This window comes from Fictibacillus sp. 7GRE50 (assembly GCF_015903875.1).
GTDB classification, from domain to species: Bacteria; Bacillota; Bacilli; order Bacillales; family Fictibacillaceae; genus Fictibacillus; species Fictibacillus phosphorivorans.
In genome coordinates this window covers 168,746-399,431 of the sequence record NZ_JACZDW010000004.1, presented here as the reverse complement: position 1 = coordinate 399,431, position 230,686 = coordinate 168,746, and the positions used below count along the sequence as shown (strand labels likewise).

The window sequence follows — 230,686 nt, the reverse complement described above, 5'->3', positions numbered from 1 at the left end:
CCCATATACGAATGGCAAAATAATCTGTTGCTAGAGACTGAACGACTGGATCAGATGTCAACAGCGGTAGAAACTGTTCTTTTATCGGATATTGGAGTGCAACTAAAATTGCGCTTATGCTCAGTGCCAGGAGCAAAGGTCTACTGAGTGAACGTAAAATATCTTCCTCATTTTTTGTTCCATGTGCTTGTGCAGCAAATCCAGATGTACTCACTCTCAAAAATCCAAACAGCCAATACATCGTATTAAAGATAATCGTGCCGACTGCCACTCCAGCTATGTAAGAGGAATCATCCAGCTGTCCAACAACAGCCGTATCAACTGCACCAAGGAGAGGAGTAGTGATGGTTGTAAGAATCAGCGGTAGTGCCAATCCTAAGTATTTCGAATGATTCAATAAAGTTCATCCTCCTAAAATAAATAAAACCAGCACTTTATTTAAACAAGTGTTGGTACTCTTCCATTACTGGTCTTGTTCCATACTCATCTCTACTAGCATTTTTGTATAAGGGTGACGAGCTGTGGAAAAAAGTTCTCTCGTTAAAAATGCATCAACTAAGATACCATCCTTTAATACCACGATTCGTTCGCACATGAATTGGACAGCAGCGATATCATGCGAGATGAATAGAAAAGAGAGGTTCAAGTCTCGCTGTAACTTCTTTAACAGGTTGAGGACTTGTGCTTGTACAGAAACATCCAGACTTGAAGTAGGTTCATCGCACACCAGCAGATCTGGTTCTAAGCTAATTCCCCTCGCTACGGCTATCCTTTGTTTTTGTCCACCACTTAGTTGGTGTGGATATCTCTCCAGAAGTTCAGGTGACAGGCCCACTTTTTGAAACAAGACTTCGGCCATCTTCTTACGATCATGTCTTACTTCTTTTAAAAATGAAGGGATAACGTCTGGATAATTTTCTAACGGTTCAACCACAGACTTCCACACAGGAAGTTTAGGGTTTAATGACCCGGCAGGATCTTGAAACACGATTTGAAGGTGACGCCTGAATGCTTTTAACGCTTGTGCTTTTAGTGTGTGGAGGTTACTCCCTCTAAAATGTACATCTCCTTGATCAGGTTTCTCTAGCCCTAAAATGATCTTACCAAGAGTACTCTTACCACTGCCACTCTCTCCAATGATCCCCATGCTTTCACCAGGTTGAACGGCAAGTGAAATATCACGTAAAGCTGGTTTTGAGTGATACGTCTTCGAGATTGAATTAACGTGTAACATATCGTTCTTCCCTTTCTGCATTCACCAGATGACAGGCAGCCGAATGGTCTGTTCCTAAGCTACTCATTGGCACTATGTTGCTGCAGGATTCCATAACACTCGGACATCTTTTCGAAAAAGGACACCCCTCTTCAGCTATTAATCCAGGTTCACCAAGCATAGTCGTCAATTCATGTTGAATATACTTATTCAATCTGAGCCTCGACTGAAGTAATAGATTTGTATAAGGATGGATGGGATCCGCCACTACAGCTCTGGTTTTTCCTATTTCTACAATTTGTCCACCGTACATAACGCCAACTGTTTGCGTCCGGTTAATAATATGTTTCAAATCGTGTGAGATTAGGAGAATTGAGCAATTCAACTCTTCTTTAAGTTCAGACAGGAGATCTAGAATTCTTTCTCCGGTTAACACGTCTAGAGCAGTTGTTGGTTCATCTGCAATGATCAGTTTCGGCTGAAACATTATGGCTGATGCGATAGAAGCTCTCTGCAATTGTCCGCCACTAAGTTCATCAGGAAAGCTGTTAAATACACGTTCTGCAGGTAAGTGGACTTTGTTCAGCCAATGAATAGCCACTTTCTTTGCTTCTTTTCTACTCATGTCAGTGTGACATCTTATAATCTCAATAAATTGCTTTCCAACTTTTATGAATGGAGTGAAAAAGCTTTGATAGTTTTGTGAGAGGTAAGCAATATCACGACCGCGAATATTTCTTAGCTCTTTTTCACTTAACGACGTGATCTCTGATTGACCAAATATAACAGATCCGCTTGTAACTTCCAGAGACTTAGAAAGCATTCCCAAAATCACGGTTGCCGTCAAACTTTTTCCACTGCCGCTTTCTCCGACTAACCCAAATATTTCACCTTGAGGAATAGAAAAATTTAGATTGCGGATTAACTTTTCCCTGCTGTTGCGCACAGTCACTGAAAGGTTTTCCACAACGAGCAGATTATTCTCACTTGAAGTTGTCGGTGTGTTCTCAAACATTGCAAACCTCCTCTCTATCGACTTTTAACATCCCATTTGTCTCGCAATCCTTCACCCATCAAGTTAAATGCTAATACTACAAAAAAGATGGCTAAACCTGGGTAGATCATTAATTCTGGCGCACTCTGAAAATAAGGTCTTCCATCATTTAACATCGCTCCCCATTCTGGAGCTGGTGGCTGTGCACCTAATCCAAGGTAAGATAAGGAAGAGATTGTAAGGATTACTTTTCCGATATCAAGGGTAGCAAGGACAAGTACAGGAGAAACAATTTGCGGAAACATATGTCTTCGGATAATCTTCCAGCTAGAGCTTCCCCCAACTTTTGCAGCTAGAACATAATCTTTGTTTCGTTCAGTGATTACGATACTTTTTACGACCCTTGTATAAGCAATCCACTTAACAAAAACAATCGAAATCATAAGATTCGTCAAACTTGGTCCTAAGAATCCAGCGATCGCTATCGCTAAAATAAATTCTGGAAGAGCAAGTATACCATCTGCTAAACGCATAAACACTGTATCCAATCGACCACCGATATAACCGATTACGAGACCGATTGGAATTCCGATTAGTGCAACAGTCACTACAACAAGAGCCGTTATACCAAGTGTTGACTGGGCACCGACTATGAGTCTTGAAAATATACATCTTCCCATATGGTCAGTTCCTAAAGGGTAAACGCTACTCGGTGGGGAAAGTCGTTCAGACATATTCGCTGTGAAGGGATCATTTGGAACGATAAACGGTCCAATTAATGTGATTAAAATGATGATAATAAAAAATATGATTCCACACTGAATCAGTAAATTTTGTTTCTTGAAGAAAAATGGAATTTGATTTATTCTAGGCATCTGAATATTCATATCATAATGCCTCCTCTTTTCGTTTCATTCTTGGATCAATCACATAATAAGATAGGTCAACGATTAAGTTTGTGAGAACTACAAATACTCCAGTTAATAGTACGTACCCTTGAATGACCGGATAATCCCGATTAAGTATGGCGTCAATAGCTAGACTACCTAATCCTGGCCACGAAAAAAGAATCTCAACCACAACTGATCCACCTAAAAAGCTTCCTAAACTCAAACCAAATATCGTGAGAACAGGAAGGATAGCCGGTCTAAACGCGTGCAACCACAAAATTCTCCACTCTTTTACACCTCTTGCTCTTGCTGCGTAAACATAGTCTTCAGACAAACTTTGCAGAAGACCCGCTCGTAGCAATCTCGCATAAATAACAGCATAAGTAAAACCTAACGTGAAAGCAGGTAAGATGATTTGAGGATACGAACCGATACCTGAGGAAGGTAGAACACCAAGCTTAAATGCGAAAAAATAGATTAAAATGAGGCCTAGCCAAAAACTAGGAATAGATGCCCCAACTAATGCTAGGATTCGACTGAACTGGTCTGGCCATCTGTTCACATATTTCGCTGACCACACGCCAAGTGGAACTGTGATGCAAAGCATGAGGGTCATAGCGAAAAAAGTAAGTTCAGCTGTAATGGGTAGTCGCGTTAACAATTCTTCGACAACCGGTTTTCCCGTCATATATGATTTTCCTAGATCAAACTGCATTAGGTTGAGCATCCATCTGCCATATTGTATATACAGAGGCTGATCAAAGCCGAGCTTAATTCTAAGCTCAGCTTGATCTTCTTCTGTTACGACCATTTCATCGGCATTTAGGATGGTAAGAACAGGATCTCCTGGTGCCATCTTCATCAATGTAAACGTAAATAGGGATAGAATGAATAAAACAACAATCAGCTGTATAACCCTATTCTTTATAATCGTAAACACATTATTTCACATCCATATTGTGTGTTAGAATATAATACTCCTCTGCCGTAGGCTCCCAGTTCACAATGCGTTTGTTCATCCCAATAATGATATTTGGATAAACTGCATAGCTGTGGGCAACTTCTTTGTTGATTACCTTTGCTGCTTCTTGAGTTAGCTTTGTACGTTCATCTAAATCTGTTGTTCGGTTTAACTCTTGTATTAGAGTGTTGAGTTCAGGAATGTTAATCTTTCCAACATTTAATGCTCCGGTTTCTGTAAATGCTGTGTTAAAGAAGTAGCTTCCGTCTCCTCTTGGAGAGGTGTTGTTACTGTACGTCGCTATATCCCAGTCTTTGTTTTCAGCTAGATGCGTATCTGCATTCTCAACCGTCTTAATGTTAATTTTAATTCCTGCTTTACTTGCGTCAGACTGTAAAAGCTGCGCGATTAAAGGAAGTTCTGGACGAGCTTTATACGTAACGAGTTCAAGAGTTAACGGTTTCCCGCCTTTCTCCATTAAACCTTCTGCATTCTCTTTATAACCCGCTTGTGTTAAAAGGCTTTTAGCTTTTTCCACATTCAATTCTGAAACTTCTTCATCTAGTCCAAACGGTAATGTACTGTTAAATGGACCGTTTGCCTCAAGACCATGTCCTAGCATGATGTCTTTTGCCACACTCTCACGGTCAAGCAACAAATCAAGCGCTTGTCTTACCTTCAAGTCCTTAACGTTTTCGCTTTGACTGTTATAAAGAACAAAATGTGCACGTAGTCCAGGAATAGATTTTACATTAAGTTTATTATCTTTTTTTATCGCATCTAAACTCTCTGCAGGGAGATTGTAAACAACATCAGCTTCTTTAGACTGAAGTGCCAGTGCTCTAACGTTAGCATCTTCATTAAATTTAATCATAGCTGAATCTAGTTTCGGCTCACCTGCCCAATAATTTTCATTCTTCTCTACTTCAACAAATTGATTGGCTTTAAATTCTTTGACTTTAAAAGCACCTGTACCAACAGGATTATTTTTAAATGCTTCTTCTCCATCCTTATTCGCTGCTTCCATATTTACAATTGATGTATAAGGATTTACTAGTTCAGAAGGAAGCGCAGGATAGGGCTCAGTAGTATTGATCGTAAGTGTTTGTCCATCCGCTTCCATCGATTTAATCTTGAGTGAACCTTCTAAAGATTCATTCGCTTTTAAACTTCTCTCTAATGATTGTTTCACAGATTCAGCATCAAGTTTTTTACCATCTTGGAATTTTACATCATCACGAATGTCAAATAACCACTTTTGATTATCTGATGTTTCCCATTTTTCAGCTAACCAGCCTTCAATATTTGATTTCTCATCTAGTTTTAATAGGGTTTCTGTTATTCCAGCACGAATCGGAATAAATCCAGTGTGAGGGTCTAAGTCTGCTGCTTTAAAGCTGAAGATCATGTTAACATTCTTTTCTTTATCTTCTTGTTTCTCTGTGCTTTTTTGCGTGGTTGAACAACCAGCGATGAATACAAGAACCAAACATAATATACCTACTAAAATATTTTTATAGTTTCTCATTCATTTACCTTCCTTGCCTGTTAGTTTATAATCGTAATCATTACGGTTTGTAAATCAAAAAAAATAATGGTTAAAGTTTATTGAAAGATGCAATACCTATGTATTAAGTAATCTGGAACACTAAAAAACGAAGTAATCATAAAATCTACTACACCCTTATACGAGGTGTTCTTTATGCTCGCCCTTCTGTTCCTTGTTAATTGCTACCCCCTCACTCCTACTTTAATCGTCATCATTACGATTTACATATCGAATTCTATCATTTATTAAATTTGTCGTCAATCTCTGAACGAATAAAACTATAAAAAACCCATCAGTGATGGGTTTAAGAGATTTGTATAAGTATGAGCATATAGAGTGGATATGACAATTTAAGAGCCAGATGACTTACTTCCCGAACCAAAGCCTGAACCTGATTGAGAACCGGTTGACGAAGGAGATGTTGTCACGTTCGTACTCGGCTTTGTTGCTGGTTTAACGGTTGAAGGAGCAGTTGTAGCAGGTTTCGTAAAGGTAACTTTTCCTGCAGGTTTCACTTTGGACGTATTCGCTAACAAGAATATCCACCACGGAAAAGAGCTTTCATTAGCATAATAGTTGGATTCCAGAGTAGATTCTCCGTTTTCATAGACATCATCTAAGAAAATGATAAGCTCATCCTCTTGATATTCCAGTCCGTTTTCTTCTATATAATTCTCCATTGCTTCTAAGTCCATATCTGGATATTGAGATTGCAAATGATCTAGTTCAATCTCCTCTTCAACAGAATCATCATAGGTTGGCTCTTCCGAATAAGAGGTTGAGTAGGTTTCATCTTCAGTGTAAGTTGATTCATCTTGAACAGCTATATCTTCTCTAGAACTGCAGGCACTTAACGCAACAGCTGCAGACAATATGCCTCCAATAAGCTTTTTTGTCTTTGTCATTGTGGTTATCCCCTTTTTCAGAATTCCTAAATTCCCATACATTCCCCATCGATGAATATCCTAGAAAGTAAATATATAGCACTTTTTAAGTATTCAATATCATAATATCATCTTTTTCAATTATTTTACAATTCCCTTAAATAAGCATGAAATGAAGATCACAACCTTCCATATTATGTTATAATTCAGACCGTTAAAGGGATTTTTAGAAATGGGGAGGCACTATATGGATTTTATTTTTATTCTGCTTATACTTTGTGGATTTTTAACCGGAATTTTTGCGTGGTATCGAGACCGAAGTAAGGAAGATAAACGTTATTCTTGGTTGAGTTATTTATCTTTAGTGTTTACTCTTTTATTAATTCTAGTGATGTATAGTACTCGAGGTAGCTTTCTGATCTATACAATAGCAATTGGTTCTCCCCTATCATTAATACTATGTGGCTACACGCTATTTAAAAGAAGGGAGAAAAAACTTCTTGCTGGTATAGGTCTAATCCTATCTTTGATATTGAATGGAATTGTATTTATTATTGGTACTTTCGTTATTACAAACACTTAATCCTGATTTCTAAGGGTTACTCTTGGAAGGAAAACTTTTTTCAGGAGTTAAAACGTATCAGAGGAATATGTGAATTGATGAAGGCAGTGATAGAAAGAACATGTGACCATAGTGCATTTTAATAAAAACACCCAATTATTTGTGTTTGCATACCATACTTACAAAATTGGCAAACGCCTAAGAAGAGGTGAAGCACCTTATGGTTTCATATATGGATTATACATCTCCCTCTACTCAATTTACGTTTGATGTAAATACGAGTCCACTGTTCAAAAAAGACAGCCGAAATTATATCAATGTATTAGGTATTAACCAGTTGAATACTTTAGAAGACGTATCATTATTAGACATCTTTATGAGTACGAGCAATGTTGTTGAGCCTCATTATCATCAGAATGCAGCAGAACTTGTCTATTGTATCTCAGGCTCTGTTCTTGTATCGATCCTGAATCCATTTACCAAACAGTTATTGAACTTCAAGATCACACCTGGCCAAGTGGCAAACGTTCCTCAAGGCTGGTGGCATTATGAAATCGCTTTAGAAGATAACACTCATATTCTAGCGATTTTTAATGCACCGACTCCACAAGTTATTCTCGGTTCAGATATACTGAGATTCACCCCTGCTAATGTTATGGCGCATACGTATTGTCTTGACGAGAATCAATGGAGAGAAACCGTTGCCCCTGTTCAACCTTCTACTTATATAGGACCTTACACGAACTGTCAGCGAAACGGTGAATATACCTACCATGCAAACCATGAACAAACCTATCAGCAGATGCAATATGTTCAACAGCATCCTGAAACTCCGTACGTTCAGCCTTATCGGAATGTTTGGTGGAGGGGATAAAAGGACAGCAAACCGACCCGTAAGGAACTGGTCGGTTTGCTGTGTTTTCATAGGTATTCGTTAAAATCTATTTTGTTGATCGACTGCTTTCTGGAGGTTCTTGCATACATAAATGTTTAATATCGCTATGCTTAACTCTAGATTTCAAACCCTTCTTTTTATTATGTTTATCAACCAAAACAGCTAAAACAATGATAATAGTCAACGGGATTAAAAAGTATAACCAAAACATGAGTCGACTTCCTTTCTCTATTTGCTTCTCAGATTATAAGACTGTTGAAATGATGTAAGATTAGTCATCTTTTGCACGTATAACAATATTGCCATACCTCACAAATCGCTTTAAAGAATTATCTTTGGAAGGTTTTTCTTGGTCTAAATAAAATTCACGTCGTCCATTTATAACGAACAATATGAATAATAGTGTGATACCTGCAAGCCCCAAGAAGAACCAAAACATAACACTCCACCTTTCTTATATAAAAAAAAGTCATTATCAGAGGATGTTATTATAATTATATTAAATATACTTAATTTTACAAATATTAATGGTAAAATAAGGTTGTTTTTATTAAAAAATTATTGGGGGTTATGTTCAAGGTATGGAAATAATGTACTTAGGTCTCTTTTTAACTTTATTTTTATATTTCGGAGTCCCTATTCTTGTCTTAATATCTCTCATTAAAGTTGTGGATTGGCAAGTAGAGCAGATTCGTCAACGTAAGTTAAGATATGAGTACTATGAAAAGAAAAGTCAAAAAAAAAAGGGAATCTTGATTGATTTCCTTTTTTCTAGCCTTCTACATTGCAGCAAACGCAGTGGTATACATCGTATCCATGAGTGCGCTACAGTCTTCTATCGTAACCTTATAGTATGTATAAAAAATTTTAAAATATGGTGATATCCCGCAAGCACAAATACTAATCATGGATAAAGTCATCCAACTATTGCTGTTCTTGCGCAATAAATTTGCAACTGGCAAAATCCAAGCAATCATTCCAAACGCCTCCATAAATTTCTCATTACTGTTACATGTTTTCTCTAAATTCTAATGAAAACCCTCTATGTATATTTGTTTAAAGGGTATTAAAATAAAAAGCAGCAAAAATGTTCCAAGCTCCGTGCAATAAAATAGGAATAGAAAGAGAACGAGTAAATTGATAGATAACAGCCAATAAGATGCCAAACACAAAAATTTCTATTGTGTAAGATAAGGACATAGACAAGTGAGCGAAAGTAAATGTTAGAGAAGATACAAAGAGTCCTATAACCATTCCCCTTGTTTCGTACAATTTCCGATAGATAATTCCTCTAAAAAGGGCTTCTTCAAAAACAGGTGCTATTACTCCAGTTCCCAAAAGAAATAAGACTATTTGCCATTTTTCGGCTAATGGGTATTGAGAAATAGGACTTGATAGTATGTCCCACGTACTTTCAAGTGGGATTTGAAATAACCAACTGCATAAGAAAATCATTAACACAAATCCTCCAATGAGCCAAGCGTAATTGTTCCACTTAATTAACGCTCTGATGCTCCAAGAGCTCATTAAATAAGCACGGGTTGGACTGTATGTTATAAGACCAATTATAAAACACAATTCTATGATTGCAGAACCATTATACCAAGTGAAAAACCTGATATTTGATTGCTTATAAAGAACCACTCCCAAAGCCATACAACCAATCATCACAAATAAAATACCCACTACTTGCTTCCAAGTGAGGATTTGTTTATGAACTTGCATTTTTTCTAAACTTGGCTCCAATGTTCTTGCCCCCTTTTCTTTATTTGCAATAAAATAATCACAATTAATAATAATCTTATCAATAAGATACCATAAAATGTAAATTATATCGTATCACATAAAAAACAATATTCTTTGTGAAAAAAGCATAAAAAAACACTGTAACCAACCGATGGTTACAGTGCTAAAATGATTATTTCTTCATTAGTGAAACACGAAAAGGATACAGGTTTGCTGTCATGATCTTCCCCTTGACTGCTGGATCATTTTCCATGAATTCTTGTGCTTCTTCTTCGTTTGTATTTTGAAGAATAACAACACCAAACGATGCATCTAGACATGGTCCAGCCAATACCAATTTTCCCTTCTCTAACAAATCTTGAAGGTACAGAAAATGAGATTGAAGCTTTTCTTGTTCCTCTTGTGTTTGATTTTCCATTAAATCTGCTCTTATTGGTTTAATTTGATATAGAAATTCAGTGATTTCCAAATGTATCTCTCCCCTTTAGAGAAAGAATTCTATCGGTTTATGAAAAATCCTTTAATTGCAACTATCTTCTTTTTTTAGATCCTTCAGACTTTCTCTGCATGTTTTTCTCGTTTTTTGGAGCAGTTCGTTTAGTTGATGATCCTTTATTAACACCTTCTTCTACGATGACTTGTCCTTTTTCAAGCAGCTGCTTTTGAAGAGGTACGTTCATCTTCGCAGTCCATTTTTTCACAGAAGTTAGTTCTGCTTTCGTTACTAAGGAAACGACTGTACCTTCTTTGCCCATACGCCCTGTTCTTCCAGATCGGTGGACGTATTGCTTTACGTCTTCTGGCATTTCAAAATGAACAACGTGTGTAACGTCAGGAATATCTAATCCACGTGTCGCAACATCTGTTGTTAGAAGAACAGGAATCTTTCCATTCTTAAAGTCGTTGATTACTTTTTGACGATCTTGTTTAGTTGAATTACCCGCCAATACACCTAGCTTGATCTTCTTGTACTCAAGTTTTGTTGCGAACTCATCCATCTTCATCGAACTATTGATGAAGACCATCGCTTTAATTCCAGGAGTATGACGAATAAGTTTGCGCAAGTTTTCGACTTTATCACGGTAATCAGACACCATAAACGTATGCGAGACTTCGCTCTTTACTAAGTCTTTTTCTACTTTAACGATAACTGGTGCTACTGCTAATTTTCTTGACCAGTCTTCTGTTTTGTTATTGATCGTAGCGGATACGAATACAAGCTGACGGTCTTTTAAAGTAGCTGCGATTACTTGTTCAACGTCTCCGTTAAATCCAGCTTCAATAATGTGATCCGCTTCATCGATCACAATGGTTTTTACTTCATGCACTTTAAGTTTTTTATTTTGGATCAATTCTTTTACTCGCCCAGGAGTACCTACGATAAATTGTGGTTTCTTTTTCAATTTATCCAACTGACGCTGCATGTTTGCTCCACCAATGAGAGATGCCCCGCTTAGTCCGCTGTTTTCGCTGAACTTCTGACATACCTCGTATATTTGCATCGCAAGTTCTCGTGTTGGCGCTAAAAAGAGCACTTGAGCATTCTTAATTTCTGGGTTTAACTTTGATAGTGCAGGCAAAGCATAAGCAAGAGTCTTGCCTGTCCCAGTTGGAGATTCGATGATTAAATCTTTGTTTTCTAACTGCTCAGGTATTGCTCGTTCTTGAATATCTGTAAATGCTGAAAATCCGCTTTTGTTCCAAGCGTTTTGGATAAATTCCGGAAAGTTTTGTAGCGATTGTGTCATTTTTTATACCCCTTAAAATATTCATTCATTTCTTTCATTGACGCAATTAATTGTTCAAGTACGGATGAAATTCGTTCAGGTTCTTCTTCAGCAACCGGTTTCTGCAATTGTATAGAAATCGTGTTGGTAAATACATGTCTTGGTTGTCCATATATATAAGTAAGTTTTTGCTGAATGTCACCTTTTAAATCTCCGCTTCCCCATTTTTTCAGTATGGATTGAAGTTGTTTGCAATCTGTTTCAATTTCATAAACGGGAGTCTCAATCACACAGGATATCTTACTGCCTGCTCCTTCTGGGTTATCGTTTAACTTCTCCATAGCCAGGTCTTCTAGATTTGAAGTTAAGGAAATCGTCCCTCTCATAGATTCCCCGATTGCAGAAACTACAAAATCAATACAATAATTTCTTTCGATGATTGCTTGATCCATTAAATCTTTACGATTAATGATCTCAATTTCTCTTGAAAAATCAAGGTCGTACACAGCTCCTTCGAGCACAACCTTTAGATTATCATAAACAGATGGATGATACATCTTGTTCTCTCCCTAATTTTTAAAAACAATATTTTAGTACGGTACGTGAAATTATTGATTCTCGTTTTCCGCCATTTGATTTTTCATCTGGTTCAATACATAGAGAACAGATTTCACCATCTCTGTGATCCGTTTGTCTTTCATTTTCTTTTGAAAGACATAAACGCCTAAATAGCCGATATTTTCAGCAGCGGTCTTGATCTGAATCGGGTATAGATACTTGGGTTTGTTAGCGATCACCCAGTCTCTCGCGAGTGGCTCCCAGTCTTTCACGCGAAAATGGATGCGATCGGCAAAAGGTTTCACCTCTGTAAAAAAGTCCGCTTCCGTTTCTCTCGTTTTGGTTTCTGTCTTATAAATATGAAATGCTTCATCTATATCAGCGATTAGTTTTGTCGTTAATGTATATAAATGGTCCATTAAAAAAGTCCCCCCATTCTTTATATCCTACCAAAGAATGAAGAGACTTACACTTTTTGATTTGTTTTTCGGTCTTTTTTGTAGCAGAGAGCTAGCTTTGTATGTTGTTTGCTACTTTGAAAGTTGATAGGAGTGAAAGGTGCGAGACTCCTGTGGGACGAGTGGTCAGGTGAGACACTTAGAAGCGCAAAGCGGCAAGTGGCTCACCGGTCGCCCCACGGAAAGCGAGCATCCTGTAACGGAAATCAACTTCCCTCATATACATTCTATAGCGTAAACAAACTGACAAACCAGTTCTTCTTTGCTTTTTCTTTTACATATAGTCGCTCTTCAGGATAATCCTGCTTTAGAAGTGCCACTTCTAGATCTTGCAGACGCGCTTCCATGTTCTCCATCTTTTTGATCAATTCTTCAAGCTCTGTTGCATGCTGCAGCATTTGATATGACACCACACCATCTGCTTTTTCTTCCACTTTCTTTTCCAGTGCCTCTATCGCTTTATTCAAACGATTAAATTTATCTTCAAATTGGGTTGGTAGTTCCATTGATTGCTCTGTTGAATGCATCGACTGAACTTGTATGTCACTCATCAAAAGTCCGTTATCGAGTTGAGCTTTAATCTCTTTTAACTGCTCGATGTCGTCTTGCTTAAATAGATAATGACCATGCTCATTCTTGTCACATTGTATGTTAAAATGTCTGACCCAACGCTGAACTGTTGTTGGATTCACCCCAAGTTCTTCAGAGACCGTTTTGGTTTTCATCAACACCATTTCCATCATGAATCCCTCCCCGTTTTCTTGTGAGTACTATTTTCTAGCATCCTCACTTCATCCCCTTCACACCTGACAAAACTAGTTTTCATTCGGCAAAGAAAGTGGAATACAACGGAATCATTACAATTTCGACACTCAATTTGTTGATTGTTTGTATATTCAGTCGCAACAACTCCAAAACTAAGAGCAGTTCAGGTGATTTAAAAAGGAGGTGCCAACATGAACCAAGACAGCAAACAGCAAAAACAGCAGGATCAGTACACGAACCAAGAAGAAACGGGTACTCAAAAAAGAGAGCAAAAGAACAGCACAGGCTATGGTGACAAAAAGCTGAACGGCCCTGATATCCCTAGCACATAAATCAGTAAAGACGGCTCAAAAAAGCCGTCTTCTTTTATGCATGCAAGATCCACTCTTTTAAGAGGATTCCTATTTTAAGCTGCCTTTGTTTTTGTTTGTACCAATCGGTTAACAAAATGGAATGCAATGGTTTTACGGGTTCATAAAATTTTTCAGTGTTCATGTTCTTTCGGTACCAATCTCCTGTGTCCGACCGGTTATGCTCGATGATCGGAAACGCAAGTCTTAAGAAAGGAGTCTCTCTTTTTTTGTCGGGATAGATGTAGGTTTCAAAATCATGTCTAGATCCGGTGTGAGTGACTTTATCAGCAAAAGAAAGAATCTCTTCACTCCACTTTGATTCAAACAAAATGGTGTATAGTTTTTTTCCTGTTTCAATCCTATTTTTCGTCTTTTTAAATCCATGGACGGATATTCCAATCACTTCCCCACTCTCAACAGGAAAAAGCACGGTACTAAAATGCATATAATCTTGAAAGAGAAACGGTACCTTTGAAAAGATCCTCTTCTTATAGAACCCATCCTCTATAACTGGCTTTTCGATCACGTGTTGTTCATTAATGATTAAAGACGTACAAATTCGCTTCAAATCTTTCTCTTTCCAGAATTTTTCCCACTCATGAACCATAAATGTAGAAACACCAAAGTATTTGAGCAGATGAAAATATGGCTGACCCTGTTTCTTTGAGTACTCATAGATCAATAGCTGTGGATACGCATCCTGAAAGATCAGCCAGTTAGCCCGTTCATATGTTAGAAATAGATGCTTTCTAGTATCCCTAGACAACATTCTAGGCAACCAGTCCCCTTTTAAGTCACACATGCTGTAACCTGCATTTCTCGAAACAAGACTTGCGAGCATCGCCCACCTTACTTCAGGGTTATGTTTATAAAATGTGGCATAGCTTACGGTACGTGAAATATTGTCACGATTTTGTGAATTCGTACGTTTCAAAATGTGTTGAATGATATCGTCATTATGCTGTACCACGCTCTTCCTCCATGCTTTTTGTCCTATTTTCTATCGTTCGCTTTCGTGTTATAAAATATTTGTGTCATATAAGAAAAAAGAGTAAACTAATGGTTATGAAAGATGTATTTGGAAAAAGGAGGCATAGACCTTTGGCGAAGACAGTAATACTTTATACACAAGAAACGTGCCCTCCATGCTTTGCAGAAAAAGAGTGGCTAAAAGCAAACGAGATTCCTTTTGAAGAACGAGATATTCGTAAAAATGATGCCTATATGAAAGAAGTGATTGACCTCGGCGCTTCTGCAACTCCTGTTACCGTTATTGAAACGGAGGACGCAAAAGAAGTCGTCATGGGCTTTGTAGAAGAAGAACTTTCTCGACTACTAAAAAAGTAAACATCCAACGGCTATGTGTATCGTTTTTTTCATGCGCATAGCCATCTTTCGTTGTAAAGGAGATGAATCATGGGTACCTTTCATTATCCAAACGGTAAGAAAGTGACTTCTATCGTGAAAAAACAATCTTCATCTTCTATCAAAAAGGATATTTCGTACAGCAACAGAGGAATGTCGTTAGAAGATGATATCAATCAGAGCAACGAATATTATCTTTTAACCAATCAAGCGATCATCCATAAGAAACCTACTCCGGTTCAGATCGTAAATGTAGAATATCCAAAACGATCTGCCGCTGTCATTCGTGAAGCATACTTTAAACTCGCTTCCACGACAGATTACAATGGGGTGTATAAAGGAAGATACATTGACTTTGAGGCAAAAGAAACAAAGAATAAGACGAGCTTCCCACTAAAGAACTTTCATGAACATCAGTTACTTCATATGCAGCACATCTTAGATCATGGTGGGATCTCGTTCGTCATCCTTCGTTTCTCTGCAACAGATGAGAGCTATCTATTCGACAGTTCTCACTTGATCACGTTTTGGAACGAACAGAGAGAAGGCAGAAAATCCATTCCGAAGGGTGAAATCGAGGAAAAGGGACATTCTATAAATATCGGGTATCAACCTCGGCTCCATTATTTGCAAGTGGTAGATTCTGTCTATTTCTAGTCGTTCATAAATTGTCAAATGTCGTCGAATAATTGAACGTGTTCATTTTTTATGAAGTTGAAAGGTTGGTAAAACAATGTCAAAAGATTACCGAAGCCGTATGGAACGCAGACAATCTAGTGATGGTTCCAAACCGGCAACTAAAACAAAAACTAAAAAACCTAGACGAGGACGTAACTGGAAGAAGACTCTGTTGATCCTTGCTCTTATATTAGGCGTTTTAGGACTGTTAACGATCGGCGTTATTGCCGCGACCTCTCCTAAATTAGATCCTAAGAAACTAGAAACACCAGTATCCTCTAAGATTATGGATATGAACGACAAGGAAGTTTCTCTTGTTGCAGGTGAAGAAAAACGAATTCGTGTGAAGATTAATGAAATTCCAGAACCTGTACAAAATGCTTTTATTGCAACAGAAGACGTACGTTTCCGTGAGCATAGCGGTATAGATGTACGTCGTATCGCTGGTGCCGCTTTCGCTAACGTTAGGGAAGGCTTTGGAGCAGAAGGTGCGAGTACGATTTCTCAGCAGGTTATTAAGAACACCGTTTTAACAAATGAGAAATCTCTTACTCGTAAGATTCGCGAAGCTTATCTTTCTGTTCAATTGGAACAGAAATATTCAAAAGATCAAATTCTTGAAATGTATTTAAATAAAATCTACTTTGGAAACAATGCTTATGGAATTGCAACAGCCGCAAAAGTATATTTCAACAAGGATGTTGATCAACTTGAAGTGCAAGAAGCAGCTCTATTAGCTGGTCTGCCAAAAGCACCAAGTTATTATGATCCTACTAGAAATCCAAAAGAAGCAGAACATCGACGTAACGTTGTATTGAACTTAATGGCTCAGCATAAGTTCATCTCAAAAGAAGAAGCAGAAAAAGCTAAAAGCATTTCTGTTAAAGACATGATCAAAGAAGGCGAAGTTAAGACTGAAACTCGACCTTATGATGCTTACATTAAACAGGTTATTGATGATCTCAAAGATATTGAAGGTCTTGAAGAAGCAGATATCTATTCATCTGGGCTTAAAATTTATACAAATTTAGATACGAAAGCTCAGCAAACAACTGAAGATGTGTTAAAAGCGAAATTAAATGAAGAGCATGAATACCTACAGTCTGGAGTTGCTTTAGTTGATACGAAGACAGGATCAATTCGTGCTGTTGGAAGTGGACGTGGCGGTCAATTAAGTAATTATTTCTCTTCAAAAATTACGCGTCAGCCCGGTTCTACTATTAAACCTATCCTTGATTATGGTCCTGCGATTGAAAACAAACAATGGAACACAGGTTATATCTTGAAAGATGAACCAGTAGAACTAAAAGACATTACGATTAACAACTTTAACGACCGAAACGTTGGAGACATCTCAATGCGTCAAGCACTCGTTGAATCGAAGAACACGACTGCTGTTCAAGCATTCCAAGAGGTTGGCGCTGAAGAAGCAACAGATTTTGCAAATAAGTTAGGTTTTAATTTAGATCCAGATACAACTTATCCATCCTACGCAATCGGTGGATTCAACGGTGGTATCTCCCCTCTTACATTAGCTGGTGCTTATACATCGTTTGGTAACGGAGGGATCTACTCAAAACCAACTACGGTACGTAAAGTTGAATTCCCTGATGGACGTGTCGTTGAAGTTGATTCAGAACCAAAAGCAGCAATGAAAGATTATACAGCTTATATGATCACAGATATGCTAAAAGATGTTATGGATAGAGGTACTGGTCGTGAAGCGAACGTTAGTGGACTTAACTTAGCGGGTAAGACAGGTACAACAAACTATTCTAAAGAGGATCGCGATAAGTACGGTCTTCCTGATGGGGCAACGAAAGATGCTTGGATGGCGGGCTATACGCCTACTTATACAGCAGCTGTTTGGACCGGTTATGCCGAGAACAAAGACAAAGAAGGTAACGGTCTCTATCTAAACGACAATGAAGCCGATTATTCTAAGCAGATCTTCCGTGATATCATGAGCGAGTTAGATCATAAGAACACCGACTTCAAGAAGCCGAAATCCGTAACGGAAGTCGCGATGGAAAAAGGAACAGGTAAACGCGCAAGTGAATTCACACCTGATTCTGAGAAGATCATCGAGCTTTTCGTTAAAGGATCTGACCTTCCTGGGATCAGTGATAGCTATGAAAAACCTTCTTCGATCGAAGGATTAGAAGCGAAATACAAAGAAGATAAAAACGAGATCGAAGTTAAATGGAAATATGGTAAGAAAAAAGGGGTAACGTTTAGAGTTCTCGCAAGCTATAACGATGGACCGATGCAGGAACGTGCAACGATCAACGATACGAAGTTCGTTGTTCCAGCACCTGCTCCTGGTAAATATTCGTTCCAAGTCATAGCGATCGACAGTGAGAACAACACAGAAAGTGATCCTGCAGGAACTTCGATTACGATAGAAGGCCCTGAAGGTGAAGAGCCACCACCTGGTGAGGGTGAAGGCGAAGAGCCTGGTACTCCTCCTGGAGAAGAGCCTGGAACTGAGCCGCCAACAGAAGGTGAACCTGGTACTCCTCCAGATCAAGGAGGCGGTGAAGGTGAACAACCGGGCACACCTCCAGGACAAGAGCCTGGGACAGAGCCACCTACAGAAGGTGAACCTGGTACAACCCCTACACCTCCTGGACAAGAGGGAAACAGACAACAAAACGGTGGAGGGCTCATCCCTCCTCTCAATCAATAAAGATTAAAAAAATCCGTCAGCTGATTTTAGCTGGCGGATTTTTTTCTATTTGATGTTATATCGATCGATCAAATAGTTCCAAAATACAGGATAACCAAACGAAAGGTTCCAAAAGCTTACTCCTGCAAAGCCGTATTGGTCGACCACATCAAACTTTGCTCTCATGCTTCGAAGATCTTCAAACCATACCACATGCTCTTTTTTCTGTTTATCCCAATAACGGAAATATGGAGCTTCATCTTTTCTGGAGTATTTAATCGCAGCCTGCCGCTTTCCAGCTAGCTGTGTCGCTTGAACCGGATTTAGTGCTTTCGCAAACTCACCACCCTGTTTATACGGTAACGTCCAGTCATAGCCGTACAGATTGATGCCCATCAAGATTTTCTTTGGATCGATCACACTCACTGCATAGTCGAGCACCTTTTTTACAGATGGAAGCGGACTGACGGCCATCGGCGGTCCCCCGCTATATCCCCACTCGTACGTCATCAAAATCACATAATCGACGATCTCACCGTGTGCTTTGTAATCATGCGATTCGTACCATTCTCCTTCTTGTGTGCCTGAGATCTTTGGTGCTACCGCGGTCATGACGATGAAATTTTCTTGATGCATCTTCTCTGTGAGCGTTCTTAGGAACTGATTGTATGCTTCTTTGTTTTGTTTTCCTAAGAACTCAAAGTCCACCGAGATCCCTTCATACCCTTTTTGCTTCATGATTCGTAAGGATTCGTTTATCACTTTATCAGTAATCTCTTTTTTCGTTAGAATCGCTGTTCCGACTTCTTCACTAAACTCTCCGGCTTTTATGTTCGTGATCGCCATGATCGGGCGCACGTTTTTATTTTTAGCATCTTTTAAGAACTCGGAATCATTCAGTGGTTTGAATATGCCTTTCTCGTTCACTTCATAGCTAAAAAGCGTAATGTACGTCAGCGCTCTTGCGGCCGCATCAAAATTGGCTTGTGCTTTCGGATTAGGTTCTGCAAACGCGTTCGTGACGATCGTTTTCTTCGTACGCTGTGGAACGTTCAGTTGCGTTCCTGGCCGGAGGTTGCTATCTGTCACACCGGGATTTGCCTGCTGTAGCTGTGCGACAGATACACCGATCCTGTTTCCGATCTCCTCTAATGAATCACCAGGCTGAACGGTATACGTAAACGGTGTTGGAATAAAAAGTGTCTGTCCTACTGTTAGCACGTCTTTTTCTGACAATCTGTTAACCGTAGCTAGCTCCTGCCACGGCAATTTATAGTACTGCGAAAGTCTCCAAAGAGAATCGCCCCGTTTCACCACATGAATCTGCATGATACCCCTCCTAAAAAACGTCTCATGTCATCATCATATGTCCAAGTGTCTTGTCCTTATGTACTGCGCTTTTTTAATATGACACTTTTCTTTTCCCACTCAGAAAATAACTCACTGAGTTGTATGTACGATTGATAGTGATCCAGCTGATCTTCAATGAACGTAAGCCGCTCGATCGCATTCACAGGTATGTGCTTGAATTCCTTTAAATCGTTTTTGTAATTCATCAAATCATCAGGCTGCACGCCATTTCCCATATAGATCGTTTTCAAAAGCTGTTGTAAGAAGTATTTCATTGGTTCTTTTGCTTGTTGTTTGTTACGATTCTTAAAGTGTAACGCAATTTCTTTTGACTTCTCTTTCCACTCTATAAAAATGTTTTCTATTTTCTCATTCATTTAGAACGCCTCCGCTTTTTATCCAAAAAAAAGAGCTTATCAAAAGATAATCTCTTATCTAAAGTTATTGTACCTCTTTAAAAGAGTGTATTCCAAGTGGCTTGTCCGACGATTCCATCTACAGCTAAACCTTTTCTTTTTTGATAAGCTTTTACTGCAGATTCCGTTTGTGAGCCAAAGATGCCATCCGCCGTAATATTTAATGCACGTTGTATTCGGCTTACATTGCTTGAGTCAGTTGAACCTCTTTTGATGACATAGCCCGGATACGGTACAACAGCGCTTCCGTTAGAACTTCCAGGCTTTGGTTTTGTCGGCTGTGATGGTTTTGCTGGCTGCTTTAACACAGCATCTAACTTATTTAACGTGTTCGGTCCAGCGATTCCATCAACTGCTAGTTTGTATTTTCTTTGGAAAGCTCTCACGGCGTTTTCTGTATTTGGACCATATATCCCATCTGCTACAAGCGAGTAACCCGCTCGTTTTAGTTTGTTCTGCAGATCTCTAACTCTTTGACCAGTGTCCCCACTTCTTAAAATACTAGTGTTAGCTCCTGGTATTGGTTTTGGAGTAGGTTTTGGTGCTGGTGTTGGGATTGCTTGATTGGATATAGAATTCTCTACATCTTTTAGGAACTGGTCATATGTGATTCCATAACGATTTAAAGCATTATCTGGATCTGTTCTTCGCCCTGGATCTAATTGTTTGTGGCTTGCGATCTTTTCTTGTGGTCTCCAGTTATATCTTTTGCAAAGGTAACCCCAGAACCAGACGTAACGTTTATACGCTTCTTGAAAATTGATCCCGCCTCCCCAGCAGAGTTCCACACCGATCGCTGCATCATTCGATTCTCGACCAAAACGCAGGTTGTCCAATCGTGTTCCATATTGAACATGATACGCTTTTTCATCGAGCGGTATGATCACAAGGATCTCTTTATCATCTATAAAAACATGTGCGCTCGCACTCGGTTGTTGGTTGTTAAAATAGTTTCGGTTGTTTCGGGCGGAAGTCCCTGGGTTTCCCGTATCGTGAGCGACTCCGAAGAATGGCCCGTCAAGCTTCGTACCAGGTCTTGCATTACCTAACTTAATATAGTCATATGTGATTGAATATGACACAAAAACATCACTCCTTTCTATATGGTATGTAGAAAGAAAGTGATTGCTTGTACATAGGGGGTTTTTGTGCAGATTTTCAGACGATTTGTTAGTATTTGAGGGTTTGTTCGGCTGTTTAGACCTTGTGAAATGAATTTGATGTTGTTTCTGAAGCTTTCTTTAGCATACCCGCAATGGTATATGTAAGAAAAATTCAGGAAATTTCTTCAATAATCCATGAAATTTCATACATAATTCGGCGAGTTGGGACAATAATTCGGCTAGTTTTCACCATATATCAGCGGGTCGACAAATCATGACAACCTCACCTCACTAAAGTACCCCCTATGAGTGCCGTCCATCACTACCTACCAGATTCAAATACAAAGAAAAACCGTAACTCCACTGGCGGTTACGGTTTTAAGCTATCTTTTTTGTGACAGCTTCTTTTTCTCTTTTTGGTTCATCCGCTTCTTACCTTCTCGGCAGATGGAGAGGAGTGGACACTCTGGGCAGTTTGGATTTTGTGCTTTGCAGTGATATCTTCCAAAAAAGATCAAACGGTGATGAGTTGCCCCCCAAAGCGATTTTGGAATCTTCTTCATCAATGTTTCTTCTACCTGCAGAACAGAGTCTTTCCATTTACAGATGCCTAGCCTCTTAGAAACCCGTTCAACGTGCGTATCAACGGCGATAGCAGGAACACCATATGCTACAGACACTACCACGTTTGCTGTTTTTCGCCCTACCCCGGGCAGCTTCGTCAGTTCATCTCGATCTTTCGGAATCTCTCCTCCGTATTCGTTCAAAACGAGTTCACTCAACTTTTGAATGTTCTTCGCCTTGTTTCGGTATAGACCGATCGATCGGATATCATCCTGCAGCTCTTCTATCGTTACGTCCAAATAATCTTGCGGCGTTTTATATTTTTCAAAAAGCTTCGGTGTGACTTTATTAACGAGCGCATCTGTACATTGAGCAGACAGCAGCACCGCGATCGTAAGCTCGAATGGGTTCGAGTGATGAAGTTCGCAATGAGCGTCCGGAAACATATCCTCGATCTGCTCTAAGCAAAATTGAATCTGTGCTTTGTTTAACACGTGTATGTTACCTCCTGTTATAAAAAAGAAAGACCTTAGAATAATAAGGCCTTTTCAAGTATTACGATTCCAGCCAGTTGTATTGTGGTCGTTTGATACCTGTATCGTTTCTCGGTTGTTCTTGTTTACCTGTTCTTTGCAGCTGTCTCACTCTGAATTTTTCACCGTACGTTTTTGCAGCTTCAGGACTGTTAATGCCGTTCTTCTTCCATTCGAATAAAATACGATCAATATATCGGAAATTCAACTTTCCAGATAAAACGGACTCTTTTAATGCAGAGAGAATTAATTCTGGAGACTGTTGATCCTCATCCATCCAAATTTTAAGCGTTTCAAGCTCCATTGGAGATAAAGGACGACCGAACTCTTTTTCAAAACGAACAAATACGTTCTGTTCCTGATGCTCCTTATGTACCTCTTTTTGGACCTGCTCTTCTTCTTTTAAACTTTGAAGAAGTCTGTTCCAAAGCGGCTGAAGCGTATAAGCCTCAAAATAGACGCCTTTTTCTTTATCTTCGAACTGATCCATACCGAGCACGCCTCTGCCGATCAACGACCGCAGCATAGCAGACACTTCATCACTTGAAGCTGACATCCGTTCAGATAGCTCAACAGGAGTCGGAAAGTAGTTTCCTGATTCTATAAAAACATGAAGCTGTATAAACAACATGCATTCGTTATCGGATAGGCCGATCTTTTTGTACGTTTTGATTAACATATTAGGGATGCTGACCGATCCTTCAGCCATCCATCGTTCAAATAAATTACCGTTCATAACTAAAACACCTCTTGCTACATTATAGCATATAAAACTAGCTTTTTTATTTTCGCTGTACTGGTGAATGTTGAGAAAAAAATAGTTTTGGACGTGATGAGCTAAGGCTAGGAGCTTGTCGAAATTTGCAGAACCGCCTTTATTTTCTTTTTTTGACTTAATTGGTTCCGATTTTGACTTAATTTTTTCATTTTAGACTTAATCGCGTCGGAAAACGACTTAATTCTTCCTCAAAACGACTTAATTGCACGTTTCCCACACTTACTACACTACCTAAAACAATAAAAAAATCTCCCCGCATAACAGGGAGATTTTAAAATTTATTAAGGATATAGACGGTTCAATAGACGTGGGAATGGAATCGTTTCACGAACGTGCTCCGCTCCAGAGATCCAAGCTACTGTACGCTCTAATCCAAGACCGAATCCTGAATGAGGAACGCTTCCGTATTTTCTAAGTTCTAGGTACCATTTGTAAGCATCATCTGTTAATCCGTGCTCTTCATAACGCTGTTCCATAAGGGCAAGGTCGTCGATACGTTGACTTCCACCGATGATCTCTCCGTATCCTTCTGGAGCGATTAAGTCTGCACAAAGTACAACATCATCACGGTTAGGATCTGGCTTCATGTAGAACGCTTTGATGTCTTTCGGATAGTTTGTGATGAAAACTGGTTTATCGAAACTTTCCGCGATCGCTGTTTCGTGCGGCGCACCGAAGTCATCTCCCCAGTCGATATCGTCAAACCCTTTTTCTTTTAGCATCTTGATCGCATCGTCATAAGAAACACGAGGGAAAGGCGCTTTAACGTTCTCTAGTTTAGAGATGTCACGTCCAAGTGTCTTCAGCTCGTTCTCACAGCGTGAGATCACAGATTGAACGATGTGTGAGATGAACTGCTCTTGGATCTCAAGAGATTCTTCGTGTTCCACAAATGCCATCTCAGGCTCGATCATCCAGAACTCGATCAAGTGACGACGAGTCTTCGATTTTTCTGCACGGAACGTAGGACCGAACGAGTATACTTTTCCAAGTGCCATCGCTGCTGCTTCCATGTAGAGTTGTCCACTTTGTGAAAGGTACGCATCTTCTTCAAAGTACTTCGTATGGAACAATGAAGTCGTTCCTTCTGCAGAGCTTCCTGTAAGGATCGGAGGATCTACTTTTGCAAAGTCGTTGTTGTAGAAGAACTCGTTCACCGCATGAATGATCTCGTTACGGATCTTTAAGATCGCGTGCTGACGCTTAGAACGGATCCAAAGGTGACGGTGGTCCATCAAGAATTCTGTTCCGTGTTCTTTCGGTGTGATCGGATAGTCTACCGCTTGATGAAGCACTTCAACATCTGTTACTTCAAGTTCTACTCCTAGAGCTGAACGCTCGTCCTCTTTAACTGTACCCGTTACGTAAAGACTGGATTCTTGCGTAAGTCCTTTTGCTTTTGCAAAAATCTCATCACCAACTTCACTCTTTACGACAACCCCTTGCACGAATCCAGATCCATCGCGAAGCTGTAAGAAAGCGATCTTACCTGAAGAACGCTTATTAGAGAGCCAAGCACCGATCTTTACGGTCTCGCCTACGTGTTCACTAAGCTTTTTAATCGTTGTTTTCACTACATGTACCTCCACTGTACGTTATCAAATATCTACCAAAAAAAATTATGAAGGAGAACTTTCTAAAAATCAATCATTACTTGCGTTTTGAGTTGATAAAACGTTCGATGCGATCCAACGCTTCCATTATCGTATCAAGACTTGTTGCATAAGAAAGTCTCACGTTGTCTGGCGCTCCAAATCCTGAACCTGGAACTAACGCCACTTTTTCTTCTTCTAAAAGAGCTTCTACCCACTCATCAACAGATTTAAATCCTGTCATACTTACCGCTTCCGTTGCATTCGGGAACAGATAGAACGCACCGCTCGGTTTTACACATGTGATGCCAGGAATCGTGATCAGACGGTCGTACACTTTGTTCATACGCTCTTCAAACGCTTGACGCATCTCTTCAACCGGTTCTTGTGTACCGTTATAAGCTGCAAGTGCGCCGTGCTGAGATGTTGTTGTCGGATTTGATGTACTATGACTGTCTAAGTTCGTCATCGCTTTGATGATCTTAGCGTCACCTGCTGCAAATCCAATTCTCCAGCCTGTCATCGCATGAGATTTAGAGAGACCATTGATGATGATCGTCTGTTTCTTCAGTTCAGGTGAAAGCTCAGCGATCGACGTGTGCTTCACTCCGCCATAAACTAACTTTTCATAGATTTCATCAGAAACGATCAACACATCATGCTCTAGACAAACTTCTCCGATCGCACGCAGTTCGTCAGCCGAATAAAGAGATCCAGTCGGATTGCTTGGTGAGTTTAGAATCAGCACCTTCGTTTGTTTCGTGATGACATTTGTTAAGTCTTCTGCTGTGATCTTGAAGCCATTCTCTTCTTTTCCTTCTAAGTAAACAGGTGTACCGTCTGCTAGTTTCACTTGCTCAGGATAGCTCACCCAATACGGAATCGGGATGATCACTTCATCTCCTTCATCAAGGATTGCTTGGAACAGAGAGTACAACGAATGTTTTGCTCCTGTACTAACGATGATCTCAGACGTTTCATACGTTAAGCCTTGATCTTGCATCAGCTTGTTCGCGATTGCTTTTTTCAGAGATAAAAGTCCGCCAGAAGCCGTATATTTAGTGTGACCTTCTTTCATAGACTCGTAAGCCGCTTCTATAATATGTATCGGTGTATTAAAGTCAGGTTCACCTGCACCTAGTGCGATTACATCGTGCCCTTCTGCCTTTAATTGGTTTGCTTTTGCTGTGATTGCTAGAGTTGTTGAAGGAGTTAATGCCTCCACACGTTTTGCAAGCTTCATACTACTAAATCCCTCCACTTTTTTATTCATCTGATTTCTATTGATCTGATTCTTTCAGACGATAGATCTCGTATCGCTCACCACTTTCAAAATACCCATAAAAGTAGGTGTAACGGTCATTCGTGTCATAATAGACCACTTCCCACAATGGAATGCCATCTTCCATGCCTAAACGGCTGTCGACGATTGTCTTCGCATCGTGGTTCTGTTTCACATAATTCAGGATCTGTTTCTCTGAAAGCCCTTCTTTCGCGTTCAAAGAGGTAATCTTTTTGTCTTTATCGACCCAAACGATCTTGTTTGTGCCTTTTTTGTTCTTGCCTTCTACTACATAATACGTCTCGTTCTTATAAAAGTGATCCACATTCGTAATAGAAACGAGGTCCTCTTCTTTCTTAGCGATCTCAACCGCTTCTGCTTCTTTTTTAGCGGGCTTTGCTTGAACGCCATTAAACAGATAATAAGCTTGCCAGCTTGCTAAGATTAGAATGCCAATAACAACAAGTATCCACTTTTTTCCCATATTTAAGCCTTCCTATGTGCGATAGATCGTAAAAATCATCTTATTTTTATTTTCGTCATCTAACGCGAGCCCAAACATTAAATCTTGATGCTTTAATGTTTTGTTCAGTTCAGATACTACTTTATACAAGTCACTCGACTTGTCCACCTTTAGCGTCGAAAGAACTTCAATTTTGCTTTCCACGGTTCTTCCTCCTCTTACATCGATCTTTTCCTTGTTTACTATAGCAGAAAATCGGTGAAAAAGGTACTTTAGAATCCTTTAATGAAAAGGAAAAGCTTAAAAAATAGAGCTCTTTTTCGTATGGTCGATTTCCGTTGCAGGTTAGTCGCTTTCCGTGGGGCAGGCGGTGAGCCACATTCGTACGTTTTACGTATAAGTGTCTCACTTGCCCACCTGTCCCACAGGAGTCTCCCACCTTTCACTCCCAATCAACCTACTAAGAAGAAGGGATTTTATAGTAAATGTCCTTAGGAAAAGGGTAAAGAAAAAAGAAGAAGCAAAAAATCCGCTTCTCCTTACATATTATTCCATCCAATCATCCAGTTCTGACACGAGTTCATCGATCGGTTTGATCGATACCGGTAGTTTTGGCAGCGATTGAATGAAGGATTTTCCGTATCTCGTCTCAATCATTCTTCGGTCGAAGACGAAGACGGCTCCTTTATCTCGGCTGCTTCTCACCAATCGGCCGAACCCTTGCTTAAAGCGTATGATCGCTTGCGGAAGGGAAAGATCATAGAACGGATTTCCGCCTTCTGCTTTCAACTTCTCGCTTTTAGCGGCCATCACAGGCTGATCTGGCGGTGTGAACGGCAGACGGATGATCACGAGACAAGAAAGATCGTCACCAGGGATATCGATTCCCTCCCAAAAACTGTTCGTACCAAACAGGATGCTGTTATCAAAACGCTGAAAGTTCTTTGTAAGACGCGCCCGGCTTCCAGAATCAACGCCTTGTGCGATCAATACGAACTCTTCGGCATCCATCAAGCTTTTGAACGCTCCGTGTGTCTCTCGCAACATCTCGTAAGAAGTGAACAGAACGAGCATGCGCCCTTTCGTTACTTTTGCGATCTCGTACAGAGAAGACGAGATTTTTTTAACGAACGTTTTCTGATCCACTTCATTAATGAGCGGAATGTCTGTTGGCACCATCAGCTTCGCTTGTTGTTCATATTGAAACGGAGACGGCAGCTGTGCGCTGATCGGACCAAAGTCTAATAGTCCAAGCCTCTCACTCAAGTAACGGAAACTGTTCTTTACACTCATCGTCGCAGAAGTGAGCACAACCGAGCTTTTTTTGCCAAAGAATTTATCTGCTAGAATCTGATCGATCTCAACAGGCTTCGCAAAAAGTGTAACCGCGTGTCTTGGACCTTTTGACTCTGCTTCCATCCAATACACTTCTTCAGATAACGGGCAAGTCAATAAGTGATGAAGATCTGTCATCTCGTCCTGCAGATCGTTTAAGATGCCTTCTAGGTCGACTAAGAAACCTTTTTGCTGAACCGTTAGATGTTCTTCGTATTGATCAAAGCTCTTCAAAACACGTTTTACAGGCTTCACAAGATCACCCATAAACTGACGTGCCCGTGCTTCCATCTCTAGAACTGGTTCCCAAGCGGCAGCCTCGATATCTTCTTTCGTATAACGAAGCGTTAATTTCGTCAACTCAGTTGAGCGAGACGATTTGGCTTTGCGTAGACAGATCGTCTTGATTTGCTTGAAGATCTCATCAAGTTCATTCTTTACATCAGAAAATAATGTATCCCAGTTAGCAAGATGATGTTCGTATTTTGGAACCTCAAGAAGATCACAGATCTCCCTAAATGTATTCATCATTCCATCTCCATCCGTCTGCGATAGACGATCTAAGAGCTTAACGAATGAAAAATAATCTGTTTCTTTTCCGAAATGATCGCTTACGACTTCTTCCACATGGTGAGCCTCATCCAAGACCACTTCTTTATAAGCGGGCAACAGTTGATTATCAGACTTCAAGTCGGTAAACAACAACGCATGATTCGTAATCACAAGATCTGATTCATGCGCGGCTCTCCGCTGCTTGTGATAATAACATCTGGAGAACCAAGGACATCTATGGTTCAAGCAAGAGTTGGCATCACTTTTTACCGTGTTCCAAAACAGCTTTCCGCCTGATGCCATCGACAGTTCTTCTACGTCGCCTGTCTCCGTTTCTGTAAGCCATACGATGAGTTGCGCTTTTGTGAAGTTCATATCGTAATTATCATCGTGATGATCCATTAGCGTATGTTCAAATTTTCTTAAACATAGGTAATGATTTCTTCCTTTAAGAAGAGTCGCTGTAAAATCAAAGGGCATGATCCTTTTTAGCAGCGGAACATCGCGTTCTAACAGCTGTTGCTGAAGCTGTACGGTATGTGTAGAAACGACAAGCGGACGGTCTTTCTCCTTCGCATGTCGTATACCGGGTATGAGATAACCGAGTGATTTCCCTACACCCGTTCCCGCTTCAATCACAAGGTGCTGATTCGTGTGAAGAGCTTCGTCCACGAGTTCGACCATTCTCTGCTGACTTTTCCGCACTTCGTAATGCTGCATATGCTGCTGAAGCTGATCATGAACCTCTTCGTCTTTAAACTCTGTAAAATCATCATCTGAAGATTGTACAAAATCCGGTCTCTTTTTTAGAGCGAGTTTTCGGTAAAAATCAAACGTCTCATCATCTGCTAAAAAAGCTGACTTCTCCGCGATCATATCCCCTACGATGCTTTCTAAAGAACTCTGCAGTTTCTTTAGAAAAGGTGTGAGCCTCTCGAGTGTTGCGAGTGGGAGATTTTCTAGCTTTTCTAATAGATGAATCAAGAGTCTTGCAGTTACTTCTGCATCACTGTCAGCTTGATGCGGGTTAAGGTGTTCTAATCCTAAATAATCTGCAAGCATCCCTAGCTGGTAGCCGTCTGCTCCTAAAAGAAGCAGTCTTGACATCTCAACTGTATCAATCAACGGCATGGATAGCCGCGAATAGCCTGCATGGTCGAGTTCACCTTGCAGAAACGAATAATCAAACATCACATTATGGGCAACAAAATAAGCTCCTTCTAACATCTGAAGGAGCTTTGGTGCCACTTCTTCAAACAACGGGGCATCTTTCACCATTTCGTCGTTGATGCCCGTCAATTGCTCAATAAATGGGGGGATGGGAACGCCTGGCTGGATGAACGTAGAGAATCTGTCCGTTATCTTTCCTGCCTCAACGGCGACCGCACCGATCTGGATAATTCGGTCTCCTTTTGCTGCTGAATTTCCTGTTGTTTCAAAATCGATAACGACAAATCGCCGTGTCATAGCCTTCACCTCATTCCCCTGTGGCTTGTTTTATATCGAATCAATAAATAGTAGCCTCAGGTTCAACTCCGAGCATCTCTTGTACACGATTGTTCTTGTCCATAATCGCAACTTTCGGTACATGATGTCTTGCTTCGGTCTCATCATACATTCCGTAGGAAATAACAATAACAACATCCCCTTCTTGTACGAGACGTGCTGCAGCGCCATTTAAGCACATCACACCAGAACCTCGTTTTCCAGGAATAATATACGTTTCAAAACGTGCGCCATTATTATTATTTACAATTTGAACTTTTTCGTTCGGAATCATGTCAACAGCATCCAAAATATCTTCATCGATCGTGATGCTGCCAACATAGTTTAAATTAGATTCAGTCACCGTAGCACGGTGGATCTTGCCTTTCATTAACGTACGGAACATGTTTCTTCCTCGCTTTCTAGTCTACTTAAAATGTTGTCTAAGATGACATTATCAATCAAACGCGCTTTGCTGAACTTTACAGCTACAGCAATGATCAACTTTTTTGATTCTGGTGTAGGAGGAAGAAGTTCAGGATACGAAAGAATCTTGCAATAATCTACAATACCGCTCGTATGTTCCTCCAAGTATTTTATCATCTTTTGTTCGGTCTCACCACTATCACCCTCTAAAAGCCATTTTTTCGCTTTTACAAGAGATTCACTCAGATGAACCGCTTCTTTTCTTTCCGTGTCATTGAGATACACGTTTCTAGAACTCATCGCAAGACCGTCAGCCTCACGCTTTGTCTCACACCCGATCACTTTGATTGGGAAGTTAAAGTCTTCAACAAGACCTTCAATGACAGCTACTTGCTGCGCATCTTTCAATCCAAAATAAGCGAAATCTGGAGATACGATATGAAACAGCTTTGTGAGTACTGTTGCCACACCATCGAAGTGTCCTACTCGACTTTCCCCACAAAGCGCATCCACTCGTTTGTTTACAGAAACTGTTACGACGGATTCGTGAGGGTACATCTCTTTCGTATCTGGAAAAAATAATACATCTGCTCCAGCTTTTAATGCCAATTTCTGATCACGATCAAGGTCACGAGGATATCTGTCAAAATCTTCGTTAGGTCCAAATTGCAGCGGATTAACAAAGATACTGACAACAATCACATCAGATTCTTTCTTCGCGCGTTCGATCAGTGATAGATGGCCGTCATGAAGATAGCCCATCGTTGGTACGAATCCTATCACTTTTCCCGCTCTTTTTTCTTCAGAGATCCATTTTTGCATGTCTTTAATAGAATTGATCTGTTTCACGATTGAACTCCTCCGTACAGAGAATGAAGCGTTTCAGCCTTCATATTAAAACTGTGGCTTTCTTCCGGAAATTGCTGTTTTTTTACGTCTTCTTTATATTGTAAAAGTCCTTCTACCATAACATCCTTCACGTTTCCATACGTTTTCACAAACTTTGGTACATGGTGAAAACCGTAGCCGATCATATCGTGGTAGACAAGGACTTGACCGTCTGTATGTTTTCCTGCACCTATTCCGATAACAGGAATTCTTAGTTTTTTTGTTACGATCTCAGCCAACTGCTGCGGAACACATTCCAAAACGATCGCGAACGCACCAGCTTTTTCAAGCAACAGACTCTCTTCGATGAGTCGCTCCGCATCTCTTTCTTCTTTTCCTTGAACACCATAACCGCCCATCACACCAACCATCTGGGGTGTTAGACCAAGGTGTCCCATGACAGGAACTCCAGCGTCAGTCAACCGTTCAACCGTTTGAACAATCTGTTTTCCGCCTTCTACTTTGACTGCAGAAGCACCGCTTTCTTGAAGAATTCTACGCGCGTTGTTCAGCGTTTCATCGATCGAACCGTGATACGTCATAAACGGCATATCCGTCACGATAAACGTGTTCGGCGCGCCGCGCTTTACCGCTTTTGTATGATGAATCATATCTTCCATCGTAACAGGTATCGTTGAATCATAGCCAAGCACGACCATGCCAAGAGAATCTCCGACTAACAAAAGATCCATCTCCGCTTTTTCACAGATAACCGCAGCCGGATAATCATAAGCCGTTACCATCGTGATCTTTTCGCCATCTCTCTTCATCTTAAGAAAACTTTTCGTCGTTTTCATCATAAAGCCTCCCTGTTTTTAATTGGGCTCTTTCCATAAGCAGTTGTTTTTAAATTTTTTGTTATTGTTAAGTTCTTTCTAAAGATTATTGCTATTTGAAACTTAATCCTCATTGCAAGTTGATTGTAGCGGAAGGTTGCCGACTCCTGCGGGACGAGCGGACAGGTGAGACCCTTAATGGCGCGAAGCGGCAAGGGGCTCACCGGTCGCCCCGCGGAAAGCGAGCAACCTGAAGCGGAAATCAACATCTCTCAAAAACAACAGTGCATTACAGAAATTGCCTTTAACTAACAGGGCCAGAAGTGCAAAAAACCTTCTTTCCAATAGAGGAAGAAGGCATAGGAAAAAATCCTAGACTTTTATTGTTTGCTCCCTCTGTCCCGGTCCTAAATTTGGATCTAGGCAGATATAAGGTTTGTGGTCAAAACTAGACAAGATTAGTGCAGTTCCACATGGATACCGCCTACAACTTTATTTTATCACGGACTTTCCTCAAGTAGAAGGAAATTCGATATCTGCTGAATAGATGGAGTGTACGACACCATGATCGTCTTCTAAAAGCAAAACACCTTCTTCAGTGATTCCTTTGGCATAACCCGTGATCGCCCCTGTTATGGATCTTGCTGTAATTCGTTTACCTAAACTGAACGCACGGGATTCCCATAATAGCTTGATAACGCCAAATCCGTTTTCAAGATATTGATGGTATTGGGCTTCGATCTCTTGAAGAAGCACCCCAACCACTTCAGCCCGCTTGAATGATTGCCCGCTTTCAATCGCTAGACTTGTAGCGATCTCGCTGATCTCATCCGAAAAGTGCTGTCGTTCTTGATTCACATTGATCCCGATCCCAACGATTACCGAGTGAATAGAATCTGCTTCTGCTTGTAGTTCTGTTAAGATGCCAGCTGACTTTTTACCGCTGATTAAAATGTCGTTCGGCCATTTGATCGCTGCTTCAATGCCTGATACTTTTTCGATCGCTTTTGAGACAGCTACCGCGATTAGCAATGTAAGCTGAGGCGCTTTTTGAAGTGGAATGTTAGGCTTTAAGATCAAGCTCATCCAAACTCCTGTCCCCTTAGGAGATTGCCACGCTCTCCCTAGCCGTCCTCTCCCACCGGTCTGTTCGTCAGCGAGTACGATGCTTCCTTCGACCGCGCCATCTCTAGCAAGAGCATGTGCGATCTCTTGTGTACTTTTTACAGATTCTCTGTACGTAATCTTCTTTCCGAATGTGCCGTCACCCGTAAATAATGACACTTCTTCAGCAGTTACAGCATCAGGAGACGTGACTAAACGGTATCCTCTCTTCTGAACGGCTTCGATCGTATAGCCGTTCTTACGAAGTTCTGAAATGTGTTTCCAGATCGCGGTTCTCGAACAATCCAGTCTGTTGCTGATCTCTTGACCTGAAACAAACTTTCCTTCTTGTTCTGTAAGCATATGCAACAGTGCTTCTTTCATCATGGCTCCCACCTTTTTACCCAATCCTTTAGTACGGATGAGCAGAGGGCTAGTTCTCCCTCAACGATTTTTTTCTCCATCTCTTCTAAAAGCTTCCCCAACCAAATTCCAGGTTTTCGTTGTGTGATCTCTGATATTTCCTTACCATCTAGCGGAATATCTTTTCTAGATGTGATCGGAATCTCGCTATATCGCTGTTTAAGTTGAGCGATTTCTTCAGCATAATCCTTCTTTTCGATCGCACTTTTTAACGTGATGCTTGATAATGCAGTCTCCAAGCCAAAACGGTACAAATCCATCTTGCTCCAGGAAGTAATACGATAGGCGGACATAAGCTCACCTACTTTTTTGATCATGTGATTTGGAAGTTTCCAGACTTTCAAAAATCCTCTAACATCACTCACATCAGATAACAGCAGGATAGCTGTCCATCTTTGTTCGTCAGATTCTAATTCGTTCCAATCAAAGTCCATAAACTGAGCATTCTGTTTTTCTTGCATCTTAGTAGGCATGTGATCTAAAACAGAGGATTCTTTCATAAACTTCAGTGCAATTCCCGCTTGTACACCTTGAAGCAGTTTAATGAACTCGATCGCAATTCGTTCTGTTGAAATACGACGAAGCAAGTATGCTTGATCTTTGATAGCACGCTTCGTTTCTGCTTCAATCGTCATGTGATACACACTCATGAACCGGCAAGCTCTCATGATACGAAGAGGATCTTCTGAAAAGCGCAGATTCGGATCTCCAACAGTCCGAATCTGCTCTCTCTTAAGATCTTCACGTCCGCCAAAGTGATCGATCAACTGAAAAGATGTATCCAGAGCCATCGCATTGAACGTAAAATCTCTTCTTGAGAGGTCTTCTTTTAGATCATCAACAAACCATACTTTTGATGGCCTTCTATAATCCCTATATTCATCTTCTTTTCTAAACGTTGTAACTTCATAAGATACAGATTCGTGTCTTACGATAACAGTTCCATGTTCGATACCGACCGGAATGGTCTTTGGAAAGATTCGTTGTATGTCTTCTGGTCTTGCCGAGCTCGCGATATCGATATCTTTGATCGGACGGTCAAGCAAGTGATCTCGTACACAGCCTCCAACAAAATAAGCACGGTACCCTTTTTCTTCCAACCGCTTTAATACCGGTAAGGCATTTTGGAACATTTCGTTCATACCGTACGATCCCCTACTAAGGAATAATAAATATCTTCATAAATCGAGACGATTTTGTCAGATAAGAAGTTTTCTTTTACATGTCTTACCGAATTTTCTCTGAACGTCATTAGCTTTTCTTCATCCTGTAACAGCGCGAGCGCTTTTTGTGCTACCGATTCTGGATCACCTAGCTCCACCATATAACCTGTCTCGCCATCGACGATCACTTCCGGTATTCCACCAATATTAGTTCCAATAACAGGTACACCACATGCCATCGCTTCTAGCAGTACGAGTCCAAAGCTTTCTTTTTCAGATAAAAGTAACTTTAGATCACAGATCGAGAACAATTCACCTACATTCTCCTGTTTTCCTAAGAACAACACATCATCTTCAATATCCAGCTCACGTACGAGTTCGCATGCCGTTGTTAGTTCTGGACCATTTCCGATCAATAACAGTTTTGAAGATAGTTCTTTTCGAATGAGAGCAAATGATTTGATCACATCTTCTAATCTTTTTACTTTTCTAAAGTTAGAGATATGAACGATGACTTTTTCATTCTCTTCAATGCCGTATGTTTGTCTCAATTCAGCATTATTGCTTCTTCTGTAATACACTCTTTCATCTACAAAGTTATGTACAGGAATGATGTCTTTGTTGATATTTAAAAGCTCTAGCGTATCTGCTTTCAGCTGATGAGAAACAGATGTAACCACATCTGATTTCTCAATACCGAACTTGATCATCTCACTTAGTGAAGGATCGTATCCGAGTACCGTAATATCAGTTCCGTGTAGGGTTGTAACGATCTTCATCTCATCATTTAGCATCTGTTTTGCTAACACCGCACAAACGGCATGCGGCACGGCGTAATGAACATGAAGAAGGTCAAGCTTTTCTCTTTTCGCTACTTCTGCCATCTTGCTAGCTAAAGCAAGATCATAAGGCGGATATTTGAACACGGAATAATGGTTCACTTCAACTTCATGAAAGAAGATATTCGGATAAAATTTTCCTAAACGAAAAGGAACACTTGATGTAATAAAATGAATCTCATGTCCTTTTTCTGCTAATAGTTTTCCTAGTTCTGTTGCAACCACTCCTGATCCGCCTACGGTCGGATAACAAGTGATGCCGATTTTTAACGTCATAGACTTTCTCCTTATAAATGGTTAGTTATATAAGTTTGTTCTGTAATGAACCCTTCTGCATAACTCACACCAGCTTCAAGACCAAACAGCTTGTCACGGGATTCTACACGTTCGATGTACCCGTTCGTTAGGGGTGTATCGATACTTTCTATCGTTTTTACAAACTGAGATGGATAAGCTTTCAATGCTTCGATCTTTGCATTGTATGACTCTGTTACGTTAACAAAGAGTTGTGGTCTCTCCACACTGTTGATCATGTAATAAAATATATTTTTTACTTTGTGTGCAGGAAGATGTTTTGGATCTTGAATATTTTTTATTCCGGCAGAAAAGACGGCTTCTTTTACGAGACGTGCACAGTTTGCGTGATCTGGATGACGATCGATCCAATAGGGAGCAAACACATATTGAGGTTTATGCTCTCGAATAACTGAAACCAGTTTTAAAATATATTCTTCCTGCATATATAGGCCGCGGTCAGGTAACTGTAGGTTACTTCTTGTTCTTACTCCTAAAAGTTCTGCTGCTCTTTCAGCCTCTTTTTTCCGGATGTCGACGGTGCCGTTCGATGACAGTTCTGCTTCTGTTAAGTCACAGATGATCACGTCACGACCTCTCTCAGTTTCTGCTTTAATCGTAGCTCCCATGCCGATTTCTACATCATCTGCATGAGCGCCAAAGGCAAGCCAGCTTTCAACGGTCATTTTTTCTCTGACTCTCTTTCATCTATTATTTTTCTCCAATCCAGATCTCCTCGTTCGAGTGATCGAATAAAAAGTTCTGCTGAAGCCAAGTTTGTTGCGAGCGGAATCTGATATACATCACATAAACGCATCAGTGCAGATACATCAGGCTCATGAGGCTGTGCAGTCAACGGATCTCTGAAAAATAGTACAAGATCAAGATCATTTTCTGCGATCAATGCTCCGATCTGCTGATCGCCGCCTAAAGGACCAGATTGGAATCGTTTGATTTCAAGCCCCGTCGCTTCATTTATTTTAAAACCTGTCGTTCCTGTCGCAAACAGGGTATGTTTTTTTAGGATCGGTGCATATGCGACGGTAAAATTGATCATATCGTTCTTTTTCTTATCGTGCGCAATAAGAGCTATCTTCATAGTATCCCCTCTTATTCCATAATATTTTCAAGGCCGTATACAAGACCTTCAATGTTCATAACACTTTCTACCGCAAGTCGTACACCAGGCATGAAAGACGCTCTGTTCATAGAATCATGACGGATCGTTAAGACTTGACCCTCACCACCGAAGATGACTTCTTGATGCGCGACCAGTCCAGGTAATCTTACACTATGAATACGGATTCCTTCTAGTTCTGCGCCTCGTGCTCCTTTAAGGTCCTCTTTTTCATCAGGATGACCTTGTTTCTTTTCATCTCGCACTTCTGTTATTAGTTGCGCTGTTTTTAATGCTGTTCCTGACGGCGCATCCAACTTTTGATCGTGATGCTTTTCAATGATCTCTATATCCGGAAGGTATTTCGCTGCCATCTGAGAGAACTTCATCATTAAAATGGCACCGATCGCAAAGTTTGGTGCGATGATGGCACCTGTTTGTTTTTCTTCAGCCAACGCTGTTAGACGTTCGAGATCTTCATTGGAAAAGCCTGTCGTTCCAATTACCGTGCGAAGACCGTGGTTAAGCGCCAACTCAAGGTGCTTTTTGCCGATATCCGGACGCGTGAGATCTACAACGACATCTGCTTTTACAGCAGCAAGGCAGTTTTCCATATCATCGTAAACAGGTGCTTCCATAGAATGTGGTGCACCTGATAGATCCTTAACTTGAAGTCCGTCATTTTTTGAATCTACTGCAGCCACTAGGTCAAAATGTGGAGTTTCCTCAATCATCTTCAACGCTTCTTGGCCCATCTTTCCTCGAGGTCCAGCAAGTATGATACGAATATTATTCATGAGTAGTCTCTCCTTCTTTTTTAGTCCATCTGTCTTTGTCTCGTGTTTCAAACTTATTCATTACTGTTTTTAACGCATCGTCAAGATCTATATCGAGGGAATTTGCCAGACAGATCAACACAAAGAACATATCTCCAAGTTCTTCTTCGACCGTCTTTTTATCCTCTGTTGATTTCTTCGGTTTCTCTCCATAATGATGGTTCACTTCACGGGCTAGTTCCCCTAATTCTTCTGTTAAACGTGCAAGCATAGCTAAAGGACTGAAATAGCCTTCTTTAAACTGTGATATGTATTGATCTACAACGTCCTGACTCTCTTTTAATGTACGATTGGCCATGATGTTGACACTCCTCATTCAATATTAGTCTTCTTTATGTTATCGGTATTTTTTCTGTTTGACAAATTTCATGAAATTTCGCTTATAATAGGAAGGCATGACTAAAAACAACCTTAGTATCTTTGTAGAAAGTAGGCCTCATATGACTTATCCAATCAAACTAAAAAATATTTTATTTATCTTACTTGGTGCTGCCATCTTTTCGTTCGGAATCGTCCACTTTAATATGACGAACAATTTGGCCGAAGGTGGTTTTACAGGGATCACGCTTATTCTCTATTTTCTTTTCTCGATCGATCCTTCTTATTCTAACCTGGCACTTAACATTCCATTGTTCTTTGTCGGCTGGAAGCTGCTTGGAAGAAATGCCTTCATCTATACGATAATTGGAACTGTTGCCGTATCGGTATTTTTGTTTATCTTTCAACGTTTTTCATTTGTTACGATCAACCTTAAAGAAGATATGACACTTGCTGCTTTGTTTGCAGGGGTATTTATCGGAGTTGGGCTAGGAATCATCTTCCGCTTTGGTGGAACGACAGGCGGAGTGGATATCATCGCAAGACTCGGTCATAAGTTTCTAGGCTGGAGCATGGGTAAAACGATGTTCATCTTTGATTTCGTTGTTATCGTTGTCTCGTTAGTCTATTTAAACTATAAAGAAGCGATGTACACACTACTTGCTGTTTTCATCGGGGCGCGTGTAATCGACTTTATGCAAGAAGGTGCTTATGCTGGTAAAGCGGTCATGATCTTCTCGGATAAAAATACCGAGATCGCAGCAGACATCATCAAAGAATTAGACCGTGGCGCAACCATCTTAAACGGTAAAGGTTCTTTTACAGGGAACATCCGTGAAGTGCTGTACTGCGTCATCGCTAAGAACGAGATCGTCCGCATAAAGCAAGTGATCGAGCGTATCGATCCGCATGCATTTGTTACCGTAAATGACGTTCATGAGGTAATCGGTGAAGGTTTTACTTTAGATGCTGATAAGAATCCAATAGGCAGATAGAAAAAAGCTCCCGATAAAGTATCGGGAGCTTTACTGTTAGATTAATATTAATCGTCTTGGTTCATCCCTAAGAACATGAAGATGAAACGTGCTAGTTCGAGTAATGCTACAAGAGCACCAGCTACATACGTTAAGGCAGCAGCATTAAGTACTTTACGAGCACCTCGCTCTTCGTTGTTACGAATCAGACCTGTTGAAACGATCTGGTCCATCGCACGAGAGCTTGCATTAAACTCAACCGGCAGTGTAACGAACTGGAACAATACAGCTACTGACATGAAGATGATCCCTAAAAGGAACATGTTCATCGAGCTTAAAAGCATACCACCAAGAATCAATAGAAACGAAAAGTTAGATCCGATGTTAGCTACAGGAACTAGAGCATGTCTGAAGCGTAAGAACGCATAACCTTCTGCATCTTGAATCGCATGCCCTACTTCATGGGCTGCAACGGCTGCGCCTGCAATCGAACTTCCGTAATAGTTATCTTCAGATAAACGAACTACTTTACTGCGAGGGTCGTAATGATCAGATAACATCCCTCTGACTGGCTCTACTTGAACACTGTAGAGTCCGTTTTGGTCTAAAATCTCTCTTGCTACTTCTGCACCAGTCTTTCCTGTGCTGTTACTCACCTTCGAATACTTTTTGTACGTGCTTTTCACTCGCATCTGAGCCCAGATTGGAACGATAAGCAAAATTGCGAAGTAGATTAAAAATCCACCCATCGTTGGCATTCCTCCATATAAAAAGCTTTTGATACTCACATTTTACGTTTTCAGCTCACAGTTTGTCAAAGAAAACGCATGACTCATGACCTACTAACGTTTATCCGGCACTCTCAATCCATCTTGCTGATCACCTTTGTATTTTCTCCATCCTACGTAAGCTAGTGTTGATGATATGATTCCACCGATTGAAAATATTAGCCAAAAGAGCGATGGCTCTGAGTTATCTTTTTTTGCGAAAAACAGTGCTTCAAAATCAGCAGCCGCTGTCTCAAGCTGTTTTTGATGAGCAGGATCTGTAAGAATCTGACTGCGGTTCGTATCAACGTAAGAAACATGTTCATCGAGCTTTTCTAAATCTTCGTCTTTCAGGTCAACCATTAAAGCTGGTCTGACCGTTTCGTAACGTTCAAGTAAAAGATTGGCTGCTTGATGAAACGCCACCGAATCATCTTCACTGATTCCTTTTTCCATCGTGATAAAAGGCTCGAGCATCATCAGCCCTGTTTTTTTCCATAACGGTTCATAATCGGTCTGAAGGGCATCCACTAATAAACGAACTTCGGTAAGCTTGTTTAGCTTTTTTTCCTTCGACCACTCGGGATTCTGAAGAGAAGATACAGCATCTCTGAACGTGTATTCTACGAGACGCTTCTGTTCAGGTCTTAAGGACAAGACGTCTTCTATATGAGTGATATTAGCTGATGTAAACTGCAGCACGCCAGCTGCTTCTTCATATCGTTCTATCTTACCAAGCTCCCAGATCTCACTCGTAAGCTCATTTATCTCAGACCATTCCTTCGTCTCTGTATGATTTGATGCAAATACTGGCATAGCAAGTCCAAAAACCATACAAAGAACCATCAATGCCCATCCAAACCTTCTCATCCGTTGTCCCTCCTGTACCCTTATACTTAAAACGTATGAGAGCTGGGACAAGGATAGACCTATTAATAAGGAATTAGAACGTGTTCTTACGCTTTTCTCATCTTCCAAACAATGAAGATGGATAACGCAGATAACCAAAAGGTCAAGTATCCGATCATGTCTTGATACGGATCAAGAATGTCATATCGCGGCATCATGTCAAACACGTAGTCGATGATTTCGTTATGAAATAGAACGAGTGCAGCAAGCGTTACATGCCAACCCTTGATCTTATAAAATGGAGCGTATAACAGACCTTGAACCGCCATACCGAGGTGTGAAAAGATAAGCATGTAGTTTATAAGATCCAAAGGCGTCCCAACAAAAGCACCACCAAGATTCATCCCTACGGCCCATATGCCATACTTAAAAAGCGTCGCAACGGCCAATGCCTCGATCACTCCATGCTGCTTATCCCTCAAAAACCCGATGATGACAAAGACAAAAAACAGAGATGCTGTTGGACTATCGGGTACGAACGGCAAAAAGTACCACGGTGTTTCTTGAAGCTGATAGAGGTACCAATAGTAACCGTAGATCGTGCCTAGTATGTTGATTAAAAGAAGTGCTAGTAAGAACATTCGATCCATGATGATCGCTCGAATCCAGGCCATAACCACATACTCCTTTATCATTACTGTGTTTCGTTTTCATTCAGAAAAAAGCCGGCCCATACCGAGCCGGCTTCAAACATTTACTTCTGTTCTAGTTTTGAGATAAATTCTGCTAATTGTTTTAGCTCATCATCAGAACCTTTAAACGCATTCGGCGGCATGCCTGGTGGCTTACCTTCTTTTGCGATTTTCATGATTTCTTCAGGCTTCAAACCTGTTCCGATCAATGATGGTCCTGATGCTCCACCTGATAACGTGTTACCGTGACAGCCTACGCAGCTCTGCTTTTGGTAGATCTTGTAGCCAGGGTCGTTTTCATCAAAACTTACATCAACGATCTTACCTTGAGTCTTCGCTTTTTCCCAATCGTGTGTCACAACAGATTCCCATGTTAGATATGTAACAGAGATCAAACCTAATAACATTAATCCAGTTGCGATCGGACGTTTAGAAGGACGTCGCTCCAACCCTTTGTCCAGGAATGGCGCAAGCATTAACGCACCAAATGCTAGACCCGGTATAATAACAGTACCGATAAGAACATAATCCCCTGCCGCATACTTGTACTTCAGAAGCTGGTATAAAAATAGGAAGTACCAGTCTGGTAGAGGAATATATCCAGCATCGGTAGGATCTGCTTTTTTCTCCAAAGGAGATTCATGGACGATTGTTAGGATAAGGTATCCGATCAAGAATACAGCTCCTACCATCCATTCTTTTAAAAGAAAGTTTGGCCAGAACGCTTCCGTTTTTCCTGGAAACTCCGAATAATCTTTTGGAATATTCGGCTTGCGCTCAGCAGGGACACGAGAGTCACCGACAAACTTCATTCCTTTACCGCGATGCATATATTTCCCTCCTTTGCTCTTATGAAACTTTAAATCTTATGTTTGTTCTTACAACGGTCCGGAAATACCTTGTTTACGGATCATTAAGAAATGGGCACCCATCAAGCCTAATAATGCTGCAGGAAGGAAGAATACGTGAATCGCAAAGAATCGCGTAAGCGTCTGTGCTCCGATAATCTCTCCACCGGCAAGGAATGTCTTTGCGATCGGACCAACAACAGGAATCGTCATAGCGATCTCAATTCCTACCTTAGTCGCAAATAGCGCTTTCATATCCCAAGGCAATAGATAACCTGTAAAACCTAAACCTAACATAACAAAGAAAATAAGTACTCCAACAACCCAGTTTAATTCTCTTGGCTTCTTATAAGCTCCCTGGAAAAATACGCGCAATGTATGTAGAAACATCATTACGATAACAAGGCTCGCGCCCCAGTGGTGCATTCCGCGTACGATCACTCCAAATGCCACTTCATTTTGCAGGTAATATACGGATTCCCAAGCATTCACGATATCAGGCACATAGTACATCGTTAAGAACATACCTGAAAGAATTTGGATAACCGTGATGAAGAAAGTTAATCCACCGAAACAGTAAACAAACGCAGAAAAATGATGTGCGGGGTTTACGTGTTCAGGTACTTCATGGTCTGCAACATCTCTCCAAAGCGGCGTAATATCCAGGCGCTCATCTACCCAGTCATAAATCTTTTGTAGCATTCATTACGCCCCCTTTCTTGGTTTTGCCTTTCCTAAATAAAGCTTTCCATCTTTCACCTGGCTGTCATATACATCAAGTGGTGCAAGAGGTGCAGTTCCCTTAACATTCGTTCCATCCTTCGTATAACGGCCTAAGTGGCAAGGACAGAAGAACTGGTTAGGGTGCGATGGATCTGTATTCCAGTCTACCGTACAACCTAGATGTTTACAGATTGGAGAAAGTGCGATAAAATCACCATTCTTCGCTTTATAAACCCAGGCAGATTGAGTGACATCAGACTCGTACCAGCCATCTTTTTGTTTGATTTTAAAATCGAAACGCTTTGGTTCGTTCGCGATCTCTTCCACGCTCGTAACCGCTACCAATTCTTGATCTGTTCCCTCTTTCAAAATCGGATCAAGGGCGAAACGGACCATTGGCATAAGCATGCCGGCAGCCATAAATCCACCTACGCCAGTTAATGTGTAGTTTAAGAACTGACGTCTTGAAATATCTTCCTTTGACATTGTTTTCCCCCCCTTATGCTGTAAATGACGGTCCATCCGGACTTTTACACACATATTACTAGGACATAAACATGATAGCTTATGTTGTCTTTTAATGTCAATATGACATGTGGTAAATATTACGAATTTATACTCCTCTGCCAATCGTTGAAAATAAGCTGAAACAACGGTTTTACCTGCTCTTTTATCACTTCTAATTTATACTTCTCGTCCATTGTTTCTAGCGGCAGAGCGGGTACCCAAAACAATTGCCCTGAAAGCTGCTGTTCGAATTCCTTCCAATACACATCGCTAGTCATCAGAAAGATATGTTTGAAATGGCCGGAATTTTTTACGTGCTCTAAGAAACTAGTTAATCGTTCAAGAGCCTGATCATTTTTTACGTATGTAAAATTAGGTGACAAAAACAACCTGCCATGCAGCTGACGCTCGATCTCTGACGTTAGCAATTCTGTATACTCGGACATCGTCACGCTCGATTTGAAGTCGTGAGAGAAGCTGACTGGTGTTAACGGAATCAGTATCGAATCTACATACTCACCAGATTTTAAGAATACATCTGCGTCTTTTGTTTTCCATTTCATAAAAAAATCTCCTTACTTGGTATGTACTGCTTCTTATCGTACCATATTTTTCTCTAGCATAATGTGGTTGGCTAAGAAAATAGGTAGATTTGTAGATGCCGAAATAAGTCTAAGTATGTCGACTTGCAGATAAAGTGATCAAACTTTTGGATTGCAGGCTAAAACTTCTGGATTCAAAGCCTGATTTCGTGGATTGGGTGCAATATTCCATGTTCAAGGTATAAAAATATTGCGCGCAAACGTTAGCACACAAGCCACATAGCCCACAAAAAAGACGACCCTTTTTCTTAAGAGTCGCCTTCACACAACTAGGATGGCTGTTTTTCTAAACTTTTTAGTTCATTGGTCCATTTTGTAAAACTATCATAATCCTTTTGGTCTAGTGCTGCATCGATCTTCGCCATAATATCATTCTTGCGGTAGGTTTCAATCGACTTCTCTAAGACCATTTCCGCCCAGATGCCATATTTTTTGTCCATAGACATGTTCTGTGGCAAGTGTGGGTTCTCTTCTAATACAGAAGCGTACTCGGGCGTCAGACGTGATGCGTTAAAATTAAGCTCAAGATAGATCTCTTCTTCTTGGTTCAAGCGGATGTCGTGAAATGATTTTTCGGCATCAGTCGTTAGAACATTTTGCTTGTAAAAACGGAACGGAACTCCGTCTGTGCATTGAGTTGACATGATTATGGCCTTTGGACAATATTCAGCTTTCTCTACAAAATGTACCTTCTCCATCAGTTGGTCATCACTAACTAAATAGTTTAATAACCAAACACATTCGCGCTTCTTTAACTGATAATGATTAAGGAACCATTTGATAAAATCCTTTTTTTCAAGGACCGAAACGGTGCTGCTCATTGCAATCCCCCCATCATTCAAAAACACGTCATCTTGATAATAAATATATTCTCTCACTGCTCGTAAAATCCTTCTTCACTTCAGAAAGTTTTAAAAATCTTCCAATCGATTTAAAACGTCTTCAATATCGTCTCGTTCAGGGCTTTTGTTCAACAGATTCTGCAGAATAGATTTCGCTTTCTTCTGGTCGCCTTCCTCGATGAGGAAATAAGCATATTCTTCTAAGAACACCGGGTCCTCAGTAAATAACAGAGATGCTTTTTCGTACCATTTTGCGGCTTCACTATAATCTTCAGTTTCTTTGTTTGCTGTAGCGAGATGCCAGTACATGAGCGGTATCTCCTCTTTTGTTTCAGCTAGTGATTTGTAGAGACTGAGCAGATCATCAAATCGTTCTTCAGAAATGTACTGATCTCCTAACCGCAATAACGGTTCTATACGTGTAGGATTGAGTTCAAGTGCTTGTTTCACCCACTGTTCTCCTTGTTCGGGATTGTGGAGTTTATAAGCTAACCTTGCAGCTTGCAGATAGATATTCTCGTTATGTTCATCTCTCTTTAACCCTTCAGAGATAACGTCATATGCTTCTGTTAGTGCCCCTTCTTCTTCATACGCTTCAGATAGTACACTATAAAGGGTTGTATAATCAGGATCCATGTCTTTTAGTTCCTCAAGACTTGCGATCGCTTCTTTAAACTCACCTGCTTTAAAAGCAGTTACTCCATGACCAAACAAACTGTAAAGGTCTTTATGGTGATCCAGACCTTTTCTGTAGAATGGAAGTGATTCCTCAAACTTACCTGCTCTGCTTAGTGCTTCGGCATATCTTAATGTAACATCTTCAATTTCAGCTTTTTCGTCAATCGCTACTTTTAATAGTGGCAAACTTGAATCAAATTTACCTTGCCTTAAATAAAAATCACCTAAAGCATAAGCGAGCACAGGATGTTTCTGGTCCTTTTGATGCGCTTCTGTCAACTTACGTTCTGCTACTTCTGTCAGTCCAAGACTTTCATAAAGATCCGCTTGAAGGATGAGTGCTCTTAAATATTCGTCATCTTCTTCGGTTACTTGGTCCAAATACTCGATCGCTTTCTCATCCATGCCTTCATCCAAGCAGCATTCTGCAATGGATACGAGCAGCTCTCCATCTCCAGGGTATTTTTCTAGCAACTCATTAAAAAGGTTCATCGCTTCTGTTGTATGACCCCAGTTCAAGTAAACTTCTGCGATTTCAAATTTTTCTGGGTCGCCTGCTTTTTGTTTTAGTTTATCTAATAAGCTCATCCCTTTTTCGACGTCACCATGTTCGACAAGCCTTATTGCATCTTGGATTTCGTTCACTAATAAAACTCCCTTATCCCTTGTATTCTTGTGACTATTATACACGAGATATAAGAGATTCTCCAAAACGACGTGGCTTTACTACAATAATTTCTTTTCCATATCCCTGGTGCTTCTCTGGAACATTCTCTGAAAAGACGATTGTGCCTCTTACGATTACAGCCTGTAACGTTTCATTCAAACCATCCGTACGGTAAATACAATAGTCTGCATCACTGCCAGCGAACAGACCGCCTTTTACAGGGTATAGACCAAGCATCTTTAAACTAGGCAACGAGATCGGTTCTGCTTCACTCAAATCATGAAAAAGTGTTGGAATTTGATGTTTAATAGATAGCTCGTTCCATTTTCTTTGCCACGTTTTTTTCAACTTCTGATCCATGTCTGATGGAAAGGTTGGGAAGATCACTGTTCCATAACTAAAATTTGCTTCACTGATCCTCTCCCAGATCACATGTGTTAACTGAGTAAAATCTTTACAGATCAACTCGATGAACGGAATTCTCTGCTTTCGGCAAAAACTTATCATTTGTGGAGTGATTTTTTCTGGAGACATGCTAAGACCCATACAATAGTCTATCGAACTGGATATTAATAAGTGCCTCGTTCGTTTCAACTCTGTTTCAGCTTCATGTAAGTAGCTGACTTCAGCAGATGTTAGAAGAGTGGTCGTACCCATTCTAACTCGTTCACCCAGATTCTGCCTTACCTTTTCAATAGGCAATCTATTTAATGACATAAGAGGACTGATATGCCCAGGAATCATCTTTAAACCATGCATAGACATCTTCATCACATTCATTCTAAGAGGGCCCTGTGAGACGTAGGAGATTTTTTGAGAGTCTACTAGATAGGAAAGAACAGTATCTGTACCGAGCGATTGCAGCGGGCGCTCAATAATATATCGCATAGCTCGCCTCCTTTTTTTCTCTATAGGACAAGTTATGATAGAAACGAGATTTTTATGATAGAAAATATAATGGAAATAAAAAATGAGGACAAAAAAAGTCCTGACATGTAAGCGCTGTCAGGAAAGTATAATATGGATAGGAGTGGAGAGAAACCATATTACATTCATTATAAATAGAGCTTATTTAAAATGCAACACTTTTTTGAAAATTATGAAAATAGCCCGATGTTAGCAAAAATGATCGGGCTATTTTCATAGAACTTATTTGTTTACTTTCTCTACAACAGAGTCAATATACGTTCCTAAATGTTCGATGATCTCTTTGTTTTGTACTTCTTCACCGACTGTGATTCGTATCATAGTAGGAAACCCTAATGCACTTCCTGATCGAACAATATATCCTTTACGCAAAAGATAATCAAACGCTTTATCTGCATCAGATTTTACGTCGATCAGGATAAAGTTTGCTTCAGAAGGATAGTACAACAGTCCTTTATCATCACAAAATGCATAAAACAGTTCAAGACTTTTCCTGTTTTTCTCTTTACATTCTCTAATGAACGTATCATCTTCCAATGCTCCGATCGCAGCAGCTTGAGCGATTCTAGATGTGTTGAAAGGTTCTCTAGCTGGCTCGATATACTGGATGATGGAAGATGCAGCGACTCCATATCCAATTCGAAGCGCAGCTAGTCCATGGGCTTTTGAGAACGTTCTTAAGATCACTAGATTACTGTACTTCTCCAAGTAATCTAGCGTGTTTGGATAATCAGCAGCTGATACATATTCGTAATAAGCTTCGTCACTTACTACGATCACGTCAGACGGTACTTTTTCCATAAAGCTTACAAACTCTGACTCCGGAATATAGTTTCCAGTCGGGTTGTTCGGGTTGCAAAGCCAGACGATTCTCGTATTTTGATCGATCGCTTCAAGCATCGCATCTAGATCATGATTTCCTTCGTTCAACTGAACCTCTCTCACTTCAGCTCCTTCAATAACAGCATTATGTCTGTATTGTGGAAAAGTAGGAGCTGCCATCACGGTATTGGTTTCAGGAGATAGATAGGCTCGGCAAAGAATTTGTACCACCTCATCTGACCCGTTTCCAAAAATGATCTGGTCTTGTTTCACTTGAAGTTGGTTTGAGAGTTTTTCTCTAAGCTCAGCTGAATAACCGTCAGGATATACATGAAGCTGTGAGAGCTCCTCTCTTATCTTTTCTTTCGCAAGATCCGAACATCCATAAGGGTTCTCGTTTGAAGCGAGTTTTACGATTTTCTCTAGTCCTAGTTCACGCTTCACTTCTTCTACTGGTTTACCTGGTTTGTAAGGTTTTAAAGATAACAACTGCTGTTTCGGCTGCATTTTCCCACTCCTTTTTAACGACTATAGACAGGCAGCAAAGACTCAATATACGATTTAAACGTTTTAATCGCTTCCTCCCTATTCGTTAGCAGGTCACTCTCTAGTTCCTCGATCTTTTTGACGATCGCACTACCTACGATGAACCCATCACTGCTGCCATCAAACTGCTGGATCTGTTCTCGCGTAGATAGTCCGAATCCTACTAAGACAGGAACACGGCTGTTTCGTTTCGCGGCTTTTAAGAAATCATCCAGTCCCGCTCTAAACTCACTTCTAACTCCTGTCACACCTAATGAAGAGATACAATACAAAAAGCCTTCTGCCTCTCTGCTGAGTTTTGCAAGCTTTTCTTCACGGGTTGTAGGAGAAACGAGCGAAATGAGAGCAAGGTTATGTTCTGAACACATTTCTTGTAGATATCCGCTTTCTTCATACGGCAGATCAGGCACTAAAACCCCGTCCACACCGCTGTTCTCTGCTAACTTCAGGAAACGATTTTCTCCTAATTGTAACAAAAGATTATAATAAGTAAAGATAATTACCGGAATCTTCAATCCTCTTTCACGAAGCTTAGCAACGAGCTTTACGGTTTTTTCAAGATTCATGTTTTGTGCCAAACCTCGCATACCTGCCCTCTGAATAACAGGTCCATCCGCCAATGGATCTGAGTACGGAACACCTAGCTCGAGCGCATGAGCTCCACACTCTTCTAGGGCTAAAGACAGTTCGATCGTTGCTTCTTCACATGGATCTCCAGCCATGATGTACGGAGTGAAACGATAATCTGAAGAATGTTGAAAGACTTCCCATCTCTTGTTCATCTTTATTCGCCCCCTTCTTCAAATTCCATCAGAGTATGAACATCTTTGTCGCCTCTTCCTGATAAACAGACGACTACATGCTGATCTTTTCGCATTTTTTTTGCGAGCTTCAGACTATAAGCTACAGCGTGAGCACTCTCTAACGCACATAGGATTCCTTCGTTCTCACATAAAAGCTTTAAGGCCTGTAATGCTTCTTCATCTGTTACTGCTTCATACGTTACTCTTTTTGTCTCATGAAGGTAGGCGTGTTCAGGTCCTATCCCTGGATAATCGAGTCCCGCTGAGATCGAGTATGGTTCTGTGATCTGTCCTTCGCTCGTTTGAAGAAGCTTCGTCAATGAACCGTGAATCACTCCATTTGAGCCTTTAGATAATGTGGCTGCATGTTGTGCCGTCTCTACACCCATCCCTGCTGCCTCTATACCGTATAGTGGAACCTCTTTCTCGATAAAGGGTGCGAACATGCCGATCGCATTACTGCCGCCTCCTACACAAGCTACAACAGCATCTGGAAGCTTCTCGTGATGAATCTCTTTAAATTGACTCTCTGTTTCATGACCGATCACTTGCTGAAATTGTTTGACCATCTTCGGATAAGGATACGGTCCTACAGCAGAACCGATGAGATAAAATGTATCTTCTACCGCAGCAACCCATTCTCGGATCGCTTCATTGGTAGCATCTTTTAACGTTTGGCTGCCGCTCGTGACCTCGATCACTTCTGCACCTAACAGCTTCATGCGAAATACATTTAGTGCTTGTCTTCTAATATCTTCTTTTCCCATATAAACTTTACAAGATAATCCGTACTTAGCTGCAACGGTCGCTGCTGCTACACCATGCTGACCCGCTCCGGTCTCAGCGATGATCTTTTTCTTTCCCATCCTTACTGCTAAGAGCGCCTGGCCGATCGCGTTATTGATCTTATGGGCTCCTGTATGGTTCAGGTCTTCTCTCTTTAAATAGATCGATGCTCCGCCATTGTACTCACTGAGACGATCTGCTCTTGTTAAGGGAGTCGGACGGCCTGAATAGATCGCTAGTTCTTTTTGAAAAAGCTCATTAAATTCTTTATCCTGTATGGCTTCATCGAAAGCCGTCTCTAACTCTTCAAGTGCAAACATGATCGTTTCTGGGACGTATTTCCCACCGAACACACCGTATCTTCCTCTATGATCAGGTACTGTAGCTGTAGTCATCTCATTATCATCCTTTCAAGAGTTTCTATTCTTTTTAAGCTTTTTCTTCCGTTTTCTTCGATACCACCACTCAAATCGATTCCGTGCGGATGAAGTCTTATTAGTTCTGAAACATTATCTGGTCTGATTCCGCCAGCTATGAAACACGTAACTCCTATCCTCTCTGCTGTTCTCATCATGTTAGGAACTTCTTCCCAAGAAAAAGGAATACCTGTACCTCCGAACTGCCCTTTAGCTACTGAGTCTACGATAAGACTATCTGCCGCTTTTCCATATAACTCTATTTCATTTAAAACGTGTTCACTAAAAGGTAGTGCTTTATAGATTTCTTTGTTGCAATGAACTCTTATTTCCTTGAGCTGTTCAACCGTTTCAGTACCGTGACATTGGATGATGTCTATCGGAACCGTGCTGATTACTTCTTTGATTCGTTGTACAGTTGCGTTTTGAAAAACGCCCACGAGCTTTTTAGATTTTCCATACTTCTCAATCCAGCTGTTCACTTTCGTAGGATCGACTTTTCTTTTACTTTCAGCGAATATGAACCCGATCAGATCTGCTTTTGTTCCAATGAGCAGCTTATAGTCCTCTTCAGACTGACAGCCACAATATTTAATTTGAACAGTCATGATAAAGCTCTCTGATCTTAGTTTCTATCGAGTCCGCTCTCATCAATGTTTCTCCGATCAACATTCCGTTCACTCGGTGATCGAATAGGCTTTTAACATCTGAAGCTGTTTTGATGCCACTTTCACTGATAACAAGAGTTTCTTCATTTATAGACGAAAGAAGAGAAAATGTATGCTGGATATCTGTTGTGAACGTCTTAAGATCACGGTTGTTTATTCCGATCATCGAAGGGTTGCAAACGTCGTAAACTTGCTGGATTTCCTGATGTGAATGAACTTCGACCAAGCACTCTAGCCCGCATTCTGTTGCTAGTGCATGAAGCTTCTCTAACCGTTCACTTGGTAAGCAAGCTGCAATGAGCAGAATCGCATCCGCTCCATTCTCAACGCTCTCAATGATCTGCTTTTCATCTATGATGAAATCCTTTCTTAAAAGAGGCAGCGAGACATGATTGCGAATATCTTTTAAATATTGAAGATCTCCTTGAAAGAACTCGGTGTCCGTTAAGACGGATAAACAAGATGCGCCAGCTTTTTCATATTCAACAGCGATCTCTACAGGATTGAAATCTTCTTTAATGATTCCTTTTGATGGTGAAGCTTTTTTCACTTCAGCGATCAACGCTGGTCTTTTAAAAGAGTTTGCAAGTGTATAAGCAAAAGGTCGATGATCTTTATCGGTAAAATCCAGTTCACCTTTCTTGAATGAAGGGAGAACGGCTATTTCTTTTTCTTTTTGTTCCAATATTTTAGTTAACATGTGCACTCGCCTCTTCTTTCGTCATTTCTTCAAGATGATAATATGCGGATTTTGATCGTAGACACTGTTTGATGATCTCCACTCCGTCTCGAATACTTGAGACTCGTTTTGACGCAAACAGAGCTGCAGCTGCATTTAGGATGACGATATTACGAGCTGATTCATTTCCTGCACCTTGTAGGATGGAACGAATGAGCTCAGCACTTTCTTGTTTGTTCTTTACCGTTAACTCACTTAGATTTCCTCGGCTTAATCCTGCTTCCTCAGGTGTGTAGGTATACGTTACAACTGTGTTGTTCTCAACTAAAAACATCCGTGTATCACCTGTGATCGAGCATTCATCCAAGCCTTCTTTACCTGTAACAATCAATGCTCTTTTGATCCCGAGCTTATTAATCACTTCAGCGAGCTTTTCAGCAACTTCTTCATTGCTTGCTCCGATCAGCTGATACGTCGGTGCCATCGGATTTAACAGTGGCCCGATACAATTGAAGATCGTTCGAAAAGGGAGTTGCCCCCTCAACGAAGCAACCTTTTTTAGTGCCGGATGAAAATATGGTGCGTGCAAGAATGCTATGTCGTGTTTATTCAGTTGCGAATTGGCTTCAAAGTGGTTACTTGACGCTTGAATGCCTAGAGCTTCTAGCACATCAGAGCTTCCACTTTTTGAAGTGACTGCTTTGTTGCCGTGCTTCGCTACTCTTACCCCTAAGGAAGCGAGTATGATACTGACAGCGGTGGATATGTTAAAAGTCGATGCTCCATCACCACCGGTACCACAAGTGTCCATCAGTTCATGGTGTTGTGAGGATTCAGCCTTTCTTGAGAGCTTTCTGATCGCTTTAACAAAACCAACGATCTCATCTACCGTCTCACCGCGAAAGCTCATGATACTTAGAACAGAACTTGCTTGAGCATCTGTAACATCACCACTCGCTAATTTCTCCATAAAATAAAAAGCTTCATTTTCTGTTAATGTTTCGTGTTTCATTATTTTTTGAATGATATTTGAAATCATATGAACACCCCTTAATCGTTTTGGTTGTTTTGTCTACAATCAAAAACGTTCAAGGCGGAATAGGAAAGGATATGATCATATCTGCACCTCCGTTAAATACGGAGAATGAGGAGGATATAAGAGGTCGATCTATAAGGGAACATGTACATGCTTCTTAAGAAGCAAACAAAAAAGCCATGCAGAAATAACCCGCATGGCATATATACATATCCATTCTCGGCTCTGCTCCACTCAAACTCTCTCAACTTGTCTCAACTATGCTCTAAACTCTAAACTAAATGACACAATTACATGTGCTCTAAACTTATCAGTTACATTAAACTATTGTAGGAAATCTGTCAACAGATTTACAGCGTTACAATTTTTTTTTACTTAAGTTTTCTATAAAAGAACGGTTCTACCGATTCCAAGTCGTATAATCCAGGATTGAAGATCTGCTCGGTACTTCCCACAAATAGAACACCACCTTTTCGAAGCGCTTTGCTGAATTTTTGATACAAAACCGTTTTTGCTTCTTCCGTAAAATAAATCATCACATTTCGGCAAACGATGAGATCAAAATCAGATTCAAAACGATCTGAAAGCAGATTCTGCTTCTTAAATGTTACTTGTTTTTTGATAGAATCTGAAACGCTGATACCAAGTTCCTCTTTTTTTGTATGTCGGGCAATTTTGTCGCTCGGAACATCTTTGATCGCTTTTTCAAAATAAAACCCTTTTTTTGCTTGGTCTAACACTTGTTGATCTAGATCTGTTGCAAGTATTGAAAACCTTGAAAGTCCTTTTTTGTAATCTGATAACAACATCGATAGGCTGTATGGCTCTTCTCCTGTGGAACATGCGGCACTCCATACTTTTAAAGATGACCTGTCTTCAACTAACAGTGGAATGATTTTTTTCTCGAGCACATCCCATCGAGCAGGATTTCGGTAAAACTCAGAAACGTTAATTGTCATGCGGTCTAAAAACTCAAGAAGCAAATCTGAATTTTTTGTGAGTGCACGAAAATAGTCTGCAAATGTTGTAAATGATCGCTTGTCTCTCAGTGCAAGGAGTCTGCGTTTCATTTGCGCTTCTTTGTACAAGGAAAGATCTATTCCTGTTTGGTCATTAATGCTCTGTTTAAAGCTTTCGTAGTCCGTGTCCATATATCTCTCTCCAATTCAGCTGCCATGCATATTTAATCTCTACACATATATATCGGAAGCTGATACGGATTTTTGCATACTAGATGAATGAACATTACAGATGGCTGGTGCATTTATATTATTATTTTATCCGTAGGAAGTTGTCGATTTTCGTAAATTATAGTCGACTTGTCATTATAATAGGTGAATTGGTGAAATTACGTTGTAAATCGGTCAAATTATTACGAAGAGAGGTAAATTTAATAATGAATTTTGGCAAACTCATATTGTTAAAGGTTCTCAAAATAAAAAACCGGCGCGGCGGCCGGTTAAAACGCTTTCATTTCCATGTAAAATTAAATCCAAACTGCAACTGCTTTATCATAAGAAACAAGTTCTTCTTCTTTGAAGAAAAGACCGATCTCACGGACAGCGCTTTCAGCAGAGTCAGAACCGTGGATGATATTGTTGCTTACTTGTACAGCATAGTCTCCGCGGATTGAACCAGGAGCCGCTTCAGATGGGTTTGTTTTGCCCATCATGTTACGAGCTGTAAGAATAACGTCCTTACCTTCCCAAACCATAGCAAATACTGGACCAGATGTAATAAACTCAACTAGTTCGCCGAAGAACGGACGCTCTTTGTGCTCACCATAATGTTCTTTTGCAAGATCTTCAGAAATGTTCATTAGTTTAGCACCAACAAGTTGAAAACCTTTCTTTTCAAAACGGGATACGATTTCTCCGATTAACGCACGTTGAACACCATCAGGTTTTACCATTAAAAACGTTTTTTCCATGCATTCCCTCTCCTATCATCTATGTATATGTGGGACAAGTTCCCCAGAGAAATCGTACCAAAAATTTTAAAAATTAGCAATCACTCAAAATTTTCGACCAGCGATATAATCTGCTACTTTTAACAAACTATCTCTGGCATCCGTTTCTGGCAAAGACTCGGCAGCCAATTTAGCGCGCTTTAAATATTTATCAGATATCTTCGTCGCGTAATCAATCCCGCCTAACTCTTTAATATCTTTTAACAGTTCAGCTAGTTGAGCAGGCTCTTTTGTTTCATAATAAGCATCCAGCTTTTCTTTCATGTCTGGATACTGATAGATCGTGTACAGCACAGGCAATGTTAAGTTTCCTTGCTTCAGATCACTGCCCGCTGGTTTTCCGAGCTGCTTTTCAGAAGCGGTAAAGTCTAAAATATCATCCGTAATCTGAAAAGCCATGCCGACAGAGAAACCAAAATCATACAGCTTCTTTTGAAGAGAGACATCCGCTTTAGAAGTAATTGCTCCAAGCTGACAGCTCAGCGCAATTAGAAGTGCGGTTTTCCGTTTGATCCGTTTGAAGTACTTTCTAATGTTTTGATCCGTATCATACTGTTCATTAATCTGCTCGATCTCACCGAGACACATCTCTTTCATTCCTTGGGCCAAGATTTGATGCGCACGTGGTATTTCGATCTCAGTCATTAGTTTTAAGGCGGATGCGAAAATAAAATCGCCCGTATACATGGCAATCTTATTATCGTATTTTGCTTTTACTGTTTTTCTTCCACGTCTCATATCTGCATCATCCACTACATCATCATGTACGAGTGAAGCCATATGAATCAGTTCAAGAGCTGCAGCCGGCTTTTTCACTTGCTGAATGTTATACGTGCCGAACTGAGCGGAAAGCAGAACAAATACAGGGCGGATTCTCTTTCCCCCTGCTTTTAAAAGTTCAGCTCCTGCCGTATGAATCTGTGTCTGATCGGAACGAACGGATTCTACGAGCTGATCTTCAATCTGCTGCAAGTCTTTTTTTAGAAATGAGTATAAGTCCTTTAACTTCACTTTTGTTTCACCCTATCGCCCGTTACTTATACGAATATTTAATGATAGAGGGCATTGTTTTTAACAATCCGCACTCTACAGCTAGCTGAAAATAAAGGTTGAGTCCCTTTTCATGTTCGCCACTAAATTGATAATTTAATCCACTAAAATAAGAATTCCAGAACTGAAAAGTGCCTCCGTGTTCTGCTATCACTCGCTCGATGACAGGAACAAAATTTTCTTTCTGACATCTTTCTTTGCTCTCTATCATACTTCTTCCCACATACGACAATAGTGCACCTTGTTCGGTTTCCATTTCATTTCGATACGCCATCACAGCAAAGATCATAGGCAAACCTGTCTGCTGGTACCAGATCTCCCCAAGGTCGTATACATGATAAGATCCTCGCTTACGGTATGCGCTAATCGCATCGTCTCCAATCAAAAGACACGCATCATAAGCGTTCAGCATCTCTTCAAAATTCGGTGTTTCTATCTGGTATGTAACCTCAACACCATAAAAACGGTCTAAGATGATTTTTAATAGAGCGACCGATGTTTCTGAGCTAGAGGTTAAGGCGATCCTTTTACCGTTCAACTCTTCGATCTTATACTTTGAAAAAAGAAAGATAGAATTTACTTTTCCGAACGAAGAAACAGAAAGGTCTGGAACTAAGCTGTAATTCATAGCGTTCTTTCCGTATGAAAACGAAGAGATGCCTCCGATATCGACCAGCTGTTTCTCCATTAAAGCGTTTACTCTAGATGGAACTGCCTGCGTTATAGTCGCACCTTGATCCATCAGTCTTTCTCTATCTAAATAAAAATAAAGGGGTATGATGTTCGTGTAGCTGATTTCCCCGATGTTCATAATCTATCAGTCTCCCCAGCGTGTAAACAATTCGTGATGTACGCCTAAGTTATCTAGTACTTTACCTACCAAGAAGTTCACAAGGTCATCCATAGACTTCGGCAAGTGGTAAAAACCAGGCATCGCAGGAACAATCTTTCCTCCTGCTTCTGTTACTTTCAGCATGTTTTCAAGATGAATTTTATGAAGTGGTGTCTCTCTAGGCACTAATATCAGTTTTCTGCTCTCTTTTAGCATAACATCTGCCGTACGTTCTAATAGGTTTCCTGATGCACCATGAGCGATTCCTGAAAGAGTTCCCATCGAACATGGAATGATGACCATTCCGTCGTTCTGATACGAACCGCTTGCGATCGGCGCGTTAAAGTCGCGAAGGGTGTGATAATGAAAACGTTCTTTACCGTATGAAGCAAAGTTTTCTTCTATACAGCGTTCACGGTCCTCTGTATCCCATAATAACTCTTCTCTAAACACCTGCCAGCCTGCTTCAGTTACAACAAGATGTAGTTTGTGTCCGCTTTTTAATATCTCTTGAGCGAGTCTTACGCCGTAAACAGCTCCACTCGCTCCTGTAATTCCAATTGTAAAAGTTTTCATATCAACAAATCTCCTACTGAAAAGATAAACATGACCACACTCAATACACCGTTCATCGTAAAGAAAGCCACATCCAGTTTAGACAGATCATGAGGCTTAACGAGTGAGTGCTCATAGACCATGATCGCACCTGAGATGAACACACCTAAGTAGTAGATCCAGCCCATTCCTGATACAACGCCAAGTGAAACAAAAGCTATGAAACTAGCAACGTGCAGCCATCTAGCAGTCATCAGACCATTAGCGATACCAAACGCAGATGGAATGGAATACAGACCGTGTGACTTATCATATTCAGCATCTTGTGTGGCATAGATCACATCAAAACCTGCTGTCCAAAACAATACCCCTACAAATAGTAAAAAGGCTTCCGGACTAAGTGTTCCGGTTGCACCGACCCAACCTCCGAGTGGTGCGATCGCGATCGTAACCCCTAAGACGATATGACACAAATACGTAAAACGCTTTGTGTAGGAGTAGATAACAAGAAAAAAGACAGCAAGCGGCAAAAGCTTAACGGATAGCGCGTTTAATTGGTACGCACTAACGAACAACAAAGCTAGTGAGACGAGAATAAAAAGGTATACTTCGCCTCTTTTTAAAAGCTTTGCTGGTATCGCTCTTGTTTTCGTTCTAGGATTCGCTCCATCAATCTCTGAATCTATCGCACGGTTCAGTGCCATAGCAGAACTACGTGCACCAACCATAGCAAGAGTGATCCAAATCCATTCCATCAGTGACGGAACTGATCCCTCTTCAACGAGGTTTCCCATTATTGCTCCAAGAAATGCAAAGGGTAGAGCAAAGATGGTATGTTCAAATTTTATCATTTCTAATATAATTTTAATTTTATTCCACACACTGCAACGCTCTCTTCTATTGCTGTTTTTTCCCTGTATGCATGGCAGCAGCGCCTAAAGCATACGATTTGACCTCAACATTCGACAAACCCGCTTGTTTAAAAAGTTCTTTCAGTTCTTCTTTTGTTAAAAATGCTTCTGTAGATTCTTGAAGCCATGCGTATTCCTGATAGCTTTTAGCGAACAACTTGCCAAATACAGGCATGATATACGTAAAGTAAAACTTAAAAAGCTGTTTGAACACAGGAACCGTCGGATGCGAAGTCTCGAGACAGACTACTCTCCCGTCTGGTTTTACAACGCGTGCCATCTCTTTAAGCGTCTGAAGATAATCGGGAACGTTTCTTAGGCCAAACCCGATTGTAACAAAATCAAAGCTGTTATCTTCAAACGGAAGCTCCATCGCATTGCCATGGATGAAACTAACTCCAGGAGATCGGCGCTTCTTCAACTTTTCAATCCCGACATTAAGCATGTTCTGACTAAAATCTAGCCCCACTACTTTCCCCGTAGTCCCAACTTCTTCGGCAAGTGCGAATGTCCATTCACCTGTTCCGCAACAAACGTCTAAACAATGGTTTCCAGGCTGTACTTTCATTCTTTTCATCGTATCTTTACGCCATTTACTATGCTGTTTAAAAGAGATCAAATCGTTCATGTAATCATACTGATCAGAAATCTTTTCAAATACAGAGTGAACCCGTTCTTCTTTGCTCAACATCGGATTAACCCTCTCCTAACATTAAGTCATTTTTACTAGCATCTTCCATGCTGTAACCTTCTCTATGAAACAACAGAGGCATTTCAACTGCTTTATTCTTAATTTCCGTCTCGCATGTTTTAAGGAAGTTCAATTGTTCTTCACTTAGTCTTCTTCTCGTGTCCATATTCTGATAGCGTGACACCAGAAGGTATCTTTCAATAAAAGGTATATATTTATGAAGGCCGAACGATTCTGCTGCTTTTGTAAAAAGAAGACTGTCGATCTTTTGTACAGCTTTTAAATATTCCACACTCGTAATTGAAAACTTGTCCCTACTCTGAATATGCAGATCTGCCTTCTGTTCGTTAATTTCTTGAACAGCACTCGACAGTTTTTGAATCAGATCTAAATTTTCACAGTGAGATAAAAGCAAGTAATATAGACTGCTAAAATAGTCGCCAGATAAAACGACTAGCTGACGTTTCTTTTTATTCTCGGTGATGTTCTCTTCTAAAATGTCATCATGACGGTCCAAAGCAGCTTGCATGAGAGTAATCGAACTAAAATACTCTGCTTCTACAGCTTCATCCAATTCAAGTTCACGCAACAGACAGTACGTGATGAATACTTTGGATTCATTAAAGACTGGAGGTTGAAGAAATCTATCCACATAACCGTGCTGCATCAATAAAAGTGTATGCTGTTTTAAACGTTGAATTTGTTCCATGGTGTTCATCAAATCCCTCCAATGACACAGCAAAATTGTGCTTTCTTATTATAACATAGTCGCCAAAATTATTAGGATTCAACCTCTTTAAAAGACATAAAGAAAACTAGGCTTATCTCTAGCCCAGCTTTTTGGCACGTATACCGCCGAAAGTAATCCTTACGATTCTGTATCTACTTCTCCGTGTTTTGTGTAGATCACTGCTTTTCCTCTAACTTTCACAGCTGAAGTATGCTCGGTAAACTGAGCGATCATCACTTCACCTTTATCAAGCTTTTCAGAATGGTGAAATCTTGTTTCTGTACCACGAGTTAAGCCGATCACGTTTACGCCGTTCTCTTTCGCTTTGATCACGAAAAAATCAAATTCTGATTTCATGAAGTTACCTCCTTAGTTTCTGATTAAACTTAGTACTTCTGCACGAGCAGCAGGATCTTTTTCAAAAACACCGCGTACCGCTGAAGTAACCGTCATAGAGCCCGGTTTTTTAACACCACGCATCGTCATGCACATATGCTCTGCTTCAATAACAACGATCACACCATGAGGTTCTAAAGTCTCGAGCAAGCTGTTCGCAATCGTTGACGTAATTCTTTCTTGTAGTTGAGGTCGTTTTGTAACAGCTTCAACAGCTCTAGCCAGCTTGCTTAAGCCTGTTACTTTTCCTCCTTTAGGTATGTAACCGATATGCGCTTTCCCGAAGAAAGGAACAAGGTGATGCTCACACATGGAGTAGAAAGGAATGTCTTTTACAAGCACTAACTCTTCATGATCTTCGCCAAAAATAGTAGCAAAGTGCTCTTTTGGATCTTGATTTAATCCTTGGAATACTTCTTCATACATTTTCGCAACACGTTTTGGTGTATCTATTAAACCCTCTCTCTCAGGGTCTTCACCTATAGCTTCTAAAATCATTTTTACAGCTAACTCAATTTTTTCTTTTTGAACTTCTGCCACGCCGGTTGTCCTCCAATTCCATTAACACAATAGAAAAATTTTAGCATAACGAAGAAAGAATAGCAAAAGGAGAAAACCCTTACGCCATGTGAGGAGCGGATCTGATCGAATAGTAAGGTTTGAATTGGATGAAGGGTGATTCATTGAGTGAATTGCTGATAAAATTGGATTGTTGCCGATATATTCAAATTCTTGCCGATAAAAACAAAATCTTGCCGATATAATCTCATTCTTGCCGATATATCTTTCCCTTCTTACATTCCATATAAAAAAGACCGTGAAAGATTCACGGTCTTTTTAAGTTGCCCTATGTATCAATTATTTAACAGCGTCCTTAAGGGCTTTCCCTGGTTTGAAAGCAGGAACTTTGCTAGCAGAGATCTCGATCTCTTGACCAGTTTGTGGGTTGCGGCCTTTACGAGCTGCACGCTCACGAACTTCAAAGTTACCAAATCCGATAAGTTGAACCTTATCACCGCCTTGTAGAGTACCAGTGATTGCTTCGAAAACAGCGTCAACTGCTTTAGATGCATCTTTCTTAGAAAGCTCAGCTTGCTCAGATACTGCATTGATTAGATCAGTCTTGTTCATTCCATTCACCTCCTCTCAAGGATATATTCACCAACATTCAACTTTTAAATCATGATTCATTTATTTATGTAAAATACAAGATTTTACTAATTATATCTGTAACAAGCCTTATATTATACGATTACATACAGAAATTCAATCTTTTTTAGGCGTTTTTCGCTATTCAACCCTTAAAATTCCTTATTTTTTGACCTTTTTTTACAAAAAATCGGCACTACCAAGGTAATAAAGTCACTCCCTTAACACAGGTCATTTGTGCTAGTAACATAACAAAAAAAATACTCCGAGTTAGGCTTATCCATTTCAATACCCCCATATAGAGAAGCAGGAAAAAGTTATGATCACAAAAAAAAAGACTCCTGGTTATAGGAGTCCCTAAGTTATAAAATAATGGCAATCAAACCGCCTGAACCTTCATTTATAATACGTTCCAATGTCTCTTTTAATTTATATCTTGCATTCTCTGGCATGAGTGAGATCTTGCCTTGAATCCCTTCTCTTACGATAGAGTTTAGCGATCTTCCAAAGATATCAGAATTCCAGATTGATAGCGGATCTTCTTCAAAGTCTTGCATCAAGTATCTCAGCATCTCTTCACTTTGTTTTTCCGTACCAATAATCGGAGCGAACTCTGATTCTACATCTACTTTAATCATATGAATAGATGGTGCGATCGCTTTAAGTCTTACACCGAATCTAGATCCTTGACGGATGATCTCTGGCTCATCGAGGCTCATATCAGTAATTGCTGGCGCCGCTATTCCATACCCTGTTTGCTTAACCATTCGGAGAGCATCTGCCACTTGATCGTATTCCGTCTTAGCGTATGCAAATTCTTGCATCAGCTGAAGCAGGTGGTCTTTTCCTCGAATCTCGACTCCAACCACTTCTTTTAAGATCTGATCGTATAGGTAATCAGGTGCGAACAAGTCGATCTCAGCGATCCCTTGCCCCATTTCGATTCCCGCAAGTCTCGCGTCATCGATAAAATCATAATCCGCGAAGAACCCAACAACTTTATCTACATCACGCAGACGTTTGATGTCTTGAACTGTTTCTCTTACTGCTTCTTCATAGCTTTCACGTAGCCAATGGTTCTCACGTAGGACCATTACCCAGCTAGGAAGGTTAACATTGACCTCAAGCACCGGAAACTCGTATAACGCTTCTCTTAACACATTGTTAATATCATGCTCCGTCATCGCTTCAACACTCATCGCGAGTACAGGAATATCATATTTTTCACAAAGCTCGTTGCGAAGTCTTTGCGTATCTGGATGGTGTGGCTGTGTGGAGTTGATCAGCATGATAAACGGCTTTCCGACTTCTTTCAGCTCTTCAACCACTCGTTCTTCTGATTCCACATAATCATATCTTGGAATCTCACCGATCGTACCATCTGTCGTAACAACTACTCCGAGAGTGGAGTGCTCTTGAATGACTTTCCGAGTACCGATTTCTGCCGCTTCATGAAACGGAATCGGCTCATCGTACCAAGGCGTATGAATCATTCTTGGGCCGTTTTCATCTTCGTACCCTTTTGCACTTGGCACCGCATAACCTACTGAATCAACAAGACGTATGTTAACATCAAGCCCATCACCTACATTGATCTTCACCGCATTGTTTGGAACAAATTTGGGCTCAGTGGTCATAATGGTGCGTCCAGCTGCACTCTGCGGTAGTTCATCTTGAGCACGTTGGCGTTCTGCTTCATTATCAATGTTCGGCAGCACCACAAGCTCCATAAATTTCTTAATAAATGTGGACTTCCCTGTTCTTACTGCTCCTACTACACCCAAGTAGATATCTCCGCCTGTCCGTTCGGCGATATCTTTGAAAATATCGATTTTCTCCATTCGTTTCCCTCCCGATCCAAATAAAGTTCCGGATGCTAGTCTTGGACAATACATCGTATGATTTTGTCCTATTGATTATGACAAAGGAACGGAAATTTTTATTGGATCCTCGCTTTTCTCGGTTGTATAGTTCCATTAAAACGGGAGGGCGCACTTGAGTGCCTACCGATGAAACTATAAAGCTTGTTTCGTTAAAAGGATTTCCAAAAAAAATCTCTCCGCCTTTTCTATGAATGTATTAGAAAAAGGGAGAGTTCATGCCTATTTTATTAAAAAAATAGGTTTATTATTTTCAACTGTATAGGGAACGGAATAGACAGGCACAAAAAACGAATGAACCGCTAATAGATGGCGTATGTCTTCGTGTTTATCTAATTCGTTCTGGTAGCTTGATATCGCTGAATTCAAATCTTTTCTATAATCTATAAAAATCTTTGCATCACCATTGACCATCAATGGCAGTTTCTTGCCCGTAAAAGGACTCGTGACATACGGATCTTCTTTAAAACCTAACTTCTTATAATCAAGAGTATGCCTGCCTTGTGCTTCTATCTTTTTGAATGGCGGATAGTCATGTTCAGCCATATAGATATTTAAAGCGACTTGAATATCTTGAACCTTATCTGTTAAAACAAGGTCTGCAAGCTTGACCGTCGGCTTAGTCTCTACATCGATCAACACGTACTGAAAGGTTCCACCCTTTTCAAAAGCATTACCTGGAGGTTCTTGCATATATTTTGGAACTAGTTTATTAAAGTCGATCAAGTATTTTTGATAGATATCTGTATCTGCCTCTTTTGTCTTGATCGGCAGAACACCTGTATCTTTTTGAAAACTCTCAACAGCTTGCTGAACCGCTGTAATCTGATCTTGATAAGGTACTCGATTTTGTGTTTTTCTTTCTTCCGGATATAAGCATCCTGAAAGTGTAAATAACATTAAACATAAAGGAATCCACCATTTTTTAGACATCTAGACTTCCTCCTCTACCCTTGTACAGGTCCGCTGAACACAACGATGATGATTAGAATACCTGCAACGATCATGCAGATCCAAGCGAATAACGAAACGACCGTCTGAAATATCCCTTTTAATTTCGCTCGACTAAACATGATAGAGAAAACAGCTACAAACATTAAACCGATGGCTGATAGCGCCACCCACATTTTTAACAAACCTTCACTCATATGTATCCTCCTTGTCCACAGCGTACATTATAGCATAATTCTTGTTATTTCCTTTACTTTTTCGGAAGTTGGAATTTTGTAAGAGTCTAGACTCTGTTATTAACAATAGAAAACTTGATTCACAAGATTACGCCTGATTTAGATAGCTATCCTAGTAGTTGTCGTTAGTCTTGAAAGTAGTGGATATCTGACAAGTTGATGGGAGTGTGGCGTGCTGCCTCCTGCGGGACTGGTGGGTAGATGAGAAGCGAGCAACCTGGAATGGTGATCAACTACCTTCCTTACAACAAAACAAAATAATACAAAAAAACACCCGGGCATGACCGGGTGTTCGACTAAATACTTCCTGTACTGAAGGAACACTCCCATGATTTAGGTGCTTTATCCACTTTATACATTTTTTAAATTCGATCTACTTACCTTCAAACATTTTAGATAATGTTGCCAAGTCAAGAGGGATGTTATTGTTAAGAACAGCTTGAACGATCTGATCTTCTTTTTGTTTTGAGACTGCTACACCAGCCATAGAAGATACTTGGGAAATCAGCATACGAATCGTGCGCTCGTCACGAAGATTTGACCCGCTTACGGATTGAGCAAGTTTAAAAATATCATCCTTTTTCACACTTGTTTTCTTCTCGATCTTATCAAAAAAGTGTTGTTCACGTTCCACCTGAAGTCCTCCTCCCACTTCCTTTTCACCCTTATCGTATGCAAGGAGAAGGGAAGCGTGAAAGAAAAAAAGGCGATTGCCTAAATTTTTTTAGACAATCGCCTATTTGACGGAGTGTTTTTAGCTCTTTAAAGAAGATACATCTTCCACTTCATGTGTGCGAGAACGCTGCATCAGATCGTCAACAGCTTGCTTTGCACCCTTACCGTTAAACAATACATCGTACAGCACTTGTGTGATCGGCATCTCCACTTCTTCCCGCTTACTCAATTCGTATGCGGCTTGAGTGGTTCTAACGCCTTCAACGACCATGCCCATATTTTCAAGAACGTCTTCAAGCTTCATACCTTTTCCAAGCATGTTGCCAGCGCGCCAGTTACGGCTATGAACACTCGTACAAGTTACGATCAAATCTCCAATGCCAGTAAGACCAGAGAATGTAAGAGGATTTGCACCCATATGTGTACCCAGTCGAGCGATCTCAGCTAGACCCCTCGTGATTAAAGCCGCCTTCGCGTTATCTCCATAGCCTAATCCATCAGAAAGTCCAGCACCTAGAGCGATGATGTTCTTTAATGCACCACCAAGCTCAACACCGACCACATCAGGGTTTGTGTAGACACGGAAATTTTGATTAATGAACAGATCTTGTACTTTTTCAGCAGATTCCATGTTTACAGAAGATACCGTAACAGTCGTCGGCTGCCTTAAAGAAACCTCTTCGGCATGACTTGGACCTGAAAGTACGACTACAGAATCCAAAACAGTCTCAGGAAGCTCTTCTTCAATGATTTCAGAAATACGTTTATATGTACCAGGTTCGATGCCTTTAGAAGCATGAACGATTGTTACCGGTGAAATCAGTTCGTTCTTTAATTGACCGAGTACTTCTCTCATCGCTTTTGTTGGGGTGACGAGTACGATCGTATCTGCATCTTTCACACATTCGTTCAACTGAGTTGTTGCTTGTATGTTTTCAGGCAGTTCAACTCCAGGCAAATATTTTTCATTCTTATGTTTGTTGTTGATCTCACTGACTTGATCCTCTCTACGTCCCCAAAGAGAAACGTTATGTCCGTTGTCAGCCAAAACGATGGCTAGAGCAGTACCCCAGCTTCCAGCACCTAAAACAGCAACATTACCCATACATGTCACACTCCACTATTAAATTTTACTTTCATTCCCGCTCCAAATCCTTGCTATATTTCCACGATGCTTCCAGATTGAAACAATTGAAAGTACAAAGCTAGCCAATACTGCTTCAAGAGACAGATTAAATTGGTACAACATAAAGAAAGGAGTAAGAATTAAAAAAACAATAGAACCTAATGAAACAAATCTGGATATCCAAATGGTTATGATAGCGATAACACCAGCTATGAGGGAAGGCAAGAAAGCAATTGCAGCAAAAACACCGATCGCTGTAGCCACGCCTTTCCCGCCTTTAAATCCATAAAAGACGGGATAGTTGTGACCGATTACGGCTACTAATCCACATAAAACTGCGATCAAGGAAGAATTAGTAAACCACAAAGCAACTAATACAACCAAGATACCTTTTAGACAGTCTAAAAGCAGTACTGCAATCGCGGGTTTTTTGCCCAACACTCTTAACGTATTCGTAGCACCTGCGTTACCGCTACCATGATTTCTTATGTCTTCATTTCTCAATACTTTAGTCAGCAAATAACTGAAACTGATACTTCCGATCAAGTAAGAAACAACGAAGAGTACAAACGTCATCATGAAAAATTAATCGTTTTTCTTTCTAGCAAAGATTTTGATCGGCGTTCCAACAAAACCAAATGTTTCACGAATACGGTTCTCGAGAAAACGTTTATAGGAGAAGTGGAAAAGTTCTGGATCATTAACAAAGATAACAAACGTTGGTGGTTTTGACGCCACTTGTGTCGCATAGTTGATCTTCAGTCTTTTTCCGTTATCCATCGGTGCAGGGTTCATCGCAACAGCATCCATGATCACTTCATTTAAGATGTTCGTTTGGACGCGAAGCGCGTGATTCTCAGCCACCTGATTGATGACAGGATACAGCTGATGAAGACGCTGCTTCGTTAATGCAGATACGAAAACGATCGGTGCGTATGATAGATATAAGAAATGATCACGAATCTTCTGTTCGAACTTTTGCATCGTCTTATCATCTTTTTCAACAGCATCCCACTTGTTTACGACAATCACTACCGCTTTACCGGCTTCGTGTGCAAAACCAGCTACCTTTTTATCTTGTTCAATGATTCCTTCTTCAGCGTCGATGACCATAAGGACAACGTCGGAACGTTCGATCGCTTTCATCGCACGCATTACACTATATTTTTCAGTCGTCTCATATACTTTTCCGCGCTTTCTCATACCAGCCGTATCGATGATCACATACTTCTGATCTTCACGCTCAAAACTAGAATCGATCGCATCTCTTGTTGTTCCTGCAATGTTACTAACAATAACTCGTTCTTTACCTAAGATCGCATTCACAAGAGAAGATTTCCCTACGTTCGGTCGTCCGATTAAAGAGAAGTAAATCGTATCATCTTCTTTTTCCTCAGCTACTGTTTCAGGGAAATGGCTTACTACTTGATCTAAAAGATCGCCAAGACCGATACCATGTGTACCTGACACACCGATTGGTTCACCCATTCCTAAGCTATAGAACTCATACAACAATTCTTTACGTTCGGGGTTATCGATCTTATTCACACCTAATACGACAGGCTTTTTGGAACGAAACAGCATCTTAGCTACTTCTTCATCAGCAGCTGTAATTCCATTCATTCCATCTACGAGAAATAGAATAACATCCGCTTCTTCAATAGCGAGTTCTGCTTGCTCTTTCATCTGACTCATAAATGGTGCATCACTAATCTCAATACCGCCTGTGTCAATCAAGTTGAATTCTGTGTTCAACCACTCAGCAGAGCTATAAATACGGTCACGCGTTACACCTGGCATATCTTCTACGATCGAAATACGATCTCCGGCAATTCTGTTAAAAATAGTAGATTTCCCTACGTTCGGTCTTCCTACTATAGCTAAAACTGGTTTCGTCATCTAGACACTTCCCTTTTTTCCTGATCAAGTCAATCATCAAATTTTCTTTTTATATGCTCGTTCATTTTCTTGTAATTAGACAAGTCCACTTATTTTAGCAAATTACTTGTGGTTTAGACAACTGATTCTCTTCTAAATCTGCTTAGCTGAAGTAACCCTTTTAAAAGCTGTTCGTCTTATTTTTTTGAACATATCTACCAATACTACCATAAATAAGAGCATCATAGAAGTTGAGGCAAACAAATCCATCACATATAGAGATCCGATTTCAACTTTGCCAACGAGTCTAAGAATGATGAACTGATAAGCAGCATCACCAATAAAAAGACCGATGGCGATCAGACTGAAGTGATCTTTCTTCGATCTTGCTAACGTAATCACTAGAAGTGTCAGGAATATAAGAATCATTAATTCTTTGTTTACAAAGAGTTTAGCTGGATCGTATAAAGCAAAAAGTTCGATCGAAACAAAGGCTGTAGCCACTATAAAACTGCTAGTAACGAAAAAAAAGATCTGATGACTATTTTTGATCACATGAACAAATGCCATCAATAAGAAGAACACAAATGCAGCATTCATGCTTCCAATTGAAAGATGAATGTTGACACCAGACAAAATAATTCCTAACAACGTCATAAAAACACATTGATTCCTTAATTGTCCCTTCTTCATGAGAAAGGTTGAAACTATCCAGCCCATCCACATGAACCAATAAAAAAGTATGCCATCGTTCATCTCATTCACCTCGATAGCATTATTGCCAGAATATGTACCCTTCTAATCGCAAGAAAAAAAGCTCTCGATGAGAATCATCGAGAGCTGTAACTTCATTTGTCTTATTTGTAACCTTTTAGCTGATCACCGATCATATCCGCTAATGAAAAACCTTTTTCTTCTTTAGGAAGGTTTTCTTTCAGGTTCGCTTTTTCCTTTTCATCTTGAACAGCTTTCATGCTAAGGCTCATTCGCTTATCTTGACTGTTCACTTCAAGAACTTTTACAGAAACTTGCTGTCCTTCTTTAACAACCTCACTCGGATTTCCGATATGACGGTTCGCTAGTTCTGAAATGTGAACCAGCCCTTCAATGCCAGGTGCTACTTCTACAAACGCACCAAACGTAACGATGCGTTTTACAGTACCTTCAATAACACTTCCTGCTTGAATGGAAGAACTTGCTTCTTCCCACGGTCCAGGCTGAGTTTCTTTGATGGACAATGAAATTCTGTCATTATCACGATCAACAGATAGAACTTTTACTTTCACCGTCTCACCTTCGCTAAGAACTTCTGAAGGATTATCAACACGGCTGTGTGAAAGCTGTGAAACATGGACTAACCCATCAACACCACCGATATCTACGAATGCACCGAAGTCTGTTAAACGCTGCACTTTACCTTCAATGATTTCTCCAGGTGCTAAACGGTCTAAGATTTCTTGTTTCTTCGCTACCGCTGTTTCTTCCGTTACGGCACGGTGAGATAAGATAACTCGGCCTTTCTCAGCATCAAGTTCTACGATTTTCACAGAAAGCGATTTTCCTTTATAATCCGAAAAGTCCTCTACAAAGTGAGACTCGACCATAGAAGCTGGGATGAACGCTCGAACGCCAAGATCTACTACTAGTCCACCTTTTACTACATCATGAACGACGACTTCAAACGTTTCCTTAGAGTTAAACTTTTCTTCAAGTTCGCTCCAAGATTTCTCAGTGTCCACTGCTTTCTTTGACACAAGAAGTTTGTCTTCCGTGTGAGAAAGTACTTTGACAGTGATTCTATCTCCTTCATTCAACACGTCACTTACCTTTTCAATGAAAAGACTTGAAACTTCATTAATCGGTAAAAACGCGTCTTGCTTAGCGCTGATATCCACTAACGCGTGCTTGTCTTCCACTTTTAGTACAGTACCTTTAATGATTTCACCTTTTTCAGCCATGGTAGCATTTGTTAAACTTGTGCTCATTTCGTCTGTCATGTTCGTGCCCTCCTCAAAAATTAGAAAAGTAATTTATTGAACTTTCGGTATGAAAGAACATTAACATCGATCATGGAGTTGTTTTTGCAAAAGTAGCACTGTTGAAAGTATGATTTCCGTTTCAGGTCGCTCGCTTTCCTGGGGGTGTGCGGTGAGCCTCCTAGCGCTATGCGCTTTTAGGAGTCTCACCTGCCCCACTGATCCCCTAGGAGTCTCGCACCTTACACTTCAATCAATATTCAAAGAAGTTTACAAAACAACTCAAAGTTCATCTTTAAAGATAAGTAAGTAATTTATTTATTCATGCTCTTTTTTTAACTGAGCTATATTTTTCATTATAAGCTCTGTAGCTTCTTTTGCGGAAGCTTTTTGCTCCCGAAAATGTGTAAAGTCGATCGGTTTGCCGAATACGACTTTTAGTTTTTTGCCTTTTTGATATTCTCCAACGATTGCACAAGGAACGATGTGTGCCTGTGATTTAAGAGCAAAGAAACCTGCCCCTGCAAGACCTTCTCCGATTTCTCCCGTCTTTGAGCGGGTTCCTTCTGGAAACAACCCTACCACTTTTCCTTCTTTTAAAAGATTCATTCCTGTTTTTAATGCCGTTTTGTCACTCATCCCGCGTTTTACAGGAAAAGCGTTGATTTTTGGAAGGATATGTTTTAAAACCGGTACAGAAAAGAGCTCTGCTTTAGCCATAAAATGCACGTCTCGTGGCGAAGCTACCCCTACAAGCGGCGGATCGTAGTTGTGGATATGGTTGGTACATAAAAGCACGCCACCTGTTTTCGGCATGTTTTCTGCTCCAACGATCTCTGGCTTATATGTTCCTTTGAAATATGTCCCACATAGCCATTTTCCGAAAGAATAAAGCATCATTTTACAAAGCCCTTTCTTTTGCATAATGAAGAATGCTTGAAACTACCTCTTCGATCGTCATACTTGTTGTGTCCAGTTCGATAGCATCTTCTGCTTTTCTTAATGGAGCAACTTCTCTCTCGCTGTCACGTTTATCTCTTAGTGCAATTTCACTTTTTAAGAGTTCAAAATCAGCTTCAAACCCTTTTGACATATTTTCTTCATAACGTCTCTTAGCTCTTTCTTCTACAGAAGCGATCAAGAAGATCTTCAGCTCAGCATTCGGCATAACGTGAGTGCCAATATCACGGCCATCCATGACAACTCCGCCAGATTCAGCTAAGAGCTGTTGTCTTTTTACCATTTCAGTACGCACTTCTTGCTGTCTAGCAACAAACGATACATTATTGGTCACTTCACTTGTTCTGATCTCTTCAGAAACATCTTTTCCATCAAGAAGAACCGCTTGTCCTTGCTCTGTGATCACTAATTTAATATCTGTATCGTTCAATACGATTTCTAGTTCTCGTCCATCATTAAGGTCTGCTCCTTTTAAAAGAGCTTTATACGTTAATGCCCTATACATGGCACCCGTGTCAATGTAAATGAAAGAAAGACGTTCAGCTACTTGCTTGGCTACCGTACTTTTTCCTGCTCCAGCCGGTCCATCAATGGCGATCGATAATAATTTTTTCATGTTTCCTCCTACCCCATACCTATGACAATGCATACATAGCAATAAAAAGCAGGTGAGTTTCCCCTGCTTTTTTCTGTGTATAAATCTGAATACATCAGACTTAATCTATATGTATATTACCATACTTGGTGTTTAACGGTCTATGGTTTCCAAAGTCGGTTGTTGGTCGTTCTTGATGACTCCTTCGTAATAGATACTCTTGTTTGTATACAACTTAAAGGATGGGATCTCAAGTAAAAACTGCGCGGCCACCAGTAAAATAAAATGAACAACGGCAAGTTGGATCAATATCCGTTCAAATCGTTTCATGAATTCGCCACCTTCTTTTCGGGAGTATTTTTCCCCAAAAGAAAAGATCTATGCACTTCTATAGACTAACGCTCTCTTTTTTCTTCATAAGAAGCTGCTGTTCAAAACAGAATCGAATAATATGCTGTCGGTCTCTTTGCGTAATTTCCCCGAATTGAAGGGAAGCTTTCTGTCGTCCGCCCGCTCCATCAAATACTCTTAAAACTGTGCAGTCTAGATCTAGATACAGTTTTTCTCCAGATTGCATAGGAAAAACCACAAGACAGTTCAACTGGTCTTCACTCTTAACCGAATGAACAACCGGAAGAGAAAGAAGCATCCCTCCTGCACTCAGATCGAGAATCACAGAGTTAAAAGGTGGATAAGCATCATTTTGGTTGACAACCGACGTGTCTATCATCGTTTCTACCCTTACAAATTCTCTTCGTTGAATCTTATGTATCTCTTCTTCTTTCGGAGAAGTGATCATCAATACTGGAATATTTTCGATCTTTCTACCTAATAGCTCTGTTCGAAACGTATAGACGTTCCTCTCTTTATCCACAAAAGATGCTTTAAACTGTGTTCCATCAAAGAAATATTCGGTACGGTTTGTTTTTTCGTTACTCGGATAATCAATATATAGATGATCCTCTTTGACATCGAACACTTTGCAGCGATATTTATCTTTTTTGTCGGAAAACAACGGCTCTAAATATAACGGTTCACCCACTGTAATCATCAAACTTCCCCCATACATTGCTTTCTAATCTTTCTACCTTATTATGACAGTTTCAAAATAAAAGAAAAAGCAAAATTTCAAGTTGCGAAATTTTGCTTTTTAAACATTCGATCAATCTGTAATAGTTGTAAGTAGTTGATTTCCACTCCAGGCTGCTCGCTTTCCGGGGGGGGGGGGGCGTGCGGTGAGCCTCCTCGGCGCTCCGCACCCTTAGGAGTCTCACCTGTCCCGCTGATCCCCCAGGAGTCTCGCACCTTCCGTTCCAATCAACTTGTCAACGAAGCAATTAACACAAACCTTTGTTCACGATACCCATAATTCTCTTTTAGATATCGTTGTAAGATGGCTCTGCTTCTTTAAGCTTTCTTACTTCTTCTTCGTTTCCGTTCTCTGCGTTAATGAAGACGCGGAATGTATCATCGCCTAGAATTCCTAGGAATTCGTAGCAATACACTTCTTCGTTAATATCGTTTCGAATCAATGCTTTGCTTGTTTCTTTAACTTGGAACTTAGGGTTAAGATTTGTTCTTGCTTCTTGTTCTGAAATCTTAAACGTCGGGGTTCTCTTGTCAACGTGTGCAAGAAGGAAGTCTGTGCCTTCGTACCCCATGATGTCTCCATTATCTAACGCTACCTTTACAGATACTGTTTCAGGATAGATCCTTACTCCGTTATCGAGTCGAGCATATGTGAACACTCCGATGTTATCGTATTGATCACTCGTTACCATCTCCATCTGACTCTCCATATGTTTTTTCAGGAAGTCTTCTGCTTGAAGCATCGCTTCATTCAGTGAGATTTTTGGTTTCCCTACATTACGGTCGTAAAGTACATACAGTGGATAACCACCCTTTTTCGTAAGATCCATGTATGTTGTACCTTTTGTATCTGGGTTGTATAGCGTTAACGAGTAAGCATCATACTTTGCATCTTTTCCAGTGCTTTCGATAGTAATCTTCACGTTTTTCTTCAATTGGAAAAAGTCGACTGCAATCTTTTTAGCTTCTTCTTTTGTAATCTTTTTACCTTTTAACTGACTAAGGTCGCGATCTTTCATTTTCTCCATGTTTGAAACTTCAGTTCCAAAGTCTACATCTGAATAACCTTCGACCGATTTGTCAACCGTCTTAAATCCGTCAATAATCGTGTTATCCTCTGGCTGTTTGTTTGTAGCGAGAGCCATCTCTACATCCATCCAACGCAAGTTGTTCTTTTGAGCTAACGATTCTGTTTTTCTTAACTCGTTTTGTATTTCGGTTGAATTTGCGTACAACTCTTTTAGCGTATTATATTCTTTATCACTTAGCGGATTCTTATCTAGATCACGAACTGCTGCTCGATAACTGAACTCGCCCATCTTTGTTAAAAACTCTTCCGTCTTGTTAAATGGTAGTAGAGTTAACGGTAGTTGACCTACATCATTATGAGCTTCTGATGTTAACCTCCACACTTGTGCTAAAGCTGGAGATAGCTGATTTCGTGTATTCATCGCGATTGTTTCGCCAATCTTGTCATGAAGTGAATCCATATGGAAGTTCAGATCATGAAAAGCACGTTGATAATTGTTCTCGGCTTGCAAAAGTACAGCATTTTTTTCTTGATGTTCACTGTAGCCCCAATAGCCTGTTCCTGCTACAGCAACGAACAACAGTACAATTAGGATTGTGCGTATCATATCAGTTCACCCCTTTATTAGTTACAGAAAATGTGCTTTCCGATTTTTTTGATTTGAGGACGAGTCCATATCCAGCCTGATGTAGCTGTATCAGGGTTAAAATAATATTCCGCTTCACCTGTTGGGTCCCAACCGTTCAAAGCGTCCATTACTGCTTTTTTTGCTTGTTTATTTGGCGTAAGATAAATTTGACCATCCGCTACAGCTGTGAATGCGCCCGGTTCGAATATCACACCAGATACTGTGTTAGGAAATGAAGCACTGTTCACTCGATTGATAATAACCGCTGCTACTGCGACTTGACCGATGTATGGCTCACCACGAGATTCTCCATAAACAGCATTCGCCATTAAGTTCACATCGTTCTGTGAATAACCATCTGGTGTATTCTTTGCCGGTTTAACTTGAGCAGGCTTAGCTTTAGCTTGACCCGTTCCTTTTGTGCCTTTAGCAGTTCCAGCTTTTGGCGTCCCGCTTTTTGCAGAAGTACCGCCTTTTGCTTCTCCACTCTTCGCACTTTTCTTCTCACCACCGTAATATGAGAACTTCTTACCTTTATCAATCTGCTTATTTACCCAAGCTTTATCGTATTTAGAAGCTTTAGCTAACTTGTTCTTTGTCGTACCACCTGCTAAGCCATCAATCGGCAGGCCGAACTCATATTGGAAGTTTCGTAATGCCCAATACGTTCTCCATCCAAATACTCCATCGATGTTCCCCGTATAAAAACCTAAATATTGAAGCCGTGACTGAAGTTCTACTACATCTTCACCCGTTGCCCCTACTTGTACGACTTGGTTTGAAAATGCGTGTGCATTGTTCTGACCAAATCCAGCTAATAGGCCAAAACAAAGGGCAATCGCAATAAATGCTCCCTTTATGTAAGCTGAATTTCTTTTCATGAGAAAGTAAGCCTCCTGTGATTTAATCTCCAATTTTCGTGTTATAGAGATATCATTTGTAATCTGTTATTTTTTATTCAGCTTTTCAAAGACTCATGGTTCACAATAAAGAAAACTTGGCTGTCGCCAAGCTCTTCAGGTCTACCATAGTTGCACTTATACTATCTACCTTAACTTGTTGCCACGTCGAATGACATCGTGCTAACAAGTTATACTTTCTGATAGTGAAATAAAAGAAGACCGATTATACACCGGTCTTCGCATCTGGATTTCTATATGGAGTTAAAGCAGTATTAGCGATTCTTACTTTACGAAGAGCGAACCACCATAGGAAGATCATAAATGGAAACATATAAAAGAAAATATATTTTGTGCTGGATAATAAAAGGAAGTTGAACGTACCGTGCAACACAATGGGCAACAGAAGTGAAAGAGTGAGATAGATCTTCTTCTTTCTTCCTGACGAGAATTTCCCTTTTCCTAAATAAAAGCCCATGATCACTCCGAATAAGGCATGACCACTTACAGGCAGAAGCGCTCGGACTAATGCTTCTTCGATTCCGAACGTATATAGGTAAAAGATGTTTTCTAATGAAGCGAACCCTAATGATAATGCTGTAGCGTATACGATTCCATCATATGGTTCGTTGAACTCTTCATGCAGATATGCGCCATAGAACACTAAGAACCATTTGAAGAATTCTTCTAGTGTACCACTAACAAAAAATGCTTCAACAAAGGAAGGAACGTTCATCTCTTCCGTAATTCCAAACTGAATAACCATGATCGGAAAGACGAGAAGAACGCCAAATATATATACTTTGACGACCAATGATAACGGTTCGGTCTCATATTTATCTTTTAGATAAAAAAAGGATAATAGAGCAATAGCCGGAGCCACCGCTGCAGAAATTACAGCTAGCATGTCCTGCCTCTTTTCTACTGTTTTTTTATATCGTAACATGATATTTTAAGAAGTGGAATAGCGAACACGAAGAATAAGGAGGGCGGTAATCTTGAAAAAGATTTTATTAATTCATACTGGCGGCACCATCGCTATGGAAGAAAACAAATCCACAGGCGGTGTTAATACGAAAGAAACACACCCATTAGAGGCGACTCTCAGAGAACTGTCTGACTTAGCAGAAATTACGGTCAAAGATTATGTGAACTTGCCATCTCCTCATATCACTCCTACACATATGCTGGAGTTAGCGCAATTTATTACCACACACACGAATTCTGATCAGTTTGATGGAATCGTCATCACTCACGGTACAGATACGCTCGAAGAAACAGCTTATGTATTAGATCTTGTACTGCAAACTACACTCCCAGTGATCGTTACGGGTGCTATGCGTTCAAGTAACGAACACGGTTCAGATGGTCCATACAATCTGATCTCATCTGTACGAGTTGCCTGTGAAGATCAATCATTAGGCAAAGGAACACTTGTTGTGTTTAACGACGAGATACACGCTGCAAAAAATGTTACAAAGACGCACACTAGCAACATCGCCACATTTCAAAGTCCTCAATATGGACCGATCGGTATCGTAACAAAACGAGGTGTTCTTTTCCATCACACACCGATTCGTTCAGACTTCTTTCATGTGAAGAATTTTTCAAAGAACGTCGTCTTACTTAAAGCATATGCAGGTATGGACGGCAATTTGATCAAAGCTGCAACAAACTCAGCAGATGGCGTTGTAATCGAAGCATTAGGTCAAGGCAACTTACCTCCAGCAACAGTTCCTGCAATAAAAGAACTTATATCTAATGGAATACCTGTCGTACTTGTATCAAGATGTTTCAATGGAATAGCACAAGACATTTATTCTTATGAGGGTGGAGGAAAACACTTAAAAGAAATTGGTGCGATCTTCTCAAACGGTTTAAACGGACAAAAAGCAAGATTAAAACTAATGATTGCCCTTGAAAACACGAGTGAGCAAGATCAGTTGCAAAGACTATTTCTGCAATAACTTAAATTATTAATAAAAGAGTAAGGTTTTAATCATTAAAATAAATCCCAAGTTATTCCATGCGAACATACAAAAGAACCGACAACTCAAACGTTATCGGTTCTTTTTTCTTTTCTCTATCGTTTCAGCGATCACTTCACCGTGAAATCTTCCATTTTCGATAAAAATCTCATTCGCATTGTTACCTGCAGCAATAACGCCTGCGATAAAAAGTCCTTCGACATTTGTTTCCATCGTTTCTTGAGAAAATGATGGACGGCCGGTTTCTTCATCGATCCCAACACCCATCTTTGATAGAAACGAGTGGTCGGGGTGATAGCCAATCATGGCAAACACACCTTGAAACGGATAATACGTTTGAGACTCGTTGTCCCCTTTCGTCACATACAAGCCGTCTTCTGTTATTTTGTTTACACAGGCATCAAAAGTCATCTTAATACTGCCTGACTTTACACATGCTTCAAATTCTGGGAGTACCCATGGTTTGATGCTAGGTGAATAAGTACTTCCTCTGTAGAAGACGTGAGGACGCGCTCCTGATTTTTGGAGTTCTAGTGCGGCATCGATGGCAGAATTTTTCCCGCCGATCACAGCAACATCTAGATCATAGTAAGGATGGCCTTCTTTAAAATAATGATGAACATGAGGCAAGTCTTCTCCCTCGATGTTCAATCGATTCGGGTTATCATAATATCCAGTTGCGATGATGACATATTTGGCATCGTAACTAATCGTTTCATCTTTACGATTGATTGTTTGGATCTTAAACGTTCCATCAGATTGTTTGGTGACCGATTTTGCTTTTTCAAACGTTCGAACTTGAAGATGATTTCTCTTGACCACTTCACGATAATACGTTAGAGCGTGAATCCTCCTCGGTTTTCTTTGTTCATGAACGAAAGGAAAGTTACCAATCTCGAGTTTTTCACTTGAACTAAAAAATGTCTGATGTGTTGGATATTGATAGATGGTGTTAACTACGTTTCCCTTTTCAATTACACAATACGAGATCCCTTTTTTCTGTAGTGCAAGAGCTGCTGCCAATCCGCAGGGTCCTCCACCAATAATACATACGTCTATATTCACTTTTTTCATCACTCCAAAAGACACTGTTATTCATTTTCTTAGCATGCCAAAAAAAATCTCCTATCATCATATGATAGGAGATTTAGTATGAGTTTGCAAAAATTTAAATCCAGCCTCTGAAGCGTGATGCTTCAGCCATCTTACGAACACCAACCATATAAGCGGCTAGTCTCATGTTTACTTTTCTGTTCATTGCTGTAGTATAAACCGTCTCAAACGATTTTACCATTACTCGTTCAAGCTTTTCTTCAACTTCTTCTTCTGTCCAGTAATAACCTTGGTTGTTTTGTACCCACTCAAAGTAAGATACGGTTACTCCACCAGCACTTGCTAATACGTCTGGAACTAATAGAATTCCTCTTTCAGATAAGATTCTAGTCGCTTCAAGTGTAGTTGGCCCGTTCGCTGCTTCAACAACGATCGAAGCTTTGATCTGGTGTGCATTCTTTTCAGTAATTTGATTCTCAATTGCTGCAGGTACTAAAATATCACAGTCAAGCTCTAAAAGCTCTTGATTTGTTATCGTATCTTTGAAAAGCTTTGTTACTGTTCCAAAGCTATCACGACGCTCAAGCAGATAATCGATATCTAACCCTTCTGGATCAAACAGACCACCATACGCATCCGAGATCGCGATTACTTTTGCACCAGCATCATGCATGAATTTAGCAAGGAAGCTTCCAGCGTTACCGAATCCTTGAACGACTACACGAGCACCTTCAAGCTGGATACCTTTTTTTGCTGCTGCTTCACGGATACAGATCGTAACACCTTTAGCAGTTGCTGTTTCACGGCCATGAGATCCACCAAGAACAAGTGGTTTCCCTGTGATAAATCCAGGAGAATCAAACTCTCTAATTCTGCTGTATTCGTCCATCATCCAAGCCATGATCTGTGAGTTTGTAAATACGTCTGGAGCTGGAATATCTTTAGTCGGTCCTACTAACTGACTGATCGCTCTTACATAGCCACGGCTTAATCTTTCAAGTTCTCTGAATGACATTGTACGCGGATCACAAATGATTCCGCCTTTTCCTCCACCGTATGGCAGATCTACAATTCCTGCTTTTAAGCTCATCCAGATTGATAGCGCTTTTACTTCTGTTTCTGATACATTCGGATGAAAACGAACGCCGCCCTTAGTTGGACCAACAGCATCATTATGCTGGGCACGATATCCTGTAAAAATCTTAGTACTTCCGTCATCCATCTTAACCGGGATTCGAACTGTCAACATACGAATCGGTTCTTTTAATAACTCATAAACTTCGGAAGAGTATCCTAATTTATCGAGCGCATCCGCGATTACGGATTGCGTGGATTGGAGTACATTGTCATTTTCGTGTTGGTTGTCGGATTTTTGGTCTGTGTTATTTTGGGCTGTCATTTGTTTACCTCCCATATTCGTCACCTCTAGAGTTTAGTCAAGCTTCATCGTCAGTATACACCTTTGCATAAGCAAAGAGAAGAGAAAATTAGTGATTTTCACCTAAAAAGTAAACGCTTTCTTAAGTCACGGACTGTTGAGAAAATAGCTAATTTTCTGCCAATATACCTACACGGCATGTCCACTGCCTTTATTATGTACTCCCCACCCCGTTTAAGAGGTGGAGACCACATTCGTTTCTATTCTCACACAATCTGATGTTACTTTTTTAAAGATAGCTCGATTAATTTTTCAATCATTGAAGGATAGTCCATTCCGATCTCTTTAGCCGCATCTGGAAACAGACTTGTCGGCGTCATACCTGGTAATGTGTTTACTTCCAAGATAACAGGTTCTGAACCGTCATGCGGAACAATAAAATCAACACGCGAATACACTTCGCAGCCTAAAACTTCGTGAGCAAGTACGGCTTGTTTTTGCAATTTTGCCGTTGTGCTCTCATCAAGTCTTGCAGGAACATAGTGGATACTTCCACCTTCTGCATACTTAGATTCATAATCATAATAAGCATTCTTTGGCTCGATCTCGACAACAGGAAGTGCTTTGTAGTTGTTATGTTCCCCCATAACGGCTACGGTAACCTCTTTGCCGCTTACAAATTGTTCAACGAGAATCGTATCATCATGTAGAAATGCTTCAGCGATTCCTTTTAAAAGTTCATCATGATTTTGAGCGATCGTTAATCCGATAGTTGATCCTTCTCTATTCGGTTTTACTACAGCAGGAAAATCAAAAGACAGTTCCAGTTGCTTCTCATCATACGATTTTCTATAAAGAACTTTCTCTTTAGCGATATTGATGTCAGCATCTTTAAAGAAGTGTTTGGATTTCGCCTTATCCATAGCGATTCCTGATGCTAAAGCACCTGATCCTACGTAAGGAATTCCCATCATATCTAAAAGACCTTGCAACCTTCCATCTTCTCCATACTTTCCATGAAGTCCTAAAAATACAACATCAGCTTCAAGTTCTAATAAATCTTTAAGTCGCGAAGGGTGAAAGTCAATTCCAATTACTTCATGACCTTTGCTTTCAAGCGCAGAGATGATCTGCTTTCCTGTTGATAAGGATACTTCTCTCTCAGCAGAAACACCGCCATATAATACTGCTATTTTCATCTTAATGGTCACTCCTAGCCCAAAAGTTTATGTATATATTATATTCCCTGCCGTCATATCGGTTCAGTGGATGTGAAAAATATTAATAATCATAACACGTTTTGTCTCTAAATTCACAATGATATATACATGACATTTTCGTTTATGTTCAATCTATATGCTGTTTGAGTTTTTATGACTGTTTTTGTTTAAATTACAGCTGTTGATAGTGGTTAATTTCCGCTCCAGGTTGTTCGCTTTCCATGGGGCGACAACCTTGCGCTCCAATCAACTTGTATTGGAGAGGAATAAATACCGAGTAGTCAACAGTATTTTAAATAAGCTTTTTCACAAAAATAAATAAGGACGCAAAAATTTGCGCCCCTCTCTTTTGCAATTACTTAAAATAACGGTACAGTTCGCTTATTGCATCGGACTTCATTAATTCTTTTCCATACTCAATAACTCTATAGCTCGTAATCGTCGAGGAGCTTCCGAACTCAGCAAGAAGAGCAATGAACAGATCCAGGTCTACTGGATGGACCTCATCTTCTTCAAACTTTAAGTAGAAGTGATTATTAAACGAATACAGAGTACCACCTTTAATCTCTAAAGAATGAAGGCGTTTTGCAAGTAATATAACGTCTTCGAAAGACGAAAACTCGTAGAAAATCTCATCGTTCTCATCTAACGTGACTTGCATCTCTATATAATCTTCATCATATTCTTCTTCAAGTTCATACTCGTTTATTCCTTTTGTAACTATTACGACCATGCCTTGAGCTGGAAGTGAAAAAACTTCAACCGCAATAGGACCATCAGCTTTGAATCCTACCTCATCATCAGCCTCAGTCATCATGTCACGGAAAAGCTGATGAACTTTTGGGATATCCTGCCATATTTCTTCCTTGGAAATACCACGTTCATTCAAATCATCAAAAGTTAGGAAGATTTTTATTTTGTTATAGGTTAACCGTTCTACCCGCATCTCTGGTCCCCCTTACGATCGGCGCTATTATGTCTTAATATCAATATATGAGTTTGCAAAAAGTTGGTGATAAACATCCAACAAATTATAAAACCTATGTTAATTTTTCAGCTTCTGAGCAATCCAGTCGTCCCATTCTAACTTCGTATTACCAATTAGGAATGATTCGTATTTCTCCTGCATTTCTGAAGAGATATGATTGATCGCTGCGCCTCCAACACCAATTGAAGTATTCGGAAATTCTTGTCCCAAGCTTTCTGCCCACTCCAAGGTTTTCTTAGAGTTTTCAGCGATCGTACATGAGAAAAATACCATCTTAGGTTCTACTTCTTTCATCACAACCTCAAAGTCTCTTTTTGGTATTCCATGTCCTAAGTATATAACTTCGAACCCTTTTCTTCTTAAAAACAGTGTAAACATCAGAAGCCCTAGTTCATGCTCTTCATCTAATCCGCACGCAGCAATAACCTTTGGTAAATATGGATCAGATGGAAGCCATTGAATAAGTTGTCCAATCTTACTGCGTAAAAAGGATGAAGTAAAATGTTCGTGTGCAACCGTAATTTTCTGTTCTTCCCAAAGGTGTCCTACGTGTACTAATAATGTACCCAAAATATCAATAATGACTTTTTCCAAATTATACATGCTGAAGGCTTGGCTCAAAAGATCGTTAGCTTTCTTCTCCTGAAAGGATAAAAGAGCTTCTAAAATCAAATTACCCATTTCAGCTGCACGATCCGTATTTTCAATAGAAAAAGGAGCTGCTTCTTTATAAAGTTCCCCATTTTGGGCAACGTCAACCGCTTGACTGATCGTAAAACCTTGATTCACTTTATTCACAAGCCATTTCAGTATGTATACTTGCTCGTCGGTGTAAAGGCGATGGCCAGCTTCATTTCGGTTTGGCTTTACGATTGAATAGCGTCTTTCCCAAGCTCTTAATGTTCCTGCTTGAATGCCGAGCATCTTCGAAACCGCTTTAATGTTATATTTCCCTTCACTAGGCATCCGTTCTTCCTCCAATAAATAGGTTAAGAAGAGTATATCGAATAAAACGTTGTAATGTAAACTTTTTACCGTGTTAGGGTTATCAAATGTGTTTGACTTGGTGCACATAAACGTAAAGGTAAATGTGTAGCTCCATAGCCGTTACTCACTAATAGGATATGTGTCAATTCATGATACCATCCGCCTCTTTTCGCTATGCCAAGCGGCCCAATACGAATTTGTCCTCCATGAGTGTGTCCCGTTAAGACAAGCTGGATGTTATCGGCACTGCTAATACGTTTTGAAATATCAGGATTATGGCTGATTAAAATTCTGCATGAAGATTCGCATTCTTTAAGCGCATCCTCAAGAGAGGCAAAACCTAACGATGTATCATTTACTCCTACCAAATCGATGACATCATCATTTCTTTTTATACTGAAGCTAGTATTGTCTAAAATCGTTGCACCTTCATTCTCAATCGTTGAAGCCAATTGCTTCGTATCCACATCGTAATCATTGTTTCCCCATACAAAGTAAACAGGGCCGATTGCTGAAAGGCGCTTGATATTATCTTCTACCTTCTTCATTGAAACTCCTTTTTCAACGAGGTCCCCACCGATTACAACAAGATCTGCTTTTTCTGATTCTTGTATGATCTTTTCTGAGATAACCCGTTTATGAACATCTGATATAAAAAAGATCTTAAAATTTTCAAATGACTTTGGCAGTTTATCAATTTTGATTGAATCATGAATGACACGATTTCGATGTGCTTCAATATACATATAAAGTAATAGCCCTATACCAGCTATGATGAATAAATAAAAAAAGATCATTGTGCCCTCCTGATCTGGATTTAAATGATCATATCATATTTTCTATAACCGTCCTATGCAGAAAGGATTCGACGTTAATTTTTTGAATATTTAAAAAGATTTGTTGAAAAAATTGTAAATTTCACGTATGATTAATTTACATGATTAACCAAAATAAGAGGAGAGGAAAAAACATCATGACATTAACTAAATTGAAAAATAAATCTCTCGTGACAGACCCAGAGCTGTCTTATAGCATGCGACTCGGACTTCCAATCGAAGTTTATTGTACGGAAAAACACGAAACACTTGCATTCGGAAGAATCGATCATTTTTGTGAATTGACAGTCGTTATTCAAGGTCAGCGCCACGATCGAGAATCTTGTTTATTTTTTGGCTGTCCCTGCCAGTAAATCTCTTTATTTGTGAAGAATATTTATATTGTATTCTTGTTTCATAAATTCGAAAACAACATGCCTCTGGTTCCATTGTTCCTCATCACTCCACCATTCTTCATTACGATCTATAAAATCTTTTCTGATCGCTTCAAAATCGTCGTCAGCTTTTTTGTACTTCTTTTTCATCCAGATCATGTAGAAGCTCGCAAAAATAATAAAACCTGTACAGATCCATACCATTTCATCTGAGAATAACAACGTTAATGGATTTGAAAACCTTGAGGCTGTTGGAAGCTTATAGTAGTAAAGGTAAACGAAGGTTGCTAGTACAACAAAAATCATCGATAATCCCCATTGGTTGATGGCTTTTTTCCACTTGTCTTTCTCAGCTTTTCTATCAACAAGCTGCGCTAGCACAATACTCGTTAGTTCATTAACAAAGGGCTTTATCTTCCAGTGATTTAGAGCATTCATCAGCATAACCTCCTGTACACATAACTATGCCAATACAAGCAGATTCATGCTTTTTAAAAATAGCTTTTACCTTTGTTTAGCCCCTGAAAATGTTTGGTTGGAACAACGACACCAACATTCTTTTTTAAGAAGAGCCCTAGAAAGGTTATTCGTGACAAAAAAAGACCGTCTGGATATTCGAAGCCAGACGGTCTTTATTCTTCGATCTCTACTTGCTCAACACCTTCTCGATCTTCACTTTGAACAGGAATATAAAGGTCTTTTGACCACAATTTATAAGTAAGCGTAATTCCGATCAAAAGTATAAAAGCTGCTAAGAGTAATCGAGTGACTAAAAAAGTTGTTTTTCTCTTTTCTTTGTTAGCGTTTTTTTGTTTTTTTTCATCGTCTCTCTTTTTCCCGTGTACTTCACTTCTAGAAGGCAAAGAATGAGCATGTTGAACAGAAGCGATCGTATTGTCTGCTGTTTTGTTTCTTAAACTCTCTGCTTGGTCATTCTTCATCCCGATCCACACTCCCATTTTCGCTGTCTGTGATATTGTTGTTGCTCTTGTTTTGATTAGCTATCCAGCACCCTGAAATAAAATCGATTAAGAAATGAGCTAAAAAAGGCACCCAGATGTTATCTGTCATCTCATAGATCATACCTAGCCAAAAGCTTAATCCACATACGATACTAAAAAGAACAGGTTTTTTTATATACCGAACATGCAGTACAGCGAAAATCATACTGGTTAAAAACAGCCCTAATAACGATTGTAGGACTCCCCGAAACAACCATTCTTCAGCAAAAGCAATGATTCCTGTGAGGAAAAAGATGTGAATGTAAGAGAGAGAGCCAAATATTTTATCGTTGATTCCACCATCATCTAATGATTGCTCGGGCAACCTCTTCTTTAACTGAATCGATAAAAAAGGAAGAAACAATCCTGTACTAAGTGCAAGCAGCCATTCGTTTACTGAGAGATCAAGGTCATTTAGCACCCAAGGAAATGAAACATTAAAGAAGAATGCAAGAGCTAACGCAGCTATCATAAATAAACTTTGTGAAAAATAGACGTTCAACAAAAGTTCTTTCGGTGTAATCTGATCGATCCAATTGTTTTTTACAGATTTCCTCATCCTTTAGTTGTACACTTCCTGTCTTAAAAGTCGTTTTAGTTCATCTTCCCATAATTCATAAGAAGTGTTAAATGACGCTTGTTTTCCATAAAAATGCGAAAGATCTGTTTCACAATGACCACAGCACATTGAATTTGGTTCAGGTACGGGTTCTCCGAAATATTTCAGCAGTCCGCTTCGTTTACATTCATTATTCGTTGCCCACTTTTCAATCGCCTTTAATGATTCTATTTTATCAGCTTTTCTGCTCTCAATCGTGAATTTTATTTTTGAAATCAACGCATTTTTTTCGTGGACATCAAGATTTTCTTTATGTAGAACGCCTGCTTTTTTCAAGTGATATTCCATGAATCTTTGACCCGTTTCAGAGAGTCCCACAAGTTTCAGTTTTTCTGCATACGTAGTCCCTCTTAACTGAATGTGGTCGGAAAACAAATAATCAACTTGTACAGAATCAGGCAGTTCTTGATCAATAAAATGGTATGGTATCTCAAGATCAGCTGGATGATACAATAGGACGGCAACAGATGGTTCCGTGTCTCTGCCAGCTCTGCCGATTTCCTGAATATAGCCTTCGATCGTAGACGGTGTGTGAAAATGAATTACAAATCTGATGTCCGATTTATTAATTCCCATTCCAAAAGCATTCGTACAAACAATGATGTTCAGCTGGGACTCTAAAAACTGTTTTTGAACAAGAAGTCTTTCATCAGCATTCATGCCTCCATGATAAAAAGCGACCCCTTCTATTTCATGATCTTGAAATCTTTTTACTAGCAGTTCTGCAGCATTCCTTGTATTCGTATAAATAATACCTGGTCCTTTAAGCTGCTGAACTAGATTTACCGCTCGCCCCACTTTTTGATCATGATCATCAAAGCATTCAACAAAGATAGATATGTTCGGACGGTTCACACTATGAATATGTATCTCTGCGTTCTTCATGTCTAGGTGATGAAGGATATCGTTCTGTACTTTATGTGTTGCCGTTGCTGTTAATGCGAGGCAAATAGGATCCCCCATCGCTTTCTTCATATCAGCTAACTCTAAATAAAATGGACGAAACTCATGACCCCATTGTGAGATACAATGGGCTTCATCTACTACGAATAACGACCAACTAACTGACAACAGGATAGAACGGATGTAAGAGTTTTGAAGGATTTCAGGACTCACAAAAACAAACTGATAATCTTGTATTCTTTTTAATATGGATTGTTTCTCACTTTGATCTAAAAAGCTGTTGAGAGCGATCGTCCTCTTAAAACCAGCTTGTTTAAACTGATCTACTTGGTCTTCCATCAATGACACCAAAGGAGAAATGATGAGTGCTCTTCCTTTTAAAAGATGTGCGGCCATCTGATAGATTAATGTTTTTCCTGTTCCAGTCGGCAGCATACCTAACACATCATGACCTGAAAGCAAGTCAGTTATGATCTCTTTTTGTCCAGATCTAAACGATGAAAATCCGTATAACTCTTTAAGCGTTGCTTCCAGTTGCATGTTTTCCACCCTCTTTTGCGAGTACTAGCCTGATTTGAAAATACGAAAGATGAGGAAAGGCATCTTTAAACGGCCGAAGCTTTGTTTCATTCGTCTTACTGTAATATTCTTTCACTTTCAAAAACTCTGTATCACTAATGTAAGGGGTAATCGGAAAATCTTGCACTTCTCTTGCGATCTCTACAAGATGATCTTCTAGAGTACTCAATTTCAGATTTCTAACGATCATGATGTCCTCTAGAGGTTTATTGTTATTTAGCATTTTAAAAGTTAAAGATGCTGATCTAGTTAATGCCGGAGCTTCAGTAAATGAGCCTATTAGAGAGTGCAACATCGGAAAATTCATCTTTTCACTAGCTATCTTGTGTATGAAAGCGTGCAAAATCGCCCTGAAACGGAGTACAGTCTCTTCTTGACTCATGCCCTTTATCCGAGATAATTGCTCGAAGGTACTTCCGATCCTATTGTAGCCAGACAGTTTCTTAACAAATAGATCAGCAATTTGAGTATCATGTTCTAACAACACTCGAGATAATTCACGATAAAGTTTTTCCGCTTGAATTTTTCTCTCTGACTCTGATCTAGGAAACACAGATTTAACTTTTTGTATCACCGAGAAGTCCCTTACAACTGGTGAATAATTAAAATGACCATATAGAGCATTGGAGAGAGCTTGTACATATAACGTGATAGCTTGCCAGCATGTAGACTCTATCGATGCATATTTTAATCCATTTAAATGATTTAAGAATGATAATCTATCATTCTCACGCACAAGAAGTTGTTCACCCTTTTCAGTAAGGGTGTAAACATGATCTTCAGATTCCTTCATATATTCTTCATTTATCAGGCTTTCGATTGATTCAGTAAAAGTGTCATGGGCCATCCCCTTGAAAGCGGCATAATAACGTTCTATACCAAACCATTGACTGTCGGACAAAGATTGCGCCGTTTTCTTACCTGTCACCATATAATAGACGCCTGAGCTTTTTCTACTACCATTTACTTTTCGAAAGATATCTAATAAAACGACATGACAAATATCTATAATAAATCACCACACTTTATCATATAATCTATCTTATCAGATTTAAGGAAATTTAAGAGTAAAAGTGTTATATTAAGAGGAAGATTGGGAATAAAAGATATGACGAGGTCCTAATTTTCTATTGAAATGTAGAGGGATACTTATTACAATATGATTAGTAGACCCTTAATTTAAAATGGCTAAATATGTAAGTCGGTATTTTTTCAATTCCTTAGGAGGTATTCATTATGCCAAAGTATACGATTGTTGACAAAGAAACTTGTATCGCATGTGGAGCATGCGGAGCTGCAGCACCAGACATTTACGATTATGACGATGAAGGAATTGCGTTTGTAACTCTAGACGATAACCAAGGAATCGTTGAAATTCCAGATGTATTGTTAGAAGATATGCAAGATGCGTTCGAAGGCTGTCCTACAGATTCCATCAAAGTATCTGAAGAGTCATTCGATGGTGATGCATTAAAATTCGAATAGTTGTAATCTTACCAGGAACCCTCTTTCATTAGAGGGTTTTTATTTATTTTATTAAGGATGATTCTCATTGTCAATTAGTTTTCTTCATTTTTGAAACCGCTATCTTAAAAATCATAGTTGTACCTATCGTCAGAATGTGATAAATTATCAAAATATTGATGCTATTCATAAAGATAGACAAGGGGTGGAACTGTGACAGCAACCGTATTAGTCTGTGATGGAATAACGAGTGAAGGTGTTGAACCGTTAGTAAAACTTGAAGGTGTTGAGCTGATCTTCGGAAAACTTGATGAAGTTACTCAACCAGAAAACATTCAAGGAATCATGGTAAGAAGTGCTACAAAGATTACTGAAGATGTATTGAATCAGTTGCCCGCACTTCAAATCATTGCACGAGCTGGAGTTGGAGTAGATAATATCGATCTGAACGCAGCGACAAAAAGAGGTGTGCTCGTCGTAAATGCACCTGAAGGAAACACCATTTCAACAGCGGAACACACTTGGGCCATGATGATGGCATTAGTCCGCAACATTCCACAAGCCAATCAATCTGTAAAACAAGGTGAATGGAACCGCAAAAAGTATACGGGCCAAGAACTCTATCAAAAAACGCTCGGTATCGTCGGCATGGGTAGAATCGGCTCTGAACTTGCAAAGCGCGCGAAAAGTTTCTCCATGAACGTACTTGTTTTTGACCCTTATTTTCCGAAAGAAAAACAAAAAGAACTATCCGTTACTTCTGTTGATCTCGATACGTTAATCCAGCAGAGTGACGTTATCACCGTTCATACCCCGCTTACAAAAGATACCCATAAACTATTAAATCTTGATAACTTAAAATATGCTAAAAAAGGTGCGTTTATCTTAAACTGTGCTCGTGGAGGCATCATCGATGAGGATGCTCTTCTACACTACTTAGATAACGAACATCTATCTGGCTGCGCTCTTGACGTTTTCGAACAAGAACCTCCCGTTAGCCGCTCTTTAGTCGATCATCCTAAAGTGATCGTTACACCTCATATCGCTGCATCCACCGTACAAGCACAAAAGAATGTAGCTTACATGGCGAGCGATGAGATCCGATCTCATTTTTTACATCAACCTTTAAAACACGCGGTGAACTTCCCTTCACTATCAAAAGATACGTATGAGAAACTGATTGCTTATTATGACTTCTCAAATCTTCTTGGTTCGTTTACGACTCAGTTCTTTAAAGAACCTGTTTCAGAGATTTCGATCGGTTATGGCGGATCATTATCGGAAACCGATACAACATCACTTACTCGCAGCTTTTTGTGTGGCTTCTTAAAAACAAGATTAGACCGGCCGGTAAACGATGTAAACAGTATGGTGGCTGCAAAGGAACAAGGAATCGTAATCGGTGAAAAACATGGGACAGATGATCATGGTTATCCAAATATCATTCATGTAAAGGTTACAGGTCTGAACACAACGTTCACTCTTTCTGCGACACTTGTTAAAGGCTTTGGTGGCCGAATCATTAAATTGAACGGGTATACGGTTGATTTTGTACCACAAGGATCTCTTCTTTACATCGAACATCGTGACACACCAGGTATTATCGGAAAAGTAGGAGCTTTTTTAGGAGAACGCAACATAAATATCGCAACGATGCACGTTGGACGAAAATCAGCTGGCGGTGAAGCCATGATGGTACTTACATTTGACACGCAACTTCCAGAATCTACTCAGAAAGAGCTCAGAAGCATTGAGGATCTTCTTGTGTGCAAACCTTTAGATCTATAGAAAAGCAAAAAGCTCTGCAATTCATGATGATATACTCCCCTTACAGTAAACAGATTTTTATTTTTAATCTGTCTACCTTTAGGGGAGCATATCAGATTGCAGAGCTTTCTTTATGTGTTTATTATCCTAAATCTACTTCTTTTCTCTCCCCACTTTGAAAAGTCATCAGCTTTTTGTAACCGATCTCTTTTGCAAGCTTTATAGTCGACTCATAATTCTCTCCAACTTGGTGCGGTTCATGAGCATCTGAAGAGAGTACGATCGGTATCCCCTTTTTATAGCAAAGAGACAGAAGTTCAGGTTCTGGATAGATTCGTCCTACAGGTTTTCTTAGACCTGCAGATGAGATCTCTACACATGTTTTTGAGTCTTTTAACGCATCTGTAATGCGCTCATACTGTTCTAAAAGAAATTCTTGATCAGTCGGAACATATTTAAAGATCTTGACTAGATCGATATGTCCAACAATGTCAAATAGGTTTGATTCTGCAAGTGTTACAATTTGATCATAATACGAACGATACGTTTCATAAAGATCACGACGGTCCCATTCTTTTCGGTATTCTGCAAGGTCTATCCCAAAATCATCGACCCAATGCACAGATCCGACCACGTAATCGAATGGATAGGATTTTATAAATGCTTCCATCTCAGCATGCCGTCCCGGCGTATAATCCATTTCAATCGACATGCGGACGTCCATTCCTAAATGATCTGCACGCTTAAACAGATTTACATAATCGTCCATCTTGTAAAAACGTCTTTCTTCCATCCATGGTTTTGATACGATGTTTTTTGTTTCATAAAAGTGATAAGCGTGTTCAGAAATCCCAAACTCTTGTATTCCCTTCTCTTTTGCGGTGTCTACAAATTGTTTTAGATAATCGATCGTCAATGTCCCTTTTTCGAGATGAGAATGGTAATCTGTTAGCATATTAATCTCCTTTTTAAAACGTTTTACCATATGTACCATGAAATCCTTGTTCGTTCAAGTGTTTATGCTCCCAACTTCCCTCCTATAAATAAGACGCTTAAGCACATCATCAAAAAAATCACAGCAAAAAAACGGTTCAGATAGTCTCGCATTTTGTCCTCCTAGGTAAAAGTAAATCAACTTTATCATCCTATTCAGCTTTTCAACTTTTTGAACCGGTTTTTAAAGAAAAGGCTCAACTAAAGTTCATTGTTGAGTTTTCGCTTTGGGAACTTACTAAATCTGCTCTATAAACATCATTCTTATCTAATGAGGCAGGATAATGAACTCGAATAAAGAAGTTTGATAAAGAAAATAACTACAAAAGGGATGTAGAGCATATGGACATACTACTCTGGATCACGATTGGTTTTATAACAATTGGATTTGTTGTTCTTACTTCTATGAAAAAAGATATGGAAAGTAAGCTCGCGTTTATTACAGGAAAAATGGAAAACGAGGAAACTTCAGCAAAAGCTAAATCCATCATTTGGTGGATCGTAAGTGCCACAGCTTGGGGAATAGTGAGTATACTTCTTATTGTTTGGTGTTTTCATCATAACTTTGGGTAATTGTTAGCTTCTATACAGAATATCACGAAACAGAACTTCCAAATGATACGAAGTTCTGTTTTTTTTTCAACATTAAACTTTAAGAGAGCTAAAAAAGCTCCCTATTCAAAGGCAGCTTTTTGACTTCCATCTTTATTAATATAATTTTCCATCACATAGAGAAGTGGTTTGTAAAGTACGATGAAGAACACCACGTTACCAATCGCATGATTTAGATCAAATGGGAGGCTCGCCAAGTAATACGGCCAGAATTTCTGCATGATGATTCCACCAAAGAGAACAGACATGATGAAACCAAACAAAAAGCCACAGAATCCTGCATAGATCGGGAGCAACAGCCAAGGTATGTTATGTCTGTATTTGCCTAAATATGCGCTCATAACGGCTATCAATCCCCAGGCAAACATCTGACCGAACGTCCACAGACCATGCCCTAGAAAAAGATTTGTTGTTATCGTGCTTAATATAGCAAGTAACAACCCTTGCACAGGACCGAGTACGAATGAAGCAAGAATGAGTATCGTCGTATTCGGCTGAACATTGGGTATCATTGAGAAGGTGATTCTGCCTACTGTTAATATAGCAGCAAGTAAGGCAATGATCGTAATTCGTTTGACTGTCAGCTTATTCATATTTGTGAAGATCAAATTCTACGACATCGCCAGGTTTTAACGTAATATCCTTAGCACCCTTCATCGCTTCTTCACCGTTTACAGAAAAGAACCAAGATGTTTTGTCCTGTTCGCTTCCAGCCACTCCTTCAATACTGCTTATAAAAGCACCATCGTATTGTGTCTCAATCTTAAAGTTATCTTGCATCACGTCCATGATCGTCACATCTTTTGCGATATCGATTTTCTTTTCCTTAACTTTTTCTTTGCCGTTATCTTTTGTAATCTGAACCGTTACTTGTTCTTTCTTCGTTTCTTCTTGTTTCGGCTGATCAGCTTTTTCTTTCGTTTCAGTCGTTCCACAGCCCACCAACATCATCATCATTGTTGCTAATACTAAAAGTAATTTCTTCATGATTAACCTCTTTCTGTTATAAAAACACTTTGTTTGATACTAAATTTACTTCACGCAACTAAAAAAATCCCCTTCGGCTACGAAGGAGATTAATAGTATACAGGCAGAAAACAGCAACCTGCCCCGGTACTGTTAAACACCCCCCTATCCTCGTAGGTCATGTCATGTAACAAACAGGCAGGTCTCCTGGCTCTTGATCATCGTCTCCTAACACCTTCCCGTTTTCACAGTGGCGATATTATAGGATTCTCACAATTACAGTGGCGGGACCGCAACGGCATCTAACCGTTTTCCCTATTAAGCTCGTCCAACAAAGGACTGCACCTGTTTAACACGTATGAAATTTTATGAAATCACAATTCCTATTATAAACATATTGGAGAAATTTGTGAAATCCTTTTTTAAAACTGCTATTGTTCCTTATGAAACAAGATTAATCGGGACGTATTGCTAATTTATTTCAACGTTCGCGGAATAACGAAAGAAAATGTCGTGCCTTCATTATTCTTGCTGTGAACGCTGATCTGACCACCATGTGCTTCTACGATGTTTCTTGCTATGGCAAGCCCAAGACCCGTTCCACCTGATTTCCCTCTTGTTCTTGCTTTGTCCCCTTTATAAAAGCGTTCGAAAACAAATGGCAGATCTTCTTCTTTTATACCCGTTCCATTATCTTTAACGAAAAACTTCACGTTCTGATCGCTCACATCTACAATAAGATTTACAAACCCGCCTTGAGAAGTATGACGAATCGCATTGTCGATCAAATTGGTTAAGACTTGCTCAATCCGGTCTGGGTCGATGTCCATCTCCTCTTGCAAACTTTTGAGATTTTTCTTAAATTCTAGATTTAATTGAATCTCTCTGTCTTTAGCAGGCCCTTGAAATTTCCGAACGATTCTTTCTGCGAAAGGAATGATCGGAAGAGAGCTGTAATGAAGCTTCATGTGACCTGCTTCTAATCTTGCAAGATCGAGGAGTTCGTTAACAAGTCTTCCCATCCGTTTCGATTCGTCTAAGATGATTCCTGCTAGTTCTTTCTTCTCTTCTTCAGATTCTGCAATATCATCTACGATCGCTTCACTATATCCTTGCAGCATAGCGATCGGCGTCTTTAATTCATGTGAAACGTTCGCAACAAAGTCTTCTCTAAGCTTGTCCATTCGTCGTTCTTCTGTCATATCACGAAGTACAGCTACTGCTCCACGAATCATAGATTGGTCATATAGTGGTGTCATAACGACGACCCACGAGCGGCCTTGTATCGCGATCTCTGTCATCTGTTCACTCTCAAGTGCAACAACTTGCCCAAAGAGCTGTTTGACCGTCTCAGGAACGTTTCCGTTGACCTCTGTCTTCATGCCTGATTCGTAATAAAATGCCTGTAGGAATCGATCAGCAGGAGGATTTGTAACCAGTATGTTCATTTTTCTATCAAAGGTGATCACACCATCAGCCATCGAACTTAAAACACTTGTTAACTGTTCTTTTTCTTGATTCAATGCTGTGATATTGTTTTTTAACTGTCTGCCCATACGGTTAAACGTCATGCCAAGTTCGCCGATCTCATCATGCGTTAAAATCGGCACTTTCATATCAAACTCACCTTTTGCTACAGACGTCGCTGCTTCTCTCATCCTTCTTAGTGGTGCCGTAATTCGAGTAGATAAGAAAAACGCAAAGATCGTAGTTAAGATGATCGCGATCCCCGCTGCTAAAAAGATGAGATACTTTGTATGGTTCGTTGTTTTTTCCACATTCTCGATGGATTGATAGACGTAAACGGCTCCTGCATTTTCTCCCGATCCATAAGGTTCACCGTAGATGATCATCGTTTGCATCGTCTCATCATTTTTATTCAGAACGGGAAAATCTCCGTTTACGTAGATCTTTTTTTCACTCTCTGCGACAGTAGATAACTGATCATTCTCTTTGAAAACAGAAACTGGGATATAAGGTGCATCATCGTAAGAATTCTTAGACATAAAGGATTCCTGATTTTCGTCTATGATCATGATAGACATGGAATATGCTTCAGCCATTTCACTTGTGATGCGTATTGCTTCTTCCTTGTTCTCATCGCTTTCCATAATCAACATCACTCGATCAGCCATCTTCGTTAATTGTTCTTTGGCTTGATCATCGTAAAACGATTCAAAAAACTGCGTAAGAAGAATGGTGAGCAGGGTTAAAACGACCGAGACTAATAAAAGTATCGTTATCCAAAGTTTACCAACTACACTTCTCCAGATCATTCATTCCCAACCTCAAATTTATATCCTACTCCCCAAACGGTCGCGATCATGGATGCTGCATCCGGTGAGACTTTGTTAAGCTTTTCTCTAAGTCTTTTCACATGTGTGTCAACTGTTCTAAGATCACCAAAGAATTCATAGTTCCAAACATCTTTTAGCAATTGTTCGCGCGCATAGACTTTATCTGGAGTCTTCGCTAAGTAGTACAACAACTCATATTCTTTCGGTGTTAAGTTGACTTCTTTTCCGCCAGCTGTTACACGGTGAGCATCGTGATCGATCGTAAGGTGCTTAAACACAACAACGTTCTTTGCAACCGTTTCGGTTTGAAGAAACTTCGTCGGTGACGACCTTCTCAACAACGCTTTTACTCGTAGAATGACTTCTCTTGGACTGAACGGCTTCGCGATGTAATCGTCCGTACCTGCTTCGAATCCTTCTATGCGATTAAGCTCTTCTCCTTTAGCTGTCAACATGATTACAGGAGTCGCTTTCTTTTCTCTTAACTTTTCACAAACCTCAATGCCATCCATACCAGGAAGCATAAGGTCGAGCAATATGAGATCAAAATTGATGGATACTGCCATCTGTAGCGCATCCTCACCGTTTTCGGCTTCATGAACTTCGTAGTTCTCTCGCTCTAGATACATCGTTAATAGTTTTCGAATTCTTTCTTCATCATCAACAACTAGAATTTTAGCTTCTGTATCCATATTCAATCCTCCACATAAAATCAGTTAAACAAGATTTTTTCCTGTCTCTATCATACATGAAACCAAGTACACTAAACAAACCGGACATGCTGTCTATCTATTTTCTTTTAAGTATGTATCAAAGTTGTTTCTTAAAAGTAGTTGATTTCCGTTTCAGGTGCTCGCTTTCCGCGGGGCAGGCGGTGAGCCACATTCGTTCGTTTCACTCTTAAGTGTCTCACCTGCCCGCCTATCCCGCAGGAGTCTCGCACCTTCCACTCCAATCAACTGTCTAAGAAGACAAGGATTTTAAAAATACAACCGTTTAGACAAGAGCGCTTTTAAAAAAGTCTCTCTAAAGAAAGAGAGACTTTAAAATCATTATGCGTATGAATGCAATCCTACAAGAACAAGGTTTACCGCGATCAAGTTAAATGTAATGATCCAGAACCCTAACACACAAAGCCATGCAGACTTTTCTCCGTGCCAGCCCCTTGATAGTCGTAAATGAAGAAAAGCGGCATAGAACAAGAACGTGATAAGAGCCCAAACTTCTTTTGGATCCCATCCCCAGAATCTCGACCAAGCTTGCTGAGCCCATATCATAGCAAAGATTAGTGCTCCAAGTGTAAAGATAGGAAAGCCGATCGCAACTGCTCGGTAGCTGATCTCATCCAGAAGATCTGGTTTCATCTTAACTTTTGTCTGAAGAGCTGCTGCTATTCTTTTTCTTAAAATCAGACGAAGTAAGCCATAAAGGATTCCTCCTGCTAAGAGAGACCAAATGAACGTATTCAACTTAACAGAAGCATCAACACCGTTCATCCAAGATGGCGTTGAGAATAGTGGTCCAAACGAATCGTCCAGTTGCTCTCCGTTACTTGGACCTGCAATGGCAGGCATATCATAGACGACTTTAACTGCCTGATTGTTATCATCCATCATTTCAAATGTCGTTTCATATCCAGCACCTTTAAAACCGATCGAAACAAAGATGAATCCAACAACCGCAATCAAACTGTAAAGAATAATCTCTAACCATAAAGTCTTTTTAGACGAGACGGTCTGATCAACTGTACGGATTAAATAAATGAGTCCTGATACGAAAGAGATCGCAAGGATTCCCTCTCCGAGTGCCGCTGTTGTAACATGGATCTTCAGCCAGTCACTTTGAAGGGCAGGAATAAGCGGAGAGATATCTCTTGGAAACATACTGGCATACGCGATAACAAGAACAGCAATAGGCATCGCGAAAACGCCTAGACCGTTCGTTCGATAGATGATGTATAGAATAATGAATGCAAGTACCATCATCATGCCAAAAAAGGTAGTGAACTCAAACAAGTTACTTACAGGGGCATGTCCACTTGCCATCCACCTTGTAATAAAATAGCCTAGTTGAGCTGCAAAACCTACACATGAACTTATGAACCCTATTTTTCCCCACTTTTTTGTATGAACAGCATCTTTTCCTTTTTTATCTGAAATAGACATTGCAAAGAATAGAGTAGAGAACAAGTAAATAATAAATGCACTATATAAAAGTGTACTGCTGATTTCAGCCATCATTAACCCTCCCGCTTGAACAGCATTACTTTGAAGCTGTTTCTTTTTCTTCTAAAGGTGTGAGATTGGTCTTATCAGACAGAAATTCCACATCTTTTTTCAAGCCATACCAGTTCTTATTCGTATGAGCGGCAGCCCATACCTCACCTGCATTTTGTTTGATCCAAATTCTTCTATAGTTCCAATATAAACCTTGTGTAACACCTATCATAAAGATGATTCCACCAAGCGCGATAATCCAAAGTGTATGGTCTTTTCGGACTGTAAGCGCCGTTAAATCTTTCGTTTCTATACCAGCGAATGACATTTTAAACTGGTTCTCACCAGAATCTATGTTTTTCTGAATCCCAACAAACGCTTTTTCTCCGTCAGGTGTTTTTGGAGAATACATGGAGAAAACAAACGCTGGATTATCAGGCAAATTATTAACGGTTGATGGCTGGTTCTGGTCGTTTAAGACGAAGTTCGGAAAGTATTCTTCAATCTTAACTTTATAACCTTTCCCAAGGTCATACTCTTTTTTAGGGTCGTGAAGATCTACTGTTAACTTACCAAACTTGTTACCCGTTGCTTTTTCTTCAAGTTCGAAACTCATCTTGTAAAACTCGTTAAGCTTAAAATCCGTTTGATAAAGAGCAAACGAGTTGAACTTAAACGGTTCATTCACTCGGATTTCACCATTCTTAACTTTTACAAGCTCTGGCTCGGCTCCGATCGTATGGTTTTCTTTTGTTTTATAGAGAGTTACGTTACTTTGATAGTTTTTTGCGACTTCTCCATCAACAGAGCTTAGCGCACTATTAAACTTCTTTTCTTCCTTATCATACATCTCAAGAATGAAATCATTGTTCTCCAGATAATATTGCCCATCTTCGGTTGAAGTGCCAGGGATAGAAGCTTTCTCCCCTTCTCGAACCCATAATATATCGTCAACATACATACCTGGAAAGAATCGAAGCATCGCACCAGTTAAAAAGATAATCAGTCCAACATGGTTTACATAAGCACCCCATCTCGAAAACCGTCCCTTTTCCGCAAAAAGGTTACCATCCTCTTCTCGAACTTTATAACGCAAAGATTCTAACGTGTACTTGATCTCATCAAGTTCGACATCATTGCTTTTTGAGAACAAACGCTGATTCTTCATGAATTGATCATGTCGCGTGACTCTTTGTGTCTTTAATGCTTTATAGAGCGGTATACCACGATCAAGACTGGCAATAATGATGGATAGACCTAGCATTCCTAGAAGAAGAATGAACCACCATGATCCATAAAGGTTATGAAACCCTAACAAATAATAGATAAGTCCAAACGTTCCGTATTCGCTTTCATAATGTGTGGCAGGATCAACATTAGGAGGTATGAACGTTTCCTGCGGAAAAATGGTTCCGATTGCCGCTGCTACTAAAATAATAACAATGAGCCAAACTCCGACTTTAACAGACGAAAAGAAGTTCCAAATCTTATCCACAAACGTTTGTTTATAGGTTTGAGATCGTCTAGCACTTCCTTCATACCTCATGCTTGATAGTACTTCAACATCTTGCTTCAACGGTTTACCGCAGGCTTGACAAAGACTTGTTCCGTATGGGTTAGAGTGGCCGCATTCACATGTTATCGTTTGCATCATTTCACCCCGTTACGGCTTTATTTTTTCCATAAAGGAAATAATTTTTTTCTCTGATAATGATTCACTCGTCCGTTCAACTACTTTTCCGTTCTTATCAATCAAAATGGTAGTCGGAATCGGTCCTATACCGAATGCTTTTGTTACTTCTCTTTGCTTGTCCATCGGAACAGGAAAGCTCATACGATATCGATCAACAAAATTTTTAACGGATACGTTCGTTTCACTGACGTTTACTGCCAATATTTCTACACCTTGATCTTTGTATTTTTCATACTGCCGTTGCATATAAGGCATCTCTCGTTCACACGGTTTACACCACGTTCCCCAGAAATTCAAGAAAACACCTTTACCACGGTAATCTTCTAACTCTACTTGTTTGCCATTCAAATCGGTTAGTACAAAATTTGGAGCCGTATCGCCTTTACTTATGTATGTACCTGACTCTTCATTCATACTGTTGTAGATCGTGTAACCGACCGCAACAACTAAAATGGCAAGCAGAGCAGAGCGAAACCACAACCTATTTTTTTTCAAAATCCATCCGCTCCTTTAAGCCGCTTCCATTTTACTATAACTTGAAAAAAAAGCCTATCTACGGCTTTTTTTTGACGTTTGTGTGACAGCCAGATTTCTTAGCTGTTTGATTTCATGTGGAGTAAGTTCTCTGAACTCACCAGGATTCAGGCCTTTAAGATCTAAATAGCCGTATCTTTCACGCTTTAATTTCATGACAGGTGATCCGATCGCTTCTAACATACGCTTGACTTGACGGTTCTTTCCTTCATGAATCGTAAGCTCGATGATAGCAGTTCCCTTTTTCTTATCGATCGATGTTACTTTCACTTTCGCAGGAGCAGTCATTCCGTCCTCTAAGCGAATTCCTCGTTCGAGTTGCTTGATTCTCTCTCTTGAAGGAATTCCTTTTACTTTCGCAATGTACACTTTATCAAGCTGATAGCGTGGATGCATAAGTACGTTCGCAAACTCACCATCGTTTGTCATGATGATCGCGCCTGTCGTATCATAATCCAATCTTCCAACAGGGAATACACGCTGTTCGATAATATCTCTAAAATAATCAGCTACTACTTTTCTTCCCTTATCATCAGAAACCGCCGTAATCACACCAGAAGGTTTATACATCAAAAAATAAACGGGTTGTTCCCGTTGAATTTGAATCTCATTCACTTCAATCTTATCTTTTGTACCTACTTTTGTGCCGAGTTCGGTCACTACATTTCCGTTCACTTTCACTTTGCCTTCACGAATTAACTCTTCCGCTTTTCTTCTGGAAGTTACGCCGCTTTGGGCAATTACTTTTTGCAATCGTTCCATGATTTCACCTCATGTCTCATCATACCTTCATTATTCGTAATTCTCAACCTCAGTAAACGTAAAAAAGAGCCATAACGGCTCTTTTTTGTCGAATTATGAATAAAACAATAGAGAGATTACAGCTATAGATGCTAAAAATCCGATCAGATCGGCTAATAATCCTACTTTTAACGCGTATTTCATCTTTTTTATACCAACTGCTCCAAAATAAACAGTCAGTACATAAAACGTTGTATCGGTACTTCCTTGTATCGTAGAAGCAAGTCTTCCGATAAACGAATCAGGACCATGTGTTGCAATTAAATCTGATGTCATCCCAAGAGCGCCAGTTCCTGAAATCGTCCTCATAAGCCCTAGCGGAACCACCTCTGCTGGAATATGAAACAATGAAAATAGCGGACGCATCGCCATCATGACATAATCCAAAGCTCCAGATGCGCGAAATACCGAAATGGCAACAAGCATGCCGACTAAAAAAGGGATAATGTTAATCGCAATCGAGAAACCTTCTTTTCCACCTTCTACAAAAGTCTCATAAGTTGGCACTTTTTTATAAGTGCCATATAAAAGGATAAAACCGATCAAAAATGGGATAAACCATATGGAAAAGGATTGAACGATCGACATCTATTTCCCTCCCTTAGGTAAAGAGCGGTAATAATAATATCGATCTATTAATATAGCACCCACCGTTGAAATCGCAGTCGCGATCAATGTCGGTGCAACAATATCAGTCGGCGAAGCCGAGTTATAGCTCATCCTGATCGCGATGATCGTAGTGGGGATGAGCGTTATGCTTGATGTATTTATCGCAAGAAGCGTTATCATCGACCGGCTGGCTTCATTTTTTCCGCCATTTAATATTTTTAGCTGTTCCATCGCTTTAATTCCCATTGGTGTTGCAGCATTTCCGAGTCCAAGCAGGTTAGCTGCCATATTCGATAGAATGTACCCTTGAGCCGGGTGATCTTTTGGAATATCTGGAAAAAGCCGTTTAACGATCGGGCGAAACAACACAGCTAATACTTCCAATAAGCCGCCTTTTTCTGCAATCTTCATAATACCTAACCAGAATACTAAAATACTAATCATACCAAAGCTTAAAGTGACTGCTTCTTTCGCACTCGTAAAAATTGCTTCGTTTACTTTATCCATCGTGCCGTTGATTCCTGCCACAATGAAGCCGATCACCATCATTCCTACCCAGATGTAATTCACCATAGGCGAGTGTCTTCCTTAGCTATAAAGAATAACTTGTTGAATATGCTTTTAAATGACGACCAGAGACCTCCCTGATCAGGTTTGATCAATGCTTTGCCATCATAATAAAGAGGAAGATCAGCAATTCTCGTTTCCTTTAAATCTACGAAATACCTACCAACAGGTTTAGGAACTTTTTCTTTTTCCCACTTGCCCGATTTTGGGAGCTCATATAACTGGATGGAAGAAGAGATCTGTCTCATCTCTTCTTTTTGCAAAGGGTACATGAACGTTCGAGCAGCTTCTACTTTTCCTTTATACCCTTTATCTTTGATGCCGGAAATTTCCCCTTCTTTAATCAGCTCTGTCATCTTAAAAGAATGAAATCCCCACTCAAACAAATTCCGATGATCGTCCCAGTCGTTAGGATCGTTTAGTGTAACAGCGATCAGTTCCATTCCGTCTTTTTCTGCAGTTGATACTAAGGTTCGTTTTGCACGTTTTGTATATCCGGTTTTGCCGCCAGTAGAATACTCATAAAGCTTTAACATCTTATTCTTATTCCGCCACACTCTATCCCATTTTTCACCGGTTTGTTCTGATCTGTAAACCTTCGTTGATGACACATCTTTAAACGTATCATTGTTCATGGCATACTTCGTTAATATGGCCATATCATAAGCGGTGGAATAATGATCTTCATGTGTGTCGAGTCCATGTGGATTCCTAAAACGTGTATGTTTCATTCCGATCTCTTCTGCTTTTTGATTCATCAAATAGGAAAAGCCATCTAAACTTCCTCCTACATGCTCAGCGATTGCAACTGCAGAATCATTTCCAGACCGAAGCATCAATCCATAGACTAAATCTTTTAGTGGGATCTTCTCTCCTGGCTTCAAGTATAGAGATGATCCTTCTGTTCGCGATGCAGCTTCCGTAATGGTAACCGTATCATTCATCTTTCCTGATTCTATTGCAAGGATAGCGGTCATGATCTTCGTGATACTTGCTATTCTCATCGGCCGATGTTCATTACGACCATACAATACTCTTCCAGATGATTGCTCCATCAACACAGCAGCATTTGCTGACACACCGGGTTCAGCTTTTGCTTCTTGCGGGAATGCAGCAAGGATTAGCATACAGATCATAACGAGGAGCAGAGGTTTTCGTTTTAGTGTTCGTTTCATTCATAATCCCGCCCTTTACGTGTTTTGTAAAAGTTTATGCAAACAAGGACAGGTTATGAATGGGATTTACTTCCGCTAATTATTGGGAAGGAAAAAAACGCTGTTTTTGACCATGGCTTTTTTCGTAGTCTGTCAGTTCCATGAGAGCTTTTTCTTCAGCAGGTATCCGCACCCTTAACATGAAGATATTTAATACAGTGAAAAGGATAGCCGTAAAATAAGCACCAAAAATTAGTGGCATGACTAAGAGTTCCAAAGAGACAATCGTATAATTGGGATGTCTCATAAAACGATATGGACCTTTAGCTACTACATTCGCACCAGGTAATAGAATAATCTTCGTATTCCAAAACTCTCCTAAAGACGATATCGCCCATACACGAATCACTTGTGCCATTACAAACAGAAGAAATGGAACAATCCACCAGCTAGGCGGCTGTGCATTAAACACGTATACTTCTAAAAAGAAAACAACAAAGAACGCAACGTGCATAGACACCATCCACTTATAGTGATCACTCCCTGCTTCTACTGCGCCTTTACTCAAAAGCTTCTTTTCGTTAGATTTAGCGATCCTTACTTCTGCTAATCTCTGTATGATAAGAAAACCCCAAAATAGAAGAAACCAGTTCATCTATTTCCTCCATTCCACTAAAAGAAGTTCAGAAGAAAAACCTGGCCCTAATGCGGCCATCACACCTAGATCTCCTTCTTCTTTTGCAGTTTGCATAAAATTTTTCAAGACATAGAAAACAGTGGCAGATGACATATTTCCATTTTCCCTCAATACATCTCTTGAGATATCTGTTTTCGATAACGGAATCCCGAGCGCATCCACGTATGCTTGTAAGACTTTCTTTCCTCCAGGATGAGCGATGAAATGTTTAATCTGTTCTCCGACAAGCTGATTTCGGTTTAAGAACTCATCAACGTTCGGTTTGAGCCACGTTCGGATAACGTTTGGAATATCCCTTGAAAAGACAACATACAAACCTGTGTCCTTTACTTCCCACCCCATCACATCTTCAGAATGAGGCTTCAATGTGGACATCGTATCTTTTATGTAAGGTGATATTTCTGATGTTTTGCCAGTACCGGACTCATCACCGCATATTAGCGCACAAGCAACTCCATCGGCAAACAAGGATGTTCCTACTAAATTGCTCTTGGAAAGATCTTCGTGCTGAAATGTTAGTGAACAAAGTTCTACACTTAGAACGAGGACGTTTGATTTTGGATATGCTTTACAATAATCGTAAGCTCTAGAAAAACCTGATGCACCACCAGCACATCCTAATCCCCAGATGGGAATCCTCTTTGTATGTGATGAAAATGGGAGAATGTTCATGATTCTAGCTTCAATACTTGGAGTGGATAGCCCAGAACTCGAAATGTAGAAGATGGCATCAATATCTTCATAGGACACGTTGAGGCTTTGATCAGACAAGACCTTTTCGATACATTCTGCTCCTAAATTTGATGCAAAGTCTATGTATAAATCATTTTTCTCTTGAAAACTTCTTTTTTCCTTAAACCAATCTATAGGCATCGCGAAATAGCGTGACTCGATCTCACCATTCTGAAATACTTTGAGCAAACGTTCGATATCTGAAAACGCGTCTTGAAATAGATTTCGTGCAAAATCCATTGTTTGATCTTGAGAAAGTTTATGAGGGGGATTTATTGTTTCCACTGCTGCTATTCTTGGCAATTGATCTCTCTCCTTCGGCTGCATATCCTTTTTTAGTAATTTACCCTTAAATTGCCTTTTAAAACGGTAACTTAAAAAGATTACTCTGTTTTTAAGTAAACTTCTCAGTTGATGGAAGTAATTGATATCTACTCCAGGTTGCTTACTATCCATGCCACTTTGCGCCCCTCATATGGCAAACATTAAGCTCACACTTGCATAGGAAGAAAAAAATAAAAACAAAAAAACAGCCTAGATTGAATTTTAGGCTGTTTACTTTGTTATTTGTTTTAAAGTATTGAGATGTGAACTTAGCAACTCTTCGTTTGGTTGGATGAAGAGTTTTTTAAATTCTTCATAGTTGTTGATATAGCTCCGTTTGCGCTTTTGGTATGCCGGGTCCTTAAGCAATGCGGTGAGTGCTGCAATCTCTGTTATCTTATAGAATCTCAAGTAATCTTTCCAAAAGTCATGATGTGTTAATTCCTCTTGAAGTTTCTCTTCAAAATAACGTACATAAAGAAGATGAAAAGTTTGTATTTTTCCGTTACATTCATAGGTCACTTCTGAACGGTTAAAAAAATCCTCAGATGTATTCGGCTTTTCTTTTTCTAACTCCATACCATCAATATGCTGAATCAACAATGCATGACTCCCCCTTGTTATTCGTCAATAGATAGTGATTCCTGAAATTTTGAAAAGAACAGGTCTGCTTCTTGTTCTACATTCTCTTCCTGAATGTTCTCAGGAAGAGGAGGCAGCTCTTTTACACTTTGCAAACCAAAATGTTCTAGGAATGCTTTTGTTGTACCATACAATATAGCCCGTCCCGTTCCTTCTGCTCTTCCAACTTCTTTCACTAATCCTTTAGCAGATAGTGTCTGTAACGGTTTTTCCGTTTTTACACCTCTTACTTCTTCGATCTCTGACCTAGTAATTGGCTGTTTATAGGCAATGATCGCTAGTGTTTCAAGAGCAGCTTGAGAGAGTGTCGCATGACCAGGCGTTTCAACAAGACGCTCATAAAAGGCAGCATGTTCCGGTTTTGTTACAAATTGAAGGGATCCCGCATATTCAACAATAGACATCCCTCTTTCTGGTGAAGCATAACTTTGTTTCAACTCTTCGATGATGGGATCAAGTTCTTTGCTGTCGATCTCCAACACTTGAGCGATTTGTTTTCTGTCGATTCCTTCATCACCACTGACAAAAAGCAAACCCTCTACAATCGCTTTATATTCATTTCGTTCCAAATCGTATTACTCCTCTAACATCGTTATATAAATTTCACTAAAATGATCTTGTTGTTCGCAATTTATTGATTTAACTTTCATAAGTTCTAATATTGCAAGAAATGTAACAACAACATGTTCCCTAGTGCTCTTATCAAAAAGGTCTGTGAACTTTTTTCGTCCGCCTACAGAAAGAAGCGAGGATTTTATTTGTTCCATTCTTTTTTCGATCGGAATCTCTTGCCGTTCGATGGTCGTTTGTCTCGGTGCTCGCGTTACCTTTTCTTGAAAGACTTTTTGCATCGCCTGCAACATATCATACAGCGTTACGTTGGTCACCTGTTTTGCCGATTCTTCTTTCTCAAACTGTGAGAGGTCGGCAGGCTGCCGTGTGTATATTAAGCTTCTTGCTGATTCTCTTTCTTTAAGTTCATCAGCAGCATACTTGTACTTTCTATATTCAACGAGTCTTCTTACTAATTCATCTCTTGGGTCTTCTTCCATCTCGAGTTCCATCTGATTCTCAAAAAGCTCTTCTTCATGCTTTGGTAGCAGCATCTTGCTTTTAATGGCAAGAAGAGTAGCTGCCATAACTAAAAATTCACTTGCTACGTCCAGTTTTAGTTCTTTCATCGTATGTATATATTGAAGGTATTGCTCAGTTATGATGGCTACCGGGATATCATAAATATCCACTTCGTAGGTTTGTATCAAATGAAGCAGTAAGTCGAGCGGACCTTCAAATCCATCAAGCTTCACACTATATTGCATAACATTTCCCCAGTTTTTCAGCGATTTTGTATTATAAAATTATATCATATTTTGCGTGGTACGCGGCTTGTTTTTATTCATGCTATGCATATGGTAAACTTAAAGTCGAGCTTATTAAGGGGCGTGAACGACTAGTGACTTATCCAAAACCATGGATTGAATACTTGGTGCATTTTCATAGAGATCAAGATTACTTTGAGTGTCACGAAGTGCTTGAGGAGCATTGGAAGGACGAGGGCATGAAAGGCGATCTGTGGCCGGGACTGATTCAGCTTGCAGTGGCTCTTTATCACCATCGGCGTGGCAACAATAACGGAGCTAAACGAATGATCTTGAGTTGTAGAGTGAAGCTGCAAAAAGAAGAAGCAGCACTGAAAGAACTCGGAATAGAAGTTGAACCTTTTTTTGAACTACTCGATAAAAGCATACAAAAAATCGAGCAACAGCAACCTTTTGAGTCGATAGCTCTTCCACTGTCAACTGATCTATTGAACGTATGTTTATTAAAAGCTAGTGTGACTGAAGAAGAGTGGTCTTTAACAACTGGAGTGGATGAAAACATCGTTCATAAGCACTCTTTAAGAGACCGTTCTACGGTTATTGATGAACGAAATAGACAAAAACTCATGAAAAACAGAAATGTATAATTGCCTAAAACATAAAAAAAAGCTTCGGAGTAATCCGGAGCTTTTCTTATTTGGAACTTATTCTTCCCAAACTTTAACTTCTTTCATTACATCGCCTTGTTTAATACGAAGTACTGTTTCCAAACCTTCTGTAACTTGTCCAAAAACAGTATGAACACCGTTCAAGTGCGGCTGTGGCTCGTGTACGAGGAAGAATTGGCTTCCGCCTGTATCGCGGCCAGCATGCGCCATTGAAAGAGACCCCGCTACGTGCTTATGTGGGTTCCCTTCTGTTTCACAAGGAATAGAATAACCAGGGCCGCCAGCTCCAGTTCCTGTTGGATCTCCACCTTGAGCTACAAATCCAGGGATAACACGGTGGAACGTTACACCGTTGTAAAAGCCTTCGTTTGCAAGTTTTTCAAAGTTTTCTACTGTTCCAGGTGCTTCTTCTTGGTACAGATCAAATACAATTTTTTCGCCGTTTTCAAATTCAATTGAACCTTTTTTCATAAAAAACAGGCCTCCTTCTACTTCATTCAACTACCATTGTACGGTTAAATGTCTGCTCCGTAAACTAATTTACACAAAAACATTCGTTTTTAATGGAACATCATTCTTGATGAGGTCTTCATATGTTTCCCGCTTCACTACAAGCTGTTCTTCACCGTTCTCTACAAACACAACAGCTGGCCGCTGAATGCGATTATAATTGCTCGCCATACTATAACCGTAAGCTCCCGTACAGGAAACGGCTAATAAGTCGTTATCACAAACTTCAGGAAGTTCAATATCCCAGATTAACATGTCGCCACTCTCACAGCATTTTCCTGCGATTGAAACGGTTTGTGTTGGTTCTTCGTTCATCTTATTCGCTACGAATGCTTCATATTTAGCTTGATAGAGTGCAGGACGAATGTTATCTGTCATCCCACCATCAATGGACACATAATGCCTAACTCCTTCGATCTCTTTTTGAGAGCCGATTGAATAGATCGTCGTACCCGCATCACCTACGAGTGAACGTCCTGGTTCAATCCAAAGTTCAGGCAGATCTTTCCCTTCAAAGTGAATCATCTGTTTCTTCACTTCTTCAATCATGGCCGTAACGTATTGTTCAGGAGAAAGCGGTGTATCCTCTGACGTATATTGAATACCGAACCCGCCTCCAAGATTTACGACACTTGGAAAATAGTTAAAGTTTTCTTCCCACTTTTTAAAATGGCCGAACAACTTTTCAATCGCCAGAGTGAATCCTTCTGTTTCAAAGATTTGAGATCCAATATGACAATGAATCCCTAAAACGCGAAAGCCTTCAAATGCAAGTACTTCTTGAAGTGCTCTGTCTCCTTGACCATTCCCTAAATCAAATCCAAACTTAGAATCTTCCTGACCTGTAATGATGTAATCATGGGTATGGGCTTCAATTCCTGGAGTTAAACGCAGTAAGATGTCTACTTTTTTGCTAAGCTTGCTGCTCAGCATTTTTAATAAGGAGATCTCATGAAAGTTATCTACTACAATACAACCGACTCCAGCGGTAAGTGCAAATTCTAATTCTGCTAAGCTTTTGTTGTTTCCATGAAAATGTATTCTTTCAGGTGGAAATTCAGCTTGAAGTGCCGTATAAAGTTCTCCACCTGAAACTACATCCAGACTTAATCCTTCCTGTTCGATAAGCTGAAACATGGCGATGGAAGAAAAGGCTTTTGAGGCATATGCTACTTGATATCCTACCCCATTTTCCTCGAATGCTTTTTTAAAGCCTCTTGCTCTATTTTTTATCAAGGACAAATCATACAAATATAGCGGTGTTCCGTATTTTTTCGCTAGATCTACCGTATCTAAACCACCGATCCATAGATGTTGATTATCTCCAATTTTTGATGTTCCGTGTAAATTCACAAGTAATCCCCTCTCGTTGTTGATAGAGAATTCAATCCCGACAAATACAAAAGACAGCCGCAACTAAGGCAGGCTGTCAAAAACCGTACCCTCATGTCGGAATAGCTCTCCACTACAGTTGTAGTGACAGTCCGTTGCTTGTTCAGCAACGGCCCAGCATAAAAAGAGATGGAACTCTTTTTACACTTCGGCAAATTGACCTTTCAACATATTTCATCGTCATCCATGAACTCCATATGCTACTCATTCGTTTTGCGCCTCTACCTCATATGAGGCATATTTAATTAGTTATGAATTTAACACAATTTTCAACAATCAGCAAGGGACAGATTAATTAGTTGGCTGTTTTTTGGTGTTCTGCGGATGTACAATGCTAGGTCGAACTTTTGATAGCGGAACAGCTATTCGAACGACAATCTGTAGAAACGCTTTTGGATTAAACGGTAAGAGCGGCCACAAATAAGGTGTGTTCAAATTTTTGATCGTTGCCATATAGAGAACCAACAATGTGAATCCGATAATAAATCCTGGCACTTTAAACAACATAACCATCGCAATCAAGAAAAGCCGCAGGACTTTGTTTGCGATACTCAGCTCATAACTTGGTGTGGAGAAGGATCCGATCGCCGCTATCGCAACATATAGAATAACTTCAGGTACGAATAATCCTACATCTATTGCGATCTGCCCGATCAATACGGCTGCGATCAGACCCATGGCGGTCGATAGTGCACTCGGTGTATGGATGGCCGCGAGCCTTAAGATATCAATCCCGATCTCCGCAAAGATTATCTGAAGAAACAGTGGGATGTTCGTGTGTTTATTCGGACCGATAAAATCAATGAAAGGCGGTAATAATTGCTCTTCCATCGAAAACAAAAGCCACATCGGTACTAAGAATACTGAAGCCATCATACCTGTAAAGCGGGTCCATCTTAAAAAAGCACCTATAAATGGAGTCTGCCTAAACTCTTCTGCATGCTGTACGTGATGAAAGAGTGTAGTAGGTGTGATGATAACACTTGGCGATGTATCTGTGATGATTAATACATGACCTTCCATCAAGTGCTGTGCAGCAACATCTGGTCTTTCTGTATACCGGACTAAGGGAAACGGGTTCCAACCTTGTTTTACAATAAACTCTTCGATCGTCTTATCTGCCATTGGAATCCCGTCGATCTCAATAGAGTTAAGCTCTTTTCTAATAAGGTCAACGAGGCCGGGATCTGCCACATCTTGAATATAAGCGAGACATACATCCGTTTTAGAGCGTTCACCCACTTGAAGAATTTCGTGTCGTAATCGTTCATCTCGTATACGTCTTCTTGTAAGAGCAGTATTGATGATAATATTTTCCGTGTATCCATCACGGGCTCCCCTTACCACTTTCTCAATGTCCGGCTCTTCTGGTGATCTTCCTGGATAACTTCTTACATCCACAACAAATGCTTCTTCTTCTCCGTCAATGAATATAACGATCAGACCTGAAAGCATGCGGTCTACAGCTTCATCTAACGATTTCGTAATCTCTACTTGCTGATGTGCGAGATGATTATGTACAAGATCTTTTACTTTACTCGGTGCGCGATGACCATGATCCATATCCATTAGTTCGCGGTAGATCATGATGATGAACTCACTGTCGCAAAGTCCCGTACAATAATACAGCTGAAGTTCCTTTTTTAAGACAAAGATCTTTCTGACACCAACATCAAAACTCACACCAATACCCAAACGCTCTTTTAAAAACCTTTCCGTATCTTCAATGTTCTTACTAATCGGTGTTTTATTTTTTTCGGTTGCCAATTGATTCGCTCCTTTCTAAAATAAGTTGAATCGCTTTTACTGTAATTGGAGCTCCCTTTTCAACAGAATCAAAACCAGCCATTTTTCCGATATCCCCGACACCTACTATGAAAGGAAGGTTTAATTCATCGAGGATATAGACGGTGTCACCGTTAATCCTGCCTGTTTCAAGATCTGGAATTCCACTCTTATCAATACCGAACTCTGTTAGTTCTCCATATCGATCCATAGAACAGTGAACTTTTGTCCATTCTGTAAAATGCGTTTTGGAAGCTACGGCCACAGCACCAATCACATCAATATCTTTCTGCTGATGAATATATCTCATCGCTTGTTCTCCTGGACCTTCTCCTTTAAAACCACAGTCATCAAACATTACAAGTACAGGGTCATGTGGTGTTTTTCGGATCATCTCTACAAGCTCTATACCGCTTTTTCGTGTTGGATTTCCCCATGATTGTGATATACAGCGTCCTCCAACTTGTTTAGCCGCATGCTCTACGACTCGTAGTGCATACAGATCTCCATCCGTTATGAAAATGACCCGTTTTTTCACCATATGATCACCCCTTAGGTTCAAAGATGACTGCTACTAAAAATCCAAACAAAACAGCAGATGAGATTCCTGCAGATGTTAACTCAAAGATTCCCATGGCGATTCCGATAAAGCCATGTTCCTCTGCTGATGCCATCGCTCCGTGCAAAAGGGAGTGACCAAAACTGGTAATGGGAACAGTAGCTCCAGCTCCTGCAAATTTGATCAAGTTATCATAGATACCGAAAGCATCAAGAAGTGCCCCAATTACTACGAAGGAAGTCGTTACATGAGCCGGTGTCAGCTTCATTACATCCATCATCAGCTGGCCGACAACACAAATTGCTCCACCTACTAAAAACGCCCAAAAAAACTCCATCTTATTGTCCTCCTTCCGCTCGCTCTAAAACCACGCCGTGAGCAACCGTTGGAATACTTTCTTTTTGCTGAACCATTACCGGGTTTAATAATGCACCCGTTGCGACCATCAAGACTTTCTTTAGATTGCCTTTTCGAATCTCGTCTAAGATATATCCGTACGTAACGACTGCAGAACACGCACAGCCACTTCCTCCTGCAAAAACCTGTTGTCCGCTTCGATAGATCATCAATCCGCAATCTCGATGATTGTCTGACACATCATAACCTTGCTCTTTTAATAACATCTTAACGATCGGTGCACCGACTCCAGAAAGATCCCCTGTAGCGATTAAATCGTACTCATCAGGCTGAACATCCATCTCTTTAAAATGTGCCGCGATCGTGTCTGCAGCTGCAGGAGCCATCGCTGATCCCATATCAAAAGGATCTTTGATTCCTAAGTCCACTACTTTTCCAACAGTAGCCGATGTGATCTTTATATCTGAGACCTCTTTACTTACAAGTGCAGCACCTGCACCTGTTACGGTAAACGTAGCTGTATCTGGCTTTTGCCCGCCGTACTCAGTAGGATATCTAAACTGTCTTTCAGCAGTAGCATTGTGTGAGCTTACTGCAGCTACAATTCGATTCGCATACCCGCCATCTACTAAAGCTGCACCTAATGCTAAAGACTCCATCGAAGTTGAACATGCACCAAACACACCAAGGAACGGTATACCGTTTCCTCTAGCCGTGTAGTTTGACGAAACGATTTGGTTTAACAAGTCACCTGCCAACAAAAAGTTGATATCTTCTGGCTTCATCTTTACTTTGTGCAAACAAGCATTGATCGCATCTTCCATCAACTGACGTTCAGCAAGTTCCCAATTCTTTTGTCCGCAGTGAAGGTTGTTATACGTTTTATCAAAATAGCTGCCTAAAGGTCCTTCGCTTTCCATCGGACCTACTGCTGTGCCGGCCGCATTTAAGTAAATGTTATTTGCAAATTTCCATGTTTGTCTTCCTAATAAATTCATGCCTTCACTCCTTATGTCAAGTGCTGAAAGATGTAGCGGATCATACCGAAAATATAGGCAGATACAGCTCCAAATACGATAACAGCTCCAGCTAATTTGAAGAGATTTGTAGCCACTCCGAGTACTAGACCTTCACTTTTATGTTCTAATGCCGCACTCGTAACGGCGTTAGCGAATCCTGTTACCGGAACGACAGAACCTGCTCCAGCGAACTGACCGATCTTATCGTATACACCGAGTCCAGTTAATAGTGCTGCGATTAGAATGAGCGTAGCAACCGTCGGATTTCCCGCTGTTTCTTGCGTGAAGTTAAAGTAAGTCATATAGAACATTTGAATCGCTTGACCGATCGTGCAGATGATCCCACCTATTAAAAATGCTTTTAAACAATTTAAAACATACGGAGGTTTCGGCTGTATCGATTTAATTTTTTCGGCATATGCCTGCTGTTCTTCTTTTGTTGCCATCGTACAATCACATCCTTAATGATTAATGTAGTACATCCAATGAAACAAAGATCCCGAGATTTTCCCAAGTACAATTGCCATTAATATAATGATGATTTTCTCTCCAAATCCAACTCTTTTCGCAAGAATCGGGAGTACGTTCAATACTTCTGTTAACGCTGCGGCTAACATTCCAACAAAGATCCCCATAAATAAACCGATCGGTATAAGAAAGAAAGCAGAAAACCCAATTGAAGCGTTCTTTAGATTCATCCAACCGCCGATCACAGCACCTAAAATAATGCTTAACTCATAACCTCTAATATATCGATACGTTTTAGAGAGCTGCATCAGCCTTGGTACGATTCCAAGAACAGTGATTAAAGCCACAAGACCAGAGCCTACTGTGATTCCACCGCCAAAACCGATAAAAGCAATGAGCAATACTTTAATTCCCATTGATCTTTTTCTCTGTTTCTTTGTTTTCATGAACGATCACATACTGATCGAGGTCTTGTTGATAATTAAACATCTCAACTTCCAAAGGGCTTGGTTCTTCATTAAGTCTTTTTCGGAAAAGATGGTTAAAGAAAAGAATCATGCCTAGACCAAGACCGAACGAATATGGAATCTGAAGTAATAGAGGCTGCTCTTTATAATGCCCCGTTATCATGAAATAGATTTTTTGGTGAACAAGTTGCATGCTTACATCTTCATGAAAATTCATGATCGCGAGTGCCGAGCCTGTAAAAAGTAGAAGCCACACCAAGACAAAATACACTGGTGCCAGCTTTTTTTGTTGCATCTGAATCTCCAGAATCGATTGTGCAGGTCCGATAGTTTGAACATCTAATCCAGGGTTTTTCTTTTGAATCGTAGCGATCACACGCATGACATCGATCACAATCAAATGCTTATCTTCAGGGGTTACTTCGTGGATAATATATCCCTTGATGGCTTCTTCTAATTCATCAGATGCTACAATCTGTGCAACTTCTCCGATCGTGACTTTCTGATGCTGAATCACCTGTACACGTTGACGCATACGCAGGTATACGGTTTTATCCAATTTTCACTTCACCTCTTTCTAAGCGCATTTGTGTTTAGTATGCGATTATGGAATTCTTATCATGCTTCTCATGTAACAGCATCCAAAAACTACCACCATTTAATATATTCTTTGATGTATTTGAAAGTGGTTGATCTCCGTTTCAGGCGCTCCCTTTCCTCGGGGCGACCGTTGAGCCACTTGCCAGACTGTAGGAACTTTTTAGCATGTGTTAGCTTCTGTGTAATAAATTGAACGAAGACTCTTCATGTAACGCCTGAATATAAGGCTTTTTCTAAGCGATTAACTTATAGATTTTTTTATACTTCTTATGCAAGTTGATTGTAGCGGAAGGTTGCCGACTCCTATGGGACGAGTGGGCAGGTGAGACTCCTAACGGCGCGTAGCGTGCCAGCCACTCTGCAAATTCTTCTCGTAAGGCATGCGACGAGGAAGCTCGCTTCGATAGGATTTTCTTGTAGACGCAGGAGCACATATACTTCTTCGAACACCGTTCGCCCCATGGAAAGCGTGCAACCTGGAGCGGAGATCAACTATCTTACAAGGACTTTTAACAACAAGCAAAAAAACCAGATAGGACGTTTAAGTCTCCATCTGGTTTTTCATAAATAATAATATTTTCTTTTCAAGCCTGGATACCTGTACTTGAGAAATGGCCAGCCGATCGGCCACTTCAGATTGTGTTTGATCTTTAAAATATCTTAAATAAACAATCAGCCGCTCTCTCTCATCAAGTTTATCCATAATATCTTTTAACGCGATCTTATCAAACCACTTATTATCCGAGTGATCAGAGATTTGGTCTAGTAACGTAATGGGATCACCGTCGTTTTCATAAACAGTTTCATGAATCGACTGTGGCGCTCGTACAGCATCCTGAGCCATGATTACATCTTCTACTGCGATCTCTAGAAATTCTGCTACTTCTGAAATGTTAGGTGTTCTCCCAAGTGATTTAGATAGCTCGTCTTTTGCTTTACGCACTTTGTTACCGGTCTCTTTTAATGATCTGCTGACTTTAACCGTTCCATCATCCCTGATGAACCGCTGTATCTCACCGATGATCATAGGCACTGCATAGGTAGAGAACCTAACATCATAAGAAAGATCAAATTTATCAACAGATTTTAATAGCCCGATAGAGCCGATTTGAAAAAGGTCATCTGCTTCATAACCTCTGTTTAAAAAGCGCTGAACCACAGACCAGACAAGCCGCATGTTCTTTTCAACGATCGTATCACGGGCTGACTGATCTCCTTCCTGACTCTGTTTGATCAATCGCTTAATCTCTTCATCCTTAAGAAACGGTTCACTTTTGCTGCCTTTCACCTCGACATCCATAGACATACTCCCTTAATTACACATTGCTTTATTTTTGGTCAAGTATTTTGTCAAATGAATCGTAGTGCCGTAAGACGGTTCTGAGATGACTTCTACACTATCCATAAAATTCTCCATGATCGTAAAACCCATTCCTGAGCGTTCTAGTTCTGGCTTGGACGTATATAGCGGCTGCCTTGCTTGATCAAGATCACGAATTCCCAAACCTTCGTCACGGATCGTAAGGTGGATCGTATCCTCCTCGATAGCCGCTTCAATATATACCATTCCAGTTGCTTTGTTTTCGTATCCGTGAATGATCGCGTTCGTCACCGCTTCAGATACAACGGTCTTGATCTCTGTCAGTTCATCAACTGTTGGGTCGATCTGAGCGATAAACGCAGCAACCGTCACACGTGCGAAGGATTCATTCTGACTTAACGCTGAAAACTGAATCTTCATCTCATTTCTCATTTTTAAGCCACCCCCAAAGCCTGAAGGGCAAGCTCTTCATCTTCTTCAAGCTTGATAATCTTAAACAGTCCTGACATCTCAAAAAGTCGTTTTACTGCTGGAGATATGGCGCATACCACCATCTCACCATTCTGGCTTTTGATCTGCTTATAACGCCCTAGTATAACGCCTAAACCTGAACTATCCATGAAACTCAAACCTTCTAAATTTAAGACAATATGGTTTACCGTATGCTTCCTCAAATAATCTTCCACTTGTGACCGAAGCATGTCCGCAGTATGGTGATCAAGTTCTCCGTCTAAGCGGATGCATAATACGGTGTGTTTAAGTTCCAAATTGACAGCTAATCCCACGCTATCCTCTCCTTCTTTTTTGGATAACGTGAATTTTCTATAAAAAAAGACGAATTCCTTCACTCATGACAAAACTAGTGGGAATTCGCCTATAACTGTCAAGAAATCATTAAAGTCATGAGGATTTTGACATTTGTCCTGCTGTTCGTTTGAAAAGTTTCCACCAAGATGCTTTTTTTACCGTCTCTGAAGCTAACACAGGACTTTCTGTTATCAGCTTGTTCCCGTTATATATTTTTAAAGAACCGATCTGCTGTCCCTTTTTTACAGGTAATTTCAAATCTTTATCTACATTTACTTCAGTTTTCACTTTTTTCGCTGTCTCACCTTTCTTCAATAACAGTGAAATGTGTTCTGAAGTAACAACAGGAAGTTTAGACTTTTCCGCTTTTTGTACTTTAACTTCTTTTACAATCTCATGTCTTGCATAAAGCTTTTTCGTTGAAAACTGTGTAAAAGCGTAGTCAAGCATCGAAGTAACTTGAGCATTTCTGTCTTTAGGAGAAGGTGCTCCCATAACAACAGCGATGACTCTCATCCCGTTCTTGTTTGCAGTAGCTGTTAAACAATACTTTGCTTCGTTCGTGAAGCCCGTTTTCAACCCATCTACCCCTGGATAGAACTTAACAAGTCTGTTCGTATTAACAAGCCAAAATTTCTTTTCTGTTTCTTCTCTTAAATAATCTTCATAAAGTCCTGTGAACTTTGTAACTTCCTCATGCTTAAGAAGTTCTTTTCCCATAAGGGCCATATCATGAGCAGACGTATAATGACCTGCAGCAGGAAGCCCTGTAGGATTTTTAAAGAACGTATCGTTTAAACCGAGTTGTTTCGCTTTATCGTTCATACGATCTACAAAGGACTCAACAGATCCAGCGATATGTTCCGCCATAGCCACTGAAGCATCGTTCGCACTTCCGATTGCTATTCCTTTCACCATGTCTTCTACTCGCATCTCTTCACCTGGTTCAAGGAAGATTTGAGATCCTCCCATGCTTGCCGCATATTCACTTACACGAATCTTATCATTCCAGCTGATCTTGCCTTTATCGATGGCTTCCATGATTAATATCATCGTCATGATTTTGGTCATGCTCGCTGGCGGCAGCTTCTCATGGCTATTCTTTTCGAATAGCACACTCCCACTATCTTGCTCCATTAAAATGGCCGAGTGGCTCTGTTCTGCAAGCTTTATTTTTTCTTTTGCTTTTTCTGCTGCCTCCGCTTTTGGGATTGAAAAAGAAGCCAACAAACAAATACATAGTAGACCTGAAATAACGCCTTTCATACAGTTCCCTCCATTCATATAGTTTTATTTTTTCCATATTTTTTCACTTTATACCGGATCTTCCAACCATTTCGATGTTCGAGAAAACAAAAAAATGACCCTAGAGTACTAACTCTTGGGTCATTTTTGGTATTCATTATTTCTTAATCTCTTTATAAACAAGTGGTGGAGCTTCTACAGCATCTTTCGAAATCGTATAAGCCTCACGGATTTTCTTCTTCACTTCTTCTACATTCTCAGTATTGCTGTAGATGGTTACAAGTGAATCACCTTTTGAAACTTGGTCACCGACTTTTTTGTTAAGCATTAATCCGACAGCTAGATCGATCACAGATTCTTTCGTAGCGCGACCTGCACCTAAGATCATTGCCGCCGTACCAATCTCATCTGCAACAATTTCAGAAACATAGCCTTCTTCATCTGCAGCTAACTCAAATGTATGTGCAGCTTGTGGCATTCTTTCTGGATGATCAACCACTGATTCGTCTCCACCTTGAGCTTTTAGGAACACTTTTAATGTTTCAAGTGCTTTTCCAGAAGCGATTACTTCTTTTAGCATCTCACGTGCTTGCTCGAGTGAATCTGCTTTTTTCGCAAGATACACCATGTGAGAACCTAAAGTTAAGCAAAGTTCTTCCAGGTCTTTTGGTCCTTGACCATTAAGCGTATCGATTGCTTCTTTGATCTCTAAAGCATTTCCGATCGCAAGACCTAGAGGTTGGCTCATATCAGAGATAACAGCCATCGTGTTACGACCTACCGCATTACCGATTTTCACCATTGCGTTAGCTAATTCTTCCGCTTCTTCTGGTGTTTTCATGAATGCTCCTGCACCTGTTTTTACGTCAAGCACGATTGCATCAGCACCAGCAGCGATTTTTTTACTCATGATCGAACTCGCGATCAATGGAATAGAGTTAACCGTTGCCGTTACGTCACGAAGACCATAAAGCTTCTTATCAGCAGGCGTTAGGTTTCCGCTTTGGCCGATAACAGCAAGTTTATTCTTATTTACAAGGTCAATGAATTCTTGGTTGTCGATCTCAACGTGGAAACCAGGTACAGCTTCCAATTTGTCGATCGTTCCACCTGTATGGCCAAGTCCTCTTCCCGACATTTTCGCTACAGGTACATCAAGCGCAGCAACTAAAGGAGCTAGCACAAGAGTTGTTGTATCACCAACACCACCCGTTGAGTGCTTGTCTACTTTAATCCCTTCGATCGCAGAAAGGTCAATCTGATCACCTGACTCTACCATCGCCATCGTTAAATGCGCGCGCTCTTCAGTTGTCATATCTTTAAAGTATACAGCCATTGCAAATGCAGACATTTGATAGTCCGGAATATCACCATTTGTATAATTTTGAATAATAAAATCGATCTCCGCTTTTGTTAGTTCTTTTCCATCACGCTTTTTTTGAATTAAATCAACCATTCTCATGTTAATAACACCACTTTCTTATCACTTCATATGAACATATTTTTAAAAGTTAAATTAAATACTTCGGACTTCACGCAGAGACTGTCTGTTAGATTTCCTTAACGATTCCTTTAACTAAAGAAAGGAAATTGGATTTTACCATCTCCGTAGTTTCCATAACCTCATCATGTGTTAACGGCTGATCTAAGATACCTGCTGCCATATTCGAAATACACGAAATTCCAAGTACTTTCATTCCAGCATGACGTGCGATGATCACTTCTGGAACCGTAGACATTCCTACAGCATCTGCTCCCCAAACACGAAGCATTCTTACTTCTGCTGGCGTTTCGTATGAAGGACCGGTGTTACCTGCGTAAACACCTTCTTTTAATGAGATGTTTAAGTCTTTTGCTACACCACGTGCAACGTCCTGTAGAGACAACGTGTAAGCTTCACTCATATCTGGAAAACGAACGCCAAACGAATCATCATTAGCACCGATTAACGGATTGTTACCAAAGTTATTGATATGATCTGTGATCAGCATAAGGTCTCCAGCTTCGAAATCCTTGTTAACACCGCCTGCAGCGTTCGTTACAACGATTGTTTCAACACCGATTAATTTCATCACACGAACTGGAAACGTTACTTTTTCCATCGAGTATCCTTCGTAATAATGAAAACGCCCTTGCATCGCTACTACTTGTTTTCCAGCAAGCTCACCAATAACAAGCTGTCCAGCGTGACCTTCTACAGTCGATACAGGAAATTCAGGAATATCTGAGTATGGTATTATAACTGGGTTTTGAATTTCTTCCGCAAGGATTCCTAGACCAGAGCCTAAGATCAAACCTATTTTTGGAGTAGAAGTAAGTTTTGATTGAATAAAATCTGCAGATGTCTGTAATTGTTTTGACATGTTCATTTCCCCCTTAACTTAACCTTAAAGTTGATTTAAAAAGCTTTGACCGATACTTGGTTTTTTCACATCATAAATCTCAGCGATGGTCGCACCAATATCAGCGAACGTGTTCCCTACGTTAAGTTCTTTACCTTCTTTAATTCCTTTGTAATACACCATCAATGGCACATATTCACGCGTGTGATCTGTACCATGATGAACAGGATCGTTTCCATGGTCAGCTGTGATGACAAGCAGATCGTCTTCTTTTAGCTTTTCAAGTACCTCTGGCAATCGAGCATCAAATTCTTCTAATGCCTGACCATATCCTTTTGGATCTCTTCTATGTCCGAACAATGCATCAAAATCAACCAAGTTTAAAAAGTTTAGACCTGTAAAGTCTTCATCCATCGACTTCACAAGCTTGTCCATCCCATCCATGTTCGATTTCGTACGAATGGCTTTCGTCACACCTTCACCGTCAAAGATATCAGAGATCTTACCTAGTGCGATGCTGTCGTATCCAGCGTCTTCTAACTCGTTCATAACCGTTCTTCCGAAAGGTTTTAGGGCATAGTCGTGACGGTTAGACGTTCTTTCAAACGCTCCTGATTCACCTTTAAACGGACGAGCAATGATTCTTCCTAACATATACTTGCCTTCACGCGTCATTTCTCTCGCCGTTTCGCAGATTTCATATAATTCTTCTAGCGGAACGACATCCTCATGAGCTGCAATCTGCAACACAGAGTCAGCAGACGTATAAACGATCAACTTTCCTGTTTTCACATGCTCTTCTCCGAGCTCAGTAATAATTTCAGTACCTGACGCAGCTTTGTTCCCTAGAATTCCTCTACCCCATTTTTCGGTAAGCATGTCGATCAACTCATCAGGAAAGCCATCCGGAAACGTTTGAAAAGGTTCTTGTATGTGAAGACCCATGATCTCCCAATGTCCCGTCATCGTATCTTTACCATTTGAAAGTTCAGGAAGTTTCGCATAATGTCCGATTGGATTCGTTGCTTTCTGAATTCCTTCCATCGTCGAATCAATGTTTCCAAGACCTAGCTTTTCCATGTTCGGAACGTTGAGGCCGTTCATCTCACGTGCGATGTGCCCTAGCGTGTGAGCTCCTTTATCTCCGAATTTTTCTGCATCTGGCGCTTCACCAATTCCTACAGAATCCATTACGACTAAAAATGTTCTCTTAAAACGTGATTGTTTCATTTTGTCCTCCTGAAATTCGTACATTCACTTTATTTACTATTTCCTTATAGCAGAAACAACAAACAAATTCTTGATGATGTCAGAAGTCTGACATCTTATCAAAAAAAGAAAGCTCACGCCCTCGGATGGAAGGCGGAGTATACATCTTTTAATCTTGTTTTCGTTACATGGGTATAAATTTGTGTTGTGGAAATATCAGCATGTCCTAACATCTCTTGCACTGCACGCAGATCCGCTCCGTTTTCTAATAGATGAGTTGCGAACGAATGACGAAGTGTATGCGGTGTAAGTTCCTTTTCGATATGAGCTTTTCTTGCTAGTTGCTTTAATATCTTCCAAAATCCCTGGCGAGACAAACGATTTCCGTGATGATTCAAAAAGAGTGCATCTGTCTTCTTGCCTTTTAACATGATTGAATGTCCATTTTGCAGATATCGTTCGATTGCTGTTTGGGCCATCTTTCCTAAAGGGATGATTCTTTCTTTGTTCCCTTTGCCGATACAGCGGATGAATCCCATATCTAAATGGACATCTCCTATATTAAGCTGCACAAGTTCTGAAACTCGAATGCCAGTTGCATACAAAAGCTCGAGCATGCCCTTATCTCTTTGTGAGAATGGATCGTTCGCAGCAGGTGTGTCTAACAGTGCTTCAACCTCATCTGTAGATAGAACTTTCGGAAGCTTCCGCTCTGTTTTAGGTGTTTCAATATGTACAGAAGGATCTTGATTAGAGACCTTCTCTCTTAAAAGAAACTGGTGAAAAGACCGAATAGACGCAATGTTGCGCGCTAGCGTCGTGGAAGCCTTACCATTCTCTTTTAAAAATAAAAGATATCCCATTATATGATTACGGTCAATCTCATGAATAGTTTCAAGAGATTCGACTTTTTCGAGATACCGTACATATTGAGTTAAATCTCTCTTATAGGAGTCGATTGTGTTCTTTGAGAGGGCTCGTTCTACAATAATGTATTGAAGAAAATCCTGAACATGATCGTTCACTCTACCCCTCCTTACTCACCGGTCTGATAAAAATAAAAAAGTCTTTTTACAGCGTTTGAGTCCTTATCAGAACTCAAGTTAAAGACTTTAACAGCTTTACCTTTTGGTTCGTCATATCTATGATAGTTTTCATATTCTTGATTGATCCAAAGCAAACCGAAATAAAACACGAGCGTGCAAATTGAAAAAGCAAAGAACACCTTCGTTGTATTCCAAACCATTTTCATCCAGGAAATCATCATGTCCACCCCTGTCCTCATATAGTACAGGTTATGCCCACATGTTCCCCGATTATACATAAAAGTTGAATCTACACATCATACGTTACCCGATTCTTGGGACTTTGTAAATATTCTTTGCCTAATATCTTCTAAATGAGTGTTAATTCCTCTTAGATAATAGTTCCCGATTTCAATGTTATAGAGCAAAATACAAAAAGGAAGCGCTACTCTTCGCTTCCTTCACCTTCATTATTATCCTTAGGATGACACCTGTGACAGATTCCATGAAATGTCAGTCTGTGATCTTTAATTTTAAAATTCCAGCCTTCTTCAACTACTTTTTCCACATCGCCAAGAAGGTCTTCTTGTATTTCGTCCACCGCTCCACATTCGATACAAACGAGATGATGATGAAAATGATCAGCACCTTCTGTTCTAAGATCGTAACGGGATACCCCATCCCCAAAGTTAATCTTATCGACTACCTTAAGTTCGGTTAAGAGTTCCAGAGTACGGTAAACGGTCGCCAAACCAATCTCTGGCGCCTTTTCTTTTACGAGCAGATAAACATCTTCCGCACTTAAATGATCTTCTTCGTTTTCGAGGAGGACTCTCACGGTCGCCTCACGCTGTGGAGTCAGCTTATAACTTTGTGAATGCAGCTGTTTTTTGATACGGTCGATTCTGCTTTCCATACCCTTTTCCTCCTTATGTATGCACAAGATAATTATAAGCAAGGAGAAAAAAGTTGTCAATTTAAAGTCATTTTAATTAACGATTTAAACTTATTATAAACAAATAATTATTCTTTCTAGTTATATTGACCATTTGATTACTTGTTCCATAAGGGCTGGAGTAAAAAAGGCTTCCATCGTTGAAGCAAGTAATACCATGACACCTACACCCGCGACTAATAATGTATATCTTAACAGCTGAGGCAAAAAGGGCATGTGGTGCCTTTTAAAAGCCAGTTGACGGATCATTTTAAAAGAAAAAGCAACTGCAGCGACTGTTACGATAATAAAAGCAGGTATTAATAGTACGTTTTGTGGGAGAACAGATACAAATGATAATAAAAAACCGTACCATCCCATTTGATTCACTAAGAATCCTACTGTAAAACCGATCACGACCCCTTTTAAGAACAGCATAACTAAAATAACAGGCAGCCCGATTACAGATAAACCTAGAATCCACATGAGACCCATATATTTTAAATAATGGCCAAAGCTTTGAAAGAACATGTCTGTTTTGCTCGTAAAGCCACCTTCAGCAGCTTGAACAAAAAAACGTGATAAATACGTGTATAGATCTTGTTTTTGATTCAGACTCAACGAATTAACGATGATTGCCCCAAAAATGACACCCATTAAAAAGAGAACACCAACAAACGCATATAACGTTTTATTTTCTTCAAGATGCCGCTGCATGTAATAGCGCGCACTCTCCATATGTAAGCCTCCTCCACCGAATCTCTTAATCCTATTCTATGAATCAGGGGAGAAGGTATGTCTTATTTTTTACTTTTACTAGGATGATTGAGAATTACTTTTCCGTAAGTTCCGCCTCCACCTATTTGGACAGAGAGTTCTCCATTTCTAGCAGATAGGATCTGTTCTGCTATAGCTGGTTTAACAATTTCCTCCAGCTGACTTTGGGTAGAAGAATGTATGATATCCATGTCTGTTCCAATCGCTTCACGCAGTTTCACTAAAGATTTTGGACCTAATCCTGGTATGAACTCGAGCGGTATCTGATGAATATACGGGGGTCTGTTTACTTTACTTGTTCTTGTACCTTGAAGTTCATTGATCCGGTCGTTGACTCCCTTTATGAACTTCTTACTTCCACATTTAACGCAATTCACACTGTTTGGTGGGTATACTTCAAAACATGTTTCACAAACCGAATTATAGTATTTACCGAGATAAGGATTGAGACCATAATTTGCAATGATCTCTCTACCATTTTTTCCTTGAAGAGCCATTTTAAATTCTTTAAACGATGGTTTCTTTAAGGAGAGCATTTGATATTCACGCGCGATTTTCTCTAATGAATGGGCATCAGAATTGGTTAAGAAGGTGAATGGAGAAAGCTCTTCAAGCCGAGATGCCATCTCGGTATTTGAACTTAAACCTAGTTCAACACCATCTATCAAAGCTGGATCTAACACTTCCGTTAGAGAAGAATCTACTCCTTTTCCGTATAAACTTTTGAACGGAGTAAAAATATGGGCTGGAATAAATAACCCACCAGCGTTCTTCACAAACTCCTGAAGTTCAAGAGCACTGCCGTACATCCGTTGAGAACTTAGATGGATGTTCTTCATTCGAGGAGTTAGCCATGCACTTAAACTCTCCATCGTAGCAAGACTCGGCATATATACAAGAACGTGGATCGGCCCTTTACAATGTTCATCGTTTATCTCAATCTCGGCCCCTGGTATTAGTGTTAATCCATCAATCAATAAGCCGCCTTCTTCGAGCTCTTGCGAGTAACCATTTTGTTCAAGTTCTTTTAATTCCTGAAGTACTTCAGGCGAATGACAATCGATGATTCCTATGACATCCATACCTTTTACATGTTTGGCTACGCGTAAAATATTGCGAAGTGTCAGGGATCTTGAACCTGTAATCTTGATCGCTTTTCCTGTTTGAGATGCTCCGATGTGAATATGCATATCTGCAAAGAACGGCAGAAGTTTATTTTTTGACTGCACGGTTCAACTCCATATACATGACACTGTAAGCTGTTTTTGCATCATGAATTTTTTCTTGTTTCATCAATTCTTTCGCTTCATCTACGCTTATTTCAAGTACGTTTAAGAATTCATCTTCATCTGTCATCTGGTCACCTTGTTTTGTAAGAGTGTTCGTATAGTAGAGATGAATCAGTTCATCTGCAAATCCTGGAGAGGTGTAGAAAGAGCCGATGGACTCCATAGATTCGCAAGCAAAGCCCGTTTCTTCTAACAACTCACGCTTGGCGCATTCTAATGGATCTTCTCCTTTTTCAAGCTTACCTGCTGGAATTTCAATGATCGTCTTTTCGAGTGGTTTTCGGAACTGCTCTACCATTAACATTTTACCTTCATCTGTTACGGCTAGTACCGCTACTGCTCCAGGGTGTTTAACAATCTCTCGTTTCCCTATCTTCTTATTAGGTAGTTCTACTTCTTCTATATATAGATCAATGATTTTACCGCTGTATACCTGTTCTTTGCTTACCGTTTTTTCGTATAAGTTTTCCATATTCCACACTCCAATGGTCTATTTATCTTCTTTTCTACATAAAGTCTATCATACTTTGGAATACTGCATTTAATAGGACGATAAGGGAGGCATAGCAGATGAAGATCTATCTTCAACCTAAAGGGATCACGCTTGTGGGCAAGGCTTGGCAGATCAAATATATGCTACAAAATTATAGTAAGCAGCATGAACTTGTTCAAGACTGGATCAACGCCACTTCTCCGAAAAAATAAACGCACCTTGACGGCTGACGATGTGAATTTTTATTCGCATCTTTTTTTGTGCGGAGTTTTTTCTTTTTTCATGTCATTATGATAGGTTTAGAACAGAAACAAATTGAATGAAGTTGAGGTGAAAAGGATGAAAAAAAGAAGACTAGGTTCTTCTGATCTGTATGTGAGTGAACTGAGCTTAGGATGTATGTCACTTGCTCCCGAGTTAGGGAACGAGAACGAGAAAATCGTGAAGACTGCGCTCGATCATGGTATTAACTATTTTGACACAGCCGATTTATACGGGTTTGGGTGGAATGAAGAGTTTATTGGCAAAACACTAAAAGATGTTCGACAAGACATCATTCTTGCTACAAAAGGCGGAAATGATTGGAGTCAACCTGGAGACGGTTGGAAGTGGAATCCTTCTAAAGCTTACATAAAATCCGCCTTAAAAGAAAGCCTAAAACGTCTGCAAACTGATTATATTGATCTTTACCAGCTGCACGGAGGGACGATCGATGATCCCCTGGATGAAACGATCGAGGCTTTTGATGAACTCGTGTCTGAAGGATATATTCGTTATTACGGTATTTCATCTATACGGCCGAACACGATCAACTATTTTGCAGAGCACTCGAATATTCAAAGCATCATGATGCAATACAGTTTGTTGGATAGACGTCCTGAAGAACTGTTTCCTTTTCTCGCGTCAAAGGATATAAGTGTTATCGCAAGAGGGCCTGTTGCAAAAGGGTGGTTGAGTGAAAAAGCATTTCAAAAGAGTGCTGATGGCAAGTTTCTTCATCATACTGGCGCTGACATACAAAAAATGATCGAGAAATCTAAAGATGTCTTAGGTGATAAAAACATCACACATGCAGCGTTGCAATATGTGTTGCAACAAAAGCCAGTGGCAACGGCGTCTGCTGGTGCAAGCTCTGTTGAACAACTTTTAGAAAATATCAAAACCTTTGAATCTCCACCATTAAGTGAAGCTGAGTCAGAGTCATTGCGCTCTATTTTTCCAGCTGAAATCTACGAAACGCACCGAGCATAATCCAATAGAAAAAGTCCCGTTGCAGCGATATCGCTTCACGGGACTTTTTTTATACTAGTTTTAGTAACATCGCGATTCCTTGCCCACCGCCAATGCATAGGCTCGCTATTCCATACTTTTCTTGACGATGTTTCATTTCATAACTCAATGTAAGCAACAGCCTTGCACCACTTGCACCTACAGGGTGACCGAGTGCAATCGCTCCTCCATTCACGTTCGTTTTTTCGCGGTCTAATTGTAATTCTTTTTCTACAGCTAAGTATTGAGAACTAAACGCTTCGTTGATTTCAAACAAACCAATGTCATCGATGGAAAGACCTGTTTTTTGCAGCAGTTTCTGAATCGCAGGTACAGGACCAATTCCCATCACCGATGGATCGACGCCTGTTACTGCCCATGAAACGATCTCTACGAGCGGTTTTAAACCTTTCTCTTTGACCGATTTTTCGTGAGCAAGAATAAGCGACACGGCGCCATCGTTAATAGAAGAAGAATTCCCTGCTGTAACTGTTCCGTCTTTTTGAAAAGATGGCCTCAATTCGCCAAGCAAAGAAACAGATGTTTCAGGTTTGATCCCTTCATCCTCTGTAAAAAGAGCTCCGTTTTTTAGTGGTACTGAAACGATTTCTTTTGTAAATCTTCCACTCTCTCTTGCTTCAGCCGCTTTTCTATGACTGAGACTTGCATACTCATCTTGCTCTCCTCGTGTAATGGAATATTGATCAGCTAAATTTTCAGCTGTAATACCCATGCCACACCCAATGTATTCATCACTCAACGTCTGAAGTAGCATATCATCAAACGTGATTGGGCCAAACTTTTGATTATGAAACCGGTGGTAAAAAGAAACGTGTGGCGACTGTGACATATTTTCAATGCCTCCAGAAAGCGCGATTCCTTCTTCCAGATCACGTAGATTCTGCATCGCTGAAACGACAGCTTGCAATCCAGATCCACATAAGCGGTTGACAAGCATGGCAGGAACGTCTGCTGGCACTCCTGCTCTTAAAGCAGTATGTCGCGCTACATATGCGGCATTCTTGCTCGAATGAATAACATTACCATAAACTACATCCGTTATATCTGCTGGAGAAATGTTGGCACGTTTCATCGCCTCTAGAGCAGATATCTCACCTAAGTCTGTTGGACTCACACCGGTCAAGGATTTTCCATATGATCCGAACGGCGTTCTAGCCCCATCTATAATATAGATAGCCATGTGATTGCACCTCATTATTTAAAAGATTAAGAACTTTGTATGGATCATAAACTTTATCGTGCATGGCATATAGTGAAGAATTTATTAATAAGCGTTTAGCTTAACATCCTCTGCAACAGATAGTTTTGCCTCTGTGGAATTTACTACATCCTCAACAGAATATCCTTCTGCTACTTCTCTTAACACAAGACCTTTATCAGAAACGTCCATAACAGCACGATCGGTGATGATTCGTTCTACGACACCTTTTCCTGTTAGGGGAAGCTGACATTGTTTTAAGATCTTACTGTCACCCGCTTTGTTCACATGTTCCATGATGACGATGATCTTCTTTGCTCCATGCACAAGATCCATCGCCCCACCCATTCCTTTTATCATCTTACCTGGAATCATCCAGTTAGCTAGATCACCATTCTCTGAAACTTCCATTCCACCTAGTATCGCGATATCAATGTGACCGCCACGTATCATGGCAAACGACTCAGAACTGTCAAAATAAGAAGCTCCTTTAATTGCCGTTACGGTCTCTTTCCCTGCATTGATCAGATCAGGATCAACTTCACTTTCAAGCGGATAAGGGCCGATCCCTAAAAGTCCGTTCTCTGACTGTAGAACGACTTCTTTGTTATCGGAAATAAAATTGGCAACCATCGTTGGCATTCCGATCCCTAAATTTACATAAAATCCTGATTCGATCTCTTTTTCAGCTCTTTTAGCAATTCTTTCTCTAATATTCATAATGGTCTCCCTCCTCTTACCCTTGTTTTACAGTTAGTCGTTCAATGCGTTTTTCTTGTGTTCCGACAATCAACTTTTGAACATATACTCCTGGTGTATGTATGTAATCTGGGTGCAGATCACCGATCTCAACAATCTCTTCTACTTCAGCAATCGTCACTTTTCCTGCCGCCGCAATCATCGGATTAAAGTTACGAGCTGTTTTGTTATAGATCAGGTTCCCTGCTTTATCTCCTTTTGCTGCGCGAATCAAGCTGAAGTCAGCTACAATTCCCTCTTCTAGCAGATATTCCTTATCGTTAAACGTACGTGTTTCTTTTCCTTCAGCAATCGGTGTTCCTACTCCAGCAGGTGTGTAGAACGCTGGAATTCCTGCACCGCCTGCCCTAATTCTTTCAGCAAGTGTACCTTGTGGAATCAAGTCTACTTCTATCTCACCTGATAATACTTGTCTCTCAAACTCTTTGTTTTCACCTACGTAAGAACCTACCATCTTTTTGATCTGTTTGTTTTTTAGTAAAAGGCCAAGACCCCAATCGTCCACTCCACAATTGTTCGAAATGACGGTAAGATCTTTCGTTCCTTTTTCTACTAGTGCTAAGATTAAGTTTTCAGGAATTCCAACAAGTCCGAACCCCCCTACTAAAAGGGTAGATCCATCTTTTATATCTGCTACAGCTTCAATTGCTGAGTTCAATATTGGTTTCATTTTTCTCTCTCCTTTTCATACGATCATTGTCTTTAATCATTCATTTATTTTTCTTCGTTCTCAAAAACCGATGCTACCCCTTGGCCACCACCTATACAGAGCGTTGCAAGACCACGTTTTGCATTTCTGCGTTTCATCTCATGAAGCAATGTCACGACAATCCTTGCTCCACTTGCTCCGATTGGATGCCCGAGTGCGATCGCTCCACCGTTCACATTCAATTTTTCTTTATCAAATTCAAGATCCTTGCCAACAGCTAACGATTGACTCGCAAATGCTTCATTTGCCTCAACAAGGTCAAAGTCATTCATGCTTAACTCAGTCTTCTTTAACAGTTTCTTAACGGCTTCCACTGGTCCGATACCCATCACTTCTGGTGCAACACCCGCGCTCGCGTTGGCTTTTACGACGGCAATCGGTTTTAGTCCTAGTTCTTCGGCTTTCTTTCTGCTCATCACAACAAGTGCTGCTGCACCATCATTGATGCCTGACGCATTACCCGCCGTAACCATGCCATCTTTCTTGAATGCCGGGCGAAGTTTTCCTAACTTTTCAGCCGTCGAACTCGGCTTCGGATATTCATCTGTATCAACTATAAGCGGATCACCTTTACGTTGAGGAATTTCAACCGGTGTGATCTCGTCATTAAATTTCCCTTGTTCTTGAGCTTGTGCACATTTTCTTTGGCTTTCCGCTGCGAACTCATCTAGCTCTTCACGAGACAATGAGTGGGTCTCACATAGATTTTCCGCTGTAATTCCCATATGATAATCACCAAATGCACACCATAATCCGTCTTGAATCATGGAATCTACCATAGGAGCGTTACCCATTCGAAGTCCATCCCTTGCTCCGTTCAAAAGATAAGGAGCTTGGCTCATGTTTTCCATCCCGCCGCAAACGATAATATCTGCTTCATCCAGCCAGATTGCCTGACACGCTAGATGAATAGCCTTAAGACCTGAACCGCATACTTTATTAATGGTCATACTCGATACTTCATTCGGCAATCCAGCTTTAATGGCTGCTTGTCGGGCTGGGTTCTGTCCGAGGCCTGCTTGCAGAACATTTCCCATGATGACTTCATCTACTGAATCATGTGGGATACCCGCTTTTTTTAATGCATCTTTAATCGCGATAGCTCCTAAATCTGTTGCGGCAATCGTTTTGAAACTTCCCATAAAGCTTCCGATCGGTGTTCTGACAGCGCTTACAACTACAGCATCTCTCTCCCTTGAAACCATGACTAGTCTCCTCCTTGTAGATCTCTTTTTAAATTTCTGAAAATTCCTTTTTATCATACCATAACAAGTTAAATGTGTTGCAACAGACGATTTTTTTTAGTTAAAATAACATTAGGAAAACGTTTTCAAGAAAGGGGTTTACATTAGTGGACTTACCTGAACGAGTTACGCTTATAGAAGTCGGGCCGCGAGATGGCCTTCAGAACGAGAAAAATTTAATACCTGCAAAAAATAAGATAGAATTCATTTCACTACTAAAAAATGCAGGTTTTCAAGAAATGGAGCTCACCTCGTTCGTTTCACCGAAATGGGTTCCTCAAATGCAAGATGCATCTGTAATTATCGATAGCTGCCTAGACGATCAACGAAACTTTGTCCTCGCTCCAAACCAAAAAGGAATCGACTTAGCTGTTGAATCTGGAGTGAAGCATATTGCGGTGTTTGTCGGTGTCAGTGACACGTTCAACAAGAAGAATATTAACAAATCTACAGAAGAGAGCATGAATGAATTAAGACCTCTGATTCAAGATTTAAAGCGCAGAGGATTTTTTGTTAGGGCTTGTATCTCTACCAGTTTTTATTGCCCGTTCGAAGGAAAGATCGATGAACAGGATGTTTTAAAAATTTGCCTGGACTTTGAGGAGATGGGTGTTGATGAACTGAGTGTGGCAGACACAATCGGTATGGCTAATCCATCAGAATGCTTTGAACTGTTTACCCTTTTAAAACATCATCTGAAGGGTACAACACTTTTAACCGCTCATTTTCACGATACGAGAGGAATGGCTCTCTCAAACATTTTTGCGAGTCTTCAAGCTGGCATCGACCGCTTCGATACTTCAGCAGGAGGCCTTGGCGGATGTCCATTTGCACCCGGAGCTTCAGGCAACGTAGCATCTGAAGACGTTGTTTACATGCTTTCTCAAATGGGAATATCAACAGGTATTAACCTTGATAAACTGCTTGAAGCAGCAGCTTACATATCTCCTCATCTTTCAAAATCTGTTTCAAGCAAGCAGTTTCAACTGTTAAAGAACGTTCCTCAGCATTAACAAAACAAAACACGGGCTTTTTACATGCCCGTGTTTTGTTTCGTTCTATCGTAAAATTTCATTGAAGGATTCAGCATCTCTCCAGGGCTTTTTAATGAAAAGTGGTTGCCTGTTGGAGCATCGATCGTCATCTTTTCAGCGAAAAAAACTGCTGTATTGTACTCCATGAAAAGATCTGGACCATTCGTCTCAATTTTTGTATCGTTTTCTTCTGTTTGATCAACTAGGACTAGGGCAGCTACACCACTCACAACGCAGCCGCAACCTTCTGTATCATGTTTGAGTTTTAAATAACCTGCATTACCTTGCATCTTTTTTTCCAAACGCTCTAATGCTGTGTCAGTAAATACGATTTCCATTTATTTTTCTAACTCACCCTTCTTTTTTAATTCTTTAATTGCCCAATTACACCAGGACAACCAGCTCTCCATGTATCGTATGGCAAATTCAATAGTTAGATATTCACCCAACTCATTCTCTTTGTACGTACCGTTCGGAAAATGATCGTCTAACCATTGCTTTGTCATCTCTAAACCCATTTTATGATGATTCTTACTCGTCTCTAAAAAGTTTATCGCTTTGTCTGTAGGGATAAAATGAAACATAGATACCCTTAACAACAGATCGTCTTTAAGCTTTGGTGCATTTACAGGTTTATTCAGCATCCATTCTAGCAACTGTTCAAAACCTTTATCCGTAATCGCATATATCTTCTTATCTGGATAATCACTTTGCTGTACGGTCTTAGATTGTGTGAGTCCTTCTTCTTCCATCTTTAAAAGTTCTCTATAGATCTGCGTGTGATGGGCTGTCCAAAAATGAATAACTGTTTCTTTAAATTGCTGTGTTAACTCGTAACCTGTTGCTTCATTTTTCGCCAATAAACCTAACAGCGCATACCTTAACGCCATGTGATACCCTTCTTTCTTTCTGTACTGTTTTGCATTGTAACACATTTTTCACAATTTTTTTATCCTTAATACTTGATATAAATCTTATACAGCTATTATATTATAGATAAACATATGTGAAAATACACATATGCAAAATAAAAACATACGTAGGAGAGGAAACAATGAACTGGTTAACACGATTTAGTTTAAAAAATCCAGTAGCAATATTCATCTTTTCATTTTTACTCATTGTTGGTGGAGTCTTCTCGTTCACGAATTTAAAAGTGGACCTACTCCCAAATGTTGAGTTTCCACAACTGACCGTTCAAACCGTTTATCCAGGAGCATCTCCTGAAGATGTGAACGAGCAAGTAACAGACAAACTAGAAACTCAACTGAAGCAAGTAGAGGATGTAAAAACCGTTAAGAGTTCTTCAAACGAAAGTATATCTATCATTAGTATGGATTTCCCTTTCACCGCAAATATGGATGAAGTAGAAGATCAAGTCAAATCCATCATTTCAGAAACGGATCTCCCTGAAGATGTAGAACCAGAGGTAAGTCGTTTCTCATTTGGAACCATTCCTATCTACAATATTTCTCTATTCCCTGAAAAAGAAGGAGAAAACATTCAAGCATTCGTTAATGACGAATTGGTTCCAGAACTTAAAAAGATTCAAGGTGTCAACAACGTATCTGTAGGCGGTGTTAAAGAAACATTCGTCTCGATCACACTTGATAAAGAAAAAGCAAAAGAAGCCGGCATCACCTTAAACGCCGTTAAAGAGGCGATTAACAGCCGTGACCTTTCATTCCCTGCTGGTACCGTAACCGATGACTCGATTACAGTCCCAGTTCGTGTTGAAGAAGTGGTCGATACGGTTGCTGAGCTTAAGAAGATTACAATTTCCTCAAGTCAAGGCGCACCTGCTCAGTCTCCAGGTGGAGCTGGCGGAGGAGCACCTGGTGAAGCAGGTCAACCAGGAGCTGGAGGCGGTGCTCCAGGCGGACAAAGCGCACCTGGTGGAGCACAAGCACCTCAAGCACCAGCAAGCTTAAAGCTTGGTGATCTTGCTGAAGTTAAGGAAACAGATGATGTTAGTGAGATTACAAGATATAACCAAAAAGCTTCACTTTCTATGGCCGTAACAAAGAAACAAGATGCAAATACGGTCGAGGTCGCTGACAAAGTGCTAGAAGTCCTGAACAAAAATAAATATGATGATAAGTTAGATTATGCTGTTGGTTTCGGCCAGGCGGAAGGTATTAAAGATTCTGTAAACACACTTGTTAAAGAAGGATTGTTTGGAGCATTATTCGCTTCATTAGCAGTACTTATATTCCTTCGAAACTTTAGAGCAACAATCATTGCGATCATCTCGATCCCGCTTTCACTGCTCGTGTCAGCTATCTTCCTAGACCGCCTTGATATCACATTAAATATTATGACACTCGGCGGAATGGCAGTTGCCGTCGGACGCGTTGTAGATGATAGTATCGTGGTTATCGAGAATATCTTTAGAAGAATCCGTAAAACGGATGGTGATTACGACCGTGATGAGCTGATCATTGACTCTACACGCGAAATCTTAAAAGCAATCGTATCTTCTACGATTACAACCGTTGTAGTATTCTTGCCGCTTGGTCTTGTCGGTGGTATTACAGGTGAGTTCTTCTTACCGTTTGCTTTAACCGTTGTATTTGCATTATTAGCATCACTGATCGTTGCTGTTACAATCGTACCTATATTAGCAAAATATGCATTTAAAACCGTTAAACCAGAAAAGAACGATGGTCCATTGCAACGTGGTTATGAAAAACTGATCAAAGCCTCATTGAACCATAAAATTCTAGTTCTTTTCACTTCATTCATTCTTTTAGGCGGATCTTTCTTCCTTGCAACAAAGCTTGGAATGGTGTTCCTGCCGAATGAAGAACAAAAAACATTAACGATTAACGTTGAATTACCTGCAAGTACAAATGTAACAAAGACGAACGAAGTGTCTTTAGAAGTTGAAGAGTACCTCTCTAAGCGCGGTACGATTGAAGATGTAACAGCTGGTATCGGTTCTCGTGATTTCCAAACCGGTCTTAAGCGTCAAAATGTTGCCAACTATTTTGTTAACCTCAAAAAAGAAGCAAACATTGATACAGAATTAAAAGAGCTAGAAAAAGATATTAAAGAAATTACAGACGAAAAAGCAGAAGGAACCGTAATCAGCTTGCAGGAAGTTTCAAGCGGCGGGCCTCCAGCTAATAACGAAGTCAATATTGATCTATATTCAAACAACTTAGAAGATCTGCAGAAAGCAGCAAGTGAAGTTGAAGAGTACATGAAGACGATTGATTCGATCAAATATGTATCAAACAACTTTAAAGATACACAAAAACAATGGGCTGTTGACATTGATACCGAAAAAGCAGCTGAAAAAGGCGTATCAGGCTTCGCTATTCTAGGAGCAGTCTCAGATGTAACAAAACCTGTTGAGGTAGGAGAACTTACATTAGACGGCGATCAAAAGAATGTGAAAGTCGAATATGACGAAGCAGTTAAATCTCTTGATGAGATTAAGGATCTAACTGTATTTGGTTCATCCGGTCCGGTTAAAATCTCAGACGTTGCCGAAGTAACTGAGAAAGACACAGTAACTGGAATCCAAAAGCTTGATGGTAAGATTTATGCACAAGTCTCTGCACAAGTAAAAGGAGACAACGTTCAAAAAGTAACACAAGACGTTATTAAAGGCGTTGAAGATAATGTAGACCTTCCTTCATCTGTATCTACAGAAGGTGGCGGAGGAAGCGAAGAAACGATGGATACGTTCAAAGATCTTGGCCTTGCGATGCTAGTTGCGATCGGTCTCGTTTACTTAACGATGTTGATCACATTTGGTCGAGCACGCATTCCGTTCATCATCCTTTCTTCCCTCATATTCGTTCCTGTTGGAGCAATCGGAGGATTATACTTGATCGACGAACCATTATCTGTGAGTGCGATGATCGGAATACTCATGCTGATCGGTATCGTTACGACGAATGCGATCGTATTGGTAGACCGCATCGGACAAAACCGTGAGATTAAAGGTATGCCAGTTCGCGAGGCGCTATTAGAAGCTGGTAAAACTCGTTTACGTCCGATATTAATGACAGCATTTGCGACAATTGCAGCATTAATTCCACTTGCATTAACAACGTCGTCAGGAACACTGATCTCTAAAGGATTAGCGATCGTTGTAATTGGTGGTCTAACGACTTCTACACTATTAACATTGATCATCGTACCTGTTCTTTATGAGTTATTCTTTAGAAGACAGGCGAAGCGTGAAAAAGCTAAATTAAATTCCTAAACAAAAAGAGTACAGCCCGGGTTTTACTTCCGGCTGTACTCTTTTTTGCTTTATGTAAGAGCTGCAAAATAATATTTGGCATCCCACTGAGCTTGTACAAAAAATTCGTAAGCCATATAGCACTTGTATACAGCATATATACCGAACAGTGCAACGATCCCCATGAGTTCCCTCTTTTTTTTCGCAACCTTTTTATACAAGATATACCCTATCATTCCAATAAAGAGCAGATATAAAATATAGATAATTAAGGAGAATTTTTGTACGCTCATCTCATTAACGGCTTCCCTAAATTGATCTAGCTCTCTTTGATTATTTTTATTCTCTTTAAGCTCACTCTGTTTTTTGCCGTCACCTATACTCCAAGTCAATGTTTCACCATCTGCTTTTATGCTGTAGTGAAAGTCCCCTGCCTTTTTCTCAGCAACTATCTGTGGTGAAGCAAAAACACAAGTTTGGGACAGATTTAAAAGAAAAACAATCATGACAAAAAGTTTAAATGAAATTCGCAATCAAACTCCCTCCCATTTGTAGTCCGCTTCCCTTTATTATCTCCGTGACCTCTATACCTCACATTAGTCGGCCTATTATAGTTTAAAGAATTACCCTTCTTTATTCTAAAGCACTACATACTTTTCCATCATTTTGCACATCGGGACTATAGACCTTGTTTCGGCCACTCTACTTATGGGAAATATATCAGCAATCATCTCGTACAGGAGGCTTCAGATTATGAAACAAATCTGCTCTCAAAAAGTAATCGTTACCGCTAAATATACAGTGAGTAAAGCCATTGAGATTATGCATTCTGCTAAGAGACTTAACAGCCAGCTATTTTTAAGTAAAGATGGTATTACCATTCATGCTACAGGATTATCACAGCTCGTAGCATTCTTTTTAACGTTAAAAGAAGGAGATTCTTTTCTTTATATCGTTGAAGGCGCTGATGCTGAGTCAGCGATGAGTCTGATCTTACCTCCAGAGCAACCTTCTTAATTTCTACAACCCTACCTTTGCCTTCATCTTCTTCTTAAATATCATGGGTAGACCGACAAGGACAAATAAAAGAGTAGTGCCGATCCAAACAACTTTTTTGCTTCCAGACGTCATGGAGGTACCTAAGTACGTGTAAGCAATTGTTCCAGGAATGATTCCTATTGCTGTAGCGATCGCATAGTCTCTAAACTTTACCTTTGTTAAAGAAGTTAAATAACTAACGAGATCGAAATTCAATACCGGAAGCAACCTTAACAATAGAACAAATCGAATGCCTTCTCTTTCAATCTTGTTGCGTACTTTTTCGTAGTTTTCGTTTTTCCATTGTTTATTTTTCTTAAAACGGCCAAGGCGGTTGATCGCGAAATACGTTAGGAGTCCTCCTCCTAGCGATCCGAGATATGTATACAGACATCCCCAATAAAAACCAAACGACAAACCGCTTGTTATGGCAAATATGGAAGATGGAAATAACACAAAAGGCCTCACTGTATAAAGGACAACAAAGATAAAAGGTGCGATCCATCCCCACTGTACGATCCAATTTCTAAATTCTTCAGGACTAAATCCCTTATAATTCTTTTGCAGCCAGAGAAATAAAATGATTAAGCCAGCAACCAATAACGTAAGATATAGCCACTTTTTTGTAGGTTTCATGTTTCCTCCATGTGAAAGTTTCATTTAGTAAGCATTTTTCCTTCTTATGCACATATCCATACATAGTGTGATTGGCAAAGGAGGTCATCTATTATGATTGTAAAAGCTACTCGGCCTATTTATGCAGAGCGTGCTGCTAAACTTGTTGAACTAACAGGCAGTTTTACAGAATCTATCTATTTGCAAAAAGGAGACCGAACAGCTGACGGAAAAAGCTTTCTCGGTATCATCGCGTTGTCTATCTATCCAGAGGATTTTGTTGAAATTATTTGCGATCCACCTAATACTGAGCTAAAAGAAAAGATACTTTCATCCGGACTTTTTGCAAGCTGTAAATCTTAATCTAATTGCTCTTATTATTATCTTATTACACCGAACTCCTCTTTGGCTATTTCTTCCTGACTTATAAACTGTAAATGGCCAACTGAGTGAGTTAGAGACAACTAAAACACTTATTTTGTGGTGACGTGATCTTCGCACCTCAATAGGATGCATGCTTTTTCGCGTACACATGATTAGGATGATTATGTAATAAAATAAAGGCTTTGCATGAAATTCAACCCCATGCGAAGCCTTATTTTTCCTGTTTAAGAAAACTCGTGAAGAAAATGGCTTTTTATAATTCGTTCAACGTTGCATTTAGAGAGTTAATTCTTGTTTGAAGTGGTATTTTCGCTTCATTTAGCATCTTTTTGTAAATTTCCAATATCTTAGTACTGTACGTTGTGCCCGGTATGGCCCATTTGCCGTTCAGCTGCGCCCAAGTCACAGCACTGCCTCTTTGGACATATTGAAACCTAGGATCAACAAGAGGATATTGTGAAGGTAGAGGCTTTGTAGACGTATAAGCAAACAAGTGCTGGATGTGTGCTAGAACGCCTTCTTGAGGCGTCTTAAACACAGCCGGTTCGTTCTTACCTGTTGCACCGATTCCTGCATAGTTATTCTGAGAAGCCTTGACGTTACCTTCAAACCGGAAGTACCCTGTTTCTTGAATAGCCTGAGCGAATGCTACATCCCCTCTGATTCCGTACACTTGTCCGATCTGAACATAAAGAGCAGCTACAGATGGCGCGTTCGGATTGACTTTCTTTACAAACCGATCCATCTCTTCTGCAGATAACATCGATGAGCCTTGTATCGTTAGGCCCTTCGGAGGCTCTGGATTTGGTTTTGGTGGTTCCTCGACTAGGGGCGGCTCATTTGTATTTTTCTCTATCACATAAGCATCTGCTACACCCTCTGAACGAATCTTTTTAGCGAAATTTTCTGCATATTCTCTTTTCTGAAAAGCTCCAGCTTGAACTCTGTAATAGGTTTTGCTTCCGCTTTTTATTTCATCAATAAAGGCAGTTATGTTTTGTTTAGCCAGGAGTGAAACCCGAGCAACAGCATTCTCTTTTTGTTCGAACGCACCTGCGATCACATTGAAGATTTGTGTTTGTGTGATCTGTATCTGTTTTTTTGGAAGAGAAAGACCTTGTGCGATTCCTTTTGCAACTGCTATAGACACGTCATTTTGAAAATCTTCTCTTTGTAAAAGAGCTAAATTTTTCTCATTATCCATGAAAAGTACTTCTAATAAGACAGCAGACTTTTTCGTTTCACGAAGCACGTGAAAATCAGCCTGTTTTTGCCCTCTGTCTCGCACACCGTACTTACTCATTACAGCCGCGACTGATTCATGCAAAACACCTTGTATCCTTTTCGTTTCAACACCTGCACGCAGATGCACATAGCTTTCGAAGCCTTCTCCTCCACCAATGTTTTGGTGGATGGACACAAACAGCTCTGCATTCTTGCTGTTTGCTACATTCGTTCTTTCTTCTAATGATACAGTTGTATCACCCGTTCGAGTCATGATGACCGTCACTTCATAGTTGTTTTGAAGATTAGCTTGTATCTTTTTGGCGATTGCCAGATTATATACTTTCTCAAAATGCTCTTTGTTTACCGCTCCTGGATCATTACCTCCATGGCCCGGGTCAATGATTATGACTTTCAAATTGTCACCTTCTTATTTGTCCGTTAGAAGCGCTTTTTAACAATGAAAATGGCGCTTACTTCTATTAAAAAGGATTTGGCGGTATACTAAAAGAGCCATATGACTATTTTTATAAAATTGGATATTTGACTAAGGTGGGTAACAGAATGGAAGCTGCTTTATTTGGAAGTGTTTTATCTGCATTAGCAACCGGTTTTGGTGCACTACCTGTTCTTTTCTGGTCTCAGGTAACACACCGGTTCCGCGACATACTGCTTGCTCTTACCGCAGGTATCATGGTCGCTGCTTCAACCTTCAGCTTGATTCCTCAAGCTCTTGAACTATCAAACTTAACGGTACTTACGATCGGTATTACACTCGGTACTTTAACACTCTTACTTTTAGAAAGGTTCGTCCCGCACGTTGATCTTGACCATTCGAAGATTTTTAAGGGCATCGATGCTAAAGCGTTTCTTGTTATTGCTGCAATCACGTTGCACAACCTGCCTGAAGGTCTTTCTGTTGGGGTCAGTTATGCTAGTGAGAATACCGGCCTTGGCGGTTTGATCGCATTTGCGATCGGACTTCAAAACGCACCAGAGGGTCTGTTAGTAGCCCTTTTTCTCATTCATCAAAATATGAATCGATTTAAGGCTTTCCTTATTGCCACATTAACGGGTGCTGTTGAAATCGTTACGGCTTTGCTTGGGTATGTGCTCACTTCTTATGTAGAGAATCTTGTCCCTTATGGCCTTTCCTTTGCAGCCGGTGCCATGCTTTTTATCGTCTACAAAGAACTCATTCCTGAAAGCCATGGTGATGGTCACGCTCGATCCGCTACATTATCATTTATTGCCGGGCTCTTGATCATGATTTACTTAACGCAAATCTTTGGATAATAAACAGCAAAAACTATCTTCAGCGTTAGTTTTTGCTGTTTTTTTTGCGTCTATATTTCTTATGTGTCTATGCGTATTCAACGTCCATAATGTCAGTCAATTTTAAGATATGCATCCTTTTCTCGTCATCGAGCACCCTTAACTCTTTTTTATATTCGTCTATATAATGCACATGGCCTAAAAGCACGAGCGCCCTGCCTTTTTCAAAATACGTAAACTTTAGCCCTTGGTTCTCTTCCATCGCAACACAGATTGTCTCATTGAATTCTTCGTACTTTTGTTCATCTAATTCTGGCTTTCTTCCATAGTCCAGACCGTCCTGATGCTCTCTTAACATTTTCACATGCTCCGGCAGCATCATCGCTGTCCACTTAATCGTTCCTCTGTCACGAATCACCGTTCTTCCGCCCCCTTATGCCTTATGTCCACCTAAAAGTCGGCTTCTGTATAATGCTGTTCCTCCTTTTGTGTAAGAAACAGCCCGCAGAAGAGAGTTGGAGCCGTATTTTTGCCGAATATCATCCATAACATAGCCGATCTTTCTTTTTTTTGGATGGTCTAGAGAAAACAAAGTAAGCTGTGTTTCTGTATCTTCACAGACGTTAGAAAGAGCGATTGAAATCTTACGCACCGTCTCTCCCCGATAAAAGGTTTGCAGAAGCTCTAGACACACTTCATAAAGCTCCATCGTAATGTTAGATGGCTGGTCTATCGATTTAGAACGATGAAAGCCGCCGCCACCCTCATCTTTGCTGTATCCTAATCCAAAGCTGATCGTCCGCCCTGCTTTTCTTGCTCTTCTCGCACGTCTTGCCACTTCTTCACACATTTCCAAAATGACATGTTTGATCTCCGTTATATCCGTATAATCCCGAAGTAAAATCTGGCTTTTTCCGTAGCTGACCTGGCCTTGCATGATGGGCGCACCGATTTCAGACAGATCGATGCCCCATGCATGATGATAGAGTTGATTCCCCATGATCCCGAATTTTTTCTCTAAAAGTTCGAGCGGATAATGCGCGAGGTCACCGACTGTTACAATCCCCATCCTGTTTAAAGTCCGCTCTACTCTTGATCCGATTCCCCACATCTGGCTTAATGGGGATAGAGGCCATAGCTTCTGTTCTACATCTTCATACCCCCACTGCGCCACTCCTTTTTTCTTCGCTTCAAGATCGAGACAAAGCTTTGACATGAGCATGTTCGGGCCAATTCCGATCGCACACGGCAATCCAAATTCTCGCCAGATATCACGTCGAATTCTCTCAGCAAGTTCTTGTGCGCTTCCCCACAACCTTTCTGTTCCGTCAGCTTGAAGAAAACTTTCATCCACGCTATATGTGTGGATTGACTCTGGTGGAACATATCGGTGCAGCATCTTCGTGATCTCCATCGATCTTTCTAGGAAATAAGCCATCTGCGCATTTACAACGATAATGTTTTTATTCTTTGGAATCTCAAACAGCCGGTTGCCTGTGCGAATACCAAAATCAGCCTTTAGTCTCGGTGATGCTGCAAGCACAACACTTCCCTGTCTCTCCGTATCCCCTACTACTGCCAAATGACATGTCAGCGGATTTAACCCTAAGCGAACAGCAGCACAGCTTGCATAAAAACTTTTCATATCCATACATAAGATGGTGCGCTTAGGCATTTCATCATAGTTCATTCGACATACCCCTTTCATCAATTAGCGAACATCTGTTCTTTATATGTATACCCATTTTAACCGAATATATGTTCTTATAACAATGGTAATTTTTTCAGCAAATTTTGCAGATTGACGTTTTCGAGCCAAAAGTCTAGGATTTATAAGGAAAGTCAGGTGAAGAAATGAACCGCAGATTGATAAGAAAAATGATCAAACGATCGTTGAAGGATTATTTATGGGAAGAAGAAAATTGTACATTAACAGATGAAGAATGGAGAAATCTCGAAGAAGAAGTATTGCGCCAGATAAATGAGGAAGGTCAAAATGAGGCAATTTACAGCATCATTCAGGACGTTGTGTATGCCTATTTTACAAATAAATAAGCAGGTTCCGTCTTTTGAAGAGGAAACCTGCTTATTTTTGATGCTGGTGTGAGAGGTTTGGACTGTAATCGATGAGGTTTTAAGTGGCAATCCACGAGTTTCGGGCTGTAATCCACGAGTTTCGAGCTCCAATCCACGAGTTTTGGACTTCAATCCACAAGCTTTGAGCTCCAATCCACGAGTTTTGAGCCCTAATCCACGAGTTTTGAGCCCCAATCCACGAGTTTCGAGCTCCAATCCACGAGTTCCATCATCAGCTCCAAAAGTCTTATAACTCTCCATTTTGTTTACATAATAAAATTATTGTAACTTACTTTTGTCGAAACGATTTTCCACCTAGTGTTTCAATCAATTTTGGCATGACTTGATACATCGTACTTCCAACGTTCATCCACCATGGCAGGTTGATCTCACGAACGGGACGCTCCATCGCTTTAACAATTTTGTCTGAGACATGCGAAGGCTGGAGCATCAGTTTTTGAACGTTTTTAACGTAATTGCCAGACTGATCAGCAAGTGTAAAGAAGTTGGTCGCGATTGGTCCTGGGTTGATGGTGGTCACGTCTACCCCTTTGTGTGCGACTTCCAAACGCAACCCGTTTGAGAATCCTAACACAGCATGTTTCGTTGCTGCGTACACGCTGGATTTTGGCGTTGAGATCTTACCGGCCTGAGAAGCAATATTCACGATATGACCACTTCCTCTTTGAAGCATATGAGGCAGAACAGCTCTCGTACAAGCCATCAGCCCAAGAACGTTCGTTGAAAACATTCCTTCGATATTTTTCCATGGCGAATCCACAAACTCTTCAAAAATGCCGTAACCCGCGTTATTCACTAAAATATGTATGTTTTGATGTTCACTAAGGATCGTTGAAAAAACTTCCTCAACGCTGTCTGTGTTCGAAACATCTAAAATATAATAAGGCGCTGTTACATTCGTAGCTTTTAAGATCGCTTCCTGTACCACTTTTAGCTGATCTTCTCTTCTTGCAGTAAGGATGGGCGTTGCTCCTTTTTTAGCCACATCCATAGCAAGGTGAGCGCCGAGTCCTCCTGATGCTCCTGTTATCAAGACCACTTTATTTTGTAATGTACTCATCTTCTAACTCCTGTTCTGCGATAATGTGATATCTTGTTCTCTTCCTCTACTCGCACTCTTCCTTCTGATTGAAGCAGATCGAGGTGTCCTACAACTTCAGATACTACTAATCCGAGTTGCTTTTCATATAATTTTGGAAATAGACGTCGACACAGTTCAAAAACGGTTAACGGCTCATCGCTCAACAGATGTTCAAGCGCTTTTGCACGCTCGGTATGATCGTGTAAGCGTTTTGTGATCAACTGTGCTGCATTCGTAAAAGGCTCGCCGTGTCCAGGGTATACTGTTTTTAAGTTCAGCGTGTATAGGTATTGCAATGTCTCTCGGTATTGAAGCAAGGTTCTTGGCCGCTCCGTTTCGTTCAAAGCCGGGGGTTCTAATAGGGCATTAGACGAAATATGAGGCAACAGCACATCCCCGCCGATTAAGATACCGTCTTCTTCATGATAGAGAGAAAGATGGTCTGGGGCATGTCCGGGCGTCTTTAAAAAGATGAATCCCTCGTGACCAGGCACTTCATCACCAGGTAAAGGCAGGGTGTCTGGAACAAACGCGCTTGAGAACGTACGATACTTTCGCAGCTTTAAAAGTTCTATTCTTCCAAGAGTATCTGGCACTCCAAAAGAATGATAGAGATCGGTATAAAACGTTTCTCCCTGTTCAATAAATTCACGGTCGCCACTAACATAAGGAACGGCTTCTCTAAGCATGAGGGTCGGAACACCACTCTCTTGGATCTCTTTTGATAGACCCGCATGATCAGGGTGGTAGTGCGTGCAGATATAATAATCTAAATCTTTAAAAGTGAGCCCATGATCCTTAAGGATAGAGAGAAGCTGTTGTCTGCTTTCTTCGGTTTTTGCTCCGGAATCAACAAGCGTAACCGCATCACTTTTTAGGAGGACACAGTTTACAGGACCTACATCAAATGGTGTAGGAAGCGTAATCGGGATAATTGCTGTTTTTTGAGTCATCTTTTCCTCCAAATAAAATAACTAGTTGACATACATATAGAAATCATAGCATAATGTTTTTTAAAATATAAAAGAAATGCCAATTATGGCCAATAAATAAATGCGTTGAAAGGGATTAGTACGTAATCTCCTCCGTTTAGAGAGTGGAATCCATAGGCTGCAAGATTTCACCGTAAAGGAATTACTGAACCTGCCCTGGAGCAGTCTGGAGAAATCTGGCGCAGTTCTGCGATAAAGACATCTTGAGCGGGCAAGCAATCATGCCAACAAAGGTGGTACCACGGATCACTCCCATCCGTCCTTTATATTTAGGACTGGGAGTTTTTTTATACTCAAAATTCTGGGAGGGATCACCCGTGGGAACAGAAAAAATAACGTTTATTGGTGCCGGATCGATGGCTGAGGCCATTATGGAAGGATTGATCAAAAAAGAGAAATGGCAAGCTGATTTGATCACGATAAAAAACCGAAGCAATACACAACGTGTAAACGAGCTACAACTTAAGTACGGTGTAGTACCCGCTTCAACGATAGAAGAAGCGATCACTGGTGCAGAGATTATTATTCTTGCGGTAAAACCAAAGGATGCGCACAATGCGGTTAACACCATCAAGCCGTTTGTTAAGAGTCATCAGCTGATCATTTCTGTTATGGCTGGCATATCCACTGAAACGCTAACAAATTGGCTTCATCTTAACAACCCTGTAATGAGAGCGATGCCAAACACCTCCGCATCGATCGGATATTCTGCCACTGCACTCTCCTCTGGGATCTATGCAGAGCCATTTCATATTGAAAAATCTCTCGAGCTGTTTGAGACGATCGGAACGGTTACTCTTGTCCCTGAAGAAAAACTTCATATCGTTACAGGCCTCTCTGGAAGTGGTCCAGCGTATGTTTACTATATCGCTGAAGCCATGCAAAAAGCGGCTGAAGAATTAAATCTTTCTGAAGAAGAAGCAAAGACTTTAATCTCTCAAACGCTTTTAGGTGCATCTCTTATGCTTAAACAAACAACAGATTCGCCAATCGAGCTTAGAAGAAAAGTAACCAGTCCTGGCGGCACGACTGAGGCAGGAATCGGTAAACTGGACCAACACGGAGTCCAAGACGCATTTTTAGCTTGCATCAAAAAAGCAGTGCAACGATCAGAGGAATTAGGAAGAATGAACTGATTTGTTAACGGGCTGTCTCTTGAAAGGAAATACCCTTAAATACACCGTTCGGCGTTAACGTAATCGTTATGATGACTCCTTTTTCTGAAGCACCTTTCCTGATCCACAGCTTAAATCTTTCGACAATATCTTCATTTTGAGCAGTCGTTCGTCCAACATATAAATAATCTACGATATCATAATCGGGGTAGCGTTTCCCTGTTTCGAAAACAGCGAGTCTGCCCCATTTTGCATAAGCAGGTTCTTGTACCCTTGGACTTTCTGCAGAGACCGTAAACGGAAGTGAACTACACACTAGAAAACTGGCCATGATCCAGCAGAATAACTTAAGAGAAATCTTCATCATACCAACTCCTTTTCGTTATTTTGCACCAATTCTCTAGTTTTCTCTGCAGAAATTGACGATTAGAAAAAATTGACAAGCCCTTTACTTACTCTTTATCATCTAAGTAGAAGCTAGAGCTAGATTTAGGGAGGGATTTGTGTGACCGAAGTTGAAATTTCCCAAAGATACCTTGAATTGCGCGTTCAGTTTGAAAAGTTTACGAAACGATCTCTTACTGACAAAGAGCTTGTTTTTATCCACTGGCTGACAGAAAAAGGAGCCACTGTGGAAGAACACAACAGAGAAGAAAAAAAGAAGCGTTCTAGACGCAGAAAATAACTCACCCTTCCTCTTCAAACAGGAAGGGTTTCTTTCATTCTGTCGTATGTTGGCCTATGGAGCCTTTCATTTTATCTCCGATTTCATTTACCTTATACTGTCTATATCTTTTTTTATGAAGGGAGCTTACATTCTTGACCTATATATTTGCTCACAGAGGATCTAGCAAGGATTGTCCTGAAAATACGATGGCTGCATTCAAAAAAGCATTTAAAGATGGCGCTGATGGGATCGAGCTCGATGTACAGCTTTCTAAAGATGGTATACCCGTCATCATCCATGATGAGAAGATAGATCGAACGACTAATGGAAAAGGTTATGTTGTTGATAACACTTATGATGAATTATCACAATTAGATGCGGGCAGCTGGTTTTCAAAAAAATTCAATAAAGAATCCATTCCTTCTCTTCAACAATTTTTAGAATGGATAACACCACTCCCCATGTTGCTTAATATCGAATTAAAAAACAATATCGTAGAATACAACGGTCTCGAGGAAAAGGTACTTCAATTGTTGCATCACTATGGGATGATGGATCGAACTGTGATCTCGTCATTCAATCATTATAGTTTAGTCAAAATCAGAAGATTGAACAATTATGTACAGACGGCTCCTCTATACTCTTCTGGATTGTTTGAGCCGTGGGGGTATGTGAAAGCCGTTTGTTCACAAAGTGCGCATCCGAACTATAAATCTCTTCACCCTTACATCATGAAAGGCTTTAAAAGAAATAATATTCCTGTTCGTCCCTATACGGTTAACAGTCAGAAATGGATGAAGTATTTTTTTGAGTGGGGTGCAGAAGCGATCATAACTGACTATCCGATCTTGGCAAGAGAACTGTTGAACAGCCTTCCACCACATTCCAAGAGCAGATTTCTTCAAAAATAGTGATCAAACGTTTTACAATGAGAAAGAAAAGTTATGATGCTAAAAAAGCTTGTTCTCAAAGAAAAAGGAGATGTTTCATATTCAACCTTTATTGTTTCAACCATTGACCATCCGTGACGTAACGTTAAAGAATCGGATCGTCATGTCACCTATGTGCATGTACTCTTGTTATGAACAAGATGGGATTGTGACCCCTTGGCATGTGACTCATTACACGTCTAGAGCAACGGGTCAGACCGGGCTGATCATGACCGAAGCAGCAGCGGTAAGCCCTCAAGGAAGAATAAGTGCTGAAGACTTAGGAATCTGGGATGACAGCCATGTAGAAGGTCTGTCTCAACTTGTTTCGTCTATTCAGGAAAACGGCTCAAAAGCGGCGATTCAAATCGCCCATGCAGGACGCAAGGCTATGATAGACGGACCGATCATCGCCCCCTCTGCTATCGCGTTTTCTGAAAAAATGAAGACACCAGAAGAAATGTCACTTCAGCAGATCGAAGAGACAGTTAATCAATTTCGAAGCGCAGCAAAAAGAGCGAAAACTGCAGGATTTGATGTAATTGAGATTCATGGAGCGCATGGATATTTGATCAATGAGTTCCTCTCCCCTCTGTCTAACAGAAGAAATGATTCTTATGGAGGCAGCCAAGAAAATCGCTACCGATTCTTACAAGAGATCATTGCTGCTGTCAGATTAGAATGGCAAGGCCCACTGTTTGTTCGTATTTCAGCGAATGATTATCACCCAGAAGGAAATACACCAGAAGATTTTGTAACCTATTCGAAGTGGATGAAAGAAGACGGGGTCGATCTTATCGACTGTAGTTCAGGAGCTGTTGTACCAGCGAAGATTCCGACTTTCCCTGGTTATCAAGTTTCTTTTGCAGACAAGATTAAAAACGAAGCTGAAATCGCAACAGCAGCTGTTGGCTTGATCACAACAGGCAGACAGGCGGAAGAAATCTTACAAAACAAGCGAGCTGACCTTATTTTTATCGGCCGAGAGTTTTTGAAAGATCCGTATTGGCCGCGATCAGCTGCACAAGATCTTGGAACAGAGATCGAAAGTCCAAAACAATATGAACGTGGTTGGTAAGAACGATGATAGAAAGCTGGCTCTTTAAAGAGCCAGCTTTTTCTATTCATATGACACATTCCTTTTGAAAAAGTAGTTCAGCCCCTTATACAGTAAAACACAAATTAAGAGCCAGGTTCCTCCAGCCGCGAAACCACCTAGAACATCTGTAGGATAATGAACTCCTAAATACACTCTGCTAAAACCGACTGATCCAATAAAAAGAATCGTAACGCCATATATAAATTTACGATATCTGTACAAAAACGAATAGTTTTGTACGAGAAGATAAGAAAGCAGACCAAAAAAAGCGATGGAGATCATTGCATGTCCGCTAGGAAAGCTATAACCCGTGATCTCAATAACTCGGTCGTACATTGGTCTATCCCTCTCAAACCATTCTTTGAACCATTGATTTTCAAACCGAATTCCGATGAGACAAACGCCTAACACGAACGGTTCTATCCATTTTCTTTCACCGATCAACCAGATTACAGCAAAAAAGAAAAAGATGGCGAATTGATAAGGTCTAGAAGCGATGTTCGTCAAAAACGTAAAGCTATCATTTAAAGCAGGTTGATGGATAACAGACACATTTTTCATCGCCCAAACATCAAGAACTTCTACTCTTGATTGTTCGTAGATAGATGCAAACAGAATAAAAAGCCCAAGGCAAAGAGCAGTTAACATCACTGTTCTCATCACGCTATTTTTAAATCTCATGAAATGATCAGCTCCTGTTACTTTTTTCCCTTTTTTATGATGCCTTCTCCATGCTTTCTTTCGATCGATGATAATACATCGTGAAGCAGAGCATCTTTTTCGTTCTTTTCGACAGAGAACAGATCAAGCTGATAAGTCGCTTGTTCTTTCTCCACTACTTCTGTAGCAGTTATGCCCAATAAACGAACAGGTTCCTGATTCCAATGTCTGCGAAAGAGTTCGACCGCTGTTTTTTGGATATCTATTGCATGCTGTGTTCCGTTTGCGAGCATCTTGCTTCTCGTGATCGTTTTCCGATCGCTGTAGCGAATGGTGATCGCAAGCGTTAGCGCTACATACCCTTTTGTTTTAAGCCGAGACGATACTTTTTCCGCGAGCTTTTTAAAAACAGGCTCTGTTTCCTTAACAGAGATAAGGTCTTCACTCAATGTCGTAGAACTGCCGATCGACCGATAATCACTTGCCGCACTAGGATCAACTGGACGCGTATCGATACCGTTTGCTCGTTCTTTCATCTTTATACCATTGATGCCAAAACGATGCTTTAGTTCATAATCTACGGCATCTGCGAGATCTTTTATTGTCATGATGCCGTATTTATTTAACTTTTCTTCGGTCTTCTTACCGATTCCGTGCATTTCTCCTACTTTCAGCGGCCATAACTTTTCACTGAGATCTCTCTTTCTAAGTACAGTGATTCCGAGCGGTTTCTTCATATCTGAAGCTGTTTTAGCTAAAAATTTATTCGGACCGATGCCGATAGATGATGGCAAGTTCAGCTCATTCAACAGTCTGGATTGAATCTCCTTTGCCAATTCAAGTGGTTCTTGGCAGTCTGTTACATCCATGTAGCCTTCATCGATGGAAACAGGCTCTACCTTTTCTGTATATTCCTGCAGAAGCTGAAACATGCGTGATGAATACATTTTGTATGTTTCAAAGTTTGGTGGAACAACCACAAGATTTGGACAAAGTTTTCTAGCTTGCCAAAGAGGCATCGTTGTTCTTACGCCTTTTTCCCTCGCTTCATAACTACAAGTTACGATGATTCCTTTTCGTTCTTCTACATTACCGGCTACCGCAACGGGCTTTCCTCGAAGATCAGGGTTTTCAGCCATTTCGACTGAAGCATAGAAGCTGTTCATGTCCACATGAAATATGATTCTTCTTTTAGACCCAGGAGACTGATACACATGAACACTCCCTTTATCAAAACTTATCTATTAGTATATGTTAGAACAGCGTTTAAAAACAAAAGGAACGACGGTCTATGCAAAAGAAAAAGACAAGGTATCTACCTTGTCTTGTGAAGCCGTTTTCCAGTATCCTCTACCCATTCAACAAATTCTTCACCATGAAAATGTTTGTTTAAATCTTTATGTAATTGAACCAGATCTCGATAGAAGTCCTTTTTACTTTCATCTTCCATCCATTTTTGAAGAAAGCCATAGATTTGGCAGTTAAAGCTCGTGGACTCTTTATGTTTTACCAATCCTTCATCTGTTAAATAAACATAAGATATTCGGCGGTCATCATTCTTTTTCTCTAGTCTCACATAGCCTTTATCTTTTAGTCGTTTGATCACTTGCATCACTGTAGATACATCCCACAATCCGTAATAAGCGATCTTAGAGATCGTAATGTCTTGTTCTAGTGAAACGATCCATAAAATATGTTGTTCCGCTTGAGTTAACCCAATGGCTTTTGCAGCTTTCTGCCAATCTTCTTCTAAAACTTTATACACGCCACGCATATAATTTACCATCATATGCATGTCAGATAGTTGACTCATCCCATTTCCTCCCCCGAAATAAGATTCTTTTAAATTACCAATATTTTCATTTACATGATAAAAATATCTTACATAAATCATAAAGTGACTGTCAACTTTTTGCGACATTTTGTTCTAAAGAGCAACAAAAACAGGCAACAAGGCCTATTAAACAATAAAAACTTGGCGAAAATCCGCCAAGTTTCGTCATTTTTCTTATTCGCCTGCTGTTATTCCGATGACTGCAAGTACCATTTCTGCCGTCTTCGTCAATTCCTCAATCGGCATTCTTTCATTCGTTGTGTGGATCTCTTCATACCCTACAGCTAGATTTACGGTTGGAATACCGTGACCCGCGATAATGTTCGCATCACTTCCACCACCACTGTGAAGAAGTCTATGAGGGCGTCCGATCTTCTCAGCTGCTTTTTTAGCAACTTCTACAACATGATCACCTTCACCAAATTTGAATCCAGGATACATTACTTCGATTTCAACTTCTGCACGTCCGCCTAATTCTGCAGCAGCTGATTCATACGCTTCTTTCATTTTTGCTGTTTGAACTTCCATTTTCTCGTTGATTAATGAACGAGCTTCAGCTAGTACGAAAACAGTGTCACAAACGATATTCGTTTGCTCTCCTGTACCTCCACCATGAAAATGGCCGATGTTTGCTGTCGTTTCTTCATCAATTCTGCCAAGTGGCATGCGAGCGATCGCTTTAGCTGCAATCGTGATAGCTGAAACGCCTTTTTCAGGAGCAACACCTGCATGTGCCGATTTTCCATAGATCTTCGCTCGAACTTTAGCCTGTGTAGGAGCAGCTACAATAATATCTCCAACTGGACCATCACTGTCTAGGGCAAAACCGTATTTAGCTGTGATTTTTGACGCATCCATTGCCTTTGCACCAACCAAGCCAGATTCCTCTCCTACCGTAATGATAAATTGAATATCACCGTGAGAGATATTCTCTTCTTTTAGCACTTTAATCGCTTCAAACATCGCAGCAAGACCTGCTTTGTCATCCGCTCCAAGAATCGTAGTTCCATCTGTTACTACATATCCATCTTTTATTGAAGGTTTGATCCCGTTACCAGGAGTAACTGTATCCATATGAGAAGTGAAATAGATCGTGTCAACGCCTTCTTTATTTCCTTTTAACGTACAGATTAAATTTCCTGCTGCGTGCTCTGTCGTTGATTCAGCATCATCTTCATAGACTTCAACACCAAGCTCTTCAAATTTCTTTTTAAGAACGATTGATATCTCTTTCTCGTGTCTAGTCTCAGAGTCAATTTGAACAAGCTCTAAAAATTCGTTTAACAAACGGTCTGCATTTACCATTTATGTATCCCTCGCTTTTTATAGTGGTATGTTTCCATGCTTTTTGTAAGGTCTGTCTTCACTCTTGTTGCGCAGCATGTCAAGCGCCTGAATACACTTGATTCTCGTATCTCTCGGATCAATAACATCATCTACCATCCCGTTTGCTGCAGCGATATAAGGGTTAGCGAACTTCGTACGATACTCTTCGATCTTCGCGGCCCTCGTCGCTTCAGGATCTTCGCTTCGTTCGATCTCTTTTGCGAAGATGATATTCGCAGCTCCTTGTGGCCCCATAACAGCGATCTCAGCATTCGGCCATGCAAATACTAGATCTGCTCCGATAGATTTACTGTTTAAAGCTACATATGCACCGCCATATGCTTTTCGAAGAATGATTGTTATCTTTGGAACAGTTGCTTCTGAGTACGCATAAAGAATCTTTGCTCCATGACGGATAATGCCGCCATGCTCTTGTTTTACCCCTGGAAAGAATCCTGTTACATCCTCAAACGTGATGATTGGAATATTGAAAGAGTCACATAAACGGATAAAACGCGATGCTTTATCTGAAGAATCAATGTCTAGTCCTCCAGCCATGACTTTTGGCTGATTACATACTAATCCTATCACTTCACCCTTAATCCTGGCAAAACCTACAACTATATTTCTTGCAAATTGAGCATGAACTTCCATGAATGAGTCCTTATCCACCACTTCTTGGATAACCGTTCTTACATCATAGGGCCTGGTTGAATCAAATGGGATGATCTCTGTTAGTTCAGGGCGATCGTCCTCTTCATCCCCCCAAGGTAAGACTGGCGTTCTCTCTTTATTATTCTGCGGAAGGTAAGAGATTAAACGTCTAACATCTTCTAACACTTCTGATTCAGATGGTGCTGTAAAATGTGCGTTCCCACTCTTCGACCCATGAACTTCAGCGCCGCCTAAATCTTCAGAGGAAATCTTTTCACCGGTAACAGTCTCGATCACTTTTGGTCCTGTGATAAACATCTGACTGGTCTTTTCCACCATAAACACAAAATCAGTGATCGCTGGGGAATACACCGCTCCTCCTGCACAAGGTCCCATAATAACGGATATTTGTGGAATCACGCCTGAATAGATGCTGTTTCGATAAAAGATATGGCCATAGCCATCAAGCGACATGACACCTTCTTGTATACGCGCACCTCCTGAATCGTTCAACCCGATAAAAGGAGTTCCGTTCTTTGCCGCAAGATCCATAACTGCAGCAATCTTTTTCGCGTGCATCTCTCCAAGAGCGCCGCCAAATACCGTAAAATCTTGAGCGAACAGATAAATAGGACGGCCATGAATCTTTCCGTATCCCGTCACTACACCTTCTCCTGGTGCCTTCATCCCGGATAGACCAAAGTCATGTGAGCGGTGCTCCATGAAAGGATTCAATTCAACAAACGTACCTTCATCTAGTAAAAGATCGATGCGTTCCCGTGCCGTTAACTTTCCGCGTTCATGCTGCTTATCGATACGGTCATCACCGCCGCCTAATTCAATCTCTGTTTTCTTTTCATAAAGCTCATTAATCTTGTCATAGATGTCCATTATTTTGCTTCCTCCTTACTTTTCGTCTTCTCACAAAGCTCAAACAAAACCTTATGTGTAGAAGAAGGATGCATGAAGGCAACTGACGCCCCACCTGCGCCAGGAACAGCAGCGTCATGAATCATCTTAATCCCGTTTGATTTCATCTCATCAATGCGGTCTTGTATGTTTGTAACGCCAAGAGCAACGTGATGTACACCTTGCCCCCGCTTTTCAATAAACTGAGCGATAGGGCTGTCTAAAGTTAAGGCTTCAAGCAGTTCTAACCTCGTCTCTCCGATCTTTATAAAAGCTACTTTCACTTTTTGTGAAGGAACTTCCTCGATCGCTTCAAGTGTTAATCCTAGAACATTCACATAAAACGGGAGCGCTTCATCTAAAGATTTTACAGCGATTCCAATATGATCAATCCGTTCTGGCGCTACTCCTGAAAACACCTCTTCTGTAATCCCATCACGTTCATATACCGCTTGTTCGATAAATTTGGCTGTTTCGATCGTCGGAGTTCCTGGCGTGAAAACTTTTTGTATGCCTTTGGACTCTAAGAAGGGAATGTCTTCCCATGGAATTACCCCACCACCGACAACGATAATATCATCTGCTCCTTTTTCATGAAGAAGTCTCATCACTTCTGGAAAAAGTTCGTTATGTGCGCCTGACAAACAAGATAAACCGATCGCATCCACGTCTTCTTGGACAGCGGCAGCAGCTATTTGTTCTGGTGTTTGTCTTAACCCCGTATAAATGACTTCCATTCCATAATCTCTTAGTGCTTGAGAAACAACAAGAGCTCCTCGGTCATGTCCGTCGAGTCCTGGTTTTGCAATTAAAACACGAATTGTTTTCTTCATCGTTTCTCCACTCCTCTCTATTTTTAGACGCCTGTGTACTCTCCAAATTCTTCTCGAAGCACACCGCATATTTCTCCGATCGTACAATATGATTTCACGCACTCAACGATGATCGGCATTAAGTTATCATCACTTTTAGCTGCAGCACGTAACGAATCCAACTGAGCGCTCACTCGGTTTTGATCTCTCTTTGCTTTCAGTGTTTGCAGCTTTTCTTTCTGTTTCTCTCCTAAAGTTGGATCAACTCTTAATAGTTCTGGCTGAGGTTCATTTTCAATACTAAATTTATTCATGCCGACGATGATTTCTTGGCCATTCTCGATCTTTTTTTGTGTTTCATAGGACGTATGGTGGATCTCTCGCTGCATGTATCCTTGTTCAACCGCTGCAACCGCGCCACCCATCTGATTGATCTTTTCAATATATTCGTTTGCTTTTCGTTCCAGCTCATCTGTTAAATGTTCGACGTAATAAGAACCCGCAAGTGGATCAACCGTATCTGCCACACCTGTCTCATGAGCTAAGATCTGCTGAGTACGAAGGGCGATTCGAGCCGAGTCTTCTGTAGGAAGAGCAAGTGCTTCATCTCTTGAGTTCGTATGAAGGCTCTGCGTTCCTCCTAGGACGGCTGATAGTGCTTGCGTTGTAACACGTACGATATTGTTATCCGGTTGCTGCGCAGTTAGGGTCGAGCCACCTGTTTGGGTATGAAAACGAAGCTGCCATGACTTCGGATTCTTAGCGCCATAATGTTCTCTCATTAGCTTAGCCCACATTCTACGAGCTGCTCTGAACTTCGCAACTTCCTCAAAGAACTGGTTATGAGCGTTGAAGAAAAAAGCTAACCGCGGAGCAAAATCATCAATCTTCAACCCGGATTCTATCGCAGCATCCACATATGCGAGCCCATTTGCAATCGTAAAAGCAAGTTCTTGTGCGGCATTCGCCCCAGCTTCTCGAATGTGATAACCAGAGATGCTGATCGTATTCCACTTTGGCACAAATTCCTGACAATAGCCGAAGATATCTGTAATCAATCGCATTGAAGGCTTTGGAGGGAAAATATATGTACCACGAGCGATGTATTCTTTTAAAATATCATTCTGTATCGTTCCTGAGAGCTTTTCTGGACCTACTCCCTGCTTCTCAGCAACAGCGATATACATAGCGAGCAGGACAGAGGCCGGTGCGTTGATCGTCATCGAAGTACTTACCTTATCGAGCGGAATGTCTTTTAAAAGTGCTTCCATGTCTTCGATGGAGTCTATCGCTACCCCCACTTTTCCTACTTCCCCTCGGGACATTGAGTGATCAGAGTCATACCCGATCTGTGTAGGAAGGTCGAATGCTACAGAAAGCCCGGTTTGCCCTTGATCAAGTAGATAGCGAAAACGTTTATTCGTTTCTTCAGCAGAACCAAACCCTGCGTATTGTCTCATCGTCCAGAACCTTGCACGATACATCGTAGATTGAGAACCACGCGTGTATGGATACTCTCCTGGAAGCCCTAGTGATTCCATCGGATAATGCTCTTCCTCTGTACCATACAGCCTTTCAACCTCTATATCAGATGAAGTATGAAACCTCTCTTTTCGTTCGGGAAATCTATTCATTGATTGTTCGGTCTTTTCTTGCCACTCTTTTATACGCTGTTGTTTGTCCATTAGAAGCCTCCTGTTTAACAAAGAAAAATAGTCTCAACATAACATCTTTCGTTTTGTAAGCGCTTTTTCCTGCTTGATAGCGCAAATTTTCGACTAAATTTGCAAATTGGTATTTTAGGATTTCTTGTTTCTGCCCTCCAAACAAGATACAATTAAGATGGAAATGTTTATAGGAGGGTAAAGGCTTTGAATCAAAAATTAATAAAAACGATTGTCTATGTAATGATTATTTGTCTCGTTCTAAGCAGTCTTTTAACAGGAGTCGCTTTTTTCTTATAAAAACGTTAACCCCCAGTTCTCTTGAACTGGGGGTTTTACATTATTATTGTTTTATAATCTCATCAAAGCTTTTTTGTGAGTGGATCACTTTTATCTTTGTGCCTATCTTTAGTTTGCTGTAAAGCTTCTGAACATCTTTTTCATACATACGAATACATCCTGCCGTAACATATCTTCCGATGGCCGATGGATTATTATTTCCATGAATTCCAAAGGTACGACCGTCCGTTCCGTTTGCGTCAAAACCGATCCAACGTGTGCCGAGCGGATTCGTTTTGTCACCACCTGGAATATCTTTTTTTCGATAATAAGGATCCACAGCTTTTACGGTGATTGTAAACTCGCCTTCTGGTGTTAGTTCTTTCGACTTTCCTGTTGCTACTTTGTAGATTTCTTTAATGGTCCCATCTTCAACGTATGCAAGTCTGTTGGATGTTTTGTTAATGATTAAATAAGGGTCTCCTAAGGCATGTGCGTCTCCGATCGGCCATATTGGTGAAAATAACAAGATAAAAGCTAACTTGAGTTTTCCCATCTTTATCACCCTGTCATTTTTTACTTAGTATTTGTAAATGCAGGGGAAGTCATGAGCTGCTTTTTTGTTTTTTTTCTTTTAGCCAGATGAGGGTAGTCGATCTCCGTTCCAGGCGCTCGCTTTCCGCGGGGCAGGCGGTGAGCACCTTGCCGCTTTGCGCCATTAAGGGTCTCACCTGACCGCTTGTCCCGCAGGAGTCTCGCACCTTACACTCCAACCAACTTATTCAATGAAGACAAGTAATAAAATGAAACAACCTTTTTTAAAAGTCATGCCAATCTGTAAAAAATATGAAAAATAAAAAATAATTTCTACTTCTTAAATTTACTTTTGATGATCAAGTAATCCTCGATGTCTTGAAGTAACTGATAGAGCTTTGAGCGTGTTTCGAATTCGTCTCTGTCTTTTGGCAGATGCATCTCTCGAAATTCTTGTCTCATGTTTTCTAGATCATCTAAAAATAAAACCGCTGTATTTCCTGGGTGAACTGCGGCGCTTAGGCGTTCGAAGAAGCTGCCCAGTTTTTCACACTGAACATATGTTTTATCGATGGAAGAAAGGATCGGTAGCATTCGCTGAATGATCTCAAACTGTTTTTCTCTCATCTTAAAGTAGTGATAATACTGGTTTTCGTACCGTAGAAAATGATTTTCAATGTCACGAAAGGCAATGCTTTTTGCGTTAGAGATAAGATCTGCACATTCTGTAATCTCTTTTCCGTCCCACTCGTGTTTATCATGTGCTAAATATAGATGAAATTCATGAAAAATGACTTTGTATCTTTTTTCGAGTTCCTTCTGCATGTTTAACAGTATTTTTTCCACCGAAGGCATGTAGAGATTCATGATTAATCCCATTCCTATACCGATTACGATGATACTAAATTCGTTGAGCACGATTTCCCATGTGATTTTTTGAAGAGTGTATAAATGAAGGATGATAACTGACGATGTGATGATGCCTTCCTTCAGGTTTAGGGATACGAGTGTTGGAATGAATAGGATCAAAAGAACGGTTAGTGCGTAAGGATGATAGCCGATCAGTGAGAAGATCGCACTCGCAAATCCTATTCCGAGTATACAAGCGGCAAATCTTTCCCATGAAGAGATGATCGACTTCTTTTTTGTTATCTTTATACAAAGAATCGTCAATATTCCGGCTGACGTATAAAAATCTAATCCTAGCCACTCTGCCAAGGCGATAGCAAGGCCTGCTCCGATTGCAGTCTTTAATGTTCGATAGCCAATTGTAAATTTCATAAAATGAATGCCTTCTTTCTCATCTCGTTCTGCATCTTGTACCATTATTCCATACTTCAATGAAATTCAAAAAACGAAAAAGGACTTCAGCTAAGAAGTCCTTTTTTAAGCATTATAGCACTTTTTCTAAGAAAGCTTTAGCTCGTTCTGTTTTCGGATTATCAAAGAAAATAGCTGGCACTTGATCTTCTACTAATTTCCCATCATCCATGAACAGAACACGATCGGCAACTTCTTTTGCAAAGCCCATCTCATGTGTCACGATAACCATCGTCATGCCAAGCTTGACGAGGTTCTTCATTACTTGAAGCACTTCTTTTACCATCTCTGGATCTAGAGCTGAAGTTGGTTCATCAAAAAGCATAACTTCAGGTTTCATAGCAAGTGCTCTCGCTATGGCCACACGCTGTTTTTGTCCGCCTGAAAGGTTAGAAGGATAACTGTTCGCTTTTTCACTCAACCCAACGGTTTTAAGGAGATCTAAAGCCTCCCTCTCAGCTTCACTTTTCGAAATCTTTAATACTTGCTGCGGTGCGAATGTAACATTCTCTAAAACGGTTAGATGAGGAAAAAGATTGAAATGCTGAAACACCATTCCTATCTTTTTACGAAGATGAAGTTCCATCTCGTTAATGTCTCTATCCTCTATCTTAATCGTACCTTCATCATGTGTTTCTAAAAGATTCAAACAACGAAGAAACGTAGACTTACCTGATCCTGAAGGCCCGATCACAGCTATAACTTCTCCCTTTTTTATTGAAGTCGTTATTCCTTTTAATACTTCGTTCTTTCCGAAACTCTTTTTCAAACCTTGAACATCAATCACTCTTAGCAAGCCTCCTCTCCATAACTCGACCAGCCAATGTTAACATCATTACTAATAGATAATAGACAAGACCCGCTAATAACAAGGGTTCAAAAAAGCGATAGTTGCTTGCCCCTACGATTTGAGCTCGTCTCATAATATCAAGCGCTCCGATAACCGATACGATCGCTGATTCTTTTGTTAACGTAATAAATTCGTTCATCAAGGCAGGCAATATGTTCTTAAATGCTTGAGGCAATATGATTCTTAACATCATCGTGCGGTATGGAACACCTAAAGCCATGGCAGCTTCTTTCTGTCCTTTGTCGACGGCATTGATACCTGCACGAATAATTTCTGATATATATGCGGCAGAATTAAGAGCAAATGTTAATACCCCTGCTGAAAATGCGCCAATATCGACTCCTGTCAGCTGAGGTACAGCATAATAGATCAATAGCATCTGAAGAATTAATGGCGTTCCTCTAAAGACCGAAGTATATGCATCTGCAAACCATCTTAAGACTGTGATCTTACCTATTTTGAAAAGGGAAAGTACGGTTCCCCATATAAATCCAAGTACTAACGATACCGCCACGAACTGCAACGTAACCCATATCCCGTATAAAATATACGGAATAGAAGGCACGAGCTGGGCAAAATCCAAGTTCATGCCTACCACTCTCTTTCTCTATTTTTTAACACCGAACCACTTTTCAACAAGCTCGTCCAATGTACCGTCTTCTTTCATCTTCTTTAATTCTTCATTAAACTCTTTTGTTAGCTCACTATCTTTAGGAAAAGCGATAGCCGATCCTGCAGCGTCTGTATTTGGCAATGCGAATGAGGAAAGGTCTTTATTTTTCTTCAAAAATTCGTAAGCTACTGCATCTTCAATAATTGCAGCATCTACACGGTTTGATTTCATCTCTTGTACCAATTCTGTAACTTTGTTTCGCTGAACAACCTCGAATGTATGGTCCTTTAATAATTTATCTGCTTCTTTTTCTTGAATGGAAGCCAATTGAACGCCAATCGTTTTGTCTTCAAGATCTTCTACGCTTTTAATCGCTTTATCCTTTGTAACGATCAATTGTTGAGCTGCATAATATTCATCTGAAAAATCTACCGTCTTTTTACGTTCTTCATTAGGTGTCATACCGGCGATTACAAAGTCAGCTTTGCCGCTGTCTAATGCAGGAATCAACCCGTTAAAGTCCATGTCCTTTATCTCAACTTTATAACCAAGTTTTTTAGCGATATGATTCGCTACATCGATATCAAAGCCTACGATCTCTCCACCTTTTGCTGTTTCCACGTATTCATATGGAGGATAATCAGCAGAGGTTGCCATCACTAACGTCTTCTCTGACGCATCGCTCCCCGTACTTGTAGAACTCTTTTCTTCAACCGCACCACATCCCGCCAACAACGCGAGTACTATGATAAAATAAATGCTAAAAAGATTTCGTTTCATTTGTAGTTCCCCCTGTATAAAACATTTATATTTATTCGTTAAAGTGAATATTAACACATAAATATGCAAAATTAAGTATTTTAATAATTCTGAATGTATTTATATGCATTCTGATAAGGTGGTTGGTTATTTTGCAATTTGGCGAAAGGATGAAGGATGTTAGTTATCGTAGACGAGAGGCGGTGTATGCCATAGTACTGGATGAAAATAAGAATATAGCCGTCATGGTTCAGAACGGCAAAGGATTCTTACCAGGTGGCGGTATAGAAACCGGAGAGGATCATATAGGCTGTTTGAAAAGAGAATGTATCGAGGAGACAGGCTATACTTTTCAAATGGCGCAATTTGTGGGACATGCAAAGCAATATTTTAGAACGAGACAAGGGGAACATCTATTGAATGATGGGTATTTTTATTCAGGTTCCTTTGGAGAGTATGCAAATGATCCATTAGATCAAGATCATGAGTTAGTGTGGATGAATATTGATCAAGCTGAGGAGCTATTATTTCATTCGTCTCATGTGTGGGCTGTGAAAAAGAGGCTGGGGTTGGATTAAGAGAGTTCTTGTGGGTCTGAGAACAATTTCAGTGATCAATCATAAATACTAGGAATCGATTATAAATCTCTGGAATCGCTCACAAATCCCTAGAATCGCTCACAAATCCCTAGAATCGCTCACAAATCCTTAGAATCGCTCATAAATCCTTAGAATCGCTCATAAATCCATGTTCTATCATTTTATGAACAATAAAAAAAGCTGGCTCAATTTCGAGCCAGCTTCTCTCATTCATACACACTTAAATCCCTACTTACAATATGTTTCAAATGCACTTCTCAGCTTGTTTACGACTTCCATCGGTTCGTGACCTTCAATCTCATGACGTTCTACCATCATTTGGATCTCTCCATCTTTTAATAGTGCAAAAGAGGGAGATGATGGCGGATAGCCTGTAAAATAAGAACGCGCTGTCTCTGTTGCTTCTTTATCTTGTCCAGCAAAAACCGTAACAAGATGGTCTGGGCGAACGTCTTGTTTTACCGAATATGAAGCCGAAGGGCGTGCGATTCCTCCAGCACAGCCACAAACGGAATTAATCATAACAAGTGTTGTACCTTCTTTTTTAAAAGCTTCTTCAACATCTTCTGGTTTAAATAGCTGCGTATAGCCAGCCTCTACCATTTCTTTACGAGCCGTCTCTACTACATCATTAAAAAGATTAAATTGAAAATTCATTCGTATTCAGCTCCTTTCTTTCTTATTGTACTCAATTTCTGACATATAAAAAAGAAAAATGCCGTAACATGTACGGCACTTTTCTTAGGGGGTTATGGGGTTTGGAGGTGTTGATAGTTATCTCTACCCGCAATAAAACCCTCATAAACCTAAAAAATACATTTTTTAATAAATGGATGTGTTTTCTTTTGTCATACCCTCTAAACGTGCTTTTACCGAAGCTAAGAAGCGTCCGCAAACGAGACCGTCGAGGACCCGATGATCAAGAGAAAGACAAAGATTAACCATATCACGCACAGCGATCATTCCATTGTTCATAACAACTGGACGCTTAACGATCGATTCTACTGAAAGGATAGCAGCTTGCGGATAGTTGATGATCGGCGTTGACATCACAGACCCGAAAGAACCTGTGTTATTTACGGTGAACGTTCCGCCTTTCATATCGTCACCAGCTAATTTATTCGTTCTTACTTTATCAGCTAGTTCTTTAACATCGCGTGCGATTCCTTTGATAGACTTTTCATCAGCATGTTTGATGACAGGTACATACAATGCATCATCTGTTGCAACTGCAATGGAGATGTTGATGTCCTTTTTCTGAATGATCTTATCTCCTGCCCACATGGAGTTGATCTGTGGGAATTCTTTTAGTGATTCTACAACAGCCTTAATAAAGAAAGGCAAGAACGTAAGATTGTATCCTTCTTTTGTTTTAAAATCACCTTTTACAGAATTACGATATTCTACTAAGTTGGTTACATCCACTTCTACCATCGTCCAAGCGTGAGGTGCTTCGTGCTTTGAGCGGACCATGTTTTGAGCGATCGCTTTACGGATACCAGATACCGGAATCTCAATATCACCAGGCATTGTGTCAATAGAGACAGGCTTTAATGCTGGCGCTGATTGTTGCTGTTGAGCCGTATTTTGTGTGCTGACAGAAGCAGGTGCTTCAGAAATATCTTCTGCAGCTGGCTTGTTACCTTTTGTAGGAATCTCACCGGAATCAATGATTCTCTGAAGATCTTTTCGAGTGATCCTTCCGCTTTGTCCTGATCCCTCTACTTGGTCTAAATCAATGCCATGTTCAGATGCCATACGTACCACTGCAGGTGAGAAACGTCCTCTCGCTGCTCGATCAACGTTTGCCGCAGGCTTACTAGCACTCGTACTCGAAGAAGCTGTAGGTGTTGAAACCGTTTCTGCAGTCTTCTCTTCTTTAGAAGATGAAGTTGCAGGTGCACTTTCCTCGCCTTTTCCTTCTGTTTCGATATAACAGATCAACTCGCCAACAGAAAGAGTGTCTCCTTCGCCAGCAACTAGCTCTTTTATCGTTCCAGAAAAAGATGATGGAACTTCTGCGTTTACTTTATCTGTCATAACTTCTGCTAGTGGATCGTATTTTTTTACCGTATCACCCGGCTGAACAAGCCATTTACTGATCGTACCTTCTGTTACACTTTCCCCTAATTGGGGCATTGTAATTTTTTCTGTAGCCATTAAAGTCCCCTCCTATTGTTAAAATGCCGCAAGATCTCTCATGGCTTTTTCTACTTTGTCAGGATTCACCATAAAGTGCTTTTCCATCGTTGGTGCATATGGCATCGCTGGTACATCTGGTCCAGCTAAACGTTGAACAGGTGCATCTAGTTCGAACAAGCAATTTTCAGCAATGATCGCAGAAACTTCACTCATGATGCTTCCTTCTTTATTGTCTTCTGTTACTAGAAGTACTTTACCTGTTTTGGAAGCTGCCTCGATGATCGCTTCTTTATCCAATGGATAAACGGTACGAAGATCGAGAATATGAGCTGAAATTCCGTCTTTTTCTAACTTCTCAGCCGCTTGAAGAGCAAAGTGTACACAAAGTCCGTATGTAATAACGGTAATATCTTCACCTTCACGCTTCACATCAGCTTTTCCAATAGGCAATGTATATTCTTCAGTTGGTACTTCACCTTTAATCAGTCTGTAAGCACGTTTATGTTCAAAGAAAAGAACAGGGTCTTCATCACGGATAGCAGACTTCAAAAGACCTTTTACATCATAAGGCGTAGAAGGCATAACAATCTTTAAGCCTGGTACGTTAGCGAATAGTGCTTCAACCGATTGTGAGTGATAAAGTGCACCATGGACACCACCGCCATATGGAGCACGAATCGTGATCGGACACGTCCAATCATTGTTTGAACGATAACGGATCTTAGCCGCTTCAGAAACAATCTGGTTAACAGCAGGCATGATAAAGTCAGCGAACTGCATCTCTGCGATCGGGCGCATGCCATACATCGCAGCACCGATCCCTACTCCTGCAATAGCCGATTCTGCGAGAGGAGCATCGATCACTCTCTCTTCACCAAACTCTTCAATCAACCCAGTCGTTGCACGGAAAACTCCTCCGCGTACACCAACATCTTCACCTACTACAAATACTCGCTTATCGCGTTGCATCTCTTCGCGAATGGCTTGTGTTACAGCATCAATATATGAAATTACCGGCATCTCGTTTTCCCCCTTTACTCTGCGTATACATGAAGAAGTGCGCTTTCAGGATCAGCATATTTTGCGTTCTCTGCATAATCTGTAGCTTCATCCACTTCTTTTTGAATCTCATCAGTGATCTGTTTTTCTAATTCTTCTGTTAAGATACCATTCTCTTTTAAGTAAGCAGCAAATGTATGAATCGGATCTTTTGCTTTCGCTTCTTCAACCTCTTCACGCGTTCTGTACGCACGATCATCATCATCTGATGAGTGAGGCGTTAAGCGATACGCTACTGTCTCAACTAAAGTAGGGCCTTCACCGCGTCGACCGCGATCAGCAGCTTCTTTAACAGCTTCATAAACAGCTAATGGGTCATTCCCATCCACTGTTACTCCTGGCATTCCGTAACCGATCGCACGGTCAGAAACGTTCACACACGCGAGCTGTTTTGAGATTGGAACCGAAATCGCGTATTTGTTGTTTTCACACATAAAGATAACAGGAAGTTTATGAACAGAAGCAAAGTTTGCTCCTTCATGGAAATCTCCCTGGTTTGAAGATCCTTCACCAAACGTTGTGAACGTTACTAGGTCTTTGCCTTCCATTCTTCCACCAAGTGCGATTCCAACAGCATGAGGAACTTGAGTTGTTACAGGCGAAGAACCTGTTACGATACGAAGCTTTTTAGAACCAAAATGCCCTGGCATCTGTCGACCGCCGCTGTTAGGGTCTTCTGCTTTTGCAAAACCAGAAAGCATAAGATCTTTCGCTGTCATACCAAACTGTAAAACAACACCCATGTCACGGTAGTACGGCAACACAAAATCTTTCTCATTATCTAAAGCCATCGCTGCACCAACTTGGGCTGCTTCTTGACCCTGACACGAAATAACGAAAGGAATTTTTCCAGCGCGGTTTAATAGCCACATACGCTCATCAATTTTTCTTGCTAATAACATCGTTCTATACATATGGATTACATCTTCATTGGTTAAGCCTAATTGTTCATGACGTAATTCTGCCATTTGTTTTACCTCCTTAGAAATGGATCGCTTTTCCTTCAACAGCTAACGCTGCTTCACCAAATACTTCTGATAGAGATGGATGTGGATGGATGGTATGAGCCATCTCCCACGGTGTAGCGTCTAAAACTTTCGCTAAGCCGGCTTCAGAGATCATATCCGTTACGTGAGGTCCGATCATATGAACGCCTAAAAGGTCATCGTTGTCTTTATTTGCAACGATCTTAACAAACCCATCACTTTCACCATATACAAGAGCTTTTCCAATCGCTTTAAAAGGAAACTTGCCCACTTTTACGTTGAAGCCTTGATCTTTAGCTTGTTTCTCAGTAAGACCGACACTTGCCATCTCTGGACTTGAATAGATACATTTTGAAATATTATCATAGTTGATCGGCTCAGGTTGCAGGTTAGACAAGTGTTCTACTGCCGTGATCCCCTCGTGTGATGCAACATGCGCGAGTTGAAGTCCTCCGATTACATCTCCAATCGCATAAATGTGGCTCTCTGCGGTTTGGAAGTATTCATTCGTCTGAATGTATCCGTTTTCAACTTTTATGATGGTATTTTCTAAACCGATACCTTCTGTGTTCGCCATGCGTCCAACAGAAACGAGCATCTTCTCGGCACTAAATTGTTTTGTCTCGCCTTTATGTTCAGCTGAAATCATTACGCTTTCGCCTTTTTCTAATGTATCAGGAAGGACTTTTGCACTTGTTACGAGCTTGATCCCTTTTTTCTTGAGAACTCGCGCAGCCTCTTTCGAAATCTCTTCGTCTTCTGTCGGTACGATTCTGTCAGCATATTCTAGTACTGTTACTTCCACTCCAAGATCATTGAGCATAGACGCCCATTCAATCCCGATTACTCCACCGCCGACGATGATGATTGATGATGGCAAGTTCTCCATCTCAAGTGCTTCATCACTAGACATAACAAAATCACCGTCAATCTCTAATCCTGGTAATGAACGTGGTCTAGACCCTGTTGCAACAATTACGTTCTGCGGAATTAGAATCTCATTTTCTGTACCATCATTAAACTCAACTGATATTGTACCTGGCATCGGAGAGAAGATGGATGGCCCTAGGATACGTCCGATTCCTTCATAGACTTCGATCTTTCCTTTTTTCATCAAACTTTGTACACCCATGTGTAGTTGATTTACGATGGATTGCTTACGTTCTTGCATCTTGGAAAAGTTCAAGCCGATTCCTTCAATATCAACACCAAAGTCTGCAGCTTTTTTGGCTGTTTTGTATACTTCAGCACTTCTTAATAAAGCTTTACTCGGTATACATCCTCTATGTAAGCAAGTACCTCCAAGCTTTCCTTTTTCAACAACTGCAACGGTTTTTCCTAATTGAGCAGCTCGGATGGCAGCTACATAGCCACCAGTCCCTCCGCCCAATATGACCAAATCAAAGTCTTTTGACATCGCTCATATCTCCTTTTGCTGTTAGTTAATCCAGTGACACTTTAGCAATCGTTTTTCCTCCAGGATAAACCTTTGCTGTTTCTTCTTCTCTTAATACACGAAGGCCACCTTCTGCTAACGCTTGAAGCTCATTCTCTCCCGGCTGAATGATACAATCAGAAATCCATTCAACTCGGTCTGTTATCTTCTTAACAAATTCTTTTCCGAAAGCGAGACCGCCTGTTAGTATGATCGCATCAACTTGTCCATAAAGAACGGTACTTGCTGATCCGATCTCTTTTGCGACTTGATAAGCCATCGCGTCATAGATAAGCTCGGCTTTTTTGTCACCGTTCTCGATTCTTTCTTCAACGGTCCTGGCATCGTTTGTTCCAAGATAGGCAACAAGACCACCTTGTCCAACAAGCTTCTTCATCACTTCTTCTGCGTAATATTCACCAGAGAAGCAGAGTGATACCAAATCGCCTATCGGAACAGTGCCTGCACGTTCAGGAGAGAACGGTCCCTCTCCATGCAGTCCGTTGTTTACATCGATCACTCTGCCATCCTTGTGAACACCTACCGTGATTCCTCCGCCCATGTGAACGACAATAAGACGAAGAGCTTCATAAGATTTATTTAACTGTTTTGCTACACGACGCGCAACAGCCTTTTGATTCAACGCGTGAAAAATACTCTTTCTTTCCATCTCAGGAACACCCGAAATTCTTGCGATCTCATCCATCTCATCCACGACAACTGGATCTACGATAAAAGATGGGATATTCAGACCTTCTGCTATTTCAAATGCTAAGATTCCACCTAAATTCGACGCATGTTCACCAGCGTAACCATTTTTCAGATCCTTGAGCATCGGTTCATTAACGCTGTACGTGCCACCTTCGATCGGTCTTAACAAACCGCCTCTGCCGACTACACAACTCAGTTTTGAAATATTGATGCCTTCGTAGTCTAAAGCTTCTAAGATCGTTTCTTTTCTAAAAGTGTACTGATCAATAACAGAATCAAACGAATGGATAGTTTCTGTATCATGACGGATCGTTTTTTCAAATACTGGCCGTTCGTTATCGAAAATTCCAATCTTAGTAGAGGTTGACCCCGGATTGATCACTAGTATGCGAAATTCTTTTTGATGCACGTTTCAAACCTCCATTGATACGAACTCTTAACGAGATCGGTTAGACAAGATATGTCTTTCATTTAATAAGAACTGACTTCTAGACATTCTCATGCGTTCGATACGCTCTTCTGCAAGTCGATCTGCTGCGAGATATGTTGGAATGTTATCACGTTTAGAGATCTCGATAACACTCGCGATGTTGTCATAGATCGTTTCTACTTTTTTCATAGCACGGTCGCGGTTATAGCCGTTAAGCTCATCTGCTACGTTAATAACTCCACCAGCGTTGATTACATAATCTGGCGCATAAACGATTCCCATCTCATGGATAGCATCACCGTGACGCGTTTCTTTAAGTTGGTTGTTTGCAGCTCCTGCAATAACTTTTGCTTTAATCTGTGGAATCGTATCATCGTTAATAATTGCTCCTAGTGCACATGGAGCAAAGATATCGCAATCTACGCTGTAGATCTCATCGATCTCAACAGCTTTTGCGCCAAAATCTTCAACTGCACGTTGCACAGCTTCTTTATTGATATCTGTAACGATCAATGATGCGCCTTCTTCGTGAAGGTGTTTACATAGTGTATAAGCAACATGTCCAACACCTTGAACAGCGATAACTTTTCCTTCTAGAGAATCTGTACCAAACGCTTCCATTGCTGCCGCTTTCATACCACGGTATACACCGTAAGCTGTTACTGGTGATGGATTACCGCTTGAACCGAAAGCAGGTGATACACCCGTAACGTATTGTGTTTCTTGGTAGATTAGGTCCATGTCTTCAACCGTTGTACCTACATCTTCTGCTGTAATATATCGTCCATTAAGTCCTTGAATATAACGACCGAACGCACGGAACATTTCTTCATTTTTGTCTTTCTTTGGATCACCGATGATTACTGTTTTTCCACCGCCAAGATTCAATCCTGCAGCTGCGTTCTTATAAGTCATGCCTTTAGCAAGTCTAAGTGCATCTTCAATCGCTGCATCTTCTGTCTCGTATGTCCACATTCTTGTTCCGCCTAGTGCAGGACCTAGTGTCGTATCGTGAATACAGATAATTGCTTTTAGTCCAGATTGTTTATCTTGGCAGATCACCATTTGCTCATAATCGTAAGTTTCCATATATTTAAAGATTTCCATTGTGTTTTCCTCCTAAGATTTAATTATCAGTGATGACTGAGTTTACAGCTAAAGCGATTGAATAATATTTACTTTCGGCTGAATCAGCTCTAGATGTTAAAACGATCGGTGCTTTAGCACCACAGATCACAGCTCCAACTTTCGCACGAGCAAAATAGATCAGCGATTTATACAAAACATTTCCTGTTTCAATAGTTGGAACAAGAAGGATGTCTGCATCACCTGCCACACTTCCTGTAATACCTTTGTGAGCTGCAGCTTCCTTCGAAATTGCATTATCTAAAGCCAAAGGACCTTCAACGATACCGCCTGTAATTTGATCCCTAAGATTCATAACAGTAAGACTCGCTGCGTCCAATGTGGCCTGCATAGCAGGATTAACGTTCTCTACTGCTGCAAGCACAGCCGCTTTAGGAACCTTCACGCCAGTGCGAGCCGCAAAGTCGATAGCATTTTGTAGAATCTGTACTTTTTGATTAAGGTCAGGCTCTATGTTCATGGCAGCATCTGTAATAAAGATCAATTTTTCAAATCCTTCTACTTCAAATGCAGCAACATGTGATAACACTTTGCCTGTACGGAGACCAAATTCTTTATTTAAGACTGCTTTTAAAAGAGCAGAAGTTGAGATAAGCCCTTTCATCAAAATATCAGCGTCTCCATCATGAACAGCTTTTACCGCCTTTAAAGCAGCCGAAGATGTATCTGTAGCTACAACTTTTATTCCATCCAACGGAACATCCGCATTTCTTTCTAACCAATCAGAAATTTTGTTACCGTTTCCAAACAGAATAAAATGGGCGAGCCCTTCTTTATATGATTTCAGTATGCTTTCCAAAACCTCCTGATCCCCAGCTTCTGCCACTGCGATGACTGGTTTCTCTTGTTGATTTTTGGCTTGGCTCACCAAGTTTTGTAAACGCATGCTATCCCCCCTTGTTGACCGCTTTATTAACTATGCAATTTTCATGCCAACTTTTAAATGAAGTTAAAATATAGTTATCATGTACTAACTATGCAATAAACTGCAAATACATTGCAATATTTTGCGTGAAGTTATTTGCGTAGTTTTTCATCGAGATTATATTTTTCTAATTTATAATAAAAATTCCTAAGTGAGATACCCAGTGATTTAGCTGTCTTCGTCTTGTTGCCACGAAACCTCTCTATAGCTTCTGTTAAAATCTGTTTTTCAAACGCATCGATTTGTTCAGCTAAAGTCTTCTCATCATCAGTCGTATCGGTCATAATTTGCAGATGGACGTCCTCTTTATTCGATGGTTCTAAAGATAATAAAGAAATATGACTACGGTTGATCTGTGAATCCGTATGGCTCATATGGATGATCGCTCTGCCTAATACGTTTTCAAGCTCTCTAACATTTCCCGGCCAATGATACGCTAGTAAAAAGTCTTCAGCATCCTTGCTGATAAAATCAATGTTTCTTCCATAGTCTTGATTTAACTTCTGAAGAAGGTGATAAGCTAAAAGCAATATATCATTGTTTCTTGCTCTTAATGGCGGAATATAGATCGGCATCCTGTTCAATCTGTAATACAAATCCTGCCTGAACGTGCCATCAGCGATCATTTTTTCAAGGTTAACATTGGTTGCGGCGATGACACGCACATTGATCGGAATCGCTTTTGTCCCACCTACACGTCTGATTTCATTTTCTTGCAGTACGCGCAAAAGTTTAGCTTGTGTGTTCTGCGACAACTCTCCCACTTCATCTAAAAAGATACTTCCACCATTTGATTCTTCGAAGAGTCCTCTTTTTCCGCCTCTTAATGCACCCGAAAAAGCACCTTCTTCATAACCAAACAGTTCGCTTTCTAACAAAGATTCTGAAAGCGCTGCACAGTTGACACGTATAAACTTATTAAACTTTCTGCTGCTTGCATTATGTATCGCATGAGCAAAAAGCTCTTTTCCTGTTCCAGATTCCCCACGAAGAAGAACGGTCGCTGGTGTAGAAGCTGCAAGCTTAGCCTGATCGATCGCAAAACTCATCTCTTCTGACGTACCAATGATATCTTCAAACGAATATTTCGCTTCAAGTGTTCGAATGATTTGTCTCGCCCTGTTCAGTTCTTCTGTAAGTCCTTTAATTTCTGAAACATCATGTATTACCCCTACACTGCCTTTTAATAGACCATCGACGATCACAGGTGCAACGTTAACAATCACATCTTTTCGGTTCGGTCCAACTCTTAAACGAGCACCTCTCACAGGCTTGCGTGTCTTAAGAACTTGCATATGAATACTTTCACCTTCAGAAATATCAGTTGTTGCAGGTTTCCCGATCACTTGTTCTGCGGTGTAACCTGTAAGCTTCGTATAAGCAGGATTGATCATAATGCCTTTTCCTTCTTCGTCGACAACAGATATAGCTTCTTCCGAAGATTGGATGATAGCCCTTAACATCGTTTGTATGCTTTTTAAATTCGTTACTTCTTCTGCCAAGTCAACGATTTCTGTAATATCTTTAAAGACGGCAAAAGCACCAAGCTTTCGACCTTCATGATTTAAGATAGGTGTTCGTGTTGTATAGATTTTCGTACCATTAGCTAAAATTTGTTCTTGATTCACTTCTTCTATGCCTGAGTCCATAACTCGCGGAAGCTGGCTGTTCGGCATTACTTCTAGTATTGATTTTCCTACAGCTTGCTCTTTCGATAAACCTGTCATTTTTTCAGCACTTTTGTTAAATATAGTAATCGTTAAATCTTGATCAATAACGATCATGCCATCGTGTGTATTGTCTAATATCGTTTTAAGCTGCTGCAAGTGCCCGATGTCTTTTATATTTTTTGTTTCGTTAGGACTTGATAACAGAAATCGAAATTGAGAAGTAGTCAATTTTCCTGACGTAGGATACTTATTCTCATATAACCAATCTGCGCTTTCTTTAAGAGAATCCGAATAAACAATTACGTCAATCTCCTCATTCGGTGCCGAAGTATATGTAAATACCGGGATGTTATCCAATCTGGTCGGCAACGATTGAAGAGGTCCTTGCAAAATAGCTGCAAGTTCAAAAATTTCAGATCGATTGATCTGTTGAACCAAATCAAATTCTTCTTGCGCTGCCAGCAATACGATCCTTTGCAACAATTAGCCCACCTTTTTATTATAACATGCAATATTTTTCACAAGTTTATCATAGCTCACTATGAAAGGGTTTGCAAACTTATTTTGCATCGACAATAATTTTAACTTTATGTACAATAAGACAAGTAAAGGAGTGAATTCTTCATGAGCAGATATGCAGCTTTGGTAATCGTATTAATTCCTGGAATCATGGCCGTGATGGGCATCAAATGGATGAGAGACACTTTATTTGGAGTTTTGCAGTTTCCGTTTCCATTCTTATGGCTACAATTTATCGCTGGTTTGTTAAGCTTCTTAGCGGGCTTAACTTTTGTAGGTGGATTCATCTTTTACAGAGACCGTAAAAGAAATAAAGTTCAGTTAAAATACAGAAAAAAATAACCATCTCTCAACCTTGAGAGATGGTTATTTTTATAAATAAGTACTTATGCCATTACCTTATGTTCGATTCGAAGCTTATCCGCGACCATCGCGATGAACTCTGAATTCGTTGGCTTCGCTTTTGACATGGATACTGTATAGCCGAACAAGGATGAAATGCTATCGATGTTTCCACGGCTCCATGCTACTTCGATCGCATGGCGTATAGCACGTTCAACACGGCTTGATGTTGTATTGAATTTTTTTGCGATATCTGGATATAGAACCTTTGTGATCGATCCTAATAATTCAATGTCATTGTATACCATTGAGATCGCTTCTCTTAAATACATGTATCCCTTAATATGAGCAGGAACTCCGATTTCATGAATGATACTAGTGATACTCGCATCCAAATTGCGTGGTTTATTGTTGATTGTTGATTGGAAGTTGTTTCGATTATTTCCGGACGCACGCTGTACAGTTGTCTTTTCTGCACCACAGATCTGACGGATCTGACTCGCTAGATTGTCCATATCGAATGGTTTTAAGATAAAGTATGAAGCACCTAAGTCTACGGCTTTTTTCGTAACATCTTCCTGACCAAACGCCGTTAACATGATAACATTCGGCTGAGGCAGATCATCGCTAGCTCTGATCTTCTCAAGCACTGCTAATCCATCTAGATGAGGCATGATAATATCTAGAACTAAAACATCAGGATCTTTATTCTCTAAAACGGACAAACATTCTTGACCGTTGTAAGCTACCCCGATTACCTCCATATCATCTTGACTTGAAAGATACTCCCTCAAAAGACTAATCAGTTCACGGTTATCATCAGCTAGACAAACTTTAATTTTTTGCACCATTATTTCCTCCCCATCCAACAATTTCTTGTTTTTCCCAATGTAATATTTCAACAATAAATCTTAAATCCCTTTATTTTGTTTTAAATTTTTTAAAATTATTTTGTTTTTGTAGCAGATATAGCTGTTATCTTCAATTTACTTTGAATTTCGACAGTTATTGTATTTTCCACAAGCATATTTGTCGAATTTTCTTTATATCCCTCATTATACAAAATTTTCATAGGATTGTCTAAATTATCTAAAAGTAACTATGCTTAAACCTAATGAAAGTAGTAGGCGAGGATTTCAAGTTCAGGCTAAGGCTACAGGTTCACCGAGGCGGGCGGTACCCTCCTGCTGGCGCGAGGAGCCTTTAATGTCACACCTGCCCACTCGGCTCAGTCTTAGTTAGTAGCATTCTGCTTCAACTCGTTTTGAAAGAATACTGGATGAACTTACAATCCAAATAAAAATAAAAAAACCGGTAAAAAATTCTACCGGTTTCGAGTTAACTTGCCTGTTTTGTTTCTTTATAGATATTGACTCCGGCTTCATCAAGCATCCACTCGATATGAACACCGTAACCTGATGTTGGATCATTTACAAACACATGGGTGACTGCTCCAATAATCCTTCCATTCTGAATGATTGGACTGCCACTCATTCCTTGAACGATTCCACCTGTAATCTTCAAAAGTTCAGGATCTGTAATCTTAATGACCATTCCTTTTGTAGCAGGAAATTTTTGCGGAACAGAACTTACTACATCAACGTCAAATTCTCGTACCTTTGAACCGTTAACAACAGTAAGTATCTTCGCTGGACCTTCTTTTACTTGATGTGAAAGGGCGATTGGCAACGGTTTATTCCAGTCCCCATTCGATAATTTATCATTTAATTTTCCAAAAATCCCAAATGGGCTGTTTTTAGATATATCCCCTAAAACTCTTTGGTCATTGGAAAAACGCGCTAGCTTTTCTCCTGGGTGACCATTCGAACCTTTTTCAATGGAAGTAACGGTAGAACCAAGGATTTCTCCGTTGTTTACTTTTATAGGTTTTTTCGTATCCATATCTGAAATCACGTGACCGAGTGCACCATACTTAAATGACGCAGGATCAAAAAACGTCAGTGTACCCACACCGGCTGCTGAATCTCGAATGTATAGTCCTATACGATAGGACTGGTCATTCTTGTCCTGCAGAGGAGTAAGTGTCTTATGAAACGTCTTACCATCTCGAATGATGGTTACATCTAAAGGATTTCGCGTTTCCCCTGATTGTTTAACAAATGGGCTTACATCTCCCATTTTTTTAATATTTTTTCCGTTGATTTTGGTAATAATATCTCCTACTTGAATATCGGCTATTTCACCTGGAGATTGTTTTCCTGCTGTTGTATTTACGAGATGATGCCCAACAATCAATACCCCGAGAGTATTTAACTTAACTCCTATTGATTGTCCACCAGGCACAACCTTAAGATCAGACAAAACTTTTACATTCATCTTTTTTATAGGAAAACTTGCTGCTTCGAGAGTTGCCATGCTATCACCGTTTGTTTTGGCTTGTATCGAAACTTTATGTTCTCTTTTCATTGCAGTCGTATAAACACTTGTTTCTTCCTGCTTCATGTTTGTTCCAACAGGAAGGGCTTGCATGACATGCTGTCCTTCAAAAAAGGTAATCGATTCTGGCAGTGCTACATACTCACGCACAGGAGACAAAAAACCGATTCCCACTAAACTTCCAAGGAGAATAACGCCGATCATTCGCCGAAGTAAATCCTTATACATCATACACTCTCCTCGCTCCAAGCTCACACCCTCACCATGGCTGTACCTTTAATTTAGCCTACGGACCTTGAGTTTATAACCAAGAAAAAAGAAAAAGCTATTCCTTAAATGGATAGCTTTTTCATGAATAAAGTTTATGATGTCTTTTTGATGGACGCTGCAAGCTCTAACAATTCCTGAGCATGCTGCCTTGTAAGGTCTGTAATCTCAACACCTGAGATCATTCTGCCTATTTCATTTACTTTTTCATCCGTTTTTAAGGTAAGAACCTTTGTGACGGTTCTACCTTGCAATGTATCTTTAGAGATGTGGAGATGCGTATCAGACATTGCAGCAACTTGTGGAAGGTGAGAGATACAAAGCACTTGCGAACCAACAGAAACCCTGTAAATCTTTTCCGCTATCGCTTGAGCCACTCGCCCAGAAACTCCAGTATCCACTTCATCAAATATAATAGCGGTAATTCCTTGATTTTCTGAAAAAATGGTTTTGAGTGCTAGTATGATCCTAGAAAGTTCTCCGCCAGACGCCACTTTAGATAACGGTTTAAGCGGCTCGCCAGGATTCGGAGAGATATAAAATTCTACAGCATCCAGTCCTGTTCTCAAAAATTGATTATCCTCAATTCGCTTCATCACGACTTCGAACTTGGTTTTTTCCATATAAAGTTCTTTTAGCTGTTGCTGAATGCTATTTTTTAAGACTTTTGCTGTCTCTGCTCTCTTTTTAGTGAGCTTCTTCCCTGAGATCTCAAGTTTAGCAATAAGCTTATCCTGCTTCTTTTTGAGTTCTTCGATATGATTATCTTTATTTTGAATAAGTTCTAACTCTTTTTTAATCTTTTCACTATAATGGATCATTTCTTTTACAGAAGAACCATATTTTCGTTTAAGCTTACTCAATTCATCGAGACGCGACTCAATGCTGTTGAGCCTTTCCGGATTGTATTCTAATGAATCAAACATATCCCGAATCTTATATGTAAGCTCCTCAAGGACATAGAAGCTGTTGCCAAATTGCTCTTCGTCAGCTTTTAATGATTCATCAAGTGCTGCGACTTGCGAGAAATCAGCTAGCGCACTTGAGACTAACTCCAGTGCCTTACCTTCACCATAAAGATTATGGTATGCATCCTGAAGAGAGCCATGAATTCTTTCAAAGTTCGAAAGCATACGTTTTTCTTCTTCTAGCTTAACATCCTCATCAGGAATGAGATTGCTACCTGCAATTTCTTGATATTGATATTCGAGGAGATCTATTCTTTGTGCGATCTCTTGTTCATTCCGAGAAAGCTCAGAAAGCTGTTTATTGATTTCTTTATAGTCCTTAAATGTTGCTTCATAGGCAGTTAATTCTTTTTTAAAATCCTTGTCACCAAAACTATCGAGTAAAAAAAGATGTTTATCAGGCTGCATTAAATATTGCGTTTCATGCTGTCCATGAATATCTACTAATGCCTGTCCGATCTCTTTAAGAACAGACAGTGTAACAAGCTTTCCGTTTACTCTGCAAATGCTTTTTCCGCTCTCCGTTATATCCCTTTTAAGCACAACCATCTCATCTTCATCCGAAATCGTAATCCCAAATTCCTCACATTTATCATACACACGATGACCTGGATGAATATGGAACAGGCCTTCTATCTCAGCTTTTTGAGTACCATAACGCACAAACTCTGTAGAACCGCGGCCGCCGATCAAAAGTCCGATCGCATCAATGATGATGGATTTTCCTGCACCTGTTTCACCTGTTAATACGGTTAATCCTTTTTTAAAAGAAACACTCAAAGAATCAATAATAGCAAAATTACGAATACTTAATTCTGCCAGCAATTACATCACACCTTATTTTAAAAATTACAGCATATCTAAAAAGCGCTGCGAAACATCTGAACTAACTTCTTTAGAACGACAAATAATTAAGATTGTATCATCGCCACAGATCGTTCCCATTAAATCTTCCCAATCTAGCTTATCAATTAACGCACCAATTGCATTTGCATTACCCGGAAGTGTCTTCATAATGATTAGATGATCTGCGTAATCAATACTGATAAAGCTGTCAGTCAGCGTTCTTTTTAATTTTTGCAGTGGGTTGAACCTTTGGTCAGCCGGAAGACTGTATTTATAGCGACCGTCGTTCATCGGCACTTTCACAAGATGCAGTTCTTTAATATCACGCGAAACAGTTGCTTGCGTTACATTAAAGTTTGCTTTCTTGAGCAGTTCCACTAAATCGTCTTGTGTCTCAATATCATGGTTGCTGATCATTTCACGTATTTTAATATGTCGTTGTCCTTTATTCACTCGTGATTCCACCTCAATTTACACTGTCACATTCTGCCTTTATCTTATACTATTGTGCATAGGATGTAAATTTTTCATTAATAGAATAAAAAAAGAGCGAGAAATTTATTCCCGCTCTTTCTTTAATGTTTCATGAGCAGACTTAACAACTTCTTCAATATCTTCTGAAGTTATTGTTCGAAAGTCCTCATTGTTCACTTTTCCATGCATTAAAAACTCAATGTTGCCATCCCCACCAGTAATAGGTGAAAAGGACAATGCAACTGGATTAATCCCTGTTTTGCGGGCAAAGTCAGTAATCTCTTCTATCACACGTTTATGAACTTTCGAATCTCTGACGATTCCTTTTTTCCCGACTTCTTCACGCCCTGCTTCAAACTGTGGCTTGATCAAAGCGATCACATCTCCAGTTGGCATAAGCTGAGTCAGCACAGGAAGTATGATTCGTAGAGAAATGAATGAAACGTCTATCGTTGCAAAGTGAGGAATGCCTAGTTGCAGCTGATCAGGGGTTACATACCTAAAGTTTGTTCTTTCCATCACAGCTACTCTAGAATCATTTCTTAATTTCCAAGCGAGTTGGTTGTAGCCAACATCGATCGCATAAATATAAGATGCGCCATTTTGAAGTGCACAATCAGTAAAACCGCCTGTTGAAGCTCCAATATCCATCCCAATCTTTTCTTTAACATCAAAATCAAAGATCTGAAGTGCTTTTTCAAGCTTAAGTCCGCCTCTTCCTACATAAGGAATGACATCTCCTTTAACTTGAAGAGGCGCATCTTGTTCTATCTTTTCTCCTGGCTTATCCATCCGGTTCGTTCCTGAATACACAAGACCTGCCATAACAGATCGTTTGGCTTTCTCTCGTGTTTCACAAAGTCCTCGATTGACAAGCAGTACATCTACCCGTTCTTTTTTCATGTAAGAAGACCCTTTTCTGCCTTTCTTTTAACAAGTGCTTTCACACGCTCAACAAGATCAGGTGTTGTAATTCCGATCTCCTCTAACAGTTTCGTTACGCTGCCATGCTCGATAAAGCAATCTGGTATACCCATGCGATCGATGATAACACTTGCCTGATTATCAGATGCATGCTCTAATACCGCACTTCCGAATCCACCTTGAAGGACAGCTTCTTCCAGCGTCAGAATAGGCATATTTTCCGCATAAAGTTCTTTTAGCATTTTTGAGTCAAGCGGTTTGATAAAACGAGCGTTGATCACACGCGCTGACACACCTGATTTCGCCAGGATCTCCCAAGCTTCAAGTGCCATTGGAATCGTCGTTCCAAACGTAAGAATCGCAACATCGTCTCCATCTTTCAGCACTTCCCATGAACCAATCGGGATATTCTCAAACTCTTCATCCATCGGTACTCCTGAACCGTTACCTCTAGGGAATCTGATCGCAATCGGACCATCTTCATATTTAAGAGCAGAGTAAACCATATGCTGAAGCTCATTCTCATCTTTCCCCATCATTAATACCATATTTGGAATATGACGCAAGAAAGCAATATCAAATACACCTTGGTGCGTTTCTCCATCAGCACCAACTAGACCAGATCTGTCTATTGTGAAAACAACATTCAAATTCTGTCTCGCTACATCATGAACAACTTGGTCGTAACCTCGCTGCAAGAACGTAGAATAGATCGATAGGACCGGCTTCATATTCTGCGTCGCAAGCCCTGCTGCCATCGTTGTTGCATGCTGTTCCGCAATACCAACGTCAAACAAACGATCAGGAAACGCTTTTCCGTAATCAGTGAGCTTTGAGCCAATGGTCATCGCAGGCGTTATCACTGCGATTCGATCATCTTTATGCGAGAGCGTCTCAAGTGTTTTACTGACCACACCGCTGTAAGATGGTCCAATCTGCTGCGGTTTGATCTGCTCACCTGATTCAATCTTATAAGGGCCTACACCATGCCAGCTATCCTTTTTATCACTTTCAGCCGGCTCATACCCTTTTCCTTTTTTCGTAAGAACATGGACGATTACCGGACCTTCAGTCTTTTTGGCATATGTTAGATTCTCGATCAGGTCATCTACATCATGACCATCTACTGGTCCTAAATAGGTGTAGCCTAATTCCTCAAAAAACATGCCTGATACTAACAGATACTTCAAGCTATCCTTTACACGTTCGGCTGTGGCAGCCAGTTTCCCGCCAAACGCAGGTATCTTACGGATCAATGATTCTAGCTCATCTTTTGCTTTATTGTATTTTCTAGCTGTTCTCATGCGTCCTAAAACGTTGTGAAGAGCCCCTACATTTGGCGCGATAGACATCTCGTTGTCGTTTAGTACTACGATTAAGTCTTTCTTTTCATGACCGATATGGTTCAGCGCTTCTAAAGCCATTCCGCCTGTTAGAGCACCATCACCAATGACCGCAAGAACTTTATCATCTGTTTTCTTAAGATCTCTAGCGATCGCCATTCCCATAGCGGCAGAAAGTGATGTAGAACTGTGTCCTGTTTCCCACACATCATGTTCGCTTTCAATCCTTTTAGGAAAACCACAGAGACCCTTATACTGACGAAGTGTATCAAACTGAGATGCTCTTCCCGTAAGGATCTTGTGCACATAAGCTTGATGACCTACATCCCAAATAAACTTGTCTTTAGGACTGTCAAAGACTTTGTGCATAGCAAGTGTAAGTTCTACTACTCCAAGGTTAGGACCAAGGTGTCCTCCTCTAACTGAAAGTTTTTCAATTAGAAAAGAACGGATTTCAGCCGCTAATTTATTTAATTGTTCAGTTTCGTACGTTTTTAAAAACTGAGGATCTTGAATTTCTTCCAGGTTCATGGAATATGCCTCTCTTTCCATTAACGCCTTTTCTTCTCTCTTTTAGCAGGCGATAGCAGTTTAATTCTTAATTTTTCCTCTAAAAAATATAATAAACGCCCAACCTGAAAAATAATAAAGGTTGAGTGGTTGATCGCATATGACTTTCCTAACGCTTTACCTCCTACCGTAAGTGCAGCCACTACACTCGTGAAGACGATCGAGATCAAATACTCAGAGTTTGATCCAGACCTATTCCCCATAGAGAGTGTAAGTTCTACTACAACTGCAGCAGATGCTGTTCCGCTAACGATTCCAGAGATATCACCGATAACATCGTTACAAAAATTCGCTACACGATCTGCGTTTCTTGTAATGATTATAGCATGTCTTGCTCCAGGAACCTTCTCAGAAGCCATCGCGTGAAACGGAACTTCTTTCGCAGCTGTGGATGCTACCCCTACTATATCAAAAAGAACCCCGGTTAATACGATTAGAAAGACGATTCCCATCCCTAACGCCCACGAAACTCCATTTAACATGAAAGAGGATATAACTGTAAAAATAGCCGCTAACACAAGAGTGATAACGGCAATGCTTGTACTCCATTTGAGTGTTTTAGAAAAGGAATGCTTCATGCATAACTCCTCACTTTTTGGTCACTTTATGTAATAGGGAGTGGTCACCTTATTAAGTAAAGACTGCGGCTTAGGTCCAGTAGGTTTTCCCAGAAGAGTACGAAATGTCGCCATATTCGCGGTTTCCCTTTACTCTCTTCTTAACGCTGTCACCAAACGTTAGACTAGATTACCACTTAGTCCGCACTATAATCCCTAAAAGGTGTCAGGGCAGAACAGTCTAGGAGTTTTCCTCAACAGCCTCGCGCACATTCCCTAGCCTCTTTTGCAGAGAAGATTTCATATGGTATAAAGCTCATAATCAGCGGCCAACCGATACAGGCTTTTCACACCATAATCCCCTCAAGCTCCACTCAAGGCAGGCTACGCTGCTCGCCTTCTTTTCCTGTGAACAAGAAAAAAAGCTAAGCAGGTTCAAACCCCATTTCGCAGTAAGGTCTTTTGAACACAAACCGCAAATATGGGGGCCTCCGCGGAAGAAGGGTCCTCGCCCACATGCCATTGTGGATCGCCCTTCAACCTTAACTCCCAGCGATGACCCAAGGCTGGGCGCCTCAAGCCAATGCAAGGAACTTCATCGATGTGCCCTTTGGCGGATTTTTAGGCCCGCCTTCAGGAATGGGGGGCTGACTAGAATACTGCACCACTCCAAAGCAAATAATATCATATCATACTTCCAATTTTGCAACAATCTCTTAGTGGTTTCTTTTTATAATGTAGTCAGCGATGGACGCTAATATGCCTGTATTTCCGTTGATCTTGTTTAAATGTTCCAAAGAAATATGTATATGATTTTCCATTTCTTTCTTTGCACCAATAAGTCCAAGAATCTTAGGATAAGTAGTTTTCAAATTAGCCTCATCACTTCCAACGGGTTTACCTATTTCTTCTTGATTTCCTGTTACATCAAGGATGTCATCTTGAATCTGAAAAGCAATCCCGATATGTCGTGCATAGTTTGTCAGGTGCATTAGATCTTCATTAGAAGCTCCCGCTGCAATTCCACCCATGATCACTGAACATTCGAGCATTTTACCTGTCTTCTTTTCATGAATGCTTTCTAACTCCGTTAACGTGAGGTCTCTGTTCTCTCCCTCTATGTCTTCTACTTGACCGCCGACCATACCTGTTGCTCCAGCAGCTTTTGATAAAACTGCAATCATTTGAACTTTTTGGTCAGATGTTAAAGAAGAGTTGTTTGTAATCAAGCTAAAGCTCTCGGTTAATAAAGCATCTCCTGCTAGAATCGCTTGAGCCTCACCAAAAACTTTATGGTTCGTGAGTTTTCCTCTTCTATAATCATCATTGTCCATAGAAGGAAGGTCATCATGAATTAAAGAATACGTGTGAACAAATTCAATCGAACAAACAACATCCTCTATTTCTGCTGTATTCTTTTCAAAAGATTCCATAACAGCAAGAGCCAGGATCGGACGTATTCGCTTTCCACCTGCAGAAATGGAATATAGCATCGATTTTTTTAATGTTTCTGGAGCATCTAGCTTGTTTAAGTATTCAACCATCTGTTCTTCAACCAATGATTTTTTATCTCGAAGATATTGTTCAAACGCTATCAATGATCTTCCTCCTGAATCGCGAATGGTTCTTCTTTTCCGTCTTCATGCAGAATCGTATCCATCTTCTTTTCAACATTCTGTAATTTCGTATGACATAATTTTGAAAGCTTCATCCCTTGTTGATACAGATCGATACTTTCTTCTAAAGGAACATCTCCCTGTTCAAGCTTTTCAACGATTTCTTCAAGCTGTATCATAGCTTCTTCAAATGTAAGTTTGCTTGTTTTTTCAGTCATTCGTGTAAGACGCCTCCGTTCCAGTGATGTGACAATCAATCTGTCCATCTTTTAACTTTATCGTTAGTGCATCTCCAGCCTTTACCTGTGATACGGACTTAACCAATTCGTCTTTGCCTTGTTTATAGGTCAAGCTGTACCCTCTATCCATTACAGCTAGAGGATTAAGGGAAGAGAGCCTAGAAATCTTGTTTGAAAAATCCCTCTGGTGCTGCCTTACGTGACGATTTGTTTCTTTTAGCAATGTCTTATGCAGAGAAACAACTCTTTCGTTTGCCTTCTGAATCTGACCACTTGGTGAAAACAAAAAAAGCTGACGTTTAACCTGTGAGAGATGATTCTGATGCTGATCAACAAAGCTTCCAACTGTACGTTTCAATTGATCCATACACCTATCGAGTTCTTGCTCTTTTTGTTTTATCAATTGCGTAGGGTATTTAAAAGCGTACGATTTTTGAAGGCGTGATAGATGCTGTTGATGACCGGCAACAAACTCATTCATCACTCTTTTCAGACGAACATTTCTTTGGAATAATCTATCTTTCAATTCATCTAGATGAGGCACTGCCATCTCAGCCGCAGCTGTTGGTGTTGGTGCTCTTAGATCAGCTACAAAGTCTGCAATCGTAAAATCTGTTTCATGCCCAACAGCAGAAATGACCGGCAGATGTGATTGAAAGATCGCTCTTGCAACACTTTCTTCATTAAACGCCCACAGCTCTTCGATCGAGCCTCCACCACGTCCTACTATTAGTACATCTGAAGCATTCAAAGCATTCGCTTGTTCGATCGCCCGAACGATGGATGGAGCAGAGCCTGGTCCTTGAACGAGTACGGGATAGATCGTGACAGCAGCTAGCGGAAACCTTCGTTTTATGGTTGTCACGATGTCTCTTACGGCAGCTCCTGTTGGTGAAGTGATCACGCCTATCGTCGAAGGGAATTTTGGCAGTGGCTTTTTATGCATTGGATCAAAAAGTCCTTGTTGTTCTAACGTATTCTTAAGGTTCTCATACGCTAGAAACAAGTTACCAACACCGTCTTGCTGCATCGTTCTGACATACAGCTGGTATTGTCCTTGAGGTTCGTATACAGAGAATGAACCTTGAATTAATACATTCATTCCTTCTTCAGGTTTAAAGTTTAAATGTCTGTTGTTTCCTGCAAACATGACCGCAGAAACTCTGCTGTTTGCATCTTTCAACGTAAAATACAAATGTCCCCTGCTATGGAGCTTAACATTGGATAGCTCACCTTTAACCCAAACATCTTGTAAGTTACCGTCATTTTCAAATAGCCTCTTAATATACCGGGTTACAGCCGATATTGGAACATACCGATTGTTGTTCTGCATTAATGTACTTCCTTTAGCTTCTTTCTCCATTTTGAAGCAAGAACCGTATTGTTCATTAACATCGTAATCGTCATAGGACCAACGCCTCCTGGAACAGGAGTGATATGTTTCGCTTTAGGCTTAATGGCCTCATAGTCCACATCCCCACAAAGCTTTCCGTTCTCCTTGCGATTAACACCTACATCAATGACAACCGTACCTGCTTTAACCATATCTTCTGTAATAAGGTTCGGTTTTCCTACCGCCGCAATTAAAATATCGGCTTGTAATGTTTGTTCACGAAGATTTTTTGTTCTAGAGTGACAAAACGTTACCGTTGCGTTTTCTTGCAAGAAAAGCTGCCCAGCTGGCTTTCCAACAAGGTTGCTTCTTCCTACAACCACAACATGTTTGCCTGAAATATCTTCACCAGTTTGTTTGACCATCTCTAAAATTCCAAGAGGAGTACAAGGTATGAATGCTTGCTCGTCTCCTGCATGCATTCTTCCGATATTAATCGGATGAAACCCGTCTACATCTTTTTCAGGCAGAATCGCCTCAATTACTTTTGATTCACTTATATGTGAAGGAAGGGGAAGTTGAACGAGAATCCCATCAATTTGTTCGTCATTGTTAAACGCTTGAATGTATTGTAACAATTCATTCTCAGAAATAGATTCAGGAAGCTCCGTCAATACCGAATGCATACCGAGCTCTTTACATGTTCTTTCTTTTGCTAGTACATACGAACGAGACGCTGGGTGATCGCCTACTAGAATAACAGCTAAACCTGGAACAATTCCGTCTTGTTTAAGGTCTTGGATCTCTTTTGCAAGTTTCTCTCTGATCTCTCTCGCAATCTGTTTTCCGTCTAACACAGCCATTCTAAAGTCCCCCTCAAAAGTAGTTGTTTGATTATTTAATTAGTTATTGTTAATATCTTTGATTATTTTTCCTAGGACTCCGTTTACGAAACGTCCTGCTTCTTCACCGCCAAAGATTTTTGCTGTTTCGATCGCTTCATTCAAAGTTACGTTCTTAGGAACCTCTTCCATGAACAGCCATTCGTAAGCTGCCATCTGAAGAACGACACGTTCCACGTTTGCTAGTCTTGAAAAGCTCCATTTTTCTAAATAAGGCGTAAGAAAACGCTCGATTTCTTCTTTCTTTTCAACCGTACCATGAACCATCTGTGTTAAGAATTCGTCTGATGGCTCTCCTTCTAAAACATGCTCCATAGCTTCACTAGCTGAGATGTCACTTACTTCAATTTGAAAAAGCGATTGAAATGCCTTTTCTCTGGCAAGTCTGCGTTTCATAATCCGACTTCCTTTCTATTTGCGAACAATTTCTATCTAGCATAATACCATAATGTTAGGACTCGTTACAATCCGAACAATGGACTTACTAACCCTTCCGAACATTCAGTTTTTTTCTTTCCGTTAAAAGTATTTTATCTTTTCTAAGTGTGAATTTTAAAGAAGTAATTTTTTCGGGCTTATTCTAATTCATTCATGCTTTTGAAGTTTATTGATTTCCATTAAAGGATGCTCACTTTCCGCGGGGAAGGCCGTGAGCTATATTCGTACGTCTCCATTATAAATGTCTCAAATAGTAGGCACGTACCTTCCATTCTATACGAAGTGGGGTATCCAGACTGTTCATTCAGTAAATTCACGAGATAATTCTAGAAATTTCGGACTTTACCCGCAAGTTTGGGCTATATCCCGGCGAGATTTGCCTATATACTGGCGAGTTGACATCACTCGAGTACTCTTCTACCACTTATACCCCCACCTCAACTGTAACTTCAATGAGCTGAATGTTTTCATCACAAAATTTGCTCGTAATAAACAACAAGAAAAAAGACCAAAGGGCAAGTAGAACCTCACCCTTTGATCTTTTTAATAATCTACTTCTGGTGCTTCATTCTGTTTTTCTTTTGAATCAAATTGAACACCAACTACGAATACGTTGATATCCGTTGCTTCTAGTGCTGTCATGTCTAGAAGCGCTTGTCTGATATAATCTTGAATTTTTTGAGCTACATCTGGAATCGCAACTCCATATTTCATTGATACGTATACATCAATAGAAATACCTGCTTCTGAGAGTTCTACTTTAACGCCTTTGCCATGCGTTTTCTTTCCAAGTCGCTCTACTACACCACTTGCAAAGCTGCCTCTCATGGAAGCGACACCTTCAACATCTGAAGCTGCAATACTTGCAATAACTTCGATAACCTCAGGTGAGATCTCCACTTTTCCTAATTCTGATGAGTAACTTTCCATTTCAAATGATAGTTCGTTCATCACTTAAACACCTCCGTACTTATTCGCTTTTTGAAGTTAAATCATGATTTTCTAAAAACTTTGTATTAAAGTCACCATTCACAAAAGTCTCATGGTTTAACAGACGCAGGTGGAACGGAATGGTCGTATGAATTCCTTCGATAACAAACTCGCTTAGTGCACGCTTCATACGGTCGATTGCTTCTTGTCTAGTATTTCCGTAAGTTATAACTTTAGCAATCATAGAATCATAAAATGGTGGAATCGTATAGCCAGGGTAAACAGCAGAATCAATTCGAACACCTAGACCGCCTGGTGGAAGGTACATTTCAATCTTTCCAGCAGAAGGCATAAAGTTTTTCTCAGGATTCTCTGCATTAATTCTGCATTCGATCGACCAGCCATCAAACTCGATATCTTCTTGTTTGTATCGCAATCTCTCACCTGAAGCTACTTTGATCTGTTCCTTGATTAGATCAATTCCCGTTACCATCTCAGTTACAGGATGTTCTACTTGGATTCTAGTATTCATCTCCATGAAATAGAAGTCACCTGTATTATGATCAAAGATAAATTCTACGGTACCAGCACCAGAATATTGAACGGCTTCAGCTGCTTTTACTGCTGCATCACCCATCTCTTGGCGTTTAGATGGGGAGATAGCTGGAGATGGTGTCTCCTCTAAAAGCTTTTGAAGACGTCTTTGGATACTGCAGTCTCTTTCTCCCAAGTGAATAACATTCCCATGGTTATCTGCAAGCACCTGTATCTCAACATGTCGGAAATCTTCAATGTATTTTTCAATATACACACCTGGGTTACCAAAAGCAGTTGCTGCTTCTTGCTGAGTGATCGCAATGCCTTTTAAAAGTTCCGTTTCATTCTTAGCTACGCGGATCCCCTTACCCCCACCGCCTGCTGTTGCTTTAATAATTACAGGATACCCAATTTTGTTGCTGAGTTCAATGGCTTCTTCCTTGTCCCTAATAATCCCGTCAGAACCCGGTACGATAGGAACTCCAGCATCCGCCATCGTTGCTCTCGCAACATCCTTAATACCCATCTTGTTGATCGCTTCAGCACTCGGACCAACAAACGTTACATTACATTCTCTACATAGTTCTGCAAAGTCAGCGTTCTCTGCCAAGAATCCATATCCAGGATGAATGGCTTCTGAGCCAGTTAGTGTTGCTACGCTCATTATGTTAGTGAAGTTCAGATAACTATCTTTTGAAGCAGTCGGTCCGATACAATAAGCCTCATCTGCCAAACGGACATGCAAGGCATCTTTATCGGCTTCTGAATAAACGGCTACTGTTTCAACACCAAGTTCTTTGCATGCGCGTATAATCCTTACAGCAATCTCACCACGGTTTGCTACTAATAGCTTTTTAATCATAGACATACCCTCCTATTCTGCTTTCACAAGGAACAGAGGTTGTCCGTATTCTACTAATTGTCCGTTCTCAACTAGTACTTTTACGATTTCACCATTCACTTCAGATTCAATCTCGTTAAATAATTTCATCGCTTCGATAATACAAACGATGCTATCTTTTGAAACTTTATCTCCCGGCTTAACAAAGGCTTCTACATCTGGAGATGAAGCAGAATAGAACGTTCCTACCATAGGAGAAACTACCTTATGTAAGTTAGCATCTTCGTCTGCCTGTTTTGTTTCTTGTTTAACTTCTGTATTTTCCTTAACTGTTTCAGCTGCTGGAGCCTGTTCTTTTACAGGTGGCGCTTGAGTGACTACGGGCTGAGAAACAACTTCTTCTGCTCCATAAGAAACTACTGATCCACTGTCCTTTTTAAGAACAATCTTAGAACCATCATTTTCGTATTTGAATTCATTGATGCTTGATTTGTCAATAAGTTTAATCAATTCACGAATTTCTTGTATTTTTAGCATGATCTCTACTCCTTTTAACAATCCTATCCAGTTTAGATTTTTTTATTTAGCACCTTCTATTGTGACTAGGTCTTAACACATGTAATATACCACATTTCTTTTTTCGTGGATACATTAGAATCATTTTTCAAGTTAATAGTACACGATTACACCTTACATTGTAAGCGTTTACGGTTACTCTTCACTTTTTTCTATCATTTCCCGTCAAAAAGAAATGCAAACTTGAATGACGCTATAAGTTTCTATCCAATATATCATGAAACCGCAAAAAGAAAAAAGCCGGAATTTCCGGCTTTCTTACTCTTTTAAGCTTATTTATTTGGACGCATGATATTCAACCGCTACTGTTTTCCCGCTACCAAGGTGTTCGTTTGCAACATTCATAATCTCAACAACTTCTTTTTTCGATAGTTTATCAGCTTTTACGATCACTTTGATCTCATTGTTCATCGTGCTCACTAAAGCATCATTGAATCCCATCGATTTGATCAATGTTTCTACTGTTGATTCTTGCATAGTAAGTGATTGAAGCTCTGTCATCTTTGCCCAAGCATCAGCTTGAACCTCAGCTGAAGCGTCCTCAGAACCAGCAACGGCTACATAATCAGCACTCATCTCATCACGAACTTCATCTCGCTCTAGGCGAAGGGCAGTAAACACATCGTCGTTTGCAACACCTGACACAGTCGCTTCTTTACCAGACTTCTTTCCTGCCTCCAAATAAGCAAGATCATCCGTTCCACCAGGTGCTGTAATATAATACACAGACAACACAATGATTAAGCTAAGCATAGTCAGAAGCCAAACAGTTTGTTTTTTCAATAACATTTGTTTATTCCCCCTCAGGATTTTTTGGTCCTACAAAAATTTGATCACTACCTATATCAAAAACTTTTTTAACCAGCTCTATGATCATAGACTTTGTCTGGATGTTCTCTGCACCTTGCGCCAATATAGCCACACCTTTTATCTTTGGTTTTTCTGTAGTGACAATGATCGGCTCTTCTCTGCCGTCATTTGAGATAATTACTACTTTTTCATCTATCTTTTGATCTTCTATCGTTCTCTTACCGCCATTTTTATCATTTTCCGATGTAGTCTGGCTCTGTGTGCTATCATCTGTAACGAACTCTTTTCTCTCAGTTGTAGAAAGTTCTACCATGACGGAAACTTTGCCAACTCCTTGCATCTGTTCTAATAGATCTTTCAGTTCGTTAGAATAAAGGTCTTCATACGTTTTGATATTTTTGTCTGTTACTTCTTTAGCTTGTTTAAAAACCGCCTCGGATTTAACCTTCGTTTCTGGCACTAGCCCGTTTAATGTACTTTTTTGAGCAGGGGAGTCTATCATCTTGCTAATAAACATAAGAGAAATTCCCAATAGAAGTAAGACAAGTAAGTACTTTTGTTTATTCCCTGCTTTATCACTCAGCTGCAGCCGTTTTTTTATCTGTTCCCAAAATGAACGTTTCATTGGGATAACTCCTCTCCCCCTTCCAAATGTACATCAACTTTGTCTGCATCCAGCTGCCACTGACTAGCTAAGAACTGGATGACTTCGTTAGAAACTGGTTGTGTGAGAGATTCTTTTCTCTCTGGATCAGAAACACTCACATCCACTTCTGATACTTCAGAGATTTCAGCTTGGTCGTGATACTTGGCTAGCACCACTTTGGCACCCCTTATATCTTCAGGCTCCAACGGCTGTTTACCCATTTCCGTTCGAATTTGAAGATCGACAATCTCTAACTCATAAGTCTGTTTCAACTCCTCTTGAACTTGTTTTTTCATTGGGACAGCCATTTGCTCTAATATATATGCACGTTGAGCGGATTGTATTTCACTTTTATTCTCTTCTATCGAATTTTTTATTTCGTCTTCTTTCGCTGCAGCTGGTAGATCCATGGCGAGAAACACTTGATCCAGATCTGAATTTATTAGTTTGAACAGTGGAGAGAGCATAGCAAGCAGTATGAGCAAACCTACAACCATCTTGATATAATTTTGAAATTGATTGCCAGGTAACAACAGCTCGATGACTCCGGCTAATAGTACAAGAATGATAATATTGGTTATCCACTCCGTTAAGAATGCCATGCTTCCCCTCCTATCGAACCATCAGCGTAACGTTTCCGGCTGCGATTATTATCGTTATAGCTAGAAAGAACATAATAGACACAGTCATAAGGGCAGCAAAGATAAACATGACGCTCTTACCGATGATGCCTAATGATTCAACGATCGGCCCACCTCCTAAAGGCTGAAGAAGGGCTGCAGCCATGCTATATATAAAAGCTAGAATTAAAACTTTGATGGCAGGAAATATAGCTAACAGAAGTAATAATAATGCCCCGATTATGCCAACTGAGTTCTTTAGTAAGATGGAAGCGCTCATGACAGTATCTGTCGCATCTGTAAACATACGGCCTACAACCGGAATAAAATTCCCTGTTACAAATTTTGCTGTCTTGATCGTTATTCCATCTGCTACTGCTGCTGTTGCACCTTGAACACTCATTACACCTAGGAAAACAGTGAAAAAAAAGGCGAGTGCACCCATGCTGATATTTCTTAACAGCTTAGCTAACTGCGTGACTTTGTGATGCTCTGACATCGTTGAAACGATGCTTAATAGTGCAGATAAAAAAAGAAGCGGCAATACAAAATTTTTGATCAAAAGTCCGCTTGTATTTACTAAAAACAAGATGACCGGATGAAAAAACGCGACTGAAGCGATGCTTCCCACAGTTGCCATCAAGGCGAGAAGTAGGGGTATGAGTGCAATCATGAAACTTAACATGTTATCGATCGCTTCTGTTGCATAAGAGATCGCAACATGAAAACTGTTTAAAGCTAAAATGATTAAGACCATATAAATAATTCCATATGCCACTTTTGAAATAGCAGATCGATCAAAAGCGTTCTGGATGGATTGCAGCAACATGCTGAAAACAGTTAGCAAAATTAAGGTTCCAAGCAGTTTCCCGTGAACAGCAAGTTCATGAAACATAAACTTTAAAAGTCCGATCATGTAGCCTTTTATAGAAAAATCTTTTTCTCCTTTTACAAATTCAAGGAAGGTTCCTTTTTGGCTTTCTGGCAAGAATCCTCCGTATTCACGGGAGATGCTATCCCAATATTGTTTGATTTCATCTAGCTGCATGGAGGATACTTGTTGATCTACTATTTTTGAAGTGATCGAGCTCGCTGATGCGGATTCTATGGGGCCAAATAGGATGAAGGAAAAGATTATGAGTAGAAGTAGACTTGTCCGCACCATCACTTTCTGCATCTTTATAACCTGCTTTCTTATTTCGGTATAAGCGTCAGAACGGTTTCAATAATTACTGTTAGAATAGGTATCGCCATCACGAGAATCAGTATCTTGCCACCTAGTTCAATCTTAGATGCTATCGCTCCCTGCCCCGCATCTCGTGTGATCTGTGCTCCAAACTCAGCAATATAAGCAATGCCTATTATCTTTAATAACGTTTCAACATAGACCATGTTTACGTTAGCGTTTATGGCGAGTCGTTGAAGCATCGTAAGAATTTGTCCGATCTTATCGATCAAGAATAAAAAGATTCCTGCTCCAACCATGAGTGTGACCAAAAAAGCAAAATTCGCTTTTTGTTCTTTAAGGACTAAGGCTAAGAAAGCAGCAACTAGCCCAAAACCAACAATTTGGATAATTTCCAATCTGGCCCCCTCCTTAATTCTGAAACAAAAAGACGCCTTTTACCTTCTGAAATAAATCATCTAAAAGAGTGATGACCATAAAAAGGGCAACAACAAAACCTAAAAGAGTGACCCAGTGAGCATAGTCCTCTTTTCCGATCATCTTTAAAACGGTATGAAGCATCGCAACGATTATGCCAAGCCCCGCAATCTGAAACACTGCGTTTACATCCAATCCCATTTGTGAAACCTCCTTGTTACATTAAGAGAATAACGATTAAAAGTCCCATTAATACCCCAAGACTTTTACACATTTTTTCATAACGTTCTTGTATGTCTCTTGCTTCTTTTTCTTCACGATTAAGGTGAGCTAACGTCAACTGAATCTGCTTCTGCTGATGCTCTTTGTCATGCCTGCCAAGCGTTGCGCCAAATTGGCGAAGCACTTCGATCTCACCCATCTTAAAAGAGGTTTCCTTGGCCAGAACAGCTAACTGAAGATCCCAGGCTTCTTGCACCGATAGCTCGCCTTCTGCTAAACGGTCTGATATGGTGAGAAAAAAAGTGGACAATGGTTCTTTTAATGGCCTTCCAATATGCAAAAACGCCTCATGAAGAGGAGTAGATCCGTACATGATCTCGGCCTCCAAGGCTTGTAGCGTTACTTTTAATTCTCTTAACTTCTTTGGCCGTTCTCTTACCCGCTTTGCCCATTCAAAACCAAAGATCGTTGTGGCTGAAAGAATAGCGATCGCACCGATCCAACTCATCATGCTGCACCACCAGATGATCTGTAGATCACGTTTAATGCTCCGTCATAGATTCTCTGAATGGTTCCCGGTCCTTTATCACGGCTCAAAATTACATACCTTTCAAACAAAGAAAGATCTCCTAAAGGTTTCATCACAGGTCGTTTCAGCGCATCTTCTATAGAGCTTCCATGTGCGGTAAAAATCATTTGAACACCCGCATGCATCGCTTCTAAAATCGCTTCACCGTCTTCTTTTCGTCCGATTTCATCAACGATCATTACTTGAGGACTCATCGAACGGATGAGCATCATCATCCCTTCTGCTTTCGGACATGCATCAAGAACATCTACACGCCTTCCAAAGGTATGCTGAGGAACACCTTTTATAGCACCCGCTATTTCAGAACGCTCATCCACAATTCCCACTTTAAAAGAAGGGATATTTTTTTGCTGAACGCCACAACTAACAAGTCTCGCAATATCTCTTAATAAAGTGGTTTTCCCGGTTTGCGGCGGACCGATCAGCAAAGTATTGAGCCATTTTTTTTGGTAGAGATATGAAATTAACGGTTCTGCGATTCCAATCTTCTCTCTTGCAACTCTCACGTTAAACGAACTAATATCTTTAATGGCTTTTACGAATCCATGTTCAGTGATCACTTTCCCTGCTAGTCCTACACGATGACCGCCTGAGATTGTGATATAACCTCTTTTTAGCTCCTCTTCAAGCGCGTAGAGAGAGTGCTGACTTAACCTGTTGAGCAATACTTGTGATTCTTCTGCCGTTATTGGGCCCTCAGTCGGATAGATTGGTTTACCGGAACAAAGGATTTCCATCGGTTGTCCAATTCGAACCCTGATCTCTTCAACAGATTGAAGGACACATGGTGGCAGTTTTCTTAGCGTATGCTGTAGTTTATCTGGAAAAAGTCTAAAGATCGTCTCCATGACCGATTTCTCCTTTAAGAGGCTAGTACTATAAACGTATGGCAGACATGTAAGCTTTATGCCAATAAAGGTAGGCTTAAGATTAGGAGGAGAGGTAGAGGGTGCTTTTGATAGATTGTTAGTAAATATTACTGAGGAATCCATTCTTTATTATTTATAGTGAAACTTTTCAATGAGAGGCAGTGTTATTGATGATATTTAGCTATTCCAATCAGATTATTGCTGTTTTTAATGCAGCGAACCAACTCAGTGAGCTCCTTACGCTAAAAACGGTGTTTCGGCTAATACGGAGGGGAGTATTTTTAATAAAAGTCCTTAAAATACTTGTATACATTCCAGAAATTTTGGACCTGATTCCACGAGTTTTGTGATTGATTCCACGAGTTTTTGCCATATATACGCGAGTCTACATGATCCGACGATTAACAGATGGCAAATACCCTCAACCCGATCAAACTTTTTAACCAGTTCGTTGCATACTACATCACACCTGCAAACTGCTTATCACATAAAAAAAACCTCACTCCAGAATGGAATGAGGTTTCAATATCATAGACTATGCACGAGAAACGTAAGCTGCATTTCTTGTATCGATGATCAGCTTGTCCCCTTGGTTTACGAAGAAAGGAACTTGCACGATCAAACCTGTTTCAAGCGTCGCTGGCTTAGTTCCACCAGAAGCTGTGTCTCCTTTAATACCAGGCTCAGTCTCTGCTACTACTAATTCAACTGTGTTTGGAAGTTCAACACCAATCGTCTCACCTTGGTAAGTCATGATCTGAACGGTCATGTTTTCAAGCAAGTACTTCAACTCGTATTCGATTTGAGAAGCTTGAAGTTCAATTTGCTCATAAGATTCGTTATCCATGAACGTGTGAGTATCTCCTGATGCATATAGGTATTGCATCTTACGGTTCTCGATATGAGCTTTTGCTACTTTTTCTCCACCGCGGAATGTTTTTTCCTGGATACCACCTGTGCGAAGGTTACGAAGTTTAGAGCGAACAAATGCCGCACCTTTTCCTGGCTTTACGTGTTGGAACTCAAGAACTTGCCAGATTCCGTTGTCAACCTCAATCGTTAATCCTGTTTTAAAATCATTTACTGAAATCATGTTTTTATCCTCCTGAAATACCTTAACTTAACGTTAAAAGGGTTTTAGTAGAGTAGGTAAGTGATTCATTGCCATCTTTTGTTATGAGTGCATCGTCTTCAATCCGAACTCCGCCTAGTCCTGAGATATAAATACCTGGTTCTACTGTAACAAGCATTCCCGGTTCAAGAATCGTGTCAGACTTCATAGATAGAGCCGGACCTTCATGTACGTCTAAACCAATTCCATGTCCTGTAGAATGTCCGAAGTATTCACCATAACCTTTTGAAGCGATGTAATCACGTGTTAACGCGTCTGCATCCTTACCTGTCATTCCTGGTTTAATGCCTTTCATACCTAGCATCTGTGCATCATATACGACTTGGTAGATCTCTTTTAGCTCGTCAGAAACATTTCCGATGGCTACCGTACGAGTGATATCCGAACAATAACCTTTGTAGTATGCTCCAAAATCCAAGGTCACTAATTCACCCGTTTCAATCTTCTTATCTGAGGCAACACCATGTGGTAGGGCTGAACGGTAGCCTGAAGCCACAATAATATCAAACGATGAAGAGATGGCTCCATTTTTTCTCATGAAGAATTCTAGTTCGTTTGATACTTCCCGCTCCGTAAGTCCCGGGCGAATATACTCGATAATATGTGAAAAAGCGGCATCGGCAATAGATGCTGCATCCTTTACTATCTTAATCTCTGATTCATCCTTAATCAAGCGCAACTTTTCCACAAGACCAGATACTGGAACAAGTTCAGTCGTATTGTCATCTAATTGTTTCTCATATGTACGATATGTAGAGTATGTAACATGGTCTTGCTCGAAACCTAGCTTAGAAATTGAAAGCTCCTTCGTTAACTTTGCAACCTCTTGCGGAATCGGATCCGTGTGCATCACAACACGATAACCTTCTGCTTGTTCTGCTGCTTGAGTCTTATATCTGAAATCAGTTACTAAAATCGCTTCGTCTTTCGTGATCAAAAGCACGCCTGAACTTCCTTTGAAACCACTTAGATAAAATCGATTTGAAGAAGATGTAACTAATAGTGCATCAATATCAAACGTATCGAATAAACGCCTTGCTCGTTCTACACGATTCATAACGTATCCCCTTTAAGTTGATTATGAAAAACTTGTAGTGCTAATTTATAGCTATCAAAACCAAACCCTGAAATCTGTCCAATCGTAACTGGAGCAATAACAGATTCACGTCGAAATTCCTCTCGAGCATGAACATTTGATAAATGGACTTCGATTACGGGTACATCCACACTGGCAATTGCGTCTCTGATTGCATAACTATAATGAGTATAGGCACCTGCGTTTAGAACGATTCCGCTAAACTCACCTTCAGCTCTGTGAATGATATCAATGATATCTCCTTCAGTATTGCTCTGTTTAAACGAGATATCCAGAAGCAGTTCTTTCGATAAAGAAACAAGTTCCCCCTCTAGATCTTCCAATGTATGCGCGCCATATATGCCAGGCTCCCGTTTTCCCAATCTGTTTAAGTTCGGTCCGTTTATAACAAGAAAGTTTCTGTTTTTCACCTGAAACACCTAGCCTTTGCATAAAAAAATAGAATGTTCATAAAACATTCTATCATAGCGTCTGATCATTTGAATAGTTACGAACTTTGTGTAGATTCCTTGTTTCCCTGGGATTGGCCATGACGTTCACTGTATTCAAACGAGATCGAGTATCCTACAAAAACGCCATATAATATATAGATGCACAGCGTCGTTGTTATCGTATTCTTACCCACCGTGTTCATAGGTTCCAATCCTGGAAAAATCGGATGAAGCAAGAAAAAGACAATCCCCCAAAGCGCAACACCGAAGAGGATGCCAGCCCACATGGATTTGATCTTAGCAAACGCATAGCGATATGCAATGGCAACTAAAATCGAAAGTAAAGCTATGATCAAAATACTGATTAGTTGACCTATCCACTCGGTTTTCCACTTACCAAGTGCCCAAGGGACTAAAACAAGGGCAGGACCAACTTTTGAGAAATTTAAGTAGTAGGCGATAAATCCGAAAGAAGCCCAGATCAAGCCTCCAAAGAAGCCAACACCAACGACTCTGCTCATGAATGAAGATTGAGATTCTTGTTTATTTTGTTCTAGTTTTGAATCGCTCATTAACGACCACCTCCAACACTACTAGTATGTCCACAAAACCACTGCCCAAACTTCTCACACTCCAACCAATCATATTCCGTGTAAAACATGTATAAAATGGGAAAAATACAATCATCCTTTGTGGAGGAATATCCCGCTTTCCTGTAGAATAGAAAGTACCTACAAAACTTTAGGCTGGGGGTTCAACATGACAAAAGAGAAAAAGCCCGCTTACGGCGGCCAGGCCGTATTAGAAGGGGTTATGTTTGCCGGAAAGCACACATATGTAACGGCAATTCGGAGAAATGATGATACGATCGAGTATTTCGAACTTAAGAAAAAACCTTCTCCAGTACTATCAAAATTAAAGAAGATTCCTTTCTTAAGAGGATTCATAGCCATTATTGAAGCAAGTATGAACGGTACACAGCATTTAAATTTTTCAGCTGAGCGATTTGGTGTTAATCCCGGTGAAGAAGAAAAAGAGGAAGAAGAAAAGCCGTCTAAATTCGCTTTTTTCTTTTCTTTAGCCATTATCGGTGTCTTATCTTTTCTTTTCGGAAAATTTGTTTTTACGCTCGTACCTGTTTTTTTAGCAGAAGCTTTTCGTTTTATCGTGCCTGGGCACCTTGGTCAGAATCTGTTAGAAGGTCTGTTCAAGTTTATCTTTTTGTTAAGCTACATCTATTTTGTTTCTTTAACACCAGCGATCAAGAGGGTATTCATGTATCACGGAGCTGAACATAAGGTAATCAACACATACGAAGCGGGAGACGAGCTTACGGTTGAAAATGTTAAGAAGCATTCGCGGCTGCATTACCGTTGCGGAAGCAGTTTTATTCTATTTACCGTGATCGTTGGTATGTTTATCTATTATTTCTTTCCATCAGATCCGCTGTGGCTAAGAATTTTATGCAGACTTGCGCTTATTCCTGTGGTTTTAGGGGTATCTTTTGAAGTATTACAGTTAACAAATAAACTAAGAGATGTTCCTGTTCTTCGTTATCTAGGTTATCCAGGCTTATGGCTTCAACTCTTAACTACGAAAGAACCTGATGAAAAACAAATCGAAGTTTCTATAATTTCTTTTAATGAAATGTTACGTCGTGACGCATCCTATGAAAGTGAACTAAACGCAAGTAGAATCGTTTAATCATAAGGAGGTGAACCTGTTGCAACAGAATAATAGAAGATTGCATCCTATCATTTGGTTTGTTATTTCACTGGCTGTTGTCGGAATTCTTTATCAACTAGTCACTTCACCTCGCCAATTATTTACAACCATTCTGATCGGAGCAGCAGTGGTCGCCGTGTTTTACTTTATCTTTCGCAGAACCTCATCGGGTGTAAACGGCAAGTATAGAAAAGCAGTCAAGCAATCTCAAAAACGCTATGGCACGAATCAGAAGCCGGCGAAGGCTGCCTCTCCGTTGTTTCCGAGCAAAAAGACTGCAAAGAGTTCCGCTCAGAGAAAGAAAACACGTGAACATCACTTAACCGTGATTGAAGGGAAAAAGAACAAGAAAAAAAATCGAGCCTCCTTTTAAGGGTTAGGCTCGATTTTTATATGCTGGATTTGGATACCTCTTACTCGCAATCCAGTTTTGTAAAAATTGTTCAGCACGATCATGACCAAATGTATAAAGTTCATTCTTCGCTTCTGATGATAATTGAAAATCGATGACGGATACATGCTTTACGGGCATAAAGATAATATCTCGTGCATCGTGAGAATCAATGTATCGGTTATCATGCGCTTGCATCATCGTTTCAAACAACGCTTTAAATAGCTGAACTGCATTTTTTACATTGTGAGTTGGAATATGATCATTGAGGTACGAACTCAATTGAAATCCTAACACCGGCCGAACGGGCACCCTATCTTTTCTTTGAAAAAGCCACATCGGAAAGTTACTCAAAACCCCTCCATCAACAATAAAACTCTTTTGCCCAACACGATTAAAAAGTTTGATCGGGTAAAAGAAATAAGGCAGACTGCAACTCATCCTAACCGCTCGTGCCACCGGAAAGCGCTCTGGCAATAATCCGTATTCCTCGAGATCATCTGGCAGTACAATCAGCCTTCCTCGAGAAATATCAGATGCAATAATCTTAAGACTGCCATATGGAATATCAGCAAACGTAACAATTCCCCGTGCGGCTAATAGAGAAGCTACCCAGTTCTCCAAATAATCTCCCTTAAAAAGACCAAGTTTCCAATAAAGCTTCAACCAGTTCATAAAAGGTACAGGCACAATTGTTTTACTTGTATCAAGAAATTTTCTAAAGTCTAATTTATCAATAATATCTTTCATTTCGCCCGCCGTATAGCCTGCCTTGATCAAAGCAGCCATCAATGCTCCTGCACTTGTCCCAGCTACCCTTTCAAAAGTGAGGCCACGATTCTCAGCTGCTTCAACAGCACCAATCAACGAAAGCGCCTTGATGCCTCCACCTGAAAACACACCATCAATTCGCATAAACATCTCCTCCACTACTATCCTAATCAGCAGAAGATGTCCTTTATAACCGATTCTTCAAAATAAAGTCTTTTGTCATACCTTTGTAGGTTAAAAGATTCGATTTACTGTCCACTTCCCACAAAAATACTGTCCACTTGTTTCAGCATACTTGCTAGCCCACACCAACAAAATCCAAAATAAAAAACAACCATAAAAATTTATGATTGTTCTTGTTCTTCATTCTTTGCTTGAACTTCTCTTAATGACTTTACCCTTTTATCGTCTTCTTCAAAAAACTGAACAAGATCTCCAATTCGATCAATAGCGTTCCAACTTAAATGATGTTCAATACCCTCAACATCCTGGTAGATGTTCTCTTGGTCGACCCCAATAACTTTTAAGAATTCTTCAAGTAACTCATGTCTGTAAACTAAACGTTTTCCGAGTTTTTTTCCGTTCGGTGTTAGAACGAAGCCTCTGTATTTTTCATAAACGACGTACTTGCCTTTGTCGAGTTTTTGAATCATCTTGGTTACTGAAGAGGGATGCACTTCTAGGTTCTCAGCAAGATCTGATACCCTGGCATAGCCTTTCTCTTCAATTAGGGCATAGATGCGTTCTATATAATCTTCCATACTTGGGGTTGGCGGCAAATTGTTCACTCCCTATACTAAACCAGCTTGGTCTCTATAAAAAGGATACTATAGAATGGTAAGCGTGACAAGGGAAGGTGCCACTGCATTTTATCAAGTAAAATATTCAATCTTCGCTTGCGGAAACATCGTATGAATATAATTTTCTACCGTTTCACGCAGTCTTGTCGCCTGATCATCTTGATAAACATATTTTCCAATTCCATATCTTCCCCACTTATATTTTCTTTCTTCTTCATTCATCTCAAGCTTCGATTTCGGATAGTTTTTTTCAATAACGCGTTTTGCAGGTTTCGTAAAACGGTGCTGAATCAGCTCAAACGTAAGATCGTTCGTAAGGTGCTTTGGAATTTTCGCTTCTAGAATATCAAAGAGTTCTTTATAGCCTTCTTCCCAATCTTTATGAAGATAAAGAGGTGCCACAATAAATCCTAATGGATACCCTGCTTCTGCAACTTTTATAGCAGCGTTGATACGCTCCTCAAGCGGACTTGTTCCAAGTTCGAAATTCTTAATCACATAATGTGAATTTACGCTAAAACGGAAACGCGTCCTACCCTGGTGTTTTGCATCAAGTAAGTGGTCCACGTGATGATACTTCGTTGTAAAACGAAGTCTTCCTAGATCTGTGGCACCAAAAAATTCAATCGCTCTTTTCAAATTATGAGTAAGATGATCGATGCCTACAATATCGGATGTACATGAAGCTTCGAATCGCGTGATCTCAGGCGCTCGTTCTTGCATATACTTTTCAGCCTGAGCAAAGATCTCATCCGTATTCACATAAGTTCGTAGATACGGCTTACTGCCAAGTGTAGTTTGTAGATAACAATAATGACAATGTCCCATACATCCCGTTGCAAGAGGAATCGCGTATTCTGCAGATGGTTTAGATGTATCAAACTTCAACGTTTTTCTGATACCTACAACGAGCGTTGATTTTGCTGTTCTATATTTCTGAAAATCATTGTCTCCTGGCAGATCACGAATTTGGTTATGTGATGTTGTTTCTCTGATCTCAACTTCTAGCTTACTAAAACGATCGTACAGTTCTTTACCTAACGGATACTCTAGTGCACGCGGTTCGAAATAGATCAACTGCGGCATAAACGGTTTATTGGCACCAGCCATAGTCATACACCCCACAATTTTTTTCACAAATGATGGAGTTAGTATGTGCTAATAACACCAAAAGAAAAGGGAAGGAACATTTCCAGTTCCTTCCCTCCATTCTTATAATCCGCATTTTAATTGAGCGTTACAATTCGTACACGTGTTACAGCCGCCGATTTCTTTCACTTTCCCTTTTCGGCATACCGGGCAAGTGTTACCCACTTCGTTACCGATGGTTACATCTGTAGAACGAAGGTCAGTAATCGTATCTAAAATAACAACTTTGCTTTTTTCTTCTTCCATACCTAGATCAATCTCAGTCTGTTCAAAAGTCTCTTCTGCTTTTAGTGTAAGAACTTGTGAGTCACGGCTTCCATCAACGTACACCGTACCACCTTTTGCTCCACCTTTATAAAGACGTTCGTATACTTTTTGAACTTGATCAACCGTGTAACCTTTAGGAGCGTTTACTGTTTTTGAGATCGAGCTATCTACCCAACGCTGGATGACACATTGCGTATCTGCATGTGCTTCTGGTGCTAGCTCCATCGCGGCAACAAACCATTCAGGAAGCTCATTTTCGTTCGCTTCTGGATTGCTGTCTAAATACTCCTTAACGATATCAGCTTTCACTTCGATAAACTTCCCAAGACGACCACTGCGGAAGTATGAGAAAGAGAAGTAAGGCTCTAATCCTGTGGAGACACCAACCATGGTTCCTGTGGATCCAGTTGGAGCAACCGTTAACAAGTGAGAGTTTCTAATCCCATAATTTAAGATGTCTTCACGAATATCCTCAGGAAGCTTCTTCATATAACCTGTTTCAGTAAATCGTCTACGCAACTCGTTAGTCGTTTCATCTGAATCGCCTTCTAAGAACGGGAAGCTTCCCTTCTCTTTAGCAAGTTCGATTGAAGTGCGGTAAGCCGTTACGGCGATCGTCTCGAAAATTTTATCAACAAGCTTGTTTCCTTCTTCAGATCCGTAAACAGTCTCGCAATAGATCAAAAGGTCATGAAGCCCCATAACTCCTAGCCCTACTCGACGTTCGCCTAAAGCTTGGACGCGGTTAGGTTCTAAGAAGTATGGTGTTGCATCAATTACGTTGTCCTGCATACGTACGCCAACTTCAACCGTTTGTTTTAGCTTTTCAAAGTCCACCGTTTTGTTTACTTTGTCAGCCATGTTTCCAAGGTTAACTGCAGCAAGGTTGCAGACACTGTACGGTGCAAGTGGTTGTTCTCCACATGGATTTGTTGCTACAACTTTTTGTCCATAAGCGGTAGCGTTCGTCATGTCATTTGCGTTATCAATAAAGAAAATACCTGGCTCAGCAGAGTATGTGGCGCAAATGTTAATCAGGTTCCACAGCTCACGCGCTTGAATTCGTTTGTAAACGCGAATACCATAGCCTTTCTCTTCCCAAACACGAACATCTCCGACTTCATGCCACTCGTTGTTGTAAGCTTCCATTTCTTCTGGCGTGTAAGCTTCAACGCTAGGAAAACGCAACAGATACTCAGAGTCATTTTCTACGGCTTCCATGAATTCTTTTGTAATCGTAACTGAGATATTCGCACCTGTTAAGAACTCAGAATTATGAACGCTATACGTTCCTCCGTCGCGAAGCATTGTCTCAGCATCGCGTAGAACGTCAGAATCAAATCCGCCTGTTCCTGGAATATCTTTATAGCGAAGGATTCCTTCGTACATCGCTTTTTGAGCTGGTGTCAGCGGTGTGAATTTTAATTTATCTTGTGCAACTTGTTTGATCTTCTCGTCATTCGTATTTTCAATCAAGTAACGTAAAATGCGAGGATTTTGCATCTTAGAAATAATGAAATCGATGATGTCAGGATGCCAGTCGGCCAGCATGATCATCTGGGCTCCCCTGCGACTTCCTCCCTGCTCGACCAGATGCGTTAACTTCGCGATGTCATCCAACCAGGATACAGATCCAGATGATTTTCCGTTTACGCCTCTTGCTAGTGCGTTCTTCGGTCGAAGTGTAGATCCGTTCGTTCCAACTCCGCCTCCGCGACTCATGATCTCCATAACTTGCTTACGGTGATCTGAGATGCCTTCACGCGAATCTTTTACATACGGCATCACATAACAGTTGAAATACGTTACATCTGTTTCTGCACCTGCGCCATATAAAACACGTCCAGCAGGTACAAAGTTCATCTCTGAAAGCTCTTTGTAAAACTTTTGAAATGATTCTTTGCGCTTTTCTTCCGTCGTTTCCACAGATGCTAAGCCTGTAGCATTTCTTAGTGCGATCTGCTCGTAGTAAACTTCTAACGGCTTGTCCATCACATCTAGTGAACGTGTGATCAAACCAGATTCTGCTTCTTCAGGCTTCTCTAATACTGCTTTAAACTCATCTTCAACCAATACAACTGCATTTTTATCGTCCCAGTTGACAGATTGAATATAGCCTAGCCCTCTTGCCGGAAATTTCGGGTCCTCTTTTACCGTTAATACAACAAAGTCACCCGGTTTTAACGTTTTCTTCTCAGTGTCTTTAAAGCTGTATCGGTCTAGCATAACAAGCCTAGAAACACCTTTGTGTGTTGTTTTCATCGTAGAAGTTATGGGGTGTACTTGTGGAAATTGAGCTATATCACTGTTGAGAGCATCAATGTTAATACCCTTTTTAACAGTTGCGACTGTGTCCATATTTCTCCTCCTCTATTTAAATCACATACGGATGCATGTCTATATCTTGTATGTATAAGTTCTACCCTTATACTATATATACGTAAACCACATGTCAAAGAAAAAAAATTGTCAAACTTAAAATCATGAGGATATTACAGCAATTCCTTGATTCTTGTAAATTTATGATGATTTTATTAATGAATTGGCTTTATTTTAGATTTGTATAATTTGGTAGTTTTAAAAAGCCGTACAAACACGTGGTTTTCAAAAATTCCTTCTATTTTCCAAAAAAAATTAATATCTTGACATCTTTTTTTCTGATCTTTATAGAGAAAAAATAAAAAATCGAGATCTCTTATTGAGATTTCGATTTTTTTCTATTAACGCCTGAACGTCCACTCATCGTTACGATAACGAGTATCGGCTATGTGCTTTACTTCTGCCCACTGATCGTCTGTAAGTGTGTACGGTACAAGATTTACGTCCAAACCGTCCTCAAAGCCTTTTTTAAAGGCTATCTTCGCGTCTTCAATTGTAACAGGAACATCTAGCAGAGCGTTGACTGCTACTGCTTTCTTTTTAAAAGCTGTCTGCATTCTCTCTCTTAATCTGTCACTTGAATACTTAAATAAATCGAACAATTTGTCTTCGTCTAAATCTAGAAGGATAGATCCGTGTTGCAGGATCACACCTTTTTGCCTTGTTTGGGCACTACCCGCCACTTTTCTACCTTCAACGACTAGTTCATACCACGAAGGAGCGTCAAAACATACTGCTGATCGAGGATTCTTCAACCCTTCACGCTCTTCTTCTGTTTTCGGAACAGCGAAGTAAGCATCTAAGCCTAAGCCTTGAAATCCTTCTTTTATTCCTTCTGAGATCACTCGATAAGCTTCGGTTACACTTTGCGGCATATCTTTGTGTGCTTCAGATACGATGACGCTGTACGTAAGTTCTTGATCATGAAGAACTCCGCGTCCTCCAGTTGGGCGTCTAACAAAGCCTAGCCCGTATTTTTTTACTGCATCCAGGTTAATCTCTTTTTCTACTTTTTGAAAGTATCCAATGGATAATGTAGCTGGATTCCATCCGTAAAAGCGGATAACAGGTGGAATCTTTCCCTCGCTGTGCCATGTTAGAAGCGCCTCGTCCATTGCCATATTAATTGCAGGTTCGCAATTTCCAGAATCGATATAATACCAGTTTTCTTTTTCCACGTTTTTCGTCTCCCTGCCATTCATTCGTAACTAGTGTACCAAATTCGGCGAATGTGTCAAAACAATCGCTTAAAGTCAGATTTTTCTTTTGCCTATAGAGCCGTGCACCGCTATAATTGTGGTAGATTGTTTAAAGGAGTGCAAGCGTTATGGGATGGATAGTTTTAGCAGGTATTGTAGTAGCGTTATTGGTTTATGTGATTGGTATGGGATTATACCAAAAGAGATTTCTAACTACGTTAAATGAGGAAGAGTTTAAAGCAGGTTATCGAAAAGCTCAATTGATCGATGTTCGTGAGCCTGAAGAATTTAAAAAAGGACATATTCTAGGGGCACGTAACATTCCTCTCTCTCAAATGAGACAGCGCTTAAAAGAAGTGCGTAGCGATCAGCCTGTTTATCTATATTGTGAAAGTGGATTCAGAAGTGCTCGTGCAGCCAATTTTCTTAAAATGAAAAAGTATAGCCAACTTCATCATCTACATGGCGGCTTCCGCAAATGGACGGGCCGCGTAAAATCAAACTAAACATCAAAAGCAGCCCGGAAAATCATCCGAGCTGCTTTTTTGTATGTCTAAACTTGTTTTATATATTTCAAGATTGGCTTTCTTGCAGCTGTTGCTTCATCCAGTCGTCTAACAACTGTAGTGTGAGGAGCTTCTTGAACCAATTCAGGTGTTTCTTCTGCTTCTTTTGATATCTGAATCATTTTTTCAATAAATTCATCGAGTGTTTCTTTAGATTCAGTTTCTGTCGGCTCAATCATGATCGCTTCTTCCACACTTAACGGGAAGTAGATCGTTGGTGGGTGATAGCCAAAATCTAAAAGACGTTTTGCAATATCAAGCGTTCTTACGCCAAGTTTTTTCTGGCGGCGTCCAGATAATACGAACTCATGTTTACAGTGCTGCGTAAACGGTAGATCAAAATGAGGCTCAAGTCGGCGCATCATATAGTTAGCATTTAATACAGCATTCTCAGATACTTGTCTCAAACCATCTGGCCCCATCGTCATGATGTACGTAAACGCACGTACATTAATGCCGAAGTTACCATAAAATGGCTTCACTCTTCCGATCGATTGCGGGCGATCATATTCAAACTTATAAAGATCGTCCTCTTTAACGAGAACTGGTTTTGGCAAGAATGGGATCAGATCTTCCTTAACTCCTACTGGTCCTGATCCAGGTCCACCACCACCGTGAGGTCCTGTAAATGTCTTATGAAGATTTAAGTGAACAACGTCAAAGCCCATGTCTCCAGGTCGAGCAAATCCTAATATCGCATTTGCGTTAGCACCATCATAGTATAGCTTTCCGCCAGCTTCATGGACGATCTTTGCCATTTCTAGAATATGCTCTTCAAAAAGACCAAGCGTATTCGGATTTGTAAGCATAAGAGCCGCAACATCTTGATCGACTACTCGTTTCAAATCTTCTAGATCAACAAGTCCGCGCTCATCGGACTTCACCGTGATCGATTCAAAACCAGCAACCGTTGCAGACGCAGGATTTGTACCGTGTGCTGAATCAGGAACGATTACTTTTGTACGATTGAAGTCACCATTTGCTTCATGGTAAGCACGGATCATCATAAGACCTGTCCATTCACCATGGGCACCTGCTGCTGGTTGAAGCGTCACTTCATCCATTCCCGTGATCTCAGCAAGCGATGTTTGCAGACGATACATCATCTCCATCGCACCTTGCACCGTCTCTTCATCTTGGAGAGGGTGGATATGTGCAAATCCAGGGAATCGTGCTACATCTTCATTAATCTTGGGATTGTATTTCATCGTACATGAACCTAGTGGATAGAAACCAGAATCCACACCATGGTTACGATTAGATAATGCAGTATAATGACGAACGATTTGAAGCTCTGACACTTCAGGAAGATCCGCTTCTTCCGTACGCAAATAATCGGAAGGGATGATAGATTCTACGTTAATCTCTGGAACGTCAAGTTCAGGGATGCTGTACCCTACTCGACCTGGTTTAGACAATTCAAAAATTAATGACTGATGTTCTGTACGCATGCTAATCCCTCCAATACATTTGCAAGCTGATCGATCTCTTCTTTTGTTCTCATTTCGGTAACCGCTAGAAGCATATGGTTCTTCAGTTCTGAATACGAAAGACCCAAATCATATCCGCCGATGATACCAGATTCTAATAGTTTTCTGTTCACTTCTTTAGCTGTACACTTTAACTCAACAACAAACTCGTTAAAGAAAGGTCCAGTGAATGTTGTCTTGAATCCTTTTTCCTCAAGAACTTTTTTCGCATAATGAGCTTTTTGTATATTTTGGTGCGCTACTTCTTTCACACCTTGTTTTCCAAGTGCCGTCATAGCAATAGAAGCAGCGAGTGCATTAAGCGCTTGGTTCGAACAGATGTTACTCGTCGCTTTATCTCGTCTGATATGCTGTTCTCTCGCTTGAAGAGTAAGAACGAATCCGCGTTTCCCGTCTTCATCAACCGTTTGACCGACCAAACGGCCAGGGACTTTACGCATTAATTTTGTTGTTACGGCAAAATACCCACAGTGTGGTCCACCAAAACCTTGTGCGATCCCAAACGGCTGTGCATCACCGACTACGATATCAGCACCGAACTTACCAGGAGGAGTTAAAGCGCCCAATGCCAAAGGATTTGAAGAAACTACAAACATTCCTTTTGCGCTGTGCACGATTTCTTCTATGTCTTTTAACGGTTCGATCTGACCGAAGAAGTTCGGATATTGAACGATCACACATGCTGTCTGTTCATCAACTTCAGCACGCAATGCATTTAATGAGGTAACACCATCTTCTGTATCCACTTCTACTACTTCAAGATGCTGGCCTTTTGCATACGTGTGCAAAACGGCACGTGATTCGGGGTGTACGGATTTGGATACAACGATTTTCTTTCTGCGTGTCTGAGCTGCTGATAATAAACCAGCCTCCGCAAGTGAAGTTCCACCATCATACATGGAAGAATTCGCAACATCCATACCTGTCAATTCACAGATCATCGTTTGAAATTCAAAGATTGCTTGAAGTTCACCTTGAGAGATCTCAGGCTGGTATGGCGTGTAAGCCGTGTAGAACTCTGAACGAAGAAGCATATGGTTCACGATCGATGGAGTGTAATGATCATACACACCTGCTCCTAGAAATGATGCGTGATCTTTTGTATTCTTGTTTAATGCAGCCAAGCGGCCCATCTCTTTAACTAGTTGAGGTTCTGACAAAGCTTCCTCGATTTGTAAGCGTCCTTTAAACCGAACTTCTTCCGGAATATCCTGAAAAAGATCTTCTGTCGTTTCGATTCCAATCGTTTCAAGCATTTCCTTTTTGTCTTGATCAGTCATCGGCAAATAGCGGAACGTCATGGTTTCTCCCCCTTAAATGTCTTATTTTCCTCGTTTATAAAATGGTGAAGCGACTACTTTTGCTTTTAAACGTTTTTGACGAATCTGTACTTCTACCTCTGTACCAAGCTCCGTGAAATCCTTTTCTAGAAGAGCAAGTCCTAGATTCTTCTTCAATGTTGGCGACTGTGTCCCCGTAGTAACTTCTCCGATCTTCACATCACCTTTAAATACCTCATAATGTGATCGCGGTATACCTTTATCGATCATTTCAATACCAACTAGCTTACGTGGTGCGCCATTCTTCTTTTGATCTGCTAGAATTTCTTTTCCAATAAAATCTGCTTCTTTATCTGTTTTTACAGCGAATCCGATACCAGCTTCTATCGGAGTAATTTCTTTTGTAAGTTCTTGACCGTATAGCGCAAGTTTTGCTTCAAAGCGCAACGTGTCACGTGCACCAAGTCCTGCAGGGAGCAATCCATCTTCCTGACCTGCTTCAAGAACAGATCTCCACAATTTTTCAGCATGTTCCGTTTTTAAATAGATCTCAAAGCCATCTTCTCCTGTGTAGCCAGTTCGAGACACAAGAGCAGATATTCCCGCTAGTGAAACATCTTCTTTAAAACGGAAGAATCCGATCTCAGAAAGATTTGTATCCGTAAGTTTTTGAAGAATTTCTTCTGCTCTTGGCCCTTGAATAGCGAGTTGCGCATATTCAGGAGATACATTCACGAGTTCTACACCCTCAGGCTTCTTGCTCATAAGCCATTCGAAATCTTTTTCAATATTTGAGGCATTCACAACGAGCAAGTAATCGTTTTCATCTCTTTTATAGATTAAAAGGTCATCTACTGTACCGCCGTTTTCATAGCACATAGCCGTATACTGCGCTTGGCCGTTTTGAAGTTTCGAAACATCATTGGTCATTGTATATTGTAGAAACGACAAGGCATTCGGTCCTCGAACATCAAATTCTCCCATGTGAGATACATCGAATAAACCGGCTTTCGTTCTTACAGCTTCGTGTTCCTCTTTGATACTTGAGAACTGAACAGGCAACTCCCAACCACCAAAATCAATTACTTTTCCACCGTGTTCTTTGTATGTCTCAAATAACGGTGTTCGTAACAATGTAGCCATGTGAATTCCTCCTTTTTCATACTTAAAAATTTTCGGACTTTTCTGGACAAAAAAAGGACAGAAAGACCCCTTAAAAATGGGATCCTCTGTCCTGCAACCTGTAAGTTTCTCAAAAAAATCTTTTGAGTTTCTTCGTTGGTGGCTTTCATCTATTAAAAAAAGCACTCTCCAGAGATGCGTCTAGCAAGAGTCTTTTTGCCTGAGAGTTTCACAATTGTTTGCTCCTTCGGCGCCGCTAACGCAGTCTCTCCTCTTACTTTCATTCGCGAGTATGTTATTGTCCAAGGTCGCACATACTATTACTATGTTTACTACATTATTATCCTATCATTTTTACAAAAGGAATGGCAACGAACTTTTTTAAAGAAAGGAAATCCGTTATGAAAATCGACGTTCAGTTTCAGCGAGAATGGCATGATGACTTTTTAAAGCGTGTGGAAGAAGATGGACCTTGGGCCAATTGGGAATTATATAACTTAGCACTTGAAGCCGAACACCACTTAGCAATTCCTGATTTTCTCGGCCTTCAAGCTCCAGATCACCTCCCACAGATGACTTTTTTGCCTCATCAGCTGGACGTTGCGACTACCGTTATTGAACAGATGAACGGAAAAGCAATCTTGGCAGATGAAGTAGGGTTAGGAAAAACGATTGAAGCAGGTTTGATTCTAAAAGAGTACATGATACGCCGGCTCGCTAAGAAAATTTTGATTCTCGTTCCAGCTTCACTCGTAATTCAATGGACGAACGAGTTGAATCAAAAGTTTTTTATTCCTGCAATCGCTCAAAAAAAAGCTTATGTATGGGAGCAATGCGATGTAGTGGTATCTTCTATTGATACGGCTAAACGCGCACCACACCGAGACATTGTTCTTAATCAAGACTATGATCTTGTTATTATCGATGAGGCGCACAAATTAAAGAACAAGAAAACGAAAAACTATGAATTTGTACAGTTATTGAAAAAGAAGTTCTGCTTACTCTTAACAGCTACTCCGGTACAAAACAGAGTTGAGGAGATTTTTAATCTTGTATCTCTATTAAAGCCTGGCCATTTAGGAAATCGAGAAAACTTTGACAAAGATTATAAAGAAGATAAATATTCACTAAAAAATGAAGAAAAGCTGAAGCAGCTCGTAAACAAGGTGATGGTTCGTAACCGACGAGAAGAGACTGGCCTAAAATGGCCGAAGCGTCTTGTTCAAACCATTCCTATTACATTATCAAAAACAGAACGTGAACTATACGATGAAATCTCTCAACTTAAAAAAGATTCTTACTTTGACCGAAGTAAGTTTTCGATCGTAACTTTGCAGCGGGAAGCATGCAGTTCGCGGGAAGCTGTTTTTCTAACCTTAAAAAATATGCTTCAAAAAAATCTTTCTAACTCTTTAATGGAACAACGAGTCTTAGAGTTGATGAAAAAAATTGAACTCGTCGATCAAAACTCTAAAGCTCTAAAAGCGTTAGAACTCATTCAATCGATCGATTCCAAAGTCATCATTTTTACCGAATATCGGGCGACCCAATTGTATTTACAATGGTTTTTGCAGCAGCACGGCATCTCTTCTGTACCGTTTAGAGGAGGATTTAAACGAAGTAAAAAAGATTGGATGACTCACCTCTTCAGAACACGAGCACAAGTGTTGATCGCAACGGAAGCAGGTGGTGAAGGAATTAACCTGCAGTTCTGTCAGCATATCATCAACTACGATCTTCCGTGGAACCCGATGAGGATTGAGCAGCGGATCGGACGTATCCACCGGATCGGTCAGCAAGGTGACGTTCATATCTATAATTTCGCCACTCAGAATACGATTGAAGAACACATCTTAAACTTGCTTTATAACAAGATCAATCTATTTGAAAGTGTTATTGGGGAGCTCGATGAAATTTTAACGAAATTCGAAATCAAGAACATAGAACGCCATATCGCAGACATCATGAATACGTCTGAAAGTGAAGGTGAGATCCGCGTGAAAATGGATAACCTTGCTTCCTTGATCAACCTCGATGGCGGGATAAAGCAGAAAGGATGGGAAGAGCATGCAGCAGCACGAGATTCATCGCTTTCTTGAACGCTATTTCGATGCAAATGAATGCCGTATTCAAGAGAAAAACTTTAGTTACATGAAAGTTCAATTGACAACTGAACTTGATAAAGTTTTAATGAACCGTCCGTTCTACTGGCACTATCTCGAAAAAACGGGAGGTACCCCGAATCCGATGACGCTGACTTTAGTGACGGGTCAACAACAAGCACCTGATGGAAAAGGTGAATTTATCCACTTTGGTTCGCCGAGACTTCATCAGATTTTTGGTTCTACGAAGAAGCTCGCTTCATTCATTCGGCTGTATGAATCTGTTCCTCAACAAGGAGCACAGGTTCCCCTGCAACCATGGCTATGCTTAAACGTTAAAGTTACGTATCAATGTGATCAGAAAAAAGATCAAGTACTCTCATATGGCATACAACTAATCAACGGAACCATTGAAGATCATTTTCATCAACGTCTTCAAAAGATGCTGCTAACGAAAAGAATACCCGATTTTTGTTATACGCTCTCTCCTTTTATTAAGCCTCAGAGTGCGATAAAAAGATTGGAAAACAAAATTCAGGAAGTCATTGATGTAGATGATCACACGTGGGCCGAGGATGCCAAAAAAAGATGGAATGAAGATCTAGAACTACTAGAGAGTTTTTATGAAGATTCTTTAACGAAACCTGAAGCCTATCATATTGAAAAAGAAGCACTTCGCACCCAATATGAACCACAGATTATCGTGGAGATCATAAATGGTGGACTTTTCTATCTTGCATAAAAAATAAGAGCAGGGAACTGTATCCCTGCTCTTCCTTTTTCCAGCCTTATTTTTTTCTCTTTCTACGAAACACTAGTCCAAGTCCCATCGGAACAACTCCAAATAAGTAAGTTAATAAAGGCTCACGCTCATTCTTTTTCGTGATACGCCTTTCCTTTCTTACTGATTTTGGCTCGTCCAAGTATTTAACGACTCTCTGTGTAAGGAACTTAATAACATCTGATCCTGCGGCCATTGGCAAAACTCCTTTATTGAAGCAATCACTTCTTAGTTTTGGCCAATTATTGTGTATTTAAACGGCTTAACTTTTCTAAGATTTGTTCGCATACTTCTTCCGTTGTTAATTGATCTGTGACGATCTCGATATCACTTTTTTCATAATGTGAACTTCTCTTGTTAAAAAGTTTCTGTACCTCTTCTTTTGAAGAAGTTAAAATGATCGGCCTCTTGTTTCTCTCTTCTTCTTTCATTAACCTACTCCAAAGTACTGGAAAGCTAGTTTTTAAATAGATGACGATTCCATTGTTCTTCATATACGTTAAGTTTTCTTCTCTTACGACCGCACCGCCTCCTGTCATAACAACAGCATGTTGTACGGGTAATTGTCGAATAGCAAGCGACTCGTAATTACGAAACGCCTCTTCCCCTTCGTTTTTAAATATTTCTTTTATCGTTTGTCCGCGATCTTTTTCAACCGTTGAATCGACATCATAAGGAGGAACCTCTAACCGTTTTGAAAGCTGCTTCCCTACAGATGTTTTTCCACATCCCATGAAACCGACTAAATATATGGTGTTCAAATTTAACCCTCCACCCATTTTGTAACACTTTTCTGGGTTACATTATAATACACTTTTACCCTTTTTGTAGACTGGCGAATTGTAACAGCTTCAATCATGAACATCACTTCATCAACAGATATTTGCGTGACAATCATCTTTAGTGTCCCTTCGTTCACACTTAGGCTTCGTTCTGACGGATAGACCGCCGGACCTTCTACCTCAACAAGTGCTCGATCAACACCTTGCTGAATCAATCGAATTTGTCTAAGATGCTCTTCTTGCATAAAAACAAACTGTCGTTCTGAAGCAACTTTTTCGGTTAGAAAACTAAAGAAAATTAACATGATAAAGCAAAGAGTTAAGATTAACGGATAAACCATTCCTCTCTCATTCATAACCAATTCTCCGAAAACCACGACGAACTTGATTTCCTTCCTTATCATTCAATGTAACGTTAATAAAACTACCATTTATTTCTTCTACTTTCATCTCTTGAATATTCTGCACCCAAACTTCGTGACCTAATCCATTAACTTGTTTTCGAATAAGAGAATGATAACGTGTGAAACTGATCACTTCACCTGTTGATAAAGTAATAAACAATGCGTTGTTCTTCACCTCAACTGTTGCTGCTTCTCTTATTTCCTTTCCGATCATTGAAAAAAATAATGCTGTTTCTTCAGACTGAACAGATTGCGGATGTTTTTGTAGGTGCGTTAATAACAGTGAAATCACCAAAGTAGTTACGATCAATACACCTAGAGCAATTATTGATTCTACAAGCGTATAGCCGTTTTTGTCTGCGGTGATTTCATAATGAACTCGCACACGCGGTATACTCTTTTTTGTTAGAACCTCTGAACGAAATACAAGTTTTGTATTCATCCGTCACACCTTTTCGTGTTTTTAGCTTATATTCTGTTCCTTCAACTAACCACTCACGCTCATCTGTCTCATGCCTAGTGATGCTTCTCATTGCAGCAGCATGATCCGCTTCTGTCATCGCATATAATAGTTGCTCTGATGTTTGTTGTTCTTGATACGAGATATATAGGAAAGGTAAACAGATCGAAAACACTACTGAGATCAACAAAACACCAAACATGGCTTCAATAAGTAAATAACCATTATTGTTTTTCAACATAAAATTTTCCTTTACCCAATTGAAAAACCATCTTATATGAAGTATTAGCAGAGTGGATGTAAATTGTCCCTGCACGACTGATGTTTCCATTCTGGTTAAATTGCACAGCTAATAACATCGAATAGCTCTCAAACCAGATGTGCTTTGGAAAAATCTTTTTTACAGGTTTTTTACTGCCGTTTCCTCGTATTTCATATATATGGTTCTCATTATCGATCGATAAGTTATAGATTCGATTCTCATTTACCGCTTTTTGCTGCATGTGAACGATGTCCTTTTGAAACGTTCGTATAAAGTATTCGGTCTCTCGATTCCTTTGAAAACTACCATACGAGGGATACGCAACAGCACTGATTGTTGCGATGATCACAAGTACGATCATCATCTCGATCAAACTAAATCCTAATTGACTTTTCTTTATGTGCTCTAGCCCTTCATTCACTCCTCACTGCTCACAGTTACGACTCCATTACTATCGATCAGTAAAGGTTTTTTGTCTGGACATGTTACCGTATCAATATATCCCCCATCATGAAGTTCTTCAATTGTAGGTAGTGTATTTTTTTCTGCCTCATACGCTCCAACTTGTCCCTGCACAAGATCGATGGTCGCTTCACAGCCTAATGATTTTACGAGACTGTTGTTCTTCGTCATGCTTGGTAAGGCGATAAGCATCAAAACTGAAATGATCAAGAGCACGATCATCATTTCAATTAAAGTAAATCCTTTTTCATTTTTCATATTCTTCCTCCTCATAATGCTTCCATGAGTGTAAACATAGGCAATAACATAGAGGCAAACATAAGTAAGACAAAAACTCCAATCCCAGCGAATAGAATAGGCTGTATCTTTTGCAATGACATGTAGATCTTTTCTTCTAACTCCTTAAAGATCCATTCGCCATACGAAATTAATTCTCTCCCAAGTTCACCATGAGCTAATCCAAAGCGAACGATATTAGCTAGTTCTTTCGTAAAATATGACTTCGCAAGCAAAAGGTCAGTAAGTTCAGTTCCATTCAAGAGACCTTTCTGAAGCCTCTGACTTTCTTCCTTATAAAAACCTTTGTTTAAGTGATCCTCCATAACAAGAAGAGCGTCCGAAACGGATAAACCACTTTGCAGCATCGAGCCGAAGTTCACACTAAAAAAATGAGTATTCAATAAAACAAGAAAATTTTTTAAGATTGGAATTCGCAAGAGTAGCTCCATCTGTGTAGAAGGCTTTGCTTTCTTTCTCATAATGATAATAACAATCCATAAAGTGAAGCATAAAGCCAGGAAGTATATTCCCAAAAGTGGTATAAACCCTAAAAAAGTAAGCATCCATGTAGTAAACATCGGAGTTTTGACTTCTAACGATGAAAATAGGATTGAAAATTGAGGAAATAAGAATTGATAAAACACAATCCCAATCCACGCTGTGAGGAATAGAAGAAAGAGAGGATATCTGATGGCTTTGTTCAGACGTGCACGCCATTCAGCTTTTTTCTTCATAAAAGTCCCGTTCTCCATGAGACTTCTTGTCAAGTTGCCGTTCGCACTGTTTATCGATAACGAACTTACTACTTCCTTTGGCAATTGTAGCGGTGAAAAGATTTCGATAACCGAATTTCCAGAAGCAAGGATATCGAGCATATCATCCACTACTTCTTGCTTACTTTGCGGAAGCTGTGACCTGACGAGTTCGATGCTCTTGTTAATCGTGTAGCCTTGATCCAACAAAAAGCCAAGCTTATAAAGAAACGTCCCTTGAGAAGCCCGTTTCCAGCCCCTTCTTATCACTTTTTGTTTCTCCTCCCATCCATCTTTCATAGCTCTCTTTTGTTACATAACCTGCTGCAAAGGCATGATTAAAGGAAAAAGAGAGATTTTTATAAGTAGGCATGTCAACGTTACTTAAAGAAGATAATAATTCTTGATTACAAAGCATCTCGTAGATTCCTGCTCTTCTATACGTTCTGAATTTAAAACAAAAATCAACGCAATCGTCTCCACAAAAAGGACACGGTATCGAAATCAGTCGCTGAGATACAATACCCATCAATGTTTGTTGCAGTTCAGTTTCTTGTATGCCAAATTCTCGAAGTCGCTCAATACACCCGATACAATCTGCAGCATGCATCGTAGACAGCACAAGGTGTCCCGTCAATGATGCACGAATAACAAGTCTTGCAGTCGATTCGTCTCTGATCTCACCGATCATGATCACATCGGGGTCATGCCTCAACAATGACTTGAAACCTTCACCATATGTCAGACCTGCTTTTTCATTAATTTCCATCTGCAGAAACGTATCTACTTTCCGTTCTACGGGATCTTCAAGAGTTACTACTTGCCGTTTATAATTTTTCTGAAGGTGATGAAGCAAAGAATATAAGATGGTGGTCTTACCGGATCCGGTTGGGCCAGAGAACAATAGTAGACCGCTGGAACGTTTAATAAGGGATAAAAGTTTTTGGAACACTTGAGGAAAAAGTGATAGTTCTTGAAGAGTTAGTGTTTCTTGCTGAGGAAGTAATCGAATGACGAGTGATTCATTAAACGCGGATGGTATAGATGAAAAACGAAGATGTACATTTACATTATTGATCAAAACGTCCATTGAACCGCTCTGTGGCTTGCGATGTTCGCCAATGTCCATTCTTGCAGAATATTTAAAATGAGCGAGCACCCTGATATACTCTTCTTGAGAAAGCTTTCTGTGTTCAATCAGCCGATCATCTATACGAAATTGAACGATTCCCCCTTTTTTTATCGGTATAAAATGAATGTCTGTTGCTTTCTGAACTACTGCCTCATGAAGGATTGAATTGCCTAACAGCTTAATCGGCAAGTGGTATCATCTCCCTTTTATTTGGATTGGTATATTAATTCTGTCATAAAACGACAATTCCTGCATTTTTTAAAAAAATGAATGCATATAAATTTCGACAGAGCTCATACTAGTATTGTTGCATTGGGCTATAGCCAAGCGGTAAGGCAACGGACTTTGACTCCGTCATGCGTTGGTTCGAATCCAGCTAGCCCAGCCAAAAAAAAATAACACTCTTTAAAAGCAAAGAGTGCTATATTCAGGACACATGACTAGAGATGTGTTCTTTTTCTTTTGTAGAACATAATTTTTTCATATCTCCAGGACTATACCCCGCAATGAGCTGTTTCCCGTCTGTCACTAATGGCCGCTTCAACAGTTTTGGATTTTTACTCAATAGCGTTAATAGTTCATTGGTTGAAAGATCATAGATATCAACATCTAGTGATTTAAAAGACTGACTTCTTTTAGCCAAAATATCTTCTGTTCCATACTTTGTAAGTTTCAATAGCTCTCTAAGTTCTTCAACCGTTGGCGTTTCTTTAAATAGGTGTCTTTCATCAAACGATACTTTATTTTGCTTCAGCCACATTTTTGCTTTACGGCACGACGTGCAGCTTGGGTATGTGTAGAATATTATTGAACTCATAAGACTCACTCCTTTTGGTTTACATTACCTTTAAAAGAGGCATAATAAACCAAAAAACAGCTAATATTCATGAATTATCTTTTAATTGTGTATTTATCCGCTTACAATTGGCATTTACAAGTGAGTGGAAACTCATATATAATACTAAAGGATACAAGTATTGGCGAAAAAAGGAGGGGATACATATGTCAAGAATGTATAAGGTTTTAGGCTTTTGGACTGGAATCATCGGAGTCATGGCTTATTTAGGCGATATGCAAGACATGGCGTTATTGTTCTTAGGACAAACGATTATGTTCGTTTCTTTAGGGTATTTGAACTTATCTGAGCGTATGTATATTTATATCTTTGGTGCTTATTTAACTGTTTTCTTTGTTGGTTTTACATACTGGTCAACGTTTATGATGACTCCTGGCGCTGGTGGAGGACATTAATCAGTTCTCTAAAAGTAGCTACAAAAAAGCAGACCGTTACGATACGGTCTGCTTTTTTTGTTGTATAACTTGGAATCCATTCGCTAGTGTGTGATCCAGTAGGAATGAACGTATGGCCCGATTTCTCTTATGTTCGATGGAGAATGGATCAAGACTATGTGTATCTTTTAACAAGGATAATAGTCCTTCCTCTAATAAGAAATCTCCTTGATTCTTTAAACTTAATGTAGTTACATCAGAATCTTTACCTGCTTTTATCACTTGTTCCCAATCTATGTGAAACGTAATATCCATCATCCCGGGAAATGCTAACGGATTGTTTTGTATTTGATGACGATAATAGCCCCTAATACTTCCTTCTTTTAAATGTGTAGTGTTCCACTCTTCGCCAATCAATCCATAATCAACAAAAAACAAGCAAGATTCTTTTTCTATCCATTCGTAAATGGTTTTTAGCCAAGTAAGCATGGAAAAGGAAACTTCAAGTTCATTTGTTTTGTCTCTAAAAGAAAAGATTTCATCCAATGTCTTTTGTAATGATGAATTTTCCAGTTGCCGATAAACAAAACATAGATTTTCAGTGTTTTTGTGAAGAGAGACTCCTTTTTCATACCATTCTTCTTTTCTTCGTTTAAAGATCCGAAGTGGAAACGCATCAAGAACTTCATTTGCAAATATAATTCCTTTGAATGATGGGTAACGCTGTATAAGTTCATCCAATGAACAAAGAATCGTAATTGGAAATCCAGCCAATTTCTTTTCCAATAAGCTTTTGTGATACGGACTCGGTTCTACAATGACATATGAAACGTGTTCGATTGATCGTAAAGACCAACTCTCTTGAACTTGCCGAGCAAAATGACCGCTTCCTCCCCCAAACTCCACGACTATTGGATCGAGATTATTATCAGCGATCGTACGTACAAATAAATCTGCCCATACCATAGCAAATACGTCTGAAACAAGGCTTGCTGTATAAAAGTCTCCGTTTTTACCGATCTTCACGTTCTGTTTCATGTAATAACCCTCTATCGGATGATACAGGGCATGTCCCATGAACTCTTCCATTGTTATCCATTCATCTGTTGCTAATTTTTTTTGCAAGAAACTCGTGGGTAACACAATTAAAACCCGCTTAAAAATGGATTCGAATCCATTTCCATTCCCACTGTTGTTTCAGGGCCATGACCTGATAAAACGACCGTTTCTTCTGGCAGATTAAGCAGCTTTTCATGAATACTATTAATCAACACATCCTGATCCCCACCATGAAGATCTGTTCTTCCAATACTTCCTGCAAACAATGCATCACCTGAAAAAACAGCACCACTGCTCTTATGATAATACGAAACACTTCCCGGCGAATGACCTGGAGTCGTTAGGACCTCGAATGAAAAACTTCCGATCTTCAAGGTATTATCTTGATTCGTTAAAATGTGGCTTGCTGGCTTTGCTGTAATACTCTGACCAAAATATTTTGATCCATTCTTTTTTATATCACTCAGCCAATCTGCTTCTTTTTTATGAACATACAACGGTATATTATATTTTTCACGCACGTCATCGACAGCCCCGATATGATCAAAATGAGCATGCGTTAATAAAACAGCTAAAGGTCTTACCTTTAATGACTCTAATGCTTGTATGATCCTTCTACCTTCACTGCCCGGATCGATGACTATAGCTTCGTTCTGATTATTGTAGATAATATATGTATTCTCTTGTACAGGTCCTACCGTTAACTTTTTCCACTTCATTGTTTATAGCCTCCAATTGCAAGTTATTACTTTCTATCTTACACTAAAACAAACAATATTTCGGAGGAAACACATGAAAGTATTTTTCGGATACGAAAATATGGATACGCTCGATCCTGTTTCTATGCATGATCAACATGAAGATCTCATCATTACTTCTCAAAAAGATGATGAACTTTTTGAAGCAATACCTCTCCTTTCGATCAAACCTTTAAGGACCACTCTTTTATTTGAGGATTATGGGATTACATCTGACTCAGATCAAACGTATCTTTATCTTGATATGATAAGTATCTTTTATATTAAAGAAGGGGAAGAACAAGAAAAGACAATGTTTTTATTTCAAACAGAAGAAGAATTAATTGCAGAAATCATACATAAAAACGATAGATATTTTGTTGTTGGTAGCCAGCATGAATTCCTTGTTAAAAAGTGGGCTTCTGCCTATAAACTAACAATTGAGTTCATTTTGTTCCAAAGTGCACTCGACAAACCAGAATAAAACAAGTAAAATAATACAAGGTTATACCTGTGTGAAAGCGTTATACATAGGATTGGTATTACTCCAGAGCAAGGGGGCACAGAATAATGGGATTAGCCATTATATTCGGCTTAGTAGCTATTTTAGCTGCATTGGGATTATTGCGTTCGTTAAAAATTAAAAATTTAATGGCAGCAGGTTTTGCCTTTTTAACGTTTGCAGTTTTTGGCTGGTTTACAGTCATGACTGTTCTGGACGTTTTAGTAGGCAGCGGCGGCTCTACAGGCCATTAAAAAGCTCAAAAACCATCAGAATTCCCTTTCTGATGGTTTTTTCTTTCTTTTAAGCTTGTGCAGACCCTGCCTTACATGTAAAGAGCGGCTAACAGGATCCCTCTTGTATCTTCATAGATCGTATCGAACTGTCGTAACGGAAGTGGGTTAACCCCTATTCCGAGCTCGATGGTGAATCCGGGTTTCCTGTATTCTTGAATAAACCAATCTTTGTATCCTGCATAACTATCCACATATCTAATTGCTTTATATCCGCTAACCCTCTCAAATTCACTTGCGATCTCTCCTGATATCGGCATAGGTTCTTCCCCTTCAAAACCCCAGTATAATTCTTTTCCCTGTGTATGAAGGGCTACCACTCGATCAAATTGGTGCTTTTCTGTAACCTCTGCCATCACTATTGCTTCTGGTTCACTTAATGGAGCGGTACCAGGATAATCCCTTGGTGCAGGAGAAGTTGGTTTTCTCACTTGTTCAAGCTCCCATCTTGCAGGAAATTGATTATTAAGGTCTACCCCTCGAATATTCGCTTTCCACCCAGAGAAATCTTTGCTTCCTTTATTTAATTTTAAAACAACCTCTTTCCACTCAGAGTTCTCTGGGAGACCGTTCAAAACGAGGTCGACTCCATCTGGATCGACCATAGGAACCGCGTAAAGTGTAGTATCTCGATATAAGTCCATAGCTTTGTATCCATTCAATACTTTATCTGTTGATAGTGCAGCTGCATATTCATTAATAAACCTCATCAGAACTCCGGAAGTAATCCATTCGTTTCCATGAAACGAACCGTTGATATGCACTTTCTTTTTTCCATTTCCTATTACAAGCATCTCTATCGGTTTATCGAGAACAGATTTACCAATCTCCTGTTTTTTTATGAATGGATAAACGTTAAGAAGTTTACTTATATCATGATTTAGTGCAGCTGTATTGTATTTCCTCTGACATTTTATTGATGGATACGGCAGCACTCTCGGAATATTGATGATGTCCTTCGTAAATATTTCCTTCGGTTTCACAGTTGGATTAACTAAATATAATGCATCCAGAGGAATATCATATTTATCTGCTATTGAAAAAAAAGTATCACCATTTTTAATCTTATATTTTTCTAAGAACATTCCAGGGATCTCTATACTCTCCCCTGCAATCATGCTTGCTGCGGTTACGTTAGGATTAGAGTCTTTAATCAACACGTAAGGGATAGATAATAGACGTGAGTAATACCAGAATGAATCGCCGTTACGCATGACAATTTCCAAACAGAGCCCTCCCTTTAAACCTTCCTCTTAAAGATGTATGTTCGCACAAAGCAGTTATGCAATAAAAAAGCACTCAACCGAAGTTGAGTGCTTCTAAATCTTTATTGTTTTTGCTATTCTTCTTGTTTAACAGCTTTATCTTTTGCTTTATCTTTGTCGTAGAACCTTAATAGATCTCCATAAATGATACGGTCTGACATATCAAGTTCAGTCTTAGCGCGTTCACTGTATGGCTCACAAGCATTGTTTTCACCTTCAACAGGTTCTCCTGTTGCTTTGTCATAACACTTACCATCTGTGAACACATTATCTTTAGTGATATAAGAATTGTCACGAAGGACAGCGAAATCTTCTCTGTCTTTAGAGAATAAATCTGAACCTAGCTGAATGTCACCTTTCGTATCAATACCTAACAAGTGAAGGATCGTTGGTTTAAGGTCGATCTGTCCACCAACTGTATCCATTGTTTTTCCTTTTTCACCTGGCATATGAACGATTAAAGGTACTTTTTGCAATTGAGTCGATTCAAAAGGAGTAATTTCTTTTCCTAAGAATTGGCCCATTGCATCATTATGGTTTTCAGATATACCATAATGATCGCCATACATGATAAAGATCGAATCTTCATAAAGACCAGCTTCTTTAACATCAGCGAAGAATTCTTTTAGTGCTTCGTCTGTATAACGGACAGTTGTAAAGTAACGGTTAACTGTTCCATCGCTAGACGTCCACTCTGGAATCATTTCATCTTCCTCTTCTAATGTGAACGGGAAGTGGTTTGTTAACGTAATATATTTCGTATAGAACGGTTTGTTCATCGCTTGCATCTCTTTAAGGTGTGGAATGGATTGTTTAAAGAAATCTTTATCCTTTAACCCCCACCCGATTGAGTTCTCAGGAGTTACCTCGAAATCTTTTAATGAGTAATAACGGTCGTAACCGAAATTATCATACATGATATCACGGTTCCAGAAACTTTTGTTGTTAGCATGCTGTACGGATGAATAGTAACCTTGCTCTTTTAAAATTTCTGGTGTTGCATTGTATTGGTTCTGAGAATGAGTAAAGAAAACTGCTCCACTTGGTAGTGGATATAAAGAGTTATCTAATAAAAACTCTGAGTCAGACGTTTTACCTTGCCCTGTTTGGTGATAGAAGTTCGGGAAGTAATAACTGTCTTTGATCAGATCATTCATAAATGGTGTAATCTCTTTACCGTTAACAGACTCATTAATGACAAAGTTCTGTGTTGATTCAACTGAAATGACAAAAACGTTCTTGCCTTTCGCTTTACCAAACATCTCAGGGTTTGGTTCTTTGTAATTAGCACGCGAATAGTTCTCGATATCTGTAATTTCACTTCCATCAGCAAATGCACGCTGTGCTTTTGCTTTAGATTGGATGATGGAATCGTAGATATGGTAGTTATATGAACCAATGTTTTTAATCAACATTTCACGGTCAAAAGTACGTGTTAATAATTGCGGTCTTTCCGTCTCTGCTATACCAACGTTCACGATGAATAATACGATTGCCGCAGCAAAAGTAATCGTGATTTGCTTGCGTGAAGCACGTGCAGGACGGTAATCAGCTCGTCTCATGAAATAAGCCAAAATAACGATGTCAATGAATACCAATAAATCAGTAGGTTGTATCAATTCAAATACACTATTACCTAAGTCGCCCATGTTGCTCGTTTGGAATAAGACTGGAATGGTGATAAAGTCATTAAAGAAACGATAGAACACCATATTGGCATACATAATAAAACTCATGATCGCACTGACAGCAACAATCATTCTTCTATGTGTTCTTCCTTTAAAGTAAAGTGTTATACCTAAGAAAAGAACAATAGAACTGATCGGGTTAATAAAAAGAATTAACTCTTGAACTTTGTTGTCCATTGGCAGTTCAAATGCGGTTTTATAAATGATAAATGTTTTAATCCATAATAAAGCAATTGCGATAAAGAAAAATCTATATTCAGCAAAAGCTTGTTTCATTTTTTCTTTCATATGTTCTCTGACCTCCTCAATCAAAAAGAACTCTCGTTTTCATTTTTTCCCTATTAACTATCTCTCTTTGCATCCGGTACGCATTGATCTTAAGAATGTAAATTCATCTTTTACAAATTTACAAAACCTTAATCAAAGGATTACATAAAGAGTATATTAAATGGTTTCACACAAGAATTCAATACCCTAACGTACTATTTCAAGATTCTGACAAATAGGACAACAAAACTATATTAGTTTTACCCCTTTTTTAAATCCATAAACCATTAGACGAACTTGACTCAAAAAAGTTTCAAAAAAATGAAAACGAACCGCTGTGAAGCGGTTCGCTGTTTAAACAACTTTTTTAATATTTTCCTATGTTAGCCGTTGAACTGATTTCTTTTACAAAGGACTGTATAGAAAAAATTTCCTTCTATTTACCTACAAGCCCTCCGTTTAAAATCAAAATTTAATTAACTGCCATTTACACAAGGATTAATTAGCGATTATGTTTAGCTAACCAAGCTCCTCCGATTACACCAGCATCGTTGCCTAGTGTAGCCACTTTCATTTCAGCGCCCTCTCTAACTCTCTTGAGTGCAAAATGATTAAATTTCTGCTCTAAACGCTCCATTAAAGTATGACCTGCTTTAGAAACTCCTCCACCAATAACGATCTTACCTGGGTTAATGCTGTTTGCAAGGTTTGCTATCACTAATCCTAAATGAAATGTCACTTCTTCCAACGTGTCGATCGCTACTTGATCTCCCTTTTCAGCAGCTGCTACAACATCTTTAGCTTTTATATCACCCTTTTGCTCTAATAATGTATGAAGAGAGGAAGAGGTGTCTTGAAGAGCTTTTTCTTTGGATATGCGTGAGATACCTGTTGCTGAAGCTATCGTTTCTATGCAGCCCGTACGACCGCAGTTACATGGTGCTCCACCATTTGGTATAGCAGTTATATGCCCAATCTCACCAGCCATACCATTTGTTCCGTGCATGATATGTCCGTTTACGATAATTCCGCCGCCGACTCCAGTACCTAATGTAACCATCAGTAAGTTGCCTTCACCATCACCTGCACCACGCCACATTTCTCCGATTGCAGCGATGTTAGCGTCATTATCTACGATGACAGAAAGGCCTGTCGCTTTTTCTAGCTCTTCTTTTAACGGATAATCTCTCCACCCGATGTTTACTGCATGGAAGATGAATCCTGTTTTCATATCAATGAAACCAGGAGCCCCCATACCAATCGCCTCAAGCTTTTCTTTTGGTTGTGATAAGTCCTTTAACTTTAGATGGATGGATTCAGTAATATCTGTGACGATATGCTTTCCATCTTCACGAATATTTGTAGGGATTTCCCACTTCTCTACAATATGACCATCTAACGTTACAAAAGCGATTTTAATTGTCGTTCCACCTAAATCAACACCAACTAGCCATTTCTCCATCTTGTCTCATCCTCTATTGTAATTTATTGTGTGCTGCTCGAATAATGATGATCGCATTCTTGAATTCGTTTACATCAATGAGTTTTTGTTCGTAGAGTTCTCTGACTTCTTCTTGGATCAATTCTAAATCAGCTATCTTGTTTCCTGTATATATGAAGGTTCCAAACCTTTTTAATAGCTGTTGAACATCATACATTGTTTTCATAATTATCACCTTTGTCATTATAACAAATAGTATAAGGAAAAATGCAAGCCTTTGCACAGAATTTATATACAAAAAAACAGCTGTACATGGCAGCTGTCTTTTTAATATCCATTAACGATCGGGATCTTTCGGATGTAATACGATTGGTCTTCTGTTCTTTAAAGGCATAGGAATCCTTAAGATCACATCTCGGATGGCTTTTGGGTTAAAAGGAATGAACGGCCAGAGATAAGGGATGTGAAAGGACTTAAACGATACAAAGAACAATACGGCTAATGTAAAGCCTATAATATATCCTGGTACACCTAACAATGCGGTTAATCCTAATAGAGAGAGTCTTAATAAACGATTTGCTAAGCTGAGCTCATACGTTGGAGTAGCAAATGTCCCTATTGCAGCTATTGCGATATAGAGAACAACTTCATTTACAAATAGACCTGCTTCAATCGCTACTTGTCCAACTACAATAGCTGAAACCAATCCTAGTCCAGTCGATACAGATGTTGGTGTATGAATGGTAGCCATCCTGAGCATATCCATACCCAATTCGATGATCACAAACTGCAAGAATAAGGGGACAACCCCAATCTCTTCAGGACCTATAAATGATAAATTTACAGGTAGTAGTTCTTTATGCACAGAAAACAAATACCACAATGGCAATAAAAAGATCGATATCCACACAGCTAAAAATCGAACAAATCTTAAATATGCACCAACGACTGGTTTCTGCCTATATTCTTCTGCATGCTGCAGATGATGCCAGAATGTTGTTGGGGTGATCAAGACAGAAGGAGAGCCATCTACATAAACCAAAACATGTCCTTCAAATAAATGAACCGCTGCAGTATCTGGTCGTTCTGTATACCTCACTAACGGATATGGATTGAGGTGACGGCCACAAATAAATTCTTCAACTGTTTTCTCACCCATCGGAAGTCCATCTGTATCAATTTTTTTCAATGAGTCTTTAATACGTTCAACGATATGGGGATCCGCAATATCATCTATATATGAAATACATACATCTGTCTTCGATCGCCTGCCTATACTCATGTACTCCATGCGGAGTGAACGATCACGAACTCTTCTTCTCGTAAGTGCGGTATTGAATACGATCGTTTCAACAAAACCATCTCTTGCCCCTCTAACAACGCGCTCAACATCCGGTTCTTCAGGTCCTCTAACCGGGTATGTTCTAGCATCAATTTGAAGGATTTCCGAAACACCTTCAACGATAAGAACTGTGGGTCCACTTAATACCCAATCGATTCCTTGATTCAGATCATCTGACGTTGAGATTTCTATATAAGGGAGATACGTCTTCATCAGCTTTACAAGTGGATCCGGATCTAATTGACCAGGCTCTAGATCGGCAAGCAGCTTCATTAAATAATGAAGAATATCATCTTTAACGAATCCATCAACCATAAATAAGGCCATTCTTCTTCCGGCATATTCTAAGTCAAGATGAATACAATCAAAACTTATGTCAACGCCTAGTTGATTTTTCATATACTGAACGTTTTCATCAAAACTAGGTGAAAGAGGTTGTTTTTTTGGCAGATATGACATTTTTTTCATCACTCCTCTGCCTATCATCTTTCACTTTATTTTTCTGTTTCATACCTTGGTCATCAACGATTACTCTAAACTTCTTCATAACTTCATTTCAGTGGCAATGAGTAGATAAAAAAGTAAAACCCTTAGCTAAGGCTAAGGGTTTGCAGACTAAACTAGAGGCGACTTCAAATAGGCGTGAATAAGCTCTGCTGTATTTTTTAATGACTTGATATGTGTACGCTCAAAAGCATGAGATGCATCAATCCCAGGTCCGATAAGACCATGCACAATATCGGCGCCAGCACGAATGGCTGCTGTTGCATCTGAACCATAATAAGGATAGATATCAACTTTATATCCGATATCATGTTTTTCCGCTAAATCTACAAGATGTTTTCTTAACCCATGATGGTAAGGTCCCCCAGAGTCTTTTGCACAGATACTTACGGTAAATTCATCTGTTGCCTGACCGTCACCGATCGCACCCATGTCTACCGCTAAATACTCGACTGTATCAGTTGGAATGTTCGAATTACCACCATATCCGATCTCTTCATTGTTACTGATCAAAAAATGGGTCGTGTAAGGTAGCTTAATGGAATTGGCCTTGATCTGTTTGATTACATACATCAAAATCGCAACACTCGCTTTATCATCTAGATGACGAGACTTCACAAATCCACTATCCATTTGTTCGAATCTAGGCTGGAAAGATACAAAATCTCCTACTGAGATTCCCGCTTCTTCAACATCTTTCTTAGAATGAAACTCTTCATCTATTCGAACGACCATGTTCTTTTCATCCCGTTTTAATTCGTTCATTCCTTTATATACGTGTGCGGCTGTCTGATGCATCATAATCGTGCCGCTAAACGTTTTTCCTGAGTTTGTATGTATAGAGCAATATTCACCTTCAATGGTATTCCAATAAAATCCTCCGATTAGGTCTAATTTTAGACGCCCATCGCTTTTAATCTCTTTCACCATAGCACCCAAAGTATCTACATGTGCGGTCAACAGGCGGTGTTTTGAATCATCCTCACCTCGAATGCTAGCAATCACAGCACCTTTGTTCGTTGTTTTAAATGACACCTGATTTTTTTCTAAGAATGATTTCATAAAATCGATTGCGGCTTCTGTATTCCCAGACGGGCTTGGGATATGTACAAGTTCTTTAATGTAACTCACGATCTCTTTTGTTTGTATTTCCATGACTCTAACCCCTCTCGTTTAACCCCTTCATACTTTTCTTGAACTCGAGCCTTCTAAATTGGACAGGATTGCATAAAATTTAGGAACAAGTTGTCCGAAAGGGAGGCTGATTTGTATGAAGTGGAGAATTTCAATTTATCTGTTAATTATTATACTTGTAATAGGTATCATCTACCAGCCGTTTGTAAAAAAAGAAGCACGTGAAAGCATTACATTCTTTCCGTTAGATAACGCTTTTTCTTTTAAGGAAGCAGACTCGGAGCTTTCATTCGTTAGAGGAACCACTTCAAACTATGACTTGCTTTGGAGGGTAAACTCGGAGACTTCTGAACGTGTTTATTTGAGGCAAGATATTGCAATGATTTTCGAGAACGGAAAACTTAACAACAAGATGACAGAATGGAAAACATCTGCTTCAAAGATTGACCTTGAAAAAGACATTATAAGTTCGATACCGGGGCTATGGGAAGCCATCTCCTTTCATCAAGGTGAAATACATCTTAGTGAAGAGAAATACCGTTCTGTACAGAGAATGAGTAAGGATTATTTATATGCAGCAAAACTAAATCAATCGTTCTCAAGTTTTCAAGTCCCTAAGGATCCCACTGAACGGAAAGCTAAAAATGAACTCGATGAAAAAACAAATAAATTTCTGCAGCAAACACTCACACAAACAACAAACTTCTATCAGATTGATATCAACGAATATAGCGTGATCTCATTAGAATCGTTAACAGATTATAACAGCAAACCACTACCTGGGTTCTCTCCATCCAAAAGTCAGGAGATTATAGGGAAGCTTTGGGAAGGATTATATAAAAATTACTTTTTAGGCATTACTACAAAAAATGGACAAAGAGTAAGTCCGATCGGAAGTTCGATGCCTTTCATCTTAATCAGTAAAGATAAAAAATATTTATTTGTTTTATTTCAGACAACTAACGGAGAGAACATCCAGCTGATTCAATATATCTCATGATGACTTCTATTAATTCACGGCTAGAGTAACAGTTATGATGAGGATTACTCTCATTCGTAATAGTAAATTTCAACGGATTCCACCATATAGCAGTCCACTCTGCTTGAATGGCTGGAACCATATCTAAGGAATAAGAATCACCAACATAGTATAAGGCGCTTGCTTCCGTTTTCTTCTTTACAAAATGGAAAATCTCAGGACTAGGTTTAGCCACTTTTATTTCCGATGAAATATAGATGTGTTTTTCGGGAATATCAAGTTGCAGTTGCTTTATTTTGTTTCTTTGAACGAAAGCACTTCCGTTAGAAATGATTCCGTACGTGATTTTATAACGAGTTAAGACTTTGAAAATATCCTTTATCCATGAATAGGGTTCTACAAATAAATGTACATTCTTTTCAAACAGCTGTTGAAATTGCTGTATTTCTTTCTTACTAAAATTTCTTAACCCTGCTGCACGTAATGAAGATAATAAGCGTTTACTTTGATATTCTTCTCGAGTGATCCATTCTTTTTCATACGCCTGCCAATAAAAATCACAAAAAGTCTTATAACAAGTGAACCATTTTTCTTCTAACTTCTTATCTGCGTTATCCATAGAAGTAATGCTACGAAATGCAAATAAAGAAGCCTTCTTAAAGGAGGCTTCATAATCGAACAGCGTATTGTCTAAATCAAAGAAGAATGCTGCTTTTTCCGATTGCATGGTCAAATGATTTCATCCATCATTTTAGATCGCAACCCTGGAAATGACATAGCACTGCCAACTAAGAAACGACGAATAAACGGATTGCCAAGAGCGCTATTCATCAAACGGTATCTCATTCTGTAACCGAGTACAATAGCAAGGAATATCAAAAAGCTTTTAATCACAAATCCTTTCATGTGAAAACCTCCTTGCTACTACTTTCTGTTTGGAATGCACTTTTTATTCGTCCCCTAGATTTAAAAGATCTTCTTTCGTATTAACATTCTTGAAAAAGCATGCCTCTTCTTCTTGTACTTCTATATATTTTGTGTGTTTACGGTCTAATAAGGATAAAACCTTTAAGTTTTCCTTCATTAAGTTCTCTTTCATTTGAAGAAGACATGATCTCTTGTATACGCCGTTAAGTGGAAACACTTTTCCGTTCAAAACCGGGATGATGCAATCATACTCCGGATGCTCAGTAGCAAATCCCATCCATTTTCCATACATATCGCTGCTCATTCTAGGCATGTCGCAAGGGGTAACCAAATAATAATC

255 protein-coding genes, 1 tRNA gene, 1 pseudogene, 3 riboswitches and 1 other annotated feature (2 of these 261 cut by a window edge) are annotated in these 230,686 nt (G+C 40.0%); of the genes and pseudogenes, 38 read left to right on the top strand and 219 right to left on the bottom strand.

Annotation, left to right across the window (positions count from 1 at the left end; genetic code table 11):
* The 7 genes from IHV12_RS17190 to IHV12_RS17160 all read right to left on the bottom strand — a co-directional run.
* Positions 1-397, bottom strand: the 5' portion of a protein-coding gene (locus IHV12_RS17190) for an MATE family efflux transporter (RefSeq protein WP_197191579.1). Its footprint begins 941 nt before the window's first position; only the first 397 of its 1,338 coding nucleotides appear in the window; its start codon is at positions 395-397; its stop codon lies beyond the left edge, outside the window.
* A gap of 66 nt (positions 398-463) precedes the next feature.
* On the bottom strand, positions 464-1,234 hold the full coding sequence (locus IHV12_RS17185; protein ID WP_197191578.1) for an ABC transporter ATP-binding protein: 771 nt from the start codon (positions 1,232-1,234) through the stop codon (positions 464-466).
* Positions 1,221-2,228 carry an ABC transporter ATP-binding protein gene (locus tag IHV12_RS17180; RefSeq protein ID WP_197191577.1) on the bottom strand — a complete coding sequence of 336 codons (1,008 nt, stop codon included), beginning with the start codon at positions 2,226-2,228 and terminating at the stop codon, positions 1,221-1,223. The genes IHV12_RS17185 and IHV12_RS17180 overlap by 14 nt, the downstream gene beginning before the upstream one ends.
* A gap of 14 nt (positions 2,229-2,242) precedes the next feature.
* Positions 2,243-3,094, bottom strand: a complete 852-nt coding sequence (nikC, locus tag IHV12_RS17175; protein WP_197191576.1) for a nickel transporter permease — start codon at positions 3,092-3,094, stop codon at positions 2,243-2,245.
* A 1-nt stretch (position 3,095) separates the two neighbouring features.
* Positions 3,096-4,037 (bottom strand): nickel ABC transporter permease, encoded by a 942-nt coding sequence (gene nikB, locus IHV12_RS17170; RefSeq protein ID WP_370568828.1) that lies wholly within the window; start codon positions 4,035-4,037, stop codon positions 3,096-3,098.
* A gap of 1 nt (position 4,038) precedes the next feature.
* A complete protein-coding gene (gene nikA / locus IHV12_RS17165) occupies positions 4,039-5,586 on the bottom strand; it encodes a nickel ABC transporter substrate-binding protein (protein ID WP_197191575.1) in 1,548 nt (515 codons plus the stop codon).
* Positions 5,587-5,957: 371 nt separating this feature from the next.
* Complete coding sequence (locus IHV12_RS17160; RefSeq protein ID WP_197191574.1) at positions 5,958-6,512, bottom strand: hypothetical protein; 555 nt, start codon at positions 6,510-6,512, stop codon at positions 5,958-5,960.
* Between the two features lie 226 nt (positions 6,513-6,738).
* Between IHV12_RS17160 and IHV12_RS17155 the strand changes: the two genes are divergently transcribed.
* Both IHV12_RS17155 and IHV12_RS17150 read left to right on the top strand, forming a co-directional pair.
* Complete coding sequence (locus IHV12_RS17155; RefSeq protein ID WP_197191573.1) at positions 6,739-7,074, top strand: hypothetical protein; 336 nt, start codon at positions 6,739-6,741, stop codon at positions 7,072-7,074.
* A 199-nt stretch (positions 7,075-7,273) separates the two neighbouring features.
* Positions 7,274-7,927 (top strand): cupin domain-containing protein, encoded by a 654-nt coding sequence (locus tag IHV12_RS17150; RefSeq protein WP_197191572.1) that lies wholly within the window; start codon positions 7,274-7,276, stop codon positions 7,925-7,927.
* A 1,077-nt stretch (positions 7,928-9,004) separates the two neighbouring features.
* On the opposite strand, the gene IHV12_RS17145 is transcribed toward IHV12_RS17150, so the two are convergent.
* The 6 genes from IHV12_RS17145 to IHV12_RS17120 all read right to left on the bottom strand — a co-directional run bounded on the left by IHV12_RS17145 (position 9,005) and on the right by IHV12_RS17120 (position 13,180).
* A complete protein-coding gene (locus tag IHV12_RS17145) occupies positions 9,005-9,694 on the bottom strand; it encodes a CPBP family intramembrane glutamic endopeptidase (RefSeq protein ID WP_197191571.1) in 690 nt (229 codons plus the stop codon).
* 172 nt (positions 9,695-9,866) lie between these two features.
* Positions 9,867-10,163, bottom strand: coding sequence for a YciI family protein (locus IHV12_RS17140; protein ID WP_197130522.1), 297 nt, complete (start codon positions 10,161-10,163; stop codon positions 9,867-9,869).
* A gap of 61 nt (positions 10,164-10,224) precedes the next feature.
* Positions 10,225-11,442: a DEAD/DEAH box helicase gene (locus IHV12_RS17135; RefSeq protein WP_197191570.1), complete on the bottom strand. Its 1,218-nt coding sequence runs from the start codon at positions 11,440-11,442 to the stop codon at positions 10,225-10,227.
* A complete protein-coding gene (locus tag IHV12_RS17130) occupies positions 11,439-11,978 on the bottom strand; it encodes a hypothetical protein (RefSeq protein ID WP_197191569.1) in 540 nt (179 codons plus the stop codon). The genes IHV12_RS17135 and IHV12_RS17130 overlap by 4 nt, the downstream gene beginning before the upstream one ends.
* Positions 11,979-12,029: 51 nt before the next feature.
* A complete protein-coding gene (locus tag IHV12_RS17125) occupies positions 12,030-12,398 on the bottom strand; it encodes a YppE family protein (RefSeq protein WP_197191568.1) in 369 nt (122 codons plus the stop codon).
* 266 nt (positions 12,399-12,664) lie between these two features.
* Positions 12,665-13,180 carry a MerR family transcriptional regulator gene (locus tag IHV12_RS17120; protein ID WP_197191567.1) on the bottom strand — a complete coding sequence of 172 codons (516 nt, stop codon included), beginning with the start codon at positions 13,178-13,180 and terminating at the stop codon, positions 12,665-12,667.
* A 213-nt stretch (positions 13,181-13,393) separates the two neighbouring features.
* On the opposite strand from IHV12_RS17120, the gene IHV12_RS17115 reads away from it, so the two are divergent.
* Positions 13,394-13,534, top strand: coding sequence for a hypothetical protein (locus IHV12_RS17115; RefSeq protein WP_197130538.1), 141 nt, complete (start codon positions 13,394-13,396; stop codon positions 13,532-13,534).
* 34 nt (positions 13,535-13,568) lie between these two features.
* Here IHV12_RS17115 and IHV12_RS17110 read toward each other — a convergent pair whose 3' ends face one another.
* The gene (locus tag IHV12_RS17110) at positions 13,569-14,525 is read right to left on the bottom strand and encodes a DUF2515 family protein (protein WP_370568827.1); all 957 of its coding nucleotides are present in this window, start codon (positions 14,523-14,525) and stop codon (positions 13,569-13,571) included.
* A gap of 131 nt (positions 14,526-14,656) precedes the next feature.
* Here IHV12_RS17110 and IHV12_RS17105 point away from each other — a divergent pair, with 131 nt between their 5' ends.
* The 3 genes from IHV12_RS17105 (at position 14,657) to IHV12_RS17095 (ending at position 18,287) form a co-directional block, all read left to right on the top strand.
* Complete coding sequence (locus IHV12_RS17105) at positions 14,657-14,902, top strand: glutaredoxin family protein (RefSeq protein ID WP_197130541.1); 246 nt, start codon at positions 14,657-14,659, stop codon at positions 14,900-14,902.
* A 69-nt stretch (positions 14,903-14,971) separates the two neighbouring features.
* Positions 14,972-15,577 carry a Holliday junction resolvase RecU gene (recU, locus tag IHV12_RS17100; protein ID WP_197130545.1) on the top strand — a complete coding sequence of 202 codons (606 nt, stop codon included), beginning with the start codon at positions 14,972-14,974 and terminating at the stop codon, positions 15,575-15,577.
* A gap of 100 nt (positions 15,578-15,677) precedes the next feature.
* Positions 15,678-18,287, top strand: coding sequence for a PBP1A family penicillin-binding protein (locus tag IHV12_RS17095; protein ID WP_197191566.1), 2,610 nt, complete (start codon positions 15,678-15,680; stop codon positions 18,285-18,287).
* Positions 18,288-18,332: 45 nt separating this feature from the next.
* Here IHV12_RS17095 and IHV12_RS17090 read toward each other — a convergent pair whose 3' ends face one another.
* The 21 genes and pseudogenes from IHV12_RS17090 to IHV12_RS16995 form a co-directional block, all read right to left on the bottom strand.
* Positions 18,333-19,595, bottom strand: a complete 1,263-nt coding sequence (locus tag IHV12_RS17090) for a glycosyl hydrolase family 18 protein (protein ID WP_197191565.1) — start codon at positions 19,593-19,595, stop codon at positions 18,333-18,335.
* Between the two features lie 56 nt (positions 19,596-19,651).
* A complete protein-coding gene (locus tag IHV12_RS17085) occupies positions 19,652-19,993 on the bottom strand; it encodes a YpoC family protein (protein WP_197130555.1) in 342 nt (113 codons plus the stop codon).
* A gap of 77 nt (positions 19,994-20,070) precedes the next feature.
* Positions 20,071-20,532: a peptidoglycan-binding domain-containing protein gene (locus IHV12_RS22735; protein WP_370568842.1), complete on the bottom strand. Its 462-nt coding sequence runs from the start codon at positions 20,530-20,532 to the stop codon at positions 20,071-20,073.
* A gap of 81 nt (positions 20,533-20,613) precedes the next feature.
* Positions 20,614-21,114, bottom strand: a pseudogene (locus IHV12_RS22730) (peptidoglycan recognition protein family protein); the annotation flags it as partial.
* Between the two features lie 404 nt (positions 21,115-21,518).
* Positions 21,519-22,193: an endonuclease III gene (gene nth, locus IHV12_RS17075; RefSeq protein WP_197191563.1), complete on the bottom strand. Its 675-nt coding sequence runs from the start codon at positions 22,191-22,193 to the stop codon at positions 21,519-21,521.
* Between the two features lie 61 nt (positions 22,194-22,254).
* The gene (locus tag IHV12_RS17070; RefSeq protein ID WP_197130564.1) at positions 22,255-22,968 is read right to left on the bottom strand and encodes a DnaD domain-containing protein; all 714 of its coding nucleotides are present in this window, start codon (positions 22,966-22,968) and stop codon (positions 22,255-22,257) included.
* Positions 22,969-23,291: 323 nt separating this feature from the next.
* On the bottom strand, positions 23,292-24,584 hold the full coding sequence (asnS, locus tag IHV12_RS17065) for an asparagine--tRNA ligase (RefSeq protein WP_197191562.1): 1,293 nt from the start codon (positions 24,582-24,584) through the stop codon (positions 23,292-23,294).
* Positions 24,585-24,660: 76 nt separating this feature from the next.
* Positions 24,661-25,845, bottom strand: coding sequence for a pyridoxal phosphate-dependent aminotransferase (locus tag IHV12_RS17060; protein WP_197191806.1), 1,185 nt, complete (start codon positions 25,843-25,845; stop codon positions 24,661-24,663).
* A 37-nt stretch (positions 25,846-25,882) separates the two neighbouring features.
* Positions 25,883-26,368 (bottom strand): DUF5590 domain-containing protein, encoded by a 486-nt coding sequence (locus IHV12_RS17055; RefSeq protein ID WP_197191561.1) that lies wholly within the window; start codon positions 26,366-26,368, stop codon positions 25,883-25,885.
* 12 nt (positions 26,369-26,380) lie between these two features.
* Positions 26,381-26,551 carry a YpmA family protein gene (locus IHV12_RS17050; RefSeq protein ID WP_082820684.1) on the bottom strand — a complete coding sequence of 57 codons (171 nt, stop codon included), beginning with the start codon at positions 26,549-26,551 and terminating at the stop codon, positions 26,381-26,383.
* A 342-nt stretch (positions 26,552-26,893) separates the two neighbouring features.
* The gene (dinG, locus tag IHV12_RS17045) at positions 26,894-29,701 is read right to left on the bottom strand and encodes an ATP-dependent DNA helicase DinG (RefSeq protein WP_197191560.1); all 2,808 of its coding nucleotides are present in this window, start codon (positions 29,699-29,701) and stop codon (positions 26,894-26,896) included.
* 40 nt (positions 29,702-29,741) lie between these two features.
* Entirely contained in the window at positions 29,742-30,125 is a 384-nt protein-coding gene (gene panD / locus IHV12_RS17040; protein ID WP_066395605.1) for an aspartate 1-decarboxylase, read from the bottom strand.
* Positions 30,110-30,994 carry a pantoate--beta-alanine ligase gene (panC, locus tag IHV12_RS17035; RefSeq protein WP_197130587.1) on the bottom strand — a complete coding sequence of 295 codons (885 nt, stop codon included), beginning with the start codon at positions 30,992-30,994 and terminating at the stop codon, positions 30,110-30,112. Before panC ends, panD begins: the two co-directional genes overlap by 16 nt.
* Positions 30,991-31,830 (bottom strand): 3-methyl-2-oxobutanoate hydroxymethyltransferase, encoded by an 840-nt coding sequence (gene panB, locus IHV12_RS17030; protein ID WP_197191805.1) that lies wholly within the window; start codon positions 31,828-31,830, stop codon positions 30,991-30,993. Before panB ends, panC begins: the two co-directional genes overlap by 4 nt.
* Positions 31,831-32,322: 492 nt before the next feature.
* Positions 32,323-33,309 (bottom strand): biotin--[acetyl-CoA-carboxylase] ligase, encoded by a 987-nt coding sequence (locus tag IHV12_RS17025; protein ID WP_197191804.1) that lies wholly within the window; start codon positions 33,307-33,309, stop codon positions 32,323-32,325.
* Complete coding sequence (locus IHV12_RS17020) at positions 33,297-34,478, bottom strand: CCA tRNA nucleotidyltransferase (protein ID WP_197191559.1); 1,182 nt, start codon at positions 34,476-34,478, stop codon at positions 33,297-33,299. Before IHV12_RS17020 ends, IHV12_RS17025 begins: the two co-directional genes overlap by 13 nt.
* Positions 34,475-35,614 (bottom strand): N-acetyl-alpha-D-glucosaminyl L-malate synthase BshA, encoded by a 1,140-nt coding sequence (gene bshA / locus IHV12_RS17015; RefSeq protein ID WP_197130599.1) that lies wholly within the window; start codon positions 35,612-35,614, stop codon positions 34,475-34,477. Before bshA ends, IHV12_RS17020 begins: the two co-directional genes overlap by 4 nt.
* A gap of 11 nt (positions 35,615-35,625) precedes the next feature.
* Positions 35,626-36,318, bottom strand: a complete 693-nt coding sequence (gene bshB1, locus IHV12_RS17010) for a bacillithiol biosynthesis deacetylase BshB1 (protein ID WP_197191558.1) — start codon at positions 36,316-36,318, stop codon at positions 35,626-35,628.
* On the bottom strand, positions 36,315-36,731 hold the full coding sequence (gene mgsA / locus IHV12_RS17005; protein WP_197130605.1) for a methylglyoxal synthase: 417 nt from the start codon (positions 36,729-36,731) through the stop codon (positions 36,315-36,317). Before mgsA ends, bshB1 begins: the two co-directional genes overlap by 4 nt.
* Before the next feature lie 11 nt (positions 36,732-36,742).
* Positions 36,743-37,546: a 4-hydroxy-tetrahydrodipicolinate reductase gene (gene dapB / locus IHV12_RS17000; RefSeq protein WP_197130608.1), complete on the bottom strand. Its 804-nt coding sequence runs from the start codon at positions 37,544-37,546 to the stop codon at positions 36,743-36,745.
* The gene (locus IHV12_RS16995) at positions 37,539-37,883 is read right to left on the bottom strand and encodes a nucleotide pyrophosphohydrolase (protein ID WP_137789064.1); all 345 of its coding nucleotides are present in this window, start codon (positions 37,881-37,883) and stop codon (positions 37,539-37,541) included. The genes dapB and IHV12_RS16995 overlap by 8 nt, the downstream gene beginning before the upstream one ends.
* Positions 37,884-38,025: 142 nt before the next feature.
* Here IHV12_RS16995 and IHV12_RS16990 point away from each other — a divergent pair, with 142 nt between their 5' ends.
* The gene (locus IHV12_RS16990; RefSeq protein WP_197130611.1) at positions 38,026-38,898 is read left to right on the top strand and encodes a YitT family protein; all 873 of its coding nucleotides are present in this window, start codon (positions 38,026-38,028) and stop codon (positions 38,896-38,898) included.
* 47 nt (positions 38,899-38,945) lie between these two features.
* Here IHV12_RS16990 and IHV12_RS16985 read toward each other — a convergent pair whose 3' ends face one another.
* The 43 genes from IHV12_RS16985 to prsW all read right to left on the bottom strand — a co-directional run bounded on the left by IHV12_RS16985 (position 38,946) and on the right by prsW (position 75,848).
* Positions 38,946-39,626, bottom strand: coding sequence for a zinc metallopeptidase (locus IHV12_RS16985; protein WP_137789062.1), 681 nt, complete (start codon positions 39,624-39,626; stop codon positions 38,946-38,948).
* A 93-nt stretch (positions 39,627-39,719) separates the two neighbouring features.
* Positions 39,720-40,514: a sporulation protein YpjB gene (locus tag IHV12_RS16980; protein ID WP_197130615.1), complete on the bottom strand. Its 795-nt coding sequence runs from the start codon at positions 40,512-40,514 to the stop codon at positions 39,720-39,722.
* A gap of 86 nt (positions 40,515-40,600) precedes the next feature.
* Entirely contained in the window at positions 40,601-41,167 is a 567-nt protein-coding gene (locus IHV12_RS16975; protein WP_197130618.1) for a DUF1405 domain-containing protein, read from the bottom strand.
* 80 nt (positions 41,168-41,247) lie between these two features.
* Positions 41,248-42,015, bottom strand: a complete 768-nt coding sequence (locus IHV12_RS16970; protein WP_197130621.1) for a menaquinol-cytochrome c reductase cytochrome b/c subunit — start codon at positions 42,013-42,015, stop codon at positions 41,248-41,250.
* Between the two features lie 48 nt (positions 42,016-42,063).
* On the bottom strand, positions 42,064-42,735 hold the full coding sequence (gene qcrB, locus IHV12_RS16965; RefSeq protein ID WP_066241815.1) for a menaquinol-cytochrome c reductase cytochrome b subunit: 672 nt from the start codon (positions 42,733-42,735) through the stop codon (positions 42,064-42,066).
* Positions 42,736-42,738: 3 nt separating this feature from the next.
* The gene (locus IHV12_RS16960) at positions 42,739-43,242 is read right to left on the bottom strand and encodes a ubiquinol-cytochrome c reductase iron-sulfur subunit (RefSeq protein ID WP_137789058.1); all 504 of its coding nucleotides are present in this window, start codon (positions 43,240-43,242) and stop codon (positions 42,739-42,741) included.
* A gap of 119 nt (positions 43,243-43,361) precedes the next feature.
* Entirely contained in the window at positions 43,362-43,826 is a 465-nt protein-coding gene (locus IHV12_RS16955) for a YpiF family protein (protein ID WP_197130624.1), read from the bottom strand.
* Positions 43,827-44,134: 308 nt separating this feature from the next.
* A complete protein-coding gene (locus tag IHV12_RS16950; RefSeq protein ID WP_197130627.1) occupies positions 44,135-44,686 on the bottom strand; it encodes a ReoY family proteolytic degradation factor in 552 nt (183 codons plus the stop codon).
* A gap of 90 nt (positions 44,687-44,776) precedes the next feature.
* The gene (locus IHV12_RS16945; RefSeq protein ID WP_197191557.1) at positions 44,777-46,030 is read right to left on the bottom strand and encodes a tetratricopeptide repeat protein; all 1,254 of its coding nucleotides are present in this window, start codon (positions 46,028-46,030) and stop codon (positions 44,777-44,779) included.
* Positions 46,031-46,067: 37 nt separating this feature from the next.
* Positions 46,068-46,940: a hypothetical protein gene (locus tag IHV12_RS16940; protein ID WP_197130634.1), complete on the bottom strand. Its 873-nt coding sequence runs from the start codon at positions 46,938-46,940 to the stop codon at positions 46,068-46,070.
* A 261-nt stretch (positions 46,941-47,201) separates the two neighbouring features.
* Positions 47,202-48,308 carry a histidinol-phosphate transaminase gene (hisC, locus tag IHV12_RS16935; protein ID WP_197130637.1) on the bottom strand — a complete coding sequence of 369 codons (1,107 nt, stop codon included), beginning with the start codon at positions 48,306-48,308 and terminating at the stop codon, positions 47,202-47,204.
* A gap of 14 nt (positions 48,309-48,322) precedes the next feature.
* Positions 48,323-49,129, bottom strand: coding sequence for a tryptophan synthase subunit alpha (trpA, locus tag IHV12_RS16930; RefSeq protein WP_197130640.1), 807 nt, complete (start codon positions 49,127-49,129; stop codon positions 48,323-48,325).
* A 2-nt stretch (positions 49,130-49,131) separates the two neighbouring features.
* Positions 49,132-50,331: a tryptophan synthase subunit beta gene (gene trpB, locus IHV12_RS16925; RefSeq protein WP_197130643.1), complete on the bottom strand. Its 1,200-nt coding sequence runs from the start codon at positions 50,329-50,331 to the stop codon at positions 49,132-49,134.
* The gene (locus tag IHV12_RS16920; protein ID WP_197191556.1) at positions 50,328-50,960 is read right to left on the bottom strand and encodes a phosphoribosylanthranilate isomerase; all 633 of its coding nucleotides are present in this window, start codon (positions 50,958-50,960) and stop codon (positions 50,328-50,330) included. Before IHV12_RS16920 ends, trpB begins: the two co-directional genes overlap by 4 nt.
* A complete protein-coding gene (trpC, locus tag IHV12_RS16915; RefSeq protein ID WP_197191555.1) occupies positions 50,944-51,720 on the bottom strand; it encodes an indole-3-glycerol phosphate synthase TrpC in 777 nt (258 codons plus the stop codon). Before trpC ends, IHV12_RS16920 begins: the two co-directional genes overlap by 17 nt.
* Positions 51,710-52,738: an anthranilate phosphoribosyltransferase gene (gene trpD, locus IHV12_RS16910; protein ID WP_255552635.1), complete on the bottom strand. Its 1,029-nt coding sequence runs from the start codon at positions 52,736-52,738 to the stop codon at positions 51,710-51,712. The genes trpC and trpD overlap by 11 nt, the downstream gene beginning before the upstream one ends.
* 368 nt (positions 52,739-53,106) lie before the next feature.
* Complete coding sequence (locus IHV12_RS16905) at positions 53,107-53,886, bottom strand: CheR family methyltransferase (protein WP_197191553.1); 780 nt, start codon at positions 53,884-53,886, stop codon at positions 53,107-53,109.
* 335 nt (positions 53,887-54,221) lie between these two features.
* Positions 54,222-54,665 carry a nucleoside-diphosphate kinase gene (ndk, locus tag IHV12_RS16900; protein ID WP_197130658.1) on the bottom strand — a complete coding sequence of 148 codons (444 nt, stop codon included), beginning with the start codon at positions 54,663-54,665 and terminating at the stop codon, positions 54,222-54,224.
* Between the two features lie 84 nt (positions 54,666-54,749).
* Complete coding sequence (locus IHV12_RS16895) at positions 54,750-55,715, bottom strand: polyprenyl synthetase family protein (protein WP_197130661.1); 966 nt, start codon at positions 55,713-55,715, stop codon at positions 54,750-54,752.
* A gap of 22 nt (positions 55,716-55,737) precedes the next feature.
* Positions 55,738-56,565, bottom strand: coding sequence for a menaquinone biosynthetic enzyme MqnA/MqnD family protein (locus IHV12_RS16890; RefSeq protein ID WP_197191552.1), 828 nt, complete (start codon positions 56,563-56,565; stop codon positions 55,738-55,740).
* Positions 56,566-56,571: 6 nt separating this feature from the next.
* Positions 56,572-57,162 carry a UbiX family flavin prenyltransferase gene (locus IHV12_RS16885; protein ID WP_197130668.1) on the bottom strand — a complete coding sequence of 197 codons (591 nt, stop codon included), beginning with the start codon at positions 57,160-57,162 and terminating at the stop codon, positions 56,572-56,574.
* Entirely contained in the window at positions 57,159-57,992 is an 834-nt protein-coding gene (locus IHV12_RS16880; RefSeq protein ID WP_231618319.1) for a UbiA-like polyprenyltransferase, read from the bottom strand. The genes IHV12_RS16885 and IHV12_RS16880 overlap by 4 nt, the downstream gene beginning before the upstream one ends.
* A 46-nt stretch (positions 57,993-58,038) precedes the next feature.
* Complete coding sequence (locus tag IHV12_RS16875; RefSeq protein ID WP_197130674.1) at positions 58,039-58,743, bottom strand: demethylmenaquinone methyltransferase; 705 nt, start codon at positions 58,741-58,743, stop codon at positions 58,039-58,041.
* A gap of 4 nt (positions 58,744-58,747) precedes the next feature.
* Complete coding sequence (locus IHV12_RS16870; protein WP_197191551.1) at positions 58,748-59,461, bottom strand: heptaprenyl diphosphate synthase component 1; 714 nt, start codon at positions 59,459-59,461, stop codon at positions 58,748-58,750.
* A 150-nt stretch (positions 59,462-59,611) separates the two neighbouring features.
* The gene (mtrB, locus tag IHV12_RS16865; protein ID WP_066241872.1) at positions 59,612-59,830 is read right to left on the bottom strand and encodes a trp RNA-binding attenuation protein MtrB; all 219 of its coding nucleotides are present in this window, start codon (positions 59,828-59,830) and stop codon (positions 59,612-59,614) included.
* A 12-nt stretch (positions 59,831-59,842) separates the two neighbouring features.
* Positions 59,843-60,409 carry a GTP cyclohydrolase I FolE gene (gene folE / locus IHV12_RS16860; RefSeq protein WP_197130680.1) on the bottom strand — a complete coding sequence of 189 codons (567 nt, stop codon included), beginning with the start codon at positions 60,407-60,409 and terminating at the stop codon, positions 59,843-59,845.
* Positions 60,410-60,727: 318 nt separating this feature from the next.
* The gene (locus tag IHV12_RS16855; protein ID WP_197130683.1) at positions 60,728-61,000 is read right to left on the bottom strand and encodes an HU family DNA-binding protein; all 273 of its coding nucleotides are present in this window, start codon (positions 60,998-61,000) and stop codon (positions 60,728-60,730) included.
* Between the two features lie 380 nt (positions 61,001-61,380).
* A complete protein-coding gene (gene spoIVA / locus IHV12_RS16850) occupies positions 61,381-62,859 on the bottom strand; it encodes a stage IV sporulation protein A (RefSeq protein WP_137789039.1) in 1,479 nt (492 codons plus the stop codon).
* A gap of 261 nt (positions 62,860-63,120) precedes the next feature.
* Complete coding sequence (locus IHV12_RS16845; protein WP_197130686.1) at positions 63,121-63,831, bottom strand: hypothetical protein; 711 nt, start codon at positions 63,829-63,831, stop codon at positions 63,121-63,123.
* Positions 63,832-63,845: 14 nt separating this feature from the next.
* A complete protein-coding gene (locus tag IHV12_RS16840) occupies positions 63,846-64,046 on the bottom strand; it encodes a DUF2768 domain-containing protein (protein ID WP_197130689.1) in 201 nt (66 codons plus the stop codon).
* Between the two features lie 412 nt (positions 64,047-64,458).
* The gene (locus IHV12_RS16835) at positions 64,459-64,719 is read right to left on the bottom strand and encodes a stage VI sporulation protein F (protein ID WP_066395705.1); all 261 of its coding nucleotides are present in this window, start codon (positions 64,717-64,719) and stop codon (positions 64,459-64,461) included.
* A 120-nt stretch (positions 64,720-64,839) separates the two neighbouring features.
* The gene (locus IHV12_RS16830) at positions 64,840-65,865 is read right to left on the bottom strand and encodes an NAD(P)H-dependent glycerol-3-phosphate dehydrogenase (RefSeq protein ID WP_197191550.1); all 1,026 of its coding nucleotides are present in this window, start codon (positions 65,863-65,865) and stop codon (positions 64,840-64,842) included.
* A gap of 18 nt (positions 65,866-65,883) precedes the next feature.
* Positions 65,884-66,465 (bottom strand): glycerol-3-phosphate 1-O-acyltransferase PlsY, encoded by a 582-nt coding sequence (gene plsY / locus IHV12_RS16825; RefSeq protein WP_370568825.1) that lies wholly within the window; start codon positions 66,463-66,465, stop codon positions 65,884-65,886.
* Between the two features lie 6 nt (positions 66,466-66,471).
* Positions 66,472-67,785: a ribosome biogenesis GTPase Der gene (der, locus tag IHV12_RS16820; protein WP_197191549.1), complete on the bottom strand. Its 1,314-nt coding sequence runs from the start codon at positions 67,783-67,785 to the stop codon at positions 66,472-66,474.
* A 132-nt stretch (positions 67,786-67,917) separates the two neighbouring features.
* A complete protein-coding gene (locus IHV12_RS16815; RefSeq protein ID WP_197191548.1) occupies positions 67,918-68,520 on the bottom strand; it encodes a YphA family membrane protein in 603 nt (200 codons plus the stop codon).
* 101 nt (positions 68,521-68,621) lie between these two features.
* A complete protein-coding gene (rpsA, locus tag IHV12_RS16810; protein ID WP_197130697.1) occupies positions 68,622-69,761 on the bottom strand; it encodes a 30S ribosomal protein S1 in 1,140 nt (379 codons plus the stop codon).
* A 297-nt stretch (positions 69,762-70,058) separates the two neighbouring features.
* Positions 70,059-70,640, bottom strand: a complete 582-nt coding sequence (locus IHV12_RS16805; RefSeq protein WP_197130700.1) for a lysophospholipid acyltransferase family protein — start codon at positions 70,638-70,640, stop codon at positions 70,059-70,061.
* Between the two features lies 1 nt (position 70,641).
* Positions 70,642-71,316: a (d)CMP kinase gene (gene cmk, locus IHV12_RS16800; RefSeq protein WP_197130703.1), complete on the bottom strand. Its 675-nt coding sequence runs from the start codon at positions 71,314-71,316 to the stop codon at positions 70,642-70,644.
* A 132-nt stretch (positions 71,317-71,448) separates the two neighbouring features.
* Entirely contained in the window at positions 71,449-71,625 is a 177-nt protein-coding gene (locus IHV12_RS16795) for a DUF5359 family protein (RefSeq protein WP_171005421.1), read from the bottom strand.
* 58 nt (positions 71,626-71,683) lie between these two features.
* Positions 71,684-72,346, bottom strand: coding sequence for a flagellar brake protein (locus IHV12_RS16790; RefSeq protein ID WP_197191547.1), 663 nt, complete (start codon positions 72,344-72,346; stop codon positions 71,684-71,686).
* Positions 72,347-72,671: 325 nt separating this feature from the next.
* Entirely contained in the window at positions 72,672-74,021 is a 1,350-nt protein-coding gene (gene ypeB / locus IHV12_RS16785) for a germination protein YpeB (protein ID WP_197130709.1), read from the bottom strand.
* 17 nt (positions 74,022-74,038) lie between these two features.
* A complete protein-coding gene (gene sleB / locus IHV12_RS16780) occupies positions 74,039-74,923 on the bottom strand; it encodes a spore cortex-lytic enzyme (protein ID WP_197191546.1) in 885 nt (294 codons plus the stop codon).
* 244 nt (positions 74,924-75,167) lie between these two features.
* The gene (gene prsW / locus IHV12_RS16775; protein ID WP_197130715.1) at positions 75,168-75,848 is read right to left on the bottom strand and encodes a glutamic-type intramembrane protease PrsW; all 681 of its coding nucleotides are present in this window, start codon (positions 75,846-75,848) and stop codon (positions 75,168-75,170) included.
* A gap of 91 nt (positions 75,849-75,939) precedes the next feature.
* Here prsW and IHV12_RS16770 point away from each other — a divergent pair, with 91 nt between their 5' ends.
* A complete protein-coding gene (locus IHV12_RS16770) occupies positions 75,940-76,908 on the top strand; it encodes an asparaginase (protein WP_197130718.1) in 969 nt (322 codons plus the stop codon).
* 93 nt (positions 76,909-77,001) lie between these two features.
* Here IHV12_RS16770 and IHV12_RS16765 read toward each other — a convergent pair whose 3' ends face one another.
* The 6 genes from IHV12_RS16765 to IHV12_RS16740 all read right to left on the bottom strand — a co-directional run bounded on the left by IHV12_RS16765 (position 77,002) and on the right by IHV12_RS16740 (position 83,352).
* Positions 77,002-78,003: a YpdA family putative bacillithiol disulfide reductase gene (locus tag IHV12_RS16765; protein ID WP_197191545.1), complete on the bottom strand. Its 1,002-nt coding sequence runs from the start codon at positions 78,001-78,003 to the stop codon at positions 77,002-77,004.
* Between the two features lie 94 nt (positions 78,004-78,097).
* Positions 78,098-79,381, bottom strand: a complete 1,284-nt coding sequence (locus tag IHV12_RS16760) for a Glu/Leu/Phe/Val family dehydrogenase (RefSeq protein WP_197130725.1) — start codon at positions 79,379-79,381, stop codon at positions 78,098-78,100.
* Positions 79,382-79,641: 260 nt separating this feature from the next.
* Complete coding sequence (locus IHV12_RS16755; RefSeq protein WP_197191544.1) at positions 79,642-80,559, bottom strand: D-alanine--D-alanine ligase family protein; 918 nt, start codon at positions 80,557-80,559, stop codon at positions 79,642-79,644.
* Between the two features lie 376 nt (positions 80,560-80,935).
* Complete coding sequence (locus IHV12_RS16750; protein ID WP_137789023.1) at positions 80,936-81,526, bottom strand: genetic competence negative regulator; 591 nt, start codon at positions 81,524-81,526, stop codon at positions 80,936-80,938.
* 99 nt (positions 81,527-81,625) lie between these two features.
* Positions 81,626-82,534 (bottom strand): MerR family transcriptional regulator, encoded by a 909-nt coding sequence (locus tag IHV12_RS16745; RefSeq protein ID WP_197191543.1) that lies wholly within the window; start codon positions 82,532-82,534, stop codon positions 81,626-81,628.
* A 65-nt stretch (positions 82,535-82,599) separates the two neighbouring features.
* A complete protein-coding gene (locus IHV12_RS16740) occupies positions 82,600-83,352 on the bottom strand; it encodes a metallophosphoesterase (RefSeq protein WP_197191542.1) in 753 nt (250 codons plus the stop codon).
* A 176-nt stretch (positions 83,353-83,528) separates the two neighbouring features.
* Between IHV12_RS16740 and IHV12_RS16735 the strand changes: the two genes are divergently transcribed.
* A complete protein-coding gene (locus IHV12_RS16735; protein WP_191753949.1) occupies positions 83,529-83,744 on the top strand; it encodes a hypothetical protein in 216 nt (71 codons plus the stop codon).
* A 6-nt stretch (positions 83,745-83,750) separates the two neighbouring features.
* Here IHV12_RS16735 and IHV12_RS16730 read toward each other — a convergent pair whose 3' ends face one another.
* The 5 genes from IHV12_RS16730 to IHV12_RS16710 all read right to left on the bottom strand — a co-directional run bounded on the left by IHV12_RS16730 (position 83,751) and on the right by IHV12_RS16710 (position 87,798).
* Positions 83,751-84,203: a DUF2663 family protein gene (locus IHV12_RS16730; protein ID WP_197130739.1), complete on the bottom strand. Its 453-nt coding sequence runs from the start codon at positions 84,201-84,203 to the stop codon at positions 83,751-83,753.
* Positions 84,204-84,397: 194 nt separating this feature from the next.
* Positions 84,398-84,706, bottom strand: a complete 309-nt coding sequence (locus IHV12_RS16725) for a hypothetical protein (RefSeq protein WP_197130742.1) — start codon at positions 84,704-84,706, stop codon at positions 84,398-84,400.
* Positions 84,696-85,325, bottom strand: coding sequence for a CPBP family intramembrane glutamic endopeptidase (locus IHV12_RS16720; protein WP_197191541.1), 630 nt, complete (start codon positions 85,323-85,325; stop codon positions 84,696-84,698). The genes IHV12_RS16725 and IHV12_RS16720 overlap by 11 nt, the downstream gene beginning before the upstream one ends.
* A gap of 3 nt (positions 85,326-85,328) precedes the next feature.
* Positions 85,329-86,828 (bottom strand): RecQ family ATP-dependent DNA helicase, encoded by a 1,500-nt coding sequence (locus tag IHV12_RS16715; protein ID WP_197191540.1) that lies wholly within the window; start codon positions 86,826-86,828, stop codon positions 85,329-85,331.
* A complete protein-coding gene (locus IHV12_RS16710) occupies positions 86,806-87,798 on the bottom strand; it encodes a helix-turn-helix domain-containing protein (protein WP_197191539.1) in 993 nt (330 codons plus the stop codon). The genes IHV12_RS16715 and IHV12_RS16710 overlap by 23 nt, the downstream gene beginning before the upstream one ends.
* A gap of 305 nt (positions 87,799-88,103) precedes the next feature.
* Here IHV12_RS16710 and IHV12_RS16705 point away from each other — a divergent pair, with 305 nt between their 5' ends.
* Positions 88,104-88,352: a ferredoxin gene (locus IHV12_RS16705; RefSeq protein WP_137789014.1), complete on the top strand. Its 249-nt coding sequence runs from the start codon at positions 88,104-88,106 to the stop codon at positions 88,350-88,352.
* A gap of 192 nt (positions 88,353-88,544) precedes the next feature.
* Positions 88,545-90,119 (top strand): phosphoglycerate dehydrogenase, encoded by a 1,575-nt coding sequence (gene serA, locus IHV12_RS16700; RefSeq protein WP_197191538.1) that lies wholly within the window; start codon positions 88,545-88,547, stop codon positions 90,117-90,119.
* Positions 90,120-90,240: 121 nt separating this feature from the next.
* On the opposite strand, the gene IHV12_RS16695 is transcribed toward serA, so the two are convergent.
* A complete protein-coding gene (locus tag IHV12_RS16695) occupies positions 90,241-91,053 on the bottom strand; it encodes a histidinol-phosphatase (protein ID WP_197191537.1) in 813 nt (270 codons plus the stop codon).
* A gap of 380 nt (positions 91,054-91,433) precedes the next feature.
* Between IHV12_RS16695 and IHV12_RS16690 the strand changes: the two genes are divergently transcribed.
* A complete protein-coding gene (locus IHV12_RS16690) occupies positions 91,434-91,664 on the top strand; it encodes a hypothetical protein (protein WP_197191536.1) in 231 nt (76 codons plus the stop codon).
* A 101-nt stretch (positions 91,665-91,765) separates the two neighbouring features.
* On the opposite strand, the gene IHV12_RS16685 is transcribed toward IHV12_RS16690, so the two are convergent.
* From IHV12_RS16685 to IHV12_RS16610, 16 genes are all read right to left on the bottom strand, one after another.
* Positions 91,766-92,296, bottom strand: coding sequence for an ECF transporter S component (locus IHV12_RS16685; protein WP_197130761.1), 531 nt, complete (start codon positions 92,294-92,296; stop codon positions 91,766-91,768).
* The gene (locus IHV12_RS16680; RefSeq protein ID WP_197191535.1) at positions 92,289-92,690 is read right to left on the bottom strand and encodes a DUF4430 domain-containing protein; all 402 of its coding nucleotides are present in this window, start codon (positions 92,688-92,690) and stop codon (positions 92,289-92,291) included. The genes IHV12_RS16685 and IHV12_RS16680 overlap by 8 nt, the downstream gene beginning before the upstream one ends.
* A gap of 159 nt (positions 92,691-92,849) precedes the next feature.
* Positions 92,850-93,033, bottom strand: a riboswitch (cobalamin riboswitch).
* 112 nt (positions 93,034-93,145) lie between these two features.
* On the bottom strand, positions 93,146-94,945 hold the full coding sequence (locus IHV12_RS16675; RefSeq protein WP_197191534.1) for an ATP-binding protein: 1,800 nt from the start codon (positions 94,943-94,945) through the stop codon (positions 93,146-93,148).
* The gene (locus IHV12_RS16670; RefSeq protein WP_066395787.1) at positions 94,942-95,658 is read right to left on the bottom strand and encodes a response regulator transcription factor; all 717 of its coding nucleotides are present in this window, start codon (positions 95,656-95,658) and stop codon (positions 94,942-94,944) included. The genes IHV12_RS16675 and IHV12_RS16670 overlap by 4 nt, the downstream gene beginning before the upstream one ends.
* 360 nt (positions 95,659-96,018) lie before the next feature.
* On the bottom strand, positions 96,019-97,203 hold the full coding sequence (gene ccsB, locus IHV12_RS16665; protein ID WP_197130771.1) for a c-type cytochrome biogenesis protein CcsB: 1,185 nt from the start codon (positions 97,201-97,203) through the stop codon (positions 96,019-96,021).
* Positions 97,204-97,228: 25 nt separating this feature from the next.
* Positions 97,229-98,833, bottom strand: a complete 1,605-nt coding sequence (resB, locus tag IHV12_RS16660; RefSeq protein ID WP_305069392.1) for a cytochrome c biogenesis protein ResB — start codon at positions 98,831-98,833, stop codon at positions 97,229-97,231.
* 12 nt (positions 98,834-98,845) lie between these two features.
* Positions 98,846-99,370: a thiol-disulfide oxidoreductase ResA gene (gene resA / locus IHV12_RS16655; RefSeq protein ID WP_197191532.1), complete on the bottom strand. Its 525-nt coding sequence runs from the start codon at positions 99,368-99,370 to the stop codon at positions 98,846-98,848.
* Positions 99,371-99,424: 54 nt separating this feature from the next.
* Complete coding sequence (locus tag IHV12_RS16650) at positions 99,425-100,171, bottom strand: pseudouridine synthase (protein ID WP_197130779.1); 747 nt, start codon at positions 100,169-100,171, stop codon at positions 99,425-99,427.
* 93 nt (positions 100,172-100,264) lie between these two features.
* Complete coding sequence (locus IHV12_RS16645; RefSeq protein ID WP_066395796.1) at positions 100,265-100,798, bottom strand: spore maturation protein; 534 nt, start codon at positions 100,796-100,798, stop codon at positions 100,265-100,267.
* Entirely contained in the window at positions 100,799-101,392 is a 594-nt protein-coding gene (locus IHV12_RS16640) for a nucleoside recognition domain-containing protein (protein WP_191753936.1), read from the bottom strand.
* Positions 101,386-102,561 (bottom strand): D-alanyl-D-alanine carboxypeptidase family protein, encoded by a 1,176-nt coding sequence (locus IHV12_RS16635; protein WP_197130782.1) that lies wholly within the window; start codon positions 102,559-102,561, stop codon positions 101,386-101,388. Before IHV12_RS16635 ends, IHV12_RS16640 begins: the two co-directional genes overlap by 7 nt.
* 79 nt (positions 102,562-102,640) lie before the next feature.
* On the bottom strand, positions 102,641-103,195 hold the full coding sequence (locus tag IHV12_RS16630; RefSeq protein WP_197191531.1) for an isoprenylcysteine carboxyl methyltransferase family protein: 555 nt from the start codon (positions 103,193-103,195) through the stop codon (positions 102,641-102,643).
* Entirely contained in the window at positions 103,196-104,272 is a 1,077-nt protein-coding gene (locus IHV12_RS16625; RefSeq protein WP_197191802.1) for a type III polyketide synthase, read from the bottom strand.
* Positions 104,273-104,524: 252 nt separating this feature from the next.
* A complete protein-coding gene (locus IHV12_RS16620) occupies positions 104,525-104,872 on the bottom strand; it encodes a hypothetical protein (protein WP_370568841.1) in 348 nt (115 codons plus the stop codon).
* 41 nt (positions 104,873-104,913) lie between these two features.
* The gene (gene scpB / locus IHV12_RS16615) at positions 104,914-105,504 is read right to left on the bottom strand and encodes an SMC-Scp complex subunit ScpB (RefSeq protein ID WP_197191529.1); all 591 of its coding nucleotides are present in this window, start codon (positions 105,502-105,504) and stop codon (positions 104,914-104,916) included.
* A 6-nt stretch (positions 105,505-105,510) separates the two neighbouring features.
* Complete coding sequence (locus IHV12_RS16610) at positions 105,511-106,254, bottom strand: segregation/condensation protein A (protein WP_197191528.1); 744 nt, start codon at positions 106,252-106,254, stop codon at positions 105,511-105,513.
* A gap of 134 nt (positions 106,255-106,388) precedes the next feature.
* Here IHV12_RS16610 and IHV12_RS16605 point away from each other — a divergent pair, with 134 nt between their 5' ends.
* Positions 106,389-106,901, top strand: a complete 513-nt coding sequence (locus IHV12_RS16605; protein ID WP_197191527.1) for a DUF309 domain-containing protein — start codon at positions 106,389-106,391, stop codon at positions 106,899-106,901.
* Positions 106,902-106,958: 57 nt separating this feature from the next.
* Here IHV12_RS16605 and IHV12_RS16600 read toward each other — a convergent pair whose 3' ends face one another.
* The 22 genes from IHV12_RS16600 to IHV12_RS16495 form a co-directional block, all read right to left on the bottom strand.
* Positions 106,959-107,393 carry a peptidylprolyl isomerase gene (locus IHV12_RS16600; RefSeq protein ID WP_191753928.1) on the bottom strand — a complete coding sequence of 145 codons (435 nt, stop codon included), beginning with the start codon at positions 107,391-107,393 and terminating at the stop codon, positions 106,959-106,961.
* Positions 107,394-107,462: 69 nt separating this feature from the next.
* On the bottom strand, positions 107,463-108,785 hold the full coding sequence (gene lysA, locus IHV12_RS16595) for a diaminopimelate decarboxylase (RefSeq protein ID WP_197191526.1): 1,323 nt from the start codon (positions 108,783-108,785) through the stop codon (positions 107,463-107,465).
* Between the two features lie 94 nt (positions 108,786-108,879).
* Positions 108,880-109,056: riboswitch (Lysine riboswitch) on the bottom strand.
* 59 nt (positions 109,057-109,115) lie between these two features.
* Complete coding sequence (locus IHV12_RS16590) at positions 109,116-110,591, bottom strand: spore germination protein (RefSeq protein WP_137788997.1); 1,476 nt, start codon at positions 110,589-110,591, stop codon at positions 109,116-109,118.
* Positions 110,572-111,150 (bottom strand): stage V sporulation protein AE, encoded by a 579-nt coding sequence (locus IHV12_RS16585; protein WP_197130803.1) that lies wholly within the window; start codon positions 111,148-111,150, stop codon positions 110,572-110,574. The genes IHV12_RS16590 and IHV12_RS16585 overlap by 20 nt, the downstream gene beginning before the upstream one ends.
* A 4-nt stretch (positions 111,151-111,154) precedes the next feature.
* Positions 111,155-111,505, bottom strand: a complete 351-nt coding sequence (spoVAE, locus tag IHV12_RS16580; RefSeq protein ID WP_197130805.1) for a stage V sporulation protein AE — start codon at positions 111,503-111,505, stop codon at positions 111,155-111,157.
* A gap of 1 nt (position 111,506) precedes the next feature.
* Positions 111,507-112,523 (bottom strand): stage V sporulation protein AD, encoded by a 1,017-nt coding sequence (gene spoVAD / locus IHV12_RS16575; protein ID WP_144699277.1) that lies wholly within the window; start codon positions 112,521-112,523, stop codon positions 111,507-111,509.
* Positions 112,524-112,534: 11 nt separating this feature from the next.
* A complete protein-coding gene (gene spoVAC / locus IHV12_RS16570) occupies positions 112,535-112,990 on the bottom strand; it encodes a stage V sporulation protein AC (protein WP_197130807.1) in 456 nt (151 codons plus the stop codon).
* A 15-nt stretch (positions 112,991-113,005) separates the two neighbouring features.
* Positions 113,006-113,428, bottom strand: a complete 423-nt coding sequence (locus IHV12_RS16565) for a stage V sporulation protein AB (protein WP_197130810.1) — start codon at positions 113,426-113,428, stop codon at positions 113,006-113,008.
* Positions 113,418-114,038 (bottom strand): stage V sporulation protein AA, encoded by a 621-nt coding sequence (locus IHV12_RS16560; RefSeq protein ID WP_197130812.1) that lies wholly within the window; start codon positions 114,036-114,038, stop codon positions 113,418-113,420. Before IHV12_RS16560 ends, IHV12_RS16565 begins: the two co-directional genes overlap by 11 nt.
* Positions 114,039-114,620: 582 nt before the next feature.
* Positions 114,621-115,379, bottom strand: coding sequence for an RNA polymerase sporulation sigma factor SigF (gene sigF / locus IHV12_RS16555; RefSeq protein ID WP_197191525.1), 759 nt, complete (start codon positions 115,377-115,379; stop codon positions 114,621-114,623).
* A 12-nt stretch (positions 115,380-115,391) separates the two neighbouring features.
* On the bottom strand, positions 115,392-115,832 hold the full coding sequence (gene spoIIAB / locus IHV12_RS16550) for an anti-sigma F factor (RefSeq protein ID WP_066395840.1): 441 nt from the start codon (positions 115,830-115,832) through the stop codon (positions 115,392-115,394).
* A gap of 2 nt (positions 115,833-115,834) precedes the next feature.
* Positions 115,835-116,185: an anti-sigma F factor antagonist gene (gene spoIIAA, locus IHV12_RS16545; protein WP_197130817.1), complete on the bottom strand. Its 351-nt coding sequence runs from the start codon at positions 116,183-116,185 to the stop codon at positions 115,835-115,837.
* A gap of 115 nt (positions 116,186-116,300) precedes the next feature.
* On the bottom strand, positions 116,301-117,473 hold the full coding sequence (locus IHV12_RS16540) for a D-alanyl-D-alanine carboxypeptidase family protein (RefSeq protein WP_197191524.1): 1,173 nt from the start codon (positions 117,471-117,473) through the stop codon (positions 116,301-116,303).
* A gap of 136 nt (positions 117,474-117,609) precedes the next feature.
* A complete protein-coding gene (locus IHV12_RS16535) occupies positions 117,610-118,914 on the bottom strand; it encodes a pyrimidine-nucleoside phosphorylase (protein ID WP_197191523.1) in 1,305 nt (434 codons plus the stop codon).
* 88 nt (positions 118,915-119,002) lie between these two features.
* Positions 119,003-119,815: a purine-nucleoside phosphorylase gene (locus tag IHV12_RS16530; RefSeq protein WP_197191522.1), complete on the bottom strand. Its 813-nt coding sequence runs from the start codon at positions 119,813-119,815 to the stop codon at positions 119,003-119,005.
* A gap of 24 nt (positions 119,816-119,839) precedes the next feature.
* Positions 119,840-121,024 carry a phosphopentomutase gene (gene deoB / locus IHV12_RS16525; protein ID WP_197191521.1) on the bottom strand — a complete coding sequence of 395 codons (1,185 nt, stop codon included), beginning with the start codon at positions 121,022-121,024 and terminating at the stop codon, positions 119,840-119,842.
* Between the two features lie 113 nt (positions 121,025-121,137).
* On the bottom strand, positions 121,138-122,028 hold the full coding sequence (xerD, locus tag IHV12_RS16520; RefSeq protein ID WP_197191520.1) for a site-specific tyrosine recombinase XerD: 891 nt from the start codon (positions 122,026-122,028) through the stop codon (positions 121,138-121,140).
* An 11-nt stretch (positions 122,029-122,039) separates the two neighbouring features.
* Positions 122,040-122,249, bottom strand: a complete 210-nt coding sequence (locus IHV12_RS16515) for a YqzK family protein (protein ID WP_370568824.1) — start codon at positions 122,247-122,249, stop codon at positions 122,040-122,042.
* Positions 122,250-122,473: 224 nt separating this feature from the next.
* Complete coding sequence (locus IHV12_RS16510; RefSeq protein ID WP_144699257.1) at positions 122,474-122,944, bottom strand: Fur family transcriptional regulator; 471 nt, start codon at positions 122,942-122,944, stop codon at positions 122,474-122,476.
* 120 nt (positions 122,945-123,064) lie between these two features.
* Positions 123,065-123,700 carry a stage II sporulation protein M gene (gene spoIIM, locus IHV12_RS16505; RefSeq protein WP_066395870.1) on the bottom strand — a complete coding sequence of 212 codons (636 nt, stop codon included), beginning with the start codon at positions 123,698-123,700 and terminating at the stop codon, positions 123,065-123,067.
* A 62-nt stretch (positions 123,701-123,762) separates the two neighbouring features.
* Positions 123,763-124,929, bottom strand: coding sequence for an endonuclease Q family protein (locus tag IHV12_RS16500; RefSeq protein ID WP_197191801.1), 1,167 nt, complete (start codon positions 124,927-124,929; stop codon positions 123,763-123,765).
* A gap of 22 nt (positions 124,930-124,951) precedes the next feature.
* Complete coding sequence (locus IHV12_RS16495; protein ID WP_197130834.1) at positions 124,952-125,500, bottom strand: NUDIX hydrolase; 549 nt, start codon at positions 125,498-125,500, stop codon at positions 124,952-124,954.
* A 98-nt stretch (positions 125,501-125,598) separates the two neighbouring features.
* Between IHV12_RS16495 and mciZ the strand changes: the two genes are divergently transcribed.
* Together mciZ and IHV12_RS16485 are read left to right on the top strand one after the other, a co-directional pair.
* The gene (gene mciZ / locus IHV12_RS16490; protein WP_066395881.1) at positions 125,599-125,733 is read left to right on the top strand and encodes a Z-ring formation inhibitor MciZ; all 135 of its coding nucleotides are present in this window, start codon (positions 125,599-125,601) and stop codon (positions 125,731-125,733) included.
* A gap of 127 nt (positions 125,734-125,860) precedes the next feature.
* Positions 125,861-126,772, top strand: coding sequence for an aldo/keto reductase (locus IHV12_RS16485; protein ID WP_197191519.1), 912 nt, complete (start codon positions 125,861-125,863; stop codon positions 126,770-126,772).
* A 49-nt stretch (positions 126,773-126,821) separates the two neighbouring features.
* On the opposite strand, the gene IHV12_RS16480 is transcribed toward IHV12_RS16485, so the two are convergent.
* The 4 genes from IHV12_RS16480 to IHV12_RS16465 form a co-directional block, all read right to left on the bottom strand.
* Positions 126,822-127,991 carry a thiolase family protein gene (locus IHV12_RS16480; protein ID WP_197130840.1) on the bottom strand — a complete coding sequence of 390 codons (1,170 nt, stop codon included), beginning with the start codon at positions 127,989-127,991 and terminating at the stop codon, positions 126,822-126,824.
* A gap of 84 nt (positions 127,992-128,075) precedes the next feature.
* On the bottom strand, positions 128,076-128,729 hold the full coding sequence (locus tag IHV12_RS16475) for a CoA transferase subunit B (RefSeq protein ID WP_197130845.1): 654 nt from the start codon (positions 128,727-128,729) through the stop codon (positions 128,076-128,078).
* Positions 128,730-128,745: 16 nt separating this feature from the next.
* A complete protein-coding gene (locus IHV12_RS16470; RefSeq protein WP_197130847.1) occupies positions 128,746-129,438 on the bottom strand; it encodes a CoA transferase subunit A in 693 nt (230 codons plus the stop codon).
* Positions 129,439-129,482: 44 nt separating this feature from the next.
* The gene (locus tag IHV12_RS16465) at positions 129,483-130,682 is read right to left on the bottom strand and encodes an acetyl-CoA C-acetyltransferase (RefSeq protein WP_197191518.1); all 1,200 of its coding nucleotides are present in this window, start codon (positions 130,680-130,682) and stop codon (positions 129,483-129,485) included.
* A gap of 146 nt (positions 130,683-130,828) precedes the next feature.
* Between IHV12_RS16465 and IHV12_RS16460 the strand changes: the two genes are divergently transcribed.
* A complete protein-coding gene (locus IHV12_RS16460) occupies positions 130,829-131,734 on the top strand; it encodes a hydroxymethylglutaryl-CoA lyase (protein WP_197130851.1) in 906 nt (301 codons plus the stop codon).
* Positions 131,735-131,754: 20 nt separating this feature from the next.
* Here IHV12_RS16460 and IHV12_RS16455 read toward each other — a convergent pair whose 3' ends face one another.
* Both IHV12_RS16455 and IHV12_RS16450 read right to left on the bottom strand, forming a co-directional pair.
* Positions 131,755-132,093, bottom strand: coding sequence for an iron-sulfur cluster biosynthesis family protein (locus IHV12_RS16455; RefSeq protein WP_197130853.1), 339 nt, complete (start codon positions 132,091-132,093; stop codon positions 131,755-131,757).
* Positions 132,094-132,645, bottom strand: coding sequence for a PadR family transcriptional regulator (locus IHV12_RS16450; protein WP_197130855.1), 552 nt, complete (start codon positions 132,643-132,645; stop codon positions 132,094-132,096).
* A 164-nt stretch (positions 132,646-132,809) separates the two neighbouring features.
* Here IHV12_RS16450 and IHV12_RS16445 point away from each other — a divergent pair, with 164 nt between their 5' ends.
* Positions 132,810-135,974, top strand: a complete 3,165-nt coding sequence (locus tag IHV12_RS16445) for an efflux RND transporter permease subunit (protein WP_197130857.1) — start codon at positions 132,810-132,812, stop codon at positions 135,972-135,974.
* A gap of 50 nt (positions 135,975-136,024) precedes the next feature.
* Here the strand turns inward: IHV12_RS16445 and IHV12_RS16440 are convergent, their stop codons facing one another.
* Positions 136,025-136,459, bottom strand: coding sequence for a hypothetical protein (locus IHV12_RS16440; RefSeq protein WP_197191517.1), 435 nt, complete (start codon positions 136,457-136,459; stop codon positions 136,025-136,027).
* A 247-nt stretch (positions 136,460-136,706) separates the two neighbouring features.
* Between IHV12_RS16440 and IHV12_RS16435 the strand changes: the two genes are divergently transcribed.
* A complete protein-coding gene (locus IHV12_RS16435) occupies positions 136,707-136,970 on the top strand; it encodes a hypothetical protein (protein ID WP_197130862.1) in 264 nt (87 codons plus the stop codon).
* Between the two features lie 3 nt (positions 136,971-136,973).
* Here IHV12_RS16435 and IHV12_RS16430 read toward each other — a convergent pair whose 3' ends face one another.
* Complete coding sequence (locus IHV12_RS16430; protein WP_197130869.1) at positions 136,974-137,627, bottom strand: TVP38/TMEM64 family protein; 654 nt, start codon at positions 137,625-137,627, stop codon at positions 136,974-136,976.
* A gap of 93 nt (positions 137,628-137,720) precedes the next feature.
* Here IHV12_RS16430 and IHV12_RS16425 point away from each other — a divergent pair, with 93 nt between their 5' ends.
* Complete coding sequence (locus IHV12_RS16425) at positions 137,721-137,969, top strand: HPr family phosphocarrier protein (RefSeq protein WP_197130872.1); 249 nt, start codon at positions 137,721-137,723, stop codon at positions 137,967-137,969.
* A 274-nt stretch (positions 137,970-138,243) separates the two neighbouring features.
* Here the strand turns inward: IHV12_RS16425 and IHV12_RS16420 are convergent, their stop codons facing one another.
* Positions 138,244-139,632, bottom strand: coding sequence for an N-acetylmuramoyl-L-alanine amidase (locus IHV12_RS16420; protein WP_197191516.1), 1,389 nt, complete (start codon positions 139,630-139,632; stop codon positions 138,244-138,246).
* 146 nt (positions 139,633-139,778) lie between these two features.
* Here IHV12_RS16420 and IHV12_RS16415 point away from each other — a divergent pair, with 146 nt between their 5' ends.
* Complete coding sequence (locus IHV12_RS16415) at positions 139,779-140,510, top strand: ZIP family metal transporter (protein WP_137788969.1); 732 nt, start codon at positions 139,779-139,781, stop codon at positions 140,508-140,510.
* A gap of 67 nt (positions 140,511-140,577) precedes the next feature.
* Here IHV12_RS16415 and IHV12_RS16410 read toward each other — a convergent pair whose 3' ends face one another.
* Together IHV12_RS16410 and IHV12_RS16405 are read right to left on the bottom strand one after the other, a co-directional pair.
* Entirely contained in the window at positions 140,578-140,907 is a 330-nt protein-coding gene (locus IHV12_RS16410; RefSeq protein WP_197191515.1) for a YolD-like family protein, read from the bottom strand.
* 15 nt (positions 140,908-140,922) lie between these two features.
* Positions 140,923-142,179 (bottom strand): DNA polymerase thumb domain-containing protein, encoded by a 1,257-nt coding sequence (locus tag IHV12_RS16405; protein WP_137788967.1) that lies wholly within the window; start codon positions 142,177-142,179, stop codon positions 140,923-140,925.
* Between the two features lie 164 nt (positions 142,180-142,343).
* Here IHV12_RS16405 and IHV12_RS16400 point away from each other — a divergent pair, with 164 nt between their 5' ends.
* The gene (locus tag IHV12_RS16400; protein WP_197130881.1) at positions 142,344-142,544 is read left to right on the top strand and encodes a YqzH family protein; all 201 of its coding nucleotides are present in this window, start codon (positions 142,344-142,346) and stop codon (positions 142,542-142,544) included.
* A gap of 310 nt (positions 142,545-142,854) precedes the next feature.
* Here the strand turns inward: IHV12_RS16400 and IHV12_RS16395 are convergent, their stop codons facing one another.
* On the bottom strand, positions 142,855-143,646 hold the full coding sequence (locus IHV12_RS16395; protein ID WP_197130883.1) for an SDR family NAD(P)-dependent oxidoreductase: 792 nt from the start codon (positions 143,644-143,646) through the stop codon (positions 142,855-142,857).
* A complete protein-coding gene (locus IHV12_RS16390) occupies positions 143,643-144,620 on the bottom strand; it encodes an MBL fold metallo-hydrolase (RefSeq protein WP_197191514.1) in 978 nt (325 codons plus the stop codon). Before IHV12_RS16390 ends, IHV12_RS16395 begins: the two co-directional genes overlap by 4 nt.
* Positions 144,621-144,716: 96 nt before the next feature.
* Positions 144,717-144,926, top strand: a binding site (T-box leader).
* 50 nt (positions 144,927-144,976) lie between these two features.
* Between IHV12_RS16390 and proC the strand changes: the two genes are divergently transcribed.
* Entirely contained in the window at positions 144,977-145,795 is an 819-nt protein-coding gene (gene proC / locus IHV12_RS16385) for a pyrroline-5-carboxylate reductase (RefSeq protein ID WP_197130889.1), read from the top strand.
* A 4-nt stretch (positions 145,796-145,799) separates the two neighbouring features.
* Here the strand turns inward: proC and IHV12_RS16380 are convergent, their stop codons facing one another.
* A complete protein-coding gene (locus tag IHV12_RS16380; RefSeq protein WP_231620777.1) occupies positions 145,800-146,141 on the bottom strand; it encodes a DUF3889 domain-containing protein in 342 nt (113 codons plus the stop codon).
* Positions 146,142-146,279: 138 nt separating this feature from the next.
* Between IHV12_RS16380 and IHV12_RS16375 the strand changes: the two genes are divergently transcribed.
* From IHV12_RS16375 to namA, 3 genes are all read left to right on the top strand, one after another.
* On the top strand, positions 146,280-146,459 hold the full coding sequence (locus IHV12_RS16375; RefSeq protein WP_144699210.1) for a hypothetical protein: 180 nt from the start codon (positions 146,280-146,282) through the stop codon (positions 146,457-146,459).
* A 134-nt stretch (positions 146,460-146,593) separates the two neighbouring features.
* Entirely contained in the window at positions 146,594-147,352 is a 759-nt protein-coding gene (locus IHV12_RS16370; protein ID WP_197191513.1) for a glycerophosphodiester phosphodiesterase, read from the top strand.
* 70 nt (positions 147,353-147,422) lie between these two features.
* Positions 147,423-148,448: an NADPH dehydrogenase NamA gene (gene namA, locus IHV12_RS16365; protein WP_231618297.1), complete on the top strand. Its 1,026-nt coding sequence runs from the start codon at positions 147,423-147,425 to the stop codon at positions 148,446-148,448.
* A 42-nt stretch (positions 148,449-148,490) separates the two neighbouring features.
* Here the strand turns inward: namA and IHV12_RS16360 are convergent, their stop codons facing one another.
* From IHV12_RS16360 to IHV12_RS16330, 7 genes are all read right to left on the bottom strand, one after another.
* On the bottom strand, positions 148,491-149,150 hold the full coding sequence (locus tag IHV12_RS16360; protein WP_197130900.1) for a phosphatase PAP2 family protein: 660 nt from the start codon (positions 149,148-149,150) through the stop codon (positions 148,491-148,493).
* Between the two features lie 17 nt (positions 149,151-149,167).
* Complete coding sequence (locus IHV12_RS16355) at positions 149,168-150,343, bottom strand: DNA polymerase IV (protein WP_370568823.1); 1,176 nt, start codon at positions 150,341-150,343, stop codon at positions 149,168-149,170.
* Between the two features lie 101 nt (positions 150,344-150,444).
* Positions 150,445-150,942 carry a MarR family transcriptional regulator gene (locus IHV12_RS16350; protein WP_197130903.1) on the bottom strand — a complete coding sequence of 166 codons (498 nt, stop codon included), beginning with the start codon at positions 150,940-150,942 and terminating at the stop codon, positions 150,445-150,447.
* Between the two features lie 195 nt (positions 150,943-151,137).
* Positions 151,138-152,268 carry a M20/M25/M40 family metallo-hydrolase gene (locus tag IHV12_RS16345; RefSeq protein ID WP_197130906.1) on the bottom strand — a complete coding sequence of 377 codons (1,131 nt, stop codon included), beginning with the start codon at positions 152,266-152,268 and terminating at the stop codon, positions 151,138-151,140.
* A gap of 18 nt (positions 152,269-152,286) precedes the next feature.
* Entirely contained in the window at positions 152,287-153,834 is a 1,548-nt protein-coding gene (locus IHV12_RS16340; protein WP_144699201.1) for an acyl-CoA carboxylase subunit beta, read from the bottom strand.
* The gene (gene mce, locus IHV12_RS16335) at positions 153,834-154,685 is read right to left on the bottom strand and encodes a methylmalonyl-CoA epimerase (RefSeq protein WP_197191512.1); all 852 of its coding nucleotides are present in this window, start codon (positions 154,683-154,685) and stop codon (positions 153,834-153,836) included. Before mce ends, IHV12_RS16340 begins: the two co-directional genes overlap by 1 nt.
* Positions 154,686-154,708: 23 nt before the next feature.
* Entirely contained in the window at positions 154,709-156,349 is a 1,641-nt protein-coding gene (locus tag IHV12_RS16330; RefSeq protein ID WP_197191511.1) for an acyl-CoA mutase large subunit family protein, read from the bottom strand.
* A gap of 186 nt (positions 156,350-156,535) precedes the next feature.
* Here IHV12_RS16330 and prli42 point away from each other — a divergent pair, with 186 nt between their 5' ends.
* On the top strand, positions 156,536-156,628 hold the full coding sequence (gene prli42 / locus IHV12_RS23095; protein WP_197130929.1) for a stressosome-associated protein Prli42: 93 nt from the start codon (positions 156,536-156,538) through the stop codon (positions 156,626-156,628).
* Positions 156,629-156,671: 43 nt separating this feature from the next.
* Here the strand turns inward: prli42 and IHV12_RS16320 are convergent, their stop codons facing one another.
* From IHV12_RS16320 to IHV12_RS16300, 5 genes are all read right to left on the bottom strand, one after another.
* The gene (locus tag IHV12_RS16320; RefSeq protein ID WP_197191510.1) at positions 156,672-157,163 is read right to left on the bottom strand and encodes a L,D-transpeptidase; all 492 of its coding nucleotides are present in this window, start codon (positions 157,161-157,163) and stop codon (positions 156,672-156,674) included.
* A 311-nt stretch (positions 157,164-157,474) separates the two neighbouring features.
* The gene (locus IHV12_RS16315; RefSeq protein WP_197191798.1) at positions 157,475-158,422 is read right to left on the bottom strand and encodes an aromatic acid exporter family protein; all 948 of its coding nucleotides are present in this window, start codon (positions 158,420-158,422) and stop codon (positions 157,475-157,477) included.
* Positions 158,423-158,534: 112 nt separating this feature from the next.
* Positions 158,535-159,248 carry an amino acid ABC transporter ATP-binding protein gene (locus IHV12_RS16310; protein WP_197130935.1) on the bottom strand — a complete coding sequence of 238 codons (714 nt, stop codon included), beginning with the start codon at positions 159,246-159,248 and terminating at the stop codon, positions 158,535-158,537.
* On the bottom strand, positions 159,241-159,900 hold the full coding sequence (locus tag IHV12_RS16305) for an amino acid ABC transporter permease (RefSeq protein WP_197130938.1): 660 nt from the start codon (positions 159,898-159,900) through the stop codon (positions 159,241-159,243). The genes IHV12_RS16310 and IHV12_RS16305 overlap by 8 nt, the downstream gene beginning before the upstream one ends.
* Before the next feature lie 18 nt (positions 159,901-159,918).
* Positions 159,919-160,704 (bottom strand): transporter substrate-binding domain-containing protein, encoded by a 786-nt coding sequence (locus tag IHV12_RS16300; RefSeq protein WP_197130941.1) that lies wholly within the window; start codon positions 160,702-160,704, stop codon positions 159,919-159,921.
* Positions 160,705-160,835: 131 nt separating this feature from the next.
* Here IHV12_RS16300 and IHV12_RS16295 point away from each other — a divergent pair, with 131 nt between their 5' ends.
* Entirely contained in the window at positions 160,836-161,261 is a 426-nt protein-coding gene (locus IHV12_RS16295; protein WP_197191509.1) for an NUDIX domain-containing protein, read from the top strand.
* Positions 161,262-161,510: 249 nt separating this feature from the next.
* On the opposite strand, the gene IHV12_RS16290 is transcribed toward IHV12_RS16295, so the two are convergent.
* The 9 genes from IHV12_RS16290 to IHV12_RS16250 all read right to left on the bottom strand — a co-directional run bounded on the left by IHV12_RS16290 (position 161,511) and on the right by IHV12_RS16250 (position 171,900).
* Positions 161,511-161,939 carry a BrxA/BrxB family bacilliredoxin gene (locus IHV12_RS16290; protein ID WP_144699187.1) on the bottom strand — a complete coding sequence of 143 codons (429 nt, stop codon included), beginning with the start codon at positions 161,937-161,939 and terminating at the stop codon, positions 161,511-161,513.
* 165 nt (positions 161,940-162,104) lie between these two features.
* Entirely contained in the window at positions 162,105-163,442 is a 1,338-nt protein-coding gene (locus IHV12_RS16285) for a dihydrolipoamide acetyltransferase family protein (RefSeq protein WP_197191508.1), read from the bottom strand.
* Positions 163,443-163,460: 18 nt separating this feature from the next.
* Positions 163,461-164,444: an alpha-ketoacid dehydrogenase subunit beta gene (locus IHV12_RS16280; RefSeq protein WP_197130948.1), complete on the bottom strand. Its 984-nt coding sequence runs from the start codon at positions 164,442-164,444 to the stop codon at positions 163,461-163,463.
* 14 nt (positions 164,445-164,458) lie between these two features.
* The gene (locus tag IHV12_RS16275; protein ID WP_197191507.1) at positions 164,459-165,451 is read right to left on the bottom strand and encodes a thiamine pyrophosphate-dependent dehydrogenase E1 component subunit alpha; all 993 of its coding nucleotides are present in this window, start codon (positions 165,449-165,451) and stop codon (positions 164,459-164,461) included.
* 13 nt (positions 165,452-165,464) lie between these two features.
* Complete coding sequence (gene lpdA, locus IHV12_RS16270; protein WP_197191506.1) at positions 165,465-166,886, bottom strand: dihydrolipoyl dehydrogenase; 1,422 nt, start codon at positions 166,884-166,886, stop codon at positions 165,465-165,467.
* A 25-nt stretch (positions 166,887-166,911) separates the two neighbouring features.
* Positions 166,912-168,024: a butyrate kinase gene (gene buk / locus IHV12_RS16265; protein WP_197130954.1), complete on the bottom strand. Its 1,113-nt coding sequence runs from the start codon at positions 168,022-168,024 to the stop codon at positions 166,912-166,914.
* 27 nt (positions 168,025-168,051) lie between these two features.
* Positions 168,052-169,152, bottom strand: coding sequence for a branched-chain amino acid dehydrogenase (gene bcd / locus IHV12_RS16260; RefSeq protein WP_197130956.1), 1,101 nt, complete (start codon positions 169,150-169,152; stop codon positions 168,052-168,054).
* A 19-nt stretch (positions 169,153-169,171) separates the two neighbouring features.
* Positions 169,172-170,077 carry a phosphate butyryltransferase gene (gene yqiS, locus IHV12_RS16255; RefSeq protein ID WP_197191505.1) on the bottom strand — a complete coding sequence of 302 codons (906 nt, stop codon included), beginning with the start codon at positions 170,075-170,077 and terminating at the stop codon, positions 169,172-169,174.
* 131 nt (positions 170,078-170,208) lie between these two features.
* The gene (locus IHV12_RS16250; protein ID WP_231618327.1) at positions 170,209-171,900 is read right to left on the bottom strand and encodes a sigma 54-interacting transcriptional regulator; all 1,692 of its coding nucleotides are present in this window, start codon (positions 171,898-171,900) and stop codon (positions 170,209-170,211) included.
* Between the two features lie 510 nt (positions 171,901-172,410).
* Here IHV12_RS16250 and IHV12_RS16245 point away from each other — a divergent pair.
* Positions 172,411-172,647, top strand: a complete 237-nt coding sequence (locus IHV12_RS16245; RefSeq protein WP_197130963.1) for a DUF2627 domain-containing protein — start codon at positions 172,411-172,413, stop codon at positions 172,645-172,647.
* Between the two features lie 44 nt (positions 172,648-172,691).
* On the opposite strand, the gene spo0A is transcribed toward IHV12_RS16245, so the two are convergent.
* From spo0A to IHV12_RS16110, 27 genes are all read right to left on the bottom strand, one after another.
* Complete coding sequence (gene spo0A, locus IHV12_RS16240) at positions 172,692-173,495, bottom strand: sporulation transcription factor Spo0A (protein ID WP_197131204.1); 804 nt, start codon at positions 173,493-173,495, stop codon at positions 172,692-172,694.
* Between the two features lie 490 nt (positions 173,496-173,985).
* Entirely contained in the window at positions 173,986-175,272 is a 1,287-nt protein-coding gene (gene spoIVB / locus IHV12_RS16235) for a SpoIVB peptidase (protein ID WP_197191797.1), read from the bottom strand.
* Positions 175,273-175,406: 134 nt separating this feature from the next.
* Positions 175,407-177,104 carry a DNA repair protein RecN gene (gene recN / locus IHV12_RS16230; RefSeq protein ID WP_197130966.1) on the bottom strand — a complete coding sequence of 566 codons (1,698 nt, stop codon included), beginning with the start codon at positions 177,102-177,104 and terminating at the stop codon, positions 175,407-175,409.
* Between the two features lie 24 nt (positions 177,105-177,128).
* Positions 177,129-177,578 (bottom strand): transcriptional regulator AhrC/ArgR, encoded by a 450-nt coding sequence (ahrC, locus tag IHV12_RS16225; RefSeq protein ID WP_144699169.1) that lies wholly within the window; start codon positions 177,576-177,578, stop codon positions 177,129-177,131.
* Between the two features lie 105 nt (positions 177,579-177,683).
* Entirely contained in the window at positions 177,684-178,502 is an 819-nt protein-coding gene (locus tag IHV12_RS16220) for a TlyA family RNA methyltransferase (RefSeq protein ID WP_197191504.1), read from the bottom strand.
* Complete coding sequence (gene dxs, locus IHV12_RS16215) at positions 178,499-180,397, bottom strand: 1-deoxy-D-xylulose-5-phosphate synthase (protein ID WP_197191503.1); 1,899 nt, start codon at positions 180,395-180,397, stop codon at positions 178,499-178,501. The genes IHV12_RS16220 and dxs overlap by 4 nt, the downstream gene beginning before the upstream one ends.
* 20 nt (positions 180,398-180,417) lie before the next feature.
* A complete protein-coding gene (locus IHV12_RS16210) occupies positions 180,418-181,014 on the bottom strand; it encodes a hypothetical protein (RefSeq protein WP_137788937.1) in 597 nt (198 codons plus the stop codon).
* A gap of 695 nt (positions 181,015-181,709) precedes the next feature.
* A complete protein-coding gene (locus IHV12_RS16205; protein WP_370568822.1) occupies positions 181,710-182,591 on the bottom strand; it encodes a polyprenyl synthetase family protein in 882 nt (293 codons plus the stop codon).
* The gene (locus IHV12_RS16200) at positions 182,588-182,827 is read right to left on the bottom strand and encodes an exodeoxyribonuclease VII small subunit (protein ID WP_066396014.1); all 240 of its coding nucleotides are present in this window, start codon (positions 182,825-182,827) and stop codon (positions 182,588-182,590) included. The genes IHV12_RS16205 and IHV12_RS16200 overlap by 4 nt, the downstream gene beginning before the upstream one ends.
* Entirely contained in the window at positions 182,820-184,181 is a 1,362-nt protein-coding gene (gene xseA, locus IHV12_RS16195) for an exodeoxyribonuclease VII large subunit (protein ID WP_197191502.1), read from the bottom strand. Before xseA ends, IHV12_RS16200 begins: the two co-directional genes overlap by 8 nt.
* Positions 184,181-185,044 carry a bifunctional methylenetetrahydrofolate dehydrogenase/methenyltetrahydrofolate cyclohydrolase FolD gene (gene folD / locus IHV12_RS16190; protein ID WP_197130982.1) on the bottom strand — a complete coding sequence of 288 codons (864 nt, stop codon included), beginning with the start codon at positions 185,042-185,044 and terminating at the stop codon, positions 184,181-184,183. The genes xseA and folD overlap by 1 nt, the downstream gene beginning before the upstream one ends.
* 39 nt (positions 185,045-185,083) lie before the next feature.
* Positions 185,084-185,479, bottom strand: a complete 396-nt coding sequence (nusB, locus tag IHV12_RS16185) for a transcription antitermination factor NusB (protein WP_197130985.1) — start codon at positions 185,477-185,479, stop codon at positions 185,084-185,086.
* Between the two features lie 585 nt (positions 185,480-186,064).
* On the bottom strand, positions 186,065-186,472 hold the full coding sequence (locus IHV12_RS16180) for an Asp23/Gls24 family envelope stress response protein (RefSeq protein WP_137788933.1): 408 nt from the start codon (positions 186,470-186,472) through the stop codon (positions 186,065-186,067).
* Positions 186,473-186,491: 19 nt separating this feature from the next.
* A complete protein-coding gene (gene accC, locus IHV12_RS16175; RefSeq protein WP_191753868.1) occupies positions 186,492-187,850 on the bottom strand; it encodes an acetyl-CoA carboxylase biotin carboxylase subunit in 1,359 nt (452 codons plus the stop codon).
* Between the two features lie 12 nt (positions 187,851-187,862).
* Positions 187,863-188,366, bottom strand: a complete 504-nt coding sequence (gene accB / locus IHV12_RS16170) for an acetyl-CoA carboxylase biotin carboxyl carrier protein (RefSeq protein ID WP_191753867.1) — start codon at positions 188,364-188,366, stop codon at positions 187,863-187,865.
* 315 nt (positions 188,367-188,681) lie between these two features.
* Entirely contained in the window at positions 188,682-189,194 is a 513-nt protein-coding gene (locus tag IHV12_RS16165; protein ID WP_191753866.1) for a SpoIIIAH-like family protein, read from the bottom strand.
* Positions 189,195-189,198: 4 nt separating this feature from the next.
* Positions 189,199-189,840 carry a stage III sporulation protein AG gene (spoIIIAG, locus tag IHV12_RS16160; RefSeq protein ID WP_197191501.1) on the bottom strand — a complete coding sequence of 214 codons (642 nt, stop codon included), beginning with the start codon at positions 189,838-189,840 and terminating at the stop codon, positions 189,199-189,201.
* On the bottom strand, positions 189,837-190,463 hold the full coding sequence (gene spoIIIAF, locus IHV12_RS16155) for a stage III sporulation protein AF (RefSeq protein WP_197191500.1): 627 nt from the start codon (positions 190,461-190,463) through the stop codon (positions 189,837-189,839). The genes spoIIIAG and spoIIIAF overlap by 4 nt, the downstream gene beginning before the upstream one ends.
* A 10-nt stretch (positions 190,464-190,473) precedes the next feature.
* Positions 190,474-191,658 carry a stage III sporulation protein AE gene (gene spoIIIAE, locus IHV12_RS16150; RefSeq protein ID WP_197130991.1) on the bottom strand — a complete coding sequence of 395 codons (1,185 nt, stop codon included), beginning with the start codon at positions 191,656-191,658 and terminating at the stop codon, positions 190,474-190,476.
* Positions 191,659-191,675: 17 nt separating this feature from the next.
* Positions 191,676-192,065, bottom strand: a complete 390-nt coding sequence (gene spoIIIAD / locus IHV12_RS16145; protein WP_066396033.1) for a stage III sporulation protein AD — start codon at positions 192,063-192,065, stop codon at positions 191,676-191,678.
* A gap of 13 nt (positions 192,066-192,078) precedes the next feature.
* Positions 192,079-192,285 (bottom strand): stage III sporulation protein AC, encoded by a 207-nt coding sequence (gene spoIIIAC, locus IHV12_RS16140; RefSeq protein WP_066290831.1) that lies wholly within the window; start codon positions 192,283-192,285, stop codon positions 192,079-192,081.
* A 16-nt stretch (positions 192,286-192,301) separates the two neighbouring features.
* The gene (spoIIIAB, locus tag IHV12_RS16135) at positions 192,302-192,817 is read right to left on the bottom strand and encodes a stage III sporulation protein SpoIIIAB (protein WP_231619559.1); all 516 of its coding nucleotides are present in this window, start codon (positions 192,815-192,817) and stop codon (positions 192,302-192,304) included.
* Positions 192,814-193,743: a stage III sporulation protein AA gene (gene spoIIIAA / locus IHV12_RS16130; protein ID WP_197191499.1), complete on the bottom strand. Its 930-nt coding sequence runs from the start codon at positions 193,741-193,743 to the stop codon at positions 192,814-192,816. Before spoIIIAA ends, spoIIIAB begins: the two co-directional genes overlap by 4 nt.
* Before the next feature lie 556 nt (positions 193,744-194,299).
* The gene (efp, locus tag IHV12_RS16125) at positions 194,300-194,857 is read right to left on the bottom strand and encodes an elongation factor P (protein ID WP_197130997.1); all 558 of its coding nucleotides are present in this window, start codon (positions 194,855-194,857) and stop codon (positions 194,300-194,302) included.
* A 22-nt stretch (positions 194,858-194,879) separates the two neighbouring features.
* Entirely contained in the window at positions 194,880-195,953 is a 1,074-nt protein-coding gene (locus tag IHV12_RS16120; RefSeq protein WP_197131000.1) for a M24 family metallopeptidase, read from the bottom strand.
* The gene (gene aroQ, locus IHV12_RS16115; RefSeq protein WP_197191498.1) at positions 195,950-196,402 is read right to left on the bottom strand and encodes a type II 3-dehydroquinate dehydratase; all 453 of its coding nucleotides are present in this window, start codon (positions 196,400-196,402) and stop codon (positions 195,950-195,952) included. The genes IHV12_RS16120 and aroQ overlap by 4 nt, the downstream gene beginning before the upstream one ends.
* A 77-nt stretch (positions 196,403-196,479) precedes the next feature.
* Positions 196,480-196,995 carry a YqhR family membrane protein gene (locus IHV12_RS16110; RefSeq protein ID WP_197191497.1) on the bottom strand — a complete coding sequence of 172 codons (516 nt, stop codon included), beginning with the start codon at positions 196,993-196,995 and terminating at the stop codon, positions 196,480-196,482.
* A 187-nt stretch (positions 196,996-197,182) separates the two neighbouring features.
* On the opposite strand from IHV12_RS16110, the gene IHV12_RS16105 reads away from it, so the two are divergent.
* A complete protein-coding gene (locus IHV12_RS16105) occupies positions 197,183-198,127 on the top strand; it encodes a DUF1385 domain-containing protein (RefSeq protein WP_197131007.1) in 945 nt (314 codons plus the stop codon).
* Between the two features lie 19 nt (positions 198,128-198,146).
* Positions 198,147-198,521, top strand: coding sequence for an SA1362 family protein (locus IHV12_RS16100; protein WP_197131009.1), 375 nt, complete (start codon positions 198,147-198,149; stop codon positions 198,519-198,521).
* Between the two features lie 3 nt (positions 198,522-198,524).
* Here the strand turns inward: IHV12_RS16100 and IHV12_RS16095 are convergent, their stop codons facing one another.
* The 5 genes from IHV12_RS16095 to IHV12_RS16075 form a co-directional block, all read right to left on the bottom strand.
* Positions 198,525-199,454, bottom strand: a complete 930-nt coding sequence (locus tag IHV12_RS16095) for a patatin-like phospholipase family protein (protein WP_197191496.1) — start codon at positions 199,452-199,454, stop codon at positions 198,525-198,527.
* Positions 199,455-199,654: 200 nt separating this feature from the next.
* Entirely contained in the window at positions 199,655-200,071 is a 417-nt protein-coding gene (gene mntR / locus IHV12_RS16090; protein ID WP_197131213.1) for a transcriptional regulator MntR, read from the bottom strand.
* A gap of 111 nt (positions 200,072-200,182) precedes the next feature.
* Positions 200,183-201,220, bottom strand: coding sequence for a spore photoproduct lyase (gene splB, locus IHV12_RS16085; RefSeq protein WP_197131013.1), 1,038 nt, complete (start codon positions 201,218-201,220; stop codon positions 200,183-200,185).
* Between the two features lie 102 nt (positions 201,221-201,322).
* Complete coding sequence (locus IHV12_RS16080; protein ID WP_197191495.1) at positions 201,323-203,884, bottom strand: vitamin B12-dependent ribonucleotide reductase; 2,562 nt, start codon at positions 203,882-203,884, stop codon at positions 201,323-201,325.
* A 362-nt stretch (positions 203,885-204,246) separates the two neighbouring features.
* Entirely contained in the window at positions 204,247-205,083 is an 837-nt protein-coding gene (locus IHV12_RS16075; RefSeq protein WP_197131017.1) for a lipoate--protein ligase family protein, read from the bottom strand.
* A gap of 149 nt (positions 205,084-205,232) precedes the next feature.
* Between IHV12_RS16075 and IHV12_RS16070 the strand changes: the two genes are divergently transcribed.
* On the top strand, positions 205,233-205,610 hold the full coding sequence (locus IHV12_RS16070) for a rhodanese-like domain-containing protein (protein WP_197191494.1): 378 nt from the start codon (positions 205,233-205,235) through the stop codon (positions 205,608-205,610).
* Between the two features lie 47 nt (positions 205,611-205,657).
* Here the strand turns inward: IHV12_RS16070 and gcvPB are convergent, their stop codons facing one another.
* From gcvPB to gcvT, 3 genes are read right to left on the bottom strand one after another with little or no spacing between them, the layout of a single operon-like run.
* On the bottom strand, positions 205,658-207,121 hold the full coding sequence (gcvPB, locus tag IHV12_RS16065; protein ID WP_197131024.1) for an aminomethyl-transferring glycine dehydrogenase subunit GcvPB: 1,464 nt from the start codon (positions 207,119-207,121) through the stop codon (positions 205,658-205,660).
* Positions 207,097-208,461: an aminomethyl-transferring glycine dehydrogenase subunit GcvPA gene (gcvPA, locus tag IHV12_RS16060; protein WP_197191493.1), complete on the bottom strand. Its 1,365-nt coding sequence runs from the start codon at positions 208,459-208,461 to the stop codon at positions 207,097-207,099. Before gcvPA ends, gcvPB begins: the two co-directional genes overlap by 25 nt.
* 21 nt (positions 208,462-208,482) lie before the next feature.
* Positions 208,483-209,583: a glycine cleavage system aminomethyltransferase GcvT gene (gene gcvT / locus IHV12_RS16055; protein ID WP_197191492.1), complete on the bottom strand. Its 1,101-nt coding sequence runs from the start codon at positions 209,581-209,583 to the stop codon at positions 208,483-208,485.
* Positions 209,584-209,760: 177 nt separating this feature from the next.
* Positions 209,761-209,846, bottom strand: a riboswitch (glycine riboswitch).
* A 117-nt stretch (positions 209,847-209,963) separates the two neighbouring features.
* Here gcvT and IHV12_RS16050 point away from each other — a divergent pair.
* Together IHV12_RS16050 and IHV12_RS16045 are read left to right on the top strand one after the other, a co-directional pair.
* Positions 209,964-211,661, top strand: coding sequence for a DEAD/DEAH box helicase (locus IHV12_RS16050; RefSeq protein ID WP_197191491.1), 1,698 nt, complete (start codon positions 209,964-209,966; stop codon positions 211,659-211,661).
* On the top strand, positions 211,630-212,406 hold the full coding sequence (locus IHV12_RS16045; RefSeq protein WP_197191490.1) for a YqhG family protein: 777 nt from the start codon (positions 211,630-211,632) through the stop codon (positions 212,404-212,406). Before IHV12_RS16050 ends, IHV12_RS16045 begins: the two co-directional genes overlap by 32 nt.
* Positions 212,407-212,452: 46 nt before the next feature.
* Here the strand turns inward: IHV12_RS16045 and IHV12_RS16040 are convergent, their stop codons facing one another.
* The 9 genes from IHV12_RS16040 to comGA are packed head-to-tail and all read right to left on the bottom strand — an operon-like array spanning position 212,453 to position 217,167.
* Complete coding sequence (locus IHV12_RS16040; RefSeq protein ID WP_197131034.1) at positions 212,453-212,641, bottom strand: YqzE family protein; 189 nt, start codon at positions 212,639-212,641, stop codon at positions 212,453-212,455.
* A gap of 46 nt (positions 212,642-212,687) precedes the next feature.
* Entirely contained in the window at positions 212,688-213,206 is a 519-nt protein-coding gene (locus IHV12_RS16035; RefSeq protein WP_197191489.1) for a shikimate kinase, read from the bottom strand.
* Between the two features lie 2 nt (positions 213,207-213,208).
* Positions 213,209-213,583, bottom strand: coding sequence for a competence type IV pilus minor pilin ComGG (comGG, locus tag IHV12_RS16030; protein ID WP_197131038.1), 375 nt, complete (start codon positions 213,581-213,583; stop codon positions 213,209-213,211).
* On the bottom strand, positions 213,576-214,016 hold the full coding sequence (locus tag IHV12_RS22925) for a competence type IV pilus minor pilin ComGF (RefSeq protein ID WP_197191488.1): 441 nt from the start codon (positions 214,014-214,016) through the stop codon (positions 213,576-213,578). Before IHV12_RS22925 ends, comGG begins: the two co-directional genes overlap by 8 nt.
* A complete protein-coding gene (locus IHV12_RS16020) occupies positions 214,000-214,332 on the bottom strand; it encodes a hypothetical protein (RefSeq protein WP_197131044.1) in 333 nt (110 codons plus the stop codon). The genes IHV12_RS22925 and IHV12_RS16020 overlap by 17 nt, the downstream gene beginning before the upstream one ends.
* Positions 214,316-214,774 (bottom strand): competence type IV pilus minor pilin ComGD, encoded by a 459-nt coding sequence (gene comGD, locus IHV12_RS16015; protein WP_197191487.1) that lies wholly within the window; start codon positions 214,772-214,774, stop codon positions 214,316-214,318. The genes IHV12_RS16020 and comGD overlap by 17 nt, the downstream gene beginning before the upstream one ends.
* Positions 214,771-215,073, bottom strand: coding sequence for a competence type IV pilus major pilin ComGC (comGC, locus tag IHV12_RS16010; protein WP_197131051.1), 303 nt, complete (start codon positions 215,071-215,073; stop codon positions 214,771-214,773). The genes comGD and comGC overlap by 4 nt, the downstream gene beginning before the upstream one ends.
* Positions 215,074-215,084: 11 nt before the next feature.
* Positions 215,085-216,056 (bottom strand): competence type IV pilus assembly protein ComGB, encoded by a 972-nt coding sequence (gene comGB / locus IHV12_RS16005; RefSeq protein ID WP_197191486.1) that lies wholly within the window; start codon positions 216,054-216,056, stop codon positions 215,085-215,087.
* A gap of 10 nt (positions 216,057-216,066) precedes the next feature.
* Positions 216,067-217,167, bottom strand: coding sequence for a competence type IV pilus ATPase ComGA (gene comGA / locus IHV12_RS16000; protein ID WP_197191485.1), 1,101 nt, complete (start codon positions 217,165-217,167; stop codon positions 216,067-216,069).
* A gap of 124 nt (positions 217,168-217,291) precedes the next feature.
* Between comGA and IHV12_RS15995 the strand changes: the two genes are divergently transcribed.
* Positions 217,292-217,366: transfer RNA gene (locus tag IHV12_RS15995), tRNA-Gln, on the top strand.
* A gap of 39 nt (positions 217,367-217,405) precedes the next feature.
* Here IHV12_RS15995 and IHV12_RS15990 read toward each other — a convergent pair.
* A complete protein-coding gene (locus tag IHV12_RS15990; RefSeq protein ID WP_197191484.1) occupies positions 217,406-217,795 on the bottom strand; it encodes a Spx/MgsR family RNA polymerase-binding regulatory protein in 390 nt (129 codons plus the stop codon).
* Between the two features lie 185 nt (positions 217,796-217,980).
* Between IHV12_RS15990 and IHV12_RS15985 the strand changes: the two genes are divergently transcribed.
* Positions 217,981-218,229, top strand: a complete 249-nt coding sequence (locus IHV12_RS15985) for a DUF2626 domain-containing protein (RefSeq protein WP_066242314.1) — start codon at positions 217,981-217,983, stop codon at positions 218,227-218,229.
* Positions 218,230-218,265: 36 nt separating this feature from the next.
* Here the strand turns inward: IHV12_RS15985 and IHV12_RS15980 are convergent, their stop codons facing one another.
* Entirely contained in the window at positions 218,266-219,333 is a 1,068-nt protein-coding gene (locus tag IHV12_RS15980; protein WP_197191483.1) for an SAM-dependent methyltransferase, read from the bottom strand.
* Positions 219,334-219,353: 20 nt separating this feature from the next.
* A complete protein-coding gene (locus IHV12_RS15975; protein ID WP_197191482.1) occupies positions 219,354-219,986 on the bottom strand; it encodes an MBL fold metallo-hydrolase in 633 nt (210 codons plus the stop codon).
* Positions 219,987-220,059: 73 nt separating this feature from the next.
* On the opposite strand from IHV12_RS15975, the gene IHV12_RS15970 reads away from it, so the two are divergent.
* Complete coding sequence (locus IHV12_RS15970) at positions 220,060-220,488, top strand: hypothetical protein (protein ID WP_197191481.1); 429 nt, start codon at positions 220,060-220,062, stop codon at positions 220,486-220,488.
* A gap of 86 nt (positions 220,489-220,574) precedes the next feature.
* On the top strand, positions 220,575-220,760 hold the full coding sequence (locus IHV12_RS15965; protein WP_066242324.1) for a DUF2759 domain-containing protein: 186 nt from the start codon (positions 220,575-220,577) through the stop codon (positions 220,758-220,760).
* Between the two features lie 71 nt (positions 220,761-220,831).
* On the opposite strand, the gene IHV12_RS15960 is transcribed toward IHV12_RS15965, so the two are convergent.
* The 6 genes from IHV12_RS15960 to IHV12_RS15935 form a co-directional block, all read right to left on the bottom strand.
* Positions 220,832-222,025 carry a M14 family metallopeptidase gene (locus IHV12_RS15960; protein ID WP_197191480.1) on the bottom strand — a complete coding sequence of 398 codons (1,194 nt, stop codon included), beginning with the start codon at positions 222,023-222,025 and terminating at the stop codon, positions 220,832-220,834.
* A gap of 113 nt (positions 222,026-222,138) precedes the next feature.
* Complete coding sequence (locus tag IHV12_RS15955; protein ID WP_231620775.1) at positions 222,139-224,040, bottom strand: LTA synthase family protein; 1,902 nt, start codon at positions 224,038-224,040, stop codon at positions 222,139-222,141.
* A gap of 481 nt (positions 224,041-224,521) precedes the next feature.
* A complete protein-coding gene (locus IHV12_RS15950; RefSeq protein WP_197191479.1) occupies positions 224,522-225,481 on the bottom strand; it encodes an ROK family glucokinase in 960 nt (319 codons plus the stop codon).
* Between the two features lie 13 nt (positions 225,482-225,494).
* The gene (locus tag IHV12_RS15945) at positions 225,495-225,686 is read right to left on the bottom strand and encodes a YqgQ family protein (protein WP_197131091.1); all 192 of its coding nucleotides are present in this window, start codon (positions 225,684-225,686) and stop codon (positions 225,495-225,497) included.
* Between the two features lie 111 nt (positions 225,687-225,797).
* Positions 225,798-227,261, bottom strand: coding sequence for a spore germination protein (locus IHV12_RS15940; protein ID WP_370568840.1), 1,464 nt, complete (start codon positions 227,259-227,261; stop codon positions 225,798-225,800).
* A 156-nt stretch (positions 227,262-227,417) separates the two neighbouring features.
* Complete coding sequence (locus IHV12_RS15935; RefSeq protein WP_197191478.1) at positions 227,418-228,461, bottom strand: M42 family metallopeptidase; 1,044 nt, start codon at positions 228,459-228,461, stop codon at positions 227,418-227,420.
* 115 nt (positions 228,462-228,576) lie between these two features.
* On the opposite strand from IHV12_RS15935, the gene IHV12_RS15930 reads away from it, so the two are divergent.
* Entirely contained in the window at positions 228,577-229,440 is an 864-nt protein-coding gene (locus IHV12_RS15930; RefSeq protein ID WP_197191477.1) for a hypothetical protein, read from the top strand.
* On the opposite strand, the gene IHV12_RS15925 is transcribed toward IHV12_RS15930, so the two are convergent.
* The 3 genes in view from IHV12_RS15925 to IHV12_RS15915 are tightly spaced (at most 43 nt apart) and all read right to left on the bottom strand, a layout consistent with a single transcriptional unit that may run on beyond the window.
* Positions 229,400-230,146: an HAD family hydrolase gene (locus IHV12_RS15925; RefSeq protein ID WP_231620798.1), complete on the bottom strand. Its 747-nt coding sequence runs from the start codon at positions 230,144-230,146 to the stop codon at positions 229,400-229,402. The two genes, IHV12_RS15930 and IHV12_RS15925, sit on opposite strands and share 41 nt — an antisense overlap.
* A gap of 2 nt (positions 230,147-230,148) precedes the next feature.
* Positions 230,149-230,325, bottom strand: a complete 177-nt coding sequence (locus IHV12_RS15920; RefSeq protein ID WP_197131220.1) for a hypothetical protein — start codon at positions 230,323-230,325, stop codon at positions 230,149-230,151.
* A gap of 43 nt (positions 230,326-230,368) precedes the next feature.
* Positions 230,369-230,686, bottom strand: partial view of a molybdenum cofactor guanylyltransferase gene (locus tag IHV12_RS15915; protein ID WP_197191475.1) — the 3' portion only. 288 nt of this gene lie beyond the right edge of the window; the window shows 318 of its 606 coding nt (coding positions 289-606); its start codon lies off the right edge, out of view — the gene reads right to left on this strand; the stop codon is at positions 230,369-230,371.

What these genes read in the sequence shown, in the direction of transcription:
- spoVAE (WP_197130805.1), bottom strand. Translation starts at nt 111,505, where the DNA reads ATGGAGTTTTTTTGGGCGTTTTTAGTAGGTGGAGCAATTTGTGTTGTC.
- IHV12_RS16275 (WP_197191507.1), bottom strand. Translation starts at nt 165,451, where the DNA reads ATGGCAGAATTACGTCATGAACAATTAGGCTTAACCAATGAAGATGTA.
- IHV12_RS16340 (WP_144699201.1), bottom strand. Translation starts at nt 153,834, where the DNA reads ATGGACATCTATGACAAGATTAATGAGCTTTATGAAAAGAAAACAGAG.
- yqiS (WP_197191505.1), bottom strand. Translation starts at nt 170,077, where the DNA reads ATGCGTTTACAAAACTTGGTGAGCCAAGCCAAAAATCAACAAGAGAAA.
- IHV12_RS16395 (WP_197130883.1), bottom strand. Translation starts at nt 143,646, where the DNA reads ATGAGTACATTACAAAATAAAGTGGTCTTGATAACAGGAGCATCAGGA.
- mtrB (WP_066241872.1), bottom strand. Translation starts at nt 59,830, where the DNA reads ATGAAATCAGAATTTGATTTTTTCGTGATCAAAGCGAAAGAGAACGGC.
- mciZ (WP_066395881.1), top strand. Translation starts at nt 125,599, where the DNA reads ATGAAGATCTATCTTCAACCTAAAGGGATCACGCTTGTGGGCAAGGCT.
- gcvPA (WP_197191493.1), bottom strand. Translation starts at nt 208,461, where the DNA reads ATGACGTTCCGCTATTTGCCGATGACTGATCAAGACAAAAAGGAAATG.
- spoIIIAC (WP_066290831.1), bottom strand. Translation starts at nt 192,285, where the DNA reads ATGGGATTGGATGTAAACGCAGTGTTTCAGATTGCGGGGCTTGGCATA.
- IHV12_RS16735 (WP_191753949.1), top strand. Translation starts at nt 83,529, where the DNA reads ATGACATTAACTAAATTGAAAAATAAATCTCTCGTGACAGACCCAGAG.
- IHV12_RS17115 (WP_197130538.1), top strand. Translation starts at nt 13,394, where the DNA reads ATGAACCAAGACAGCAAACAGCAAAAACAGCAGGATCAGTACACGAAC.
- spoIIIAB (WP_231619559.1), bottom strand. Translation starts at nt 192,817, where the DNA reads ATGATGAGTTGGATCGGTGCGATCGCTATTCTTTCAGCCACAACGATC.
- resB (WP_305069392.1), bottom strand. Translation starts at nt 98,833, where the DNA reads ATGCAAACGATAACATGTGAATGCGGCCACTCTAACCCATACGGAACA.
- IHV12_RS16645 (WP_066395796.1), bottom strand. Translation starts at nt 100,798, where the DNA reads ATGTCGATCGTTCAATCCTTTTCCATATGGTTTATCCCATTTTTGATC.
- IHV12_RS15930 (WP_197191477.1), top strand. Translation starts at nt 228,577, where the DNA reads ATGAAGTGGAGAATTTCAATTTATCTGTTAATTATTATACTTGTAATA.
- IHV12_RS16585 (WP_197130803.1), bottom strand. Translation starts at nt 111,150, where the DNA reads ATGGTGAAAAAACGGGTCATTTTCATAACGGATGGAGATCTGTATGCA.
- bshB1 (WP_197191558.1), bottom strand. Translation starts at nt 36,318, where the DNA reads ATGACCGTTGAAAGCTGGCTTGCCTTTGGCGCTCATGCAGATGATGTA.
- IHV12_RS16695 (WP_197191537.1), bottom strand. Translation starts at nt 91,053, where the DNA reads ATGCTAACAGATTACCATTCTCATCTCGAAAAAGGGACATTGACGATC.
- IHV12_RS16510 (WP_144699257.1), bottom strand. Translation starts at nt 122,944, where the DNA reads ATGGAAAGCAGAATCGACCGTATCAAAAAACAGCTGCATTCACAAAGT.
- IHV12_RS16940 (WP_197130634.1), bottom strand. Translation starts at nt 46,940, where the DNA reads ATGCGATATATTATTGAGCGCCCGCTGCAATCGCTCGGTACAGATACT.
- efp (WP_197130997.1), bottom strand. Translation starts at nt 194,857, where the DNA reads ATGATTTCAGTAAATGATTTTAAAACAGGATTAACGATTGAGGTTGAC.
- IHV12_RS16440 (WP_197191517.1), bottom strand. Translation starts at nt 136,459, where the DNA reads ATGATTGTTTTTCTTTTAAATCTGTCCCAAACTTGTGTTTTTGCTTCA.
- mce (WP_197191512.1), bottom strand. Translation starts at nt 154,685, where the DNA reads ATGAAGAAAACAATTCGTGTTTTAATTGCAAAACCAGGACTCGACGGA.
- IHV12_RS16670 (WP_066395787.1), bottom strand. Translation starts at nt 95,658, where the DNA reads ATGGATACAGAAGCTAAAATTCTAGTTGTTGATGATGAAGAAAGAATT.
- bcd (WP_197130956.1), bottom strand. Translation starts at nt 169,152, where the DNA reads ATGGAAATCTTTAAATATATGGAAACTTACGATTATGAGCAAATGGTG.
- IHV12_RS16445 (WP_197130857.1), top strand. Translation starts at nt 132,810, where the DNA reads ATGAACTGGTTAACACGATTTAGTTTAAAAAATCCAGTAGCAATATTC.
- IHV12_RS16080 (WP_197191495.1), bottom strand. Translation starts at nt 203,884, where the DNA reads ATGGACACAGTCGCAACTGTTAAAAAGGGTATTAACATTGATGCTCTC.
- IHV12_RS16610 (WP_197191528.1), bottom strand. Translation starts at nt 106,254, where the DNA reads ATGCAATATAGTGTGAAGCTTGATGGATTTGAAGGTCCGCTCGACTTA.
- IHV12_RS16290 (WP_144699187.1), bottom strand. Translation starts at nt 161,939, where the DNA reads ATGAATTTTCAATTTAATCTTTTTAATGATGTAGTAGAGACGGCTCGT.
- IHV12_RS15920 (WP_197131220.1), bottom strand. Translation starts at nt 230,325, where the DNA reads ATGAAAGGATTTGTGATTAAAAGCTTTTTGATATTCCTTGCTATTGTA.
- spoIIIAF (WP_197191500.1), bottom strand. Translation starts at nt 190,463, where the DNA reads ATGGCATTCTTAACGGAGTGGATAACCAATATTATCATTCTTGTACTA.
- IHV12_RS16600 (WP_191753928.1), bottom strand. Translation starts at nt 107,393, where the DNA reads ATGAAAAAAGGTTCAATTGAATTTGAAAACGGCGAAAAAATTGTATTT.
- IHV12_RS16980 (WP_197130615.1), bottom strand. Translation starts at nt 40,514, where the DNA reads ATGAGAAGGTTTGGATGGGCATTGATGGTTCTTTGTATGGTTTTTGGA.
- IHV12_RS16950 (WP_197130627.1), bottom strand. Translation starts at nt 44,686, where the DNA reads ATGAGCAGCACCGTTTCGGTCCTTGAAAAAAAGGATTTTATCAAATGG.
- IHV12_RS16280 (WP_197130948.1), bottom strand. Translation starts at nt 164,444, where the DNA reads ATGCCGGTAATTTCATATATTGATGCTGTAACACAAGCCATTCGCGAA.
- ndk (WP_197130658.1), bottom strand. Translation starts at nt 54,665, where the DNA reads ATGGAAAAAACGTTTTTAATGGTAAAACCTGATGGTGTTCAACGTGCG.
- gcvT (WP_197191492.1), bottom strand. Translation starts at nt 209,583, where the DNA reads ATGGCTACATTGTTACGAACACCGTTATTTGAGACATACAAAGAACAC.
- IHV12_RS16795 (WP_171005421.1), bottom strand. Translation starts at nt 71,625, where the DNA reads ATGAAACGATTTGAACGGATATTGATCCAACTTGCCGTTGTTCATTTT.
- IHV12_RS16425 (WP_197130872.1), top strand. Translation starts at nt 137,721, where the DNA reads ATGATTGTAAAAGCTACTCGGCCTATTTATGCAGAGCGTGCTGCTAAA.
- IHV12_RS17120 (WP_197191567.1), bottom strand. Translation starts at nt 13,180, where the DNA reads ATGATGGAAATGGTGTTGATGAAAACCAAAACGGTCTCTGAAGAACTT.
- IHV12_RS16985 (WP_137789062.1), bottom strand. Translation starts at nt 39,626, where the DNA reads ATGGGTGGATTTTTAATCTACTTCGCAATTTTGCTTATCGTTCCAATC.
- dxs (WP_197191503.1), bottom strand. Translation starts at nt 180,397, where the DNA reads ATGAACCTGGAAGAAATTCAAGATCCTCAGTTTTTAAAAACGTACGAA.
- IHV12_RS16455 (WP_197130853.1), bottom strand. Translation starts at nt 132,093, where the DNA reads ATGGAAATCGTATTTACTGACACAGCATTAGAGCGTTTGGAAAAAAAG.
- IHV12_RS16465 (WP_197191518.1), bottom strand. Translation starts at nt 130,682, where the DNA reads ATGGTTTCAAGGGAGAGAGATGCTGTAGTTGTAAGCGCTGTCAGAACA.
- IHV12_RS16450 (WP_197130855.1), bottom strand. Translation starts at nt 132,645, where the DNA reads ATGGCGTTAAGGTATGCGCTGTTAGGTTTATTGGCGAAAAATGAAGCA.
- nikC (WP_197191576.1), bottom strand. Translation starts at nt 3,094, where the DNA reads ATGAATATTCAGATGCCTAGAATAAATCAAATTCCATTTTTCTTCAAG.
- IHV12_RS16905 (WP_197191553.1), bottom strand. Translation starts at nt 53,886, where the DNA reads ATGGACACGGACTACGAAAGCTTTAAACAGAGCATTAATGACCAAACA.
- IHV12_RS16745 (WP_197191543.1), bottom strand. Translation starts at nt 82,534, where the DNA reads ATGCCTAGTGAAGGGAAATATAACATTAAAGCGGTTTCGAAGATGCTC.
- spoVAD (WP_144699277.1), bottom strand. Translation starts at nt 112,523, where the DNA reads ATGAATTTATTAGGAAGACAAACATGGAAATTTGCAAATAACATTTAC.
- IHV12_RS16685 (WP_197130761.1), bottom strand. Translation starts at nt 92,296, where the DNA reads ATGAATAAGCTGACAGTCAAACGAATTACGATCATTGCCTTACTTGCT.
- IHV12_RS15950 (WP_197191479.1), bottom strand. Translation starts at nt 225,481, where the DNA reads ATGGAGAAATGGCTAGTTGGTGTTGATTTAGGTGGAACGACAATTAAA.
- IHV12_RS16040 (WP_197131034.1), bottom strand. Translation starts at nt 212,641, where the DNA reads ATGGCCGCAGGATCAGATGTTATTAAGTTCCTTACACAGAGAGTCGTT.
- IHV12_RS17085 (WP_197130555.1), bottom strand. Translation starts at nt 19,993, where the DNA reads ATGAATGAGAAAATAGAAAACATTTTTATAGAGTGGAAAGAGAAGTCA.
- IHV12_RS16020 (WP_197131044.1), bottom strand. Translation starts at nt 214,332, where the DNA reads ATGTTGAAAAACAATAATGGTTATTTACTTATTGAAGCCATGTTTGGT.
- prsW (WP_197130715.1), bottom strand. Translation starts at nt 75,848, where the DNA reads ATGCTAGCTGTAATTTCTGCAGCGGTGGCTCCGGCTATTGCTCTATTA.
- panB (WP_197191805.1), bottom strand. Translation starts at nt 31,830, where the DNA reads ATGAAAACGACGAAAAGTTTTCTTAAGATGAAGAGAGATGGCGAAAAG.
- nusB (WP_197130985.1), bottom strand. Translation starts at nt 185,479, where the DNA reads ATGAAACGCAGACTTGCCAGAGAAAAGGCATTTCAATCGCTTTTTCAA.
- IHV12_RS16285 (WP_197191508.1), bottom strand. Translation starts at nt 163,442, where the DNA reads ATGGCTACAGAAAAAATTACAATGCCCCAATTAGGGGAAAGTGTAACA.
- xseA (WP_197191502.1), bottom strand. Translation starts at nt 184,181, where the DNA reads ATGCAGAACAACAATCGGTATGTTCCAATATCGGCTGTAACCCGGTAT.
- IHV12_RS15975 (WP_197191482.1), bottom strand. Translation starts at nt 219,986, where the DNA reads ATGAAGTGGAAAAAGTTAACGGTAGGACCTGTACAAGAGAATACATAT.
- IHV12_RS17130 (WP_197191569.1), bottom strand. Translation starts at nt 11,978, where the DNA reads ATGTATCATCCATCTGTTTATGATAATCTAAAGGTTGTGCTCGAAGGA.
- trpD (WP_255552635.1), bottom strand. Translation starts at nt 52,738, where the DNA reads ATGATTTCAAATATCATTCAAAAAATAATGAAACACGAAACATTAACA.
- IHV12_RS16415 (WP_137788969.1), top strand. Translation starts at nt 139,779, where the DNA reads ATGGAAGCTGCTTTATTTGGAAGTGTTTTATCTGCATTAGCAACCGGT.
- ccsB (WP_197130771.1), bottom strand. Translation starts at nt 97,203, where the DNA reads ATGGCTGAAATCAGCAGTACACTTTTATATAGTGCATTTATTATTTAC.
- IHV12_RS16635 (WP_197130782.1), bottom strand. Translation starts at nt 102,561, where the DNA reads ATGAAACGAACACTAAAACGAAAACCTCTGCTCCTCGTTATGATCTGT.
- IHV12_RS17150 (WP_197191572.1), top strand. Translation starts at nt 7,274, where the DNA reads ATGGTTTCATATATGGATTATACATCTCCCTCTACTCAATTTACGTTT.
- trpC (WP_197191555.1), bottom strand. Translation starts at nt 51,720, where the DNA reads ATGTTAACTAAAATATTGGAACAAAAAGAAAAAGAAATAGCCGTTCTC.
- IHV12_RS16840 (WP_197130689.1), bottom strand. Translation starts at nt 64,046, where the DNA reads ATGAGTGAAGGTTTGTTAAAAATGTGGGTGGCGCTATCAGCCATCGGT.
- IHV12_RS16515 (WP_370568824.1), bottom strand. Translation starts at nt 122,249, where the DNA reads ATGGTTTGGAATACAACGAAGGTGTTCTTTGCTTTTTCAATTTGCACG.
- IHV12_RS16360 (WP_197130900.1), bottom strand. Translation starts at nt 149,150, where the DNA reads ATGAGATTTAAAAATAGCGTGATGAGAACAGTGATGTTAACTGCTCTT.
- IHV12_RS17160 (WP_197191574.1), bottom strand. Translation starts at nt 6,512, where the DNA reads ATGACAAAGACAAAAAAGCTTATTGGAGGCATATTGTCTGCAGCTGTT.
- plsY (WP_370568825.1), bottom strand. Translation starts at nt 66,465, where the DNA reads ATGATGACGTTTGTACTCTTCGTTGTTTCTTACTTGATCGGAAGTATC.
- IHV12_RS17155 (WP_197191573.1), top strand. Translation starts at nt 6,739, where the DNA reads ATGGATTTTATTTTTATTCTGCTTATACTTTGTGGATTTTTAACCGGA.
- spoIIIAE (WP_197130991.1), bottom strand. Translation starts at nt 191,658, where the DNA reads ATGCAGAAAGTGATGGTGCGGACAAGTCTACTTCTACTCATAATCTTT.
- IHV12_RS16715 (WP_197191540.1), bottom strand. Translation starts at nt 86,828, where the DNA reads ATGCAACTGGAAGCAACGCTTAAAGAGTTATACGGATTTTCATCGTTT.
- IHV12_RS16750 (WP_137789023.1), bottom strand. Translation starts at nt 81,526, where the DNA reads ATGCGGGTAGAACGGTTAACCTATAACAAAATAAAAATCTTCCTAACT.
- IHV12_RS16805 (WP_197130700.1), bottom strand. Translation starts at nt 70,640, where the DNA reads ATGATGCTTTATTCTTTCGGAAAATGGCTATGTGGGACATATTTCAAA.
- IHV12_RS16540 (WP_197191524.1), bottom strand. Translation starts at nt 117,473, where the DNA reads ATGAAAGGCGTTATTTCAGGTCTACTATGTATTTGTTTGTTGGCTTCT.
- IHV12_RS16250 (WP_231618327.1), bottom strand. Translation starts at nt 171,900, where the DNA reads ATGATCGTTATTGATCAAGATTTAACGATTACTATATTTAACAAAAGT.
- IHV12_RS16890 (WP_197191552.1), bottom strand. Translation starts at nt 56,565, where the DNA reads ATGAACATCGGGGAAATCAGCTACACGAACATCATACCCCTTTATTTT.
- IHV12_RS16830 (WP_197191550.1), bottom strand. Translation starts at nt 65,865, where the DNA reads ATGGGTAATGTTGCTGTTTTAGGTGCTGGAAGCTGGGGTACTGCTCTA.
- IHV12_RS16180 (WP_137788933.1), bottom strand. Translation starts at nt 186,472, where the DNA reads ATGAACGAACTATCATTTGAAATGGAAAGTTACTCATCAGAATTAGGA.
- IHV12_RS16680 (WP_197191535.1), bottom strand. Translation starts at nt 92,690, where the DNA reads ATGAAGAAATTACTTTTAGTATTAGCAACAATGATGATGATGTTGGTG.
- IHV12_RS17095 (WP_197191566.1), top strand. Translation starts at nt 15,678, where the DNA reads ATGGAACGCAGACAATCTAGTGATGGTTCCAAACCGGCAACTAAAACA.
- IHV12_RS16675 (WP_197191534.1), bottom strand. Translation starts at nt 94,945, where the DNA reads ATGATCTGGAGAAGTGTAGTTGGTAAACTTTGGATAACGATACTTTTA.
- IHV12_RS16305 (WP_197130938.1), bottom strand. Translation starts at nt 159,900, where the DNA reads ATGAACTTGGATTTTGCCCAGCTCGTGCCTTCTATTCCGTATATTTTA.
- IHV12_RS16045 (WP_197191490.1), top strand. Translation starts at nt 211,630, where the DNA reads ATGCAGCAGCACGAGATTCATCGCTTTCTTGAACGCTATTTCGATGCA.
- IHV12_RS16565 (WP_197130810.1), bottom strand. Translation starts at nt 113,428, where the DNA reads ATGGGAATTAAAGTATTGCTCATTGCTTTTATCGGTTTTGGCGGTGGA.
- IHV12_RS16690 (WP_197191536.1), top strand. Translation starts at nt 91,434, where the DNA reads ATGGACATACTACTCTGGATCACGATTGGTTTTATAACAATTGGATTT.
- hisC (WP_197130637.1), bottom strand. Translation starts at nt 48,308, where the DNA reads ATGCAGCCGAAACAGCAGTTGTTATCTTTAAAACCTTACAAACCAGGT.
- IHV12_RS17020 (WP_197191559.1), bottom strand. Translation starts at nt 34,478, where the DNA reads ATGAACGAAATGTTCCAAAATGCCTTACCGGTATTAAAGCGGTTGGAA.
- IHV12_RS16070 (WP_197191494.1), top strand. Translation starts at nt 205,233, where the DNA reads ATGGGATGGATAGTTTTAGCAGGTATTGTAGTAGCGTTATTGGTTTAT.
- IHV12_RS16400 (WP_197130881.1), top strand. Translation starts at nt 142,344, where the DNA reads ATGAACCGCAGATTGATAAGAAAAATGATCAAACGATCGTTGAAGGAT.
- IHV12_RS16730 (WP_197130739.1), bottom strand. Translation starts at nt 84,203, where the DNA reads ATGAATGCTCTAAATCACTGGAAGATAAAGCCCTTTGTTAATGAACTA.
- IHV12_RS16815 (WP_197191548.1), bottom strand. Translation starts at nt 68,520, where the DNA reads ATGAACGATGGCATACTTTTTTATTGGTTCATGTGGATGGGCTGGATA.
- IHV12_RS16210 (WP_137788937.1), bottom strand. Translation starts at nt 181,014, where the DNA reads ATGAAGCATTCCTTTTCTAAAACACTCAAATGGAGTACAAGCATTGCC.
- sleB (WP_197191546.1), bottom strand. Translation starts at nt 74,923, where the DNA reads ATGAAAAGAAATTCAGCTTACATAAAGGGAGCATTTATTGCGATTGCC.
- spoIIAB (WP_066395840.1), bottom strand. Translation starts at nt 115,832, where the DNA reads ATGAGAAATGAGATGAAGATTCAGTTTTCAGCGTTAAGTCAGAATGAA.
- trpB (WP_197130643.1), bottom strand. Translation starts at nt 50,331, where the DNA reads ATGACTACAGCTACAGTACCTGATCATAGAGGAAGATACGGTGTGTTC.
- IHV12_RS16705 (WP_137789014.1), top strand. Translation starts at nt 88,104, where the DNA reads ATGCCAAAGTATACGATTGTTGACAAAGAAACTTGTATCGCATGTGGA.
- IHV12_RS16630 (WP_197191531.1), bottom strand. Translation starts at nt 103,195, where the DNA reads ATGAACTGGTTTCTTCTATTTTGGGGTTTTCTTATCATACAGAGATTA.
- IHV12_RS17185 (WP_197191578.1), bottom strand. Translation starts at nt 1,234, where the DNA reads ATGTTACACGTTAATTCAATCTCGAAGACGTATCACTCAAAACCAGCT.
- accC (WP_191753868.1), bottom strand. Translation starts at nt 187,850, where the DNA reads ATGATTAAAAAGCTATTAGTAGCAAACCGTGGTGAGATTGCTGTAAGG.
- IHV12_RS16535 (WP_197191523.1), bottom strand. Translation starts at nt 118,914, where the DNA reads ATGAGAATGGTTGATTTAATTCAAAAAAAGCGTGATGGAAAAGAACTA.
- IHV12_RS15970 (WP_197191481.1), top strand. Translation starts at nt 220,060, where the DNA reads ATGAAAGTATTTTTCGGATACGAAAATATGGATACGCTCGATCCTGTT.
- IHV12_RS16300 (WP_197130941.1), bottom strand. Translation starts at nt 160,704, where the DNA reads ATGAAACGAAATCTTTTTAGCATTTATTTTATCATAGTACTCGCGTTG.
- rpsA (WP_197130697.1), bottom strand. Translation starts at nt 69,761, where the DNA reads ATGACAGACGAAATGAGCACAAGTTTAACAAATGCTACCATGGCTGAA.
- comGC (WP_197131051.1), bottom strand. Translation starts at nt 215,073, where the DNA reads ATGAAAAATGAAAAAGGATTTACTTTAATTGAAATGATGATCGTGCTC.
- accB (WP_191753867.1), bottom strand. Translation starts at nt 188,366, where the DNA reads ATGCTAAAAATACAAGAAATTCGTGAATTGATTAAACTTATTGACAAA.
- IHV12_RS16870 (WP_197191551.1), bottom strand. Translation starts at nt 59,461, where the DNA reads ATGAACACCATGGAACAAATTCAACGTTTAAAACAGCATACACTTTTA.
- IHV12_RS16345 (WP_197130906.1), bottom strand. Translation starts at nt 152,268, where the DNA reads ATGGTAAATGCAGACCGTTTGTTAAACGAATTTTTAGAGCTTGTTCAA.
- spoIVB (WP_197191797.1), bottom strand. Translation starts at nt 175,272, where the DNA reads ATGTATAAGGATTTACTTCGGCGAATGATCGGCGTTATTCTCCTTGGA.
- spoIIM (WP_066395870.1), bottom strand. Translation starts at nt 123,700, where the DNA reads ATGGAGAGTGCGCGCTATTACATGCAGCGGCATCTTGAAGAAAATAAA.
- IHV12_RS16200 (WP_066396014.1), bottom strand. Translation starts at nt 182,827, where the DNA reads ATGACTGAAAAAACAAGCAAACTTACATTTGAAGAAGCTATGATACAG.
- recU (WP_197130545.1), top strand. Translation starts at nt 14,972, where the DNA reads ATGGGTACCTTTCATTATCCAAACGGTAAGAAAGTGACTTCTATCGTG.
- IHV12_RS16165 (WP_191753866.1), bottom strand. Translation starts at nt 189,194, where the DNA reads ATGTTATTGAAAAAACAAACTGTTTGGCTTCTGACTATGCTTAGCTTA.
- IHV12_RS16920 (WP_197191556.1), bottom strand. Translation starts at nt 50,960, where the DNA reads ATGACTGTTCAAATTAAATATTGTGGCTGTCAGTCTGAAGAGGACTAT.
- IHV12_RS16390 (WP_197191514.1), bottom strand. Translation starts at nt 144,620, where the DNA reads ATGACTCAAAAAACAGCAATTATCCCGATTACGCTTCCTACACCATTT.
- spoVAC (WP_197130807.1), bottom strand. Translation starts at nt 112,990, where the DNA reads ATGGCAACAAAAGAAGAACAGCAGGCATATGCCGAAAAAATTAAATCG.
- deoB (WP_197191521.1), bottom strand. Translation starts at nt 121,024, where the DNA reads ATGAAACAATCACGTTTTAAGAGAACATTTTTAGTCGTAATGGATTCT.
- IHV12_RS16790 (WP_197191547.1), bottom strand. Translation starts at nt 72,346, where the DNA reads ATGATTACAGTGGGTGAACCGTTATATTTAGAGCCGTTGTTTTCCGAC.
- IHV12_RS17090 (WP_197191565.1), bottom strand. Translation starts at nt 19,595, where the DNA reads ATGCAGATTCATGTGGTGAAACGGGGCGATTCTCTTTGGAGACTTTCG.
- IHV12_RS16720 (WP_197191541.1), bottom strand. Translation starts at nt 85,325, where the DNA reads ATGAGGAAATCTGTAAAAAACAATTGGATCGATCAGATTACACCGAAA.
- IHV12_RS16105 (WP_197131007.1), top strand. Translation starts at nt 197,183, where the DNA reads ATGACAAAAGAGAAAAAGCCCGCTTACGGCGGCCAGGCCGTATTAGAA.
- IHV12_RS16710 (WP_197191539.1), bottom strand. Translation starts at nt 87,798, where the DNA reads ATGGTGACAGGTAAGAAAACGGCGCAATCTTTGTCCGACAGTCAATGG.
- IHV12_RS16220 (WP_197191504.1), bottom strand. Translation starts at nt 178,502, where the DNA reads ATGAAAAAAGAACGGGTAGATGTACTGCTTGTCAATCGAGGACTTTGT.
- der (WP_197191549.1), bottom strand. Translation starts at nt 67,785, where the DNA reads ATGACGAAACCAGTTTTAGCTATAGTAGGAAGACCGAACGTAGGGAAA.
- namA (WP_231618297.1), top strand. Translation starts at nt 147,423, where the DNA reads ATGTTTCATATTCAACCTTTATTGTTTCAACCATTGACCATCCGTGAC.
- IHV12_RS16955 (WP_197130624.1), bottom strand. Translation starts at nt 43,826, where the DNA reads ATGAAATGGAAAACAAAAGACGCAGATGTATTCTTAAAATCTGGTGAG.
- IHV12_RS16755 (WP_197191544.1), bottom strand. Translation starts at nt 80,559, where the DNA reads ATGAAAATAGCAGTATTATATGGCGGTGTTTCTGCTGAGAGAGAAGTA.
- spoIIIAG (WP_197191501.1), bottom strand. Translation starts at nt 189,840, where the DNA reads ATGAAACGTTCATTTTGGGAACAGATAAAAAAACGGCTGCAGCTGAGT.
- folD (WP_197130982.1), bottom strand. Translation starts at nt 185,044, where the DNA reads ATGGCTGTGTTAGACGGAAAACAGATTGCGAGAGAGATCAGAGAGAAA.
- mgsA (WP_197130605.1), bottom strand. Translation starts at nt 36,731, where the DNA reads ATGAAGATAGCTCTTATTGCGCACGATAAGAAAAAGAACGATATGATC.
- IHV12_RS16480 (WP_197130840.1), bottom strand. Translation starts at nt 127,991, where the DNA reads ATGGCTATCTATATTATAGATGGGGCTAGAACGCCGTTCGGATCATAT.
- IHV12_RS16380 (WP_231620777.1), bottom strand. Translation starts at nt 146,141, where the DNA reads ATGATGAAGATTTCTCTTAAGTTATTCTGCTGGATCATGGCCAGTTTT.
- IHV12_RS16880 (WP_231618319.1), bottom strand. Translation starts at nt 57,992, where the DNA reads ATGATAAAATTTGAACATACCATCTTTGCTCTACCCTTTGCATTTCTT.
- IHV12_RS16760 (WP_197130725.1), bottom strand. Translation starts at nt 79,381, where the DNA reads ATGACAGCCCAAAATAACACAGACCAAAAATCCGACAACCAACACGAA.
- IHV12_RS15925 (WP_231620798.1), bottom strand. Translation starts at nt 230,146, where the DNA reads ATGCAATCGGAAAAAGCAGCATTCTTCTTTGATTTAGACAATACGCTG.
- IHV12_RS16640 (WP_191753936.1), bottom strand. Translation starts at nt 101,392, where the DNA reads ATGGTGAATTACATCTGGGTAGGAATGATGGTGATCGGCTTCATTGTG.
- IHV12_RS16095 (WP_197191496.1), bottom strand. Translation starts at nt 199,454, where the DNA reads ATGCGAATTGATGGTGTGTTTTCAGGTGGAGGCATCAAGGCGCTTTCG.
- nikA (WP_197191575.1), bottom strand. Translation starts at nt 5,586, where the DNA reads ATGAGAAACTATAAAAATATTTTAGTAGGTATATTATGTTTGGTTCTT.
- IHV12_RS16315 (WP_197191798.1), bottom strand. Translation starts at nt 158,422, where the DNA reads ATGAAATTTACAATTGGCTATCGAACATTAAAGACTGCAATCGGAGCA.
- IHV12_RS16740 (WP_197191542.1), bottom strand. Translation starts at nt 83,352, where the DNA reads ATGATCTTTTTTTATTTATTCATCATAGCTGGTATAGGGCTATTACTT.
- bshA (WP_197130599.1), bottom strand. Translation starts at nt 35,614, where the DNA reads ATGACGTTAAAAATCGGCATCACTTGTTATCCGACCGTAGGCGGATCA.
- splB (WP_197131013.1), bottom strand. Translation starts at nt 201,220, where the DNA reads ATGGCTGGTGCCAATAAACCGTTTATGCCGCAGTTGATCTATTTCGAA.
- ypeB (WP_197130709.1), bottom strand. Translation starts at nt 74,021, where the DNA reads ATGATACGCACAATCCTAATTGTACTGTTGTTCGTTGCTGTAGCAGGA.
- IHV12_RS16975 (WP_197130618.1), bottom strand. Translation starts at nt 41,167, where the DNA reads ATGGCCTGGATTCGAGCGATCATCATGGATCGAATGTTCTTACTAGCA.
- IHV12_RS16430 (WP_197130869.1), bottom strand. Translation starts at nt 137,627, where the DNA reads ATGAAACCTACAAAAAAGTGGCTATATCTTACGTTATTGGTTGCTGGC.
- dapB (WP_197130608.1), bottom strand. Translation starts at nt 37,546, where the DNA reads ATGAATAATATTCGTATCATACTTGCTGGACCTCGAGGAAAGATGGGC.
- IHV12_RS15955 (WP_231620775.1), bottom strand. Translation starts at nt 224,040, where the DNA reads ATGAAAGAAAAAATGAAACAAGCTTTTGCTGAATATAGATTTTTCTTT.
- IHV12_RS16495 (WP_197130834.1), bottom strand. Translation starts at nt 125,500, where the DNA reads ATGGAAAACTTATACGAAAAAACGGTAAGCAAAGAACAGGTATACAGC.
- cmk (WP_197130703.1), bottom strand. Translation starts at nt 71,316, where the DNA reads ATGAAAAAATTATTATCGATCGCCATTGATGGACCGGCTGGAGCAGGA.
- IHV12_RS17135 (WP_197191570.1), bottom strand. Translation starts at nt 11,442, where the DNA reads ATGACACAATCGCTACAAAACTTTCCGGAATTTATCCAAAACGCTTGG.
- IHV12_RS16435 (WP_197130862.1), top strand. Translation starts at nt 136,707, where the DNA reads ATGAAACAAATCTGCTCTCAAAAAGTAATCGTTACCGCTAAATATACA.
- IHV12_RS16845 (WP_197130686.1), bottom strand. Translation starts at nt 63,831, where the DNA reads ATGTCTAAAAAATGGTGGATTCCTTTATGTTTAATGTTATTTACACTT.
- IHV12_RS16475 (WP_197130845.1), bottom strand. Translation starts at nt 128,729, where the DNA reads ATGAATATTAGAGAAAGAATTGCTAAAAGAGCTGAAAAAGAGATCGAA.
- dinG (WP_197191560.1), bottom strand. Translation starts at nt 29,701, where the DNA reads ATGACACGGCGATTTGTCGTTATCGATTTTGAAACAACAGGAAATTCA.
- IHV12_RS16970 (WP_197130621.1), bottom strand. Translation starts at nt 42,015, where the DNA reads ATGCATCGCGGTAAAGGAATGAAGTTTGTCGGTGACTCTCGTGTCCCT.
- IHV12_RS17060 (WP_197191806.1), bottom strand. Translation starts at nt 25,845, where the DNA reads ATGAAGCTTGCAAAACGTGTGGAGGCATTAACTCCTTCAACAACTCTA.
- IHV12_RS15965 (WP_066242324.1), top strand. Translation starts at nt 220,575, where the DNA reads ATGGGATTAGCCATTATATTCGGCTTAGTAGCTATTTTAGCTGCATTG.
- IHV12_RS16530 (WP_197191522.1), bottom strand. Translation starts at nt 119,815, where the DNA reads ATGTCAAAACAATTACAGACATCTGCAGATTTTATTCAATCAAAACTT.
- IHV12_RS16050 (WP_197191491.1), top strand. Translation starts at nt 209,964, where the DNA reads ATGAAAATCGACGTTCAGTTTCAGCGAGAATGGCATGATGACTTTTTA.
- IHV12_RS16765 (WP_197191545.1), bottom strand. Translation starts at nt 78,003, where the DNA reads ATGAAAAAAGTGAATATAGACGTATGTATTATTGGTGGAGGACCCTGC.
- IHV12_RS16110 (WP_197191497.1), bottom strand. Translation starts at nt 196,995, where the DNA reads ATGAGCGATTCAAAACTAGAACAAAATAAACAAGAATCTCAATCTTCA.
- IHV12_RS16725 (WP_197130742.1), bottom strand. Translation starts at nt 84,706, where the DNA reads ATGAAGAATGACCAAGCAGAGAGTTTAAGAAACAAAACAGCAGACAAT.
- IHV12_RS16990 (WP_197130611.1), top strand. Translation starts at nt 38,026, where the DNA reads ATGACTTATCCAATCAAACTAAAAAATATTTTATTTATCTTACTTGGT.
- IHV12_RS16245 (WP_197130963.1), top strand. Translation starts at nt 172,411, where the DNA reads ATGAGCAGATATGCAGCTTTGGTAATCGTATTAATTCCTGGAATCATG.
- qcrB (WP_066241815.1), bottom strand. Translation starts at nt 42,735, where the DNA reads ATGCTACAAAAGATTTATGACTGGGTAGATGAGCGCCTGGATATTACG.
- IHV12_RS16120 (WP_197131000.1), bottom strand. Translation starts at nt 195,953, where the DNA reads ATGAATCGTGTAGAACGAGCAAGGCGTTTATTCGATACGTTTGATATT.
- IHV12_RS16350 (WP_197130903.1), bottom strand. Translation starts at nt 150,942, where the DNA reads ATGAGTCAACTATCTGACATGCATATGATGGTAAATTATATGCGTGGC.
- IHV12_RS15945 (WP_197131091.1), bottom strand. Translation starts at nt 225,686, where the DNA reads ATGAAAACAATGTATGATGTTCAACAGCTATTAAAAAGGTTTGGAACC.
- IHV12_RS15985 (WP_066242314.1), top strand. Translation starts at nt 217,981, where the DNA reads ATGTCAAGAATGTATAAGGTTTTAGGCTTTTGGACTGGAATCATCGGA.
- IHV12_RS16320 (WP_197191510.1), bottom strand. Translation starts at nt 157,163, where the DNA reads ATGGGAAAACTCAAGTTAGCTTTTATCTTGTTATTTTCACCAATATGG.
- panD (WP_066395605.1), bottom strand. Translation starts at nt 30,125, where the DNA reads ATGTTCCGTACGTTAATGAAAGGCAAGATCCACCGTGCTACGGTGACT.
- IHV12_RS17070 (WP_197130564.1), bottom strand. Translation starts at nt 22,968, where the DNA reads ATGAACGGTAATTTATTTGAACGATGGATGGCTGAAGGATCGGTCAGC.
- IHV12_RS16330 (WP_197191511.1), bottom strand. Translation starts at nt 156,349, where the DNA reads ATGGACAAACAACAGCGTATAAAAGAGTGGCAAGAAAAGACCGAACAA.
- IHV12_RS16620 (WP_370568841.1), bottom strand. Translation starts at nt 104,872, where the DNA reads ATGGAGTTAGAAAAAGAAAAGCCGAATACATCTGAGGATTTTTTTAAC.
- spoIIIAA (WP_197191499.1), bottom strand. Translation starts at nt 193,743, where the DNA reads ATGGAGACGATCTTTAGACTTTTTCCAGATAAACTACAGCATACGCTA.
- IHV12_RS16885 (WP_197130668.1), bottom strand. Translation starts at nt 57,162, where the DNA reads ATGAAAACTTTTACAATTGGAATTACAGGAGCGAGTGGAGCTGTTTAC.
- IHV12_RS16405 (WP_137788967.1), bottom strand. Translation starts at nt 142,179, where the DNA reads ATGAACTATGATGAAATGCCTAAGCGCACCATCTTATGTATGGATATG.
- trpA (WP_197130640.1), bottom strand. Translation starts at nt 49,129, where the DNA reads ATGAACAAGAGATGGGAAGTCTTTCAACATTCTTCAGATTATCGTTTC.
- lpdA (WP_197191506.1), bottom strand. Translation starts at nt 166,886, where the DNA reads ATGTCAAAAGACTTTGATTTGGTCATATTGGGCGGAGGGACTGGTGGC.
- IHV12_RS15935 (WP_197191478.1), bottom strand. Translation starts at nt 228,461, where the DNA reads ATGGAAATACAAACAAAAGAGATCGTGAGTTACATTAAAGAACTTGTA.
- IHV12_RS17180 (WP_197191577.1), bottom strand. Translation starts at nt 2,228, where the DNA reads ATGTTTGAGAACACACCGACAACTTCAAGTGAGAATAATCTGCTCGTT.
- spoIVA (WP_137789039.1), bottom strand. Translation starts at nt 62,859, where the DNA reads ATGGAGAAAATCGATATTTTCAAAGATATCGCCGAACGGACAGGCGGA.
- comGG (WP_197131038.1), bottom strand. Translation starts at nt 213,583, where the DNA reads ATGAATGAGAGAGGAATGGTTTATCCGTTAATCTTAACTCTTTGCTTT.
- mntR (WP_197131213.1), bottom strand. Translation starts at nt 200,071, where the DNA reads ATGGAAGATTATATAGAACGCATCTATGCCCTAATTGAAGAGAAAGGC.
- IHV12_RS16470 (WP_197130847.1), bottom strand. Translation starts at nt 129,438, where the DNA reads ATGAAACCAATATTGAACTCAGCAATTGAAGCTGTAGCAGATATAAAA.
- IHV12_RS16875 (WP_197130674.1), bottom strand. Translation starts at nt 58,743, where the DNA reads ATGTTGAGCAAAGAAGAACGGGTTCACTCTGTATTTGAAAAGATTTCT.
- IHV12_RS17125 (WP_197191568.1), bottom strand. Translation starts at nt 12,398, where the DNA reads ATGGACCATTTATATACATTAACGACAAAACTAATCGCTGATATAGAT.
- IHV12_RS15940 (WP_370568840.1), bottom strand. Translation starts at nt 227,261, where the DNA reads ATGTCATATCTGCCAAAAAAACAACCTCTTTCACCTAGTTTTGATGAA.
- IHV12_RS16995 (WP_137789064.1), bottom strand. Translation starts at nt 37,883, where the DNA reads ATGGCCAATCGTACATTAAAAGAGAGTCAGGACGTTGTAGATCAATAC.
- IHV12_RS16855 (WP_197130683.1), bottom strand. Translation starts at nt 61,000, where the DNA reads ATGAACAAGACTGATCTAATCAATGCAGTATCTGAGCAAGCTGAGCTT.
- IHV12_RS16500 (WP_197191801.1), bottom strand. Translation starts at nt 124,929, where the DNA reads ATGCATATTCACATCGGAGCATCTCAAACAGGAAAAGCGATCAAGATT.
- sigF (WP_197191525.1), bottom strand. Translation starts at nt 115,379, where the DNA reads ATGGATGTCGAGGTGAAAGGCAGCAAAAGTGAACCGTTTCTTAAGGAT.
- IHV12_RS17055 (WP_197191561.1), bottom strand. Translation starts at nt 26,368, where the DNA reads ATGGGAAAAAAGTGGATACTTGTTGTTATTGGCATTCTAATCTTAGCA.
- IHV12_RS15990 (WP_197191484.1), bottom strand. Translation starts at nt 217,795, where the DNA reads ATGAGTTCAATAATATTCTACACATACCCAAGCTGCACGTCGTGCCGT.
- IHV12_RS16960 (WP_137789058.1), bottom strand. Translation starts at nt 43,242, where the DNA reads ATGTCAAAGGAAGATATTTCAAGACGTCAGTTCTTAAACTACACATTA.
- gcvPB (WP_197131024.1), bottom strand. Translation starts at nt 207,121, where the DNA reads ATGCGTACAGAACATCAGTCATTAATTTTTGAATTGTCTAAACCAGGT.
- IHV12_RS16485 (WP_197191519.1), top strand. Translation starts at nt 125,861, where the DNA reads ATGAAAAAAAGAAGACTAGGTTCTTCTGATCTGTATGTGAGTGAACTG.
- IHV12_RS16650 (WP_197130779.1), bottom strand. Translation starts at nt 100,171, where the DNA reads ATGGAACGATTGCAAAAAGTAATTGCCCAAAGCGGCGTAACTTCCAGA.